At 62.8% G+C, this 221,648-nt stretch carries 231 protein-coding genes, 2 tRNA genes and 1 other annotated feature (2 of these 234 running past the window's edge); of the genes, 100 read left to right on the top strand and 133 right to left on the bottom strand.

The features are described 5' to 3' along the window. Positions 1-468, bottom strand: partial view of a GTP 3',8-cyclase MoaA gene (moaA, locus tag FQV27_RS06885; RefSeq protein ID WP_147097124.1) — the start only. It extends 537 nt beyond the left edge of the window; the window shows 468 of its 1,005 coding nt (coding positions 1-468); the start codon lies at positions 466-468; the stop codon falls past the left edge of the window. Between the two features lie 98 nt (positions 469-566). On the opposite strand from moaA, the gene FQV27_RS06880 reads away from it, so the two are divergent. After that, positions 567-1,076 carry a hypothetical protein gene (locus FQV27_RS06880; protein WP_246133023.1) on the top strand — a complete coding sequence of 170 codons (510 nt, stop codon included), beginning with the start codon at positions 567-569 and terminating at the stop codon, positions 1,074-1,076. A gap of 22 nt (positions 1,077-1,098) precedes the next feature. On the opposite strand, the gene FQV27_RS06875 is transcribed toward FQV27_RS06880, so the two are convergent. After that, positions 1,099-1,171: transfer RNA gene (locus tag FQV27_RS06875), tRNA-Thr, on the bottom strand. Between the two features lie 155 nt (positions 1,172-1,326). On the opposite strand from FQV27_RS06875, the gene FQV27_RS06870 reads away from it, so the two are divergent. After that, the gene (locus FQV27_RS06870) at positions 1,327-2,199 is read left to right on the top strand and encodes a hypothetical protein (protein WP_147097123.1); all 873 of its coding nucleotides are present in this window, start codon (positions 1,327-1,329) and stop codon (positions 2,197-2,199) included. 70 nt (positions 2,200-2,269) lie between these two features. Next, entirely contained in the window at positions 2,270-3,016 is a 747-nt protein-coding gene (locus tag FQV27_RS06865; protein WP_147097122.1) for a transporter substrate-binding domain-containing protein, read from the top strand. Positions 3,017-3,074: 58 nt separating this feature from the next. Here the strand turns inward: FQV27_RS06865 and FQV27_RS06860 are convergent, their stop codons facing one another. Next, the gene (locus tag FQV27_RS06860) at positions 3,075-3,326 is read right to left on the bottom strand and encodes a DUF2312 domain-containing protein (protein ID WP_147097121.1); all 252 of its coding nucleotides are present in this window, start codon (positions 3,324-3,326) and stop codon (positions 3,075-3,077) included. A gap of 97 nt (positions 3,327-3,423) precedes the next feature. Between FQV27_RS06860 and FQV27_RS06855 the strand changes: the two genes are divergently transcribed. Further along, positions 3,424-3,651 carry a hypothetical protein gene (locus tag FQV27_RS06855; RefSeq protein WP_147097120.1) on the top strand — a complete coding sequence of 76 codons (228 nt, stop codon included), beginning with the start codon at positions 3,424-3,426 and terminating at the stop codon, positions 3,649-3,651. Between the two features lie 29 nt (positions 3,652-3,680). Here the strand turns inward: FQV27_RS06855 and mnmH are convergent, their stop codons facing one another. From mnmH to FQV27_RS06815, 8 genes are all read right to left on the bottom strand, one after another. After that, positions 3,681-4,703: a tRNA 2-selenouridine(34) synthase MnmH gene (mnmH, locus tag FQV27_RS06850; RefSeq protein ID WP_147097390.1), complete on the bottom strand. Its 1,023-nt coding sequence runs from the start codon at positions 4,701-4,703 to the stop codon at positions 3,681-3,683. Between the two features lie 56 nt (positions 4,704-4,759). Further along, the gene (locus tag FQV27_RS06845) at positions 4,760-5,308 is read right to left on the bottom strand and encodes a L,D-transpeptidase (protein WP_147097119.1); all 549 of its coding nucleotides are present in this window, start codon (positions 5,306-5,308) and stop codon (positions 4,760-4,762) included. A 128-nt stretch (positions 5,309-5,436) separates the two neighbouring features. Continuing rightward, a complete protein-coding gene (locus FQV27_RS06840) occupies positions 5,437-6,627 on the bottom strand; it encodes a DUF1501 domain-containing protein (RefSeq protein WP_342779877.1) in 1,191 nt (396 codons plus the stop codon). Between the two features lie 4 nt (positions 6,628-6,631). Then, complete coding sequence (locus tag FQV27_RS06835; RefSeq protein ID WP_147097118.1) at positions 6,632-8,008, bottom strand: DUF1800 domain-containing protein; 1,377 nt, start codon at positions 8,006-8,008, stop codon at positions 6,632-6,634. A gap of 148 nt (positions 8,009-8,156) precedes the next feature. Then, positions 8,157-8,648, bottom strand: coding sequence for a copper chaperone PCu(A)C (locus FQV27_RS06830; RefSeq protein WP_147097117.1), 492 nt, complete (start codon positions 8,646-8,648; stop codon positions 8,157-8,159). A 33-nt stretch (positions 8,649-8,681) separates the two neighbouring features. After that, positions 8,682-9,023: a hypothetical protein gene (locus FQV27_RS06825; RefSeq protein ID WP_147097116.1), complete on the bottom strand. Its 342-nt coding sequence runs from the start codon at positions 9,021-9,023 to the stop codon at positions 8,682-8,684. A gap of 136 nt (positions 9,024-9,159) precedes the next feature. Beyond that, the gene (gene rpmB / locus FQV27_RS06820; RefSeq protein ID WP_147097115.1) at positions 9,160-9,462 is read right to left on the bottom strand and encodes a 50S ribosomal protein L28; all 303 of its coding nucleotides are present in this window, start codon (positions 9,460-9,462) and stop codon (positions 9,160-9,162) included. Positions 9,463-9,649: 187 nt separating this feature from the next. Next, positions 9,650-10,705: a bifunctional transcriptional activator/DNA repair enzyme AdaA gene (locus tag FQV27_RS06815; RefSeq protein WP_147097114.1), complete on the bottom strand. Its 1,056-nt coding sequence runs from the start codon at positions 10,703-10,705 to the stop codon at positions 9,650-9,652. Between the two features lie 197 nt (positions 10,706-10,902). Between FQV27_RS06815 and FQV27_RS06810 the strand changes: the two genes are divergently transcribed. From FQV27_RS06810 to FQV27_RS06800, 3 genes are all read left to right on the top strand, one after another. Then, complete coding sequence (locus FQV27_RS06810; protein ID WP_246133021.1) at positions 10,903-11,256, top strand: thioredoxin domain-containing protein; 354 nt, start codon at positions 10,903-10,905, stop codon at positions 11,254-11,256. A 70-nt stretch (positions 11,257-11,326) separates the two neighbouring features. Continuing rightward, a complete protein-coding gene (gene serS, locus FQV27_RS06805; protein WP_147097113.1) occupies positions 11,327-12,622 on the top strand; it encodes a serine--tRNA ligase in 1,296 nt (431 codons plus the stop codon). A 59-nt stretch (positions 12,623-12,681) separates the two neighbouring features. Beyond that, positions 12,682-13,413 carry a hypothetical protein gene (locus FQV27_RS06800; RefSeq protein ID WP_147097112.1) on the top strand — a complete coding sequence of 244 codons (732 nt, stop codon included), beginning with the start codon at positions 12,682-12,684 and terminating at the stop codon, positions 13,411-13,413. On the opposite strand, the gene der is transcribed toward FQV27_RS06800, so the two are convergent. Genes der through FQV27_RS06785 form a run of 3 tightly spaced genes read right to left on the bottom strand, consistent with a single transcriptional unit; the run spans position 13,410 to position 16,965 of the window. Continuing rightward, positions 13,410-14,891, bottom strand: coding sequence for a ribosome biogenesis GTPase Der (gene der, locus FQV27_RS06795; protein WP_147097111.1), 1,482 nt, complete (start codon positions 14,889-14,891; stop codon positions 13,410-13,412). The two genes, FQV27_RS06800 and der, sit on opposite strands and share 4 nt — an antisense overlap. Then, on the bottom strand, positions 14,888-16,219 hold the full coding sequence (locus FQV27_RS06790; RefSeq protein ID WP_147097110.1) for an outer membrane protein assembly factor BamB family protein: 1,332 nt from the start codon (positions 16,217-16,219) through the stop codon (positions 14,888-14,890). The genes der and FQV27_RS06790 overlap by 4 nt, the downstream gene beginning before the upstream one ends. A gap of 26 nt (positions 16,220-16,245) precedes the next feature. Beyond that, entirely contained in the window at positions 16,246-16,965 is a 720-nt protein-coding gene (locus FQV27_RS06785; RefSeq protein WP_147097109.1) for a tetratricopeptide repeat protein, read from the bottom strand. 171 nt (positions 16,966-17,136) lie between these two features. Here FQV27_RS06785 and FQV27_RS06780 point away from each other — a divergent pair, with 171 nt between their 5' ends. Continuing rightward, positions 17,137-17,721, top strand: coding sequence for a hypothetical protein (locus tag FQV27_RS06780; protein WP_147097108.1), 585 nt, complete (start codon positions 17,137-17,139; stop codon positions 17,719-17,721). A gap of 6 nt (positions 17,722-17,727) precedes the next feature. Here the strand turns inward: FQV27_RS06780 and FQV27_RS06775 are convergent, their stop codons facing one another. The 4 genes from FQV27_RS06775 to FQV27_RS06760 form a co-directional block, all read right to left on the bottom strand. Then, complete coding sequence (locus tag FQV27_RS06775; protein WP_147097107.1) at positions 17,728-18,192, bottom strand: MarR family winged helix-turn-helix transcriptional regulator; 465 nt, start codon at positions 18,190-18,192, stop codon at positions 17,728-17,730. A gap of 8 nt (positions 18,193-18,200) precedes the next feature. Next, complete coding sequence (locus FQV27_RS06770) at positions 18,201-19,040, bottom strand: carbon-nitrogen hydrolase family protein (protein ID WP_147097386.1); 840 nt, start codon at positions 19,038-19,040, stop codon at positions 18,201-18,203. A gap of 15 nt (positions 19,041-19,055) precedes the next feature. Beyond that, a complete protein-coding gene (gene grxC, locus FQV27_RS06765) occupies positions 19,056-19,313 on the bottom strand; it encodes a glutaredoxin 3 (RefSeq protein WP_147097106.1) in 258 nt (85 codons plus the stop codon). A gap of 86 nt (positions 19,314-19,399) precedes the next feature. Further along, positions 19,400-20,164 carry a ComF family protein gene (locus tag FQV27_RS06760; protein ID WP_246133020.1) on the bottom strand — a complete coding sequence of 255 codons (765 nt, stop codon included), beginning with the start codon at positions 20,162-20,164 and terminating at the stop codon, positions 19,400-19,402. Between FQV27_RS06760 and FQV27_RS06755 the strand changes: the two genes are divergently transcribed. From FQV27_RS06755 to FQV27_RS06745, 3 genes are read left to right on the top strand one after another with little or no spacing between them, the layout of a single operon-like run. Next, positions 20,163-21,008: a methyltransferase domain-containing protein gene (locus FQV27_RS06755; RefSeq protein ID WP_147097105.1), complete on the top strand. Its 846-nt coding sequence runs from the start codon at positions 20,163-20,165 to the stop codon at positions 21,006-21,008. The two genes, FQV27_RS06760 and FQV27_RS06755, sit on opposite strands and share 2 nt — an antisense overlap. Continuing rightward, positions 21,005-22,048 (top strand): ferrochelatase, encoded by a 1,044-nt coding sequence (gene hemH / locus FQV27_RS06750; RefSeq protein ID WP_147097104.1) that lies wholly within the window; start codon positions 21,005-21,007, stop codon positions 22,046-22,048. Before FQV27_RS06755 ends, hemH begins: the two co-directional genes overlap by 4 nt. 57 nt (positions 22,049-22,105) lie before the next feature. Next, positions 22,106-22,438, top strand: a complete 333-nt coding sequence (locus tag FQV27_RS06745; protein WP_147097103.1) for a 4a-hydroxytetrahydrobiopterin dehydratase — start codon at positions 22,106-22,108, stop codon at positions 22,436-22,438. Between the two features lie 60 nt (positions 22,439-22,498). On the opposite strand, the gene FQV27_RS06740 is transcribed toward FQV27_RS06745, so the two are convergent. The 4 genes from FQV27_RS06740 to FQV27_RS06725 all read right to left on the bottom strand — a co-directional run bounded on the left by FQV27_RS06740 (position 22,499) and on the right by FQV27_RS06725 (position 25,856). Further along, positions 22,499-22,987: a RidA family protein gene (locus FQV27_RS06740; RefSeq protein ID WP_147097102.1), complete on the bottom strand. Its 489-nt coding sequence runs from the start codon at positions 22,985-22,987 to the stop codon at positions 22,499-22,501. 64 nt (positions 22,988-23,051) lie between these two features. Continuing rightward, positions 23,052-23,444, bottom strand: a complete 393-nt coding sequence (locus FQV27_RS06735; protein ID WP_147097101.1) for a c-type cytochrome — start codon at positions 23,442-23,444, stop codon at positions 23,052-23,054. Between the two features lie 3 nt (positions 23,445-23,447). Beyond that, entirely contained in the window at positions 23,448-25,121 is a 1,674-nt protein-coding gene (locus FQV27_RS06730) for a flavin monoamine oxidase family protein (RefSeq protein ID WP_186827241.1), read from the bottom strand. 126 nt (positions 25,122-25,247) lie between these two features. Beyond that, positions 25,248-25,856 (bottom strand): L,D-transpeptidase, encoded by a 609-nt coding sequence (locus FQV27_RS06725; protein WP_147097100.1) that lies wholly within the window; start codon positions 25,854-25,856, stop codon positions 25,248-25,250. A gap of 191 nt (positions 25,857-26,047) precedes the next feature. Between FQV27_RS06725 and dalA the strand changes: the two genes are divergently transcribed. Beyond that, positions 26,048-26,560 (top strand): divisome-associated lipoprotein DalA, encoded by a 513-nt coding sequence (gene dalA, locus FQV27_RS06720; RefSeq protein WP_147097099.1) that lies wholly within the window; start codon positions 26,048-26,050, stop codon positions 26,558-26,560. Between the two features lie 97 nt (positions 26,561-26,657). Here dalA and FQV27_RS19255 read toward each other — a convergent pair whose 3' ends face one another. Then, positions 26,658-29,693, bottom strand: a complete 3,036-nt coding sequence (locus tag FQV27_RS19255) for a calcium-binding protein (protein WP_147097098.1) — start codon at positions 29,691-29,693, stop codon at positions 26,658-26,660. 240 nt (positions 29,694-29,933) lie between these two features. Here FQV27_RS19255 and rfbC point away from each other — a divergent pair, with 240 nt between their 5' ends. The 4 genes from rfbC to rfbA are packed head-to-tail and all read left to right on the top strand — an operon-like array spanning position 29,934 to position 33,265. Then, a complete protein-coding gene (gene rfbC, locus FQV27_RS06710) occupies positions 29,934-30,488 on the top strand; it encodes a dTDP-4-dehydrorhamnose 3,5-epimerase (protein WP_147097097.1) in 555 nt (184 codons plus the stop codon). A gap of 3 nt (positions 30,489-30,491) precedes the next feature. Next, a complete protein-coding gene (rfbB, locus tag FQV27_RS06705; RefSeq protein ID WP_147097096.1) occupies positions 30,492-31,529 on the top strand; it encodes a dTDP-glucose 4,6-dehydratase in 1,038 nt (345 codons plus the stop codon). A gap of 15 nt (positions 31,530-31,544) precedes the next feature. After that, the gene (gene rfbD, locus FQV27_RS06700) at positions 31,545-32,396 is read left to right on the top strand and encodes a dTDP-4-dehydrorhamnose reductase (protein ID WP_147097095.1); all 852 of its coding nucleotides are present in this window, start codon (positions 31,545-31,547) and stop codon (positions 32,394-32,396) included. Beyond that, positions 32,393-33,265: a glucose-1-phosphate thymidylyltransferase RfbA gene (gene rfbA, locus FQV27_RS06695; protein WP_147097094.1), complete on the top strand. Its 873-nt coding sequence runs from the start codon at positions 32,393-32,395 to the stop codon at positions 33,263-33,265. Before rfbD ends, rfbA begins: the two co-directional genes overlap by 4 nt. A 1-nt stretch (position 33,266) precedes the next feature. Here the strand turns inward: rfbA and gph are convergent, their stop codons facing one another. Both gph and rpe read right to left on the bottom strand, forming a co-directional pair. Further along, positions 33,267-33,908 (bottom strand): phosphoglycolate phosphatase, encoded by a 642-nt coding sequence (gene gph / locus FQV27_RS06690; RefSeq protein ID WP_147097093.1) that lies wholly within the window; start codon positions 33,906-33,908, stop codon positions 33,267-33,269. Beyond that, positions 33,905-34,612, bottom strand: coding sequence for a ribulose-phosphate 3-epimerase (rpe, locus tag FQV27_RS06685; RefSeq protein WP_147097092.1), 708 nt, complete (start codon positions 34,610-34,612; stop codon positions 33,905-33,907). Before rpe ends, gph begins: the two co-directional genes overlap by 4 nt. On the opposite strand from rpe, the gene FQV27_RS06680 reads away from it, so the two are divergent. Then, positions 34,611-34,850, top strand: coding sequence for a hypothetical protein (locus FQV27_RS06680; RefSeq protein WP_147097091.1), 240 nt, complete (start codon positions 34,611-34,613; stop codon positions 34,848-34,850). The two genes, rpe and FQV27_RS06680, sit on opposite strands and share 2 nt — an antisense overlap. Positions 34,851-34,932: 82 nt before the next feature. On the opposite strand, the gene FQV27_RS06675 is transcribed toward FQV27_RS06680, so the two are convergent. The 10 genes from FQV27_RS06675 to FQV27_RS06630 form a co-directional block, all read right to left on the bottom strand. After that, the gene (locus tag FQV27_RS06675; RefSeq protein ID WP_186827240.1) at positions 34,933-35,868 is read right to left on the bottom strand and encodes a glycosyltransferase; all 936 of its coding nucleotides are present in this window, start codon (positions 35,866-35,868) and stop codon (positions 34,933-34,935) included. A 148-nt stretch (positions 35,869-36,016) separates the two neighbouring features. Then, positions 36,017-36,565, bottom strand: coding sequence for a hypothetical protein (locus FQV27_RS06670; RefSeq protein ID WP_147097089.1), 549 nt, complete (start codon positions 36,563-36,565; stop codon positions 36,017-36,019). Positions 36,566-36,574: 9 nt separating this feature from the next. Then, on the bottom strand, positions 36,575-37,309 hold the full coding sequence (gene flgH, locus FQV27_RS06665) for a flagellar basal body L-ring protein FlgH (RefSeq protein WP_147097088.1): 735 nt from the start codon (positions 37,307-37,309) through the stop codon (positions 36,575-36,577). Next, positions 37,306-37,743, bottom strand: coding sequence for a flagellar basal body P-ring formation chaperone FlgA (gene flgA / locus FQV27_RS06660; protein WP_147097087.1), 438 nt, complete (start codon positions 37,741-37,743; stop codon positions 37,306-37,308). Before flgA ends, flgH begins: the two co-directional genes overlap by 4 nt. Beyond that, a complete protein-coding gene (gene flgG / locus FQV27_RS06655; protein ID WP_147097086.1) occupies positions 37,743-38,528 on the bottom strand; it encodes a flagellar basal-body rod protein FlgG in 786 nt (261 codons plus the stop codon). Before flgG ends, flgA begins: the two co-directional genes overlap by 1 nt. An 11-nt stretch (positions 38,529-38,539) precedes the next feature. Continuing rightward, positions 38,540-39,259, bottom strand: a complete 720-nt coding sequence (locus FQV27_RS06650; RefSeq protein ID WP_147097085.1) for a flagellar hook-basal body complex protein — start codon at positions 39,257-39,259, stop codon at positions 38,540-38,542. A 2-nt stretch (positions 39,260-39,261) separates the two neighbouring features. Continuing rightward, positions 39,262-39,528, bottom strand: a complete 267-nt coding sequence (locus FQV27_RS06645; RefSeq protein ID WP_147097084.1) for a flagellar biosynthetic protein FliQ — start codon at positions 39,526-39,528, stop codon at positions 39,262-39,264. Position 39,529: 1 nt separating this feature from the next. Next, positions 39,530-39,808 carry a flagellar hook-basal body complex protein FliE gene (fliE, locus tag FQV27_RS06640; RefSeq protein ID WP_147097083.1) on the bottom strand — a complete coding sequence of 93 codons (279 nt, stop codon included), beginning with the start codon at positions 39,806-39,808 and terminating at the stop codon, positions 39,530-39,532. Positions 39,809-39,819: 11 nt separating this feature from the next. Beyond that, positions 39,820-40,212, bottom strand: a complete 393-nt coding sequence (gene flgC, locus FQV27_RS06635; RefSeq protein ID WP_147097082.1) for a flagellar basal body rod protein FlgC — start codon at positions 40,210-40,212, stop codon at positions 39,820-39,822. 3 nt (positions 40,213-40,215) lie between these two features. Continuing rightward, entirely contained in the window at positions 40,216-40,596 is a 381-nt protein-coding gene (locus FQV27_RS06630; RefSeq protein WP_342779876.1) for a FlgB family protein, read from the bottom strand. A 102-nt stretch (positions 40,597-40,698) separates the two neighbouring features. Here FQV27_RS06630 and FQV27_RS06625 point away from each other — a divergent pair, with 102 nt between their 5' ends. Then, positions 40,699-42,027, top strand: coding sequence for a FliI/YscN family ATPase (locus tag FQV27_RS06625; protein WP_186827239.1), 1,329 nt, complete (start codon positions 40,699-40,701; stop codon positions 42,025-42,027). Between the two features lie 103 nt (positions 42,028-42,130). Continuing rightward, entirely contained in the window at positions 42,131-42,859 is a 729-nt protein-coding gene (locus FQV27_RS06620; RefSeq protein ID WP_147097080.1) for a Crp/Fnr family transcriptional regulator, read from the top strand. A 42-nt stretch (positions 42,860-42,901) separates the two neighbouring features. On the opposite strand, the gene FQV27_RS06615 is transcribed toward FQV27_RS06620, so the two are convergent. The 3 genes from FQV27_RS06615 to FQV27_RS06605 are packed head-to-tail and all read right to left on the bottom strand — an operon-like array spanning position 42,902 to position 46,033. After that, positions 42,902-43,801, bottom strand: coding sequence for an extensin-like domain-containing protein (locus FQV27_RS06615; protein ID WP_147097079.1), 900 nt, complete (start codon positions 43,799-43,801; stop codon positions 42,902-42,904). After that, the gene (locus FQV27_RS06610; RefSeq protein ID WP_147097078.1) at positions 43,773-45,227 is read right to left on the bottom strand and encodes a L,D-transpeptidase family protein; all 1,455 of its coding nucleotides are present in this window, start codon (positions 45,225-45,227) and stop codon (positions 43,773-43,775) included. The genes FQV27_RS06615 and FQV27_RS06610 overlap by 29 nt, the downstream gene beginning before the upstream one ends. Positions 45,228-45,280: 53 nt before the next feature. Beyond that, positions 45,281-46,033, bottom strand: coding sequence for a GntR family transcriptional regulator (locus tag FQV27_RS06605; RefSeq protein ID WP_147097077.1), 753 nt, complete (start codon positions 46,031-46,033; stop codon positions 45,281-45,283). A gap of 244 nt (positions 46,034-46,277) precedes the next feature. Here FQV27_RS06605 and FQV27_RS06600 point away from each other — a divergent pair, with 244 nt between their 5' ends. The 3 genes from FQV27_RS06600 (at position 46,278) to FQV27_RS06590 (ending at position 49,890) form a co-directional block, all read left to right on the top strand. After that, positions 46,278-46,925 carry a ribonuclease HII gene (locus tag FQV27_RS06600; RefSeq protein WP_147097076.1) on the top strand — a complete coding sequence of 216 codons (648 nt, stop codon included), beginning with the start codon at positions 46,278-46,280 and terminating at the stop codon, positions 46,923-46,925. A gap of 89 nt (positions 46,926-47,014) precedes the next feature. After that, positions 47,015-48,127, top strand: a complete 1,113-nt coding sequence (locus FQV27_RS06595) for a site-specific DNA-methyltransferase (RefSeq protein ID WP_147097075.1) — start codon at positions 47,015-47,017, stop codon at positions 48,125-48,127. Positions 48,128-48,289: 162 nt separating this feature from the next. After that, positions 48,290-48,347, top strand: a sequence feature (sul1 is cis-regulatory element that is thought to sense ions involved in sulfur or methionine metabolism; They are found in Alphaproteobacteria). Between the two features lie 52 nt (positions 48,348-48,399). Next, positions 48,400-49,890, top strand: coding sequence for a SulP family inorganic anion transporter (locus tag FQV27_RS06590; RefSeq protein WP_147097074.1), 1,491 nt, complete (start codon positions 48,400-48,402; stop codon positions 49,888-49,890). Between the two features lie 166 nt (positions 49,891-50,056). On the opposite strand, the gene FQV27_RS06585 is transcribed toward FQV27_RS06590, so the two are convergent. Continuing rightward, the gene (locus FQV27_RS06585; RefSeq protein ID WP_147097073.1) at positions 50,057-51,181 is read right to left on the bottom strand and encodes an alkane 1-monooxygenase; all 1,125 of its coding nucleotides are present in this window, start codon (positions 51,179-51,181) and stop codon (positions 50,057-50,059) included. Between the two features lie 101 nt (positions 51,182-51,282). After that, the gene (locus FQV27_RS06580) at positions 51,283-52,152 is read right to left on the bottom strand and encodes a branched-chain amino acid aminotransferase (protein WP_147097072.1); all 870 of its coding nucleotides are present in this window, start codon (positions 52,150-52,152) and stop codon (positions 51,283-51,285) included. A 149-nt stretch (positions 52,153-52,301) separates the two neighbouring features. Between FQV27_RS06580 and FQV27_RS06575 the strand changes: the two genes are divergently transcribed. Together FQV27_RS06575 and FQV27_RS06570 are read left to right on the top strand one after the other, a co-directional pair. Beyond that, entirely contained in the window at positions 52,302-52,826 is a 525-nt protein-coding gene (locus FQV27_RS06575; protein WP_147097071.1) for a MarR family winged helix-turn-helix transcriptional regulator, read from the top strand. Further along, a complete protein-coding gene (locus tag FQV27_RS06570) occupies positions 52,823-53,524 on the top strand; it encodes a response regulator (RefSeq protein ID WP_147097070.1) in 702 nt (233 codons plus the stop codon). Before FQV27_RS06575 ends, FQV27_RS06570 begins: the two co-directional genes overlap by 4 nt. Here FQV27_RS06570 and FQV27_RS06565 read toward each other — a convergent pair whose 3' ends face one another. Both FQV27_RS06565 and FQV27_RS06560 read right to left on the bottom strand, forming a co-directional pair. Beyond that, complete coding sequence (locus tag FQV27_RS06565; protein WP_147097069.1) at positions 53,525-53,848, bottom strand: DnaJ family domain-containing protein; 324 nt, start codon at positions 53,846-53,848, stop codon at positions 53,525-53,527. Next, the gene (locus FQV27_RS06560) at positions 53,848-56,976 is read right to left on the bottom strand and encodes a valine--tRNA ligase (RefSeq protein WP_147097068.1); all 3,129 of its coding nucleotides are present in this window, start codon (positions 56,974-56,976) and stop codon (positions 53,848-53,850) included. The genes FQV27_RS06565 and FQV27_RS06560 overlap by 1 nt, the downstream gene beginning before the upstream one ends. 113 nt (positions 56,977-57,089) lie before the next feature. Between FQV27_RS06560 and FQV27_RS06555 the strand changes: the two genes are divergently transcribed. Together FQV27_RS06555 and FQV27_RS06550 are read left to right on the top strand one after the other, a co-directional pair. After that, the gene (locus tag FQV27_RS06555; RefSeq protein ID WP_147097067.1) at positions 57,090-58,022 is read left to right on the top strand and encodes a diacylglycerol/lipid kinase family protein; all 933 of its coding nucleotides are present in this window, start codon (positions 57,090-57,092) and stop codon (positions 58,020-58,022) included. Beyond that, positions 58,022-58,774 carry a metallophosphoesterase family protein gene (locus tag FQV27_RS06550; RefSeq protein ID WP_147097066.1) on the top strand — a complete coding sequence of 251 codons (753 nt, stop codon included), beginning with the start codon at positions 58,022-58,024 and terminating at the stop codon, positions 58,772-58,774. Before FQV27_RS06555 ends, FQV27_RS06550 begins: the two co-directional genes overlap by 1 nt. A 31-nt stretch (positions 58,775-58,805) precedes the next feature. Here FQV27_RS06550 and dapB read toward each other — a convergent pair whose 3' ends face one another. After that, positions 58,806-59,615 carry a 4-hydroxy-tetrahydrodipicolinate reductase gene (dapB, locus tag FQV27_RS06545; protein ID WP_147097065.1) on the bottom strand — a complete coding sequence of 270 codons (810 nt, stop codon included), beginning with the start codon at positions 59,613-59,615 and terminating at the stop codon, positions 58,806-58,808. A 72-nt stretch (positions 59,616-59,687) separates the two neighbouring features. Here dapB and rbfA point away from each other — a divergent pair, with 72 nt between their 5' ends. The 4 genes from rbfA to FQV27_RS06525 are packed head-to-tail and all read left to right on the top strand — an operon-like array spanning position 59,688 to position 62,279. Beyond that, positions 59,688-60,107 carry a 30S ribosome-binding factor RbfA gene (rbfA, locus tag FQV27_RS06540; protein WP_147097064.1) on the top strand — a complete coding sequence of 140 codons (420 nt, stop codon included), beginning with the start codon at positions 59,688-59,690 and terminating at the stop codon, positions 60,105-60,107. Further along, a complete protein-coding gene (locus tag FQV27_RS06535) occupies positions 60,097-60,849 on the top strand; it encodes a phosphodiester glycosidase family protein (RefSeq protein WP_377768693.1) in 753 nt (250 codons plus the stop codon). Before rbfA ends, FQV27_RS06535 begins: the two co-directional genes overlap by 11 nt. 42 nt (positions 60,850-60,891) lie before the next feature. Then, positions 60,892-61,788 (top strand): tRNA pseudouridine(55) synthase TruB, encoded by an 897-nt coding sequence (truB, locus tag FQV27_RS06530; RefSeq protein ID WP_147097062.1) that lies wholly within the window; start codon positions 60,892-60,894, stop codon positions 61,786-61,788. Further along, on the top strand, positions 61,785-62,279 hold the full coding sequence (locus FQV27_RS06525) for a GNAT family N-acetyltransferase (RefSeq protein WP_147097061.1): 495 nt from the start codon (positions 61,785-61,787) through the stop codon (positions 62,277-62,279). The genes truB and FQV27_RS06525 overlap by 4 nt, the downstream gene beginning before the upstream one ends. On the opposite strand, the gene FQV27_RS06520 is transcribed toward FQV27_RS06525, so the two are convergent. The 3 genes from FQV27_RS06520 to FQV27_RS06510 form a co-directional block, all read right to left on the bottom strand. After that, complete coding sequence (locus FQV27_RS06520) at positions 62,269-63,102, bottom strand: C40 family peptidase (RefSeq protein ID WP_147097060.1); 834 nt, start codon at positions 63,100-63,102, stop codon at positions 62,269-62,271. The genes FQV27_RS06525 and FQV27_RS06520 overlap by 11 nt on opposite strands. Continuing rightward, on the bottom strand, positions 63,099-64,478 hold the full coding sequence (locus tag FQV27_RS06515) for a leucyl aminopeptidase family protein (RefSeq protein ID WP_147097059.1): 1,380 nt from the start codon (positions 64,476-64,478) through the stop codon (positions 63,099-63,101). The genes FQV27_RS06520 and FQV27_RS06515 overlap by 4 nt, the downstream gene beginning before the upstream one ends. A gap of 103 nt (positions 64,479-64,581) precedes the next feature. Next, positions 64,582-64,953, bottom strand: coding sequence for a hypothetical protein (locus FQV27_RS06510; RefSeq protein ID WP_246133019.1), 372 nt, complete (start codon positions 64,951-64,953; stop codon positions 64,582-64,584). A gap of 142 nt (positions 64,954-65,095) precedes the next feature. Here FQV27_RS06510 and FQV27_RS06505 point away from each other — a divergent pair, with 142 nt between their 5' ends. Genes FQV27_RS06505 through FQV27_RS06490 form a run of 4 tightly spaced genes read left to right on the top strand, consistent with a single transcriptional unit; the run spans position 65,096 to position 68,583 of the window. Next, positions 65,096-65,743 (top strand): carbonic anhydrase, encoded by a 648-nt coding sequence (locus FQV27_RS06505; RefSeq protein WP_147097058.1) that lies wholly within the window; start codon positions 65,096-65,098, stop codon positions 65,741-65,743. Continuing rightward, positions 65,743-66,930: an MFS transporter gene (locus FQV27_RS06500; protein ID WP_147097057.1), complete on the top strand. Its 1,188-nt coding sequence runs from the start codon at positions 65,743-65,745 to the stop codon at positions 66,928-66,930. Before FQV27_RS06505 ends, FQV27_RS06500 begins: the two co-directional genes overlap by 1 nt. Further along, entirely contained in the window at positions 66,923-67,963 is a 1,041-nt protein-coding gene (locus tag FQV27_RS06495) for a glycosyltransferase family 4 protein (RefSeq protein ID WP_147097056.1), read from the top strand. Before FQV27_RS06500 ends, FQV27_RS06495 begins: the two co-directional genes overlap by 8 nt. Continuing rightward, a complete protein-coding gene (locus FQV27_RS06490) occupies positions 67,960-68,583 on the top strand; it encodes a glycosyltransferase family 29 protein (protein WP_147097055.1) in 624 nt (207 codons plus the stop codon). Before FQV27_RS06495 ends, FQV27_RS06490 begins: the two co-directional genes overlap by 4 nt. 78 nt (positions 68,584-68,661) lie before the next feature. On the opposite strand, the gene pheT is transcribed toward FQV27_RS06490, so the two are convergent. Then, entirely contained in the window at positions 68,662-71,067 is a 2,406-nt protein-coding gene (gene pheT, locus FQV27_RS06485; protein ID WP_147097054.1) for a phenylalanine--tRNA ligase subunit beta, read from the bottom strand. A gap of 307 nt (positions 71,068-71,374) precedes the next feature. On the opposite strand from pheT, the gene paoA reads away from it, so the two are divergent. The 13 genes from paoA to FQV27_RS06420 all read left to right on the top strand — a co-directional run bounded on the left by paoA (position 71,375) and on the right by FQV27_RS06420 (position 84,729). Next, entirely contained in the window at positions 71,375-72,028 is a 654-nt protein-coding gene (gene paoA / locus FQV27_RS06480; protein WP_147097053.1) for an aldehyde dehydrogenase iron-sulfur subunit PaoA, read from the top strand. Beyond that, on the top strand, positions 72,025-72,981 hold the full coding sequence (locus FQV27_RS06475) for an FAD binding domain-containing protein (protein WP_147097052.1): 957 nt from the start codon (positions 72,025-72,027) through the stop codon (positions 72,979-72,981). The genes paoA and FQV27_RS06475 overlap by 4 nt, the downstream gene beginning before the upstream one ends. 5 nt (positions 72,982-72,986) lie before the next feature. Next, positions 72,987-75,188 (top strand): aldehyde oxidoreductase molybdenum-binding subunit PaoC, encoded by a 2,202-nt coding sequence (gene paoC, locus FQV27_RS06470; protein WP_147097051.1) that lies wholly within the window; start codon positions 72,987-72,989, stop codon positions 75,186-75,188. Positions 75,189-75,284: 96 nt separating this feature from the next. Beyond that, positions 75,285-76,229 carry an XdhC family protein gene (locus FQV27_RS06465; protein ID WP_186827238.1) on the top strand — a complete coding sequence of 315 codons (945 nt, stop codon included), beginning with the start codon at positions 75,285-75,287 and terminating at the stop codon, positions 76,227-76,229. 67 nt (positions 76,230-76,296) lie between these two features. After that, positions 76,297-77,448, top strand: coding sequence for a low temperature requirement protein A (locus FQV27_RS06460; RefSeq protein WP_147097049.1), 1,152 nt, complete (start codon positions 76,297-76,299; stop codon positions 77,446-77,448). A gap of 223 nt (positions 77,449-77,671) precedes the next feature. After that, on the top strand, positions 77,672-77,977 hold the full coding sequence (locus FQV27_RS06455; RefSeq protein WP_147097048.1) for a hypothetical protein: 306 nt from the start codon (positions 77,672-77,674) through the stop codon (positions 77,975-77,977). Further along, positions 77,974-79,296, top strand: a complete 1,323-nt coding sequence (locus FQV27_RS06450; protein ID WP_147097047.1) for an AAA family ATPase — start codon at positions 77,974-77,976, stop codon at positions 79,294-79,296. Before FQV27_RS06455 ends, FQV27_RS06450 begins: the two co-directional genes overlap by 4 nt. After that, positions 79,293-79,808: a head-tail connector protein gene (locus FQV27_RS06445; RefSeq protein ID WP_147097046.1), complete on the top strand. Its 516-nt coding sequence runs from the start codon at positions 79,293-79,295 to the stop codon at positions 79,806-79,808. Before FQV27_RS06450 ends, FQV27_RS06445 begins: the two co-directional genes overlap by 4 nt. A gap of 260 nt (positions 79,809-80,068) precedes the next feature. Further along, the gene (locus tag FQV27_RS06440) at positions 80,069-81,541 is read left to right on the top strand and encodes a terminase large subunit domain-containing protein (protein ID WP_377768694.1); all 1,473 of its coding nucleotides are present in this window, start codon (positions 80,069-80,071) and stop codon (positions 81,539-81,541) included. Then, positions 81,531-81,860 (top strand): HNH endonuclease, encoded by a 330-nt coding sequence (locus FQV27_RS06435; RefSeq protein WP_246133018.1) that lies wholly within the window; start codon positions 81,531-81,533, stop codon positions 81,858-81,860. Before FQV27_RS06440 ends, FQV27_RS06435 begins: the two co-directional genes overlap by 11 nt. A gap of 3 nt (positions 81,861-81,863) precedes the next feature. After that, complete coding sequence (locus tag FQV27_RS06430; protein WP_147097044.1) at positions 81,864-83,096, top strand: phage major capsid protein; 1,233 nt, start codon at positions 81,864-81,866, stop codon at positions 83,094-83,096. After that, positions 83,096-83,650 carry an HK97 family phage prohead protease gene (locus tag FQV27_RS06425; RefSeq protein WP_147097043.1) on the top strand — a complete coding sequence of 185 codons (555 nt, stop codon included), beginning with the start codon at positions 83,096-83,098 and terminating at the stop codon, positions 83,648-83,650. Before FQV27_RS06430 ends, FQV27_RS06425 begins: the two co-directional genes overlap by 1 nt. Further along, positions 83,650-84,729 carry a phage portal family protein gene (locus FQV27_RS06420; RefSeq protein WP_147097042.1) on the top strand — a complete coding sequence of 360 codons (1,080 nt, stop codon included), beginning with the start codon at positions 83,650-83,652 and terminating at the stop codon, positions 84,727-84,729. The genes FQV27_RS06425 and FQV27_RS06420 overlap by 1 nt, the downstream gene beginning before the upstream one ends. Positions 84,730-84,958: 229 nt before the next feature. On the opposite strand, the gene FQV27_RS06415 is transcribed toward FQV27_RS06420, so the two are convergent. Further along, positions 84,959-85,246, bottom strand: coding sequence for a SinR family protein (locus tag FQV27_RS06415; protein ID WP_147097041.1), 288 nt, complete (start codon positions 85,244-85,246; stop codon positions 84,959-84,961). Positions 85,247-85,574: 328 nt separating this feature from the next. On the opposite strand from FQV27_RS06415, the gene FQV27_RS06410 reads away from it, so the two are divergent. Genes FQV27_RS06410 through FQV27_RS06400 form a run of 3 tightly spaced genes read left to right on the top strand, consistent with a single transcriptional unit; the run spans position 85,575 to position 87,451 of the window. Beyond that, positions 85,575-86,207: a hypothetical protein gene (locus FQV27_RS06410; RefSeq protein ID WP_147097040.1), complete on the top strand. Its 633-nt coding sequence runs from the start codon at positions 85,575-85,577 to the stop codon at positions 86,205-86,207. Between the two features lie 3 nt (positions 86,208-86,210). Beyond that, positions 86,211-86,396 carry a hypothetical protein gene (locus FQV27_RS06405; RefSeq protein ID WP_147097039.1) on the top strand — a complete coding sequence of 62 codons (186 nt, stop codon included), beginning with the start codon at positions 86,211-86,213 and terminating at the stop codon, positions 86,394-86,396. Next, entirely contained in the window at positions 86,393-87,451 is a 1,059-nt protein-coding gene (locus FQV27_RS06400) for a tyrosine-type recombinase/integrase (protein ID WP_147097038.1), read from the top strand. Before FQV27_RS06405 ends, FQV27_RS06400 begins: the two co-directional genes overlap by 4 nt. A gap of 32 nt (positions 87,452-87,483) precedes the next feature. Here the strand turns inward: FQV27_RS06400 and FQV27_RS06395 are convergent. Beyond that, a tRNA-Lys gene (locus tag FQV27_RS06395) sits at positions 87,484-87,559 on the bottom strand. Positions 87,560-87,644: 85 nt separating this feature from the next. Between FQV27_RS06395 and dapF the strand changes: the two genes are divergently transcribed. Beyond that, on the top strand, positions 87,645-88,469 hold the full coding sequence (gene dapF, locus FQV27_RS06390; RefSeq protein WP_377768678.1) for a diaminopimelate epimerase: 825 nt from the start codon (positions 87,645-87,647) through the stop codon (positions 88,467-88,469). Further along, positions 88,466-89,722 (top strand): tRNA (N(6)-L-threonylcarbamoyladenosine(37)-C(2))-methylthiotransferase MtaB, encoded by a 1,257-nt coding sequence (gene mtaB / locus FQV27_RS06385; protein ID WP_147097036.1) that lies wholly within the window; start codon positions 88,466-88,468, stop codon positions 89,720-89,722. The genes dapF and mtaB overlap by 4 nt, the downstream gene beginning before the upstream one ends. Before the next feature lie 100 nt (positions 89,723-89,822). Here mtaB and FQV27_RS06380 read toward each other — a convergent pair whose 3' ends face one another. Further along, positions 89,823-90,305: a VOC family protein gene (locus FQV27_RS06380; protein WP_222611671.1), complete on the bottom strand. Its 483-nt coding sequence runs from the start codon at positions 90,303-90,305 to the stop codon at positions 89,823-89,825. A 63-nt stretch (positions 90,306-90,368) separates the two neighbouring features. On the opposite strand from FQV27_RS06380, the gene FQV27_RS06375 reads away from it, so the two are divergent. Continuing rightward, entirely contained in the window at positions 90,369-91,229 is an 861-nt protein-coding gene (locus tag FQV27_RS06375) for a helix-turn-helix transcriptional regulator (protein WP_186827237.1), read from the top strand. On the opposite strand, the gene fosX is transcribed toward FQV27_RS06375, so the two are convergent. Both fosX and FQV27_RS06365 read right to left on the bottom strand, forming a co-directional pair. After that, complete coding sequence (gene fosX / locus FQV27_RS06370; RefSeq protein ID WP_147097033.1) at positions 91,142-91,549, bottom strand: FosX/FosE/FosI family fosfomycin resistance hydrolase; 408 nt, start codon at positions 91,547-91,549, stop codon at positions 91,142-91,144. The genes FQV27_RS06375 and fosX overlap by 88 nt on opposite strands. Beyond that, positions 91,546-92,382: a hydratase gene (locus FQV27_RS06365; RefSeq protein ID WP_147097032.1), complete on the bottom strand. Its 837-nt coding sequence runs from the start codon at positions 92,380-92,382 to the stop codon at positions 91,546-91,548. The genes fosX and FQV27_RS06365 overlap by 4 nt, the downstream gene beginning before the upstream one ends. A 95-nt stretch (positions 92,383-92,477) precedes the next feature. Between FQV27_RS06365 and mutS the strand changes: the two genes are divergently transcribed. Beyond that, the gene (mutS, locus tag FQV27_RS06360; RefSeq protein WP_147097031.1) at positions 92,478-95,114 is read left to right on the top strand and encodes a DNA mismatch repair protein MutS; all 2,637 of its coding nucleotides are present in this window, start codon (positions 92,478-92,480) and stop codon (positions 95,112-95,114) included. Here the strand turns inward: mutS and FQV27_RS06355 are convergent. From FQV27_RS06355 to FQV27_RS06340, 4 genes are read right to left on the bottom strand one after another with little or no spacing between them, the layout of a single operon-like run. Further along, positions 95,111-95,839: a proteasome-type protease gene (locus FQV27_RS06355; protein ID WP_147097030.1), complete on the bottom strand. Its 729-nt coding sequence runs from the start codon at positions 95,837-95,839 to the stop codon at positions 95,111-95,113. The two genes, mutS and FQV27_RS06355, sit on opposite strands and share 4 nt — an antisense overlap. Before the next feature lie 31 nt (positions 95,840-95,870). Beyond that, positions 95,871-96,680, bottom strand: coding sequence for a transglutaminase family protein (locus tag FQV27_RS06350; protein ID WP_147097029.1), 810 nt, complete (start codon positions 96,678-96,680; stop codon positions 95,871-95,873). Between the two features lie 2 nt (positions 96,681-96,682). Beyond that, entirely contained in the window at positions 96,683-97,636 is a 954-nt protein-coding gene (locus tag FQV27_RS06345) for an alpha-E domain-containing protein (protein WP_246133017.1), read from the bottom strand. Between the two features lie 5 nt (positions 97,637-97,641). Further along, the gene (locus tag FQV27_RS06340; RefSeq protein WP_147097028.1) at positions 97,642-99,048 is read right to left on the bottom strand and encodes a circularly permuted type 2 ATP-grasp protein; all 1,407 of its coding nucleotides are present in this window, start codon (positions 99,046-99,048) and stop codon (positions 97,642-97,644) included. Between the two features lie 195 nt (positions 99,049-99,243). Here FQV27_RS06340 and FQV27_RS06335 point away from each other — a divergent pair, with 195 nt between their 5' ends. Further along, complete coding sequence (locus FQV27_RS06335) at positions 99,244-99,819, top strand: transglycosylase SLT domain-containing protein (protein ID WP_147097027.1); 576 nt, start codon at positions 99,244-99,246, stop codon at positions 99,817-99,819. A 103-nt stretch (positions 99,820-99,922) separates the two neighbouring features. Here the strand turns inward: FQV27_RS06335 and FQV27_RS06330 are convergent, their stop codons facing one another. The 3 genes from FQV27_RS06330 to FQV27_RS06320 all read right to left on the bottom strand — a co-directional run bounded on the left by FQV27_RS06330 (position 99,923) and on the right by FQV27_RS06320 (position 101,791). Next, the gene (locus FQV27_RS06330; protein ID WP_147097026.1) at positions 99,923-100,519 is read right to left on the bottom strand and encodes a LolA family protein; all 597 of its coding nucleotides are present in this window, start codon (positions 100,517-100,519) and stop codon (positions 99,923-99,925) included. A 150-nt stretch (positions 100,520-100,669) separates the two neighbouring features. After that, a complete protein-coding gene (locus tag FQV27_RS06325; protein ID WP_147097025.1) occupies positions 100,670-101,197 on the bottom strand; it encodes a DUF6173 family protein in 528 nt (175 codons plus the stop codon). Positions 101,198-101,293: 96 nt separating this feature from the next. Further along, positions 101,294-101,791: a hypothetical protein gene (locus tag FQV27_RS06320; protein WP_147097024.1), complete on the bottom strand. Its 498-nt coding sequence runs from the start codon at positions 101,789-101,791 to the stop codon at positions 101,294-101,296. Between the two features lie 190 nt (positions 101,792-101,981). Between FQV27_RS06320 and FQV27_RS06315 the strand changes: the two genes are divergently transcribed. After that, a complete protein-coding gene (locus FQV27_RS06315) occupies positions 101,982-102,317 on the top strand; it encodes an NINE protein (RefSeq protein ID WP_147097023.1) in 336 nt (111 codons plus the stop codon). A 58-nt stretch (positions 102,318-102,375) separates the two neighbouring features. Here the strand turns inward: FQV27_RS06315 and pheS are convergent, their stop codons facing one another. The 4 genes from pheS to FQV27_RS06295 form a co-directional block, all read right to left on the bottom strand. After that, on the bottom strand, positions 102,376-103,458 hold the full coding sequence (gene pheS / locus FQV27_RS06310; protein WP_147097022.1) for a phenylalanine--tRNA ligase subunit alpha: 1,083 nt from the start codon (positions 103,456-103,458) through the stop codon (positions 102,376-102,378). Between the two features lie 120 nt (positions 103,459-103,578). Continuing rightward, positions 103,579-104,985: an alanine/glycine:cation symporter family protein gene (locus FQV27_RS06305; RefSeq protein WP_147097021.1), complete on the bottom strand. Its 1,407-nt coding sequence runs from the start codon at positions 104,983-104,985 to the stop codon at positions 103,579-103,581. Between the two features lie 187 nt (positions 104,986-105,172). After that, on the bottom strand, positions 105,173-106,270 hold the full coding sequence (locus FQV27_RS06300; RefSeq protein WP_147097020.1) for a pyridoxal phosphate-dependent aminotransferase: 1,098 nt from the start codon (positions 106,268-106,270) through the stop codon (positions 105,173-105,175). Next, on the bottom strand, positions 106,270-107,310 hold the full coding sequence (locus tag FQV27_RS06295; RefSeq protein ID WP_147097019.1) for a zinc-ribbon domain-containing protein: 1,041 nt from the start codon (positions 107,308-107,310) through the stop codon (positions 106,270-106,272). The genes FQV27_RS06300 and FQV27_RS06295 overlap by 1 nt, the downstream gene beginning before the upstream one ends. 124 nt (positions 107,311-107,434) lie before the next feature. Between FQV27_RS06295 and FQV27_RS06290 the strand changes: the two genes are divergently transcribed. From FQV27_RS06290 to FQV27_RS06275, 4 genes are all read left to right on the top strand, one after another. Continuing rightward, positions 107,435-108,112 carry a cell division ATP-binding protein FtsE gene (locus FQV27_RS06290; RefSeq protein WP_147097018.1) on the top strand — a complete coding sequence of 226 codons (678 nt, stop codon included), beginning with the start codon at positions 107,435-107,437 and terminating at the stop codon, positions 108,110-108,112. After that, positions 108,109-109,035, top strand: coding sequence for a cell division protein FtsX (locus FQV27_RS06285; protein ID WP_147097017.1), 927 nt, complete (start codon positions 108,109-108,111; stop codon positions 109,033-109,035). Before FQV27_RS06290 ends, FQV27_RS06285 begins: the two co-directional genes overlap by 4 nt. Continuing rightward, positions 109,032-109,844, top strand: coding sequence for a lysophospholipid acyltransferase family protein (locus tag FQV27_RS06280; protein ID WP_147097016.1), 813 nt, complete (start codon positions 109,032-109,034; stop codon positions 109,842-109,844). The genes FQV27_RS06285 and FQV27_RS06280 overlap by 4 nt, the downstream gene beginning before the upstream one ends. 116 nt (positions 109,845-109,960) lie before the next feature. Then, entirely contained in the window at positions 109,961-110,251 is a 291-nt protein-coding gene (locus tag FQV27_RS06275; RefSeq protein WP_147097015.1) for a hypothetical protein, read from the top strand. A 69-nt stretch (positions 110,252-110,320) separates the two neighbouring features. Here the strand turns inward: FQV27_RS06275 and metH are convergent, their stop codons facing one another. Beyond that, the gene (gene metH / locus FQV27_RS06270) at positions 110,321-114,055 is read right to left on the bottom strand and encodes a methionine synthase (protein ID WP_147097014.1); all 3,735 of its coding nucleotides are present in this window, start codon (positions 114,053-114,055) and stop codon (positions 110,321-110,323) included. A gap of 108 nt (positions 114,056-114,163) precedes the next feature. Continuing rightward, on the bottom strand, positions 114,164-114,553 hold the full coding sequence (locus FQV27_RS06265; protein ID WP_147097013.1) for a hypothetical protein: 390 nt from the start codon (positions 114,551-114,553) through the stop codon (positions 114,164-114,166). Positions 114,554-114,712: 159 nt separating this feature from the next. Between FQV27_RS06265 and metG the strand changes: the two genes are divergently transcribed. The 9 genes from metG (at position 114,713) to FQV27_RS06220 (ending at position 123,203) form a co-directional block, all read left to right on the top strand. Continuing rightward, on the top strand, positions 114,713-116,419 hold the full coding sequence (gene metG / locus FQV27_RS06260; protein WP_147097012.1) for a methionine--tRNA ligase: 1,707 nt from the start codon (positions 114,713-114,715) through the stop codon (positions 116,417-116,419). Then, positions 116,386-116,832, top strand: a complete 447-nt coding sequence (locus tag FQV27_RS06255) for an NUDIX domain-containing protein (RefSeq protein ID WP_147097011.1) — start codon at positions 116,386-116,388, stop codon at positions 116,830-116,832. Before metG ends, FQV27_RS06255 begins: the two co-directional genes overlap by 34 nt. 76 nt (positions 116,833-116,908) lie before the next feature. Next, positions 116,909-117,670, top strand: coding sequence for a sulfite exporter TauE/SafE family protein (locus FQV27_RS06250; protein WP_147097010.1), 762 nt, complete (start codon positions 116,909-116,911; stop codon positions 117,668-117,670). 68 nt (positions 117,671-117,738) lie between these two features. Further along, positions 117,739-118,659, top strand: a complete 921-nt coding sequence (gene rocF / locus FQV27_RS06245) for an arginase (RefSeq protein ID WP_147097009.1) — start codon at positions 117,739-117,741, stop codon at positions 118,657-118,659. A 160-nt stretch (positions 118,660-118,819) separates the two neighbouring features. Beyond that, positions 118,820-119,773 carry a 5-bromo-4-chloroindolyl phosphate hydrolysis family protein gene (locus tag FQV27_RS06240; RefSeq protein WP_147097008.1) on the top strand — a complete coding sequence of 318 codons (954 nt, stop codon included), beginning with the start codon at positions 118,820-118,822 and terminating at the stop codon, positions 119,771-119,773. Then, positions 119,773-120,549: a tRNA pseudouridine(38-40) synthase TruA gene (gene truA / locus FQV27_RS06235; RefSeq protein WP_147097007.1), complete on the top strand. Its 777-nt coding sequence runs from the start codon at positions 119,773-119,775 to the stop codon at positions 120,547-120,549. Before FQV27_RS06240 ends, truA begins: the two co-directional genes overlap by 1 nt. Positions 120,550-120,674: 125 nt before the next feature. Further along, positions 120,675-121,175: a BrnA antitoxin family protein gene (locus FQV27_RS06230; protein WP_222611670.1), complete on the top strand. Its 501-nt coding sequence runs from the start codon at positions 120,675-120,677 to the stop codon at positions 121,173-121,175. A 160-nt stretch (positions 121,176-121,335) separates the two neighbouring features. After that, on the top strand, positions 121,336-122,322 hold the full coding sequence (locus FQV27_RS06225; RefSeq protein ID WP_186827236.1) for a ParA family protein: 987 nt from the start codon (positions 121,336-121,338) through the stop codon (positions 122,320-122,322). Next, a complete protein-coding gene (locus FQV27_RS06220) occupies positions 122,319-123,203 on the top strand; it encodes an SIR2 family NAD-dependent protein deacylase (protein ID WP_147097004.1) in 885 nt (294 codons plus the stop codon). Before FQV27_RS06225 ends, FQV27_RS06220 begins: the two co-directional genes overlap by 4 nt. A 57-nt stretch (positions 123,204-123,260) precedes the next feature. Here the strand turns inward: FQV27_RS06220 and FQV27_RS06215 are convergent, their stop codons facing one another. The 9 genes from FQV27_RS06215 to FQV27_RS06175 all read right to left on the bottom strand — a co-directional run bounded on the left by FQV27_RS06215 (position 123,261) and on the right by FQV27_RS06175 (position 131,848). Then, entirely contained in the window at positions 123,261-124,496 is a 1,236-nt protein-coding gene (locus tag FQV27_RS06215; protein ID WP_147097003.1) for an HlyD family secretion protein, read from the bottom strand. Between the two features lies 1 nt (position 124,497). After that, entirely contained in the window at positions 124,498-124,935 is a 438-nt protein-coding gene (locus tag FQV27_RS06210) for a hypothetical protein (RefSeq protein ID WP_147097002.1), read from the bottom strand. 210 nt (positions 124,936-125,145) lie between these two features. Continuing rightward, positions 125,146-128,481: a carbamoyl-phosphate synthase large subunit gene (gene carB / locus FQV27_RS06205; protein ID WP_147097001.1), complete on the bottom strand. Its 3,336-nt coding sequence runs from the start codon at positions 128,479-128,481 to the stop codon at positions 125,146-125,148. 210 nt (positions 128,482-128,691) lie between these two features. Further along, a complete protein-coding gene (locus FQV27_RS06200; RefSeq protein ID WP_147097000.1) occupies positions 128,692-129,483 on the bottom strand; it encodes a DUF1217 domain-containing protein in 792 nt (263 codons plus the stop codon). Next, positions 129,480-129,881: a flagellar biosynthesis repressor FlbT gene (flbT, locus tag FQV27_RS06195; RefSeq protein ID WP_147096999.1), complete on the bottom strand. Its 402-nt coding sequence runs from the start codon at positions 129,879-129,881 to the stop codon at positions 129,480-129,482. Before flbT ends, FQV27_RS06200 begins: the two co-directional genes overlap by 4 nt. After that, positions 129,878-130,228, bottom strand: coding sequence for a flagellar biosynthesis regulator FlaF (locus tag FQV27_RS06190; protein WP_147096998.1), 351 nt, complete (start codon positions 130,226-130,228; stop codon positions 129,878-129,880). Before FQV27_RS06190 ends, flbT begins: the two co-directional genes overlap by 4 nt. A 63-nt stretch (positions 130,229-130,291) precedes the next feature. After that, entirely contained in the window at positions 130,292-131,158 is an 867-nt protein-coding gene (locus FQV27_RS06185) for a flagellin N-terminal helical domain-containing protein (protein WP_147096997.1), read from the bottom strand. Between the two features lie 161 nt (positions 131,159-131,319). After that, positions 131,320-131,625 carry a hypothetical protein gene (locus FQV27_RS06180; RefSeq protein WP_147096996.1) on the bottom strand — a complete coding sequence of 102 codons (306 nt, stop codon included), beginning with the start codon at positions 131,623-131,625 and terminating at the stop codon, positions 131,320-131,322. Continuing rightward, on the bottom strand, positions 131,618-131,848 hold the full coding sequence (locus tag FQV27_RS06175) for a hypothetical protein (protein ID WP_147096995.1): 231 nt from the start codon (positions 131,846-131,848) through the stop codon (positions 131,618-131,620). The genes FQV27_RS06180 and FQV27_RS06175 overlap by 8 nt, the downstream gene beginning before the upstream one ends. An 85-nt stretch (positions 131,849-131,933) precedes the next feature. Between FQV27_RS06175 and FQV27_RS06170 the strand changes: the two genes are divergently transcribed. Both FQV27_RS06170 and FQV27_RS06165 read left to right on the top strand, forming a co-directional pair. Then, positions 131,934-133,781 (top strand): flagellar hook-length control protein FliK, encoded by a 1,848-nt coding sequence (locus FQV27_RS06170; protein ID WP_186827235.1) that lies wholly within the window; start codon positions 131,934-131,936, stop codon positions 133,779-133,781. A gap of 25 nt (positions 133,782-133,806) precedes the next feature. Beyond that, positions 133,807-134,481 carry a flagellar hook capping FlgD N-terminal domain-containing protein gene (locus FQV27_RS06165; RefSeq protein WP_147096993.1) on the top strand — a complete coding sequence of 225 codons (675 nt, stop codon included), beginning with the start codon at positions 133,807-133,809 and terminating at the stop codon, positions 134,479-134,481. 575 nt (positions 134,482-135,056) lie between these two features. Here FQV27_RS06165 and FQV27_RS06160 read toward each other — a convergent pair. Further along, on the bottom strand, positions 135,057-135,929 hold the full coding sequence (locus FQV27_RS06160) for an SDR family oxidoreductase (protein WP_147096992.1): 873 nt from the start codon (positions 135,927-135,929) through the stop codon (positions 135,057-135,059). An 80-nt stretch (positions 135,930-136,009) separates the two neighbouring features. Further along, positions 136,010-137,014, bottom strand: a complete 1,005-nt coding sequence (locus FQV27_RS06155) for an LLM class flavin-dependent oxidoreductase (protein WP_147096991.1) — start codon at positions 137,012-137,014, stop codon at positions 136,010-136,012. A gap of 93 nt (positions 137,015-137,107) precedes the next feature. Here FQV27_RS06155 and FQV27_RS06150 point away from each other — a divergent pair, with 93 nt between their 5' ends. The 3 genes from FQV27_RS06150 to FQV27_RS06140 all read left to right on the top strand — a co-directional run bounded on the left by FQV27_RS06150 (position 137,108) and on the right by FQV27_RS06140 (position 140,130). Next, positions 137,108-138,586, top strand: coding sequence for an AMP nucleosidase (locus tag FQV27_RS06150; protein ID WP_147096990.1), 1,479 nt, complete (start codon positions 137,108-137,110; stop codon positions 138,584-138,586). Positions 138,587-138,773: 187 nt separating this feature from the next. Further along, entirely contained in the window at positions 138,774-139,070 is a 297-nt protein-coding gene (locus FQV27_RS06145; RefSeq protein WP_147096989.1) for an HU family DNA-binding protein, read from the top strand. Positions 139,071-139,191: 121 nt separating this feature from the next. Beyond that, entirely contained in the window at positions 139,192-140,130 is a 939-nt protein-coding gene (locus FQV27_RS06140) for a DMT family transporter (protein WP_147096988.1), read from the top strand. On the opposite strand, the gene FQV27_RS06135 is transcribed toward FQV27_RS06140, so the two are convergent. Then, a complete protein-coding gene (locus FQV27_RS06135; protein WP_147096987.1) occupies positions 140,069-140,656 on the bottom strand; it encodes a glutathione S-transferase family protein in 588 nt (195 codons plus the stop codon). The genes FQV27_RS06140 and FQV27_RS06135 overlap by 62 nt on opposite strands. 62 nt (positions 140,657-140,718) lie before the next feature. Between FQV27_RS06135 and FQV27_RS06130 the strand changes: the two genes are divergently transcribed. Further along, positions 140,719-141,471, top strand: coding sequence for a helix-turn-helix transcriptional regulator (locus FQV27_RS06130; RefSeq protein ID WP_147096986.1), 753 nt, complete (start codon positions 140,719-140,721; stop codon positions 141,469-141,471). A 52-nt stretch (positions 141,472-141,523) separates the two neighbouring features. Here the strand turns inward: FQV27_RS06130 and FQV27_RS06125 are convergent, their stop codons facing one another. Then, on the bottom strand, positions 141,524-142,258 hold the full coding sequence (locus tag FQV27_RS06125; protein WP_147096985.1) for an outer membrane protein: 735 nt from the start codon (positions 142,256-142,258) through the stop codon (positions 141,524-141,526). A gap of 179 nt (positions 142,259-142,437) precedes the next feature. After that, complete coding sequence (gene gyrB, locus FQV27_RS06120) at positions 142,438-144,876, bottom strand: DNA topoisomerase (ATP-hydrolyzing) subunit B (RefSeq protein WP_147096984.1); 2,439 nt, start codon at positions 144,874-144,876, stop codon at positions 142,438-142,440. 181 nt (positions 144,877-145,057) lie between these two features. Between gyrB and FQV27_RS06115 the strand changes: the two genes are divergently transcribed. After that, the gene (locus FQV27_RS06115; protein ID WP_246133016.1) at positions 145,058-146,587 is read left to right on the top strand and encodes a phospholipase D family protein; all 1,530 of its coding nucleotides are present in this window, start codon (positions 145,058-145,060) and stop codon (positions 146,585-146,587) included. Here FQV27_RS06115 and recF read toward each other — a convergent pair whose 3' ends face one another. The 6 genes from recF to mutM all read right to left on the bottom strand — a co-directional run bounded on the left by recF (position 146,588) and on the right by mutM (position 152,857). Continuing rightward, entirely contained in the window at positions 146,588-147,661 is a 1,074-nt protein-coding gene (gene recF / locus FQV27_RS06110; RefSeq protein ID WP_147096982.1) for a DNA replication/repair protein RecF, read from the bottom strand. Then, positions 147,658-148,776 (bottom strand): DNA polymerase III subunit beta, encoded by a 1,119-nt coding sequence (dnaN, locus tag FQV27_RS06105; protein ID WP_147096981.1) that lies wholly within the window; start codon positions 148,774-148,776, stop codon positions 147,658-147,660. The genes recF and dnaN overlap by 4 nt, the downstream gene beginning before the upstream one ends. 117 nt (positions 148,777-148,893) lie before the next feature. Beyond that, positions 148,894-150,240, bottom strand: a complete 1,347-nt coding sequence (dnaA, locus tag FQV27_RS06100) for a chromosomal replication initiator protein DnaA (protein ID WP_147096980.1) — start codon at positions 150,238-150,240, stop codon at positions 148,894-148,896. Positions 150,241-150,743: 503 nt separating this feature from the next. Then, positions 150,744-151,013 carry a 30S ribosomal protein S20 gene (rpsT, locus tag FQV27_RS06095; RefSeq protein ID WP_147096979.1) on the bottom strand — a complete coding sequence of 90 codons (270 nt, stop codon included), beginning with the start codon at positions 151,011-151,013 and terminating at the stop codon, positions 150,744-150,746. Positions 151,014-151,163: 150 nt separating this feature from the next. Beyond that, the gene (locus FQV27_RS06090) at positions 151,164-151,940 is read right to left on the bottom strand and encodes an enoyl-CoA hydratase (RefSeq protein WP_147096978.1); all 777 of its coding nucleotides are present in this window, start codon (positions 151,938-151,940) and stop codon (positions 151,164-151,166) included. Positions 151,941-152,014: 74 nt separating this feature from the next. Further along, positions 152,015-152,857 carry a bifunctional DNA-formamidopyrimidine glycosylase/DNA-(apurinic or apyrimidinic site) lyase gene (mutM, locus tag FQV27_RS06085; protein ID WP_147096977.1) on the bottom strand — a complete coding sequence of 281 codons (843 nt, stop codon included), beginning with the start codon at positions 152,855-152,857 and terminating at the stop codon, positions 152,015-152,017. A 76-nt stretch (positions 152,858-152,933) separates the two neighbouring features. On the opposite strand from mutM, the gene ubiE reads away from it, so the two are divergent. Both ubiE and ubiB read left to right on the top strand, forming a co-directional pair. Next, positions 152,934-153,677 (top strand): bifunctional demethylmenaquinone methyltransferase/2-methoxy-6-polyprenyl-1,4-benzoquinol methylase UbiE, encoded by a 744-nt coding sequence (gene ubiE, locus FQV27_RS06080; protein WP_147096976.1) that lies wholly within the window; start codon positions 152,934-152,936, stop codon positions 153,675-153,677. Position 153,678: 1 nt separating this feature from the next. Beyond that, positions 153,679-155,214 carry a 2-polyprenylphenol 6-hydroxylase gene (gene ubiB / locus FQV27_RS06075; RefSeq protein WP_147096975.1) on the top strand — a complete coding sequence of 512 codons (1,536 nt, stop codon included), beginning with the start codon at positions 153,679-153,681 and terminating at the stop codon, positions 155,212-155,214. Here the strand turns inward: ubiB and FQV27_RS06070 are convergent. The 6 genes from FQV27_RS06070 to mutL form a co-directional block, all read right to left on the bottom strand. Then, positions 155,211-155,834 carry a COG3650 family protein gene (locus FQV27_RS06070; RefSeq protein ID WP_147096974.1) on the bottom strand — a complete coding sequence of 208 codons (624 nt, stop codon included), beginning with the start codon at positions 155,832-155,834 and terminating at the stop codon, positions 155,211-155,213. The genes ubiB and FQV27_RS06070 overlap by 4 nt on opposite strands. Before the next feature lie 4 nt (positions 155,835-155,838). Beyond that, positions 155,839-156,555, bottom strand: a complete 717-nt coding sequence (locus FQV27_RS06065; protein WP_147096973.1) for a VIT1/CCC1 transporter family protein — start codon at positions 156,553-156,555, stop codon at positions 155,839-155,841. A 16-nt stretch (positions 156,556-156,571) separates the two neighbouring features. Continuing rightward, complete coding sequence (gene dxs / locus FQV27_RS06060) at positions 156,572-158,488, bottom strand: 1-deoxy-D-xylulose-5-phosphate synthase (RefSeq protein WP_147096972.1); 1,917 nt, start codon at positions 158,486-158,488, stop codon at positions 156,572-156,574. 23 nt (positions 158,489-158,511) lie between these two features. Continuing rightward, a complete protein-coding gene (locus tag FQV27_RS06055) occupies positions 158,512-159,396 on the bottom strand; it encodes a polyprenyl synthetase family protein (protein ID WP_147096971.1) in 885 nt (294 codons plus the stop codon). Then, complete coding sequence (locus FQV27_RS06050; protein WP_147096970.1) at positions 159,396-159,629, bottom strand: exodeoxyribonuclease VII small subunit; 234 nt, start codon at positions 159,627-159,629, stop codon at positions 159,396-159,398. The genes FQV27_RS06055 and FQV27_RS06050 overlap by 1 nt, the downstream gene beginning before the upstream one ends. Before the next feature lie 132 nt (positions 159,630-159,761). Beyond that, positions 159,762-161,588 carry a DNA mismatch repair endonuclease MutL gene (gene mutL / locus FQV27_RS06045; protein ID WP_147096969.1) on the bottom strand — a complete coding sequence of 609 codons (1,827 nt, stop codon included), beginning with the start codon at positions 161,586-161,588 and terminating at the stop codon, positions 159,762-159,764. A 135-nt stretch (positions 161,589-161,723) separates the two neighbouring features. On the opposite strand from mutL, the gene FQV27_RS18835 reads away from it, so the two are divergent. Beyond that, positions 161,724-161,900 carry a hypothetical protein gene (locus FQV27_RS18835; protein ID WP_186827234.1) on the top strand — a complete coding sequence of 59 codons (177 nt, stop codon included), beginning with the start codon at positions 161,724-161,726 and terminating at the stop codon, positions 161,898-161,900. Positions 161,901-161,980: 80 nt separating this feature from the next. On the opposite strand, the gene FQV27_RS06040 is transcribed toward FQV27_RS18835, so the two are convergent. The 7 genes from FQV27_RS06040 to FQV27_RS06010 form a co-directional block, all read right to left on the bottom strand. Continuing rightward, a complete protein-coding gene (locus FQV27_RS06040; protein ID WP_186827261.1) occupies positions 161,981-163,270 on the bottom strand; it encodes a M16 family metallopeptidase in 1,290 nt (429 codons plus the stop codon). Between the two features lie 2 nt (positions 163,271-163,272). Next, positions 163,273-164,736, bottom strand: coding sequence for a M16 family metallopeptidase (locus FQV27_RS06035; protein ID WP_147096967.1), 1,464 nt, complete (start codon positions 164,734-164,736; stop codon positions 163,273-163,275). A 133-nt stretch (positions 164,737-164,869) separates the two neighbouring features. Further along, a complete protein-coding gene (locus tag FQV27_RS06030) occupies positions 164,870-165,379 on the bottom strand; it encodes a DUF3035 domain-containing protein (RefSeq protein ID WP_147096966.1) in 510 nt (169 codons plus the stop codon). Between the two features lie 30 nt (positions 165,380-165,409). Next, positions 165,410-166,009, bottom strand: coding sequence for a signal peptidase II (gene lspA, locus FQV27_RS06025; protein ID WP_342779872.1), 600 nt, complete (start codon positions 166,007-166,009; stop codon positions 165,410-165,412). Between the two features lie 11 nt (positions 166,010-166,020). Continuing rightward, complete coding sequence (purH, locus tag FQV27_RS06020; RefSeq protein ID WP_147096965.1) at positions 166,021-167,610, bottom strand: bifunctional phosphoribosylaminoimidazolecarboxamide formyltransferase/IMP cyclohydrolase; 1,590 nt, start codon at positions 167,608-167,610, stop codon at positions 166,021-166,023. Positions 167,611-167,643: 33 nt separating this feature from the next. After that, on the bottom strand, positions 167,644-169,308 hold the full coding sequence (locus FQV27_RS06015; RefSeq protein ID WP_147096964.1) for a heparinase II/III family protein: 1,665 nt from the start codon (positions 169,306-169,308) through the stop codon (positions 167,644-167,646). A 9-nt stretch (positions 169,309-169,317) separates the two neighbouring features. Continuing rightward, positions 169,318-170,616 (bottom strand): RsmB/NOP family class I SAM-dependent RNA methyltransferase, encoded by a 1,299-nt coding sequence (locus FQV27_RS06010; protein ID WP_342779871.1) that lies wholly within the window; start codon positions 170,614-170,616, stop codon positions 169,318-169,320. Between the two features lie 54 nt (positions 170,617-170,670). On the opposite strand from FQV27_RS06010, the gene FQV27_RS19115 reads away from it, so the two are divergent. After that, complete coding sequence (locus FQV27_RS19115; RefSeq protein ID WP_246133015.1) at positions 170,671-170,844, top strand: DUF1674 domain-containing protein; 174 nt, start codon at positions 170,671-170,673, stop codon at positions 170,842-170,844. Here FQV27_RS19115 and FQV27_RS06005 read toward each other — a convergent pair. The 14 genes from FQV27_RS06005 to FQV27_RS05940 all read right to left on the bottom strand — a co-directional run bounded on the left by FQV27_RS06005 (position 170,811) and on the right by FQV27_RS05940 (position 184,311). After that, a complete protein-coding gene (locus tag FQV27_RS06005; protein WP_147096962.1) occupies positions 170,811-171,386 on the bottom strand; it encodes an NADPH-dependent FMN reductase in 576 nt (191 codons plus the stop codon). The two genes, FQV27_RS19115 and FQV27_RS06005, sit on opposite strands and share 34 nt — an antisense overlap. A 15-nt stretch (positions 171,387-171,401) precedes the next feature. Next, positions 171,402-172,280: a bifunctional methylenetetrahydrofolate dehydrogenase/methenyltetrahydrofolate cyclohydrolase FolD gene (folD, locus tag FQV27_RS06000; RefSeq protein ID WP_147096961.1), complete on the bottom strand. Its 879-nt coding sequence runs from the start codon at positions 172,278-172,280 to the stop codon at positions 171,402-171,404. After that, positions 172,255-172,572, bottom strand: coding sequence for a chorismate mutase (locus tag FQV27_RS05995; protein WP_246133014.1), 318 nt, complete (start codon positions 172,570-172,572; stop codon positions 172,255-172,257). Before FQV27_RS05995 ends, folD begins: the two co-directional genes overlap by 26 nt. Positions 172,573-172,892: 320 nt before the next feature. Then, positions 172,893-174,788, bottom strand: a complete 1,896-nt coding sequence (gene ftsH, locus FQV27_RS05990; RefSeq protein WP_147096959.1) for an ATP-dependent zinc metalloprotease FtsH — start codon at positions 174,786-174,788, stop codon at positions 172,893-172,895. 58 nt (positions 174,789-174,846) lie between these two features. After that, positions 174,847-176,091: a tRNA lysidine(34) synthetase TilS gene (gene tilS, locus FQV27_RS05985; protein ID WP_246133013.1), complete on the bottom strand. Its 1,245-nt coding sequence runs from the start codon at positions 176,089-176,091 to the stop codon at positions 174,847-174,849. Continuing rightward, positions 176,072-177,124: a tol-pal system YbgF family protein gene (locus FQV27_RS05980; RefSeq protein WP_147096957.1), complete on the bottom strand. Its 1,053-nt coding sequence runs from the start codon at positions 177,122-177,124 to the stop codon at positions 176,072-176,074. The genes tilS and FQV27_RS05980 overlap by 20 nt, the downstream gene beginning before the upstream one ends. Next, entirely contained in the window at positions 177,124-177,678 is a 555-nt protein-coding gene (locus FQV27_RS05975; RefSeq protein WP_147096956.1) for an OmpA family protein, read from the bottom strand. Before FQV27_RS05975 ends, FQV27_RS05980 begins: the two co-directional genes overlap by 1 nt. Before the next feature lie 21 nt (positions 177,679-177,699). Beyond that, on the bottom strand, positions 177,700-179,031 hold the full coding sequence (gene tolB, locus FQV27_RS05970; RefSeq protein ID WP_147096955.1) for a Tol-Pal system beta propeller repeat protein TolB: 1,332 nt from the start codon (positions 179,029-179,031) through the stop codon (positions 177,700-177,702). 73 nt (positions 179,032-179,104) lie between these two features. After that, the gene (locus FQV27_RS05965) at positions 179,105-180,883 is read right to left on the bottom strand and encodes a hypothetical protein (protein WP_147096954.1); all 1,779 of its coding nucleotides are present in this window, start codon (positions 180,881-180,883) and stop codon (positions 179,105-179,107) included. A gap of 4 nt (positions 180,884-180,887) precedes the next feature. Further along, on the bottom strand, positions 180,888-181,337 hold the full coding sequence (locus tag FQV27_RS05960; protein WP_147096953.1) for an ExbD/TolR family protein: 450 nt from the start codon (positions 181,335-181,337) through the stop codon (positions 180,888-180,890). 3 nt (positions 181,338-181,340) lie between these two features. Further along, positions 181,341-182,036 (bottom strand): protein TolQ, encoded by a 696-nt coding sequence (gene tolQ, locus FQV27_RS05955; protein ID WP_147096952.1) that lies wholly within the window; start codon positions 182,034-182,036, stop codon positions 181,341-181,343. 87 nt (positions 182,037-182,123) lie between these two features. Beyond that, on the bottom strand, positions 182,124-182,516 hold the full coding sequence (gene ybgC / locus FQV27_RS05950; RefSeq protein ID WP_147097379.1) for a tol-pal system-associated acyl-CoA thioesterase: 393 nt from the start codon (positions 182,514-182,516) through the stop codon (positions 182,124-182,126). Continuing rightward, positions 182,513-183,301, bottom strand: a complete 789-nt coding sequence (locus FQV27_RS05945) for an inositol monophosphatase family protein (protein WP_147096951.1) — start codon at positions 183,299-183,301, stop codon at positions 182,513-182,515. The genes ybgC and FQV27_RS05945 overlap by 4 nt, the downstream gene beginning before the upstream one ends. A 98-nt stretch (positions 183,302-183,399) precedes the next feature. After that, the gene (locus tag FQV27_RS05940; RefSeq protein WP_147097378.1) at positions 183,400-184,311 is read right to left on the bottom strand and encodes a LysR family transcriptional regulator; all 912 of its coding nucleotides are present in this window, start codon (positions 184,309-184,311) and stop codon (positions 183,400-183,402) included. Between the two features lie 83 nt (positions 184,312-184,394). On the opposite strand from FQV27_RS05940, the gene metF reads away from it, so the two are divergent. Next, positions 184,395-185,249, top strand: coding sequence for a methylenetetrahydrofolate reductase [NAD(P)H] (gene metF / locus FQV27_RS05935; protein ID WP_147096950.1), 855 nt, complete (start codon positions 184,395-184,397; stop codon positions 185,247-185,249). 6 nt (positions 185,250-185,255) lie between these two features. Here the strand turns inward: metF and FQV27_RS05930 are convergent, their stop codons facing one another. The 5 genes from FQV27_RS05930 to FQV27_RS05905 all read right to left on the bottom strand — a co-directional run bounded on the left by FQV27_RS05930 (position 185,256) and on the right by FQV27_RS05905 (position 189,572). Continuing rightward, positions 185,256-186,320 (bottom strand): DUF2235 domain-containing protein, encoded by a 1,065-nt coding sequence (locus tag FQV27_RS05930; protein ID WP_147096949.1) that lies wholly within the window; start codon positions 186,318-186,320, stop codon positions 185,256-185,258. A 166-nt stretch (positions 186,321-186,486) separates the two neighbouring features. Continuing rightward, positions 186,487-187,629 carry a type III PLP-dependent enzyme gene (locus FQV27_RS05925; protein WP_147096948.1) on the bottom strand — a complete coding sequence of 381 codons (1,143 nt, stop codon included), beginning with the start codon at positions 187,627-187,629 and terminating at the stop codon, positions 186,487-186,489. 131 nt (positions 187,630-187,760) lie between these two features. After that, positions 187,761-188,321 carry a PRC-barrel domain-containing protein gene (locus FQV27_RS05920; RefSeq protein ID WP_186827233.1) on the bottom strand — a complete coding sequence of 187 codons (561 nt, stop codon included), beginning with the start codon at positions 188,319-188,321 and terminating at the stop codon, positions 187,761-187,763. Between the two features lie 127 nt (positions 188,322-188,448). Then, on the bottom strand, positions 188,449-188,925 hold the full coding sequence (locus FQV27_RS05910; RefSeq protein WP_147096946.1) for a VOC family protein: 477 nt from the start codon (positions 188,923-188,925) through the stop codon (positions 188,449-188,451). Beyond that, positions 188,922-189,572 carry a winged helix-turn-helix transcriptional regulator gene (locus tag FQV27_RS05905; RefSeq protein WP_147096945.1) on the bottom strand — a complete coding sequence of 217 codons (651 nt, stop codon included), beginning with the start codon at positions 189,570-189,572 and terminating at the stop codon, positions 188,922-188,924. Before FQV27_RS05905 ends, FQV27_RS05910 begins: the two co-directional genes overlap by 4 nt. 78 nt (positions 189,573-189,650) lie before the next feature. On the opposite strand from FQV27_RS05905, the gene FQV27_RS05900 reads away from it, so the two are divergent. The 9 genes from FQV27_RS05900 to FQV27_RS05860 all read left to right on the top strand — a co-directional run bounded on the left by FQV27_RS05900 (position 189,651) and on the right by FQV27_RS05860 (position 195,205). Further along, entirely contained in the window at positions 189,651-190,373 is a 723-nt protein-coding gene (locus FQV27_RS05900; protein WP_147096944.1) for a DUF1428 domain-containing protein, read from the top strand. A gap of 3 nt (positions 190,374-190,376) precedes the next feature. Next, positions 190,377-190,808, top strand: coding sequence for a VOC family protein (locus tag FQV27_RS05895; protein ID WP_147096943.1), 432 nt, complete (start codon positions 190,377-190,379; stop codon positions 190,806-190,808). A gap of 10 nt (positions 190,809-190,818) precedes the next feature. Further along, positions 190,819-191,490 carry a glutathione S-transferase family protein gene (locus FQV27_RS05890; protein ID WP_147096942.1) on the top strand — a complete coding sequence of 224 codons (672 nt, stop codon included), beginning with the start codon at positions 190,819-190,821 and terminating at the stop codon, positions 191,488-191,490. A 23-nt stretch (positions 191,491-191,513) separates the two neighbouring features. Beyond that, positions 191,514-192,287 (top strand): VOC family protein, encoded by a 774-nt coding sequence (locus FQV27_RS05885; RefSeq protein ID WP_147096941.1) that lies wholly within the window; start codon positions 191,514-191,516, stop codon positions 192,285-192,287. A 71-nt stretch (positions 192,288-192,358) separates the two neighbouring features. Then, entirely contained in the window at positions 192,359-192,697 is a 339-nt protein-coding gene (locus FQV27_RS05880) for a VOC family protein (RefSeq protein ID WP_147096940.1), read from the top strand. A gap of 104 nt (positions 192,698-192,801) precedes the next feature. After that, positions 192,802-193,164: a hypothetical protein gene (locus tag FQV27_RS05875; RefSeq protein ID WP_147096939.1), complete on the top strand. Its 363-nt coding sequence runs from the start codon at positions 192,802-192,804 to the stop codon at positions 193,162-193,164. A 39-nt stretch (positions 193,165-193,203) separates the two neighbouring features. Continuing rightward, entirely contained in the window at positions 193,204-193,908 is a 705-nt protein-coding gene (locus FQV27_RS05870; RefSeq protein ID WP_147096938.1) for a DUF899 family protein, read from the top strand. 2 nt (positions 193,909-193,910) lie between these two features. After that, a complete protein-coding gene (locus FQV27_RS05865) occupies positions 193,911-194,360 on the top strand; it encodes a YybH family protein (RefSeq protein WP_186827232.1) in 450 nt (149 codons plus the stop codon). A 2-nt stretch (positions 194,361-194,362) separates the two neighbouring features. Continuing rightward, on the top strand, positions 194,363-195,205 hold the full coding sequence (locus FQV27_RS05860) for an alpha/beta fold hydrolase (RefSeq protein WP_147096936.1): 843 nt from the start codon (positions 194,363-194,365) through the stop codon (positions 195,203-195,205). Positions 195,206-195,226: 21 nt separating this feature from the next. Here the strand turns inward: FQV27_RS05860 and FQV27_RS05855 are convergent, their stop codons facing one another. The 4 genes from FQV27_RS05855 to FQV27_RS05840 are packed head-to-tail and all read right to left on the bottom strand — an operon-like array spanning position 195,227 to position 198,664. Then, positions 195,227-196,060: a metal ABC transporter permease gene (locus tag FQV27_RS05855; RefSeq protein WP_147096935.1), complete on the bottom strand. Its 834-nt coding sequence runs from the start codon at positions 196,058-196,060 to the stop codon at positions 195,227-195,229. Then, positions 196,057-196,914: a metal ABC transporter permease gene (locus FQV27_RS05850; protein ID WP_147096934.1), complete on the bottom strand. Its 858-nt coding sequence runs from the start codon at positions 196,912-196,914 to the stop codon at positions 196,057-196,059. The genes FQV27_RS05855 and FQV27_RS05850 overlap by 4 nt, the downstream gene beginning before the upstream one ends. Further along, complete coding sequence (locus tag FQV27_RS05845) at positions 196,911-197,765, bottom strand: manganese/iron ABC transporter ATP-binding protein (RefSeq protein WP_147096933.1); 855 nt, start codon at positions 197,763-197,765, stop codon at positions 196,911-196,913. Before FQV27_RS05845 ends, FQV27_RS05850 begins: the two co-directional genes overlap by 4 nt. Then, positions 197,762-198,664, bottom strand: coding sequence for a metal ABC transporter substrate-binding protein (locus tag FQV27_RS05840; protein WP_147096932.1), 903 nt, complete (start codon positions 198,662-198,664; stop codon positions 197,762-197,764). The genes FQV27_RS05845 and FQV27_RS05840 overlap by 4 nt, the downstream gene beginning before the upstream one ends. 132 nt (positions 198,665-198,796) lie before the next feature. Between FQV27_RS05840 and FQV27_RS05835 the strand changes: the two genes are divergently transcribed. Both FQV27_RS05835 and FQV27_RS05830 read left to right on the top strand, forming a co-directional pair. After that, positions 198,797-199,225, top strand: a complete 429-nt coding sequence (locus FQV27_RS05835) for a Fur family transcriptional regulator (protein WP_147096931.1) — start codon at positions 198,797-198,799, stop codon at positions 199,223-199,225. 222 nt (positions 199,226-199,447) lie between these two features. Next, the gene (locus FQV27_RS05830; RefSeq protein WP_246133012.1) at positions 199,448-200,083 is read left to right on the top strand and encodes a LysE family translocator; all 636 of its coding nucleotides are present in this window, start codon (positions 199,448-199,450) and stop codon (positions 200,081-200,083) included. 215 nt (positions 200,084-200,298) lie between these two features. Here FQV27_RS05830 and xylB read toward each other — a convergent pair whose 3' ends face one another. The 7 genes from xylB to FQV27_RS05795 form a co-directional block, all read right to left on the bottom strand. Further along, positions 200,299-201,729: a xylulokinase gene (gene xylB, locus FQV27_RS05825; protein WP_147096930.1), complete on the bottom strand. Its 1,431-nt coding sequence runs from the start codon at positions 201,727-201,729 to the stop codon at positions 200,299-200,301. Between the two features lie 18 nt (positions 201,730-201,747). Then, positions 201,748-202,416 carry an HAD family hydrolase gene (locus FQV27_RS05820; RefSeq protein WP_147096929.1) on the bottom strand — a complete coding sequence of 223 codons (669 nt, stop codon included), beginning with the start codon at positions 202,414-202,416 and terminating at the stop codon, positions 201,748-201,750. Continuing rightward, positions 202,413-203,870: a mannitol dehydrogenase family protein gene (locus FQV27_RS05815; RefSeq protein ID WP_147096928.1), complete on the bottom strand. Its 1,458-nt coding sequence runs from the start codon at positions 203,868-203,870 to the stop codon at positions 202,413-202,415. Before FQV27_RS05815 ends, FQV27_RS05820 begins: the two co-directional genes overlap by 4 nt. 250 nt (positions 203,871-204,120) lie before the next feature. Beyond that, positions 204,121-205,119, bottom strand: coding sequence for an ABC transporter ATP-binding protein (locus tag FQV27_RS05810; RefSeq protein ID WP_147096927.1), 999 nt, complete (start codon positions 205,117-205,119; stop codon positions 204,121-204,123). Positions 205,120-205,132: 13 nt separating this feature from the next. Continuing rightward, entirely contained in the window at positions 205,133-205,957 is an 825-nt protein-coding gene (locus tag FQV27_RS05805) for a carbohydrate ABC transporter permease (protein WP_147096926.1), read from the bottom strand. 10 nt (positions 205,958-205,967) lie between these two features. Continuing rightward, positions 205,968-206,837 (bottom strand): carbohydrate ABC transporter permease, encoded by an 870-nt coding sequence (locus FQV27_RS05800; RefSeq protein WP_147096925.1) that lies wholly within the window; start codon positions 206,835-206,837, stop codon positions 205,968-205,970. 96 nt (positions 206,838-206,933) lie between these two features. Further along, complete coding sequence (locus FQV27_RS05795; protein ID WP_147096924.1) at positions 206,934-208,250, bottom strand: ABC transporter substrate-binding protein; 1,317 nt, start codon at positions 208,248-208,250, stop codon at positions 206,934-206,936. 124 nt (positions 208,251-208,374) lie between these two features. Here FQV27_RS05795 and FQV27_RS05790 point away from each other — a divergent pair, with 124 nt between their 5' ends. The 7 genes from FQV27_RS05790 (at position 208,375) to FQV27_RS05760 (ending at position 214,888) form a co-directional block, all read left to right on the top strand. After that, the gene (locus tag FQV27_RS05790; protein ID WP_222611669.1) at positions 208,375-209,319 is read left to right on the top strand and encodes a sugar-binding transcriptional regulator; all 945 of its coding nucleotides are present in this window, start codon (positions 208,375-208,377) and stop codon (positions 209,317-209,319) included. Positions 209,320-209,418: 99 nt separating this feature from the next. Then, positions 209,419-210,561: an ABC transporter substrate-binding protein gene (locus FQV27_RS05785; RefSeq protein ID WP_147096923.1), complete on the top strand. Its 1,143-nt coding sequence runs from the start codon at positions 209,419-209,421 to the stop codon at positions 210,559-210,561. A 1-nt stretch (position 210,562) separates the two neighbouring features. Then, positions 210,563-211,429, top strand: coding sequence for a branched-chain amino acid ABC transporter permease (locus tag FQV27_RS05780; RefSeq protein WP_147096922.1), 867 nt, complete (start codon positions 210,563-210,565; stop codon positions 211,427-211,429). After that, on the top strand, positions 211,429-212,367 hold the full coding sequence (locus tag FQV27_RS05775) for a branched-chain amino acid ABC transporter permease (protein WP_147096921.1): 939 nt from the start codon (positions 211,429-211,431) through the stop codon (positions 212,365-212,367). The genes FQV27_RS05780 and FQV27_RS05775 overlap by 1 nt, the downstream gene beginning before the upstream one ends. Beyond that, the gene (locus FQV27_RS05770) at positions 212,354-213,070 is read left to right on the top strand and encodes an ABC transporter ATP-binding protein (RefSeq protein WP_147096920.1); all 717 of its coding nucleotides are present in this window, start codon (positions 212,354-212,356) and stop codon (positions 213,068-213,070) included. The genes FQV27_RS05775 and FQV27_RS05770 overlap by 14 nt, the downstream gene beginning before the upstream one ends. Continuing rightward, positions 213,063-213,755, top strand: a complete 693-nt coding sequence (locus tag FQV27_RS05765) for an ABC transporter ATP-binding protein (RefSeq protein WP_147096919.1) — start codon at positions 213,063-213,065, stop codon at positions 213,753-213,755. The genes FQV27_RS05770 and FQV27_RS05765 overlap by 8 nt, the downstream gene beginning before the upstream one ends. A 110-nt stretch (positions 213,756-213,865) precedes the next feature. After that, a complete protein-coding gene (locus FQV27_RS05760) occupies positions 213,866-214,888 on the top strand; it encodes an aspartate-semialdehyde dehydrogenase (RefSeq protein WP_147096918.1) in 1,023 nt (340 codons plus the stop codon). Between the two features lie 4 nt (positions 214,889-214,892). Here FQV27_RS05760 and FQV27_RS05755 read toward each other — a convergent pair whose 3' ends face one another. Further along, positions 214,893-215,558, bottom strand: coding sequence for a DUF2268 domain-containing putative Zn-dependent protease (locus tag FQV27_RS05755; protein ID WP_147096917.1), 666 nt, complete (start codon positions 215,556-215,558; stop codon positions 214,893-214,895). A 74-nt stretch (positions 215,559-215,632) separates the two neighbouring features. Next, positions 215,633-216,010 (bottom strand): winged helix-turn-helix transcriptional regulator, encoded by a 378-nt coding sequence (locus FQV27_RS05750; protein ID WP_147096916.1) that lies wholly within the window; start codon positions 216,008-216,010, stop codon positions 215,633-215,635. 86 nt (positions 216,011-216,096) lie between these two features. Between FQV27_RS05750 and FQV27_RS05745 the strand changes: the two genes are divergently transcribed. Further along, positions 216,097-216,966, top strand: coding sequence for an NAD(P)H-dependent oxidoreductase (locus tag FQV27_RS05745; protein WP_147096915.1), 870 nt, complete (start codon positions 216,097-216,099; stop codon positions 216,964-216,966). A gap of 36 nt (positions 216,967-217,002) precedes the next feature. Here the strand turns inward: FQV27_RS05745 and FQV27_RS05740 are convergent, their stop codons facing one another. From FQV27_RS05740 to FQV27_RS05730, 3 genes are all read right to left on the bottom strand, one after another. After that, positions 217,003-219,615, bottom strand: a complete 2,613-nt coding sequence (locus FQV27_RS05740; RefSeq protein ID WP_147096914.1) for a DNA translocase FtsK — start codon at positions 219,613-219,615, stop codon at positions 217,003-217,005. A gap of 13 nt (positions 219,616-219,628) precedes the next feature. After that, complete coding sequence (locus FQV27_RS05735; protein ID WP_147096913.1) at positions 219,629-220,801, bottom strand: aminotransferase class I/II-fold pyridoxal phosphate-dependent enzyme; 1,173 nt, start codon at positions 220,799-220,801, stop codon at positions 219,629-219,631. Positions 220,802-220,878: 77 nt separating this feature from the next. Next, on the bottom strand, positions 220,879-221,648 hold the 3' portion of the coding sequence (locus FQV27_RS05730; protein WP_147096912.1) for an amidase. The gene runs 559 nt beyond the window's last position; the window shows 770 of its 1,329 coding nt (coding positions 560-1,329); its start codon lies off the right edge, out of view; the stop codon is at positions 220,879-220,881.

The raw sequence follows: 221,648 nt of genomic DNA, 5'->3' as shown, positions 1-221,648 counted from the left end.
GCCGGCCCTTTTGGCGGCCGCAATGCCGTCCAGAACCTGCGGCAGGCGGCCCCATCGCGTGATCGCCGCGAATTTGTCAGGGTCAAGCGTGTCGAGCGACACATTGACCCGGCGAACACCGATATCTGCCAGTTCATCGGCGAAGCGCGCAAGCTGGCTGCCATTGGTCGTCAATGTCAGTTCGTCCAGCCCCGCACCAAGGTGACGCGACACCGACCGAAAGAACGACATGATGCCCCGACGCACCAGCGGCTCGCCCCCGGTAATGCGCAGCTTGCGTACGCCAAGACCGATGAAACTGGTCGAAAGCCGGTCCAGTTCCTCCAGCGTCAGCAGGTCGCGCTTTGGCAGGAACTGCATATGTTCCGCCATGCAATAGCTGCACCGGAAGTCACAGCGATCCGTCACCGACACACGAAGATAGGTGATCGGGCGGGCGAAGGGGTCAATCAGCGGCGCATATTCCATTCAATTGAGATAGGCCGATGACCGCGCTGCCGCAAGCACCGCCATTGCGCGGCGTTCACTGCGCGGTTAGCCTTCCGACAACCAAGAAGGAGCCTTTTATGACCGGAATGAAGACCTCGCTGGCTTTCGGCGCAATCGCAGTCGTATTGGCTGGCTGCAACATGAACGATTCCCCGGCGAGCTCGCGCCCGGCCATAGCCGCGCCGCAGACGCAGACCGCGACCGAGGCTTCCGTGACGCCGCGCCCGACCGCCGCACCGGCCGAGCGCCCGGCGCTGGATGGCGGCGCGCAGACGGCTGCGTCGCTGGATACGACCACGCCCGAGGAAAAGGCCGCAGCCGCAGCGCCAGCATCGGGCGGCGGCAAGCTTGGCACTAGCGTCGCATCGCTTGGTGACGCGACAGAGGGCGGCTTCTGGGTGAAAAGCCCGCTCGTGAAAGCCGAAGGCAAGGGGCGCGTGGTCAATATCGCCAATGGCAAAAGCGCGAATGTCGATCTGAAGCCACTGGCCGGTTCGGGCGCGGGCAGCCAGCTTTCACTGGCCGCAATGCAGGCGATCGGGGCGGGCCTGACAGATCTTCCCGATATCGAAGTCTGGCAGAATTGACGGAAAAAAGCCGCGCGGGCGGTGCCGGCAGAGGGATTTGAACCCCCGACCTTCTGATTACAAATCAGCTGCTCTACCAACTGAGCTATGCCGGCATCCGCACATCCGCAACTTCGACCGGATAACGCCTGCCCGCGCCTCGCGCAAGTCATCGCGGTGACTGCTGTGTCCGCACCGGGCGTTAATCGGTTTTCCTGCCCGCAAAGCGGCGCTACGCTGCGCTTCTCGAAACTGTCCGAATTGGGGTCAAATGCAGATCGTCTATCACGTCGGCGCCCATGGAAGCGATCACGAACGTCTGATCCGAACGCTTTTGCGAAACCGCGAGGAATTGTGGACACTTGGCACCGACATCCCCTCGCCCACGCGCTACAAAGGCGTTTTCGGTGGGGCGATCACGGCGCTGAATGGTGGGGAGGCACCTGCCGAGATGCAGGAGACGCTGCTTGATTCGCTGATCGACAGTGACAGCGCACGTCGCCTGATCCTCAGCCAGAGCATGTTTCTGGGCCTGCCGCAGCGCGCCATCGGGGAATCGGGCTTCTATCCGCGCGGGGCCCACCGGATGCTGGGGCTGTCGAACCTGTTCCCGGACAGCGCCGTCGAGTTCTTCCTATCGGTCGTCCACCCCGCCGCTCAGGTGGCCGAGCTCGTTCTGCTCAGCAAGGGCGATTATGACGCGGTCATGGGCGGACGCGACCCCCGGACATTGCGATGGGCCCCCTTCGTGCGCGCGATACAGGACGCGATACCGGATCGCGAACTGGTCGTATGGGCACAGGAAGACCTGCCCTTCATCTGGCCAGAGGTGCTGCGCCGGATGGCCGGCATCGGCCCTGAAACGCCGTTGCGGGGTGAAGATGCGGTTCTGGCCGACCTGCTGCCCGCCGAGGCTCTGGCCGAGCTGAACCGTCAGATATCCGCTATTCCCGGCATTGGCATATCGACCCGCCGCGACATGATCGAAAAGGCGCTGTCAGACCACGCGACAGAGGGCGCGGCCGAAAGCGCAGTGAATCTGCCCGGCTGGTCGCAGGATCTGATCGACGAGCTTTCGCAGATTTATGCCGAAGATATCGACGAGCTTTCATCCATGCCCGGGATAGACTTCATCAAGGCCTGAAGGCACACTCGTTTTCGACGCCGTTCGATTGCCTGCGCGGCCGCAACAGGCAGGAGCGAGGAGGCAGCAAATGGACCAGCCGGACCTCAACCGGGAATTCGCACCGACCGGCGTTCTGCGCGTCGCGCTCAATCACGGGAACCGTGTGCTTGTCGGGCGCGATGAGGCCGGAAAGCCGGTCGGCATCAGCGTCGATATCGCGAACGCGCTTGCCAGGCGGCTGGGGCTGCCGCTGGAATTCGTGGAATTCGACCGCGCTGTCGATGTCTCCGCATCCGCCACACAGGATCGCTGGGATGTTTGCTTTCTGGCTGTTGACCCCGAGCGCGCGCGCACGATTGCCTTCACCGCGCCCTATGTGCGGATCGAGGGCTGCTATCTTGCCGGTCCCGACTGCGAGGCAACCGATGCGCTGCAGCTTGTGGCATCGGATGCAGCGGTCGGCACGGTGCGCGGCAGTGCCTATACGCTGACCCTTCAGCGGCAGGCCGGGGCGGAAAATCTCGTGATGTTCGAAAATATCGGCGCGGCGCTTTCGGCGCTTGACCGGCACGAAGTCGCGGCGATTGCCGGTATCCGTCAGGCGATGGAGGCAGAGGCCGCGCACCGTCCCGGCAGCCGCGTCCTTCAGCCGCCGTTCATGGAAATCCGACAGGCAATGGCGGTGCCGCAAGGTCGCCCCGCGGCGTCCCGCGCGCTGTCGGAGTTCCTGAACGAGCTTATGCAGACAGGCGCGCTTGGCGATATTCTGGAAACGCACGGCGTCGGGCGCGGCTCTGCGATCATGCCCGAGCAGACGGAAGGCGATACGGGCTGACCGCGCCGCTGTCTGCGCGCTTCAGGCTGGCCACCACCAGACGGAGAGCGTTACGCCTTCACGCCATCCCAAGCGCGGCCTTGTACATGTCGAGGATCGCTTCTTCCTCGGCAATGTCGTCGCGGTCGCGCTTACGCAATGCAATTACCTTTTTCATGACCTTCGTATCATAGCCTCGTGCCTTGGCCTCGGCCATGATCTCTTTCTGGCGTTCAGTCACGTCCTTCTTTTCGGCTTCGAGCTGCTCATACTGCTCGATGAACTGGCGCAGTTCGTCTGCGGCAACGTTATAGGCGTGATCGTCCTGCATGATATCCCTCGTTGATCCGGGCGAAATCCATAGGCTGTCTTGCCCGCTTCTGCAATGACGGCTAAGCCCTGCACGACCAGAAGCAAGGGGAAGCGGCATGAGCGTTTTCGACATCCTCATCTGGGTCGGCGCGGCGCTGACCGTGGCCGGGCTGGCCGGCATCCTGTGGTGCATATGGACCGTCGCGAGGTCGCGACGTCAGGGCCTTGACGAGGCCGCCTTCCGCGCGCGCATGCAGCGCGTCGTGGCGGTGAACATGGGCGCGCTCGCCGCATCGGTGCTGGGGCTGATGGCCGTGGTGATCGGGATCATGCTGGGCAACTAAGGACGCCGCGCGACGGTCTGAGGGCGCTTTCAGCCGACAGGGAAATCCGCCAGCGCCGCCTCGATCCGGCTGGCGGCAGCGTCCAGATCATCCAGGTCATTCAGTTCGACCGTCGCGCGTTCGCGATCGGCGTAGCGGGCGCGATGCTTGCCGTATCGCGGGTCGTAGTGCTCGCGCATCAGCCCCTCGGCCAGTTCAGCCCAATTCTGCGCATCGGCCAGACGCAACCAGTCCTCGATCCGCGCTGCGGGATGCAGCGGCGCAAGCTGGCGCAGGATGGCTTGCACACGGCCCGGCTGATCCACGACATCGACATAATCGCGGGCGGAAAAGGTTGCGCGCGCTGCGACAGGCACCCGCAGGACAAGCCGCGGCGCCGCAATGATCGCCGACCACACGGCCTTTGGCAGCACGATACTGCCGATGCGAGAGCTTTCCGCTTCCACCAGCACCGGACGCGATGGGTCAAGCGCCTCAAGCGCCGCTGCGAGGCGGCCTTCAAACAGCTTCTGTCCGGGCTGCGCACCTCGATGACCGAAAAGACTGCCGCGATGATGGGCGAGCCCTTCCAGATCGACGACCTGATGCCCGCGCCCTGCAAGGCGTAACAGCAGCGCCGTCTTGCCGCTGCCGGTATTGCCGTCCAGAACGATGACCGGCGACGGAAAGCCACTGTCCTGCACACGTTCGATCACGCGCGCGCGCCAACTTTTGTAACCGCCATCAATCCGCGCGACGCGCCAGCCGACCTGCGACAGGATTGTGGCCATAGCCCCCGACCGCTGCCCGCCCCGCCAGCAATAGACAAGCGGCCGCCAGCCGCCGCCACGATCTGACAGCGGCCCGGCGATATGGCGCGCGGCATTTGCCGCCACCAGCGCAGCGCCCAGCTTGCGGGCATCGAAAGGTGAAACCTGCTTGTAGATCGAACCGACCTGCGCGCGCTCATCATCGCTGAGAACCGGCAAGTTTATCGCGCCGGGAAGATGATCCTCGGCATATTCCGAAGGCGCGCGCACGTCGATGATGTCATCGAAACGGCCCGATGCGATTGTTACCGCATCGGGCCGAAAAAGGTCGGGATTGCCGGGGCCGGACAGCGAAAAGCTCAGTAAACGTAGACCGGCGTACCGATCGGCACCTGATCGAACAGCGCCATCACGGCTTCGTTGCGCATCCTGATGCACCCGTTCGACACGGCGCGCCCGATAGAGCCAGGCTCGGTCGTGCCGTGGATGCGGATGGCCGTGTCGTTGCCGCGCGCGTCATAGAGATAAAGCGCGCGCGCGCCAAGCGGGTTCTGCGGGCCGCCCGGCATGCCGTCCTTGTACTTGCCGTATTGCTCCGGCTTCCGCTCGATCATGGCCTGGGTGGGCTTCCAACTGGGCCATTCCACCTTGCGGCCGACGCGGGCCTTGCCCTTCCAGACCAGTTCGTCCTTGCCAACCGCAACGCCGTAGCGAACAGCCCTGCCCGGCGCGATGACGTGGTAAAGGAAGAATTTGTCCGAGACGACTACGATGGAGCCGACTTCGAAACCTTCGCGGATCGGAACCTCGGTCGGCTGATAGGGGTCGGCCGGCGCGGGCGCGGCCTTTGCCAGCAGCGGTGCGGCAATCAAAGGAAGGGCGAGGCCGATCATTTGGCGACGGTTCATGACAAGATCATCCTGTATCTGCGTTTGTTCCAATCCCTACAGGCTCATGGGCAGGAATTTCAACTCAATCCCGCGTCAACTTGCCCGAATCGGTGACGCAATTGCCGCTTTTCGGACTGAAACCGGCGTCAAAGCAGCAATCTCGGCCGGTCTTTCAGGTCCAGTCCCGGAAAAATCACCTGCTCCACCGCCGAATTCGACAACCCGAACAGATCGGCGATGGCAGAACCCGCATAGGCGCGCACGTCCATCACCGGCTTCAGATCGCGCCCGGCATAAAGATCGCTTTCATCAAGCCCCGGCCACGCGCCCAGCACCTTTCCGCCCCGGATCGCGCCGCCCGACATCACCATGAGGCCGCCCGTGCCATGATCGGTGCCGCCTGTGCCGTTTTCGCGCACCGTGCGCCCGAATTCGGTCATCGCCATGACGACAGTGTTTTCCCAGTTCCGGCCAAGATCGCGCTTCAGCACCTGAAGCGCGGTCGCAAGATGTTCCATCGGTTTGACCATGGTCCGGACCTGTCCGCGATGGGTGTCCCAGCCCGTCAGCGAAAAAGCGGCGATCCGCGTTTCTGCATTCAGGCGTGCGGCGGCAAAGCCCGCAAGCGCCTCGACCGGGCCTGAAACCGGGTCATCCGGTCGGCCCATCCGCGCCGCGGCTTCCTCTGCATTGATCCGCAGCGCGGTTTCGGCGGCGCTGTGGAATGGCGCATCAGGCTCATAAAGCTGGCTCAGCAGGATCTGCGCCTGCGATGAAAGCGACATCTGCGTGCGCGGCGCCCAGCTGGAATAGGGCGCATCGCCCTGCAGAATCGCGAGTTCGTCCGTCCCGACGGCATAGCCGGTTTCGAATGCGGCGCCGGGGATCAGCGGCAGCAGACGGTTCAGCCAGCCATCCGCCTGCCTGCCATCCGCCGTGCGACCATTCGCGGTCCCCGCCTCCAGAATATCCTGACCATCGAAATGGCTGCGTTTGTCGCGGTAAGGCGTCGAAACCGCTTGGGCAAAGCCCAGCTCTCCGGCGCGCCACATCGGCATGAGCGGCGCCAGCGCCGGGTGCAGCGCGTTGAATCCATCCAGATCAATCGCGCCATTTTCGGGACCGAGCGAGATTGTCCTGCGCAGTTTGCGCAGCATCGGATCGCCATAAGGCTGCACGACATCCAGCCCGTCCATCGCCCCGCGCAGCACGATTGCCACGAACCGCTTTTCGCCGGGGACCGAAGCGAAGCTCATGGGCGTAACCGCCGGGACAGCGGCGATTGAACAGGCCGCACCGAGCGCGGCGTTCAGAAAACGGCGGCGATCCATATTCATAGCGTCATCTCCGGTTGAACTGCGGCGAAGCGAGCACGATTCCGATGCCGTCAGACCGCGACTCGGCACGTGCTGCCATGTCGATCACCCGATCACGCGTCGGACCGGCGATCACCTGACTGGCGAATTCGCGCGGGTCCGGAAGCTGGTCCAGCAGTTTCGCGGGCTGACCCATCGCCCAGTTGATCCGCGCTGCCAGAAGCTGCGGGGTCAGCCATGACATGGCGCTTTCGGGCCAACCTTCCGGCTGCGGCGCGCCCTGCGGGTTCTGCCCCATGCGCGTCAGCGGCCTGACATACAGCCGCCACAACTCCTTGCCTTCAAGCGCCATGATCCGGTCCCCGCCGATCCGCAAGGCCCGCAGCGAGGCGATCAGCAGGTCCTGCGGCTGGCGCACCTTCTGCGCAAATGTCTCGCGCGATTGCGCATGGCCAACCATAACCTCGTATACGGGAACAAGCTCGCCGCCGGTGTCGCGGAAGCGGGCAATCATCTCGTTCAGCAGCTTGCTGGGTGGATCGTCGGTGCAGAAATGCCGGACCAGCTTTGTGCAGATGAAGCGCGCGGTTTCAGGCCGCACCGACAGATCTTCCAGAAACGCCACGAACTCGGCCAGACGCGGCGGTCGGCCCCCGCCATATTCGGCACCCAGCACAGTCTCTGCCCCGGGCTCGGCTCGGTTCTTGTTGAAATCGAATTCCCGCTTTGCATTGATGCCGAGGCCGGTCATCAGTTCAGCAAGCTGGCGCACATCCTGCTGTGTATAGCCGCTGCCGACACCCATACTGTGCAGTTCAAGCAGCTCTCGCGCGTGATTTTCGTTCAGGCCGGGCGAACCCTGCCCCTTCCTTCGCCGCGTCACCGCCAGCGGAGAGTTCGGTCCTGTCGAGGCATTCTGATCCAGATAAAGCAGCATCGCGGGATGCAGGGTCGCCGCCCGCAGCAGATCTGCAAAGCGCGTGCGCTGATTGGCGCGTATCGCGTCCTCGTGGAAGGCGGAGGTCAGGATCGCCATGTTTTGCCCACCCGCGCGAATGCTGAAATGGCTGGCCCAGAACTGCGCGAGCCGGTCGGCAAACCCTGTCTCATCCTCCAAGGCGCGGGCGATCCTTGCCTTGGTGGCGCGCGTGGCGGCGTTCATCAGCACCGCCTCTGCCTTCTTTCGCGCGTCAGCACCGCCAGCAACTTTGGTTTCATTCTTGTTTGCCTGGGCATAGGCGGTCGCAATTGCCGCAGCCTCGGCGTTGCCGATTGTCGGAAACCTCCGCACCATCGCGTCATTCTGAAGCGAGTCCATCAATTCTTCAGGCGATGCCGCCCCGGCAAATCGGGGCGAGAGGCCGGTGCCGAACCGGACCTGGGAAAATCTGGCGTAATTCATTCGCGCGTATCCATTCGCCGCTTAAACGCAGCACGGCATCATCGGGTTTGTCTATCTTAGATCCGACTGCGGTCACAAACGCGTGCGTGCCGGGCGATGATGCGGGTTTGCGAACCGCCTGGCACAATCTTATCGCCGGTGCAGGCGATCAGTTCGGTGCCTTCATCTCACCATGTGCGCCATGCTGCATCGGCATGGCGTCCGAGGCGTCGGGCTTGCGATCATTGTCAACGGGAATGACCAGATCGACCGCCCCGCATTCGCCGAAATTCAGCGACATCGCGATGTCCTGACCCGTTTCCAAAGGTGCGTTCAGGCCCATCATCATGATGTGGTCACCGCCACGCATCAGCTTGTGTTCAGCGCCGGCCGGAATGGTGATGCCATCTTTCAGCTTCGTCATCTTGACGACCCCGTCGCTGCCCTGTTCGTTGGTGTGAAGTTCGATCATCTCGGCGGCATTTCCGCTGACCGAACTCAGCGTGCAATCGCTGCTTCCGGCATTGACGATCGTCATGAAGGCCGCGCCGGATTTCGGGTTGGCACTGCGCGCATAAGCGTCGGTGATCTGGATACTGCTTTGCGCCAGGGCGACGGCGGGAAGGGTGGCGGCAAGCGCCGCAATAAGCATGCGTTTCATCGTTTATCCTGAAGATGGTGTCGTTTTTCGAGTTCAGGCGAAATGACCCGGCGGCGCACGGGCGCACGGGCGCGGCGCAACCAGTCCGGCACATGACATCACGGGCATCGCCGGAACCGCTGCCGCCCATGACGATGGTGCTGCCGGAAACGCCGTGTCAAACACGACGGCCGCCAGCAATAGCGGCGCGATGTCAGGGCAGAAATCCGTGCGACGCGCGGGCTGGCCATTTTCGTCGACGACGATTGTGGTGACGGTCGCGCCCGCGCAGATCACCAGTTCGCTCAGCGCGCGCGATTGCCCGCGCGCCGAGGCAACCCCCTGCGAGGTCAGCACGAGTGCGGCAATCAGAAACAGGCGGGCGAAGAACCTCATGCTGACTGTCTAGCGCGGCACCGCGACGCGGAAAAGCGGCATGAGCGCGCAGAAGTGTCGCAGGCGGGACCAAGGCAGAAACGCCAAGCGCCCCGCCGAATGCCCGGCGGGGCGCTTAAGACAATCTCGCGAAGGATCAGACCGAAAGGTTGGCCGCCGAATCGCCGGCGCCGGCGATCTCTTTCTTGATCTTCAGGGCGCGGGCCGACAGTTCGGCATCCTTCGCCTTCGCCAGAAAGGCGTCCAGACCGCCGCGGTGATCGACCGAACGCAGGGCGGCAGCCGAAATGCGCAGCGAATAGCTGCGGCCAGTCTTTTCCGACGTCAGCGTAACGTCGTTCAGGTTCGGCAGGAACCGGCGACGGGTCTTGTTATTGGCGTGGCTGACATTGTTCCCGGTCATCGGGCCTTTGCCGGTCAATTCGCAGACGCGCGACATGTTCGTATCCTCGTTTTTACCTTCGCGGGATGGTCGAGCGTGACGACGTGATCCCAATGTGAAAAGGCGCCGCGAGGCAGCGCCCGAAATTCTGTTCGCGGGTGCATACTGGCTTGCCGGGGCAAGGTCAAGCCCTGTTGGCCGAAACCCGCGTCACCCCACAACCGGCGTCGCCCGCACGAAAGCCTCAGGCGGCACCCGCATATCGGCGCTCTGCCGCGATCAGCTTTTCCTTGCGCCACAGCCCGCCAGCATAGCCGGTCAGCGTCCCATCCGCGCCGATGACGCGGTGACAGGGAATCACAATGGCTATTCCGTTGGTTGCATTGGCACGCGCGACCGCGCGCGTCGCCCGAGGCTGGCCGATGGCGGCGGCGACTTCGGCATAGCTGCGGGTCTCGCCCGCGGGGATCAGCGTCAGCGCGTTCCAGACCCGTCGCTGAAAATCTGTGCCATGCGGGGCCAGCGGCAGATCGAAGCGCGAGCGTCCGCCCGCAAAGAACTCGGCAAGCTGATCGGATGTCTGCCGCGTCACAGCCGATGAACCCAGCCCGATTCGCCCCTTCGCGTCGCGTGACACCCGCGCCAGTTGCGGCTTCAGCGCCTTGCGGTCTGTGAATTCCAGCAGATGCAGCGCATTTTGATCGGCGACGGCAATCATCCCGCCCAGAGGCGTGTCGATCCAGTCCGCGACCAGCCCGCCAGCCACCCGCATGCCGGCAGGCGGATGACCGAACAGACGCGCGAAAGCCTGCCGGAAGCCCGAGGCCGAATCGAAGCCGGCATCAAGCTGGGCCTCGATCACGGCATCCCCGCCCGCGACGCGGCGGGCGCCTTCACGCAGCCGCGCTTCGCGCGCCATCTGCAGAAACGTCATGCCGAAATGCCGGCGAAACGCGCGGCGGATGGTCGAAGGATCATAACCCATGTCTTCCAGATCCGTCTCGGTCCAGCGGCGACCCGGCGCTGCCTCGATCGCCGCACGCAGCGCCGTCACCGCGGCGTCGCCTTCGGCAGTGGCACCGCCGGGATGGCAGCGCCTGCACGCACGAAAGCCAGCGGCGCGCGCCTCCTCGGCCGAGGCGAACCAGCGGCAATTCTCTGGCCGGGGCTTGCGTGCCGGACAGGTCAGGCGACAGAAGATTCCGGTTGAGGTAACGCCAACAAAGGCGCGGCCTTCATAGGCAGGGTCGCAGGCATTCAGCGCGGCATAAAGAACCGCATCATCTGGCAGATCGAACATCTCCGGCTCCTTCATTCTTCCGCCTTCCGACATAGCTTCCCCTGACAACAACTGCGGCGCAAAATCGGGCGTCTATTCCAGAATACCTCTCAGCCGGTTCACATTCGCGAAATCCGTGACCGCCCTTGGCGGAATATCATGCACTCCGCTTGTCTGCCACGGTCGCGGGGCTATCCTGCAGCGATGTGGAGATATTCATGCCTCGCCTCTTCGCCCTGATCTCAGCCTGCCTGCTGCTGAGCGCCAGCATCGCCGAAGCCGCTCGGCTGCAGCTTCTTGTCGCATATGACAGGGGTTGCGGCGAATATTCGCGCTGGCAGCAGGAGGTCGGTGCGACCTATCCGGCAAGCGCCGAGGGCCGCACCGCACCGCTGTTGCCTGTGGCAATCGACGGCGCGTGGCCTGACGGGCTTGCTTTGGCCAGCCGCCCACGCCTGTCGCCGACCTTCGTGCTGCTGCGCGACGGGTTCGAACTGGGCAGGATCGAAGGCTATCGCGGGGCGAACGAGTTTCGCGCAGCGCTGGATCAGATGCTCGGGCGCGCCGACTAGGTTCCGGGGCATTTCCATCCGCACCTTCATCGGCTAACACCTGCGGCACAGCTTCTAGACAGGTTTTGCCATGCACGACATCCGCGCCATCCGCGAAAACCCGGCCGCTTTCGATGCCGCACTTGCCCGCCGCGGCGATGCGCCAATCTCTGCCGAGGTGTTGTCACTTGACGAAACCCGCCGCGCGAGGATCAAGGCAGCCGAGGATGCGCAGGCCGAACAGAACCGCGCCAGCAAGATGGTCGGTGCCGCGAAGGCCAAGGGTGACGAGGCAGAGTTCGAACGTCTGCGCGCCGTGGTGGCCCAAACCAAGGCACAGGTCGGCGAGATGCAGACCGAGGCCGCCGATCTCGACCGCCGGCTGCGCGATCTTCTGATGACAATTCCGAACCTGCCGCTTCAGGACGTGCCCGACGGCGCGGACGAAAACGACAATGTCGAGCTGCGTCGCTGGGGCAGCCCGCGCAAGTTCGACTTCACCCCCGCCGAGCATTTCGAGATCGCGGGCGTCAAGCCGGGCATGGATTTCGTGACCGCCGCAAAGCTGTCCGGGTCGCGATTCGTGCTGCTGCAAAGCGGTGTTGCCCGCATTCACCGAGCGCTGGCGCAATACATGATTGATACCCATGTCGACGCGCACGGGCTGACCGAAACAGCAACCCCGGTTCTCGTTCGCTCCGAGATGATGGAGGGCACCGGCCAGCTGCCGAAATTCGGCGAGGACAGCTATGAGACGCGTGAGGGATGGTGGCTGATCCCGACCTCGGAAGTGACCCTGACCAACACGGTGAACGGTGAGGTTCTGGATGCGTCGGATCTGCCGCGGCGCATGGTTGCGCATTCGCTTTGCTTCCGATCCGAGGCCGGCAGCGCGGGCCGCGACACTGCCGGGATGCTGCGCCAGCACCAGTTCGAAAAGGTTGAAATGGTCTCGATCACCGCAAACGAAGAACAGGGCCTTGCCGAACATGCCGCAATGACCGAGCGTGCAGAAGCGATCCTGCAAGGTCTGGGACTTCCCTATCGGACGATGCGGCTTTGCACCGGGGATACGGGGTTTGCTGCGCGCATCACCCACGACCTGGAGGTCTGGCTGCCCGGGCAGAACACCTACCGAGAGATATCGTCGGTCAGCTATTGCGGTGATTTTCAGGCACGGCGCATGAATGCGCGCTTCCGCCCGGACGATGGCGGCAAGCCGGAATTCGTGCATACGCTGAACGGGTCCGGTCTGGCCGTGGGGCGGACGCTGATTGCCGTGCTGGAAAACGGTCAGCAAGCCGACGGTTCCGTCAGCCTGCCGGAAGCGCTGCATCCCTATCTGGGTGGCCGCACAACGCTGCGGGCTGATGGGACTCTTGATTAACAATTAACAAATGCTTATCGAAAAGGCGCAACTTGCGGCCATTTCGGGCGTTCGGACAGATGCAACGTCTGGCGACACTTCTGATGAGCATCATGGCGCTGGCTTTCGTAGCCAGCGGCATGAAGTTTGCACTGACCCCTGCCCCCGAAGTCGTGCTGCCACTGCATTTCACGACCGAGCAGATGGACCCGGACGGTCTGGCAGAAATCTACCTGCGACCGCAGCACCCGGCGATGTGGATCATGCTGGGCGCGTTATGGGTTCTGATGCTGCGAATGGCGCTTCGCGAGGCGATGCCGGACGGCAACCGCCCGGCGCTCGACATGACTGATTTGCTGCTCATCATCTCGGCACTCGCGCTCGGGACGATCTGGCCGTGGATTTCGGTCGGCGCGCCGCTTGTAGGCTTCATGCTGTGCGTCCTTATGCTGCTGGCGCTGATTGCGACCGGACGGCGCACGGATTCCGAGGGGCGACTGGCGCGCGACCCGACTTTGGGCGTCTTCGCCGGCTGGGCCACCGTGCTGACCTTCGCGGCCTTTGCGTCATTCCTGTCGGATGCAACCCCGATCCCCATGGAACTTGCGACGCTGGCCGGAGCGATCCTGTCATGCAGCGCCGCGATAGCGGTGCAGTTGCGCATTCCAAGGAATCCTGCCTACACGATCACCGTGATGTATGCGCTGCTGGCCACCGCTGCCACAACGATCGAGGTGAACCCGCCGGTTGCAGTGATCGCGGTTCTTTCCATGGCAGCGCTGACCTTCCTGCTGGTCCGCGTGACGACCTAGCTGCCCTTCGGCTTTTGCCGGTTCTTGTGCTTTGACAGCGCGCCGGACTGGCTGATCTTGGTCGCCTTGTGGCGATAAGGGTTCACATTCCCCTGATCGCGGAAGAAGATGCGGATCGGCGTTCCCGGCATGTCGAAATCCATCCGCAACCCATTGATAAGATAACGGTGATAGCTGTCCGGTATCTTGTCCGTATGCGTTGCCTTGACGACAAAAGCAGGGGGACGGGTTTTCACCTGCGTCATATAGCGCAGCCGGATGCGGCGTCCACCGGGCGCAGGCGGAGGGTGCGCCTCGGTCATTGCCTCCAGCCAGCGGTTCAGCTTCGAGGTCGAGATTCGACGGTTCCAGACCTCGTATGCCTTCATGATCGCGTTGTGCAGCCGGTCCAGCCCCTTGCCGGTCCGCGCCGATACCGTCACCAGAGGCGCGCCTTTCAATTGCGGCAGCAGACGCTCGAAACTCTCGCGCAGCTCTTTCAGCTTTTCGGGCTTGTCTTCCTCAAGATCCCATTTATTGGCGGCGACGACGACGGCGCGCCCCTCGGTCTCTGCCAGATCGGCGATACGCAGATCCTGCTGCTCAAACGGGATCGCCACGTCCAGCAATACGACAACCACCTCGGCAAAGCGGACCGCACGCAGGCCGTCGGCCACCGACAACTTCTCCAGCTTGTCAGTCACGCGGCCGCGCTTGCGCATCCCGGCAGTGTCGAAAATCCGCATGGGCGTGCCCATGAAATCCGTCCGGACCGAGATCGCGTCGCGGGTAATCCCGGCCTCGGGCCCCGTCAGCAGCCGGTCTTCGCCAAGGATCTTGTTGATGAGCGTCGATTTTCCGGCGTTCGGGCGACCGATCACTGCAAGTTGCAATGGCTTCGCTTCGGTTGGCATCCAATCCGGCGCTTCGTCTTCGTCGAACTCGGCATCTTCGGGCAACTCGACATCGACGGCGGGTTCGTAACCCGCGTTCTGCGCGGTCAGTTCTGCGGCAAGAGGCTTCAGCGCGGCATAGATATCCTCCATCCCCTCGCCATGTTCCGCAGAAATGCGCAGCGGCTCGCCCAGGCCAAGCGCATAGGCCTCGATCGCGCCAGCCTCGCCTGCGCGGCCTTCTGCCTTGTTCGCCGCGAGAATCACATGCTTGGCGCGCTTGCGCAGAATATCGGCGAAATATTCATCCGCCGCCGTCACCCCCGCCCGCGCGTCGATGACGAAAAGCGCAACGTCAGCCTCGTCGACGGCGCGTTCGGTCAGCCGGCGCATCCGGCCCTGCAGGCTGTCATCATCCGCCAGTTCCAGTCCGGCGGAATCGACCACGATAAACCGCAGATCGCCAAGCCGTCCCTGCCCCTCGCGAAGATCGCGGGTGACTCCCGGCTGATCGTCGACAAGCGCCAGCTTGCGCCCGACCAGCCGGTTGAACAGCGTCGATTTGCCGACATTGGGGCGGCCGACTATGGCGAGGGTAAAGCTCATCTGTAGGCGAGCAGCCGGCCGTCACGGCTGGTGACGTAAAGCACATTGCCCGCGACGACAGGCGCCGTGGCTGCACCGCCGGGGATCTCGGCCTGCGTAACCAGATTGCCTGACACCGGATCGAAGCCGCGAAGCACCCCGTCGGACGACGTGACGAACAGGCGTCCCCCGGCCAGAACCGGCCCATATTGGGCATAGATGCGGTCCTGCTTTTTCACCTTCTGATCGACATAAAGCGGCAGATCGCGCGCCCAGACCAGTCCGCCATTCGACGCGTCAAGCCGGATAAGCTGGTTCTGATCGTTGACCGCGAAAACTGCGTTTCCGACAGGCACGACAGGCGATACAGCCCCCTCGCGCGCCGACCAGAGCTGCGTTCCCGTCTGACGGTCGAAGGCCGCGATGCGCCCGGACGACGTGCCTGCAAAAACAGTGTTGCCCACGATAACCGGCTCGCCCGTCATGTCGCGGATATAGGCCACCGCACGGCCCACACGGGTGCCAGCGACCTGCCCGGACCAGCTTTCGATGCCGGTTTCGCGGTCGACGGCCAGAAGCTGACCCGACGCGAAGGGAAAGATCACCTGACTGCCCTCGACCGCAGGGGCAGCAACGCCCATAACGGCGGTCGGCTGCTGGATGCCGGACACCTGCCACTGCAACTTGCCGTCCTCGGCGCGCACGGCAAAGCCGGTGCCGGTGCGGCTGGTGACGTAAACGACGCCGTTCTGCACGGTTGGCGCGCCCGCTGCCGGTGCCTCCAGCCGCTGACGCCACAGGATGCCGCCGCGCCGCACGTCGAGCGCGACCAGCTCTCCATAGCCGGTGGTCACGAAGACGCGCCCGGCTTCATATGCGATCCCCCCGCCCGAAACGCTGTTCGGGTTTTCGCCAGACGGTGTCAGATCGGCAGACCATGCATGGCCACCCGCCAGCGAGGTCGCGGTCACGCGCGCGCGGCTGTCGAGCGTGAATACACGCCCGCCCGCAACGATGGGATCAGCCGTGATACGATGGCGCTTGCCGCCCGGCTGCCCGATCGGCGCTGCAAACAGAAGCTGCGTGCCGGCGCCCAAAGCGACATGCCCGCTGTAATGCGCCGGGTTCGACCCGCGGGCCGTCCACTCTGAAATTGCGCGCGGGCCGGGAAGCTGAAGCGCCTGATTGGCGGCGACTGCCTGTTCGACAGCGGGACCGTCAGGCGACGTCACGGCGCGCGGGTCATAGCGCGGACCCGGCAGGATGACCTCGCGCTCTGCGCAGGCCGAAAGGACAAGCGCCGCCAGCAAGGCGATACGCGCGGGCGTCAGGGCAAGTCTGGGCGTCATGGCTGGCCTCTTGTCATGTGACGGGATCATTCAGCAGGCGCCGCTTCGCCCACGGGACTGGCTTCGGCGGCCGGGACATTCCCCGAAGCCGGCGCGGCGGTATCGGCAGGCGGCGCGCCGAGCGTTATCATCATCTGCGTCAGTCGCGAGGCGAGCGCTTGGCTGACCCCGTCTTCCGCCAGCGTTTCACGGATAAGCGTCAGCGCATCCTGATCGCGACCGGCCGCAAGCAAGGCGACGGCCTTCTGTTCCAGCGCAAGCAACCGGAACGGGGCACCGGGCTTTGACAATTCGGCAAGTGCGGCATCGCGCGCGCCCGGTTCCATGCTTTCACCGGCGGCCAGCACGGCCTTGAGCCGCGCCAGATCGCGCAGCAGCGGATCCTGCGCGGTTCCGGCAGCACTTTCAAGCGCGGTGGCCGCCGTCGCCGCATCGCCCGCATCCTCTGCCGCGCCTGCCGCAAGCAGGCTGCCAAGTGCTGCACGGTCAGCATTGCCGCCCGCATCCAGCGACGAAAGCGCCTTGACCGGATCGTCCGAATCCTGCGCGGCAAGAACCGCATCGCCCCACGCCTGTGCCGCGGCCCGGTCGCGCGATGTGCTGAATTCGCGCCATGCCGCGCCAAGCACGATCGCCAGAATCACGACCAGCCCGATCCAGCCATAGCGCCGCATCAGCCCATACAGGCGGTCACGGCGCACCTCCTCGGTCACTTCGTCAATGAAACTGTCGCTGTCGTGGCTCATGTCGTTCCGCCTTGTTCTTGCAGCCTCTTATAGCCCAGAAGCGGCCATGGACAAGCCGCAGGCGGGATCACGTCGCCGACAGCACGCCGCCCACACCTCGGAAGGCGCGCATTGACATAAGCTGCCCGAGCGGTTTCTGAATGACGAGAGCCCACGCAGCGGAGCAAGCCGATGACCGAACAGCCAACGCTCGACGCCGAACAGATTGCAGATCTTTTCACCCGCGACGGCGATTATCTTTGCGCGCGTTGGGAACGACCCGTCGCGCCGGTGATCTTCGGCCTCGCCGATGAGAGCCTTGATATATTCCGTGCCGCGCTGCGTGCCGCCTATGCCCATGCAGGGCATCCTTTGGCCGATACCGACCCGGAAATGGGCGCAAATCTGATGATGTTCTTCTGCAAGGACTGGGACGAACTGAACGAGATCCCGGATCTGGAGAAGCTGTCCGGTCAGCCGGATCTGATCGAACGGCTGAAGCGGACAGACGCCGATCACTACCAGATCTTCCGCTTCGATCCCGACGGCAGCATCCGCGCCTGCCTGTCCTTCGTGCGGATGGGCGGCGGCTTCGAAAACGTTCATCCGGCGGTTCTTGCCGAAACCCTCGCCATGCGCTCGATGCTCAGCTTCGCGAAGGACATAACCGCGACCGAGCCTCTGTCGAGGGTGATCCGCGCCGCCTACGACCCGGTCATGCCGGCAAGTGCGCGCGATGCCAGCCATGCGATGCGGCTGGCCGCGCGGATGGAATAGCTGCGGCTATTCCGGCTCCAGCCGGTCGCGAAGCGCGCGCAGGACGGGCAGCGCCGCGCGGACACGCTCGGCCCCGATATCACGCACGACATCGCTCATCGCGGGCAGAATCGCTGCCAGCGCGGCATCTCGTGCCGCCCGCCCAGCCGGGCTGATCGACACGAATTTGCGCCGCGCATCGTCCCAGTCTGGCCGGATATGCACATGCCCGGCCCATTCAAGCCGCGCGAGCGTGTTCGACATCGCGCCGCGGGTGACGTGAAATGCCTCGGCCAGTTGGGCGGGCGTCCGCTCCTCCGAGATATGCGCGAGCAGATTGAGGACCGAGAAATGCGATATCTGCATCCCGCCGGGCAATGACCGGCCGATCATTGCGCGCGCCAACTGCTCCACCACCAGCACCTCGGCAAAAAGGCTGGCCGCGACAGAAGCGCGGGAGGGGTCGTCCGGTGGCGGTTTCAGTTCAGTCATAGGTTCGGTCACGGTGCCTCAAAAGGCCGATCACTGCACAGTGATGGGATGCGGGAACGTGCCGCCGCGACCTCTTGCAAGTCAAGCTTTAAGATTGAAACACCCGGTTCTTCCCCTGCGTCAGAAAGGACCTCGCCCCAGGGTGAAACTGCCAGACTATGACCATAGCTGCGCCGGATGCGCGAGGTTTCGGTGTGATCGACCCGGTGCGCGCCGCATTGCGCAGGCGCGAGCACGAACGACCCTGTCTCGATCGCGCGGGCGCGCAGAAGCGTATGCCAATGCGCCGCGCCGGTCGTGTCGTTGAATGCGGACGGCACCGCCAGAATATCGGCGCCCGCCTGCGACAGCGCGCGGTAAAGCGCCGGAAAGCGCAAGTCGTAGCAGACGCTCATCCCGATCCGGGCCGGACCATCTGCCAGGACGGCGCGTGTGCCGGGCCGGTACGAATCCGATTCTGCATAGGATTCGCTATCCGAAATGGTGACGTCGAACATATGGATCTTGTCGTATCGCGCTGTGATCGCGCCATCGGGTCCGATCAGAAAGCTGCGGTTGGCCAGCCGGGTATCGCCCGGAACGTCGGCACGAATGGCAAGCGAGCCGACAAGCAGCCAGATGCCCAGCTCGGCCGCTTGCGCGCGCAACGCGTGCAGCGTCTGGTCATCTGCCTCGGTCGTCACGACCTGCTGCTGCCATTCACGACCTGCAGCGATCAGGTTCGTGCATTCCGGGGTCAGCACAAAATTCGCGCCGCCCCCGGCCGCTTCGGCAATCAGCGCCTGCGCGACGGGCAGGTTCCGCGCCGGATCGTCCCCGACCGACAGCTGCACCAGCCCGACCGTCAGCGCGTCCGCCATCGCTCAGTTCTCCAGCAACGGATCCAGGCGACCTTCGCGGTCCAGCGAATGCAGATCGTCAGAGCCGCCGATATGGCGGTCGTCAATGAAGATCTGCGGGACCGTCCGGCGCCCGGATGCGCGCTGCATCATCGCGGCGCGCAGATCCGGATCGCGGCTGACGTCGATTTCGCGATAGCCTGCGCCCTTGCGCGTCAGAAGCGCCTTGGCGGCATGGCAATAGGGGCAGCTTGGCGTGGTGTAGATCTCGACATTTGCCATGACAGGTTCCTTCGGCGGGTTGCGCTAGCCATGTATGCCCCGGCACCGCGATTTTCCATAGCCCTGACCGGAAAGACAGGTGCATCCTATTCCTTTACGGCACGGGCAAGGACCGCAATGCTGACCGTCGCCGCGCCGGCTTCAAGAAGAGCTTCGGCCGCAGCGGTCATCGTCGCACCCGAGGCCATCACATCGTCGATCAGCAGGACAGAGCGACCCTCGATCTCGTGCCGGTGACGGGGCGTGACGCCAAGCGCATCTTTCAGATTTTCGTATCTCTCCGTCAGGCTGCGGCGATCCTGCGCTGCGGTCGAACGACGGCGGTAAAGAAGCGTCGGGCGATGCATGAGCCCATGCACCCGCGCGGCCTGCGCTGACAGAAGCGCCGCCTGGTTGAACTTGCGCTTCAGCAGCCGGCGCGGATGCAGCGGAACAGGCGCGACCACCATGCCGGGGCGCACCAGCGGCGCGGCAGCCACCGACAGCCAGCCACCAAGCGGGCCTGCCAGATCGGGCCTGTCGCCATGCTTCAGCGACATCACCAGCTGCCGCCCCACGCCGCTATAGATCAGCGCGGCCCGTCCGTGCCGCCACGGTCGTTCCACCCGCAAACAGTCGTCGCAGATCATCGACGCATCGCCAAGGGCCGCATCGCCGTCGCCCGAACCGGGCAGCGGAACACCGCAGCGGCGGCATGCGCAGCCCGAGACAAAGGCGCAATCGCGCCAGCACTGCGGACAAAGCGCCCCGTCCTGTTCGACAGCGGCGCTGCAGCCCAGGCATTGCGGCGGATAGATCATCCGCAAAGCGGCTTTCATCGTCCGTGGAAGGGTCTTATGACTGAACCCCATGAATTCCGTTCCCACCCTTTCAGACACTGCTCCGCCTGCGCGCCGGTTGATTGACCCCACAGCGCTGGAACAGCACCGCAGGCGCGCGGCCCGGCAGGGGCCGACAGACCTGCTGCACCGAATCGCGGCCGAGGAGATTCAGGATAGGCTGGCAGAGATTAACAGGCCGTTTACGCGCGTTGCGATCGTGACCTCGTGGCCGGATTTCTGGAAAGATGCCTTCCCTGACGCGCATGTGATTTCGGATGCCGCGCTGCTCGATCTGCCCGAGGGACTTGATCTGGTCGTCCACGCCATGGCGCTGCACTGGGCCGAAGACCCTGTCGGCCAGATCGTGCAATGCGCCCGTGCGCTGAAGCCGGACGGCCTGTTCATAGCCGCGATGATGGGTGGCGACACGCTTCTCGAATTGCGCGACACGCTCTCGCGCGCCGAAATCGAAGCGACGGGCGGGCTGTCGCCGCGCATTCTGCCGATGGGCGAGATCCGCGATCTTGGCGCACTTCTGTCGCGCGCCGGGCTGGCCCTTCCGGTCGCGGATCACCTGCCGCTGCAGGTTTCGTATCGCGACCTGTTCCACCTCGCGACCGATCTGCGTGCCATGGCCGAAAGCAACGCGCTGAACGACAGGTTGCGTCGGCCGACGCGCCGAGAGGTCTTTGCCCGCGCCGCCGCCGATTACGCGCTGCGCTACCCGGACCCGGCAAACGCCGCGCGGATCATCGCCACCTTCGACATGATTTTCCTGACCGGATGGGCACCCGATGCCAGCCAGCAAAAGCCGCTTCGCCCCGGCTCTGCAAAGGCCTCGCTGATCGACGCGTTGACCCCGAGAGAGACATGACCACCACGACCACCCCAGCAGCCCCACGTCCCGCCGGGCATCCCGCGATCCCAAAGGGTCGAACCGGCATTTTGCTCGCCAATCTCGGCACGCCCGACGGGCATGACTACTGGTCGATGCGGCGTTATCTGAACGAATTCCTGTCCGACCGCCGCGTCATCGACCTGCCGCGCTGGAAATGGCAACCGATCCTTCAGGGCATCATTCTGACGAAGCGGCCCTTCTCCTCCGGGGCAAACTACAAGCTCATCTGGAATGAGGAGAAGAACGAAAGCCCGCTGATGACCATCACGCGCGCCCAGACAGACGCCCTGCGCGAGCGCGCAGAGGCCGAGTGGGGCGAGAGCGTCATGGTCGAATTCTGCATGCGCTACGGCAACCCTTCGACCCACGAGGTTCTGGATCGCATGGTCAAGGCCGGCTGTCGCCGCATCGTTTTTCTGCCGCTTTATCCGCAATATGCCGGCGCGACCTCGGCGACGGCGAATGACCAGTTGTTCCGTGCGCTTATGGAACAGAAATGGCAGCCCACCGTGCGCACCATCGATCCCTATTTCGACCGTCCCGACTATATCTCGGCACTTGCCGGCAGCGTCACCCGAGCGTTGGAGGGCAAGGCACCGACCAAGCTGGTCGCCAGCTATCACGGTATGCCGAAGCGCTATCTTCTGGAAGGCGACCCCTATCATTGCCAGTGCCAGAAGACGACGCGCCTGCTGCGTGAAAAGCTTGGCTGGCCGGAGGATCGCATTGATACCAGCTTCCAGTCCGTTTTCGGGCGCGAGGAATGGCTGCGCCCCTATACAGTCGAACATGTCGCCGAACTGGCGCGGCAAGGCCATACCGATATCGCGGTGATCTCACCCGCCTTTGCCGCCGACTGCATCGAAACGCTGGAGGAGATCAATGGTGAAATCCGTGAAGCCTTCGAACATGCCGGCGGCAAGAACTTCACCTATATCCCCTGCCTGAATGACGATCCCGACCATATCGAGGTCATGATGAATATCATCCGGGAAAATACAGCCGGCTGGGTGTAGACCCGGCCGGCCCTTTGCCGTCATTCTGTTCCTGTCACGCAGCGAAAGGAATCGGCCATGACAGCGCTCGCGAACAGGACATGCACAGCCTGCAAGGACGGAACCCCACCCCTTGGCGCGGATGACGTCAAGCGGATGCTGACCGAACTGAACGACTGGACGCTGAGCGATGACGGCACAACGATCAGCCGCCGGTTCGAATTCAAGGGTTTCGCGAAGGCGGTCGAGATGGCAAATCTGGCCGCTTGGCTGGGAAACAAGCAGGGGCATCACCCAGATGTCGCCTTCGGCTGGGGATACTGCCTGGTCAGCTTCACCACCCATGCGGCGGGCGGACTGACAGAGAACGATTTCATCTGCGCGGCGCGTCTGGACGCACTTGTTGCCTGACATCCACAGGCGGGTTCTGCGCAGCCTGGCGCACCAGCGACAGGCTGCAAGAATGCCGGATCAGGGACGCACGGCGGTGACTTCGATCTCGACCAGCCAGTTCGGGTTCACCAGCGCATCCACCACCATGGCCGAACGTGACGGCAAGTTGGGCTGCTCATCAGTGCCGAAGAACTGCGTATAGCCGCCCATGAAGCCCGCAAAATCGACCGCCTGGCCTTCCGGCGCGACAAGGAATGCCTGCATCTTCACGACATCACCCATCGTCATATCCAGGGATTCGAGCGTCGCCTTGATCGAGTTCAGCACGCTGACGGTCTGCGCCTCCATATTGCCCCAGGCTTCGGGGGTGGCGGGATCGGCGGCGTCATCCGCAACCGAAGGCACGACGCCGCTCAGATAGACAGTGCTTTTGCCGGCCGGAATCTCGACCGCCTGCGCGATGGGGAAATCCGAATCCGGGATCGGGTGGCGGATCACGTCCTGCGCGGCGGCCACCAGCGGCAAGGCACCGAATGCGGCGGCATATGCAAGGGTTTTGAAGTTCATTTTTGTCATCCTTTCTGAAAATGCGCGCGGGCCTCCGTGGGAGGCCCGCCTGTATGGCTGCGCGTCAGCGCGACTGCGGCACATAGGCCGCGTCGGTATCGCCTTCGAAATTATTGCCGAGGTTGTGGCGGATATAGTTCACCACAGATGCGATCTGCGCGTCATCCAGATAGTCGCCAAGCGGCGGCATCGCCTTCTGGCCATGAATAATCAGATAGATCGGGTAATCCGCGGTTTCGAGGTTCTCGTTCCCCGCCAGTGCCGGATATTCGCCGGCCCCGACCGCGCCCTGTCCGTCGGGCATGTGGCAGCCTGAACAGATCGCATTGTAGATCGCCTCGCCCTCTGTCTGCGGCAGCGTGGCAGAGCTTCCGCTTTGCACGAAATCCTGCGCGGATGCGATGCCTCCCAGCAGAACGGCAGCTGCGAAAATTATCCGTGAGACATGGTGCTTCATGGCTTAATTCCCTTCTGTTGCAGGCGTTTCTGAAGTCGCGGGCGCGGCAGCATCGTCGGCGGCGGCTGCACCAGCACTGTCGCTGGCACTATCACCCGCGCCCGTGACATGAGCATGCAGACGCTTCACGGCGCTCAGCGCCGACAGAATTGCGCCTTCCTGCCACGCGGGAAGATCAGACATATGCTCGCCCGCCATCAGGGTGCGCTGATCCATCTGGACCGCATCGGCATAATTCGCTTCGCGGTCGCGCCAGATGCCGTAGCACCCCAGCACCCAGGGAACACGGTGCCATGCGACGGATGCGCCGTTCGAAAACTCCTCTCGGTATTGAGGGTGTATCTGCGCGCCGAATTCCAGCGCGCGCTCGATGCGCTGCTCGGGCGCGATTGCGTTGAACTGATAGGACGCAGCCCCCCAGGAATAACAGCCCAGAAGCACACCCGGCCCGTCGCTGAAGAAGTTCGTCGACGGATAGGAGATCAGCGTGATCGGCAGATCCGTATAGCTGATCCCGCCGAAGATGTGATCGTCCTGTTCCCAGAAACGGCGTTTGAATTCCAGCCCGATCTTGATCGAACTTTCGTAATAGACGCTGTCGATCGCGGCCTGCATGCCACCTGAAAAATTGTTCTCAATCTGACCAAGGATCGAAAAGGGAATCGTGCAGATGCAATAGTCTGCCGTAACCGTCGTCTCCTCTGTTCCGCCGTCCGAGGAGATATAGGTCGCCTCGACCCCATTTTCCGTGCCGTTGATGCGAATGACCTTCGCATTATAGGTGACAACATCCCCAATTTCGCGCGCGAAGGCCTGCGCAATCATGTCCATGCCGCCGACCGGCTGAAAGATCGCCTGTTGATGGTCGATCGTCTCGCCCACAAGCAGGTTTTTCCACAGCCGTCCCGCCAGAATGTCCTGAAGCGAAATAATGTCCGAAGGTTCCGGCGTCGGATCGGTCCCGCCACCCGGTTCGACGGCCCAACCCCGATAGGACGAGGTCGCGTCGGATTTCACATATTCAAGATCGTCATTCAGCACGCCGAAGGTTTTCAGCGATTCGACCAGAAGTTCGGCATCGTCGTCGGTGACAAGTTCATCCAGTTTGTCCTGGTGGACCGCCTTTGCCAGCAATTCTGCGATCTGGCCACGATAGTCGGCCTGAATCTCGCGGAAGCGCTGCGGCTTGCCGTCAAAGGCCTGACTGTTATGCAGATAGGCGTGATAGTTCTGCTGGATAAACGGCTCCAGCTTGACGCCGAACCTTTTGCAGTAATCCAGCACGGCATGGTGGTCGGTGGGAATCCGCCACGGACCGCCATTCAGGTAATTGCCTTCGGCGAAGGCCACATCCTGCTGAAAACCGCCCAGTTCGGTATAGGTATCGCCGCCGCGCAGCGTCCAGCAGCGCCCGCCTGCCTTCTCGCGATATTCAAGGATCTGAACCTGATATCCGGCCTTGCCCAGCTCGTAGGCTGCCGTCATGCCGGCCAGGCCTGCACCAAGGATCAGGACCGTCGTTCCCTGCGGGTCCCCGTCAAGCGTCAGCGGGCCTTCATAGCTTGAAGTGCCTGCATAACCCATGCCCGCCATCGCCGTATACATGGCCGATGCCCCCGCCGCATAGCCGACCATCGTCAGCAAATCACGGCGGGTCATTCCTGCTGTGCTTTCCATAGCGCGTCTCCTGTGGGTGGAGACGTCAGTGGGCGACGGCCGGCACGGAATGTCAACCGACGCCGATGCGCTTGCGGCGATCTGCGCAGCGCTGCGCAAGAAGTGCCGCCGCGAACGGCTTTCGGCCTAGATCAGCAGCACTTGCGTGCCGATCTTGGCATAGCCGAACAGTTCCTTGATATGCTCGTTATACAGCCCGATGCACCCGTTTGACGACTTGCGCCCGATCTTGCGGGTGTCGTGCGTGCCGTGGATACGATAATACTGCCAGCTCAGATAAAGCGCGTGCGTGCCCAGCGGATTGTCCGGCCCCGGCGGCACGAATTCTGGCCATTCCGGGTTGCGCTGCCGCATTTCGGGGGTGGGCGCCCAGCTTGGCCCCTCAACCTTGCGGATAACCTCGGTCCGGCCCTTGCGCGTCAGTTCGGGGGAAACCGGGATGGACGAGGGATAGAGGCGATAGATGCTTTCATCTTCGGACCAGTAATGCACGCAACGCGATGTCAGGTCGGCAAGGATTGCGCCATTGCTCAGCGAGTTGAAATAAGGCTGCCAATCCTGCGCGCGAAAGCTGGAAATGTTCCGGCGCTGATCCGCGTTGGTGTCATACTGCACCTGACCAGCATCGGGGGTGGCCTGCTGGGCGAAGGCGGGCGCTGCCAGCCCTGCGGCACCAAGCACCGTGGCCCCGGTCACGAAGTTGCGGCGGCTCACGCCGCGAAAACGGTCTGTCATCTCTGTCTCCTGCTCCGGCCATCTGTCGTGGCCTTCCGGTGATGCTTCTGCGATACGCTCTCAACCGGCGGTGGACAAATCAAACTGTTGTCAACCTGCCAGATCGCCCGCAAATGTTGTGAAAATCACGCAATCTTTTCTTTGCGGGCGGCCCCTGTTTGGATAAACCGCCCCAAAACACGAGGGGCAGCATGAAGCAGTTTATTATCATCTCTCTGGCGGCGCTGACGCTGACCGCCTGCGCACCGCGCAATCCGGGTGCAGAGCTTGGGCCGGACGGCCAGCCGATCCCGGTCGCCTATACGATCAACGGTGCCGAGGCCGCGGCGATTCCGGGCAGGGTTCTTGGCGAAATCAACACGTTGCGGGCCGGCTCGGGCGCGTCGCCGCTGGCACTTGATCCGGCACTCAGCGCTGCAGCCGCCGCGCATTCGCGCGATATGGCCGCGCAGAACCGCGCATGGCATTTCGGCTCTGACGGCTCGTCGCCTTTGGATCGCGCGCGCAGGTCCGGCTATACCGGCCATCTTGTCGGCGAGAATATCAGCGAAAGCTACGAGAACGATACTGCGACCCTGCAAGCTTGGATGCAGACCCGCGACACGCGCGACGTCGTGATGGACCCGAGCGCCACGAATCTGGGAATTGCCTGGTATCAGGAGCCTTCTCGCAAGATCTGGTGGACACTGATCACCGGCAAGTAGAGTGCTGGTTCCCGGCAAGCAGAGCACAAAAAGCGACCCGCATTGCGAGCTACCCGGCACCCCCGCCCCGATGGGCGGGGACCGCACTGTCTGCCGGTCAATACACCAGGTCGAACGGCGTGACTGTCCCCGCAATATCGACAAGCAGATCGACGTCCCCGTCCCCGTCACCATCGACGGAAAGCTGAACCCGGTCGGAAAGCTGCACCAGCCGCACCTCGTTGCGGCCCGTTGCGCTGAAAGGGTCAGATCCGATCCAGTCGATCACGGCAGAAAACTGCGACAGGTCGATCAGATCGACACCGCTTTCGAAGTCCGTGATGATGTCCGCAGCATCGGTCATCCCGTCGGCGGGTGGTGCGAAAACGAAGATGTCCGCGCCCACGCCACCGCACAGAACATCGCGGCCCGCATCGCCGATCAGCGTATCGCTGCCCGGACCGCCCAGAAGCGTGTCGTGGCCGGCATTGCCCAGCAGCAGGTCATCCCCTTCGCCGCCCGTCAGGTGGTCGTGGTTCAGTTCCCCGAACATGGTGTCATTGCCGTCGCCCCCATCCAGGATGTCGTTTCCGACACCCCCGCGCAGACGGTCATCGCCCGCCTGTCCATTCAGGACGTCCGGCCCGTAATCGCCCGACAGATCGTCATCGCCGTCGCCGCCCCACAATGTATCTGCGTCGAAGCCGCCATCCATCGTGTCGCTGCCACTGCCCCCGACAAGTGTGTCGAACCCGGCCTGCCCATAGATCAGGTCGTCCCCGTCCAGCCCCGTAACAAAATCGTTGCCGAGTTCGCCGTGAAGCCGGTCGTCACCTGCATCGCCGATCAGAATATCGTCCCCGACGCCGCCATAGATGCGGTCATTTCCCGGTCCGCCGGCAATCGTATCGACCCCCATGCGCCCATAACCGACGTCATCATCCTCGCCCAGATTGATGAGATCGTCGCCGCTTCCGCCGTAAATCGAATCGAGCCCGGCATCGCCAAGCGCGATGTTCCGCCCCTCTGTCAGCTCTATCTGGTCATTGCCCGGCCCGCCGAAGGCACGGGATTCGGCACCGATCGCGATGATGCGGTCATTGCCGTCATCTCCGAAAAGCTTGTCGGCATCCGCGCCGCCGATCAGCAGATCATTGCCAAGCCCCCCGTACAGTTCGTCATAACCCGGCCCGCCGAACAGGACGTCATCCCCTTCCTGCCCGATCAGCGTGTCGTTGTGACCCTGCCCGAACAGCCGGTCATCACCCAGACCGCCAATCATCAGGTCATGGCCGTCATCCCCGAACATGCGGTCATTTCCCAATTGACCCAGCATCGTATCGCTGCCCCCGTCGCCCAGCATGTAGTCATCGCCGAATGCACCGCGAATGGTGTCGTTTCCCCAGCCACCATGCAGCTTGTCGTCGCCCCAGTTTCCCAGAATGAGGTCGTCGCCAGACAGCCCGTGCACGTATTCGTTGCCGCCGGGCACCTGGATCACGTCACTGCCGTTGGTGCCAAAGCGCACGCGGTTGCCCGCCGACGGGGGCGGCAGCGGCGCCGGGTCGGGAAGGCCGTTGCCGTTCCCGTTGCTCGGCGGGGTCGAGCCGTTGCCGGAGCCATTATCGACCGGGACGACAAGGTTCTTGTAATTGATGTCATTCGCGTAATGCGCCAGTCGAAACATGTCATTGGTGAAGAAATCCGGCCGAAGCATGACCCCGTTCGCGGTGATGATCTCTATCCGAAGGGGGCCCGCGACAAGGGCGGCCCCGGTCGAAGTCGGTGTGATCTGAAGCTGCGAAATGCTGCGGATGAACGCCAGCTCCGACAGATCGAGCGTGTCATAGCCCGGCGCAAAATCGTGTATGGTGACAAGCCTGGTTCCGTGGCACGGCACGAATATGTCGCGGCCATGACCTCCCTGAAGGTTCACCGTCCCCTCGCGCGCGATCAGGATATCGTCACCCGCCCCGCCAACCAGAACCGAGGACGCGCCCGTTCCCACGAGAATATCGTCGCCCGTCGTTCCGCTGACGCGGCCAGAACCCGCGCGGGACGTCCCGATATTGCCCGGATCGAACGAGAACTGCGTGATCCCTGTCTCGGTCGCACTGGTCACGAAAACGGCGATCTTGCCGCCGATGACCTTCGCTTCGATTGCCGAGATATTGGCGAGCGCACTTTGGGCGTCGTCTTCGATCACGGCCAGAACGACCAGCCGCCCCTGCCCGTCGAGGGTCAGCACCGTTACGCCGTCATCCGCGCCGCCGACGAAGATATAGGCGCGCCCGTCAAGCTCGACCGAGGTCATGGCCGTCGCTGCATCGAACCGCGTGTTGCCGGAATCCACGACATGATCCGTAAGACCGATCGCCCCCGACGGCGCCATGCGAAAGACGGACAGCGAATCGCTTTGCCCCCCGCTGACGATCAGAAACGTGCCGTTTAGCGTTGTCACGATCTCCACATCGCGAGGGGCAGATATCCCCACGGTATAGCTCGCGTCGATATGGCCGCGCAGCGCCAGACCGTTCGGCGAAACCGCGAACACCGCCAGAAAATTGCTGTGCGCCGATGCCGCGACCGCGTAACGCGCGCCGTCAAGGTTGACGACATCGATATCGGTATATTCGCCGTAATCGACCTGCGTGACGGGCGGGGTCACTTCGCCAAGCTTGACCGCAGCTGCCCCGTCCTCCATCCGGAACAGCATCATTCTCGTGCTGCCGTTGCAACCGGCCAGCATGTAGTCGATGCCCGCAATCTCGAACGTTGTCATCGAGACGATGTCATCCGTCATGCGCGGGAATAACGGGACATACCCGCCCAGCTTGCCGCTGCCGTCCATCGTCAGCGCAGTGTGCAGACCGTTCTGCAAACCCGAATAAAGGATCTGCGTCGTGCCATCGCGCTCAATCACCTCCATCCCGGCGGTGGCGAAGAACAGACCGTAACCGGGGGAATCCTTGCGACTGAGGCCACGGGCCGGGTCATCCGCGCCGGACAGCGCATAGCTGAGGCTGTTGCCGGTCGCGGTGCTGCTGACAAGGACCGGCCCCGATGCGACATCCGCCACCACCATATCGGTGATGTTGCTGCTGTATCCGGCCTTCGACGACACCAGCGTCGCTACCTTTCTATAGGTCAGCATAAGAGAAATCTCTTGGCGGTCACGTTCCTCTCCATTGCTGCCAGCTTTCCCTTAAGATTTGCTTTTCTTAGGCCGGGACCGGCCCGAATCTGCAGCGCAGAGTGCGTAAAGAGCGTCTAAACTTTTCCCGAAGCGTCCCGACGTTCCAAGGCATCAGTCCCCGGCTTTGCCCGTAGCCCATCTTGTGCGCGGGCGCGGGCTGTGGCAGGTCAGCACCGTCCCGGCCAGCAGGAACAAGACATGCAGATCGAACAGACCACCCTTCCCGGCGTATTGTTGCTGACGCCCCGCCGTCACGGCGATGCGCGCGGCTTCTTCAGCGAAAGCTGGAACCGAAAGACGCTGGAGGAAGCGGGCGTCGATCTGCCGGAATTCGTGCAGGACAACCATTCGATGTCAGGCGCGGTCGGCACCCTGCGTGGGCTGCATTACCAGTCGCCGCCAATGGCGCAGGGCAAGCTGGTCCGCTGCGGTCGCGGCGCGCTTTATGACGTCGCGGTCGATGCCCGCCTTGGCAGCCCGACCTACGGCCAGTGGTTCGGCGCGGAACTCAGCTTCGAAAACGGCCGCCAGCTTTGGATTCCGGCCGGTTTCCTGCATGGCTTCGTCACCCGCGAACCCGATACAGAGATCGTTTACAAATGCACCGCGCATTATTCCGCCGCGAATGACGGCGGCGTCCGCTGGGATTCGCTTGGCATCGACTGGGGCGTCGATGCGCCTGTCCTGTCCGACAAGGACCGCGACGCACCCGCCTTCGTCAACTGGCAATCACCGTTCACCTTCGAGGGCTGATCCATGAAGATCCTGATCACCGGCGGCGCCGGCTTCATCGGCTCTGCCGTCGTTCGTCAGGCCATCCGCGAGGGCCATCAGGTCGTGAACCTCGACATGCTGACCTATGCCGCGAACCTTGCCAATGTCGCCAGCGTGTCGAACGCGCCCGGCTATGCGTTCGAACAGGTCGATATCCGCGACCGCGAGGCGCTGGATCGCGTCTTTGCCGAACACCGCCCCGATGCGGTGATGCATCTGGCCGCCGAAAGCCATGTCGATCGTTCCATCGACGGGCCGGGCGATTTCATCCAGACCAATATCAACGGCACCTTCAACCTGCTGGAAGCCGCCCGCAGCTACTGGACGCGCGAGGGCAGGCCGGAAGGTTTCCGTTTCCACCATATCTCGACGGATGAGGTCTTCGGATCACTGGGCGAGGACGGCCAGTTCACCGAAGACACGCCCTACGATCCGCGCAGCCCCTATTCCGCGTCGAAAGCGGCCAGCGATCATCTGGTTCGCGCATGGCACGAAACCTATGGCCTGCCGGTCGTGATGACCAACTGCTCCAACAATTACGGCCCGTTCCATTTCCCGGAAAAACTGGTGCCCGTGGTGATCCTGAAGGCGCTTTCCGGTCAGCCGATCCCGGTTTACGGCGACGGCGGCAATGTCCGCGACTGGCTGTATGTTGAAGACCATGCCGACGCGCTGCTGACCGTGCTCGAAAAGGGCAAGCTTGGCCGCAGCTATAATATCGGTGGCGAGAATGAGGCGAAGAATATCGACCTCGTCCGCACCATCTGCGCCCATATGGACGATCTGCACCCTGAAGGCGCGCCCCATGCCGATCTGATTACCTTCGTCACCGACCGCCCCGGCCATGACCGGCGCTATGCCATCGACCCGACCCGCATCCGGGATGAGCTGGGCTGGCGGCCTTCCGTCACGGTCGAGGAAGGCTTGCGCCGCACCGTCGAATGGTACCTTGCCAACGAAGACTGGTGGCGTCCCCTTCTGGAACGCGACGGAGTCGGCAAGCGTTTGGGCACGGGCTAAGGAAGGGACGGCAGGATGGACGGATTGCTGGTCTTCGGGAAAACTGGACAGGTCGCGCAGGAACTGGCGCGCGTCGCGCCCGACGCGAATTTCGCAGGGCGCGATCAGGCTGATCTGACCGATCCCGCTGCTTGCGCGGCCCTGATCCGCGAACGCAAACCTCGCGCTGTCATCAACGCCGCCGCATATACCGCCGTCGACAAAGCCGAAAGCGACGCGGACACCGCGCGGCTGGTGAACGCAGACGCCCCTGCCGCGATGGCCGCCGCCTGCGCCAAGCTGGGCATCCCCTTCGTCCATATCTCGACCGACTACGTTTTCGACGGCTCGGGCGATCAGCCGCGGGCCGAGGATGCGGCCACAGGACCGATTGGCGTTTACGGCCAGACCAAGCTTGACGGCGAAACCGCGATTGCCGCCACCGGCGCGCAGGCCGCGATCATGCGGACAAGCTGGGTTTTTTCGGCGCATGGCAACAACTTCGTCAAAACCATGCGCCGCCTTGGCGCGGAACGCGACCGGCTGACCATCGTGGCCGACCAGATTGGCGGTCCGACCGCCGCCGCCGACATTGCCCGCGCGGCGCTCAGCATGGCCGAAGCCATGACCGCCGACCCGGCCAAGCGCGGCGTCTATCACTTCGCAGGCGGCCCGGATGTCAGCTGGGCCGATTTCGCGCGCGAGATCTTTGCGCAGTCGGGCCTGTCGCCGGAAGTCGCCGACATCCCCAGCAGCGACTATCCCACGCCGGCAAAAAGGCCGCTGAATTCGCGCCTTGACTGCACGGCCATCACCAAGGATTTCGGCATCGCGCGCCCCGACTGGCGCGTATCGCTGCAAGACGTTCTGAAGGAACTTAGCGCATGACCCAACGCAAGGGCATCATCCTGGCCGGCGGGTCCGGCACCCGGCTTTATCCGATCACGATGGGCGTGTCGAAGCAGCTGCTGCCGATCTATGACAAGCCGATGATCTATTATCCCGTCAGCGTGCTGATGCTGGCAGGCATTCGCGAGATCGCAATCATCACCACGCCCGACGATCAGTTGCAATTCCAGCGCCTATTGGGCGATGGTAGCCAGTGGGGCCTGTCGCTGACCTATATCGTGCAGCCCTCGCCTGATGGACTGGCGCAGGCCTACCTTCTGGCCCGCGACTTCCTGAACGGCGCGGGCTCTGCGATGGTTCTGGGCGACAACATCTTCTTCGGCCACGGCCTGTCGCAGCTTCTGTCCATGGCCGACAGCCGTTCCCTGGGCGGCACGGTGTTCGGCTATCGCGTGGCCGACCCCGAGCGCTACGGCGTCGTCGATTTCGATGAAACCGGGCGCGTGCGCACCATCGTCGAAAAGCCATCCGTGCCGCCATCGTCCTTCGCCGTCACGGGTCTTTATTTCCTTGACGGTAGTGCGCCGGAACGCGCCGCCTCGGTCGCGCCGTCCGAGCGCGGCGAGCTTGAAATCACCACGCTTCTCGAAACCTATCTGCATGACGGGCTGCTGACCGTCGAACGGATGGGGCGCGGCTATGCCTGGCTCGATACCGGAACGCATGGCAGTCTGCTGGATGCTGGCAATTTCGTGCGCACGCTGGAAAAGCGGCAGGGGCTTCAGACCGGCTGCCCGGATGAAATCGCTTTCGAGCAGGGCTGGATAGACGCGGAACAGTTGCAAAGCCGCGCGAAGCTGTTCGCAAAGAACGATTACGGCCGCTATCTGGCAGGGCTGCTGAAATAGCTCAGCGGGCCGCGATCAGCGCCGGCAAATCGGCAAAATCGGAAAACAGCGCGTCATGCGGCAGACTGTCTGCGGACGCCTTTCGATAGCCTTCTGTGAACAGAAGCAGGGGCAGACCGGCGGCTTCTGCGGTTTCGGCATCCACCTCGCTGTCACCGACATAAACGGCTGGTCCGCCGCCCATCTGTCTGACAACTTCGATCAGCGGTGCAGGATCGGGCTTGCGCGGCAGGCCGCTGTCTCCGCCCAGAACAAGTTCGAAATACTCGTCAAGCGCCAGATGTCTCAGCACCGCACGCGCAGGTGCCGCGGGCTTATTCGTGCAGACCGCCAGCCTGTGCCCGGCCTCGCGCAGGATATCCAGCGTCGCTGTGACATTCGGATAGGGGCGCGTCAGCAGCACCGCGTCCTCATAGCGCGATATCACGTGGGCCGTCATCCTCTCGGCCCGGACCGGGTCGGAAATGCCGTGCGCAGCAAGCATGCTGTCGACAAGATGCGGCACACCGTGCCCGATAAAGCTGCGCACCCGCGCCAGATCAAACCGGCCCAGCCCCTCGGCGGTCAGCACGGCATTCGCCGTCGCGTGAATGTCAGGGGCGCTGTCGATCAGCGTGCCGTCGAGGTCGAAGACAACGATCATGCCGCACCGGCTGGCGAAATCGCGGCCTCTGCGGCGTCGCGGATGGCGCGGATATTCTCGCCATAGACCTCAGGCCGGTCGACCGACCCACCCTTGAAAACGGCAGAACCCGCGACCAGCACATCGGCCCCGGCCTTCGCGACAGCGGCAGCGGTTTTCGGGTCGATGCCCCCATCTACCTGAATGTGGATCGGACGGTCGCCGATCATGCCGCGCAGACGCGCGATCTTGTCGACCTGGCTGTGAATGAATTTTTGCCCGCCAAAGCCGGGATTGACCGACATGACCAGAACCATATCCGCCAGATCGAGCACATATTCCACAGCTTCGACCGGCGTGCCGGGGTTCAGGGCCACGCCCGCCTTCTTGCCGGTCGCGCGGATCGCCTGCAGCGTTCGGTGGATATGCGGGCCGGCTTCGACATGGGCGGTAATCATATCGGCGCCGGCCTCGGCATAGGCATCGATATAGGGATCGACCGGAGAGATCATCAGATGCACATCCATGATGCCCTTCACATGCGGCCGGAACGCCTTCACCGCAGGCGGACCGAAGGTCAGATTTGGCACGAAATGCCCGTCCATCACATCGACATGAACCCAGTCCGCGCCCTGCGTCTCGATCGCACGGATCTCGCGGCCGAAATCGGCGAAATCGGCAGACAGTATCGACGGGGCGATCTTGATACTGCGGTCAAAGCTCATGAATAACCCCTTGTTTGGTCTGAAGCGCGGCAGGATGGAAAAAGCCATATTGCCGAAAACTGCCTTGCGTCAACCGCTCTTGCCGGGTCCTTTGGCGACCCGCGCACGCGGCGAGGGCGGCGGGCCGGGCATCAGCCAGCATGCAATCGCCGAATTTCGCGGCGCGGTGCAACCCGCGCCGCAGCCTCAAAAAAGCAGCTTATCTGGACATGCGCGCGGCCGGGCAACGCGCGCATGACGCCCGCGCGACCAGCCGCATCGGAGTTGCAGGATTTTCCTATGACCGGACGGACGATTTCGGGCGTCACAATACGCGTCCCTCACCCTTCCTTGCGTCGCAATCGCCCCGCAATTGCGGCAGCATAAAGCGCCGCCGTGCCCATCGGCGTCTGCCTGCGCAGCCCAAGCCGTGCAAGATCAATGGCCATCAGCGGCCCAGGTTTCGTCAAGGCCCTGCTGAACCGCGCCAGCGTTTCCTGGCTTTCGGGCAAAAGCAGGTCCGACGCCGCGCTCAGCGCATCGACGTTGCGGTGCAGCCAGCCGCCATAGCTGCCGGCAAAAAGCTGGCCCAGCCGCGATCTCATGGCTGGCAAAGTGTCATTGCGGCCTTTCAGGTTCTCGTCATGCTGGCGGTAGAACAGCACCTCGACATCGTCGCGGATGATCCCCATCCCGGCACCTGAAACGAACTGATAAAGCCACCAGTCATGCGATTCGACTCGTTGCGCCATCGCAGCCGGGGCGGCCTGCCGGGCAAGCCGTATTGCCGCGGGCGTCAGCACGCAGGTATTCCCCGCTGTCACCGCCTGCACCAACGCGTTTTGGAAATTGAAAGGCCCCGGAAAGCTGCGTGAGGGTGCGAGCGGGTTCAGATCATTGTCGCAGATCGTGGTTCGTGCCGAATACAGCCCGGCATCCGGTCGCGCTTCAAGGCATTGCAATGCGCGATCAAGCTTTTCCGGCTTCCAGACATCGTCCTGATCTGCCAGGGCAAGATATTCCCCGGCCTCGGGAAGCGCCAGCATGGACAGGAAGTTGCACGAGGCCCCCTTGGCCGGCCCGCGTGTCAGACGAACCGTTCCGGCAGGATAACGCGCCGCGAACCGTTCAACCATCGCGGGCCCCGCATCGGCAGACCCGTCATCCGAAACGACCAGACGCCAATCCATGAAGTCCTGCGCCGCGATGCTGTCGAGCTGCGCCGCCAGATGCTGCGCGCCGTTGTAAAGCCCGAGACCTATCAGAACCTTCGCCAAAACCTTCCCCTGCTTCTGCCAAGGCACGGGGCCCCGGTCAGGACGCCCGCGAGTTGCGACCGCGCCGCATCATCTAGCTGCAATGGCTGCGAGCGCAACCCGCCTTTGCCCCGAGGGGCGGCCCGACCGCTTCGCTCCGGGGCCGCGATCACGCCGAATCCTGGCGCGCGATATCTTCGATCAGCACATCTGTCACCACGCCGTCGCTATGGTCCAGCGCGGTTTTCAGCAGTGCCTCGCGAAGCCGGCGCATCCTCGGCTCTATGGTATAGTTGCCGTCAAAGCCGCCGGTATTGGCATGGATCAGCAGCGTTCGGAGAAACGCGTCACGAAGGCGGAATTCCTGACGAAAGACGGTTTCCTCTTCTTCCGCCGGCATTTCGACCGTCAGGCTCAGGATAATCATACCGTCCAGCCGGTCGCCATGCATCACCGGGACAAAGAATTGCGACGGAAACCGAAGATAGGATGACGCCTTCTTCTCGGCGGCGCCATGCTTCGCACCGCCATGTCCGCCGGTCACATCGACCTGGCCCTCGGCGTCCTCGGCGGTGCCATCCGGCTGCGCGGCAGCGTGAGCATCGTCACCAGCCGCAGCGGGTTCGGCAGCGGATTTCTGCCGCAGAACGTCGCCGCCGAACAGCCCGCCGCAGGCGGCCAGAACGATCAGAAAAACGGGAAGCAGTTTCTTGATCATCACATCCCCTCAGTAAGGCAGGATCATGTCGGCGACCTGCTGGCCGTAGCGTGGCTGCTGGACATCCATGATCTGGCCCCGTCCGCCGTAAGAGATGCGCGCACCGGCAATGCGGTCATAGGCGACCTCGTTATTGCGGCCAATATCCTCAGGGCGCACGAATCCCGAGACGAGAAGTTCGCGCATTTCGAAGTTCACCCGCACTTCCTGACTGCCCTGAATATGCAGCGTGCCGTTCGGAAGCCGGTTGATGACGGTGGCCGCGACGCGCAAGGTCAGCTTGTCCCGGCGCGAGACCTTGCCGCTGCCCTTGTAGGCCGAGGCCGAATTAGCATCGACCAGATCAGCCATCGAAGCCCCGTCGGTCATCTTTTTGTCGAGGCTTTGCGGAAGCCCTGCAAATTGCGGAATGCTGGCCTGGTCAGAGGCCGCACGCGAGCGGTTCGAGCTGTTCGAAATTTCCGCCCTGTCGTCGATCTCGATAACCACGGTCAGGATGTCGCCGCGCGACGCCGCACGCCGGTCGCGCACCAGCGAGCTTTGCTCTCCGCCCCACAGCGACGCACCCGATTCCGGGCGCTGCGGACCTTCGGGAAGGAACAGCTCGGGCGTCGTCATCGCCGTGAATTCGGGCGTGCTTTGCGGCTCTGTCATCGTCGGCGGACGGCCAAGATGATCGGCGCGGTTACACGCGGCAACAGTTAGCAGCGTGATTGCTGACAGCAGCAGGAAGCGTATGTTCATTTCTGTTCCGATTTGCTTGAGGTTGCGACGAGGCTGCCGTCGTTCAGCACCAGTGCTGAAATCGTGCTGCGAGAGGAAAGGTTCATGACCCGGACGATGTCGCCCGCAGCGCCTTCCGACAGCGTGCGGCCCTCGGCCTCGATCCGAAGCGGGCCGGTGTCGAAGGCGACGCGGACGATCTGGTTTCGCGAAATCAGCACCGGTTCACGCAATGCACCCGGCACAACCGCCCGCCCGGCATAGATGGCCATTCGGGTCTGCATGCCGATCGCAAGCTCGGGTTCAGTGATTCCGCCCGGCACATCCTCTGCCCAGGTCAGGTCGTCAGGCGCGATGACCGTGCCTGCCGGCAGATTGCGCGTCGCGACAACGGCGGCGGCGCCGTGAAGCGGAAGCGCGGAAAGGGCGAGGACGAGGGCAATAAGACCTCGCATCAGCGCACCTGGACCGTCGCGCCAAGCATCTGATCGGCGGCGGTGATGACCTTCGCGTTCAGCTCATAACCCCGCTGCGCCTTGATGAGTTCGGTGATCTCGCGCACCGGATCGACAGAGCTTTCCTCAAGATATCCCTGCCGGATCGTGCCCAACCCCTCTTGTCCGGGAAGGTTGACCAGTGCCGGGCCAGAGGCGTTGGTTTCAAGGAACAGGTTGGAGCCTATCGCCTCCAACCCTTTCTCATTCGTGAACCCGCTGAGCGTAAACTGGCCAAGAAGTTCAGGATCGACGCGGTCGTCGAAATACGCATAGACCTCGCCATCGGCATTGATCGCGATGCTGCGCGCATCATCCGGGACGGTGATGCCGGGTGCGACGGGATAGCCGTCCGAGGTCACGATCTGCCCGTCGGCCGAGCGTTTCAACGCGCCGTCGCGGGTATATCCCGAAATGCCCGAGGGCATCGTGACCTCCAGATAGCCGTGCCCGTCGATCGCCACATCCAGATCGCCGCCGGTCGACGACAGCGAGCCCTGCGCGATATTGACAGTCACGGCAGTGGGGCGCGCGCCAAGACCAAGCTGGATACCGGCGGGGATGATCGTGCCGTCGGCGGCCGAAATCGTGCCGGGGCGCGTCACCTGCTGATAATGCAGGTCAGCAAATTCCGCGCGACGGGCGTTGTAGCCAGTGGTGGACATGTTCGCGAGGTTGTTCGAAATCACCTCGACGCGCGTCTGCTGCGCGCTCATTCCGGTGGCGGCGATCTGAAGGGCTTTCATCGGATACTCCGTTATCTGGTCATCGCGGCGATGGCGTCGCGGATGCGCTTGTCCTCGCGGTCAAGCAGGTTCTGGCCCATCTCATAGGCGCGCTGCACCTCGATCATGCGACTGACCTCGGCGATCGGATCGACATTCGAATCTTCCAGGAAGCCCTGCTGGATGCGGGCGTCCTCGGCGGGCTGCAGCGCCGTTTCGTCGGCCGTGAACATCGTCCCGCCGCTGCGCAGCATCCCTGCGGGGTCGGGATTGGCAAACAGGCCGACGCGGGCCATCTGGTTGCCGTCAACCGAGATCGTGCCATCGGCACCGACCGCAACGCTGGTCGCGCCCGGCGGAATCTGGATCGGTGCCAGCCCTTCATCCAGCAGACGGTAGCCGTCGGCGGTCATGATCTCGCCCTCGGCCGAGGTCAGGAACGCGCCGGCCCGCGTGATGCGCGTGCCTTCCGGCGTCTGGACCGCGAAAAAGCCCTGCCCGTCGATAGCCATGTCGTAGGTGCCGCCGGTCGCCGACATGCCGGCCTGTTCAAGATCCAGAAGCCTGCCGCGTGCATTGGCCATCGACAGACCTTCGCGCCCGTTACCCGTCGCGGTCAGATATTCCGAGAAGATGACCCCCTCGCGGCGGAACCCGTTTGTTTCGGAATTGGCGATATTGTTCGCGATGACGCGCATTTCGCGCATCAGGCCCGATTGCCGGGTCAGCCCTGCATAGATCGCATTGTCCATCCTCAGCCCGCCTCGATCAGCGGAATGACGGCATCCGTGAAGAAGCCTGACAGGATCGCCGTCATGAAGCTCATCGAAACCCAGAAAACCGCCAGCATCAGCCCCACCTTCGGCACGAAGGTCAGCGTCATTTCCTGCACCGATGTCAGCGCCTGAAACAGTCCGATGATGACGCCGGTCATCAGTGCGACCGCCAGAAGCGGTGCTGACATTCGCACCGCTATCCACAGCGACTGGCGAACGAGATCGAAGATCAGGTTTTCATCCATGTCACACCGGCATCCGCAGGATTTCCTGATAGGCCTCGACCACCTTGTCGCGAATGGCGACCGCCGCATCGAGCGCGAATTCCGCCTCGGTCAGGGACTGGACGAGTTGATGTGTTTCGGTTGTGCCGGACATCGCGCCGATTGCAGCCTGATCGGCAGATGCCATGGCCTGTTCGAACCCCTGTGCCGCTTTGCCAAGCTGCGAGTCTTCCAGGGGCCGCGGCGGTGCGGCCTGCGTCGCGCGGATATATGCCGAGGCAGCGTTTGCGGGCGAAATCATGAGAAATCCTTTCAGCGGCGAAGCAGATCAAGAAGAGAGGCAGACATCTGGCGCGACTGCTCGAACACGCGCAAATTGGCCTCGTAACTGCGGGTGGCCTCGCGCGCGTCGGCCATTTCGACGACAAGATCGACATTCGATCCGTCATAGAACCCCTGGCCGTCCGCCATCGGGTGCGCGGGGTCGTAAATTCGCGGAAGTTCGGTCCGGTCGAGACGTGGCTCTGACGCTTCGACAAGGCCGGTCGGGCGGGCGTTTTCAATCACCGCATCGAAGCTGACCAGCTTGCGGCGATAGCCGGGCGTATCGGCATTCGCGATGTTTTCCGACACATGGCGCAGCCTGTCGGCCTGCGCCTTCATGCCGTAGGCCGCGATCGTCGTCGCGGAAACCCGAGCATCCATATCTTACCCCTTCCGCCCGATGGCGGTGCGCAGCATGCTGAGAGACGACCTGTAGACCGCAATCGACAGCTCATGTGCGCGCTTGGCTTCGGCGGTCTTGACCATCTCCTCCTCCAGCGAGACGTAGTTGCCGTTGGGCGCGCGCTCGCCCTCATCTTCGGTGATGCGGGCGCTGAACCCCTCGGCACCTGATGTCACATGCCCTGCGCGGGTCGCGCGCAATGCATCGGCACCACCGCGATAGGCCCTGGCGAAAGGTTCCAGGTCGCGGGCGCGAAAGCCGGGCGTGTCGGCATTTGCGACATTTCCGGCAATGATCTTCGTGCGTTCAGCCGCATGCGCGGTCATCGCGCGCGCCATGCGGATCGTTTCAAGTCTTTCCAACAAAGAGGCTTCTCCTCTGCCGCGATAAACCCGGTCTTAACCCGAACTGGTTTAGAAACCGTTTCGAGCCGGAAAATTCCTGGCAGAGCATGAGGCAGAAAAATGGATAGAATTGAATCTATTGCAGCCGGGATCACGCGCCTGCGCATCCCGCGCTATTTCGGTTCCGTCACCGAGGTTCGCGCGGGCCTCGTGCGCGTCGCCGGCCTGAACACCCATGCCTCGATCGGGGATCGCGTCGTTCTGTCGGCGCAAAGCGGTCTCGCGGGCGAGGTCGTGGCGCTTGGCGGCCAATACGCCGAAATCCTGCCGGAAGCCCCGGTCGAGGGACTGTCAATCGGCGCCGAGGTCGAGCTGATCTTCGCGCCGCGCCTTTCGCCGTCTGACACATGGATCGGGCGGATCATCGACCCGTTCGGCAATCCGCTGGACGGAAGGCCGATGTCGCCCGGCAGGGCAGAGCGAAGCTTCAACGCCTCGCCGCCCGCTGCGGTCACGCGAAAGCGCCTTGGCGCGCGGCTCGACACGGGGCTGGCGGTGTTCGACACGCTTCTGCCCATCGTCCGGGGTCAGCGAATCGGACTTTTCGCGGGATCGGGCGTCGGGAAATCGACCCTGCTCGCCAATCTTTCGCGCGGTGTGGACGCCGATATCGTGGTCATCGCGCTGATCGGAGAGCGTGGGCGTGAGTTGCGTGAATTTGTCGAGAACGTGCTTGGCGCGGAAGGTATGGCGCGCGCGGTCGTCGTGGCCGCGACGTCGGACCAGTCGCCGCTGATCCGGCGGCGCTGTGCCTGGGCCGCGATGGCGGTGGCGGAACATTTCCGTGACGCGGGCCGGCATGTTTTGCTGCTTGCCGATTCGATCACCCGTTTCGCCGAAGCGCATCGAGAGGTCGCACTCGCCTCGGGCGAAAGCGCGTCATATCGCGGCTTTCCGCCCTCGACATCGCATCTCATCATGTCGCTGGCCGAACGCGCCGGGCCGGGACCGGAAGGCAAAGGTGACATAACCGGCATCTTCAGCGTGCTCGTCGCCGGTTCCGACATGGAAGAGCCGGTCGCCGACATTCTGCGCGGCGTTCTTGACGGCCATGTCGTGCTGGACCGCGCCATTGCCGAACGCGGGCGCTTCCCTGCGGTTGACGTCTTGCGTTCCGTGTCGCGTTCGCTGCCGCATGCGGCAACCGACGCCGAGAATGCGCTGATCGGGCGCGCAAGGGCTGCGCTCGGTGCCTATGCGGAATCGGAACTGATGATCCGGGCGGGGCTTTATGCCAGCGGGTCGGACCCGGCGCTTGACGAAGCGGTTCGCCTTTACCCCGCGCTCGACAAGTTCGTGGCGCTCAGCAGCCCCGATGGCTGCGCATCAAGCTTCGCGATGCTGTCAAGCGCGCTCAGGGCACCGCGGGGCGGAACTCAGCGCATCTGACGGACAGATCGGGAACCTGTGCGTTTAACGAATGTTATCACAGCACTGCATTGCGATTTTTCATCGAATCCTGCAGTTTCCGCCAGCCGTCCAAGGAAATGCCGTGGCTCTGTCAGACTATTTCATTCGCTATCTTGAAAAGCGCGATTCGCTCAGCGAGCGCGAGCGTGCGCGCCTGAAAGCGCTCAGGACGCGGCGGGTGCGGTTCAGCGGCGGCGAGGTGATCGTCGCGCGCGAGGTCGTGGCCGAAGAAAGCTGCCTGATGATCGCAGGCATGTCAGCACGCGTGCATCTTCTGACCCGAGGGAATGACCGCGTCATCACAGCCCTGCATGTGCCGGGCGACTTCGTGGATCTGCACGGTTTCGTGCTGGCCGGGCTTGAACATACCGTCATCGCGATGGGCCCGACCGAGGTGGAATTCGTCAGCCACGACCAACTTCGCGATCTGACAGACGAATGGCCGCATCTGACGCGGCTGCTATGGATGTCGACGACCATTGATGCGGCGATCCATCGCCAATGGCTGGTGGCCGCTGCCTCGCTGCGGTCGAGCGCGCATCTCGCGCATCTCATCTGCGAACTCTACACCCGTCTTGCCGCTGTCGGGGCGGCCAGCGACTATCACTTCACCCTGCCGCTTCTTCAGCGCGATCTGGCCAGCATCCTTGGCTATTCGCCGATCCATATCAACCGCGCCGTCCGCGACCTTCGCGAGCGCGGTCTGATCCGCTGGTCAGGCACAGAGATCGACATTCTGAACTGGGACGGATTGGCGGCGCTCGCGCGCTTCAGTCCGGATTATCTGGATATGGAAAAGCTTCGCCGCTGATCCGCTGATCCGCCGCGCTGGCAGATCGCGATGCGACCCCGTCTATTCGCAAAGCCGCCAGCCGCCCTTGCGCGCGGCAATGTCGAAATGCAGGTGGTTGTCGTGCGCCGCGTTCGACCCCGGTCCGAGAACCGTGGTGAAATAAAGGCAGGCACCATAACGTATCGCCTTCTGAAATGCCTCTTCAAGCTGGCCACTGTCATCGCGCGGCTCGACCGGTATTTCCTGTCCGTCCGAAAAGCGCAGCGCAGCAATGTCGAACGCATTTCCCAGCGCATGTTCCGACAGCCTGTCCGATGCCCCGCCGATTCGTGCGCGGCACTGATAGGTCGATCCGGGCAGCAGCGCGGTGATCCGCGGACTTCCCGGCAGCAGAACCGCCGCAGGCTGGGCCTCGTTCCGCATCCACAAGGCAAGGCGACGAGCGGTATCGCAGCGCATCTCCGCCCCGCCGGGGATCTCGACGCCGGGCTGCAACTGCGTCACGCGCAGCGGGCGGGCGATGCCGCAATCGCGATCCTCTGCCGAGGTGATCGGCTGAACCTCCTCATAGCGAACCTGCATCATGTCCAGGTTCAGAAGGCAAAGGCGATAGCTGAAGATGTTTTCGGCTGCCTGCTGCCAGGCCGGTGCGGCGGGCACGGCTGCTGGCGCGGCGGGTTCTGTCTTAAGCGCTGGATCGGCGGGCGCTGCCGGTGTCGCCTGTGGGCGCTGTGGTTGGGGTCCATCGGCACCCACCGGACGCGCGGGCGGACGCGTGGCGTCCCCCAACAGGGCCTCGGCCTCTGTCTCGCCCGGTGATGTTATCTCTGCACCGAACCCCAGCGGCTGCGCGACCTGCTGCGCGCCCGCAGCAAGCGAGCCCACGGCGAATGCCGCGAAAAACGCTGCTGTCACAAGGCGGACCACGGGGTCAGTTGCCCGCTGTTGCGGCAGCCCCATCGGTCGGAACCGGCAGCAGCGGTGTTGTCGCCGACGGTTCGGTGACAACCACATCCGCGCCCGTCGTCGCGGCCTCGACCGCAGCCGAAAGCGGGTCTGTGGCTGATCCGTCTGCCGGGACCGTCGGCGCAGGTGGCACGACCGTCGGCGCTGTTGTCGCAGCCGGCGCGGCAGGCGGGATCAGCGCGCCGCTGCTGGTCGCCGCCGACGGCGCGGCGGGGCTGGCCGATGTCGTGACCGCCGGGGTTGCCGCGGGCGTCACCGTCGCCGGCTGCGTCACCGCGCCGCCCGCGACCAGATCAGCCGGGCGCGGCGCCGGCGCGCGCGAGGATGCCAGAACCGCCACCCCTGCGCCGCCCTGCGTGGCCACAGAAGCTGCCGAGCTTGCCGCCGCCTGCACCGATTTCGACACGCCGCTTGCCTCGCCCATGATGTCGGCGATCGTCGTCCCCTTTTCCAGAAACTCGACCGAGGTGACACCGGGCTGCACCATATGGGCCAGTTCTTCTGCGTCCCAGTTGGTCAGACGCACACAACCATGCGATTCGTTGACGAACAGGCGCGACGGCGTCGGCGTTCCATGCAGCCCGTAAGTCGGCTTGGTCAGCGCGATCCAGACCGTGCCGACCGGGCCGTTCGGCCCCGGCGGCAATGTCAGCACCGACTTGTTCTCGCCCTGGGTAAAGTTGATCGAGGGATTATACGTATATTCCGGGTTCATCGCCACAGCGCGGACCGTGTGCGTGCCACTGGGCGAGGGCGTTTCGGCGGACCCGATCGTGGCGGGATAATTCACCACCATATGCCCCTCGGCATCATAGGCCGCGACGCGGTTTGTCGCCTTCTCGATGAAGATGCGCGCGACCTTCGCGCGCAGCGGCTTCGACGGCGCAATCACCTTGATTGTCGTGCCGGCCGTCAGCGCGACACCCGGGTTCAGCACGCCGATGAACTTTTCGTCCATGTGAAAACGCTCGCCCAGCTTTTCGGCGACGCTGGTATAGCCGAGCGAGGTCATGTTCGCCTTTTCCAGATAGTCGTTCGGGATATGCTGGGTCAGTTCCGACACATCGGCATCGGTGATGGTGTAATCCGTGATCATCGCACCGCCGGCGAAAGGCAGAAGCGCCGCCCAGACCGCGGGGTCCATCTGGCCATCGGCAGGCAGCCCGCTGCGGCGTTCGAACGCGGCAATGGCACTGCGGCTCATCCCGCCATTGATTCCATCTATGACACCCGGCGATGTGCCGGCCCGGTCAAGCATCACCTGCGCCTTCGCGGTCAGCGCCGACTGGCCGGGCGGCAACGGCCCACCGCCATAGGTTGCGCTCTCGATCGCTTCGGGCGTGACCGGCGCGGCGAAGGCCAAAGCAGGCTGAATCAGCAAAAGCGCCGCGAGGGCGGCAAGGCGCGAGGGGGCGGTCATTGGTTACTCCTGCTTCGAACGGTTCATCCGGTTAGCCGCTTCGAAGGACCAGATCAACGCGCGAAACTGACGCGGTGGCCCGGCGGATAGACGCGGCGCGAATGCGACAGCGGACTGCCGTCACACCACAAGGTGCGGTCCAGCGTCAGAACGGGCAACCCCTTTTCCGCACCAAGATCGGCCGCGCATTCGCCAGTCAGGCGGGTGGCGTGAATCTCGATCCGCCCGGACAGATGTTCGACCCGCTGGCGCATCCATTCCAGCGGCTCGGCCTCGCCCAGCATGTCCTCGGTAAGCCCCGCCGCGCCCTGACGCGCAAGATAGCCGACCTCGACGCAATAGGCCTGGTCGTCGGCCGTGATAAGGGCGCGGTAACGAAGCAGGTTCTCGGCATCGGGGATATGCATGATCGCGGCGATTTCGCCCGGCGCAGGAACGATGTCATGTCCGGCCAGATGATAGCCATAGCTCGCGCCCGTCGCCTCGACCTCGGTGCGGATCGGCACCGCTTCGGCGCCTGCTTCCGGCACGCGCGTATCCGAAACGCGCGTCCCGACCCGGCGGCGGCGCTGCACGATCCCGTCGCGTGCAAGCTGGCACATTGCGCGGTTGATCGTGGCGCGGGCGCAGCCCATCTCGGCGGCAAGCTGATGCTCGGTCGGGATAAGCTGGCCCGCGATCCATTCTCCGCTGCGGATGCGGCGCAGCACTTCGGTTTGAACCGCCTGCCAGGTGTTCAGCGCCGGACGACCCGCAGGCCGCAGGCATCCTTCTGCCAATGTTGTTTCACCTTTTGCGACCAGCATGGTGTAAAAAGACCCCTTGGTTTAGGCAGAGATAGAAAACAAAAATTAGGTAAGTAAAGCTGTCCATATAGCCAGAAGAATCGAACTCTCTCACTCAATCGTGAGATGTATTTCCGGCGCGATGACGGCCAACATTCGTCAAGTCAGGACATTTGGGTGGTGTTCCATACAATAACAAGCCCATGCTCACGCGCTTCTGAACTTAACGGTCCAGTTTCAACAGGCATATCAGGAAATAGATCAGTTGTCCAAATCGTCTAGCCTCCTCCCCGATTTTGCGCATGAGACCGCTGAATTCGCGGCCGGCGCGCGTCGCGTCGCGGGCGTGGACGAGGCCGGGCGCGGTCCTCTCGCCGGCCCCGTCACAGCGGCGGCCGTTGTTATTGATGTGAAAAACCAGCCATCCGGTCTGAACGATTCAAAGAAGCTCGGCCCCAGGGCGCGCGCCGCCGCCGAGGCGGAAATCCGCGCCAAATGCGATTGGGCCGTCGTCCATGTCTGGGTAGAGGAGATCGACCGCCTGAACATCCTGCGCGCCTCGCATGCGGCGATGTGTCGCGCGCTGGCGCAATTGGCCCAGCCCCCGGATATGGTGCTGATCGACGGCAACCTTCTGCCGCAGGAACTGCCCATGAAAGGACGCGCCATTGTGAAGGGCGACGCCCTGTCGCTTTCAATTGCGGCGGCGTCGATCCTTGCCAAGACGGCGCGTGATCGCGTCATGGTGGATTTGGCGCAACAGTTTCCCGGCTACGGGTGGGAGCGCAATGCCGGATACCCCACCGCCGATCACAGGCGGGCGCTCAACGAATTGGGTCCGACCCCATATCATCGGCGTTCTTTCGCACCTGTCCACAATATCTTGTGTAAAGTCACAAACACAACTGATTGATTCAAATAAATAAATTGACGACGAATCACCGGTGACTCATCATCCTGCATATACCAGACCGGGAAAATCCGGCGGATCGAGAGGCAGAGATGACACCCAAGAAAGACGCGTCCGCGCGCCAGTTACCGCTGAACCAGATCCTCGAAGGCGATTGCATCGAGGTCATGAACGCGCTGCCAGAGGCCAGCGTGGACCTGATCTTTGCGGACCCGCCATACAATCTTCAGTTGCGCGGCGACCTTCACCGGCCCGACAATTCCCGCGTCGATGCGGTGGACGATCACTGGGACCAGTTTTCCAGCTTTGCCTCTTATGACCAGTTCACCCGCGAATGGCTCGCCGCCGCGCGTCGCCTGCTGAAGCCGAACGGCGCGCTTTGGGTCATCGGCAGCTATCACAATATCTTCCGCGTCGGGGCCGAGCTGCAAAATCAGGGCTTCTGGATCCTGAATGACGTGATCTGGCGCAAATCGAACCCGATGCCGAACTTTCGCGGCAAGCGCCTGACGAACGCGCATGAAACGCTGATCTGGTGTTCGAAATCGGAAAGCGCGAAATACACCTTCAATTACGAGGCGCTGAAATCGCTGAATGAAGGCGTGCAGATGCGCTCCGACTGGGTGCTGCCGATCTGCAATGGTGGCGAGCGTCTGAAGGACGATAAAGGCGACAAGGCCCACCCCACCCAAAAGCCCGAGGCATTGCTGCACCGCGTGCTGATCGGCACCACCAATCCCGGCGATGTCGTGCTTGACCCGTTCTTCGGCACCGGCACCACCGGCGCGGTCGCCAAGATGCTGGGCCGCGAGTTTATCGGGATCGAACGCGAAAGCGGCTATCGCGACGCCGCCACCAAGCGGATGAACCGCATCCGCCGCCTGCATGCCGAAGCCCTTGCCACCTCGACCGGCAAGCGCGCCGAGCCGCGCGTGCCCTTCGGGCAGGTCGTCGAACGCGGCATGCTGCGCCCCGGAGAAGAGCTTTATTCCATCGGCAACCGCCACAAGGCCAAGGTTCGCGCCGATGGCAGCCTGTCGGGCGGCGACGTGAAAGGCTCGATCCATCAGGTCGGGGCCAAGCTGGAAGGCGCGCCGTCCTGCAACGGCTGGACCTACTGGCACTTCAAGCGCGAGGGCAAGATGATCCCGATCGACGCGCTGCGCCAGCAGATCCGCGACGAGATGGACGAACGCCCCAACTGATCCACCATTACAGTTTCGCCATGTCCGACAGCCTCGCTCGTTCGGCTCGGACAAACTTGCCCCGCCATCCCATGATGGCGGGGCTTTTTCGCAACGGTCGCGCGCCGATCCCGGCCGGGCGTTGCAATCGCGGCCATTCTTCCCTATCCGGCCCGCAGCGAACAAGGATCCGGGTGCAATCCCCGGATGGCTCTTCCGGCCGCCCATCCGCCGGACAACCTGAACACGGCCCGTAACGGCTTCCGGCATCCCCGCCGGGTTTGGAAGACTGCATGAACCAATATGAACGCTACCGCCGGGAATGGACCGGCAATATCCGCCGTGACCTGCTTTCGGGCCTTGTCGTGGCGCTCGCCCTCATCCCCGAGGCGATTGCCTTTTCCATCATTGCCGGCGTCGATCCGAAGATCGGCCTTTATGCCAGCTTTTCCATCGCGGTGATTACTGCGGTGGCGGGCGGGCGGCCCGGCATGATCTCTGCCGCGACCGCCGCCACTGCCGTCCTGATGGTCACACTGGTGCGCGATCACGGGCTGCAATACCTGCTGGCCGCAACCGTGCTGGCCGGACTTTTGCAGATCGCGATGGGCGCGCTGAAACTGGGCTTCGTCATGCGCTATGTTTCGAAATCGGTGATGACAGGCTTCGTCAACGCACTGGCAATCCTGATCTTCATGGCGCAACTGCCCGAACTCGACCCGCGCCGGGTCAGCACGCTGACCTATTTCATGGTCGCGGCGGGCCTTGCGATCATCTACCTGTTCCCGCGCATCACCCGCGCGATCCCCTCGCCACTTGTGACCATCATGGTGCTGACGGCCATTTCGCTGGCCTTCAATCTCGACGTGCGGACGGTGGGCGATATGGGCGCACTGCCCGATACGCTGCCGGTCTTCCTGCTGCCCGATGTGCCGCTGAACCTTGAAACGCTGACGATCATCTTCCCCTATTCGCTGGCCGTCGCCGTGGTCGGCCTGCTGGAAAGCCTGATGACGCAGAACCTTGTCGATGAACTCACCGACACGCGCACCAGCCGCAATCAGGAATGCATCGGTCAGGGCATCGCTAATACCGCCACCGGCTTCATGGGGGGCATGGCCGGCTGCGCGATGATCGGGCAAAGCATGATTAACGTGAAATCCGGCGGGAGGGGTCGCCTCAGCTGCTTCTTCGCGGGCGTCATGCTGCTGATCTTCTGCGTCTTTCTTGGCCCTTGGGTCGCGCAGATCCCGATGCCCGCACTTGTGGCGATCATGATCATGGTGTCGATCAGCACCTTTTCCTGGGTGTCGATCAGCAACCTTCGCATTCACCCCCGTTCGTCTTCCATCGTCATGCTGGCGACGGTGATCGCGGTGGTTTACACCCACAACCTCGCCATCGGCGTGCTGGTCGGTGTGCTTCTGTCAGGCATCTTCTTCGCCGCCAAGATCGCGCAGCTGTTCCGCGTCACGACGTCCCTGTCAGATGACGGGCGCACACGCACCTACCATGCCGAGGGCCAGTTGTTTTACGGCTCGATCGAGGATTTCACCGCTGCGCTGAACTTCCGCGAACCGGTGGACCGCGTCATCATCGACGTCTCCGACGCGCATATCTGGGACATTTCCAGCGTGCAGGCGCTTGACAGTGCCGTGCTGAAATTCCGCCGTCTGGGCATCGGCGTTTCGATTGTCGGCATGAACGCGGCCTCGGAAACCATCGTCGACAAGCTGGCCATCCACGACAAGCCCGGCGAGATGGACGAACTGCTGGCGCATTAAGCCCGGCGCGTTGCCGGGCCTGCATCAGGTTTGCGGGCTGACCTTCCCGCAAACCGCCCGCATGATCGACCCAATCGCAGCCCATCCCCCGCGAGGTCGGGTCGTCGGAGTGTATATACGCGTTATATACAGATCATATACGCGTTATGGACGGATTATCATACGCTCAAAGCGCATTGCGCGGCATCGGCAGATCGCCGCGGTTATACGGCCCCCAATCCTCGATCTCGGGATAGAACTGCCGCCGCCAGGCCCTGACACGGGGGTTCATCCGCCGCCGCCAAAGGGGTGGAATCATCGCCACGAATGTCATGGCGGGATAGCCGAACGGAAGCTGCGGTGCCTCATCCTCGCCATAAGTTTGTAGCAGAGGGAACCTGCGATCCGGCTTATAGTGATGGTCCGAATGCCGCTGAAGGTTGATGAGCAGCCAGTTCGACGCCTTATGCGCCGCGTTCCAGCTGTGGCGCGGCTTCACATGCTCGTATTTGCCGTCGCCAAGATGCTTTCGCGTCAGGCCGTAATGCTCGACATAGTTCGTCAGTTCCAGCTGCCAGACGGCAATAAAAGCCTGCCAGACGAACAGCAGAACCCCCTGCCAGCCACCCAGCAACAGTGCCAGCAGAAGCATCGTGCCCTGCAAGACCAGATATCGCCAGAATGGGTTGCGCCGGTCGCTCGCAGCGTTTCCCGCGCGACGCAGACGGGCGCTTTCGGCCCGCCACGCACTTTGCGGCCCTTCCTTCAGCACACGCCAGAAAAAGCGGTGAAAACCCTCGTTATACCGCGCTGAAACCGCATCGCGCGGCGTTGCCACCCATGCATGGTGCACCAGAAGATGCTCTGTCCGGAAATGCGAATACAACGTGGATGCGAGCAGCAGGTCCCCCAAGAACCGCTCCCATGCCGGGCGTTGATGCAGCAATTCATGGGCATAAACCATGCCTATGGTGCCGCTTGCCACACCAAGCCCGGTGAACAGGCCCAGCTTCTCCCAGCCGGACAGACCGGATCGTGTGGCATACCAGATCAGCCCGAAGATCAGCAGAACCTGAACCGGTGCCCAGATGACCGTGATCGCCCGATACCAGAAAAGCTGCGCCAGCGGTGTCTCGGTATCCGGGTTGTCTTTGTTCAGGCCCAGCACCAGATCCAGCCCGGTCACCATGTACCAGGCGAAACCCGGAATCGCCAACCACCACCACGCCCCCTGCCACGCGGCCAGCACGGCCAGCGGCACAAGGGCCAAGGACATCCAGAACGGAAGGGCGCTGCGAAAATTGTGCGTCATGGCACCTTATAGGATCATTCGCGCGCGCTGGAAATCGCCACTGCCTGCACGGACCGTTCGCTGAGAAAAAAATTCAGCACGTTGGTCGGCGCCGCCGCGCGTCATGCCCTTACCAAGGCGTCATAAGCTTCTGCTATTTCTCGTGTGATCTGCCCAACCTTGTACTTATGCTCGCCAATCTGACCGACCGGCGTCACCTCGGCCGCAGACCCGGTCAACCAGCATTCGCTGAACTCCGAAAGCTCCTCAGGGCTGATACGGCGTTCATGCACGTTCAACCCCATGTCGCGCGCAATCCGGATCACCGTCTGTCGCGTGATCCCGTTCAGAAACCGATCCGCCAGCGGCGTATGGATTTCTCCATCCTTCACAAAGAAGATATTGGCCCCCGTCGCCTCGGCGACATACCCCTCCCAGTCGTAGAAAAGCGCGTCGGAACAACCCTTTGCCTCTGCGGCATGCTTGGACATGGTGCAGATCATGTAAAGACCGGACGCCTTCGCAGCGGCGGGGATCGTCTCGGGATCGGGGCGCTTCCATCGGCTGATATCCAGCTTTGCGCCCTGCCACTTTGCGTCGCCATAGTAGCTGCCCCATTCCCACGCGGCGATCGCGACGCGGACATGATTTCGCGCCGCCGAAACGCCCATATCCGGTCCCGAAGCACGCCATGCGAGCGCGCGGATATAGGCATCCTGCAACCCATTCGCCTCCACCACCTCTGCCTTGGCGCGATCCAGTTCCTCGGCCGAATAGGGCACCGGCATATCCAGCAAGCGCCCGGATTCGATCAAACGAAGCGAATGTTCGTGGCCCTTGAATATCTTGCCGCCATAGCAGCGCTCGCCCTCAAAAACCGACGAGGCGTAATGCAGCGCGTGGGTCAGGACATGCACATTGGCCGCGCGCCAGTCGACCAGTGCGCCATCCATCCAGATCTTGCCATCGCGATCATCGTATGTTCCGGTCATCACGTCTTTCCTCGATTTTCTTTCCATTTATTTCGTCGTATTCGACATATCCGACGCATTATTTCTTTAATCCCGGAATTCGCTATCTTTTGCTTCTTGGAAAGTCAACAACACTGACTTAAAAAGAACCAATCGAGGGGGGAGGAGCGATGAGGGAACCGGCGATCAAGTCAGGCAGCGGGCAAGGACCGGAAAACCTGCTTTTCCTGACTGATGAACAGATCCGCGGCGGGATCGAGGCGTTCTTCTTTGCCTATCGCGCCTTCACCGCTGACCCTGACGAAATCCTTGAAGGAATGGATTACGGCCGCGCCCATCACCGCGCGCTGCATTTCATCGCCCGCAAGCCCGGCCTGAAAGTGTCGGCGCTGCTTGATATTCTTGGCGTCACCAAACAGTCGCTGAACCGGGTGCTGCGCGCATTGCTGAAGGATGGTCTTGTCGAATCGCGGGTCGGAAAGCGCGATCGCCGCGAGAGACTGCTCTATCTCACCTCTGCCGGCGCAGAGCTGGAGCGTCGGCTGTCCGAGGCACAGCGCGCGCGCGTGCGCGCGGCCTATCGCGCCGCAGGCCCACAGGCGGTCGCCGGTTTTCGCACCGTGCTCGAAGCGATGATGGATGAAGCCGGGGCGCGCCAGTTTCGTGAAATGCGCAGCGCCGAGGCCGCCGAATGAGCGATGCCCCCCATATCCTTGTTGTCGATGACGACGAACGCATCCGAACGCTCTTGCGCAAGTTTCTGGTGAAGAACGGATACCTCGTGTCGATGGCGACAGACGCCGCACACGCCCGCAAATTGCTGCGCGGTCTGGAATTCGACCTGATCGTGCTGGACGTGATGATGCCGGGCGAAGACGGGATAAGCCTGACGCGCGACCTTCGCAAACGTGTCACGACCCCGGTTCTGCTACTGACAGCGCGAGGCGAAACCGAGGATCGGATTGCCGGCCTTGAAGCGGGTGCGGACGATTACCTGCCGAAACCTTTCGAACCGCGTGAATTGCTGCTGCGCACTTCCGCCATTCTGCGGCGGGTGCCGCAGGCACAGCCGGCGGGGCCGAAGTTCATGACCCTCGGCACGCTTCGCTACGACACCGAGCGCGGGCAACTGTTCGAGGGCGAAAGCCATATCCACCTGACCGGCACCGAGGCCGCCTTGCTGCGCCGATTGGCAGAGACGCCGGGACAGGCGGTCAGTCGCATTGATCTGACACAGGATCTGGGGCGCGGCCCGTCCGACGAGGTTGAAGGCTCGGATCGGGCGATTGACGTCCAGATCACCCGGTTGAGGCGCAAGATTGAACCCGACCCAAAAGAGCCGCGCTACCTTCAGACGGTGCGCGGCGCGGGCTATATGCTGATGCCTGACTGATCAGTTCCGGGCAGACGCCCGCCGCGCGTCGGTGGCGATATTGGCGCGCAGTTCCAGCAGCGCGATATGGCGCTGCAGGGCATGCCGCTCTGCCTCGTCTTCGATCTGCGCCAGCACGGCCCGCTTGGCTTCAACCTCTTTGCGCAGGCGGAATTCTTCGGGGATGAAGCCCGTATCGGCCATCATGCGATGCAGCACATCCTCGGCACGTTCGCGCAGGCGCTCGCGGTCAAGCGGCCTCCCCTCGCCCTCAAGTCCGCGCAATTCGCCCTTGGCTTCCGCCTCGTCGATACGCTTTTTGGCAATCCGCTCGAACCAGTGCATTACATCGCTTTCAGCTGCCCCAGTGCCGCGTTGATCCGGGCAAGATCTTCGTCCAGATCGGCGAGCTTCTGGCGTGTCTCCTCGATCACCTCGAAATCGGCATTCTCGACGAATTTGGGATTATCGAGCCGCTTGCGCAAGCCATCCGCATCCTTGCCGGTTTTTGCCGCGTTTTTTTCCAGACGAGCGGTTTCGGCGGCGACGTCAATCACGTCACCGATGGGCAGCGCAAATGACGCGCCGGGCGCCGACACCGCGATCATGCCCTTGCCTGAAGCGCCCTGCGCAGGCGGGTTCACCCGTGCAAGACGCTCGACCAGCGGCGCATTGGCAGCCAGCGCATCGCGGGCGGCCTGATCGGCCTCGGTCACGATCAGGTCGATCCGGGCACCTGCCGGCACGCCCATCTGCGCACGGGCCGATCGGATGTTTTCAATGACAGAGATCACCCAGTTCATCTGGCGATCCGCGTCAGCATCAATGACATCCGCGCCCAGTTCCGGCCAATCGCCATGAACCAGCATCTTGTCGCGATCCCCGGTCAGCGCCCAAAGCTCCTCGGTCACAAACGGCATGATCGGGTGCAGCAGCGCATAGCACTGATCCAGAACCCAGCCCATCGTGGCACGGGTTTCCTCCGCATATTCGCCGTCGAACAAGGGCTTTGCGAATTCGACATACCAGTCGCAGACCTTGCCCCAGACAAAGGCGTATAGCCCGGTCGCCGCGTCGTTGAAGCGATAGGTTTCAAGCGCGGCATCCATCGCCTGCGCCGCCCGCGCGACCTCGCCGATGATCCAGCGGTTCACGGTATGGCTAGGGTTCGGGCGATCACCGCCACCACGCACGCCGTTCATTTCGGCAAAGCGCGTGGCGTTCCAGATCTTGGTGACGAAATTCCGGTTCGCCTCGACATGCTTCGGCCCCAGCTTCGGATCACGCCCCATCGCGGCCATGCTGGTCAGCGTGAAGCGCAGCGGGTCCGCGCCATATTCGTCGATCAGCGTCAGCGGGTCGATCACGTTGCCCTTCGACTTCGACATCTTCGCGCCCTTTTCGTCGCGAACAAGGCCGTGGACATAGACGGTGTGGAAGGGGATGTCGCCCACGACCTCCAGCTGCATCATCATCATCCGGGCGACCCAGAAGAAGATGATGTCAAACCCGGTGACGAGGACATCGGTGGGAAAATACTTCTCCATCTCCTTCGTCTTGTCCGGCCAGCCGAGCGTGCCGATGGGCCAGAGTCCCGAGGAGAACCAAGTATCGAGAACGTCGGGGTCGCGCCAAACGGGATAGACCAGCTTGGTCGGGTCCTGCGAGAGGTTATAGTCAGCCAATCCTTGCGCGAAGGCATCCACGGCGGCTTCGCGGTCCGCGACCTCTATCACGCGGCTGATTTCCAGGGGTTGCGGAAGACCCGCAATGTCGTCGCGGAATTTTTCGATGACTTCGGAGAAGCTGGGTGCAGCGCGATGGAATTCGCCTTTCTGAACCAGCCCTTCGCGAAGCAATTCGAAAAGTTCGACCTCGTCCAGCGCGCCGTCGCCTTCGTCATCGGCAAATCCCGGCGCTGAAAGGTCCAGCCCATACCAAACCGGAATCTGATGCCCCCACCAGAGTTGGCGGCTGATCGTCCATGGCTCGATATTCTCCAGCCAGTTGAAATAAACCTTCTTGTGCTGTTCCGGCAGGATCTGGGTGCGGCCGTCGCGGACGGCCTCCAATGCGGGACCGACAATCTTCTGCGTATCGACAAACCACTGATCGGTCAGCATCGGCTCGATCACCACGCCCGAGCGGTCGCCAAAAGGCTGCATGATCGGTTTGGCTTCGATCAGGGGGACCAGTTCCTCGGCCCGCGCCTCACCGCCTTCTTCTGGTTCAAGCGGACGCGCAGCAGCTTTACCCAGCCGCGGGTCCGAGGGTTGTGTCATCACCGCCAGCCCCTCGGCGGTGATTTCCTCGACCACCTTCTTGCGCGCCTCGAACCGGTCCAGCCCGCGCAGATCTTCGGGAACAAGGTTCACGTTCGACACATCGCCCACATCCTCGCCCCGCGCCGCACGGCTCGCGACAGCGGCGCTTTCGGGGTAGGACAGCCCATCCTCACGCATCGCGCCTTTCGTATCCATCAGCGCGTAAAGCGGAATGTTATTGCGGGTCGCGACGCCGTAATCGTTGAAGTCATGCGCCCCGGTGATCTTCACCGCGCCAGAGCCGAAATTCATGTCCGGGTAATCATCGGTGATAATCGGAATCAGGCGGCGCTGTTCCTTCGGTCCGACAGGGATTTCCACCAGCTTGCCGACGATGGGCGCATAACGCTTGTCGTCGGGGTGAACCGCAACCGCACCATCGCCCAGCATGGTTTCCGGGCGCGTGGTGGCGATGGAGATATAGTCGCGCTCCTCCTCGAACAGGGTATTCCCGTCCTCGTCACGCTCGACATAGGTATAGGTCTCGCCTCCGGCCAGCGGATATTTGAAATGCCACATGTGGCCGGGGGTGTCGCGGTTCTCGACCTCCAGATCGGAAATCGCGGTTTCGAAATGCGGGTCCCAGTTCACCAGGCGCTTGCCGCGATAGATGATGCCTTTGTTATACAGATCCACAAAGACGCGGATCACGGCGTCGTGGAAATTCCCCTCCTCGCCCGCAGGGGCGCCGGGGGCACCTGACATCGTAAATGCGTTGCGCGACCAGTCGCAGGATGCGCCCAAACGCTTCAGCTGATTGATGATCGTGCCGCCGGATTCCTGCTTCCACGCCCAGATCTTTTCAACAAAGGCGTCGCGCCCGATCTCGCGTCGGTTCGGCTCCTGCCGCTCGGCCATCTGACGTTCGACCACCATCTGGGTGGCGATACCGGCATGATCCTGTCCCGGCTGCCACAGCACGTCAAAGCCGCGCATCCGGTGCCAGCGGACCAGAATATCCTGCAGCGTGTTGTTCAGCGCGTGGCCGATATGCAGGCTGCCGGTCACGTTGGGGGGTGGGATCAGCACGGAAAACGCCTCGGCCCCCGGCTGCGCGTTGGCACCGGCGGCGAACGCGTTGGTGTTTTCCCATTCGGCGCTGATACGGGCCTCTGCGCTTTGGGCGTCGAAAGTCTTGTCCATGCTCATCGTGATCCCCTGATCTCTTGGCGCTGTCCTAGCCCGTTCGAAGCGCAAGGCCAAGTGCGGGAACCCTCGACGCGCCAAGCGTGTTTGTGACCCGAGCAGCCAGGCAGGCACAGATGACCGAGACGTTCGACCTTTCCCAAGCCCGCGTGGCCGCGATCCTTAACCGCAAGGCGGGCTCTGGCAATGGCGACGGGGTCGAAGCCATGCTGCGCGAACGCCTCGCGCCCGCCTGTGCCGCGTTTAGTGCGATACGTCCGGCAAAGGGACAAAGCCTGACCGACATTGCGGCAGCCGCCGCCAGGGACCACGATCTGATTATCGCCGTTGGCGGCGACGGCACGCAGGCGGCGGTCGCCCAAGCGCTCGCCGATCATGGTGCCGATGTCGTCATGGGGGTCGTTCCCGGCGGAACATTCAACTACTTCGCCCGCGATCTCGGCGTCGGAGAAACACCGGAACAGGCGGTCGAGACGCTGCTGAACGCGCATGTCGCGCCAGTTTCGGTTGGGGATATGAACGGCAAGGTGTTCCTGAACAATGTCAGCCTTGGTGCCTATCCAGAGATACTTGAACGTCGCGAGGACGCCTATCGCCGCTTCGGCCGCCGCCGCATCTTTGCCTATTGGGCTGTGCTGCGCACGCTGATGGATCTTCGCCACCCGCTGAAGCTGACCGCCCATGTCAACGGCGAAACGAAGCAGTTCCGCACCGCATTGGCTTTCGTTGCCCAAAGCGAGACGCAGCTGGAAAGTTTCGGTCTTGAAGGGGCAGAGGACGTGAAGCGCGACCGCCTGCCGCTATTTGTGGCGAAGGCCACCACAGCACGCGGCCTGATCGGCGCAGCGTTGCGGCTGGCGCTTGGCAAGACCTCTCGCGGCGAGGATTTTGACCTGATTATCGCCGATGAGTTCGTCATCAACACGGACCGGCCGACCCGGCACGTCGCCCATGATGGCGAACGCTCGCGCGTGCCTGCGCCGCTGAAGCTGACAATCCGCAAGGGCGCGCTGCGCGTTCTGGTCCCGGCAGAGCCGAAAGCGAACTGATGCGAGTAGCGCTTCTGTCTGATCTGCATATCGGGATGCACCGCCCGCGCCTTGTCCAGCCAATGCTGGATGCGATCAGCGATGCGGCACCTGAACATATCGTCGTGGCAGGCGATCTTGTCCAACGCGCCCGGCGCGAATTGTTCGCTGAGGCAGAGGCGATCCTAGATCAGACCGGGCTGCCCTGGCTGTGTGTGCCGGGCAACCATGACATCCCGCTCATGAATGTGCCCGGTCGGTTGCTGTGGCCGTTTCATGAATACGAAATGTCGGTCCCCGGACCAAGAGAGCCGCTGCTGGAACTGCCGGGGCTTAAAATTATCGGCGTGAATTCGACCTTTCCCTATCGCTGGCGGAATGGCCGCCTGACCGACCGCCAAATCGCGCGCGTGAAAAACCTCGCGCGGACCGGGCCGGTCATGGTCGTCCAGCACCACCCGATAAGTCTGCTGCCCGGCGAAACCAAGGAACTGATGCTGAACGCCGAAAAGGCAATCACCGCCTATGATGAGGCGGGCGTCGATCTGGTGCTGACCGGGCACCTGCACCATTTCAACCTGGCGAGTTCCGCGAGCGGCATGAAGCAGATCCACGCGGCTTCGGCCCTTTGCGACCGCAGTGAGGACCCACCGAACGAGATCGCGATCCTCGATGCCGAAGCCGGGGGCTTTCAGCTGACCAGAATGATCGCCCCGAAAGACGGGGCCGATTTCGTGCCGCAACCGCCGATCGCGCTGCCGAGCCGCCGCTAGGGCTGCCGAACCGAGCGCGATTTCGGCATGCTCAGTCCAGCCCGAGCACGTCCATCATGTCGTATTCGCCCGGCCCCTTGTCCTGCCCCCAAAGCGCGGCCCGCAATGCGCCGCGCGCGAAGATCGCCCGGTCGGTCGCCAGATGGCGAAGGACAATCCGCTCACCCGGTGCGGCAAAGATCACGTCGTGCTCGCCGACCACATCGCCACCGCGAATTGCTGCAAATCCGATGCTGCCCTCTTTACGCGCGCCGGTCATGCCTTCGCGTGCCGGAACCCGCAATTCGTCAAGCGTCGCACCACGCCCTTCTGCCGCCGCCTCGCCCAGCATCAGCGCAGTGCCAGAGGGCGCATCGACCTTGTGGCGGTGATGCGCCTCGACCACCTCGATATCCCAATCGGTGCCAAGCGCAGCGGCAACCTTTCGGGTCAGGCCAAGAAGCAGGTTGACGCCAAGGCTCATGTTTCCGGCCCGGATGATCGGTGCATGACGGGCAGCGCGCGAAATCGCCGACAGATCGTCCGGCCGCAGCCCGGTTGTGCCAATCACATGCACGGCACGTGCCTGCGCGGCCAGTTCCGCGAAGGCAACCGTTGCGGCGGGCGTCGTGAAATCAATGACCGCTTGCGCTTTCGCGATGACCGAAACGGCATCGTCAGTCACGATCACGCCGGTGGGCTGCCCGCCCATCGCCTCGCCAAGATCGCGCCCGATCCAATCGCTGCCCGGCCGCTCGACCGCGCCGACCAGCTGCATCTTGTCGGATTCGCCGATCAGACGCACCAGCATCTGCCCCATGCGTCCCGAAACGCCTGTGACGACAATACCCGGTTTCTCCATCGCGAAATCTCCATGCTTTCCCCCTCGCTTAGTCCATTGCGGGGCGCGGCCCAAGCCCCTACATCTGGCAGCATGGCACAGAACCGCTTTCATACCGGCCCCGGACCCTCGCAGCGCCAGCTTCGCGTGGGCGAACTGATCCGTCACCGCCTGTCCGAGCTGCTGCTGCGGGCAGAGGTCCACGACCCCGACCTGAACCGGCATTCGATCACCGTGGGCGAGGTCCGTTCCTCGCCCGATCTGAAGGTCGCGACGGCTTACGTGATGCCGCTTGGCGGGAACGACGCCGAAGAGGCGCTGTCCGCGCTTCGTCGCAACTCTCGTGAACTGCGCCATCTGGTCGCAAAGGGCCTCAATCTGAAATACGCACCTGAACTCCGTTTCCAGTTGGACGAAACTTTCGACCGGATGGACGATACCCGCCGTATGTTCGCCGACGAACGTGTGCGCCGTGATATCGAGGCTGACGACGAAGATGACGATCTGGACTAGGCTGCTCTGCCGGCTTGGCGTCGCGGCCGGGGCTTTCGTCACCCTTGCCCTGCCTGCTGCCGCCGCCGATTGCGCGCGGATGGATCATGACGGGCAAGGCTATACCGTCTGCACGGTAAGCGCCAAGGAAGAGCCGCGTCTTGGCCTGTGGCTTTATGACGACGATGGGAGTGCGCTGAACAATTTCGGCAACCTGCGCGGCCAACTCGGCAAACAGACGCTGGCTTTCGCGATGAATGCCGGGATGTTTCATTTGGATTATGGGCCGGTCGGCCTGTTCAAGTCAGGCGATGAAACCCACGGCCAGCTTGTCACCGCCGGCGGCGGTGGGAATTTCGGCCTTCTGCCCAATGGCGTCTTCTGCGCTGGCGGCACACAGCCCTATGCGGTCATCGAATCCCGCGCATTTGCTGATGCGCAGCCGCAATGTCGCCTCGCCACACAATCCGGGCCGATGCTGGTGATTGACGGTGAACTGCACCCGCGTTTCCTTGTGGATTCTGACAGCCGATATGTCCGCAACGGTGTCGGGGTGTCCGCTGATGGGCAGACCGCGTGGTTTGCGATTTCCGACCGCCCCGTGACGTTCCACGAATTCGGTCGTCTGTTCCGCGATGGTCTGGCTGCGCGGAATGCGCTGTATTTCGACGGATCGATCTCGCGACTTTATGCGCCGCAGGTCCGCCGCAACGATTTCGGCTGGCCGATGGGGCCCATCATCGGGCTGGTTGACGAAAGCTGACCCAGACGTTATCCGCCCAGCTTTCGCGTTCAAGGGGGCGATATGGCACGCAAGAAGGGCCGTGACATTTCCGGCTGGCTCATCGTCGACAAGCCTGCGGGCATCGGGTCGACCGATGTGGTGGGCAAGGTGCGTTGGGCGCTGGATGCGAAGAAGGCGGGGCATGCGGGCACGCTCGATCCCGATGCGACCGGTGTGCTTGCAGTGGCACTGGGCGAGGCGACAAAGACCGTTCCCGTGCTGACAGAGGCGCTGAAGGCATACGATTTTACCGTCAACTGGGGCGCAGAGACCATCACCGACGATGCCGCGGGCGAGGTTCTGGACAGCTCTGCCGCGCGGCCGTCTGCCGATCAGATCCTCTCTGCTCTGCCTCGCTTCATCGGCGATATCATGCAGATACCGCCTGCCTTTTCGGCCGTGAAAGTGGACGGCGCGCGCGCCTATGACCTTGCCCGCGAAGGCGAGGTGTTGGAACTGGACGCGCGTCCGCTTTACGTCGATGAGCTTACCCTGACCGAGGCCCGCGCCGATCAGGCCGATCTGCACATGGTTTGCGGCAAGGGCGGCTATGTCCGCGCGATCGCCCGCGATCTGGGCCGTGCGCTCGGGTGTCTTGGACATGTCGCAAGCCTGCGACGCGTCTGGTCGGGGCCGTTCGATGTCACGAATGCCGTACCCTTCACACTGGTCGACCGCGCCAATCAGGCCGAGATCGAGGCGCGCCTGCTGCCAATCCAGTCCGCGCTGACAGATCTGCCCGAGATGCGCGCAACGGATCAGGGCGCGGTCCGCATCCGCAACGGCAACCCCGGACAGGTCATCGGCGGCACGGCCCAATATGGTGAACAGGTCTGGGTAAGCCACGACGGGCGCGCTATCTGCATTGGCCGCTTCATGGGCGGCGAGGTTCAGCCGGACCGGGTGTTCAACCCATGAATCTCCGTCCTGAAACAGCCGCCGACATATCGGCGATTTCTGTCCTGACCACTGCCGCCTTCCTGACCGCCGAACACAGCGACGGGACCGAGGCGGCGATCGTCGACAATCTGCGCGCGGCGGACGCGCTGCTTCTGTCGCTGGTCGCGGTCGAGGGGGAGAGCATCGTCGGGCATATCGCCTTCTCGCCCGTCACAATTGCCGGGGAAGATCGGGGCTGGGTGGGCCTTGGCCCGGTATCCGTCGCCCCTGACAGGCAGGGCAAGGGCGTCGGGTCGGCCCTCATCCGCGAGGGGCTGGCGCGGATGCACGACGATGGCCGAAAGGGCTGTGTCGTTTTGGGCGATCCGGCCTATTACGTCCGCTTCGGCTTCGCCGCCAATACGTCGCTATGGCTTCAAGACGTGCCGCCGGAATATTTCATGGCCCTGTCATTTGGCGGCCCCGCGCCACAGGGCGAGGTCGCGTATCATCCCGCCTTTACCGGGTGATGGCCACACGCGCCGGTCGCCGCGCACCGCGGAACGGGCCGTAGCCAGCGGCGTCGATGCGCGCGATCGCCTGGGCAATATCTTCGTGGATGACCCGCATCGCCCAAGCGGTCGCATGGACCATGCGCCCGTCGCCGCACGCCATTGCGACATGGCCGGGCCAGAACAGAAGATCGCCACGCTCAATCTGTTCGACGGGTTCGAACGCGCGTTCCTGCAGATCGGCATCGCCCGGACAGGCAATGCCGCAACCATGCAGGGCTGCCTGCACCAGGCCCGAGCAATCGATCCCGTCGCGGCTGTTTCCGCCCCACAGATAGGCCGTGCCAAGCAATGATTCCGCGACTTCAACAGGATCATCGGCAAAACCATCCGAAATTGCCTGCACAGGCACGAAGCCACCCCCAGCCAAGCGCGCAAAGCCACCCTCGACCCCATCGACAGACAGGCGTGCATTGATCGAAAGCCGCGCCAGTTCGTGCCGCTTCATGTTCGGTTCAGGATAGATATGCGTCGCAGGCGCGCTGACCCGATGCGTGATCGCGGGCAGCGCGCTGCCAAGATCACCAACCGCCATCCATCCGACATAGCCGTCGCGCTCGGCCTGCACGAAGGCCCAGCCGTCTCTCTCCTCGATCAGCGTAACGTCAGCACCGAGATTCAGCTGCCGGTCACGCGCACCGCCCGGTTCAGTCAACAATTCCGCAAGCGGCGCGGTCACACGCGCCGCAGACCCGTCGGTATAGTCCGGGCGCTCGACAATGCCGCGCAGCGAGGACAGCGCGACCCGGTCCGTTGCCGCAGTGATCCGGCGGTCGTTCATTTCAGCAAATCGGGAAGTGCGCCCAGAAGCGCCCTTGCGCCCTGCTGCACCCCGCCTTTCGGGCACCCCGGCGCGGGTTTCGGTTGCCAGCCATAGATGTCGAAATGGGCGTAATGCGCAGCGCCTTCCGAAAACCGCCGCAGGAACAGCGCCGCCGTGATTGATCCGGCCATGCCACCGGAGGGCGCATTGTCGAGGTCGGCGATGCCAGGCTCGATCATCTCCTCGTAAGGTTCCCAGAATGGCATGCGCCAGACCGGGTCCCAATTCGCCATTCCGGCGGCATGTATGGCTGCCGCCGCATCTTCGTCGTCGCAGTAGAAAGGCGGCAGATCCGGGCCGAGAGCGACGCGTGCGGCCCCGGTCAGGGTAGCCATGGTGATCAGCCAGTCCGGCTTGCGCTCGGCCGCGTAGGCCATGGCGTCTGCCAGAACCAGACGGCCTTCCGCATCGGTGTTGTTCACCTCGACCGACAGCCCTTTGCGGCTTTTCAGGATATCGCCGGGCCGAAAGGCATTGCCTGCGATGGCATTCTCGACCGCAGGGATCAGCACCCGCAGGCGCATGCCATCCGCCGCGCCCGTTGCCACGAGCATCTGGGCAAGACCCAAAACCGTCGCGGCACCGCCCATATCCTTCTTCATCAATCCCATGCTCGCCGGTGGCTTTATGTCGAGCCCGCCAGTGTCGAAACAAACGCCTTTCCCGACAAGCGTCAGCGTCGGGCCGGTATCGCCGCGCGTCATGTCGATGAGGCGCGGAGGCTGATCACCTGCACGACCCACAGCATGTATCAGCGGGAAGTTCCGATCGAGCAGCGCGTCACCCTCGATCACGTCCACAGCAAAGCCGTTGCGCTGCGCGACGTCGCGCGCCGCAACCTCAAGCGCGGCTGGCCCCAAGTCATTGGCAGGCGTGTTGATCAGATCGCGGGTCAGAAACTCTGCCTCCGCCATCGCGATCAGGCGCGCGGCATCCACGCCGTCGGGCGCGACCAGACGCGCCTTCGCCCCATCCGCCTTGCGGTAACGCCCGAACGCGTATTGCGCGAGCAGAAACGCGAACGCGCATTCGGCAGGGTCAACATCTTCGGGCCAACGCATCACCCGCCACGGTCCTTCGGGCAGAAGCGCCGCCGCTTTTGCCAGCACGAACCTTTCGCGCGGAGGACGGCCCGACGCCTTGCCAAGGCCGATCAGAGCGCCCTCTATCGCGCCATTCTTCCCCGGCAGAAGGCAAACCTGCCCGGAACCGCCTTTGAAGCCGCTGGCATTCGCCCAGTTCCGCGCAGCCTCGCCAAGTTGGTCGGGCAGCCCGTCACGCACCAGCCAGAGAGGAAGCGCGCTGCCTGCGTCAGGGGCGAATTCGGGTGTCATCGGAACCTCGGCTTGCTGGGTTGGGCCGCACAATGTCACTGCGTTTACCCGCCCGCAAGCCAATGCGCATCGCGATGATCCGCGCGGCGCGGCATAGCAGCGATCAGATCTCCTCCCATATCTCGGTCAAGGATCGGGCGGCGATACGATCCATCCGCGCGAGCGTCGCGGTCAACGCCACGCTTTCGTGCCGTCGCGCACAATCCGCGACATCCACCGCGACGCCTGCCAGCGAAACCAGCCCAACCTGCCATGCAAGCCGCGACAGCCGTTCTGCCTGCACGACCACGGCGCCGTCGTCCATGCGTCGCGCGCTGTCCTTCAGGGTGCCCAAAGCGATTGCCATCTGTTCCAGCGCCATCTGGATCAGACCTTCTGCCGCCGTTTCGCCCAATTCGTTGACGATGTCCTGCACCCTGCCGTTATCGACGCGAATGGGTTCGTCCACCCCCAGAGATGCCACTTTCATAATCATCCACTCCACATATTCGTGTCCCCACACGTCCGCAGAACATTGCAGGCAGCCGTTATGATTTCCTTACCCGGAAGCGGAAAAATCGCTCGAATTGAGGATAATACCGGCCTATTGCTAGCAAGCGCGAATGAAAGGAAATCCGATGCACAACGCCAGGCCCCTGCCGCAATATCTGGTCAGCCGCTATAATGGCTGGCGGGCGACGACCTTCACGGACAACCGTGCATGGTATGCTCGACTCGCGGATGAAGGACAGCGCCCGCGGGCGATGATCATCTCGTGCTGCGATTCTCGCGTGCATGTCAGCTCTATCTTCGGGGCCGATTCAGGAGAGTTCTTCATCCATCGCAATATCGCCAATCTGGTGCCGCCTTATACGCCTGACGGACAGCAACACGGCACATCGGCGGCGGTCGAATATGCGGTGCAGGCGCTGAAAGTCACGCATCTGATCGTGATGGGGCACACAAAATGCGGCGGCGTCGCGGGGTGCCACGCGATGTGTTCCGGACACGCCCCCGAACTTGAAGACGAATCCAGCTTTGTCGGGCGCTGGATGGATATTCTGAAGCCGGGATACGCGCGCATATCGGACCTGCCGGAGGCCGAACAGATCCCGGCGCTTGAACGCGAGGCGGTAATGGTGTCGCTGGAAAACCTGATGGGATTCCCCTTCGTCCGCGAGGCGGTGGAATCCGGCCGGATGAGCCTGCACGGCCTGATCCACGATATCGGTGACGGCACGCTGTTCCAGTATGACGGCCCCGCGGGGCAATTCGTCAGGGTGTGATGGGGCGCTTTACGCCTGGGATCTGGGTTCTGGTGCTCGGCTATATGCTGAGCCAGTTTTACCGCGCCTTTCTTGCGGTCCTCAGCCCCGAGTTGAGACAGGAAATCGGGGCGACGCCAGGCGATCTGGCGATTTCATCCGGTATCTGGTTCGCGGCCTTCGCGCTGATGCAGGTGCCGGTCGGGCGCTGGCTGGACCAGATCGGCCCGAAAGCGACCGCATCGGCGCTGATGCTCGCGGCGGCAGCAGGTGCAGCTGTCTTCGCGATGGCGAGCGCGCCCTGGCATCTTCACGCCGCGATGGGATTGATCGGAATTGGCTGTTCACCCGCGCTGATGTCAGCCTATTACATCTTCGCGCGAAACTTTTCACCGCGCGAGTTCGGCACCCTTGCCGGCATGTTCGTGGCTGTCGGGGCGCTTGGCAATCTTCTCAGCGCGACGCCGCTGGTCGTGGTGACCGAAGCTGTTGGCTGGCGAAGCACGCTCTGGGGTATGTGTGCGATCACGCTTGGCGTCGCGCTCGCCGAATGGCTGTTCGTGCGCGACCCGGAACGACTTGACCGAAGCCATCCCGCAGGGCGGCTGTCCGATATTCTGCGGCTTCGCGCATTGTGGTTCATCCTGCCGCTTTTCGCGGTGAATTACGGCGCATCCGCAGCAATTCGCGGGCTATGGGCAGGCCCCTATCTTGAAGACGTGTTCCGTGCAGCGCCCGCGACGGTCGGAAATGCCACCTTGCTGATGGGATTTGCGATGATCGCAGGGAATTTCCTTGCGGGTCCGGCAGTCCGCGCTGTCGGGTCGGTAAGGCGGACGATCCTGATCGGCACGGCAGGCACGGTCGTTGTGATCGGCGCGCTGTGGCTTTTCACGACGCAGAGCCTTGCGCTTTCGGTCGCGCTTCTGGCGCTTGTCGGGTTTTCGGGGGCGTCATATGTGCTCCTGATCGCGCATGGCAGGGCGTTTCTTCCCACGCATCTTGTAGGCCGCGGGGTGACATTTCTGAACATGTTCTCCATCGGCGGGACGGGCCTGCTGCAATTCGGATCGCGGCCGGTCTTTCAGCATGCCCTTGCTGCAGGCGGACCGACGGCGGCCTATTCAACCCTGTTCCTGTTCTTTACCCTGCCACTTGCTTTAGGGTTGGTGCTGTATTTCATGACCCCCGAGGCCCCGCATGAGTGAACCAGAGCAGATCGAAGTCGTCGCGCCGAACCTCAAGCGCCGCCTTTCAGGGGTGACAGCGACGGTCGTGCGTCTGATACCGGTGCAGGCGAAGATGATCGGCATCACGACGACCGGCCCCGGTCTGCCCGCGGGTCTGCCCCATATCCCGCTTCGGCGTGCGGCAACCCTGCCACGAAACCGCTGGCGGGTCTGGCATGCGCGTCGCAACACCGAAATGGCGCTCGGGCTGATCGTCAGGCGGTTGCTTCGGCGGCGCTATCGGTTGCTGTTCACCTCGGCGGCGCAGCGCCATCATACCGGCTTCACGAAATGGCTGATCCGGCAGCAGGATGCGCTGATCGCGACCTCGCCCAAAGCGGCCTCGTATCTGGAGCGGCCGGCGAATGTGATCCTTCACGGCGTCGATACCGAGATTTTTCATCCCCCTGCCGACAAGAGCAGCCTGCGGGCATCGCTGGGGCTTGATCCGGATGCTGTGATTATCGGTTGTTTCGGCCGCGTGCGCGCGCAGAAGGGGGTCGATCTTCTGGTCAACGCTGCCCTTGAGCTGTTCCCGGATCATCCCGAAGCGCACCTGATCTTCACAGGCCGCGTCACGCGTGACAACGAAGACTTCGTGAACGAACTGAAGGGCCGGATCGACGACGCCGGTCTGTCGGATCGCATCAGGTTTCTGGGCGAACTGCCGTGGGAAGATGTCGTTTCGCACTATCAGGCGCTGGATCTGTTCGTAGCGCCCGCTCGGTGGGAGGGCTTTGGGCTGACACCACTGGAGGCGATGGCCTGCGCGGTGCCGGTTGTCGCGACGAGAGTCGGTGCCTTCGAGACTTTGGTTCGGGAAGGCGAGACAGGATCGCTCGTGCCGGCGGACAATCAGGACGCCCTTACAGCCGCCATCAGGGGCTGGCTGGACAACGCGCAGGCCCGCGAAGCGGCCGGCCTTGCCGCACGCAAGCATGTCCTTGCCAACCACTCGATCGAGGAAGAGGCCCGCGCCATCGTGGATGTCTACAGGGCACTTCTGGCATGACCCCGCTTCGCTTCATCGCCGCAAGGCTCATGCGTGACGAGGCGATGCTGGCGCGGCTTTCTGTGCCGCAAGACGCTCTGCTTGGTGATCTGGCGGGCAAAAGCGTGGCGCTGGTTGGCAATGCCCGCGCGCTTGCAAACAGCACCTACGGCAACGAGATCGACGCGCATGATATTGTCGTTCGGATCAACCTCGCCCCGATGCCCTACAGCGAAAGCCACGGCGCGCGCACGGATTGGCTGGGGCTTGCGACCCGGTTGCGCCGCGCCGATCGCAACAGGATCGGCCCGGCGCGGATTTTGTGGATGTCGCACAAACGCAAGCGGCTGGACCATGCAAGCGCGCATTCTGCGGGGTTCTATCTGCATCCGCTTGCGGATTACGAAGCGCTTGAACAGGAAATCGGCGCGCAACCCACGACCGGTGCCATGCTCATCTCATTGCTGCTGAAATCCGACCTCGCGCGGCTTGACCTTTATGGCTTCGACTTCTTCGCGTCGAAATCGCTTTCCGGCAGCAGATCGGCCGAGCAGGTGCCGCATGATTTTCCGGCAGAAGCAGCGTGGGTTGCGCGCCTCATCGAGGCTGACCCACGCCTGACCCTGCAGCCGCTGAAATAGATCAACGGACGAATATAAAACGCCCCGTAACCACAGGTTTCGGGGCGTTTTTTCGTCAGTAGCTCACCGGCAGCAGGGTCAGCTTCGCAACACGCCACCAGTCGCCTTCGCAACCTTCTCTACAATCTTGGCAGATACGGCTTCGATTTCGGCATCAGTCAGCGTTTTGTCACGAGGTTGAAGCCGCGCCGTGATCGCAATGGATTTCTTGCCCGGCCCCATCTGTGCTTCGGCCCGCTCGCCTTCGAACTGGTCGAATGCGCGGACATTTTCGATCAGAGCCTTGTCGGCACCGGCCGCGGCATTGACGAGTTGCAGCGCTTCGACGCCGGCATCCACGACGAAGGCAAAGTCGCGCTCGACCGGTTGCAGGCTTGATGCGTTCAGCGCGCTCCGCGTCGTCAGGTTCGACTTGGGGAGCGGCACATTCTGGATCATGATCGTGAACGCGACAGCCGGACCCTTCACATCCAGTGCATTCAGCACTTTCGGGTGAACCTCGCCAAATGTCGCAAGCCGGTTCGGCCCAAGCTGGATGTTGCCAGCCCGCCCCGGATGCCACCACCCATCAAGCTTGCGGTCGATCTGCGATTTCGCCGGCGCGCCTATGGCCGCAAGGATCACCTCGGCATCCGCTTTTGCGTCATAAAGATCGACGGCGCGGCGCGAGCCATGAGGATCGCGCGCGGCATTTGCCCCGACCAGCAACCCGGTCAGGCGCAATGCCTGTTCTTCCGGCTCGCCGCCCGAAAAGACCGGGCCGCATTCGAAAAGCGCCAGATCAGCGAATCCCCGCGCCTGATTGCGCGCCGCTGCCGCAAGAAGTCCGGGCAGAAGGTCCGGGCGCAGATGCGTCATTTCGGAGCTGATCGGATTTTCCACCCGCACCGCATCGCCGCCGCCGCCGAACAGTTCCGCCGCCGCCTTGTCGATGAAGCTGTAGGTCACACATTCGTTGTAACCAAGCGAGGCGGCCATTCTGCGCGCCGCACCTTCGCGACGTTGCAACGGGGTCAGCACAGGCTGGGGAACGCCTGCGCGCGGGCGCGGTAGCGGCTGGCCGACCAGCCGGGACAGGCTGGCAATGCGGGCAATCTCTTCGATCAGGTCCTGTTCGCCCTGCACATCGGGCCGCCAACTTGGGACATGGGCCAGATCCCCTTCCAGCCGAAAGCCGAGATGTTCCAGGGTCTGACGCTGCACCGTGTCCTCGATATCCATCCCGACAAGGCTGCTGACACGGCCCGTATCAAGACGATAGGCGCGGGAATGGTCCGGAACCTCGCCTGCCGTCACCGGGCCGGATGCCGTGCCGCCGCAGATTTCGACGACCATCTGGGTCGCAAGATCCAGCCCCGGCAGGGTGAATTCTGGGTCGATGCCACGTTCGAAACGATAGCGCGCGTCTGAATTGATCTTCAGCGCCCGGCCCGTAGCGGCTGTCGCAATCGGGTCGAAATACGCCGCCTCAATGAAAACATCGGTCGTGTTTTCATCCGCGCCAGTCTCTGCCCCGCCCATCACGCCCGCGATTGATACCGGGCCGTTTTCGTCACAGATCACGACCGCCCCCACGGGCATTGCGTAGGTCTTGTCATCCAGGGCTAGAAGCTTTTCGCCGGCCTCCGCAGCACGCAAATGAAGATCGCCCTTTACTTTGCCAAGGTCAAAGACATGCAGCGGCCGGTTGAGGTCGTAGGTGAAGTAGTTGGTGATATCGACCAACGCGCTGATCGGGCGCAATCCGATGGCGCGCAGGCGCTTCTGCATCCATCCGGGCGACGGGCCATTCGTCACACCGCGCACGACCCGCCCGGAAAAGAACGGAGCGTTCGCAGAGATCTCCGGGTCAATCGTGACAGTCACCGGGCTCGCGAAGGTCGCATCGACGTTCGCCTCTGCCAGCGGTTTCAGCGTCCCAAGGCCGCGCGCCGCAAGGTCGCGCGCCACACCGCGCACGCCAAGCGCGTCCGGGCGGTTCGGCGTGATCGCGATGTCGAAAACCGGGTCGATCTTGTCAGGCGCATTGTCGGCCAGCCATTCCACAAAACGCTGCCCCGCCTCGCCCGAGGGCAGTTCGATGATCCCGTCATGTTCATCCGACAATTCAAGCTCTCGTTCCGAGGCCATCATGCCGTGGCTTTCGATGCCGCGGATTTTGCCGACGCTCAGCGTGGTGTCGATGCCGGGAACGTAGTCGCCGGGCTTCGCAAGCACGCCGATCAGCCCGGCGCGCGCGTTCGGAGCGCCGCAGACAATCTGCTTCTCTCCCTCGTCAGTCTCGACGCGAAGCACCCTCAGCCGGTCGGCGTCGGGATGCTGCTCTGCCCCGACGACCTTCGCCAGCGTAAAGCCGCGAAGTTTTGCCGCGGGGTCGATGACCTCCTCGATTTCCAGCCCCAGATCGGTCAGCGCTTCGGCGATTTCGTCAACCGAGGCGTCAGTTTCCAGATGGTCCTTCAGCCAGGACAGGGTGAATTTCATGGTGCACCTTCAGATTTGCACCCGCACGAGGACCGGCGGGCAAAGGGTTTGCTGCCCTTCAATCCAAGGAATACCAGGGCGTCAAGCCCGCAAAGGGGCACGGGCGTCCGTCCTGACGGTCTGGCAACGCGCGAAAAGCGAAAATCAGCACGCCTTTCCGCCTGCCGGTTCCATATGGTTTTTCGATAAGACTTATTCATAATAAGCTATAGTTCGCGGGCTTCGTCCCCGACTACTATCCTGAACTTCCACCCGTTGCGGTCCGCCACATGCGACCCATGCAGCCTCACAACAAGGGGAGGGAACGATGTCTCCACGCAATCCCACCTGGCGCGTCAAGCGCCGGACTGTCCTGATGGGCAGCGCTGCGGCGGCGCTTGCGACCGCCAGCAATACTGGATTTCCAAGAATGTCACATGCTCAAGAAGCCGCAGCGCCCGTGGGCGAGACGCGCATGACCGTAAGCCTTGTCGTGAATGGTGAGCCGCGCGAACTGGAACTCGACAACCGCACCACATTGCTGGACGCGCTGCGCGAGCATATCCGGCTGACCGGCACCAAGAAGGGTTGCGATCACGGCCAATGCGGGGCCTGCACCGTCACGGTCAACGGTCGTCGCATCAATTCCTGCCTGTCGCTGGCGGTGATGCATGAGGGCGACGAGATCGAGACCATCGAAGGCATCGGCACCCCGGAGAGTATGGACCCGATGCAGGCGGCCTTCGTCGAACATGACGGCTATCAATGCGGTTATTGCACGCCGGGCCAGATCTGTTCGGCCCGCGCCGTGCTGGCCGAGATCGAGGCAGGCATCCCAAGCCATGTCACGGCCGACCTGATGGCCCCGATGCAAGTTACCGAAGACGAGATCCGCGAGCGGATGAGCGGCAATATCTGCCGTTGCGGTGCCTATTCCAACATGATGGCGGCAATCCTTCAGGTTCACGGGGGGCAGGCATGAGAAGTTTCAGCTATGACCGCGCAACCAGCCCGGCAGAGGCCGCTTCGATGGCGGCGGGCAATCCCGCTGCGAAATTCATCGCGGGCGGCACAAATCTTCTGGACCTGATGAAGCTGGAAATCGAGGCGCCGCAGCATCTGATCGACGTGAACGGCATCGGTCTGGATCAGATCGAGGAAACCGACGACGGCGGCCTGCGCATCGGTGCGCTTGTGCGCAATACCGACCTTGCCGCCGACGAACGTGTGCGCCGCGACTATGGCGTCCTGACGCGGGCGCTTGTTGCAGGCGCTTCGGGCCAGTTGCGCAACAAGGCGACCACAGCGGGCAACCTGCTGCAAAGGACGCGCTGCCCCTATTTCTACGACACCAATATGGCGTGCAACAAACGCGCGCCGGGGTCGGGCTGCACGGCGCTGATGGAAGGTGCGTTCTCCAAGCAGCTTGGCATTATCGGCACGTCCGACAACTGCATTGCGACCCACCCGTCAGACATGGCGATTGCGCTGCGTCTGCTGGATGCGGTGGTGGAGACGACCAATGGATCAGGCGCCACGCGCGAGATTCCGCTGGAAGATTTCTATGCGCTGCCGGGCGATACACCCGAGGTCGAAACCATCCTCGAGCCCGGAGAGCTGATCACTGCCGTGACCCTGCCCGCGCCGCTTGGGGGCGTGCAGATGTATCACAAGGTGCGCGACCGGGCATCCTACGCCTTCGCGCTCGTGTCCGTCGCGCTTGTCCTGCAGGATGACGGGACTGGCCGCGTGGCGCTTGGTGGGGTCGCGCCTCAGCCGTGGCGCATGACCGAGGCCGAGGCTGAACTGCCCAACGGCGCAGCCGCCGTCATCACGCGGCTGCTGGATGGGGCCAACCCGACCGAGGAAAACGCCTTCAAGATCACCCTGGCAGAGCGGACACTGGCCGCGATGCTGGCCGAGGCAAGGGGGTAAGGAACATGGATTTCAATCAACCCGCGACTGAAAATCCCGCTGATCGTCAGCGCGTTCTTGGCAAGTCAACGCCGCGCATCGACGGTCCGCTGAAAACGACCGGCACCGCGCCATACGCCTATGAACGCCACGATGTGGCCGAGGGGCAGTTGGTCGGCTATCCGCTGGGGTCCGCGATTGCCAAGGGTCGGATCGTCAGCATGGACACGTCCGAGGCCGAGGCGGCGCCGGGCGTGCAGGCTGTCATCCGCACAACGGACATGGACGTGCTGGGCAAATTCCAGATGAATGTCGTGCCGCTGTTCGGCGGTCCCGAAATCCTGCACTATCATCAGGCTATCGCGCTTGTCGTTGCGGACAGCTTCGAAGAAGCCCGCGCCGCGACTGCGTTGATCCGCGTGGAATATGACGAGGACGAAACCGACGGCTTCGACCTGGCCGCGCGGCGCGAAGCCGCGCTTGAGCAGGAAGGAGAAATCGAGCAGGAAGTCGGGGATTTCGAAACCGCCTTCGCGGAAGCGGCGGTAACGCTGGATGAAACCTACACGACGCCCGCAGAATCCCATGCGATGATGGAACCGCATGCCACCATCGCCTTGTGGGAAGGGGAAGGCAATCTGTCTGTCTGGACCTCGAACCAGATGGTGGCCTGGAACGTGCAGGGCCTGTGCGATGTCTTCGGGCTGAACAAGGAAAACGTCCATGTCGACAGCCCGTTCATCGGGGGCGGCTTTGGTGTGAAGCTGTTCGTCCGCGCCGATGCCGTTCTGGCAGCGCTCGGATCGCGCGAGACGGGTCGTCCAGTCAAGGTCGCCCTGCCCCGTCCGATGATTGCGAATAATACCACTCACCGCGCCGAAACCATTCAGCGTATCCGCATCGGCGCGAATGAAGATGGCACGATCACTGCCATCGGACATGACGGCATGTCCGAAACTCAGCCCGGCGGACGGGGAGAGAATTGCACCGCGCAAACGCCCGTCTTCTATGCCGGGCCGAACCGCCTGATCGTCAATCGGCTGGTAGATATGTATCTGCCCGAGGCGAACGCGATGCGCGCACCGGGCGAGGCGTCCGGCCTCATGGCGCTTGAAATCGCCATGGACGAGATGGCCGAGAAGCTGGGCATGGACCCGGTTGAATTCCGCGCCATCAACGACACGCAGGTCGATCCGGGCGATCCCGAGAAGGCCTTCTCGGAGCGTCATTTCGTCGAGTGTCTGCGTCAGGGGGCCGAACGATTTGGCTGGGCCGACCGCAATCAGGAACCGGGAAGCCGCCGCGAAGGCATGTGGCTGATCGGGCATGGCATGGCGGGCGGCTATCGCGGCGCGCCCTCGACTACCTCTGCGGCGCGGGTGCGCTTGCAGCCCGATGGCACGGCGATTGTCGAAACCGACATGACCGATATCGGCACCGGCTCTTACACGATCATCGCGCAGACCGCAGCCGAGATGCTGGGCCTTGGCGTCGATAAGGTCGAAGTGCGCCTTGGCGACAGCAGCTTCCCCGTCTCTGCCGGATCGGGCGGTCAGTGGGGTGCATCAAGTTCGACGGCCGGAACCTACGCTGCCTGCGTCAAGCTGCGCGAGGAGATCGCGCGACGTCTGGGCAATGACGATGCAAGCGCATTGGAGTTCGCCGACGGTAAAGTGACAACAGGCGACAGGACCGTGCCGCTGACCGAGATCGCGTCGGATGGCGAAATCGTGGCTGAAGATACTATCAACTTCGGTGATTTCCGCGAGAAGTTCATCCTTGCGACTTTCGCCGCCCATTTCGTCGAGGTCGCGGTCCATGTCGGCACCGGCGAAACCCGCGTGAGGCGCATGCTGGCCGTTTGCGACGCGGGGCGCATCCTCAACCCGCTTTCGGCGCGCAGTCAGGTGATCGGTGGCATGGTCATGGGCATCGGCGCAGCATTGATGGAGGAACTCGCCGTCGATACCGGCCGGGGCTTCTTCGCCAATCACGACCTCGCGGGTTATGAGGTGCCGGTTCATGCCGACATCCACGAACAGGAGGTCGTCTTTCTTGATACCGAGGATGCGACCTCCACACCGCTCAAAGCGAAGGGTGTGGGCGAGTTGGGCCTGTGCGGCATTGCCGCCGCCGTCGCGAATGCGCATTACAACGCCACGGGCGTGCGCATACGCGACTATCCCCTGACGCTGGACAAGGTGCTGGACCGCCTTCCGACCATCTGACACTGTCTTGGCCGGGCCCTCTGGTCCGGCCGATCCTTGATCTTGCAGCAGATGCAGACCAGATTTCTGTTGCGACGAATGCCTCGGGAGAGCCTGTTGAAGGACGCGACGTCATCTCATGACCTTCAGGGCGCCAAAGGCGTGGCGCAATCGGCGGTGATCTGCGAATCGGACTTTCCGGTGCAGGCGATTGCGCCGGATGCTGCGCTCGCCATCATCACCGGGATCGAGGGTGCATCCTACCGCCCCCTTGGTGCTGGAATGGTTATCGACAACGACGGACACCGCACCGGCAGCCTTTCCTCTGGCTGCCTTGAACGCGACGTTGCGCTTCACGCTCAGGCCGTGCTGAACGACGGCAAGCCAAGGGCGCTGCGTTACGGGCACGGATCGCCCTTTGTCGACATCACACTGCCATGTGGCGGCAGTCTGGACATCGCCGTCATCCCCCCGCCTGACCAGCAGCTTCTGGACAGGACATGCAAGCAACTCGCCGCCCGCGAACCTGCCCGAATAACGCTTCTGCCAGATGGTCAGTTGACGGATGCGCCCGTGCCCAATGGTCTGACCATACATATCCGGCCTCAGCCTCGTCTTGTCGTCTTCGGCAAAGGCCCCGAGGCGGCGTGCTTCGCCCGTATCTCGCAGCAGGCCGGCTATCCGGTAAAGCTGTTTTCGCCAGATGCGGAAACGCTGGCAGAGGCCGGATTTGGCAGCGAATTGACAGGGATCGACTGGCCGGCGGACCTGTCGCTCGACCCATATACAGCCGTCACCCTGTTTTTCCACGACCATGACCGCGAGCCAGCGTTGCTGGCGCATGCGCTTCAAAGCCCTGCCTTTCTGATCGGCGCGCAAGGCAGCCTTCGCGCACACGAGAGACGCTGTGCCGCGCTGAAACAACTGGGCATCGCGGACGAGATGATCGCCCGGTTGGCATCCCCCTTCGGCCTGATACCGTCTACCCGTGATCCGCGAACGCTGGCCGTATCGGTTCTCGCGCAGGTGCTGGAACGCGCGGCAGCAAATCAGGCCCCCTGATCCGAAGCACAGGGGCGATTGGCCTTCCGTATGGACGGGCGAAAAATTTTGCTGTTCTGTCAGGATCATGAACGAACGCGCACGACAGACAGATGAGACCCGCGAAGACGCCTCTCCGATCGAACTTTTCTTCGATCTGGTCTTCGTTTTTGCCTTCATACAGCTTTCACATCATCTGGCCGCGCATCTGAACTGGCACGGTCTGGCTGAGACGGCAATCATGCTGGTCGCGGTGCTGACGGTCTGGTCGGGCACAAGCTGGTCGGCCACCATCGTCCGCGACAGCGCCGCAAGACCAACTTTGGTGGTGCTTCTGATCATGGTGCTCGGCCTGATGATGAATGCGGCGATCTCGCACGCGTTCGACAAACACGCATGGGCATTCATCATCCCGCTTCTGCTGATCGAGATCGGGCGCACGCTGTGGACGATCGCTTTCGCGCCGGATTCGGACTATCGCAATCACTTCATCCGCGCGCTTGGCTGGATGCTGTTCTGCAGCTTGCTCTGGGTTGCTGGCGCCCTTCTTGGACCGGATGGGCGTTTGATTGCCTGGGGAATTGCGGCGGCGACGGGGCTGGCCGGGATCTGGACCGGCCACCCGCTGCCCGGACGCCGTCTTCATTCCGAGGCGATGCCCTTCGATGCCGCGCATTTTCTTGAACGCTGCTCGCTTTTCCTGCTGATTGCGCTTGGTGAGACGGTGATCTCGACAGGGTTCGCACTTGCCGAATCCGGGCTTTCTGCGCGCACGGTTTTCGCCGGCTTCTGCGCCTTTCTGGGTACTACGGCGATGTGGGCAATCATCTTCGGCGTGAATCTGGAGATGTCCGAGGAGCATATGAAAGAGGCATCCGATCAGGTGCGCATCGGGCGCGCGGCAGTCAATTCCGTGACGTTGATGGTTGCCGGCCTGATTTTAAGCGCGGTCGCCAATCAGGTGCTGATCGCTGATACCTATGGCGAGGCGGAAATCTCTCATCTGCTGCCCCTGGTGGCCGGACCAGTAATTTTCCTGCTTGGCCACTATCTTTATATGCGAATCACACCCGACTTCCGGGCGCGCCGTCACATTATCGGGATGACCGCGCTCGCTGTCGGCGGAGTTGCGGCAACCGCCCTGCCAGCTCTTGCAGGGCTTGCGCTGATAACGGCGGTCATGGTGATGATCGCCCTGTTCGACCGCACAAAGCTTTCCGACCTGTCCAGTTCAGATTGAATTCCACAGAACGTAAGGGATAGCCAGAAACGCAAAAAGCAGCCTTGCGGCTGCTTTTCGGAAATTGGTGAGCCCAACAGGACCGAAAGAGTCCTGTGATTTCAAGCCGGTAATTTGTCCACAGGGATGGATCCGCCCCATTGAAAACATTGCGGAATATTCTGCTTTGTCCAACGCCCAAAAAGAAAGCCCCGCTGCCGGTGACGCGGCGAACGGGGCTGATGTGCAAAGCACTATTCTCAACCACGATAATACCCCGAACCTGCCGGGCTATGCAACTGCCTTCATCGACGCGGTAACGAACCTACCCGCCGAAGATCGCCTGCCGGTGCTGGAACTGGCCGTCGATCACTACCGCGCGGGCCAGCCGATCCCGCCGCTGATGGGCTACATGGACGAGGCCAACTTCTGGGCCGACATGGCCGCGCGTGACGAGTTGAAGGCCTACCTTTGGGCCTGCTGGTCGCACCTGAACGCCGCCGATCAAGCCGCCTTCCTCGCGCACATCGAGCGGAGGGCCGCAGCATGAGCTTTCAGGAACTGGACGCAATGACCGCTGAACACCGCAAGGCCGTGGGCTTTATCCGCCCCGCTGCCAATGCCCGCGCTGGCCTGCTGACCGAACGCCTGCGCCCGCTGGACCGCATCCGCCCGGTGCTGGAACGCCGCTATCTGGTCAAGGGCTGGATGGATCGGGGCGCTTTCAGTGTCGTCTATGGCGAAAGCAACGTGGGCAAGACGTTCCTGGCTCTGGATATGGCTCTGCACATCGCTGCCGGTGCTGACTGGCACGGATCGCGAATCCATGAGCCGCAGCAAGTCGTCTATGTCGCAGCCGAGGGCGGCACCGGCCTGAATAACCGGATCGCCGCCTATCGCCGCGACCAGAAGGATCTGACCGACGCAGCCGCACCGAACTTCATGGTGCTGGCCGAGGGCTTGGACCTCTGCACGGGCGAGGATGCCCAATATCTGGCCGAGGCTCTGAACAACGCCGATGTGCGGCCTGCGCTGATCGTAATCGACACGCTCGCCCGCGTCATGGGCAACGGCGACGAGAACACGGCGAAGGACATGGGCCAGCTCGTGCGCAGCGTGGACCGGCTGCGGGCCGAGACCGGGGCACATGTCATGGTGATCCACCACAGCGGCAAGGACGCCAGCAAGGGCGCTCGCGGCTCTGGCAGCCTTCGCGCGGCGGCAGATACCGAAATCGAGTTGACCCGCAATGACGATGTGGTCATGGCCGAAGCCCGCAAGCAGCGTGACATGCCTTGTGACGGCGTGTTCGCCTATCGCCTGAAATCGGTGTTCATCGGACAGGACGAGGACGGCGATAGCGTGTCGTCTGCCGTGGTGGCAGAGACGGACATTCAGAAGGCGGACAAGCGGACAAAACTGTCCGGACGCGCTCAGGTCGCACTGGATGCGCTGAAAGAGGTGATCCGCGACAAAGGACAGATCGTCAAATCCGAGGATCTGCCCGCTGTCCCTGTGGTCAGTCTGAGCGACTGGCAAGCGGCCTGTGACCGCGTAGGACTGACGGACAGCGAAAAGTCCGACACGAAAGCCCGGATCTTCCGGCGCCACCGCGACACGCTGATGGACAAAAACCGGATTCGCATTTGGGACAACTATGTCTGGCTTGCGGACAAGGCGGACAGGCAGCGGACAACCCCGGACAAGTCCGCGCCAGATCCGGACGGACACGGACACCCCCCTATAAGGGGTGTCCCTTGTCCGGTCCGTGACGAACTGTCCGCCCCTTCCCAAACCAATGATCCGATCCCCGAGGCATTCCGCCCGCCGGTCGATCCTGACGCCTATGACCCGGAGATGTGGAAATGAGATTCACGCGCAGCCCGATCACCGCCGCCCCCGTCGCCTTCGATGATGCCAAGGCTCATTGCCGCGTCCTGCATGACGACGAGGATCTGATAATCCAGCGATACCTGATGGCCGCTGCCCGTGAGGTCGAGGCGCATTGCGAGATCGCGCTGACACGTCAGACGATCAGCTTGGGGCTTGATGCCGATCCGGGCGAGACGATCAGCCTGCCGGTAGGTCCGCTTGCTGCTGATGCTTTGGTAACGGCGGATGGGATTCCCGTCGATCCTCTGGACATTGAGGGCGGGCGCTATCCCCGGCTCACTCTGTCCGACCACTCGGGCGGATGGGTGCAGATCACCTATGAGGCCGGATTTGGCGACACGTCCAACAACGTTCCCGACGACTTGCAGCTTGCCGTCATGGAACAGGTCGCCCATGCATATGACCACCGCGCTGACCCGGACGCCAAGCCCGGCCTGACGCCTGCCGCTGCCCGCATCTGCGCACGTCACCGGAGGGTCGCGCTGTGACCGAGGCGAAACGCCCCCGTGGCCGTCCGCGCAAAGACGGGTTGTCAAGCGGCTCTGTGGCGGCGCAGGAGGCCGATCACGCGGCGCAGGCGAAGGGATACCGGCGGGCGTCTGCTGCCCCTGTGCGGGGCGCTGTGGGCCTGTCTGGTCCCAATGCCGGGGATTCTAATGGTGGGGACAACCGGCGGCTGACTGTTCCTTTCTCAATTTCGGGCGAAAATATCGCGGATCGGGCGATTTCCTTTCTCGAGACCCTGAAAATTCCGGTTGGCAAAAAGGCTGGCGAGGCTCTGGTGCTGGCCGAGTTTCAGAAGAAATTCGTGCGCGGCGCTATGGCTGATGGCGTCATGATCGGCTGTCTTTCGATAGGTCGCGGCAACGCCAAAACGGCGCTGTCGGCTGGCCTGTCTCTCGGGCATCTGGTCGGTGCATGGGACGATCAGCCGATGCGGGAGATTATCTTCGCGGCCCGAAACCGGGATCAGGCCCGTGCGGCATTCGATTTCCTGACTTGGTTTATCAAGGGGCTGGACGAGGAACTGCAGGAACTGTTCACGATCCGGCACGGCAGCAAGCTTGAGGTTCAATTTGACGGCAATGGCGGCGGGCTGGCCCGCGTCATCGCGGCGGACGGCAAGTCGATCCTTGGCGGCGCTCCGACGCTGGCGGTCATGGACGAAAGGGCGGCTTGGGAACGCGAAAAGGGCGACAATCTCGAAAACGCGATCCTGTCCGGTCTGGGCAAGCGCGATGGCCGGGCGCTGATTATCTCGACGTCTGCACCGGACGACGCCAACACCTTTTCCCGCTGGCTGGATGAGCCGCCCCCCGGCACCTTTGTGCAGGAACACCGGCCCGCATTCGGTCTGCCTGCTGACGATCTGGATAGCCTGCTGGAAGCGAACCCCGGCGCGGTCGAGGGCATCGGGTCCAGCCCGGAATGGCTCGTTGCACAAGCCCGTCGCGCGATTGCACGGGGCGGATCAGCCCTGTCCAGCTTCCGTAACCTGAACCGGAACGAACGGGTTTCGACCGAAGATCGCAGCCTGCTGGTGACAGTGGATGAATGGCTGGCGTCCGAGGTCGCGCCCGACGAACTGCCCGCACGTCAGGGGCCTGTTGTTCTGGGCGTCGATCTGGGCGGCAGTCGTTCCATGTCGGCAGCCGCCTTCTACTGGCCGGAAACCGGGCGTCTTGAGGCTGTCGGCACCTTCCCCGGCAATCCGTCACTCGCGGATCGTGGCGCGGCTGATGGCGTCAGCGGGCGCTATGTCGAGATGAACGAACGGGGCGAGTTGTTCACCCTTGGCGATGCGACCGTGCCGCCGGGGCCGTGGCTGGCCGAGATCGTGCGCAGGATCGACACGCCCCCGGCCTGTATCGTCGGGGACCGCTTCCGTCATGCCGAATTTACCGAGGCGATGGAAAAGGCCGGTCTGGGATCGGTGCCGTTCGTCTTTCGCGGCTTTGGCTGGCGCGATGGCTCCGAGGACGTAGAGCGCTTTCGCCGGGCGCTGTTTGACGGCGAGGTCAAAGGCGTCCCGTCCCTGCTGCTGCGATCTGCCTTTTCCGATGCTGTCGTGCTGAACGATCCGGCAGGCAATGCCAAGCTGGCGAAGGCGCGTTCCCTTGGCCGCATCGACGCGGCGGCAGCAACCGTGCTGGCCGTGGCGCAGGGGCAGCGGATGCTGGCGGCACCCACCCGCAAGCGGAGGGTCTACATTGCGCAATGACTTCACCCGCTATTCCCGGCACGTCACACGCGGCCCGCGCTGGAAGGCGCTGCGCATGGCCGTCATGGAACGCGACGGCTTCAAATGCGTGGACTGTGGCGCAAGGGGCCGTCTGGAATGCGACCATATCGAGCCGGTCAGGAAGCGTCCTGATCTGGCTTACGATCCCGCGAATTTGCAGGCGCTCTGCCCGTCCTGTCATTCCGCGAAAACCCATGTCGAGGTTGGCCGAAAGCCGCCCGCATATGACCGCCAAGGCTGGCGGCAGGCTGTCGTTGAACTGATGGCCGAACAAACCCCTGTCGAGCAAATGAGGTAAAACATGCTGGACTCTGTGAAGATCGCCAAGCGTCAGTCGGAAATCCGGCAGGCTCTGGCCGAACTGGTTGGCAAGGATAAGCCGACCGAAGATGAAACCCGTTCCATGGAAACGATGGACACGGAATATCGCAATAACGAGGTCCGCTATCGGGCCGCGCTGACTGCCGAGGACACCGAACGCCGCGAGGCCGGCGCCGATCTGGAAACCCGTTCGGATCGCGAATATGCCGAACTGGTCGGGCGTTTTGAACTGCGCCAGATCGCCTTTGCTCTGGACGAGGGCCGGGCGCTGTCGGGCGCGACCAAGGAAGTCGTGGACGAGCTGCGCAACGCAGGCGGCTATCAGGGCATTCCGGTTCCCTATGCGGCGCTGGAAACCCGTGCGGGCGAAACCGTGTCGGGCGCGGACCTGCCGAACCCGAAGGCGATCCGCCCGGTGATCGACCGCATTTTCCCGAACAGCGTTGCCGCGAAACTCGGGATCGAGCGGATCAATATCACCCATGGCGAACTGGCCTTCCCGGTGGCCACCAGCGGCGCGGTTTTCGGCTGGCAGACTGACGAGTTGTCGAATGTCGGGGCGGCAAATCCCTATGAGACGGCAGAACGCAGCCTGAACCCGGATCACACAGGCGGGGCGCAGATGGTCATCACCCGCAAGGCGCTGAAACAGTCGGGCGAAGGTCTGGAAGCCGCGATCCGGCGTGACCTGAATGCGGTGATCGGCGCGGAACTGGATCGTGTCGTTATCTCGGGCGCGGGCGGGACCGAACCGCTCGGCATCGTGCCGGGCGCTGCGACCTACGGGATCACCAGCACGGCGATTGGCGCTGCCGCAAGCTGGGCCGCGTTCCGGGCCGAGGTTGTCGCCTTCATGGAAGCGAACGCGATCACTTCGCCGTCGCAGGTCAATCTGGCCTTCGATCCGGCGATCTGGGCCGATCTGGACGAGGCGCTGATTGCTGGCACCGCTGTGTCGGAATGGGACCGCCTGACCAAGCATGTCGGCACCCCGGCGATCAGCAATGTCATCCCCGACGCATCCGCGATCATGACCGCGAATGTGCAGGGCATCGCACCCGGCTATCTGGGCCTTTATGGCGGCGTCGATCTGATCCGCGACCCTTACACCAAGGCCGCATCCGGGCAATTGGTGCTGACCGGTCTGGTCACGGCTGACTTCACCGTGCCGCGCGGTCTGCAAACCCGCATCCTGACCGGGCTGGCCGCGTAATGCTCTGGGGCGGCAATCTCGGAGCGCTGGAACTGCGTAGCGAGGGCGGGGAAACCCGTCTTCGCGCGACGTTCCCCTATGGCGCGGAAACCGAACTTGCACCGGGGCGGCACGAGGTTATCGCCGCGCGGGCCTTCGCGGATCGGATCGAGGCGGGCGAGGATATTCACCTGCTGGCCGGTCACGACTTCAACAAGCCCCTCGCCTCACGGGCGGCGGGCAACCTGACCCTGACGGATGGCGAAGACGCGCTGGTGATCGAGGCCACCATTGCGGACGGCACGTCATGGGCGCGGGACTTTCTGGCGGCGAATGCAGGCGGGCTGATCCGGGGCCTGTCACCGGGCTTTCGGGTTGAACAGGGCGGGGAACGCATCGAGCGGCGCGCGGGCGGCACCCTGCGCACGATCACGCGGGCGGCGCTCATGGAACTGTCGGCGGTCACAAAGCCTGCATACGGATCGGCGCAGATCGAGGCGCGAAATTGGGAAACGCATCAGGACCGGCAGCCCTATCGCGGCCCGGCCTATGCGCTGAATCGGTGGAGGGTGTAATGGGCTTCATGGATCTGTTCCGGCGCAATAAAGGTGCAGATTTGCCCCTTAATGAAACCCGCGCAACCGTCACCGGCTACACCACCGATCTGATCGCGGCCCGGCATGAATGGTTCAGCGGATCGGGCAATGTGGCCGAGTTGACGGCGACCGTGCAAAGCTGCGTGTCGCTCTGGGAAAGCGGCTTCACGCTGGCCGATGTGGATGGCACCGACCTGCTGGACCGTCGCGCCCTGGCGATGATGGCCCGCTCTCTGGCCCTGCGCGGCGAATCTGTTTTCCTGATCCGCGACAGGCTTATCCCCGTCACCGATTGGGACATATCGACCCGGCACGGCGAACCCCGCGCCTATCGCTGCCAGATCAGCGAAATCGGCGGCGGTGCTGCTGAAACCGCGCTTGCCGGTGAAGTCCTGCATATCCGCATCGGATCGTCGCCAGTGACACCTTGGGCCGGATCGTCACCCCTGCACCGGGCGTCCCTGTCTGGCGAGTTGCTGGCGGCTGTGGAATGCGCCCTGCGTGACGTGTATCGCGATGCGCCGATCGGCTCTGTGATCGTTCCCCTGCCTGATTCAAGCAGCGAAGATATGGCCGAGATGCGCAAGGCTCTGATCGGGCGCAGAGGCGCGGCTGTGGTGATCGAGGGAACGGCGCAGGCAACCGCGGCGGGGATGAATCCGCAGCTTGAAAAGCGTGTCGAACAGATCGGCCCCGACCTGCAACGCGCCATGACCCGCGAGACGCTGCAAGCTGCCCGAGACGGTATCCTGATGGCCTATGGTGTCCTGCCCGGCCTGATGAACCCGGCAACGACTGGTCCCCTTGTCCGCGAGGCGCAACGGCATCTGGCGCAGATCGTGCTGCAACCGCTGGCGATGCTGGTGGCCGAGGAAGCGACCCAGAAACTCGGGCAGGCCGTAAAAATCGACGTGGTGAGGCCGATGCAGGCATTCGATCACGGCGGCAAGGCGCGGGCCTTCGCGACCATGCTCTCCGCGCTGTCCGAAGCCAAGGCGGCGGGGCTGGATATGGCGACCATCAAGGACGCCGAATCCTTCATCGACTGGGCGGATTGACGAGATCGGGCAAGGATGCGCCTGCGGCTTTAGCTTTCGCCCGCGAAGCATCTGGGATCAGACGGTTGAGTGCCCGGCAACATGTCCGCCGAAAACCCCGTCAAGGCGCGGCCTCTGTTATCCTATCGGAGGCGCGGCGCAGGCTGTCACGGCGGACACCGGGGACAGCCCACCGGACCCCGCGTCAGGGGACCAAGGGGCCGTCACGCGGGATGCTGGCGGCCCCTGCCTATTCGATATGTTTGACGAGCCAATCCGAACCCGATTTATTGAAACCGTGCCACGCTGCCGGTGCAGATACCTTAATCACTAGCAACTCGTCGTCATCATCTAATACGGTCTTGAAGCGGTCGCGCAGTAGGGTTGCAGTTTTACTGGAATTGATAATCCAAGAAGAATCCAAATGGTGCCAATATCCGTTCGCTTCATCCTTGATTAACTCGATCAACGCTTTGTTTTTCTCGCTGTAATTCGACCCTTCGCGATTCAGATCGTAACCCACCAGATATGTTGTCATCTATTCCCTCTGCAATTGACCTTTAGGTTCTCGATTATCCGCCGAATCAATTCCGGTCGGCTTGGTTGATCGTCCTGCTTCGCGCGTTCGGAGTCCAGCCAGTTGAGCATGACCGCAGCAGGCGGACCGTTGGCCGAATGCAGCAAGCGCCGCATAACGCGGATCGCACCCGGCTGGATCGCGAGGTTTGGCCGGGGCACTATTTGAGCGATACACAAAAGGATTGCGATACCTCTTAATGCGTGATAGACAATAAGGCATGAAGTCTGGATCGTTCATATCGCTTATCTCGCGCGTCTATCGCGTTGACGAAAAGACCGTCACACTGGTGGCCCGCAGCCTCAAGGAGGCGGGCCTTCTGACGACAGGTGCAAGAGGCGTCAACGCGCCCAACATGATACCGTTGGACGCGGCGCGAATGACTATTGCGCTGCTTTCGACTGACAGTCCGGCGAAGATGGTCGAGGCTGTCGAACGATACCGCGATATGAAGCTGCGCACCGTTGAGGGCGAGGGCGATCTGTCGGAGTATCTTTTCGGATTCGACACCACGCTTGAGCAGGTTCTGGTCAGAATGTTTGGCGCTGAATTGGATGACGAATCCCATTTCGGCGATTTCCCGTATTTCGAGATCCAAGAAAACCAAAAAACTGCTGTGTTCCAGATGAAGAACACCACAGTCAAATTCCGAACGCCAGAACCTACCGCTGAATTGCTGGACAAGGATCGCGCCGAGCATAGCGGCATCATGCGCACACGCGGCCTTGCGCCCGTGGCCCTGCTGACCGTTGCCGCCGAGATGTGGGCCGATCGTTTCTCTGGTGTTGACGAACAAGGTTATCCCTTGGCTCTCACACATCCTTGGAACGAAGAATTGCGCGGCGAAAAGCGTCAGCTCCGCTATGCCGAAATCAAGGCCTATGTTCGCGCTCGCGATACCGACTGGATGAAGGGGGCCTGATCCATGGGGAATCGCCCCGTCACTATTACCAAGACCGAACTGGCTGGCTACGCGAAAGTGATGCGTGAAGCCCAGGTCGAGACTTGGACGGTGACGGCAGTTCGCCCTGACGGGACACAGATCATCATCCAAGCGGGCGCAGCGGCCTCGCGTGGCGGTGAGATAGACAAGATGTTGGGCCTGACATGAAGCGTCGTAATCCCTTCCCCGGTGCTACCATCGTAGACGATCCGCGCGGCGGAAAGCGCATCCGGCTGCGCAAGACCATCAAGGGCCGCAAGATTGACACCTATCTGCCCGGCCCATGGGGCTCGCGCGCGATGATTGAGGCTTACAAGGCTGCGATCACCGATACACCGGCCCTGCCGCAATCCACCGCTGCGCGCGGGACGTTCGATCACGTCATAACCCATTATCTCGCGAGCAGAGGCTTCCAAGACCTGCGTGAGTCTACGCGCTATCACAAGCGGCTTCGCATGGATTGGATCCGCGCCAAGATCGGCAAGGCTCGCATGGCAGATCTGGAACCACACCACGTTGCGGCGATGATGGATATGAAGGGCGGGCCGAGTGCTGCAAACCGGCTTCATAAAGAACTGTCTGAACTCTACGACTACGCCCGCCGTCGCTTTGGCTTCAACATCGCATCACCGACCGAACAGATTGACCGCCGCAAGATCAAATCGGATGGCTTCCATACTTGGACGGAAGAACAGGTTCAGCAATTCCGCGAATGCCACGCCACCGGCAGCGTTGCCCGGCTGGCGCTGGAACTGATCGTCGGCACTGGTGCAGCGCGTCAGGATGCCCGCGCGATGGGCCGTCAGAATATCAAAGGCACTGACATTTGGTATCGCCGGATCAAGACCGGGCAGGACGTGACGTTGCCGCTCGCCTTACTGCCGGAGTTGCGGGCCGAACTGCGTCAGGTTCCACCGGGACAGGCGCGGTTCTTTAGCTATACGGTCGAAAGTTTCGGCAACTGGTTTGCGGATCAGTGCAAAGCCGCTGGACTTCCTGACGAGTGCCGCGCTCACGGCTTACGCAAGTATGGGGCGACCCGACTTGCCGAGCGTGGAGCGAACGAATTTCAGATCATGGCGTTCCTTGCGCACAAGACCACGCAGGAGGCGAAGCGATACGTCGCAGCTGCAAATCGGGTGAAACTTGCGGCTGATGCGCTGTCGCATCTGGCCGTTGATAATGTCCAACAACTCAGGTCGTTGGACAAAGCGGCAGACTAAACAACTGAAAGGAAAGGAAAAAATGGAAAAAGTGGTGAGCCCAACAGGATTCGAACCTGTGACCCACTGATTAAAAGTCAGTTGCTCTACCAACTGAGCTATGGGCCCATCACAGGGCGCTTTCCTAGTTTTGCGGGCAACAGTCGTCAACCACAAAAACAGCCTTCTGGCGAAAACTTTTCGGTCGCACTATATGGCGGGGATGGAACACGCCCGCACCCCCGGCCTGCCGTTCATGAAGATGCACGGGCTTGGCAATGATTTCGTCGTCATCGACCTGCGCCACGGCATGGCCGCGCCGGATGCGGCGACGATTGCAGCCATTGCGGACCGGCACTTCGGGGTGGGGTTCGATCAGCTCGCCACCGTCGAGCACGACGACGACGCGGATGCGCGTCTCGTGTTCTTCAACAGTGACGGCTCCCGGTCCGCCGCTTGCGGGAATGCCACGCGCTGCATCGCCCGCTTCCTGATGGACGGGACGGGCAAGGACCGTCTGCGTCTGCGCACCGATCATGCAATCCTGTTTGCGGAAGACGCGGGCGACGGGCTGACGCGCGTCAATATGGGGGCGCCCGTGCTGGACTGGCAGGCCATTCCGCTGGCTGAAAATGTGGATATCGACCATCTTCCCGTCACCGGCGATCCGGTCGCCACGGGCATGGGCAACCCGCATATGACCTTTTTCGTCGATGATGCCGATTCGGTCGATTTGGGCAGCTTCGGGCCGGAACACGAACACCACCCGCTTTATCCGCAGCGCACGAATGTCGAGGTGGTGCAGGTGCTATCCCCCGACGAAATCAAGCTTCGCATCTGGGAACGCGGCACGGGGCCGACACTGGCCTCCGGCTCCTGCTCCTGCGCGGCGGCTGTAGCGGCTGCGCGGCGCGGGCTGACCGGGCGCAAGGTCACGGTGAACGTGCCGGGCGGGCAGTTGCAGATCGACTGGCGCGAGGACGGAGTCTGGATGACCGGCCCGACCGCGCATGTCTTTGACGGGATCTGGCGGGGATGAGCGCGCCTGTCTTTTCCACCCACGGCTGCCGCCTGAACGCCTATGAATCAGAGGCGATGCGCGAGATGGCCGAGGCTGCCGGCCTGCAGGGCGCGGTGATCGTAAACACATGCGCCGTGACAGCCGAGGCCGTGCGAAAAGCCCGTCAGGACATCCGCCGCCTGTCACGCGAAAACCCCGACGCGCCGATCATCGTCACCGGCTGCGCCGCCCAGACCGAGCCCGAGACCTTCGCCGCCATGCCCGAAGTCACCCGCGTCCTCGGCAACAGCGAGAAGATGCGGCCCGAGACATGGGCCAGCTTGACCCCCGACCTGATCGGCCGGACAGAGCGTGTGATCGTGGACGATATCATGTCCGTCCGCGAAACCGCCGGTCACCTGATCGACGGCTTCGGCCGTCACCGCGCCTATGTTCAGGTTCAGAACGGCTGCGACCACCGCTGCACCTTCTGCATCATCCCCTATGGTCGCGGCAATTCGCGTTCCGTCCCGGCGGGCGTCGTCGTGGACCAGATCAAGCGCCTGCGCGATTGCGGCTTCAACGAGGTCGTGTTGACCGGCGTCGACCTGACCTCATGGGGCGCCGATCTGCCCGGCACGCCGCGGCTTGGCGATCTGGTCATGCGCATCCTGAAGCTGGTGCCGGACCTGCCGCGCCTTCGGATTTCCAGCATCGATTCAATCGAGGCTGACGAAAACCTGATGCAGGCCATCGCCACCGAACCGCGCCTGATGCCGCATCTGCACCTGTCGCTGCAGGCGGGCGACGACATGATCCTGAAGCGCATGAAGCGCCGCCATCTCCGCGATGACGCCATCCGCTTCTGCGAAGATGCCCGCCGCTTGCGCCCCGAAATCGTCTTCGGTGCCGACATCATCGCAGGCTTCCCGACAGAGACAGAGGCGATGTTCGAAAACTCGTTGAAACTGGTTCAGGATTGCGGCCTGACCTTCCTGCACGTCTTCCCCTACTCGGCCCGCAAAGGAACGCCCGCCGCGCGTATGCCTGCGGTGAACGGCAAGGCGATCAAGGAACGCGCCGCCCGCCTGCGCGCGGCGGGCGACGCCGCGCTGCAAGCTCACCTGAACGGCCAGATCGGGCGCACCCACCGGGTGCTGACAGAAGGACCGCGGATAGGGCGGACTGAACAATTCACCGAAGTCAGTTTTGACCGTGACATGCCCGAGGGGACGCTGATCGACCTGACAGTCACAGCCCATGACGGGGCCCGGCTCAAAGGCTCGGAATAGGAATAGATCCGACCACCACACTTTTTCGCGGACGACACCGCCAGCTACGCAGTCAACCCGTGCCGCCTGCGTGAGTATTACCGCGTTTCATTCGGGAATGTCATATTTCGGCATAGATCTCTAGAATGTTGCCGTCTGGGTCGCGGAAGAAAACCGTTCGATGGCCCCATGACTGGTCGGTAACGGGGTCAGCGATCTCCACCCCGAGCTCCAGCAGAGCGTCGGCGCAGTGCTGGACCTCGACGGGCGATACCCGAAAGGCAAGCTGCACCGAGAGCTGACCCGCGGCGGGTGGAGTGTCGTTCCACATCATGCCCCGTTCGGTCAGCGCAAGAACCTGCCCGCCAATAGCATATTCGACCCATTGCGGCCCCAGTTCGGCCTTCAACGCGAAGCCCATGACATTCTGGTAGAAGTCGCGCATCGCCGGCATGTCGCGTGCAAAAATGACCGTGTAGTCGATGGCGCGTATTGAACTGAGCGGATTCATGTCTTCTCTGTCTCCTTGTGAGTGGCCCTTTGCCGGCAAACCGGCGAGACCGGCGGCTGCAAGGGCGGTGATTACCGTGCGACGAAAAACCATTGGCCAATCCTTTGCTTCTTTGCTCACATTGGCATCGGCGATATGGAAGAGTGGGTAAAGAGAATGGAAGATACTGGTACCCGGACTGACACCCTGCATTCAGACGAAAGCCGCAGGCGCGAACTGGCAGATTTTCTGCGACGAACGCGTGAACGGCTGCGCCCGGAAAAGCCCAGTTCCAAACGCCGGACCCCCGGTTTGCGACGCGAAGAAGTCTCTGACGCGGCAGGCATATCGGTCACGTGGTACACGTGGTTAGAACAGGCGCGTGACATTGCCGTTTCGACCGAAACCCTGAACCGTTTGGTCGAGGCGCTTCGATTGGACCGGACGGAAACCCGCTATCTTTACGGGCTGGCAGGACGAACCGGCGAATTGCCAGCAGAATCGACGGTGCCCCCGTCCGAGTCACTTTGTGAACTCGTGACGGGACTCATGCCGCATCCCGCCTATGCGATGGACCGGGTCTTCAACGTCGTTGCCAGCAACCCCAGTTCAGACGCACTTTTTGGCCGGTTCGATACCGATCAGCCAGCTAAGAGTAATATTCTAACGCGCCTTTTTCTGGATCCTGACTGGAAGTCCCTGTTTGTTGACTGGTCAGCAGTTGCCCGTAGCGCTGTCGCACAATTCCGCGCCTCGACCTCCGCATTCGCACAGGAAAAGGACGCAACAGAGATCGTCTCTCTTCTTCTGGAAGAGGTGCCGGGCTTCAAGTATATATGGGCCGCCGCAGAGCTCGCCGAATCACCGAACTGGACCAAGACAATCAGGTGCGGTCATGGCGTCTGTCGCTACGATTACGCTCTCTTGCGGCCAGAGGGTGGCGACCGCGACTACACCATCGCCATATATCGCCTCAACCGCTCCGCCAGCGTCCCGGTATGCAATTCGAACAGGTGGTTATCCGCGTCGTGGAAGTAGATCGACCGCCCCTCGCCCTCTACCCTTGGGCGGCTTTCGCGGACATCCAGACCCAATTCGCGAACAGCCAACAGCCGCGCATCATAGTCCACATCAGCGATCTTGAAGGCGACGTGGTTATAGCTGCGCTCGGGCAGCGGATCGCCCTGCATCACCGCCACCCAGACGCCGCCGATATCGAAGAATCGTTCGGGCGAGAGGGAAAACCCCTCGCCCTCGCTGTCATAGATTTTCTTCGCCAGCAGCACGCGGGTCAGGATCTCCTCCATCCGGTCCAGATCGCGGCAGATGAAGGTGATGTGGCTCAGCCCCTCGGTCATTCGACAGTCGTCAGCGACACCGAAAGGGGCTTGTCGCCGATCATGTAGTCCGCCTGCACTGCCAGCCCCGGCGTGGCCGGATGCAGCGCGCCAAGCGAACCCAGCGAGATGACCGAGCCCTCGGACAGATCGAACCCGCCCTGCCGGACCAACCACAGCACCACATCCAGCGGGTGCCCCAGCAGCGCCGCGCCGGTGGCTTCGTCCTCTACCGCGCCATCGGCTTTCAACACCGCAGTCAGCGCGCCCAGATCGGCGACCGGGTCGGCCAGATCGGAAATCGCGACCGATTCGCCCAGCACACCGCGCCACGGTATCACGCCGTAAGATGCCATGATCGGGCCGGTGGGCTTCAAACCCTTCGCCAGCGCCATATCGGGCAGTTCGACAAAGGCCTGAACATTGCCAAGGGCCGCCGCCGCCTCTTCTCGCGTGGTGGCGGCTGCCAGCGCTGCAGGATCGGCGACCGTCACGATCAGATCAGCCTCGTAAAACGGTGTGCGCGACCCGCTCATGCTGACAGCTGCGCCGTTTTCCAGCAGCATCGGCTGGAACAGCGCGCCCGCCACTGGCGCATCGACGCCAAAGCGTTCCTGTGCAGGTTTCGAGGTGAAGCCAACCTTCACGCCGACCGGACGGCCCAGATCATCCTCCAGTCGCTCAAGATAGGAATTATAGGCGCAGGCGGCGTCCTGCATGTTCGCCACGCCCGGATCGGCCAGCCTTTCGCCCGCCATCCAGCCCTCGGCGGCGGCATACATCGCTTCGGGCGCGGGGCATTCGGCCATGGCAGGCCCCGCCGACAGCGCCAGTATCGCAATCGCATATTTCATTCTGCATCCTCCCTGATCGGGCCAGCCTGCCCCAGCCAGCACGGTCTGGCAATCACCGCGTGATGCGTTAGAACCATCCCGTTAAGGAGCCGCCCATGACCGACCAGCCGACCCCGATGATGGCCCAGTATCTCGCAATTCGCGAGGCCAATCCGGGTGCGCTGCTGTTCTATCGCATGGGCGATTTCTACGAGATGTTCTTTGACGACGCCGTCGCCGCCGCAGCCGCCCTGGACATCGCGCTGACCAAGCGCGGCACCCATGCGGGAGAGCCGATCCCCATGTGCGGCGTGCCCGTCCACGCCGCCGAAAGCTATCTGCTGACGTTGATCCGCAAGGGTTTCCGCGTTGCTATCGCCGAACAGATGGAAGACCCGGCAGAGGCCAAGAAGCGCGGCAGCAAGTCCGTCGTGGCGCGCGACGTTGTGCGGCTGGTGACGCCCGGCACCCTGACCGAAGAATCGCTGCTGGAAGCGCGGCGGCACAACTTTCTGGCGGCCTTCGCCAATGTCCGCGACGAAGGCGCGCTGGCTTGGGTCGATATCTCGACCGGCTCGCTGCGGGTGATGGGTTGTGCGTCTGCGCGGCTGGCGCCCGAACTGGCGCGGATCGCCCCGCGCGAGGTTCTGGCGGTGGAGGGCAGCGGGCTGGACGAACTGGTGTTGGAAGCAGGTGCGGCGCTGACCGAACTTCCCCCGCAGAATTTCGACTCATCTGCCGCGACCCGCCGTCTGGCGGCGCTGTTCCAGGTGGAAACGCTGGACGGTTTCGGCAATTTCAGCCGTGCCGAGCTGGCCGCGATGGGGGCGCTTGCCGCCTATCTGGAGCTGACCCAGAAGGCGCAGCTGCCGCTGATCCGCCCGCCGATGCGCGAAGAAGCAGCCGGAAACGTCCAGATCGACGCGGCGACCCGGCGCAATCTGGAATTGACGCAGGCGCTTTCGGGCGGGCGCGAAGGCTCGCTTCTGGCGGCCATCGACCGGACGGCCACAGCGGCGGGCGCGCGGCTGCTGGAACGCCGAATCTCTGCCCCTTCCCGCGATCTGGCCACCATCCACGCCCGCCATGATGCCGTGGCCCATCTGGCGGATGACGCCCGCCTGACCGCCGATCTGCGCGAGGCACTTGCACGTGTACCCGACATGGACCGCGCGCTGTCGCGGCTTGCGCTGGAACGGGGCGGCCCGCGCGATCTGGCGGCGATCCGCGCCGGACTGACGCAGGCGATCAGCGTCGCGGCCATGCTGGGCGATGACAATGTGGATGTGCTGGCCGAGGCCGCGCGCGATCTGGTAGGCCATGATGACCTGATCGACCTTCTTGATGATGCGCTGGTGGCCGAGCCCCCGCTTCTGGCGCGTGACGGCGGTTTCGTCGCGCAGGGCTTCGACGCCGATCTGGACGAGACGCGGCAGCTTCGTGACGAAGGCAGGGGTGTCATTGCGAAGATGCAGGGGGAATATGCTGACCTTGCGGGCGTAAGCAGCCTGAAGATCAAGCATAACAACGTGCTTGGCTATTTCATCGAAACGACGGCAACCCACGCGCAGAAGATGATGGCCCCGCCTTTGTCGGAAACCTTCATCCATCGCCAGACCACCGCCAATCAGGTCCGCTTCACCACGGTTCCGCTGTCAGAGCTGGAAACGCGCATCCTGAATGCCCGCGACCGCGCTTTGGAGATCGAACGCGGCATCTTCGCCCGCCTGCGCGATGCCATTCTTGCCGCCGCAGGCCCCATAGGACAGGCCGCCCGCGCGCTGGCAGAGATCGACCTGAACGCCGCCTTCGCCGATCTGGCCAATGGCGAAGGCTGGACCCGGCCACAGGTCGACGACAGCCGCGCATTCGAGATAGAGGCAGGGCGGCACCCGGTTGTCGAACGCGCCCTGCGGCGCAAGGCCGAAAGCTTCGTCGCCAATGATTGCGCGCTGACCGGCGGTGATACGCCCGCCATCTGGCTTCTGACCGGGCCGAACATGGCCGGTAAGTCGACATTTCTGCGCCAGAACGCGCTGATCGCCATTCTCGCTCAGGCCGGATCCTTCGTGCCCGCGAGCCGTGCCCATATCGGGCTGGTCAGCCAGCTGTTCAGCCGCGTCGGTGCCGCTGACGATCTGGCGCGGGGGCGTTCGACCTTCATGGTCGAGATGGTCGAAACCGCCGCAATCCTTAATCAGGCGGACGACCGCGCGCTGGTGATCCTTGATGAAATCGGGCGCGGCACAGCGACCTGGGACGGGTTGTCGATCGCTTGGGCGGTCATGGAACATCTGCAGGCCGTGAACCGCTGCCGCGCGCTGTTCGCCACGCATTACCACGAATTGACGGCCCTTGCCGCCCGGCTGGAAGGCGTCGACAACGCAACAGTCGCCGTGCGCGAATGGGAAGGCGAGGTAATCTTCCTGCACGAAGTTAAGAAGGGCGCCGCCGACCGTTCCTATGGGGTTCAGGTCGCCCGTCTGGCGGGGTTGCCGGATGCGGTCGTGACCCGCGCCCGCGACATCCTTGCCAGTCTGGAATCCGGCGAAAGGGAAGGCGCGGCCAAACCTGCCGCCATCATCGACGACCTGCCGCTGTTTCGCGCGGCACCACCCGCCCCCGCGCCCACCAAGGCAAAGGAAAGCGCCGCCGAGGCACGGCTGCATGACATCCACCCCGACAGCCTGACCCCGCGCGAGGCGCTGGATCTGATCTATGAACTGAAGGGATTGGCAGAGATACCGCGCTAAAGCGGCATCTCTACGAACGCCTCGCGCAGGGCTTCGGACCATGCCACCGACATGGCAGAAAACTGCGGATCGCCTTTCAGGATGCGCCGCTTGGCGCTGACGCGGCAGGCACCTTCCTCGATCACGGCCAGATCCAGCGGCATGCCAACCGACAGGTTCGACTTCATGGTCGAATCCATCGACAGAAGTGCGGCCTTCTGCGCGTCCTCAAGGCTGGTCGCGGGCGTCACCACACGGTCAAGGATCGGTTTGCCGTATTTATGCTCGCCAATCTGCAGATAGGGCGTGTCCTCGGTCGCCTCGATATGATTGCCCTCGGGATAGATCAGGAACAGCCGCATGTCCCCGCCCTCGCGCTGACCGGCAACGATAATGCTGGCCGAGGACTGGCTTTGCTTCAGATCGGAGCATTGCATGGCGATTTCGCGCCGCGTCTTGGCCAGAGTATCGCCGATGATGTCGACCACACCCAGCATCGTCTGCGCCTTCATGATCGACGTCCGTTCAGTCGATTCGGGCGATTCGATCGCTTCCTGCAAGCGCGAGATTGTCGTCTGGGTCACAGAAAGACTTCCGGCCGTCATCATCGCGATAACACGCTCTCCGGGTTCCTCGAAGAAGAACATCTTCCGATAGGTCGAGATATTGTCGAGGCCGGCATTGGTGCGCGTATCAGACAGCAGCACCAGCCCGGCATTCAGTTTCAGCGCAACGCAATAGGTCATTGTCCACTCGGGGGTTCGTCAATCGCCAAATCTATGGTGCCACCTGTTCGACCGCAACCGCGACATCAAGCTTTTCGGCACCTCCCATGATTGTGACGCCACGCACCGGCGCCGCATCGCGCGCATCAAGGCCGGAACCGGTGCGCACATAATATTCGCTGGGGCAGGTGCCGTTCGCTGCATCGAATCCGACCCAGCCCAGACCTTCGACATGCAGTTCCGCCCAGGCATGCGCCGCCTCGTGGACATTCCCCTCGGCATCGGCGTGAAGATAGCCCGAGACATATCGCGCCGGAAGACCCCGCTCGCGGGCGACGGTAATCAGAACCTGCGCATGGTCCTGACAGACGCCCGCGCCAATTGCCAGCGCCTCTGCCGCGGTGGTGGTCAGGCTTGTGACACCGGACTGATACTTTATCGCCTCGCCAACCTTGCGCGAAAGCTCGTGCGCCAGATCAAGCTTCCCGAGATCCTGCCCCACGGAAGCCGCAAGATCGCGCAGCGCGTCGTCGGGCTCGGTCGCGTCGGTGGTTTGCAGATAGACCAGCGGATTGATGACCTCGCGATGGCCGCGAAGCACACCTGCCAGATCCGTCGTTTCGACCTGCCCTTCGATGCGCACCGGAATCTGCTGGATCGGCCCGTGAATGGTCCAGAGCTGGACCCAGTCGCCTGCCCCGTCGCGGAAGCCCGGCCCGCATTCCGCGCCCTCGATGTCGATCTTCCAGTCGAGCACTTTCTGTCCCTGAAACACAGAAGGCGTGGTCCGCAGGCTCTGCACCCCGAAACGGACGGGGTTCGCATAGTTATAGACGGTATGATGGGTTATCTTGAGCCGCATTCTCAGCCCCTTCCGTGGAAATAGTCGTCCTGAACAAAGCCTGCGATCTGGCCGATCTCGCGGATGAAATCGGTCAGGAATTCGTGCAGGCCCTCTTCGAAGATTTCGTCGATATCCATTGCGTTCATGCGGTCTGCCAGTGCCTGCGCGCGGTCGCGGGCAGTATGGGGCACGTCGCCGCCATAGCGGCGCAGAAGCGCTTCCAGATGCCACAGCGCCTCGTGGACGGATGTAATCAGCGAGCGCGGGGCCTCGCCATTCAGGATCAGGAAATGCGCGACGCGGCTGGCGCTGACATCGTCACCATAAGCCCAATGGAAGGACCGATGCGCGGACAGTGCGCGCAGGATCACCTGCCACTGATAGCTGTCGAGACCGGACCCGATGAATTCGACCCGTGGCAGCAGGACGAAATATTTCACATCAAGGACACGCGCGGTCGAATCAGCGCGCTCCAGCGCATAGCCGAGCTTCATGAAGTGGAAGCCGTCATTTCGCAATTGCGTGCCGTCGATGGCACCGTGAACGGTCGCTGCGTGGCGGGCCACGAAATCGGCCAGATCGGCAGCATCTTCCTGCCCTGGCTGCATGGCGCGCATTTCCTGCCACGATACATTCAGCGCGTCCCAGACCCTGCTGGTCAGCGCAGTGCGCACGATACGGGCAGATTCGCGGGCATTATGGATGCAGCTCGATACGGATGACGGGTTCTCGCGATCGAAGATCATGAATTTCTCCATGTTCTCCTCGGTGAGATCGCCGTAATCGCGGGCATACTGATCCGAAGCGCCGGTCGCGCGCAGCAGGGATTCCCATTCGTTCTGATACCCCTGCGCCGTGTTGGGAAGCAGCGTGATCCGTGCCCCTACCTCGAACAGACGAGAGGCAGTTTCGGCGCGTTCCATATGGCGGCCAAGCCAGAACAGGTTGGATGCGGTGCGGCTGAGCATGGTCATTCCCCTTATTCCGACAGAACCCAAGTGTCCTTGACACCCCCGCCTTGCGACGAGTTGACGACAAGGCTGCCCTCTTTCAGGGCGACACGGGTCAGCCCGCCGGGAACGAGTTCGATCCTTTCGCCGCACAGACAGAAAGGCCTGAGATCCACATGGCGCGGGGCGATGCCCTCATCCACAAAGGTCGGGCAGGTCGAAAGCGACAGCGTCGGCTGAGCGATGTAGTTCGACGGGTTCTTTTCAATCAGCTTCCGGAATTCCTCGATCTGTTTCTTTGTCGAACGCGGGCCGACCAGCATCCCGTACCCGCCCGATCCGTGAACCTCTTTCACGACCAGATCGGCGAGATTGTCCATGACGTATTTGTAGTCGTCCTGCTTCCACAGCGTCCAGGTATCGACGTTCTTCAGAATAGGCTCTTCACCCAGATAGAAGCGGACCATCTCTGGCACGAAGGTATAGATCGCCTTGTCGTCGGCAACGCCCGCGCCGGGTGCCGAGCAGATCGACACACCGCCCGAGCGATAGACATCCATCAGTCCGGGAACGCCAAGCATCGAATCGCGACGGAAGCATAGCGGGTCGATGAAGGCGTCATCGAGGCGACGATAGATCACGTCGACGCGCTTCGGCCCCTCAGTCGTGCGCATATAGACGAATTCGCCCTCCACGAACAGGTCAGCCCCTTCGACCAGTTCCACCCCCATCAGATTGGCAAGGAAACTGTGTTCGTAATAGGCGCTGTTGAAGTGGCCGGGGGTCAGAATGACGACACGCGGGCGGCCCTGACATTTGGCGGGGGCGACCGATTCCAGCGTGCGGCGAAGCAGATCGGGATAACCATCCACAGGCTCGATCCGGTTGCCACGGAACAGGTCCGGGAACATACGCATCATGATCTCGCGGTTCTCCAGCATATAGCTGACACCCGACGGCGTGCGGCAATTGTCTTCAAGCACGAAGAATTCGTCCCGGCCAGTGCGCACAAGGTCGATGCCGATGATATGCGAATAAACCCCGCGCGGCGGCACGAAACCCACGACTGCCTTCTCATAGGCCTCGTTCTGATAAACCAGACGTGCAGGGATGCGTCCGGCGCGCACGATTTCCCCGCGGCCATAGACATCGCGCAGGAACGCGTTCAACGCCTTCGCGCGCTGCTTGATCCCACGCTCCAGCCGCAGCCATTCGCGCTGCGTGAAGACGCGCGGCATCATGTCGAACGGGATCAGCCGGTCCGGATCACCGCCTTCGCCGTAAACTGCGAACGTGATGCCTATGCGCCGGAACAGCGCCTCGGCCTCGGCCTGCTTCATCTGCCGGATCTCTGACGGCATGTGATCGACCCAGTCTGACAGGCTGGTATACGCTTCGCGGACCTTCTCTCCGTCGAACATTTCGTTGTAGTACATACGCCCCCCTCAAAATCGGCGACTTTCCGCAAACATGACGCGTTGTGCGGGGGATGAAAAGTCAGTGCCCTTCACTCAATTGCCAACAAACGCGAGGGTTCCGAATATTGACGGTTTTTCAGGCACAACGTGAGACGGTTTCATCCGCGGAGCTAATCGCCTAATATACGCGGCAAAAGAACAAGAGGCAGTGACATGAACAGGTTTCTGAAGCTGGCAGTCCTGATGCTGGTCGCATCATGTGGCGGCGGCAACTATTCCGCGCCGCGCAATCTGGAAAGCGCTTGCGAGATCATCCGCGAGCGTCCGGCATATTACCGCGCCATGGTTCGCACCGAGCGCCGCTGGGGCGTCCCTGTCGCGGTCCAGATGGCGGCCATTCATCAGGAATCCAAGTTTATCGGCGACGCGCGGACTCCGCATCAATACGCACTCGGGATCATTCCGATCGGGCGTCAAAGCTCTGCCTATGGCTACAGTCAGGCACTGGACGGGACCTGGGAAGAATACCAGAAGGAAACCGGGAACCGCCGCGCACGTCGCGATGACATCCGGGATGCGACGGATTTCATGGGTTGGTACATGGACGGATCATCCAAGCGGCTTGGCATTTCCAAATGGGATGCCCGCGCGCAGTATCTTGCCTATCATGAAGGCAGGTCCGGCTTCGCGCGCGGGTCATACCGATCAAAGGGCTGGCTGATGACGGTGTCGAACAACGTCCAGGCGCGGGCGCAGATGTATCATTCTCAGCTCAGCACCTGCCGGTGATCGTGACGTAGCTGCGCGTCTTTCGCGGTGACTACAATCCATCGGGTCGTATAACGGAAAACGGGGCCGCCTGAGCGACCCCGCAAAAACGCGTCCGGCTGGATTACTTGCGCCGGTTGATTTCGTTGTCGATCGCGAAAGCGGACGGATTGAACTTCACGCCCTTGCGCGCCTCACCAAGGATCACGGTGGTTTTCTTGCCGGTATCGTCGGTGACGACCCACTGACGCAGTTCCGTAGGCGAGGTGAAGACCATCTCGATATTGCCGTATTCAGGATGGGCCGGGTCCTGGGCCTTCACGACGGTGGTGTTCTTCCGCTCGGAATGACCGGTGACCATCCCCTTGCGACCAAGATTGACGTTCTGCGCCAGGATCAGCGACAGGGGCGTCTTGCTCAGCGGATAAACCTGCGGACCCTGATTTGATTTCGCGTCAAAGACAGCGACCTGCCCGCCCGAGGCAAGGACAAGCTGGCGCGAATTCTTGTATTCGAAGCGCACACGGTTCGGACGCTGGATATAGACCGTACCCGCCGAAATCGTGCCGTCGGGGTTCACCTGCGTGAATTCCGATTGCAGAGTCGTCAGGCTGTTCAGATAGTTCGAGATGTTCTGGAGAGATATCTTCTCTGCCATCGCGGCCGGGGCGGTGGCGAGAAGGGCGATAACGGGCGCGACAGCGAGAGCGAATTTTTTCATGCGACCCTTATGCATGTGTTTCAGATGGTTTGCACATCACCTTGCGGCGAAGCTTCGCAGCCCGAACGCGCACGTCCCTGTTACCGTTCCGCCCGACGCGTCACCGCGCAATTAAAACTGTGTCAGCCAAGCGTGAGCATTGTTGCGGAATTACAGTTCTGCCCCGAAGCCGATCCGATAGGGCGGCTGTTCGGGAAGCGGCGGCACGGCCACGAGCATGAAGTTGAGTTGCGAGACATGCTGGACGACCGCGACCTCTGTGATACCGTCCAGCAGGCCGTAGAATTCGATGATGCTCGGGTTGCGATAGCCCATACCGCGCACATGGACCGCGCGTTCGCTGCCGAAATTGGCAAGCTGGATGCCCAGTTCATAATGTTCTGGAAGCGTCGCCTGAAAGTCCTTTACGCGCGTGACAAGGTGGTTGAAGACCTCCTCGGCTGCGTGGAGCGTTGCCATGTCGGCGGCGTCTTCCTTGGGCCACAGATCTTCGGCGATTGCGGGAACAGGCTGCATCTGCACAGGGACCGGCGCCTCGGCGCTTGATGCCTCTGTCGGCTCTGCCCTGGCCTTTTCAGCCGCTGGCGGCTTTCCTTTCCGGGGTGCCGCCTTGCGTTTCTTCGGCTCTGCAATGTCCTTGGCCGCGCCGGCGGCCTTTGCTTTCGGCTTTTTCGTCATGGTTCGATCCGGTGAGGCAGAGCGTTTTTCATAGGCGCAGGCTAGCCCGCCAGACCGGCAATGACCATGCCTGCCCCCAACCGGCGCGAGCAAGGATCAGAAGAAAATTCCGAAAATCGCGAGGGTCACGAACACCGCTGCCAGCGCCATGAACCCGCCCCGCCGTTCTGGCCGGCCCTGATAGGCGAGCAGTGCAAAGCAGGCCGCGAAAATGACCGCCCAGCTTCGCGTCAGCCAATGCGCAAGCGACTGAAAGCTTTCCGGCGCGATGGTCGCCAGAAGATAGCTTACCGCCGCCAGAACCCCGAACAGGCATGCCACACCCAGTCCCAGAAAGAGGATGTTTTCCTCGACCTTGGCACTGTTCCAGCGACGTCCCCCCGGCAGCACGAAACGCGACCATGCGATGATCGCGAGCGCCAGAAACAGCATCGAAACGATCGCGAGAAGCGGTAGCAGATAGGCAGAGGTTGCTGCAGCCACCACGGACGAGCCAGCCTGATGCGTCGCGTCAACAAGCGAAAACAGGCTGAGCGAAGCCATGAAGGCCGAGACATAGCCGACAAGGTTGATCGTGGGTGTGTCGTGATTCACCTGCGTTTCCTCCCATTCGATTTTGCCGCCAGCCTAGACGAAGATGGGGCCGGGGGTCATCCCGAAAGATTTTTCTGCCGTGATGCCCAGCCAAAGTTCGAAGGCCGCACGGAATTCGCTTCCGCGTTAACGAGTTGGAAACCCTCATGAAGCTAGGCTGCGCAAGTGTTTTTGACCCGGAGCAATAAGAATGAGTTTGACGACGCAACAACAGATGCTGATCGAGCAGCGCGTAACGAATGACGCCAAATCGCCGGTGGTGGCCTATCTTCTGCTGGTTTTTCTGGGCGGGCTTGGCGCGCATCGCTTTTATCTTGGCAAAACGACAAGCGCCATGGTGATGCTGATGATGTTCGTGATTGGCTGGTTGACACTGGTCATTGTCATCGGCCTGCCGATCCTGATTGCGGTTGCGGTCTGGGGTATCGCGGACCTCTTCCTGATCCCCGGCATGATTTCGGAAGACAAGCAATTGATCCGCCAGCGCTATTCGGCAGATCTGATGTCACTGCCGCAGGCAGGCTGACAAGTATCGGGCCTGCCGCAGGCGCTCGCGACCTGCCGGCAGGCCAGAAGCCGAAGGCTTAACGCGACAGGCCGCCCGCGACGCTTGGCACGTCGCCCGCGGCAAATCCGTAGTGCCGAAGCCAGCGCAGGTCGCTTTCGAAAAACGCGCGCAGGTCGGGAATGCCATATTTCAGCATGGCGATGCGGTCGATACCCATGCCGAAGGCGAAGCCCTGCCATTTGGTCGGGTCGATGCCGCCAGCCTGCAGCACTTTCGGGTGCACCATACCGGAACCGAGGATTTCAAGCCAGCTGTCGCCCTGCCCGAGCTTCAGCGTGCCGCCCTCCCATGAGCAGCGAATATCGACCTCGGCCGACGGTTCGGTGAAGGGGAAGTGGCTGGCGCGAAAGCGCAGCTCGACCTCGTCCAGTTCGAAGAAGGCGCGGCAGAATTCTTCCAGCGTCCATTTCAGGTTCGCCATCGAAATATCGCGGCCAATCGCCAGCCCTTCGACCTGATGGAACATCGGCGTGTGGGTCTGGTCCATATCCATCCGGTACACGCGGCCCGGCGCAATGACGCGGATCGGCGCACCGGTTTCCTGCATGGCGCGAATCTGCACGGGAGAGGTATGCGTGCGCAGGACATGAGGCGGACGATCGTCACCTTCGGCCCGGTGCATGAAGAAGGTGTCGTGTTCTTGCCGCGCCGGATGTTCAGGCGGGATGTTGAGTGCATCGAAGTTGAACCAGTCGCTTTCGACCTGCGGACCTTCGGCGACTGCGAACCCCATATCGGCAAAGATCGCGGTCACTTCCTCTGTCACCTGGCTGACCGGGTGGATCGTGCCGGCGGGGCGGGGCCGGCCCGGCAGCGTCACGTCCAGCCACTCGCCGCGCAGACGCTCATCCAGCGCCGCGTCGTCAAGCGCGGTCTTCTTCGCGCGCAAAGCCGCGTCGATCTCGTCCTTCAGCCGGTTCAGAGCGGCGCCGGTGGTCTGACGCTCTTCCGGTGTCATACGGCCCAGCTCTCGCATTTTCAGGCTGATCTCGCCCTTCTTGCCAAGCGCGGCAAGGCGCACCTCTTCCAGCATGCCGGCATCGGCAGCGTCGGCCACGCGGGCCAGATAGGTCGTGCGAAGCGAGTCGAGATCGGTCATCGGCGTCATCCTGAGTTTGCCCGCGCGGCTTAGCATGGGATCGCCAGCGGGAAAAGTGTCCGACGGGACAGCAAAGGCCCGCGCCATGACAGCGCGGGCCGATCATCATTATTGGGAGAATTACTTCCAGATTTCGCGGTTCACGCCGGGCGCGATGTCCGGGTGCTGCTCGATCTTGAAGGTCGGCTCCTTCCCGGCCCTGCGCTGCGCTAAGTAGTCCTTTGTCAGCACTGCAACCGTTCCCGACAACGCGACAATGGCGATCAAGTTGATCGTCGCCATCAGTCCCATCGAGGCATCGGCGAAGTTGAACACAGTCGCAACGGCCTGCACCGCGCCCCAGACGACCATCCCCATCACCGCAATCCGCAGCACCATGATGCCTGTATTCCCGCCGCCCAGATGGACCACCGCGTTCTCTGCGTAGGAATAGTTACCGATGATCGAGGTGAAGGCGAAGAAGAAGATCGCCACCGCCACGAAGGTCTGCCCGAACGTGCCGAAATGGTCATTCAGCGCGGCCTGCGTCAGGTTCACCCCGGTCAACTGGTCAGACGGCATGACATCGGCCAGCAGGATCATCACCGCCGTGGCCGTGCAGACCAGAAGCGTGTCAATGAACACGCCGAGCGCCTGCACGAAACCCTGGCTCGACGGATGGTGGGGCGCAGGGGTTGCGACGGCAGCGATGTTCGGCGCAGAACCCATGCCCGCCTCGTTCGAAAAGAGGCCGCGCTTGATCCCGTTCAACATCGCCGCGGTCATCGACCCCGCGACACCGCCCACGGTTTCCTGCAGACCGAAGGCGCTTTTGACGATGCCGATCAGAATGCCGGGGACATGCCCGATATTCATGATCATCACGATGATCGCCGCCAGCAGGTAAAGGCCGGCCATGAAGGGCACGACATATTCCGCGACCCGCGCGATTTGCGGAATGCCGCCGAAGATGATGACGCCCGTCAGCGCCGCGACCGCGATACCGATCCACAGCTTGTTGATCCCCATACTGGTCGAGACCGCCTCGGCGATGGAGTTTGCTTGCACGGCGTTAAAGACCAGACCGAAGGCGATAATCAGCGCGATCGAGAAGATCGCGGCCAGCCACGGCATGCCCAGCCCTCGGGAAATATAAGCAGCAGGTCCGCCGCGATACATCCCGTCAGGACCGTGCGTCTTGTAAAGCTGCGCCAGAGTGGATTCAGAATAGGCGGTAGCCATACCGACAAGTGCGACCATCCACATCCAGAAGATCGCGCCCGGCCCGCCAAGCGTCAGCGCCACCGCGACACCGGCGATATTGCCGGTGCCGACACGGCTCGCCAATGAGACGGTAAGCGCCTGGAATGGCGATATTCCATCCTTGTCGGTCTGGTCGGACCCCAGAACGCAGCGCCACATTTCGGCGAAGTGCCGAAACTGGATGAACCCGAGCCTGAGGGTGAAATAGATGCCGACCGCAAGAAGCCCGTAAATGAGGATATATCCCCAGAAAATTGTATTCAGAAAGTCGATGATTGCATTCATGACGTCCCCCGTTCTTGACCACGTCACCGCGTGTAACGAAACGATAACAGTGATGTTACCGGTAGCAATAGCGCATCGGCTTTTGCAGCGGGGGCGCGTCGAACGCGCAACAGGGTCGCCACCGCCCTGCCCGCGCCGCAAGCAGATATGTCTGGCGTCAGAGCAGCGCGATCACTCGCGGAGGGTGTCAGCCGTTTGCTTCGGCAAGCGCCACCGGCAGCGCTTCGCTGAAGGCGTTCATCTCTGCCTCGGGACCGCAGGAAATTCGGATGCAGCGGTCCATCGGTGCCACGCCCGGCATACGGGCAAAGATGCCGGCGCGGTCCAGACCGGCCAGCACCTTGCGCGCGAAATCACCGTCGCCGCCGCAATCAATGGCGACAAAATTCGTCGCCGAGGGAAGTGCGGACAGCCCGTTTTCGGCGGCGATCCTGCTGATTCGGTCCCGTGCGCCAGCAACCTGAGCCTGCACGTGGGACAACCATTTCCGGTCCGCCAGCGCAGCGAGCGCGCCAGCCTGTGCGATGCGGTTGACGCCGAAGTGGTTCCGGATGCGCTCAAACCCCGCGATCAGCGTCGGGTGGCCTATCGCATAGCCGATCCGCGCGCCCGCCAGACCGTATCCTTTGGAGAATGTGCGCATGTGGATGACGCGCGGATCGTCCGCCCGTATCTTGCCGAGCGTGCCTGCGGGGGCAAGCTCTGCATAGGCTTCGTCCAGCACCAGAAGCGCGTCGCCGGGAAGCCGCTCTATCATATCCTCGATAACCTCAGCGGGGTGCCAGCTGCCCATCGGATTGTCGGGATTTGCGAGATAGATCAGCCGTGCCCCCGTTTCGGCCGCCGCATTCAGCAAGGCATCCGGGTCTTCCCGATCCTCTCGGTAGGGAACTTTGGTCAGCGCGCCGCCGAAACCCGCGACGTGATAGTTGAAGGTCGGATAGGCCCCGTCCGACGTCACGACCGCATCGCCCGGCGCGATCATCAGGCGCACGAGCAGCCCCAGAAGCCCATCAATACCTTCCCCGATCACGATGCTTTCCGGCGGCACGCCATGATGCGCGGAAAGTGCCTGCCGTAGTTCGTGATTGTCGGGGTCGCCATACTTCCATGCCTCGGACGCTGCTGACGCCATCGCCTCAATCGCCAGGGGCGAGGGGCCGAAGCCGTTTTCGTTGGCACCGAGCCGGGCAATGAACGGCGTGCCTCGGCGACGTTCCAGCGTTTCAGGACCGGTGAACGGCACGGTCGGCGGCAGCGATTGCGGGATCGGGGCGAAGCGCATCAGTTCGCCCCATTTCCGACAAGAGCCGAAGCTGCATTCTGCAATCCGGCGCGCGCCGCATCAATGCCGCCGACAACCGCGACGACCGGGCCCGGCGCATTGCCGCCGCTGACCCAGCCCGACGCGGCCGCATAGACCAGCAGCAGCAGCGCAGAGACAGCCAATGCACGAAGAAACCCGGCGCGATAGCCAGATTGCCGATGGCCCTGGGGCGCGGACATATCGGCTGCTGCGGCAGACGGTTCCACCTGAAGGGTGGCAGCCAGTTCGGCCGCATCCGGCAACCCCTTTGCGACACGACGGCGTGGCACGGGCGGGAATATCACGGGCGCAAGCTCGATAGACGGCGCGACGCCCGACGACACACCTGCCGCGCCGGTCGCCTTCGCATCGTCCGCCTGTGCCACGCTGTCATCGGCAAGGTTCCGCTCTGGCGGTTTGGCAAGCTTGGGCATCGGCCGCGCATCCGACTTTGCCTTGCGCGCGGGCGAGGAACGGCGTGGCAGGACGCGGGGTTGGGAATCATCCGGCTCTGTCACCGTCGTGGCTGGCCATTCCGTAGCATCTTCGCGCGCGGGTCGAGGTTCTGTGACCGGCAATCCCTGCGCTGGCTTTGCAGCAGCCGGCTGCGAGGGTTCGTCCTGCGCCGGGCCGGTAACGGCAAGATCAGTCGGTCCGGCCTCGTCTGCGTCTTGCAACACGAGTGTCTCGGGTGACGGCTCGGGCGAAGGCGCCTCGCCACGCGCGGCACGGCGCGCCGAAAGCTCTCGTGCGGTTTCCTCGCGCAGAATCGACAGCACATCGTCGGGCAAGGGGCGCTGCAGATCGGGCGCCGCGCCAAGATCGCGGGCCCCGGCTTCGGCGGCTGATGGGGCGCGCGGGGCGCGAAGATCCCCGGAAAGTCCGCGCATCGCACGCATATCCGAATGCTGCTGCCAGACATGGCCGCAGGCCGAACATTCGACCTCTCTGCCCTCCGGGGGGATCATCCCTGCGGGCACGTCGTAAAGCGCGTTGCATTGGGGGCAAATGAGCCGCATCGGTTGGTCCTGTAAAAGCTTCGCCGTTTCTGGCAATCCACCGCTGGCTGTTCTATCAACGCATCGCCCGGCTTCCAAGCGTCGTGGCGCAAAACGGAACCAGCACCGACCCCAGGAGGCCGCCTTGATTGAGATGCAGGACCTGTCCTTTGGCTATCGCGGCGGCGGAGCCTTGCTGTCGAACATGACACTCAGCCTGCCTGCGGGGTCGTTTCATTTTCTGACCGGGCCATCCGGCTCGGGCAAGACGACCTTCCTGCGCCTTTGCTATGCCGATCTGCTGCCAAGCGCGGGGCGGCTGACGGCCTTCGGGCATGATGTCTCGGGTCTTTCGCGCGACGGAATCGCCATGCTGCGCCGCAAGATCGGCGTGTTGCATCAGGATGCGCAATTCCTCGATCACCTGCCGGTCGCCGAAAATATCGCGCTGCCGCTTACGGTTGCCGGTCAGCCCGTCGATATGCAGGCGCTGAAGGATCTTCTTGGCTGGGTCAGCATGTCAGGTCACGCCCGCGCGGTCCCCCCGGCATTGTCAGGTGGCGAACGGCAGCGCGCGGCACTTGCGCGCGCAGTCATCATGTCGCCGGATATGGTCATGGCCGATGAGCCGACGGGCAACCTGGACTGGGACATGTCGATGCGCCTGCTGCAATTGCTGGTCGAGCTAAACAGGTCTGGCAAGACGATCATGGTTGCGACACATGATATGGATCTGATCCGCGCGGCGCGTCAGATGGATGTTCAGGCACGGGTTCTGCGGATCTCTGGCCAGCGTGTGCAACTGGCGGGGGCCGACCTATGAAGACTGATCTTCGTCAAGTAGACTGGCGCAGCCTATGGCGTGGGCTGATCGGGCGCGACAGCGGCGGGACAAGTCGCATCGTCCCGCCGACCGGGTTTACCGCGCAGCTTACGCTGCTTACGGCTGGCGCAATGGCGTTTCTGGCGGTGTTCGCGCTGGCACTTTCATTCGCGACCGGCCGGCTGGCTGATCGCTGGTCGCAATCGCTTGCCCAGACACTGACGATTCGCGTCTCTGCCCCATCTGACGAGATCGAGGCCCAGACCGGCACAGTCATGGCGATCCTGAAACAGACCCCCGGCATAGCCGAGGCACGGATGATGCCCGTCGATGAGGTCGAGCAGCTGCTGACCCCGTGGTTCGGTCCAGATGTCCCGGTCGAAGCCCTGCCTATCCCACGCCTGATCGAAGTCACGGAATCGGGCGACGATTTCGATGCCGAAGGCCTCAGCCTGCGGCTCGCGGCCGAGGCCCCCGGTGCCGTGCTGGACGACCATACGCGCTGGCGCCAACCGCTGGTTTCGGCCGCGAACCGGTTGCGGATGCTGGGCATTGTCTCGCTGGCGCTGATCGCGGCTGCCGGCGCGGCGATGATGATGCTCGCCGCGCAATCTTCGCTTGCCGCAAACGGGCAGGTAATCCGCGTTCTGCGCCTGATTGGCGCGCGCGACGTCACCATCGCGCAGGCCTTCGTTCGCCGCTTTACCCGGCGCGCGGCGGCAGGCGCGCTTGGCGGGACTTTGCTGGGGATGCTCGGCATTGCCTTGCTGCCGGGAATGGATCAGGCCGGCGGCTTCCTGACCGGGCTCAGCTTTCAGGGCTGGGGATGGCTGTGGCCGCTGCTTATTCCGATCGTCGCGGCCTGTGTCGGATTTTTCGCGACCAGATGGGCCGCGCTGCGCATGTTGAGAGCCGTTCCATGAGCGGCGCGCTGCTGACCGCCGCAGAGGCCGCGCGCCTGTCGCCGACCCCACGTCAGACCAACTGGTTCAGCTATGTTCGCGCGCTCAGCCATTATATACATGTCGGGCTGGCGACGGTCGTTCTGGGGCTTTGGGGAATCACCCAGATGCGGCACGGGCGCAAGGGCGCCAATCGCGTCGCGTCGGTCTGGATCGGCTATATGCTGCGGGCCGCCCGCTGGCATATGGGCGTGGCAGTCGAACTTCGGGGCAATCCGCCAGAGCGCGGCACCGATGCGCTGATTGCGGCCAAGCACCAAAGCTTTCTGGACATCCTCGCCATCGCTTTCGCCGCAGGGCGCCGCAGTTTCGTCATGAAGCGCGAGGTCATGCGCGTGCCGATCATGGGGTGGTATGCCCGCGAGGTCGGAAGCATCCCGATTGACCGCGCAAGGGGCCGCGACGCGATGGGACAGATTGTCGGAGCAGTGCGCGAACGGATCGCGCAGCCCGACGGGCTTGGTCATCTGATCGTCTATCCCGAAGGCACGCGAACAAGGCCCGGCGAGCACCGCCCCTACAAACACGGCATCGGCACGATTCATCTGGAAACCGGCGTTCCCGTCTGGCCCGTCGCGGTGAACTGCGGAATGTTCTGGCCCAAGCGCGGTCTGCCGATCGCGGCCGGTCGCGCGGTGATCGAATTTCTGCCGCCGATGCAGGCCGAACCCGGCGAAGGGCGCGAGGAATTCATTGCCCGCCTGCGCGAACTGATCGAGGCCCGCAGCGACGCGCTGATGGCAGAGGCGGGATTTTCGCCTGTCAGTTAACCTAAAGTAAATTTCCTTTGGCCGTCTGCCGGACATTCACTAGAATGACAAATTGCGCCGGATGTGCAGCGGTGCATTCGCGCGAATGTAGCCTAAGACGTAAAGGAACGAGTGAAATGGTTATCAGGTCTGTTGCAGGCGCGTTGGCGCTCGCTACGCTTTCGGGTTGCGCCATGACGCCCCAGCAATATGAAACGACGCCGGTTCTGGTGCAGTCAGCGATGGGTCAGGTCACGTGTCAGCTTTACACGCTGGAGCAGGTGACCTGGGACCGCGCGATCAATCGCCCGGCCGCCATGTCTGTTGCAACAGCGGATAATCTGTGCCGCGCCGAAGGTCAGCGCGTGATGCAGGGCGGCACGCCGAACTACGCGCCGACAGTCGCCGCGGCCTCGACAGCACAATGATTTAGCGCGGCGTGCGCGCCCGACTCTCGCACATGCCGAACGCGGTTTCCGGCCTGTGCGCAGAAAGCGCTACTCTGCCGCGACTGCCTGACCGGGCACATAATTCAGGATCGGGGCCAGCCAGCGTTCGGCCTCGGCCAGATCCATGCCCTTGCGTGCGGCGTAATCGGCGACTTGATCGGCCTCGACCTTGGCGACGCCGAAATAATAGGCGTCGGGATGGCCGATATAAATGCCCGACACGGATGAGCCCGGCCACATGGCCATGGATTCCGTCAACTCTACCCCTGTCGCCTCGGTCGCGTTGAGCAGATCGAACAGCGTTACCTTTTCGGTGTGGTCTGGCTGCGCCGGATAACCCGGCGCGGGCCGGATGCCCGCATAGCCTTCCTTGATGAGGTCTTCATTCGTCAGGTTTTCGTCAGCCGCATACCCCCAATGATCGCGGCGCACACGCTCGTGCATCAGTTCCGCCAGCGCCTCGGCGAAGCGGTCGGACAGCGCCTGCACCATGATCGCGGAATAATCGTCGCCCGCTTCCTTGAAACGCGCCGCGAATTCGTGATCTTGCGGACCAGAGGTGACGACAAAACCGCCGACATAATCCGGCTGTCCTTCGGGCGCCACGAAATCGGCGAGCGCAACATTCGGGCGGCCCTCGCGCTTTTCAAGCTGCTGCCGCAGGGTGTGGAACGTGGCCAGTTCTTCGTCCCGGTTATCGTCCTTATACAAACGGATGTCGTCACCGACCCGGTTCGCCGGCCAGAACCCGATCACTGCGCGCGGCGTGAACCATTTCTTCGCGATGATCTCGGACAGCATCTTCTGCGCATCGGCGAACAGCGCCCGCGCTGCTTTGCCCTGCTTTTCATCGTCAAGGATGCGGGGATAGACGCCCTTCATCTCCCATGTCTGGAAGAACGGGGTCCAGTCGATATAGCGGGCAATCTCGGCCAGATCGAAGTCGTCGATGACGCGAGAACCGAGGAATTTCGGCGCAGTCGCCTGCCAATTGTCGAAATCGACCTTTACCGCATTGTCGCGCGCTTCCTGCAGTGGCAGGCGGCGCTTGGTCTTGTCGCCGCGATTGTATTTCTCGGCCACATCCTCGTATTCGGCGCGGATATTCGCGACATAGGCAGGCTTCTGATCCGACAGAAGCTGCGACACCACGCCTACCGCGCGGCTGGCATCGGTGACATAGACCGTCTGGCCCTTGTGATAGCGCGGGTTGATCTTGACCGCCGTGTGCACCCGGCTGGTCGTTGCGCCGCCGATCAGCAGCGGAATGTCAAACCCTTCCCGCTCCATTTCAGCCGCGACATGGACCATTTCGTCCAGCGAGGGCGTGATCAGCCCCGACAGTCCGATCACATCGACCTTCTGGGCCTTCGCGACTTCGAGGATCTTCTGCGAGGGCACCATGACCCCAAGGTCGATGATCTCGTAATTGTTGCAGGCCAGTACGACGCCGACGATGTTCTTGCCGATGTCGTGCACATCGCCCTTCACCGTCGCCATCAGGATCTTGCCGTTGGTATTCGCCTCGCCGCTCGCGGCCTTCTCGGCCTCCATATAGGGCAGCAGCCAGGCCACGGCCTGCTTCATCACGCGGGCCGATTTCACCACCTGCGGCAGGAACATCTTGCCCGCGCCGAACAAGTCGCCAACGACGTTCATGCCCGACATCAGCGGGCCTTCGATGACATGGAGCGGACGTTCGGCCTGCAAGCGGGCCTCTTCTGTGTCGCCTTCAATGAATTCGGTGATGCCGTTCACAAGCGAATGTTCCAGCCGCTTTTCGACCGGCCATTCGCGCCAGGACATGTCCTTCTCGCGGGTCTTGGCCCCGCCTTCGCCGCGATATTTCTCGGCGATGTCCAGCATGCGTTCGGTCGAATCGTCGCGGCGGTTCAGAACCACATCCTCGCAGGCCTCGCGCAGTTCGGGGTCGATCTGGTCATAGACAGCAAGCTGGCCGGCATTGACGATGCCCATATCCATGCCTGCCTGAATGGCGTGATACAGGAACACGGCATGCATCGCCTCGCGCACGGGTTCGTTGCCGCGGAAGCTGAAGGACAGGTTCGACACCCCGCCCGAGATGTGGACAAGCGGCAGGGTCTGGACGATCCGGCGGGTAGCATTGATGAAATCGACGCCGTAATTGTCGTGTTCCTCGATCCCCGTCGCCACGGCGAAGATGTTCGGATCGAAGATGATGTCTTCTGGCGGGAAACCGACTTCTTGCGTCAGCAGTTCATAGGCACGGGTGCAGATTTCGACCTTGCGGTTTTCGGTATCGGCCTGCCCGGTTTCGTCAAAAGCCATGACGACCACGGCAGCACCATAGGCGCGGCACAGCCGGGCGTGATGCAGAAACGCCTCTTCACCCTCCTTCAGCGATATCGAGTTCACGACCGGCTTGCCCTGAATGCATTTCAGCCCGGCCTCGATCACCTCCCATTTCGAGCTGTCGACCATGATCGGCACGCGGGCAATGTCGGGTTCGGACGCGATCAGGTTCAGATAGTCGACCATGGCCTTTTCGCTGTCGATCAGGCCTTCATCCATGTTGATGTCGATGATCTGCGCGCCGTTTTCGACCTGATCGCGCGCCACATCAAGCGCGGCGGCCAGATCGCCATTGGTGATCAGCTTGCGGAAACGCGCGCTGCCGGTGACGTTGGTGCGTTCGCCCACATTCACGAAGGGGATTTCGTTGGTCTTGGTGAACGGCTCCAGTCCCGAAAGACGCAGCGCAGGGGCGATGTCAGGGATAGCGCGTGGCGGAATGTCCGCGACTGCCTCGGCAATGGCGCGGATGTGGTCAGGGGTCGAACCGCAGCAGCCGCCGACGATGTTGACCAGCCCCTCGCGCGCGAATTCAGCCACCTGCGCGGCCATCTGATCGGGGGTTTCGTCGTAAGCCCCCATCTCGTTCGGCAGGCCGGCATTGGGATAGGCGCAGACAAGCGTATCCGCCACGTCCGAAATCTCGGCCAGATGCGGGCGCATCGCCTCGGCCCCGAGCGCGCAGTTCAGACCGACGGTCAGCGGCTGCGCATGGCGGATCGAATGCCAGAACGCGGTCGGCGTCTGGCCCGACAGCGTGCGGCCCGACAGGTCGGTGATGGTGCCCGAGATCATCACCGGCAGGCGCAGGTTCTTTTCGGTGAACACCTGCTCGCAGGCGAATACGGCGGCCTTGGCGTTCAGGGTGTCGAAAATCGTCTCGATCAGGATCAGGTCGGCACCGCCATCCATCAGACCGCGGATCTGTTCGGCATAAGCCGTCGCGAGTTCATCGAATGTCACGGCACGGAAGCCCGGATTGTTCACGTCCGGGCTGATGGATGCCGTGCGGTTCGTCGGCCCAAGCGCGCCCGCCACGAAGCGGGGGCGACCGTCTTCGGCTGTGGCCCGGTCAAGTGCGGCGCGCGCAAGCCGTGCGCCCGACACGTTCAGATCATAGACCTTGTCCTGCAGTCCGTAATCCGCCTGCGCAATCGTGGTCGACGAAAACGTGTTCGTTTCCACGATATCCGCACCCGCCTTCGCATAGCGATAGTGGATTTCTTCGATGGCGTCTGGCCGGGTCAGGTTCAGAAGGTCGTTATTGCCCTTCTGCGGGTGATCCGAATGGATATGGCAGGCACAGCCCGCGCCGTGGCCGGTATAGTCATCCTCGGACAGCCCGAGATCCTGTATCTGCGTGCCCATCGCACCGTCCAGGATCAGGATGCGGTCTGCCGCCTGCTTGCGGATCTGCGCGAAGGCGGGAGAAAGCGGAAGTACGGCCACGGAATACCCCTGTTTCGGATTCAATCGCTGCTTCTAACAGTCACGAGGCCAATCGACAAACGCATGTTTCGCATGAAGAAGTTGCACGATCCTCATATCCTGTGAGGATCAGCGCGGCTTCTCGTTGTCCCCGGTAACTTCCGGGGCGCTCTCTGCCGTCGTTTCTGCACCGCTCGCGGCAGATGCGGCGGATTTGACGGGCGTTTCGGCGGTTTCGGCTGTTTCGGCACCTTCGCCGGCACTTGGCTCTGCTTCCGGTTCATCGGTGATCTGGCGCATGCGTTCAGAGATGACGTCACCGGTCTTTATGTCTATGGCGCTTTCGATCATGAGCCTGCCGCGTGTGGCCGTGACACGGAATGTCCCGTTGTCCTGGACGATCTGGATATTCTCGTATCCCTGCGCGGCGAACTGGGCGCGCACCCGCTCGATCGGGACGTCGGCCTGTGCTGCCGTCGCGAGGGCGCAGAACATCATTCCTGCAAGTCTTGGGCGCATTCGGCCTTCCACCAGATTATGAACGCTCCAGAAGTATATTATACCTCAGATCGCTGCTGTGACGAGATGGACATTCCGGCAAGCCGCCGATCTGTGGCAACCCTTTCCATTGCAGGCGTCAGGCGCTAAATACCTGCCGTTAATCGCGCGGGAAATCTCATGGCACGTCACCTCATTACTTCTGCCCTGCCCTATATCAACGGGATCAAGCATCTGGGCAATCTGGTCGGCAGCCAGCTTCCCGCGGACCTTTACGCCCGCTATCTTCGTGGTCGGGGGCATGAGGTCATGTTCATCTGCGCCACCGACGAGCACGGCACCCCGGCGGAACTCGCCGCGGCCAAGACGGGCGAGCCGGTGGCCGATTACTGCAAGCGCATGCATGCAGAGCAGTCGAAGCTTGCCGAGGGGTTCGGCCTGTCCTTCGATCACTATGGACGCTCTTCCAGCCCGCAGAACCGCAAGCTGACCCAGCATTTTGCAGGAAAGCTGGCCGAGGAAGGCCTGATCCGCGAGGTCAGCGAAAGTCAGGTCTATTCGATCGACGACGGCCGCTTTCTTCCCGACCGCTATATCGAGGGCACCTGCCCGAATTGCGGATATGAGAAAGCGCGCGGCGATCAATGCGAAAACTGCACAAAGCAGCTGGACCCGACCGACCTCATCAACCCGCGCAGCGCCATCAGCGGCAGCACGAATCTGGAAGTTCGCGAAACGAAGCATCTGTTCCTGCGTCAATCCGCAATGCGCGACCAGATCGCCGCATGGATCGACAGCAAGACCGACTGGCCAGTGCTGACGACGTCCATCGCCAAGAAATGGCTGTTTGACGGCGACGGGTTGCAGGATCGCGGAATCACGCGCGATCTGGACTGGGGCGTGCCGGTGCAGAAGGGCGATGAGCCATGGCCGGGGATGGAGGGCAAGGTCTTCTACGTTTGGTTCGATGCGCCCATCGAATATATCGGCGCAACCGCCGAATGGGCCGATGCGAATGGGGGCGACTGGGAACGCTGGTGGCGCACCGACAAGGGTGCGGACGATGTGACCTATACCCAGTTCATGGGCAAGGATAACGTTCCGTTCCACACGCTGGGTTTTCCGACGACGATCATGGGATCTGCCGAACCGTGGAAGCTGGTCGATTACATCAAGTCGTTCAACTATCTGACCTATGACGGTGGCCAGTTCAGCACCTCTCAGGGCCGCGGCGTGTTCATGGATGACGCGCTGTCGCTGCTGCCCGCCGATTACTGGCGCTGGTGGCTGCTGTCGCACACGCCGGAATCCGGCGACAGCGAATTCACATGGGAGAATTTCCAGCAATCGGTGAACAAGGACCTCGCCGATGTGCTGGGGAATTTTGTCAGCCGTATCACCAAGTTCTGCCGGTCGAAATTCGGCGAGGCGGTGCCGGAAGGCGGCGATTGGGCCGCGCCCGAGCGCGAACTCGCAAGCGCACTGACCGCCCGCATCCGCGCCTATGAAAGCTTCATGGACGGCATGGAGATCCGCAAGGCGGCCAGCGAATTGCGCGCGATCTGGGTGCTTGGCAACGAATACCTGCAGGCCGCAGCCCCTTGGGCGACCTTCAAGGAAGACCCGGAAAAGGCCGCCATGCAGGTGCGCTTGGGCCTGAACTTGATCGCGCTTTATGCCAGCCTCTCGGCCCCGTTCATTCCGTTCACTGCCGCGACCCTGCGCGAGGCCATGAACAGCAGCGACGGCTGGCCCGATGATGTGGATGCGGCGCTGATCGCCCTGCCCCCCGGCCATGCCTTTACCGTGCCCGAAAACCTGTTCGCCAAGATCACTGACGAACAGCGCGACGAATGGACCGAGCGCTTCAAGGGCACCCGCGCCTGACCGGCGCACTGGCTGAATGGGCCTGCCCGCTGGTCACGCGGCAGTTGGGCGACAGTCGGCAGGTATTGGCCTTCCGCCACCCGCTCGCCGGTCGGCAATTCGTCAAGGGCAGTATCGAGCCACCTGAGAGCGCGGCAGATGCAGCCATCCGTGAGCTGGCCGAGAAGAGCGGCATCCGCCTTGTCAGCCATGCCGTCAGCCTCGGCGCCTTTTCCGTCGGAGAACAAGTCTGGTATTTCGTCGACTGCCGCGTCCCTGCCCTTCCTGATCGCTGGCAGCACTGGACCCGCGACGGCGGCGGGCTTCAGTTCGAATTCTTCTGGCATCCGCTCGATCAGCAGTTGAACAGCGAGTGGGACGCGATCTTCCACGAGGCATTCGTGTTTATCCGCCAGCTTCTTGAAGCGGACTGAGCGGAGGCCTGCCGGGCGGGCTGGACTCTTGCGGCGATGCGGCATTAGCTCGCCAGAGATTTTCCCGCGTGGTCACATGTCTTTCGATTTGAACCTTCTGCTTTTCTGGGCAATTGCCGCCATCGCGGCTTGGGTTCAGACGCTGACAGGCTTCGCGCTCGGGCTGATTCTGATGGGCGCAACGGGCGCGTTGGGGCTGATGCCGGTGCCGCAGGCGGCCGCGATCACCTCGCTTCTGGTGCTGGTCAATGCGGTGATCGTCTTGTCCAGGGGTTGGCGCGATGTGGACTGGCCTGCGCTGAAAATGGTGCTGCTCGGCGCAATTCCGATGCTGATCGTGGGATTCTATCTGCTGCACTTTCTGGCGGGTTCGGCGCTTGGGCTGCTGCAACTGCTGCTTGGCGTGGTGATCGCTGGATCGGCCGCGCAACTGGCGGCGCGGCCGAAGCTTCGCGAAACACGTTCGCCGCCTATCACGTTTTTTCTGTCAGGTCTGATCGGCGGCACGATGGGCGGGCTTTTTGCGACGACCGGTCCCCCGGTTATCTGGCATCTCTACCGCCAGCCGATGCCGCTTGCCGCCGTTCGTGTCACACTGGTTTCGGTGTTTTTCCTGACCCAGATCCTGCGGACAGGGCTTGTCATCAGCTCTGGCGGGATCACTCAGTCGATGCTGATCAGCGCCGCTGGCGCGGCACCCTCGGTCGTTCTGGGGACGTGGCTCGCGCGGCGTTTTCCGCCCCGGCTCGAAACCGCGACGATCCGTAAAACTGCGCTTCTGCTGCTGTTCCTGTCCGGGATTTCGCTGATTTTTTCGGCAATTGGAAAGCTGGGCTAGGGGACGGGGCTGGCCTTGCGCTGCGCCAGCGCCTATGTTCCGCGCGCACGACTAGTCAGAGGACCGAGATGACCCATTGCATCCTGATCGGCGCACCTGTGGATGAGGGACAGCGTGTCCCCGGCTGTATGATGGGGCCTTCGGCCTATCGCGTCGCGGGCCTTGGTCGCGTGCTGGAATCGCTTGGGCACACGGTCGAAGATCGCGGCGATGTGGCACCCGCGCCGCCAGCCGGGGAAACGCATCCGAACTCGGCAATCCACCACCTGCCAGAGGTGGTCGCCTGGACCAACGCGCTGTCTGTTGCGGGCAGGTCGGCAATGCCTGACGGTATGCCGATTTTCATGGGCGGCGATCACTCGCTGGCTCTTGGCACTGTCGCGGGTGTTGCGGCGCATGCAAAGGCGGCAGACCGGCCGCTTTTCGTGATCTGGCTGGACGCGCACAGCGATTTCCACACACCAGAGACGACTACGTCGGGCAATCTGCACGGCACGCCGATGGCCTATGCCGCCGGCCGGCCTGGCTTCGCGCCGTTTCCGCCTTTCCCGGCGGCGGTTCCTGCGGAAAACATCTGCATGTTCGGGATCCGCAGCGTCGATCCGGCCGAACACCGGATGCTGCAAGAAACAGAGATCACGGTGAACGACATGCGTGTTCTGGACGAGCGAGGCATCGTTGCGCCCTTGCGCGAATTCCTTGATCGCGTTCGCGCCGCGAATGGCCTGCTGCATGTCTCGCTTGACGTTGACTTCCTCGACCCTTCAATCGCGCCGGCAGTCGGCACCACCGTCCCCGGCGGCGCGACCTTCCGCGAGGCGCATCTGGTCTGCGAGATCCTGCATGAATCCGGGCTTGTGACCTCGCTTGATCTTGTCGAGCTGAACCCGTTTCTGGATGATCGCGGACGCACGGCAAAGCTGATGGTGGATCTCGTTGGCTCTATGATGGGGCAGAAGGTTTTCGATCGCCGGACCCGCAGCTTCTAAGCGGCGCGCTTGTAATCGCGGAACGTCCCGCCCATCTTTTCGTTGACCCCGCAAGACGGAGAAAGCGATGTCGCGCAACGCCACCCAGAGGCTGTCATTTTATTTGCTGATCCTGCTGACGCTTTATGCGTCGCTGGCCGGCGCAGCGTAGGGGCGGTTCATGGCGCAACGTTTCGGCGGCCGCTTCTCGCCCGGCGCATCAAATATTCCGCAGCCCAAGGGCCCGCCCGTACACCGGCTGGAAACGCGGGTGAAGTGGGTCACGATTGCTGCAATTCCCTTCCTGCTTTCGGCTTTCTGGCAGGACCCGGTCGGGCTGGTCACGAATCTTGCCGGGTTCGGGATCGTGGCTCTTGGCGCGATACTGACGCGCGAAGGATTGCAGGCTGAAGCAGCCTATGACGCCCGCCGCGTCGCCCGTCGCCCCGCCTGGCCGCGCAAGCTGTTTGGTGGAATATTGACTGGCCTGGGCCTTGCCGTCGGGGCCTGGGCGCCGGGTGCGCTTGCCGGCGCAGCGTTGATCGGTGCAGCAGGACTGGCATTGCATTATCTTGCCTTTGGTCCCGATCCCATGCGTGACAAAGGGATGGAGGGCGTTGACACATTCCAGCAGGACCGCGTCGCCCGCTTTGTGGCAGAGGGCGAGGAGTATCTGAAGGGGATGCAGGATGCGATCCTGCGCACTGGTGACAGGAAGCTGCAAGCGCGTGTCGCTGTCTTTGCCGAGACGGCCCGAGAGCTGTTTCGCCGGGTGGAGGAGGACCCCGCCGACCTTGCCGCCGCGCGCCGTTATCTTGGCGTCTACCTGATGGGCGCACGTGATGCGACGGTGAAGTTCGCAGACCTTTACGCGCAGACTGGCGATGCCTCGGCGAAAGCGGATTATGGGGCGCTTTTGTCCGATCTTGAAGGGAATTTCGCGGCCCGGACGCGATCACTGATCGAGGGCGGGCGGACGGATTTCGACATCGAGATGCAGGTTCTGCGCGACCGACTCGCGCGTGAGGGCGTGCGTCCGCAAGAGCCTGAGCGCGCATCTCTTGAAGATCGGCGCGGCATGGAACTGACGGATCTTATTCGGGAAACCGTGAAGGCGGGGCGGAAGCCGGACTGATGCCGCGTTATGCGTTTCGGGTGGAATATGACGGTGCGCCGTTTGCGGGCTGGCAGGCGCAGGCCGGGGTTCCCAGCGTTCAGGGCGCGATCGAGGCGGCTTTGGGCAAGCTTGATCCCGGCTTTGCGGATGGTGCGCGGATCGCGGCGGCGGGGCGGACGGATGCGGGGGTGCATGCCTCGGGTCAGGTGTTTCACGCCGATTTAATCAAGGAATGGCAAAGGTTTAAGCTGGGTGAGGCGCTGAACTGGCACCTGAAGCCGGACCCGGTTTCGGTGACGGCGGTGGTGCCTGTTTCGAATGATTTCCATGCCCGGTTTTCAGCGTTGGAGCGGCGCTATGCATTTCGGCTGGTGGCGCGGCGGGCGCCGGTTGTGGCGGATCGGGGGCGGGTCTGGCAGGTTCTGAAACCGCTAGATATTGATGGGATGCGGGAGGCGGCGCAATATCTTGTGGGTCGGCATGACTTTACCACTTTTCGAAGTACCATGTGCCAGTCAGCCTCGCCCGTAAAGACGCTGGATGAGATCCGGATCGAGGGGCTTGATTACCCCGCCGGGCAAGAGGTCCGCTTTCACCTGCGCGCCAGAAGTTTCCTGCATAATCAAGTACGTAGTATTGTCGGCACGTTGGAACGTGTGGGTGCCGGGGCGTGGGAACCGGGGCGCGTCAAGGCGGCGCTGGAGGCCGCCGACAGGGCGGCTTGCGGGCCGGTTTGTCCGCCTCAGGGGCTGTCGCTGACCGGGGTGGGGTACGATCCCGACCCGTTTTCCTGACCCGCACAACCCGTACACCACGCGTACACAGCCCGTACACAACCCGTGCTGACGCAACGCGCGCAGCGTTTACCCCTTTCGGCGCGGCTTCCGGCAAGATGGCGGCAGCGGAAAAGGGGGCGATCATGGCGACGAAAACGGACGGCACGCGGCGGGCGAATTACCACTATATGGCCGATGCGATGCGGCGGCTGGAATGGGACCTGCATCAGCGCATCGTGACCGAGGGGCGCATCCCCGAGGCCTGGCACGACATCGCGGCTGAACGGGCCGGGACGGCGAAAACCCGCGTCACGATCCGGCTGGATGGCGACGTGGTGAAATTCTTTCGCGACATGGGGCCGGGCTGGCAGCCTCGGGTCAATGAGGTGCTGCGCAGCTTCATGCATGCGCGTCTGGCGGGGCTGCTGCGCGGGGCCGAGACGATGGACTACCTGAAACGCCGGGTCGAGGAAGGCCATGACGGCCAGAAACCCGGCTGGGGCGGCGTGCAGGCGGAGTATGAGGAGGCGCTTGGCGCGGAACTGGCGCAGGGCATGAGCGACGAGGCGGGGGTGCCTATGGGCGATGAGCGCCGGGGGCAGCGGGCGGATCTGATGGCTTGGATGAAGGTAAGGGATGGGTAGCGTGGTCACAATCGAACAACACGCCACTCCTCAGCACGATAACCCGCTCCAGATTGACGACGATAAAGATTGGCTCTTTTAACTTCCGCAGACTTTCAACAAGATGACTCCAACAGGGGTGGGCGTACCAACGCCCGCTAACACAACTCGGGAACAAGCGATGCGGACTCTAGCATTTTTCAACAACAAAGGAGGCGTTGGAAAAACAACACTCCTATGCAACGTAGCAGCTTACATTTCTCAAGAGATGGGGCGGAAGGTTTGCATTGTCGACTGTGACCCACAATGCAACGCATCACAGTATTTTTTTCAAGACTCGAAACTTGAGAAACTTCTTACAAAGCCAAAGAAAAATATTGAAGCGCTTTTCTTGTCACTAACCGCAGGAGAAGGACACTCCAGCAGCGTCCCTATCGAGCGATCCGCGTCTTTTGGCGTTGATGTGGTGTGCGGCAGCCCCGCGCTTTCAATGGCCGAAGACTTTCTAGCTGAAGAATGGGCAAGCTTAAACACTCAGCGCGGGCTATCAAGTACGATGGTGTTTCAAAAATCTCTGAAGCACTTGGAAGATTATGACTATGTATTTTTCGATGTCAGCCCATCTCTTGGCGCAATAAATAGGACAGTCTTACTCTCTAGCGATTATTTTGTTAGCCCAATGACGATAGATGTCTTCTCACTAAAAGCTTTTGAGAACATTAGCAAGTGGATGAGCAAATGGCGGGAGCAATGGAATTATTCGGTTAATAGCCCACAGCTTGATGAAAATAGCGACACAGTTAAAGAAGCTCGAACACTGAAGGGTGCTAAATTCATCGGGTACGTTTCGCAGCAGTACACAGCCAAAAGGGACAGCAGCGGCGAAAGACGACCGGTTAAGTCATTTGAAGAAATTGGTAAAAAAATTGATGAGCAGATCGATCAACACTTTACTGGCGACCTGACGCCGCCGTCCCCATATGAAATCGGAAAAATTCCAAATCTTCATAGCCTAGCGCCCATGTCTCAGTCGCGAAGAAAGCCCATTTTTTCCCTTACCGGACGAGATGGGGTTGTGGGGGCGCATTTTGCAAAAGTTAAAGAGGCGAAGGAAATTTTTTTGGGCGTATCTGCGGAAATCGAAAAAAGAATCGATGCGCATCCATGAAGGACGTAGATTGGCCCACCTCGCTCGTCAACGACATCGCTCGAAGAAGGGCAATCCTAGTAATTGGCTCTGGGGTATCAAAACATGCAACAGGTGCGGATGGCTCTACTAAACCCCCGGTGTGGAAAGAGTTTCTCAAATCTGCTGCAATGAAATACCAAAATCAAGACGATTCAGAGCATATTTTTTCGGCCATAGAGTCCGGAGATTTTCTTCATGCCTGCGAATGGCTCAAAAATCGATATGACGAAGGGTGGCCACTATTTCTTCGTTCGAAATTCACTGATCCACGTTTCTCACCTGGAAGGATTCACGAAGTAATAGCTCTTCTCGACAGCAGAATAGTGTTTACGCTTAACTTTGACGATATTTATGAAAATAAATCTCGAGAAGTTAACGAAAAGTCTCTGTTTGTGAAAAATTACTATGACTCAGATGTATGCGAATTCCTAAGAGGGAGCGATCGATATGTGGTAAAGGTTCACGGCAACCTAAACTCGCCTGCCAATCTCATCTTTACTCAAGGTGAGTATGCTAACGCCAGAGTAAAACACAATCTGTTCTATTCTGCTTTCGATGCCGCACTGATGACGCATACCTTTTTGTTCTTAGGATGCGGCTATGGAGATCCAGACGTGAATCTTCTCCTCGAAAATCAGGCGTTTCGCTCGCTACCTGGCTCAATAGAACCGCACTACTTTTTGACTTCAAAAGAAATTCCGAAAGACCTTAAAGAGTCGCTCCGCAAAAATCGAAACCTCAAAACTATTACTTACGATAGGATCGACGATGATCACACGGGTCTCGTGAATGCGATGGAGGCTCTTCTACATCAAGTGGAAAATGCTCGTGTCTCGCTGGCTGAAACCAGTAATTGGTAGAGTAACCGGAACTCTATACATTGGCAGGAGACCCCGCCGACAGTTTGAGGCGCCCCCTCAATGCCCCCCCGAAAACACCAGCGTCCTGAACGGCATCATCGCGACCTGCATGCGCATCAGCAGGGCGTGGACCAGGCCCAGGGCGTCGACGGCGTGAAGCGCTATGGCTTTGGTGGTGGAGGTGTTCGGGTCCTCGATTTCGTCGTGGTGGTTGGAATAGAGGTTGGCGATGCATTGGCTGCCCGGCACGATGCTGGCGAAGCCGCCTTGGTACAGCGGCTCAAAATACACGGTGACGGTGCCGTCGCGGGCGACGGTGCCGACATCGACCAGACGCTCTCCGCCGCCGAACTGGCCGGTGGCGATGTAGTCCTGTTTCTCGGCCACGGTGACGGGGATGACCTGCCAGGGGGCGGTGTCGCAGGCGATTTCGCCGATCATGCCGACCTTGATGACGGGGGCGGCGATCTGGCCGAAGCCTGCCTGAACGGATTGGCGGCCGGCCTCGGTCGGGATCAGCAGGCCGGCAGAGCGCAGGATCGGGCTAACGTAATCGCCGGGGCGCAGGGTGAATTGCTCGACGCGGCCATTGACGCCTGCGCGGATGGTGGATTTCTCGATCTCGATTTCGGCCTGTTCAAGTGCGGCCTGTGCGGTGGCTTTCTGTGCGGGCAGAAGCGTGTTCAGGCGTTCCTGCGCGGCGGTGCGCGCGGCCTCGGCCGCCGCAAGCGCGCCTTCGGCGGCGGCGGCGTTCTGTTCCAGCGTCTCAATCTCGCGCGCGGCGACGGCGTTGGAGCCCGACGCGGCGAGTTGCTGGCGGGTCTGCAGCTGGTCCTGCGCGTTCTGCAGGGCGGCGCGGGCCTGGCTGACATTGCCGTCAGCGGCGGCGATGTCGGCGGCGGCGACGGTCATCGCGGCATCCGCTTCGGCGATCACGCGGCGCTGGGTTTCAACGGCGGCTTCCTGACGCGAGGTGTCGAGGCGGAACAGCGGATCGCCCGCCTGCACCTCGTCGCTGAAGGTGACGAAGACCTCCTCGACCCGGCCGCTGGCGTCGGGAAGGATGGGGATGGTGCGGAACTGGACGGTCACCGCAGTCGATGAGGGGTGGTAGAAAAAGACCACGGTAATCAGCGAGATGGTGAGGATGAAGCAGGCGGTGATGCCGTAGCGCAGTTCGTACCAGACCGAGAAGAAGGTGATCTCTCGCCCCAGCCGTTTGCCCTGTGCAAAGCGGCGGTAGAGGTAGTCGGGCAGGATGGTGATCAGCGAGCAGAGGAGGACTTCGAGCATGTTATTCCCCGGTCTTGCTGTCAGCGGAAGGGTCGGCGGCCTGCGGCGGGTTCGGTGCCGGGGGCGTGTCGTCAGGGGTGACGACGACGTTGCGGCGGGGCTGGACCATGCGTTCCAGCGCGTCCGAGATGCGGCCAAGGGGCGTCGCAAGGTCGGGCAGGTCGATCATGGCCAGCAGCAGCGCGATGCCCCAGAGCAGGTTGTTATGGGTGAACAGCGCGAGCAGGCAGAGGACGGCCACGACCTCGAACTGGAGCTTCTGGCTTTTGTGGGCCATGCGTTCGGGCAGGCTGTGCAGCCATAGAAAGGCGATGCCCAGCAGGAAGATGACGACCAGAAGGAAGATGCCGATGCCGACCAGAAAAACGTCGGTCTGGCCCGGCGCGGTAATGAAGCCGGGTATGTGATGGGTTGCGATCGGGTTGATTTCGCCGGCCATCCTGTCTCTCTCTTTGAATCGTGGGCGCGCAGGTGGTCGGGGCCTTCAGCTGCGACCGGACACCATTTTAATCAATATCTTAGCGAATCGCATCGCTTTTTTTAAGCATTATGTGGCAGGCTGCATGGCCTGCCGGTCTGACTGAATTCGGTGTCGTCGCAAAGCACGGCGACACCCTGTAATCCTGCATCCGCCTTGGCAGGCGAAGGGTCAAGCCTGCAACGAGCGGACGCCGACCTCGCCCTCGTCGCGTGACTTGATTGCGGCCACGGCAGCGATGCTGCCGGCGGCGGTCGTGAAATAAGGGATCTTGTCATAGAGCGCGACGGCGCGGATTTCGCGGCTGTCCTTGATCGTCTGTGCGCCCTCGGTCGTGTTCAGCACCATCGCGATATCGTCGTTCTTCATCCGGTCGATAATGTTCGGGCGGCCTTCATAGACCTTGTTGACGCGCTGCGTCTCGACCCCGTTCGCGGCCAGAAAATCAGCCGTGCCACCTGTCGCGCAAACCGTGAAGCCCATGCCGATCAGGTCGCTTGCTGCGGCCGCCAGTTCCGGCGTCTTGTCGGAATCCTTGACCGAGATGAAGACCTGGCCCTCGAACGGCAGGACCGAACCCGCGCCAAGCTGTGCTTTCAGGAAGGCACGGGGGAAGTTGCGGTCCCAGCCCATCACCTCGCCGGTCGAGCGCATTTCGGGGCCAAGCAGCGTATCGACGCCGGGGAAACGCGCGAAGGGCAGCACGGCTTCCTTGACCGAGAACCACGGCGTGATCGGGTCGGCCAGCGTCAGCGGATCGGCGAAGGGCAGATCGTCCTCGGGGCCGACGCCTTCGGGATAGGGCGCGCGGGCGGGGAAGTTCGACATCGGCTCGCCCGCCATGAGACGCGCCGCGATAGAGGCGATGGCGCTGTCGGTGGCCTTGGCGACGAAGGGGACGGTGCGGCTGGCACGCGGATTCACCTCCAGCACATAGATCGCGCCGTCCTTGATGGCGAACTGCACGTTCATCAGACCGACCACGCCCAGCTTAAGGGCCATGGCGACGGTCTGGCGCTTCAATTCGTCGATGGTCGCGGCATCGAGCGTGTGCGGCGGCAGCGAACAGGCGCTGTCGCCGGAATGCACGCCCGCTTCCTCGATATGTTCCATGATGCCGGCGACATGGACGGTCTTGCCGTCGGACAGGGCATCCACGTCAACCTCGATCGCGCCGGACAGGTAGCTGTCCAGAAGCACTGGATTTTTCCCAGATACATCAACGGCATGGGTGATGTAGCGGTTCAGGTGGTCCATGTCGCGCACAATCTCCATCGCGCGCCCGCCCAGAACATAGGACGGCCGGATGACCAGCGGGAAGCCGACTTTCGCGGCGATCTCTCGCGCCTCGTCGTCGCTGTGGGCGATGCCGTTGACGGGCTGTTTCAGGTCCAGCTCATGCAGCAGTTTCTGGAAACGCTCGCGGTCTTCGGCCAGGTCGATGGCGTCGGGCGAGGTGCCGAGGATCGGGATGCCTTCGGCTTCCAGCGCATCCGCCAGCTTCAGCGGCGTCTGGCCGCCAAACTGCACGATCACGCCGTGCAGCGTGCCGTTCTCCTGTTCGATGGACAGGATTTCCAGCACGTGTTCCAGCGTCAGCGGTTCGAAATACAGCCGGTCGCTGGTGTCGTAATCGGTGCTGACGGTTTCCGGATTGCAGTTGACCATGATGGTCTCGTATCCGGCATCGGTCAGCGCGAAACAGGCGTGGCAGCAGCAGTAATCGAACTCGATCCCCTGCCCGATCCGGTTCGGACCGCCGCCGAGGATCACCACCTTTTTGCGGTCGCTTGGGCGGGCCTCGTTTTCGACATCGCCCATCGCCGGGGCTTCATAGGTCGAATACATATAGGGGGTCTGCGCTTCGAATTCGGCGGCGCAGGTGTCGATGCGCTTGAACACGGGGCGCAGGCCCATATTGTGGCGGGTGCGACGAATGTCGGCTTCCTCGCGACCGCTGAGCTTTGCCAGACGGGCGTCCGAAAAGCCCATCATCTTCAGCTGGCGCAGGCCGTCGCCTTCCGGCAGTCCGTCGTTTTTGATACGGTTTTCTGCATCCACGATCTCGCGGATGCGGGCCAGAAACCACGGATCGAAAGACGTGACGGCATGGATTTCGTCGTCGGTCAGCCCATGGCGCATGGCCTGGGCTATGACGCGGATGCGGTCGGGCGTCTGCATGGCCAGCGCGCGGATGATGGCAGGCTTGCCCTCGCCCTCGGCACCCGGAATTTCGATGTCATCGAGGCCGGTCAGCCCGTTTTCCATCGAGGCAAGCGCCTTCTGCAGCGATTCGTGGAAGCTGCGACCGATGGCCATCACCTCGCCCACGGACTTCATCGCGGTGGTCAGTTCGGGCTTCGATCCGGGGAATTTCTCGAATGCGAAGCGCGGGATCTTGGTCACAACATAGTCGATGCTGGGTTCGAACGACGCGGGCGTGACCTTGGTGATGTCATTGTCCAGTTCGTCCAGCGTATAGCCCACGGCCAGTTTCGCGGCGATCTTTGCAATCGGGAAGCCGGTGGCCTTGGATGCCAGCGCCGAGCTGCGGCTGACGCGGGGGTTCATTTCGATCACCACCATGCGGCCATCCGCCGGGTTGATCGCCCATTGCACGTTCGAGCCGCCGGTTTCGACCCCGATTTCACGCAGAACGGCGATCGAGCCGTTGCGCATCCGCTGATATTCGCGGTCGGTCAGCGTCAGGGCCGGGGCGACGGTGATCGAATCGCCGGTATGGACGCCCATCGGATCGACGTTTTCAATGGCGCAAACGATGATGGCGTTATCGGCGCGGTCGCGCACGACCTCCATCTCGTATTCCTTCCAGCCAAGCAGGCTCTCGTCGATCAGCACCTGCGCGACGGGGCTGGCGTCAAGGCCGGACCGGACGATCGCCTCGTAATCGTCGCGGTTATAGGCGACGCCGCCGCCGGTGCCGCCAAGCGTGAAGGCCGGACGGATGATGGCGGGCAGGCCGATTTCTTCCAGCGCCGACATGGCCTGCGCCACGCCGGCATTGATATCAAAGCGGCCCTTCGCATCCTTGGGTGCCGAAACGATGGTGGCCTTCGGATTTTCCAGCCCGATCCGGTCCATCGCTTCGCGGAACAGCTTGCGGTCTTCGGCCATTTCGATGGCCGCGCGCTGCGCGCCGATCAGTTCGACATCGTATTTCGCCAACACGCCGGCATCCGCCAGCGCCAGCGCAGTGTTCAGCGCAGTCTGCCCGCCCATGGTCGGGAGCAGCGCGTCAGGGCGTTCGGCCGCAATGATCTTTTCGACGATCTCGGGGGTGATCGGCTCGATATAGGTGGCATCGGCCATTTCCGGATCGGTCATGATCGTCGCCGGGTTCGAATTCACGAGGATGACCCGATAACCTTCCTCGCGCAGTGCCTTGCAGGCCTGAGCGCCGGAATAGTCGAATTCGCAGGCCTGCCCGATGACGATAGGCCCGGCACCGATGATGAGGATGGACTGGATGTCGGTTCTCTTCGGCATGGCGGGCCCCCGGGCGCTTAACTGTCGGCAAATCGACCGGGGTTATAGTGAAGCAGCGCAGGGAAGCAAGGGTGCAAGAGCTGCAATGCGCCCCTGCGCGTTGACGGGACGTCAGAAGCTCGCCCGCGATCCCCCGAGACGAGTTGCGCCCAGTGCAAGGCCGGGCGTGCGCGTGTCCGGGAATCAGGCGAGCTGGCGCAGATGGACCTTCTACATGCCTGACAGCAGCGTCAGCGCGGTGGAGTACCTGTTCGGAGCGCTGTCAACATCAATCGCGCTGCGGACCAGGAAACGCTGGACAAGCTTCTCGAAATTGTCGGGTTGTGCGATGGCTGACATCTCGGACGTGCCAAACATCTTCTGAGCGGCGCCTTTGAATTCCTGCAACTGACGATCAATCGGCAGTTTGCCATATGCCGAACTGAAACCGAACGCGCCCTCGAATACCTTGCGCAAAGCTGTGTTCCCCAGAACTTCGTACCATTTCGTGTCCTCGGTCGACTGTCGCGTGGCAAGCCCGCTCAATTCACGCCGCGCGTTCAGGGCAAGTCGCAGGTTCTGGTCACCATCGCCCACACGCGATTCGAATTCTCGGTCAACATATTGCGCCGTGATACGTTCTGCGAAGCCTTTGGTATCCGTCTGCGCACCGCTTTCGGACCCAAAGCCGAACGTTTCCGCCAGCTGCCGATAGGTCTTGTTGGACAAACGGTTCGCGAGGCTTTTCTCATCCGAAAGATCGCTTTCGAGGATTTTGCGGATGAATGCCTTGTTGCCCATATCGCCTTCCAGCCCGAAGGCCTTCAGCGCAACCTCCATCAGCCTGTAGTCTGACAGCAGCTCATCCGCAGTCGAAACCGACGCGATCTTCCTGGAAAAGTTGGAGGTCGCCGACTGGACCGCACCGTCCGATCCGACAAGCTCTCGCTGGCGAGCCGAAGTCCGGTTAAGCAGTGCCCAGCCCGAAAGCCCGCCACCCCCGGTCAGCACCTGAAACGTCATGACCTTGCCGCGATCAGACGCGCCTCTCGTGGTAGCAGATCCCGCAGCGACCGAAGCGCACGATAGTAGTTTCCGCCCACAACGCTCGACGTGGCTTCTGTCAACAGGTTCCGGCTGTCGCGGTCATCGAATACCTGGTTCAGTTGCTCGATCCCGCGCAGAAGGATCTGCTTGCCCTCTTCTTCCGGCCGGTCGCCAGAAAGGATCAACTGCGCCTGATAGCAAATGCGCTGAACCGGCGTATTGGCATCATCGGGATGAATCGCGTCGCGAAGTCGCAGGATATTCGCATGCGCTGACTTCACAGCAATCCGCGTGCGACGGTCGCCATTTTCAATCACCGCCCCGTTTATGAGGATGCGTTCGTTTGGTGCAAGTTTCAGAACCAGTCCGCTCATTCTGCCCTCTGGCCGCGCAGGCCTTTCATGATGTTCAGGTTGATATCGACCAGCACCGATGCGTCGCCCTTCCCGCCCAGCACACGATTGCCGTGCCTGATCGAGAACATCGCGAGCGACAGAAGATGGCCCTTCACCGCGTCCGGAAGTGCATTTCCGGGGCTGGCCAGATCAGCGGCCAGTTCGGTCCAGAGCTGAGTATTGTCGACGATCGCTTGCGCCGCGCCTTTCGGAGCGATCTGGAGCGCGCGCGTAATGCGGGCGAAAAGTTCATACTCGACCTCTCGCGGTGATTTCGCGAGCGGCGAACCATATCGGTCAGCGCGGACCATCGGACTAGCGAGCACGTGCGTTTCCTGTTTCGATTTCCGGGAAACCGGGGCGCGTTCGGCGCGCCCCGGCCTGTTTCATCAGCCGCGGAACAGCGACAGCAGCGATTTCGGCGCCTGGTTGGCGATCGAAAGCGACTGGATGCCCAGCTGCTGCTGCGTCTGCAACGCCTGCAGGCGGGCCGACGCTTCTTCCATGTCCGCGTCGACAAGCGCCCCGATGGCCGAGGTCATCGAATCGCCCAGCTTCGAAACGAAGCTCGACTGGATCTCGATCCGCTTGTTGGCCGAGCCAAAAGCCGATGCGGCATCGACAGCAGCGCCGATCGCGCCTTCAACCGTTGCAAGCGCCGCGTCCCAATCCGTCACGGTTTCCAGATCCAGCGCGGCAAGGTCGGTCATTGCCGTGACCGTGCCGCCGGTGATCCGAAGATCGGTATTGGTCAGGTCGATATCGATGGTATCGGCAGTGACGGTGCCATCCTGCGCGCGGTTCAGGGCCGAAAGCGCCTTGAAGGTCGAAGCGCCGTCGAATTGATCGCCATTCACCAGGTTGATCCCGTTGAACTGCGACCCCTTCACCGTCGTTTCGATCTGAGCCTTCAGATCCTCGAAGTGCTTCTGCAGCGTCGCGCGATCAAGGTTGCCGTCCTTCGCGGCGACAAACTTGGTCTTGATCTCACCCAGCAGGTCCTGAACGGTTTCGGCGGCAGTATTCGCCGTTGAAATCGCGCCCGAAGCAAGCGACAGGCTTTTCGAAACCGCCTTGAAGCTGCTGACATCCGATTCCATCACTTTCGAGATGGCCCAGACGGCAGCGTCATCCTTGGCAGAATTGATATCCTTGCCGGTCGAAATCTGGTCCTGGGTCTTCGCCAGGCTCGCATTGATCCCTTTCAGGGTCTGCAGCGCAACCATTGCGCCATTGTTGGTCAGAATGCTGGACATATTGTCCTCCTTTATTTGGTTGGCATTTGCCGTTGCATGAAAGGCCGTTCTGACCGCGGAGTTTTCCGGTGCTTTCCGCACATGAGAGCTTTTAGATCGCTCGCCCTTACTATTTCACTAACGCCCGGAATATCTCCAACAAATGGTGTCGCGGATTTTAACTAAAACCTTCCGATAACAGGCCGTACGGCCTTTACATTCAGCGCTTGGCCGCGCCTGTCATAGGTGGTCACGTTTTTAGCCGAGCGTACCGCCTGCGAAATAAGCTGCCGCGCATCTGCGACCCCTTGCGCTGCCGCGGCCGACAGACCCGACAGGCGCTCGAGCCTGGTCCTCAAACCGGGTTCGGCCTGCTCTGCCCCATCCATCCGCGCCTCTGCCAAGGCCAAAGCGTCCAGCGCATGCTGGACATTTCCCGAAAGAAGCGCAGCCGCCGCCTGATCCAGAATCTCTTCCAGTTCACTCATGCCCAGAGCCCCCGAAACCGAGGTCGAGCCGGGCTGCCAGAGCGTCCGCATATGAACGATTCAGAAAGGACGAGAATTGCTGCTCGCCAATTCCCCCCGAAAACTCGCCGTCGCCACTTTGCGGAACGACGTACTTAATCATTTCTTCAAGAAATGCCTGTTCAAGTCGCGGCGGAGCTGCCTTCTGTGTTGGATAAAATACGAGATTGTTTACGATTTTCATTTCGCCTCCGATTCGGATATTTCTTCAGCGTAAGGTCAGCCGGTAAATATTTGGTAACCCGGATTTGCTATCGAAGTTCATGGACATGCGAATCACAAAATTTCTCAGCGCGGCACCCGTTCAGTCCTCGCCCGGACCCGGGACGGGGAAAGGGGGCGACGACTTCATCGCGATGCTGCTTTCACTGGGCGACTCGCGGAAAGCTGTCCGGAATGTCGCGCCGGACGATGTCGAAACCGGCGCGGCGGATCAGCCCGAACCGGCCGCGAACGTGCCAAAAGATGATCGCACACAGTCTGAACATATTGACGAAGCCGCCGATGATGCCAGTGCCGAGGCCGAACCCGGTTCGGAAGCTATCGGATGCGTCCAGATGCCCATCGGTGATGCGCCCGCGAATCCGCTTCGAAACGGCGCGTTATTCACCCAGGTAGAAACCGCGCAAGTCGAAAATGACGACCCCCGGCAAGCCAGCGCAGCTTGGGAAATCAGTCCCACCCAGCCTACCGGAACCGGCCAGCGGCCGCTGCGCGATGACGCCCAGACTGAACAGCCGGCTGCCGAAGTTGTCGAGCGCGATCATATCGCCGAATCGATACCCGAATCCGATTCATCCGGTAATCCTCCGCCTTTGCACGTCGAAGGCGTCAAGCTCGATGCGCTATCCGTCGATCCTGATCCCATCGCCGCACAAGAGCGCCCGCGCGTGCCACCGGCCGGCTCGCCGCATGGCACGCGACCCGTTGAGGCCATCGGCAACGACGCAAGGGCAAAGCCCGATCAGCAGGAAAATGCGCCGGCTGTTTCTCCCGGCAGCACAGTTACCATAGGCGCTAACCCCGAGCGTGGCGTCAGCCCTGCGACAATCGTTCACGCGCAAGCTGCCAGCACTGTCATCCGCAGGAATGCCGCAGTGGACATTCCTTTGCGAAGCATTGGCACACCGATAGACCTGACATCGTTTTCCTTTGCGAAAGGGCCTCCGGGGTTGCGCGACCCGGACATCGTGAATGCAATTGAGGGATCGCATGATGCCACGGTGCAGGCGCGTGCAGTGCACCGCGTTTCACCTGCATTGGCGCGGCAGCCAACAGCGCCTGTCGTGTCATCGGCTGCTGCACAGGGCGTGCAGACCCCGCCGATGGATAAGGTTTCCAGCGCAGAGGTGCCGCCGGCGCAGGACGCCCCCGGCCGAACCCGGCGGCCGACCGATTTCCCCATGCAAATCTCGCCACCAAAACAGCAGCCTGTCCCTGAACGCGTTGAAGATGTGTCGGAAAATACGGTGCGGGTCGCAAAATCAGACGGTGAGGTGACGAATATTCGCGCGCCCTTGCGCGAAAATGCGACGCCGCCATCTGACTGGCCCGGCGAAGGCCCCGATCTCGGCGTGCGGGCAATCGAAGGTGTCGGCGCAGAAACCTGGCGGATTGAACAGCCTTCCGAGATGCAGCGTGTTTCACATATTGGCAGCCCGGCACAGATTGATGCGCCCGTGGTCGGACAGACATCATCGACACCTCAGCCTGTTGTGACTTCCCCAACCGACCCAGCGCGACAGGTCGCAGAGGCCATCGTCTTAGCCGAGCCAGGCAGTGCGGAAACCGAGCTCACGCTTGCGCCGGATGAACTCGGCAAAGTCAGGTTTGCGATAATTCATACCGACACGGGAATCTCGATCTCGATCACCGCCGAGCGGGCGGACACGCTCGCGCTGCTGCGCAGGCACGCCGAAATACTGGCCGCTGAGCTGTTGCAATCAGGCCTGGCCGGCGCATCGATTGAATTCGGCACCTCCGACCAGCGACGAGGAGAGCGAAAAGGCTTCGGGAAAGAGGCGCATCGCAGCGCCACCGATACGAATTACGCGCCAGCCGTTGCTGTCAGGCCGTCCGTTCCGCGTGGCTCGGGGCGGCTGGACCTGCGGCTTTGATATTCCTCATAACGGACAGGAAAAGATGGTAATCACATCGGCGACAAATGCGGCAGTGCCTGCCGCGACCGCTGCGACGCAAGCCAGCAAGGCTTCCGGTTTCGCCGGCGGTGATTTTGAGACATTTCTCAAGATGCTGACGGCGCAGATCCAGAATCAGGACCCCCTCAACCCGATGGAGGGCGCAGATTTCGCGGTTCAGCTGGCCACATTTTCTGGCGTCGAGCAGCAGGTCCGCACCAACGATCTGCTGTCGGACATGGCCGGGCAATTCGGCGCGGATTCGCTTTCGACCTATTCAAGCTGGATCGGCAAGCAAGTGCGCACAACTGGCGAGGTGTATTTTGGCGACGATCCTCTTGTCATGGAAATTGCGCCCGACCCGACAGCGGATCGGGTGGTGCTGGTCACGAAGGACAGCTACGGGCGCAGAATCTCTGCCGAAGACATCGGGACTGGCGAGGGTCTGGTTGAGTGGTTCGGCGTCGGTTCCGACGGAAACAGGCTGACCAAAGGTCTGTACAGCTTCACGGTCGAGAGCTATCGCGGAGATCAACTGCTCGCCGAGTCCTCGGTGCCGAGCTACAGCACAGTTCACGAAGTCCAGCGCAATAGCGGGCAGATCAGCTTTCTGCTGGAAGGCGGCGCGACAGCCGGGCTCGACGACATCGATGCGGTGGCGGGCGGTGCAGAGATGTGATGAAGCCACTTGCGAACAGATCGTCTCGGCGATGCGCCAGCGGCACTGGCTCGCTGGCGGTTACGGACCAGCCAGCGCAAACAGCCGCAGATACGTTGGCGCGTCTTAGGGCAAAAGCGCGCGCTGCATCCGCCGTGTCGCTTCTGCTGCGCGACGTTGCCTGCAATTTCTCGCGAGCCTTTGCAAATTTTCTCTCCGTAGCGGCACACCTGCGTGCGACCGGACCACGCGTACTGCATGCGGGTGCGAATAAGGCGGCGACCAGAGAGCAATCCAGTGCACGCTCGACACTATCTGCATGCGAGCGCGTCCGAACGTGTTTAACCTGGTTGAGCCATGTCCTGACGACTTGCGGGTACCGGATATGGCCGAACCCACATCCGCATCGTGGGAAAGGTGTCGAGCTTGTTCTTGTTGAACGTCATGCCAAATGTCGGATCGTCAGGAACGTGTTGGTCCATAGGCCTCGCCTGTTCCCGAAAGGGAGCGCGGGCTGCAAAGTTTCATCCGGTCTGCCGCAGGAATTGCGTCATGATTGCCGGATTGATGAAGCGAGTCGACCGAATGACCGACGCTCATGCATCGTCTTCCGCCTGAAGTATCGCGCGCAGGCCGCTTTGAAGGTTGGGGTAGCGCAAGCGGTAACGCAGAACGTCCCTCGCACGGTCATTCCGCACCCGCTTCGAATCGGCATAGAAGCTTCGCGCCATCGCGGTCATCTTTGCCGTGGCAAAATCCTCGGTGTCAGGAACAGGGACGCCAAGCATTCGGGCGGCACACTCGATGGTCTGCTCAGGTGGAGCAGGATCGTCGTCGCAAAGATTGAAAATCTCGACCCCTTGCGCGCGCCCTTCCAAGGCGCGGGACAGCGCGGCCATGACGACACCTGCGATATCTTCCACATGGATGCGCGAAAATACCTGACCAGGCTTGACGATGCGTCGGGCCGTGCCGGCGCGAAGCTTCGAAAAAGGGCCTCGTCCCGGACCATAAATCCCGGCAAGCCGTAAAATATTCAGCGGCCACCCCGCCCGGCGCGCGGTGTCGGCCCAGGCCTGCTCGGCCGCGACGCGCGCGCGGGCCCGCGCCGAGCTGGGTGCGAGCGGCGTGTCCTCGTCCACCCAAGCCCCGCCATGATCGCCATACACGCTTGTCGAGGACAGGTACCCGACCCAGCGCGGTTCAGCATTCAGAAGATCCTGCGCGAATTCGGCAAGGACCGGATCACCCGCCGCATCCGGGGCGGCGCATACAAGGATCGCATCGGCGCTGGCGATCCGGTCGCGAAGAACCTTCCGATTACCTGGCCAGATGACAGGTTCTGCCCCGGCGGCTTCCACTCGCGCGGAATCGCCGCGGGTCGTCCCCGCGACCGTCCAGCCCGCCCCAGTCAATCGGCGCGTCAGGAACGAGGCGGTGTAGCCATGCCCAAAGATCAGCATTTCCATTGGGCGCACCCTTTGATTTCCTGGCGGAGTCTGGCCAGTCCCGCGTGCCGGTCAGGCCGCCTCGCGCCGCTCTTTGCCGGTTATGCGGGAACCCGCTGCATGTCGTCCAGAACCTCTGCCGCGATGCGGAAGGATGTCCGCCGCGCTTCGGGGTTGTGGATCTGGCCGGTCAGGATCAGCTCGTCGGGCTTGTATTGCGCAATAAGCGACGAAAGCTGGTCGCGCACCGAAGCGGCGTCTCCGACCGCGCTGACCCGAAGCGCCTGACTGACCATGCGTTGCAACGGCGGTGTGATTTCTGACAGATCGCTGGTGGGGGCAGGAAGCTTGCCGGGCTGACCGCTGCGCAGTCGTGCGAAGGCAAGCTGCTGGCTTGACTGAAGAAAGCGCGCCTCTTCATCGGTATCCGCAGCAATGACATTCACTGCCAGCATGAAATGCGGGCCGTCTTCAGCCTCGGGGCGACCGGCGGGTTCGAACCTGTCGCGATAAAGCTGCACCGCCTCATCCAGTGCGCCGGGCGCGAAATGCGAGGCGAACGCATAAGGCAGCCCCAGCATGGCAGCGAGTTGTGCGCCGAACAGCGATGATCCCAGCATCCAGACCGGCACATGCGTCCCCTGCCCCGGATGCGCGATGACCTGCGCGCCGGGTTTAGGATCGTCGAGGTACGAGATCAGTTCCAGCACGTCATGAGGAAAGTTTTCGGCCATGTCAGGCGATTTACGCAGCGCGCGGAACACCGCACCATCGCCACCGGGCGCGCGGCCCAGCCCCAGGTCGATGCGGTCGCCATGAATGGTCGCCAGCGTGCCGAACTGTTCCGCGATCGACAGCGGCGAGTGGTTCGGCAGCATGATGCCGCCCGCACCGACCCTGATGCGGCTGGTCTGCGCGGCGATATGACCGATCATCACCGATGTCGCGGCCGATGCGATACCGACCATGTTGTGATGTTCGGCCAGCCAATAGCGGTGATAGCCAAGCCCGTCGGCCATCCGCGCAAGCTGCACGCTGCTTTCTATCGCCTCTGCGGTGCTGGTACCGTCCGGGACCGGGGCGAGATCGAGAATTGAATAGCGCATGGAATTCCCCTTTCAGTTGCGATCTAGGCATTCCCCGTGTGTCTTGCCAGTGTCGCGCGCTGCTGGCACTGTTTGTGAAACACGAGGATCTTCATGAACGACAACGCGTTGCAGCTTGAAACGCCAGCCCCGGCAGAACCCGAATATTTCACCGATGCCGATGCTGCAGTCGACCGGCTGAAAAAGCTTTATGACCGCTCGACCGGATTTCTGACCGAACATTTCGTCGAGGCGCTTGGCGGCGAAAAGCCGAAGGCCCGATACCGCGCTTTCTACCCCGAGGTCCGGCTGACGACGACCAGTCACACCAAGGCCGATTCCCGCCTGTCCTTCGGCCATGTCTCGCTGCCCGGCACCTATGCCGCGACGATCACCCAGCCGGAACTGTTCGACGCCTATCTGCGCGAGCAGCTTGACCTTCTGATCCGGAATCAGGGTGTCCCCATTTCGATCGGTGACAGCGACACGCCGATGCCGGTGCATTTCGCGGTCGCCAATCGCACCGACCTGAATGTCCCGCAGGAAGGTGTGCTGGATTTCAGCCTGCGCGATGTGTTCGACGTCCCGGACCTCAACACGGTCAATGACGACATCGTCAATGGCGTCGCGCCGGCCGCCGCGGACGGTGCGCAGCATCTGGCACCGTTTACCGCGCAGCGCGTCGATTACTCGCTGGCCCGGCTGGCGCATTACACGGCGACCGATCCGAAACATTTCCAGAATTTCGTGCTGTTCACCAACTATCAGTTCTACGTGGACGAGTTCGAGGCCTTCGCCCGCACCGTGCTGGGCGACGCAGAATCCGGCTATACGGAGTTCGTGGCACCCGGCAATCAGATCATCGACCGCCCGGATGGCGAGATCGTGCAACTGGCCAAGATGCCGCAAATGCCCGCCTATCATCTGAAGCGCGCGGGGAACCAGGGCATCACGCTGGTCAATATCGGCGTCGGCCCGTCAAACGCCAAAACCGCGACAGACCATATTGCGGTGCTGCGCCCCCATGCCTGGCTGATGGTCGGCCATTGCGCCGGGCTGCGCAACAGCCAGAGCCTTGGCGACTTCGTTCTGGCCCATGCCTATCTGCGCGAGGATCACGTTCTGGACGACGACCTGCCGGTCTGGGTGCCGATCCCGGCACTGGCCGAAGTTCAGGTCGCATTGCAGGAAGCCGTGGCCGAGGTCACCAAGCTGGAAGGCTATGAGCTGAAGCGCATCATGCGCACAGGCACCGTCGCCACCATCGACAACCGCAACTGGGAACTGCGCGACCAATCCGGCCCGATCCACCGCCTGTCGCTGTCGCGCGCAATCGCTCTCGATATGGAAAGCGCCACCATCGCGGCCAACGGTTTTCGCTTCCGGGTGCCTTACGGCACGCTGCTATGCGTATCGGACAAGCCGCTTCATGGCGAGTTGAAGCTACCCGGCATGGCGACCGATTTCTACCGCACCCAGGTCGCAAGCCATTTGCTGATCGGCGTGCGGGCGATGGAAAAGTTGCGCGACATGCCCCTTGAACGTATCCATTCGCGCAAGCTCCGCTCGTTCAGCGAAACAGCGTTTCTTTGACCGCAGTTAAGATTTACGTAGCGTCACATTCCGGCGAGATCGGCGGAAATTGCCCTTTCGCGCGTCAGTTCAGGCAAATCTGGCGAAAAACGGTTGAAAAGTGCTGCAAAACCTTGTGTAGCAGGTTCACGCCGCAGGTTGCGGTAACAGATTTCCCCAACAGGGGGATAACGAGGAGACAGACTAAATGGCTCAAGCCGTAAAGCCGATGACCAAGACCCAACTCGTTGCCGTTCTGGCCGAGGAAATGGGCAGCGACAAGAAAACCGCCACCGCTGCACTGGACGCCATCGCCGCGGTCGTGACCCGCGAAGTGTCAAATGGCGGTGCCGTGACGCTGCCGGGCATCGGCAAAGTTGCCTGCCGCGCACGCCCCGAGCGTATGGTCCGCAACCCGCAGACCCAGGAAATGATGTCCAAGCCGGCCGACAAGCAGGTGAAAGTGACCGTTGCCAAAGCGCTGAAAGACAGCGTCAACGCCTGATTGGCAGCAACATGACGACGCAGGGGCCGCCTTTCGGGGCGGCCTTTTTCTTGGCGCGTCCACTGGCGCAGTGCGCGGCGGGCGCCTAAGGTCTGGCGGCAAGGGCGGGACAGGTGGAACGATGGATTTCAAGGCCATTCTGATGGGGCTGGCATTCGCGATCATGTGGTCGTCGGCCTTCACCACGACGCGCATCATCGTGACCGCCGCCCCGCCGCTGACCGCGCTTGTCATCCGCTTTTCGCTTTCGGCCATTGCAGGCATCGCCATCGCGCGTGCGATGGGGCAAAGCTGGCGCCTCAGCAAAGCGGAATGGCGGGTGCTGATCGTGTTCGGCATCATGCAGAACGCGCTGTATCTGGGCCTTAACTGGATCGCGATGCGCACGATCGAGGCCTCTGCCGCGGCAATCATCGCATCAATGATGCCGCTGCTGGTGGCGTTTTTCGGTTGGGTCTGGCTGGGCGAACGGCTAAGACCGGCCGCGATTGCCGGGCTGGCAATGGGCGTTGCAGGGGTAGCGCTTATCATGGGCGTGCGGCTGCAGCACGGGCTTGATCCTGTCGGCACCCTGCTGTGCATTATCGCCGTCATCGCGCTGACCGTGGCGACGCTGGTGGTGCGTGGCACGGGCCGGAGCCGCAATATGATGATGATCGTTGCCTTCCAGATGGCGGTCGGCGCGATCACGCTGCTGCCCTTCGCCGCGATCCTGGAAATCCGCCAGCCGATTGACTGGAGCTGGCGTCTGGTCATCGCCTTCGTCTATACGGTCGCCGCACCGGGTCTGGCGGCGACTTTCATCTGGTTCCTGCTGGTCAACCGGATTGGTGCCGTTCGTGCCGCGACCTTCCATTTCCTGTCGCCGATCTTCGGCGTCACCATCGCGGCGCTTCTGCTTGGGGAACGTTTCGGCTGGAGCGATGTGATCGGCGCCAGCATCGTCGCGGCGGGCATCCTGCTTGTGCAACTCGCCCGCCTGCCTTCGGCAGCGCCGGTCAGCGCTCTGCCATCTGACGAACCGAATCCCGATCCTGACAGCGGGCAACCCAGTCGCTGACCGCTGGGGTCACACGAAGCTGGTCGCTGAACCAAGCGAAGGGGCCGGAGCACAGAAGATCGGCGGCGCTGTAGTCGTCGCCCAGCAGATAGGGCGTCTTCGTCAGTTGGTCGTCCAGCGTCTTCAGCGCGGTATCATAGTCGCGCAGCGACGCATAAATCGCCGGATGGTTGACTTCTGCCCAGCTCAGGATCGCGACGGGTTCCAGCACGCCCTGATACCAGGTCAGCCATGACAGATAGCGGCCGCGCTGCGGATCGCCGACCGGGCGTCCCAGACCTGCCTCGGGGAAACGATCACTCAGATACAGGATGATCGCCGCCCGCTCTCGGACATAGTCATCGCCATCGGTCAGGAAGGGCACCTTGCCGTCGGGATGGGGGTTTTTCGGATCGCGTCCACCCGATCCGTCCTGTCGGGGGATTGTGACGATTTCGGTCTTTACCTGATCTTCGGCACCAAGCTCGATCAGCAGTTGCTTGACCGAGGTCGAGCGGGAATTGGGCGCGTGATAAAAGGTCAGCATCATGGACTCCTGTGGTTCAATGCGCCACTTATGGACGCAGGCCCCTGACAGAATGTGACAGCATGGCACGCACCGACCGCCTGATGAGATTGATGGACACGCTGCGCCGACTGCCCGCGCCGGTGACGGCAGACCGGCTGGCCGAGGAAACGGGCGTAAGCCGCCGTCAGCTTTACCGCGATATTGCCACGCTGCGCGCTGGCGGGGCGCTGATCGACGGCGAGGCCGGGCTGGGTTATCGGCTGACCGAAGACCCTGCCCTGCCGCCGCAAAGCTTTTCCCGGCTGGAGATTGAGGCCTTGCGCCTGTCGGTCGATGCCCTGCCGCGCGTCGGCGACCCGGATCTGATTGCCGCGGCGCGTAATGCGCTGGCGCGGATCGTGGCCACCCTGCCAGAGCGTCAGGCGATGCAGGCGACGCATGTCGCGCTGCGCAGCTTCAGCCCCCCCACCGAACGGATGCGCCCGACCGTCGATATGGAAATGATCCGCGATGCGTGCTGGGAAGAAGATGAAATCCACCTTGTCTATCGCGACATGGAGGATCGCGTTTCCGAACGCGACATCCGCCCGCTGGGAATGTCATATTCGGAAAAGGCGCTGCTGCTGCTGGCCTGGTGCAAGCTGCGCGAGGATTTTCGCATGTTTCACTGCAACCGGATCGTCAGTGCGTCGCTGACCGGGATCAGCTTCCGGCCCCATCGCGTGTCGCTGCTGCGCGATTATGTGGGGCGGATGCGAAGCCGGGCAGAACCCTGCCCGATCGCACGGCGTGCGATGGCCGAATTCACGGGCGCAGGCGACGAGGCCAGATAAACGAAGGGCCGCGCGATTTCTCGCACGGCCCGGAGAGGCGAAATATTCGCGATCAGAACTGGTAGTTCAGACCGATCTTGATGTTGTGGAAGTCAGGGGTCATTTCGGTGGAATAGGGGAAGCCGTCGGCCTCCAGCGTTTCCTTGCCGAAATTCGCATATTCCCACTCGCCGGTCACCGAGAGGCGTTCGTTCAGCTTACGCTCGACGCCCAGACCGACGATATAGCCGGTCATGGTTTCACCCATTGTTTCGATGCCGAAGCCAGTGGCACCATCGACGCCTTCGATGCGATAGTCGAAATCGGCCTGCGCGACGCCGAGGATACCGTAGAACAGGGTATCCTTGGCATTGTTCAGCACACCGGTTTTCACGCGCAGCGCGATGACATTGTTGATGCTGCTTTCAGCCTCGAATGCGCCGTCGGTGAAGCTGTCTTCGATGCTGCCGCCCTCATAGCCGAGTTCGGCGCCGATTACCCAGTCACGGCTTCTGCCGGTGAACTGCGTGCGGTAGCCGGCGCGGATGCCCGCATTCACACCCGACAGTTCCAGCGTATCAGAGTTGTAGAAAATATTGTCGTTACGGGAATATCCGACTTCGTCGTCGCCGCCGAACGCATAGCCGACGGTCGCACCCGCATAGGCACCCTTCCAGGTGAGCGGTGCTTCGATCACTTCGACGGGCGCGACGGTTTCGACGACCGGGGCGATATAACCACCGGCATTGGCCGTCGTCGCGGCGAACAGAATGGCAACGGACGTCAGGGAATAGGCGTAAGCTTTCATGGCAACCTCACAGACAAAGAGCCGCGACTCTTGTTGAATAACACCGTCGCAGAATATTCCCTGAAAGGGCGACCAGCAATCTGACTTTAGGTTAACTGCCCCTATTGATGGCAATCCTGCCGCAGACTGCGGCAGGATTATCACAAAACCCTCAGGGTTGAGGATGCGCCCGGACGAGTTCAAATATCGAGATTCTCGACGCTGAGCGCGTTCTGCTGGATGAAATCGCGGCGCGGCTCCACCAGATCGCCCATCAGCTTGGTGAAGATGTCCTCGGCCTCTGAAAGATCCTCGACCTTCACCTGCAGCATGGTGCGCGCCTGCGGATCGAGCGTGGTTTCCCAAAGCTGTTCGGGGTTCATCTCGCCCAGACCCTTGTAGCGTTGCAGCGACAGGCCCTTTTCACCTTCCAGCAAAATCGCCGAAAGCAGGCTGAGCGGCCCGAAGATCGGCGTTTCGCGGTCCTTGCGCACCAACGTGGCGGTCCGTCCATACACGTCCTGCAGCTTCTCGGTCATGGCGCCCAGACGACGCGATTCCGCGGATCGCAGCATCGGGCCGTCAAGCGTGCGGCCCTCTTCGACGCCACGCAGCAGGCGCGACAGGCGGATGCCGCCATCCTGTGTCGGGCGGCCGGTCCAGCCGCGTTCATATTCTTCGGCCACAAGATCCAGCCGTGCGGCCACATCCGCAGCGACGCCCGCCGCGTCCTCGTCGATCCGGCCCGGCAGAAGGGCCGCCGCAATCGCCGCCTGTTCGGTGACATGGGGCGGATAATGCGTCGGATAGGCGCGCAGGATACGGCGCACGACGCGGGCATCCTCGACCACGCTCAGCAGGTCATTGCCCGACAGCACCTCGCCCGAGCCGAGCCGCAGGGTCGCGCCGTCGATGCCTTGCTGAATCAGATAATCCTCAAGCGCGGCCTCGTTCTTCAGATAGACCTCGGACCGGCCGCGACCGACTTTGTAAAGCGGCGGCTCGGCAATATAAAGGTGGCCTGCCTCGATCAGCTCGGGCATCTGGCGGAAGAAGAATGTCAGCAGCAGCGTGCGGATATGCGCGCCATCCACGTCGGCATCGGTCATGATGACGATCTTGTGGTAACGCAGTTTGTTCAGGTTGAATTCGTCTCGCCCGATACCCGTGCCAAGCGCAGTAATCAGCGTGCCGATCTGTTCGCTGGACAGCATGCGGTCGAAACGCGCGCGCTCCACGTTCAGGATCTTGCCGCGCAGGGGCAACACAGCCTGGTTCTGACGAGAGCGGCCCTGCTTGGCGGAACCGCCGGCGGAATCGCCCTCGACGATGAAAAGTTCGGCCAGCGAGGGGTCTTTTTCCTGACAGTCCGCCAGCTTGCCGGGCAAGCTTGCGACATCCATCGCCGTCTTGCGCCGGGTCAGTTCGCGCGCCTTTCGGGCGGCCTCGCGCGCAAGTGCTGCCTCGATGATCTTCCCGACGATCTGCTTGGCCTCGTTCGGATTTTCCTCGAACCATTCGGACAGCTTTTCGCCCACCAACCCCTCGACAGCAGGCCGCACTTCCGAGGATACAAGCTTGTCCTTGGTCTGGCTGGAAAACTTCGGATCGGGAACCTTCACCGACAGAACGCAGGTCAGCCCTTCGCGGGCGTCATCGCCGGTGAATTCCACTTTCTCGCGCTTGGCGATGCCGCTGTCCTGCGCATATTTCGTGATCACGCGGGTCAGCGCGCCACGGAAGCCCGCCAGATGGGTGCCGCCGTCGCGCTGCGGGATGTTGTTCGTGAAGGGCAGCACGGTTTCGTGGTAGCTGTCGTTCCACCACATGGCGACTTCGACCCCGATCCCGCCGCGCTCTCCCTCGATGAAGATCGGCTCGGGCATCACGGCAGATTTCGAGCGGTCGATATACTTCACGAATTCGCGCACGCCGCCTTCATAGAAAAGCTCTGTCGAAAGCGGCTCCGCCGGGCGCTCGTCCTCCAGAATGATGCGAACGCCGGAGTTCAGGAAGGCCAGCTCTCGCAGACGGTTTTCCAGCGTTTTGAAGATGAAGTCGCGGTTCGAGAATGTGCCTTCGGGGCGATCCTCTTTCGACGATGCAAGAAAGCGAACCTCTGTCCCCTTCTCTCCCGGTGCGGCGTCGCCCACGACGCGCAGATGTTCGACGGTATCACCGTTCTCGAACCGGGCGACATGTTCCTTGCCGTTGCGCCAGATGCGCAGTTCCAGCCAGTCCGACAGCGCATTCACAACCGAAACGCCGACCCCGTGCAACCCGCCCGAGACCTTGTAGCTGTTCTGGTCGAACTTCCCGCCGGCGTGAAGCTGCGTCATGATGACCTCGGCGGCGGAAACGCCTTCGGTCGGGTGCATGTCGACCGGGATACCGCGCCCGTTATCGCGCACGGAAACGCTGCCATCGGCGTGGATTTTCACCCGCACGAAATCGGCATGTCCGGCCAATGCCTCGTCAATGCCGTTATCGACGACCTCATACACCATGTGATGCAGGCCGCTGCCATCGTCGGTATCGCCGATATACATTCCGGGACGTTTTCGGACGGCTTCCAACCCTTTGAGAACCTTGATCGAATCTGCGCCGTATTCGATCGGCTGCTGGGCGATGTCTGTCATGCCTGATTTTTCCTGTTATTCTGCGCATGATATAGTCATTCGCGCAGGCAAAGTCACGGGAAACACACTGTATTTCGTGGCAAAACGGCAATTTGACGCCAGTGCTTGCGCGGACCTGAAAAGACGGCGCGAACAGGCCGGCCACACGGCCGGAACGAGGGTAAATATGCGGTGGTTGAAAATGGTTCTTTTCACGATTCTTGTGCTGGCAGTCCTGTGGCTTCTGGGTCGCCTTTTCTTCGCAGTGCCGCCGACCGGCGGACGTCCCGCCGAAGCGGCGATCCCCTTCGATCCGAACACGCGCCTCGGCCCCGAGGCCGTTGCCGCGCAGTCCGAACATCCCGGCCAAAGCGGCGTCAATCCGCTGCCTGACGGTCGAACGGCCTTTCTCAGCCGCGTCGCGCTTGCCAATGGGGCAGAGCGGTCGATCGACGTGATGTATTATATCTGGCACGAGGACGAGACCGGCCTGCTTCTGATGGACGCCCTGAAGCAGGCGGCGCAGCGCGGGGTCCGGGTGCGGCTGCTTCTGGACGATAACGGCATCGCCGGCATGGATGGCATGCTGGCGGCGCTGAACGCGCAGAAGAATTTCTCGATCCGGCTGTTCAATCCTTCGACCGTCCGCAGCCCCAAGTTGCTGGGATATGTTCTGTATCCGCTGCGCATGAACCGGCGCATGCACAACAAGGCCTTTATCGTGGATGGCGCAGCCGCGATCGTTGGCGGCCGCAACATCGGCAACGAATATTTCGAGGTCGGCGACGTGCCTGCCTATCTTGATCTTGACGTGCTGGGGGTGGGCACGGTCGTCACCGATACGGCGAAAATCTTCGACGAATATTGGAACTCTGCCCCCGTGCTGGAACTGCAGAAGGTGATACCGGGCGGCGGCGATCTGGCCGCTTTCGACGCAGCGGTCGCGCGGGCCCGCCAATCCGAGGTCGGCGCGACGCTGGCCGATACCGCCCAGACCGTCGCTGCGCGCATGTCGCGCGGCGAGGGGCCGCCGCTTATCTGGACGGATGTGAAGGTGGTCGCCGACGATCCCGATAAGGGTGTGGGCCAGGTGGACCGCAGCCAGTTGATGATTGTCCGGCTTGGAGAGATCCTTGGCGATGTCACGCAGCGGCTCGACCTGATTTCGGCCTATTTCGTGCCGGGAAAGTTCGGCACGCAGCAGTTTTCCGACCTCGCCCGGAAGGGGGTCGAGGTGAATATCCTGACAAACTCCTGGCTGGCGACCGATGTGCCGATGGTTCATGCGGGCTACGTCAAATACCGGCGCGAACTGCTGGAGGCGGGCGTGAACCTGTACGAGCTGAAGACCGTCGATGGCGGTGCGCAGCCGCACGAGGCGATGGGGCCCTTCGGTTCATCTGGCGCAAGTCTTCATGCCAAGACCTTCGCGGCGGACGATGCGCGGCTGTTCATCGGATCGTTCAACTTCGACCCGCGCTCTGCGGCGCTGAATTGCGAGATGGGCTTTCTGATCGAAAGCGCCGATCTGGCCAGACGCGGCGCGGCGCTGATGAACGACGATCTGACCCGGCGCAGCTATCGAACGGTTCTGCGCGATGGCAAAATGCTGTGGGAAGACCCACAGCCGGACGGCACGGCAACCGTGATCGAGCATGAACCGGGGCTTGGCATCGGCAATCGCGTGCTGGTCTATGTGCTGAATCTGCTGCCGATCGAGTGGCTGCTCTAGTCACTCTTCTGCCGCGCTTGACCCGCCATCATCGCGACGAATCGCGATCAGCCGGGCGCGCGCGCCGAAATCGGTGAACAGTTCGGCGCCGGTGCCGGTCAGGATTGTCTGCGCCGGCAATGCGGTGATGCGGTCGTAAAGCGCCGCGCGCCGTTGGGCATCCAGATGGGCCGCAACCTCGTCAAGCAGCAGAACGACCGGCTGATCCGCAAGCGCGCGCGCATTGGCGAGGATCAGGGACAGAAGCAGCGCCTTTTGCTCGCCGGTCGATGACAGCGCCGCAGGCATGTTCTGCGCCCCCCAGACGGCGCCCAGATCGGCGCGGTGCGGCCCGGTCAGGCTGCGCCCTGCGGCCAGATCGCGCGGACGCATCGCAGCCAGACGTCCTGCGATATCGGCCGGATCGGGATCGTCGGCAAAGCCCTCACCCGGTAACAGGGTCAGGCGGGCTACGGGGAAATCGTCGCCATCCTGCTGCGCTGCCATGATTGCCGCGATTGCAGCTTGCCGGTTCTGCGTCAGCCGCGCCCCGGCGTCGGCCATCTGGCTTTCCAGCGCGCGATACCAGCCGGGGTCCGTAATCTGGTCGCGTAAAAGGCGGTTTCGCTCGCGCATGGCCTTGTCATAGCTTAGCGAAAGCGCGGCATGATCGGGATGAAAGGAAAGCGTCACCCGGTCAAGAAATCGCCGGCGCCCTTCCGGGGCCTCGGTCCACAGCCGATCCATCGCCGGCGTCAGCCAGATCAGGCGCAGCAGTGTTCCAAGCGCCACCTGAGGCACGGTTTTCTCGTCAATGCTGACAGTGCGGTTTGCGCCCGGCAAGGCAGAGGTTTCGACCGCGTTTTCCCCCGCGGTTGCGCGAATCCGCCAGCCCGCATTCGCGGCCTTTCGCGCCTGATCGGCGGGAACGGCGCCACGCATCCCACGCCCCGGCGACAGCATGGATACCGCTTCCAGCACATTGGTCTTGCCGGACCCGTTCGGCCCGTAAAGCGCGACTGGCCGCAGGTCGAGATCAAGCGTCAACTGCGGCCAGGACCGGAACTGCGAAAGCGTCAGGCGGTGGAGCGTCACACGCGCATCGGCATGACGACATAGACCGCCGAAGGATCGCTGCCCTCGCGGATCAGCGCGGCATCGCCAGAGCCGTTGAACATGAAGACCGCGTTCTCGCGGTCCACCTGTGCCGCAATTTCCTGCAGATATTTGGCGTTGAAGCCGATTTCCAGCGCGTCGTCGCCATAGGCGACGGCAAGTTCCTCATCCGCGGTGCCGGCATCGGGCGCATTCACCGACAGAACCAGCCGATCCATATCCAGCGCCAGTTTCACGGCGCGCGAACGCTCGCTGCTGACGGTGGCCACGCGATCGACCGCGCGGGCAAAGTCCTTGGCGTCGACCTCCATCTTACGGGAATTTCCCATTGGAATGACGCGGGTATAGTCGGGGAACGTCCCGTCGATGACTTTCGAGGTCAGCGTAATGGCCGGTGTCGCGAAGCGGACCTTGGTTTCACTGACCGAAACCGCGATCTGTGCCTCGTCATCGTCCAGAAGCTTGCGCAATTCGGCCACGGTCTTTTTCGGCACGATCACGCCGGGCATGTCGGCTGCCCCATCCGGCAGCGGTGCGTCGATCCGGGCCAGACGGTGGCCGTCGGTCGCAACGCAGCGCAGCACCCTGCCGTCTTCGGAATCGGCCACATGCATATAGACGCCATTCAGGTAATAGCGCGTCTCTTCGTTCGAAATCGCGAATTTCGACTTGTCGAACAGCCGGCGCAGCACCGGGGCGGCGGCAGCAAAATTGGCCGAATATTCGGCATTGGCCATGACCGGGAAATCCTCGGTCGGAAGGGTTGCCAGGGTGAAATTCGACCGCCCCGCCTGCACCGTCAGGCGATCATTCGCGCTATCGACCGCAATCGTCACCAGCGCACCATCCGGCAGCTTGCGCGCAATCTCGTTCAGCATCTGTGCAGACACTGTCGTGGCCCCGGGGCGCTCGACATGGGCGGCGGTCTTGTCCACGACCTCAGTATCAAGGTCAGTGGCGCGGAAGCTGACACCTTCGGGCGTAGCCTCGATCTGGACGTTGGCAAGGATCGGTATGGTATGGCGGCGCTCTACCACAGAGCCGGCTTGCGCCACGGCCTTCACCAGATCGGCCCGTTCGATCGAGAATTTCATAACAAGTCCCCTGTCATGCGCGCGTCGGTCTTGCGCACGTTACGGCGCATCGAAACCGGCCCCATGACCGGTTTGCCGAATGTCATTAAAAATGCGACCGGAATCAAGCCTTCGCGATCACGCTTCCAGCGCGCGACGCAGCAGTTGCACGTCCTCGGCAAGACCGTGATCGTCGGCGCAAAGCTCCTCGATCTTGCGGACGCCGTGCATGATGGTGGTGTGATCGCGCCCACCGAAGCGCCGGCCGATTTCGGGCAGGCTGCGGGTCGTCATCTGCTTGGCCAGATACATCGCCACCTGACGCGGACGGGCAATGGTGCGCACGCGCTTCTGCCCGACCAGATCGGCGAGCTTGATATTGTAATGTTCGGCCACCTTGCGCTGAATATCCTCGATCGACAGCTTCCGGTCCGAGGCGCGCAGGATGTCGGCCAGACAATCCTGCGTCAGGTCCATGTCGATCTTGCGCCCGACAAGGCTTGCGAAGGCGAACAGACGCTGCAGCGCGCCTTCCAGCACCCGCACGTTCGAGGTGATGCGGTGGGCCAGAAATTCCAGCACGCCGGGTTCAATACACAGGCCGGCATATTGCGCGCGGAAGGCGTCGGTCTTGGATTGCAGGATGCCCAGACGCAATTCGTAATCGGTCGGGTGCAGATCGACGACCAGTCCGCATTGCAGGCGCGACTTGATGCGGTCTTCCAGATCCTTGATCTCGCCCGGCGCGCGGTCGGCGGAAATCACGATCTGCTTGCCCTGATCGACCAGGGCATTGAACGTGTGGAAGAACTCTTCCTGCGTCGATTCCTTGCCGGCGATGAACTGAACGTCATCGACCATCAGCACCTCGACGGTGCGGAACATTTCCTTGAAGTCCATGACGGTACGTTCGCGCAGCGCCTGCACGAAGCGATACATGAACTGTTCAGCGGACAGGTACAGCACGCGCGCTTCGGGGCGCCGGGCGCGAATGTCGCTGGCAATGGCATGCATCAGGTGCGTCTTGCCCAAGCCAACGCCGCCGTAAAGAAACAGCGGGTTGAAGGTCACGGGACCACCTTCAGCGACGCGGCGGGCGGCGGCATGGGCTAATTCATTCGGCTTACCGACGACGAAATTGTCAAAGGTGAAGCGGGCGTCCAGCGGCGCAGACATTTCCGGCTCTGCCACCGGGCGGGCGGTTTCGACGCGCTTGCGCGATGCCGCAGCAGGCGCAGCGCGGCGCGGCGCGGCAACGCTGAAATTCAGACGAGAAACCGCCGCCCCGACTTCCACCAGCGCGTCGCGAATCGCGTCGGCATAATGACGCTGCACCCAGTCCGAGATAAAGCGCGTCGGCGTCGCGATCTTCGCCTCGCCGGATTCGATCCCCGTCAGATGCAGGGGCGCGATCCACGCCGTATGATTGTTGCTGCCGACCCTGTCCCGTAGCTTGGTGCTGGCCTGATCCCAAAGCGCATTCATTCTTGTTATCTCGTCCGTCTTGTCCCCGTTACCGGCCGCTTGTGGCGGCGCGGGCGTCGCGACGCCCTGGGTTCAGGCAACAGAACAGGCACCGCAGCAAGCTGGCTGCGTGACCTGTCCGGCCCGGACAGATTCCGCACCCGAATCGGAAGAGTGGCAGCCCTTCCGATTCGTGGGTGCATGACCGTGTATCGGCCTGAAAATCGCACGTTTTGATACGGTGGCAGTCCGGATCCGGTGCAATGTCCCCCAAGGCGACGTGAATCGCAGGATCGAAGCTAGCCCTTCGCCACGGCCTGCTGCAACCGATCTTCGCGCTTGACAGAAACTTCGCCGGAACGAATCCGGGACGGGTTTCGCAAAGCCGTCGCAAAACCATAGGGTTGCTTGAAATTGTTGAAAATTCAGCGGTTTGAAGCTTCGAAAAGCAAAAGGGCGCATCTGCGGATGCGCCCTTGGGTCAACTTCTGATTGTGCGCACTTTCAGCGCGCTGATGCCGGAATCACTTCGCGGAAACGGCCTTCACACGCGATGCCAGACGCGAGATTTTACGCGACGCAGTGTTCTTGTGGTAAACGCCTTTGGTCACGCCACGCATCAGTTCCGGCTGCGCAGCCTGGAACGCGGCTTTCGCGGCTTCCGCATCGCCCGAGGCAATCGCCTCTTCGACTTTGCGCAGATAGGTGCGGATGCGCGAGCGGCGGGCTTTGTTGACTTCGGTGCGACGCTCGATCTGGCGGGCGCGTTTCTTTGACTGGGGCGTATTTGCCATGGGTGCGTTCCTGTAACTTCGTTCGATTTCGTTCACGCAAAAGCCCCATGGCGCCGTTCACGAGGAACGGTCATGATTCTTGCCTTAAGCGGGCCCACGCGCATGTAAGCCCGGGCCTATACAGTGACCGGGCCTGAAAGCCAAGCAGAATCAGCGGTCGCGGAACTGCGGCTCTCGCTTTTCAAGGAATGCGGCCATGCCTTCCTTCTGGTCGTCCGTGGCGAACAGCGAATGGAACAGGCGGCGCTCGTATTGAAGACCCTCGCGCAGCGTCGTCTCATAGCTGCGATTCACGGCTTCCTTGGCGGCCTTGACGGCGATCTGCGATTTCTCGGCGATCTTGCGCGCCACGCTCATCGCCTCGGGGACCAGCTTGGCCACGGGAACCACGCGGCTGACAAGGCCCGAACGCTCTGCCTCTTCGGCATCCATGAAGCGCCCGGTCAGGTTCATGTCCATGGCCTTCGACTTGCCAACGAAGCGGGTCAGGCGCTGCGTTCCGCCGATTCCCGCGATCACGCCCAGATTGATCTCTGGCTGACCGAATTTCGCATTGTCGGCTGCGATGATGAAATCGCAGGTCATGGCAAGCTCCGCGCCGCCGCCCAACGCATATCCCGCGACGGCCGCGATGATCGGCTTGCGCACGCGAAGGATCGCCTCGGTCGGGCCGGTAAACAGATCCTCTTCGAAGACATCGACATAGGATTTCTGCGACATTTCCTTGATGTCGGCGCCGGCGGCGAAGGCCTTGTCGCTGCCCGTGATGACGATGCAGCGCACCTTGTCATTGGCATCGGCTTCGGTCAGCGCGGTGCTGAGCTCGCCCAGCAGTTCCGAATTCAGCGCATTCAGCGCATCGGGTCGATTCAGCCGGATCAGGGCGACGTAGTCGTCAATCTCTACGGTGATCGTATGATAACCCATGGGGTGTCCTTCGCGATTGCGGATCGCACTGTCCTAACAAAGCAGTGAGCAGGTGGCCAGCCTTCGCCGTCACGCTAGCGCTGGCAGGATGGGCAGAAAAAACTGGACCGACCGGACTGGATGATACGGCGGATCGTGCCCGGACAGCCGGGTCGCGGACAGGGCGCGCCTTCGCGGTCATAGACGCGGAAGCTGTGCTGGAAATAGCCAAGCTCGCCCGTGGCCTGACGGTGATCGCGCAGCGACGATCCGCCGGCAGCTATCGCCTCGACCAGCACGTCTTTGATATGGCTTGCCAAATCATCAAGCCGCGCGCGTCCGATCCGCCCGGCAGCGCGACGGGGGTCGATGCCCGCGCGATGCAAAGCCTCGGATACATAGATATTGCCCAGGCCCGCCACGACACGCTGATCCAGCAGCATCGCCTTGACCGGTGCGCGCCGTCCGGAAAACGCGGCAGCCAATGTCGCGCCGGAAAAGTCATCGCCAAGCGGTTCCGGCCCCAGCCCGTCCAGCAGCGGCGACGCATCGTCACGGATCAGGTCAACCATGCCGAATCGGCGCGCATCGTTCAGGGTGATCCGCGTGCCGTCATCGGTTTCCATTACGACATGATCGTGCTGCGGCAGGATCGCAGGGTCGCGGTGGAACTGACCCACCCCTGCCCCTTCGATCAGCATGCGCCCCGACATGCCCAGATGGATCAGAATCGCGGCATCGCGGTCCAGATCCAGCAGCACATATTTCGACCGTCTGCGAAGCCCCGTCACGGTCGCACCCGTCGCTACCTGCACCAGATCGGGCGGAAACTTCCAGCGCAGCCCGTCGCGGTTCAGCACCAGGCGGGCGATCCGACGCCCTTCCAGATGCGGCAGCAGGCCACGGCGCACTGTCTCGACTTCGGGCAGTTCTGGCATCTTCGTCGCTTTCGTCGCATTGTGGCCGCGGGGTTTCGCCCTTAACTGTGCCCCGAAGCGACAGACGGCAAGAGTAATGAGCGACAGGCAGACCCATTTCGGCTTTCAGACCGTGGACGAGGACGACAAGGCCGGCCTTGTTCATGGCGTGTTTTCGCGTGTGGCGTCTCGTTACGACGTCATGAACGACGTGATGAGCGTGGGCATTCACCGCATCTGGAAAAACGCCATGATGGACTGGCTTGCCCCACGGGACGGGCAGGCCCTGCTGGACGTGGCCGGCGGGACCGGCGACATTGCCTTCCGCTTTCTGGACCGCGCGCCGAATGCGCAGGTCACCGTCTGCGACATGACCGAATCGATGCTGGTCGAAGGCCGCAAGCGGGCCGAGGCTGAACGCCTTGCCGACCGTCTGGGCTGGGTCACGGGCGATGCGATGGCGCTGCCCTTCAAGGATAACAGCTTCGACCGCTATACGATCAGCTTCGGCATCCGCAACGTCACCCGCATTCCCGACGCGCTGAAGGAAGCGTTCCGCGTTCTGCGCCCCGGAGGGCGGCTGATGGTGCTGGAATTTTCTCAGCTGCCGGTTCCGGCCATGCAATGGGCCTATGACCGCTACAGCTTCAACGTCATCCCGGTGATGGGCCAGATGATCGCGAATGACCGCGACAGTTATCAGTATCTGGTCGAATCGATCCGGAAATTCCCCGATCAGGATACTTTCGCCGCCATGATCCGCAATGCCGGATTCGAACGCGTGCAGTACCGCAACCTGTCCATGGGCATCGCCGCGCTGCATTCGGGCTGGAAGCTGTAACATGCGCGGCCCGCACAATATCTGGCGCCTGATCCGCACCGGCGCCACCTTCGAACGCACGGGCGCAATGGGCGTGGCGCTTGATGCCGTCGACGCGCCGGGCAATGTCCGCGTGGCCGCCCGTGTGCTGGGCTGGCCCTTCCGCTGGCTTGGCTACAAGGGCGATCCGTCGCTGCCGCCGGTCACGCGCGCGATTACCGCACTTGGCCCTGCATATATCAAGTTCGGCCAAATCCTTTCGACGCGGCCCGATGTGGTCGGGGTCGAACTCGCAGACCAGCTTTCCTATCTGCAGGACAAGCTGCCCCCCTTCCCGACCGATCAGGCCAAGGCCATGATCGAGGCCGATCTGGGCCTGCCGCTGGACCAGATGTTCAGCGAGTTTTCCGAACCCGTCGCCGCCGCGTCCATCGCTCAGGTCCACCGCGCGCGCCGCGCCGATACCGGGCAAGAGGTCGCCGTGAAGGTGCTGCGCCCGAATATCGGCACCGCGTTCAGCCGCGACATCGACGCCTTCCATTTCGGCGCCGACATGATCGAGGCGATCTCGCCCGCGACCCGCCGCCTGCGTCCCCGCGATGTGGTCAGCCATTTCGAAGGCGTCGTGAACGGAGAGCTTGATCTGCGGCTGGAAGCGGCCTCTGCCTCGCTTTTCGCAGAAAACACCAAGGATGACGCCCGTTTCCAGGTGCCGAAGCCGCATTGGGAACTGACTTCGCGACGAGTGCTGACCTCTGACTGGGCCGAGGGGATTTCGCTTGGCGATGTGGCCGCGATCCGGGCGGCGGGGCATGACACATCGGCACTTGCAGAACGCATCCTGCAACTGTTCCTGTCCCACGCCCTGCGCGACGGCTTCTTTCATGGCGACATGCATCAGGGCAATCTGAAGGTCGCGCCGAATGGCGACCTGATCGCCTATGATTTCGGCATCATGGGCGAGATCGACGAATATACCCGCCGCGTCTATGCCGAAATCCTGATGGGCTTCATCCGCCGCGATTACGACGCACTGGCGAGGGTTCATTTCGAAGCCGGCTATGTCCCCCGTGACCGTGATCCCGCCGCCTTCGCCCGCGCGCTGCGCGCCGTGGGCGAGCCGATCTTCGGCGCCGATGCCACGCGGATTTCGATGGCAAACCTGCTTGGCTATCTGTTCGAGGTGACCGAGCGTTTCGGCATGCAGACCCGGACCGAGCTGATCCTTTTGCAACGCACCATGGTCGTGGTCGAAGGCGTCGCCCGCTCGCTCGACCCGAACCTGAACATCTGGAACGCCGCGCGTCCTGTGGTCGAGGATTACATCAAGGCCAATCTCGGCCCCCGCGCGATGGTGCGCGACAGCAAGCAGATCCTGATGACACTGCAGCGGGCCATGCCGCTGATGCCGCGCCTGATAGATGACGCCCTGTGGCGCGCGCGGCAGCAGGCCGACGCACCGCAGCGGCAATCCTTGCGCAAGTTCAGCTGGCGCTCTGCCGCGATCGGTGCGGGAACAACGGCGCTTCTTTCAGTAGTTCTGGTCTTGCTGGCCTAACGCGGCCCAATGCTGCAACAGCCGGTATACATCCGCGCCGGCGTGTTCCGGCGTTGCAGCAGCACCGTGGCCTCAAGCCCATAGCTCCGTTCGGACATGCCGTCCGAACATTGCTTTGGTGTGACGGTCGCCACCAGCAGATTGTGGTCGTCTTCGGCGCGAATAATGCGTCGCGGGTCGCGGAAGATCCCGCTATCCAGGACATCTGTAATCTTGATGCCGGTGCGGCGATCCGGCTCGTCCCACATGATCGCGTCACCGTCTTGACGAAAGCTCCAGAACGGTTCGGTGCCGAAGCAGGCAAAGCCGTCTGGCAGCCGCGCGGGCTGCCAGACATCGGTGCGATAGTTCAGAAATCGCATCGAAACCCATCCCGATTGCTCGCCCGTATTCACCTGTCCCCATTGGCCGGATCGGTCCAGCCCGACAACCTCCACATGGGTCGCATTGGGCGCCAGCGTCGCGACAATCGGCGCCGATGCCGAGGGGGTCTGTCGGATGTTCAGAACGTCATCGGCGGCGACACCCGCGACGTCGAACAGCGTCGGCAGCGTATATTCCTGGGTCGCGGCGGCAGGTCCGCCCATCAGCATCGCCAGCAGCGCCGCTTTCTTCAGCATCGCCCTAGCCCACCGAGACGCCGAAGATCTTCCCGATCAGCGCCGTGATCCCCATCGCCACGCAGCCCCAGAAGACGACGCGCAGAACGGCACGCCCCGCAGGTGCACCGCCTGCCCGTGCGCCGATCAGACCCAGCACAGCAAGCGCGATCAGCGTCGCCACCAGCACGAAGGGAATCACCATCCCCGCCGGGGCCATGAACGCGCCCAGAAGCGGCACCGATGCGGCAACCGAAAAAGTCGCGGCCGAGGTCGCCGCCGCTTGCAGCGGGTTTGCGGACAGCACGTCAGACAGGCCAAGCTCGTCCCGGATATGCGCGCCAAGCGCGTCATATTCCGTCATTTCGCGCGCCACCCGCATCGCGGTGTCCGGTGCCAGCCCACGCGCCTGATAGATTTCGGCAAGCTCGATCAGTTCGGTTTCCGGGTCTTCGTCAAGCGCACGCGTCTCGCGCTTTATATCGGCGCGTTCGATATCCGACTGGCTGGAAACAGAGACATACTCTCCCGCTGCCATCGACAGCGCACCTGCCGAAAGCCCCGCAACCCCGGCCAGCAGGATCGCATGGCGATCCGCGCCCGAGGCCGCGATCCCGACCAGCAGCGAGGCAACCGAGACGATCCCGTCATTCGCCCCCAGAACAGCGGCCCGCAGCCAGCCGGACCGGGAAATGAAGTGAGGATCGTCGGGATGGGCGTCGGCATGGGTATGTCGGGACATCGGCGATTCCAGTCTGTCAGGCGCGGGCGGGCATCCGGGCCACGCCCAGCACATCCAGCACCTTCGCTTCGATGTCCGAGGCATTCATCGCGGCATCGGCATACATCGCGGCGGGGCTGTCATGGTCGATGAAGGTGTCGGGCAGCACCATGGACCGGAACTTCAGCCCGTTATCGAACACGCCCTCATCCGCCAGAAGCTGGGCGACGTGACTGCCAAAGCCGCCGACCGCGCCTTCCTCCACGGTAATCAGCGCCTCATGTTCTGCGGCCAGACGCAGGATCAGGTCCCGGTCCAACGGCTTGGCGAAGCGGGCATCCGCCACAGTGGGCGTGATGCCGCGCGCAACCAGCGATTCGCGGGCAGCCATGACTTCGGACAGGCGCGTGCCGAAGGACAGGATCGCCACGCGCTTGCCTTCTGCCACGATCCGGCCCTTGCCGATTTCCAGAGGCGTGCCGCGTTCGGGCATATCGACCCCGGTGCCTTCGCCGCGCGGGAAGCGGAAGGCGATGGGGCCGTCATCATGGGCGACGGCAGTGGCGACCATGTGGACCAGCTCAGCCTCGTCCGCGGCGGCCATGACGACCATGCCGGGCAGGCTGGCCATGAAACCCACATCGAAGGCGCCAGCGTGGGTCGCACCGTCTGCGCCCACCAGACCTGCGCGGTCGATGGCAAAGCGGACAGGCAGCCGCTGGATCGCCACATCGTGGACGATCTGGTCATAACCGCGCTGCAGGAAGGTCGAATAGATCGCGCAGAAGGGCTTCAGCCCACCGGCTGCAAGCCCGGCGCAGAAGGTCACGGCATGCTGTTCGGCGATCCCCACGTCAAACGTGCGGCGCGGAAAGCGGTCGGCGAACAGGTTCAGCCCCGTGCCGTCCGGCATCGCGGCGGTGACGGCGACGATCTTGTCGTCCTGTTCCGCCTCGGCAATCAGGGACTTCGCGAAGACACTGGTATAGCTGGGAGCGTTCGACTTAGCCTTCGCCTGCTCGCCCGTGATGACATCGAACTTGCCCCGCGCGTGACCGCGGTCGGCGGCACCTTCGGCGGGCGCATAGCCCTTGCCCTTCTTCGTGATCGCGTGGATCAGAACCGGCCCGGTAGCGCGCGCCTTGACGGTGCGCAGCAGCGGCAGAAGCTGGTCAAGGTCGTGGCCGTCGACGGGGCCGATATAGGAAAATCCCAATTCCTCGAACAGGGTGCTTCCGACCGCCATGCCTTTCAGCATTTCCTTCGCCCGCCGCGCGCCCTGCTGGATCGGTTCGGGCAGAAAGCCGACCGCGCCCTTGGCAATGGATTTCAGTTCCTGAAACGGGCCTTCGGTGTAAAGCCGCGTCAGATAGCTGGACAGCGCGCCCGTCGGCGGCGCGATGGACATTTCGTTGTCGTTCAGGATCACGAACAGCCGCTTGCCCAGATGACCCGCATTATTCAGCGCCTCGAACGCCATGCCGGCCGACATGGCACCGTCCCCGATGACCGCCACCGCATCACCCGGATCACCGCCCAGCTCGCGCGCCATGGCAAAGCCAAGCGCCGCCGAAATCGAGGTCGAGCTGTGGCCCGCCCCGAACGCATCATAGGGGCTTTCCGAGCGCTTGGTGAACCCGGACAGACCGCCGCCCATGCGCAGCGTGCGGATGCGGTCACGCCTGCCGGTCAGGATCTTATGGGGATAACACTGGTGCCCGACATCCCAGATGATCTTGTCACGCGGCGCGTCAAAGACGGCATGCAGCGCGACAGTCAGTTCCACGACACCCAGACCCGCGCCCAGATGCCCGCCCGTCACGGAAACGGCGCTGATCGTCTCTGCCCGCAATTCATCGGAAAGCTGCCGCAATTCGCGGTCGCTCAGCGACTTCATGTCGGACGGCAGATTGACCCGGTCCAGAACCGGGGTCTTCGGACGATCTTGGCTCATCTTCGGCGGCCCTTTCCGGGGCTTCAGCTTTGGCGGTCGATAACGAAACGCGCCAGATCGCGCAAGTTTCCTGCCTCTTCACCATAAGGTGAAAGCGACGCAACGGCCTTGTCGATCAGCTCTTTCTCGCGCGCCCGCGCGGCGTCCAGCCCCAACACCGATACAAAGGTCGCCTTGCCAGCGCCCGCATCCTTGCCGACGCGCTTGCCGGTCGTTTCCTCGTCGCCGGTCACGTCAAGAATGTCGTCATGCACTTGAAACGCCAGACCCAGCTTTGCGGCATAGATGCGAAGGCCTTCGGTCTCTGCTCCGGCGATGATCGCGCCGGACATGGCGGAAAAGGCAATCAGCGCGCCAGTCTTGGCGACCTGCATGCGGGTGATTCCGGCGATATCGGGCGCGATCTCTGATTCCTCGGCAATGATGTCGAGCATCTGGCCGTAAACCATGCCCGCCGCACCAACCGCATGAGCAAGCGCCGCGATCAGGCGAAGGCGCGCCCCGGCATCGCCGATCGCCTCGTCGGTCAGCATCTCGAAGGCGAGCGATTGCAGCGCGTCGCCCGCAAGAATCGCGGTCGCTTCAGACCACTGCACATGCACGGTCGGCAGGCCGCGGCGCAGATCGTCATCGTCCATTGCCGGCAGGTCGTCATGGACGAGGCTATAGGCGTGCAGCGCCTCGACCGCGCAGGCGACCGGCAAAGCCGCCGCGTCGGTGACGCCGTGCAGCCGCGCCGATTCCATCACCAGAAATGCCCGCAGCTTCTTGCCGCCAAGGCAGGCATAGCGCATGGCGTCGGTCAGTTCGCCCTCGGGCAGTTCGGACATCGCCGCATCCAGCGCTGCCTCGACCTGTGCCTTCACCTCTTCCATGCGCGCCTGAAGCGTATCGCTTTGCTGCAGCATCACAGCCCCTCGGCCTTGGTTGTGCCGGTCGGCTGGCCCTGCGCCAGCGTGATCTTCTCGACCCGTTCTTCGGCCTCGCGCAGGCGGGCCTCGCAATGCGCACGCAGTGCCGCGCCGCGCTCATACAGCTTGATCGAATCCTCAAGCGAAGCATTGCCGCTTTCCAGCCGCGATACCACGCCTTCAAGTTCCTTCATCGCGTCCTCGAAGGACATGGTTGCGATTTCGTTCATCCCGCAGCCTTTTTTGCGTTTCCGTCATGCCCGCATCATCGCTGTGGGCGTCGCAGGGTTGTAGCCCCCTTTGCGGCAAGAAACCACCATAACGTGCAGGATCGGCCGCGACAGGCAAAGGCGCGAAGCCTGTCAATCGCGGCGGCCAAACAGTCGCTCTATATCCTGCAGTGAAAGCTTCACCCAGGTCGGGCGGCCGTGGTTGCACTGACCGGAGCGGGGCGTGCGCTCCATCTCGCGAAGCAGCGCATTCATTTCCTCGGCGGTCATACGCCGACCCGACCGGACAGAGCCGTGACATGCCATCGACGACAGAACCGCATCGACGCGGGCGCGCAGCCGGTCCGAGGCACCCTGATCCGCCAGATCGTCGGCAATGTCGCGGATCAACGCCGTCGCATCGACCTTTCCCAGAAGTGCGGGCACCTCACGCACCGCGACCGCACCGCCGCCGAATGCTTCGACGACCAGACCAAGCCCCGCCAGTTCATCGGCAACCGCCATGATGCGGGCGGCGTCGCCTTCGGGCAGTTCGACTATCTCGGGGATCAACAGCGCCTGACTGGCGATACCTGTCGCGTCTGCTTGTCCCTTCAGGCGTTCATAGACAAGGCGTTCATGCGCGGCATGCTGATCGACAATGACGACCCCGTCGCCGGTCTGCGCAATGATGTAATTTTCATGAAGTTGCGCACGGGCGGCGCCAAGCGGCGCTTCGTCGGACGCTGCGTTCTCCACCGGAATTTCAGAACGGGCCGACGGCGCCTCGGCAAAACCGCCGAAGGACGGGGCCTGCGCCTGATAGGCCATGCTGATCGCGCCGGGTGAGGGGCGATAATCCATCTGGTAGCGCGGCGGCCCAGCACGTTCGGGTGCAGCCTGTGGTTCTGGCCGGAAGGCCGCCAGCGTCGCTGCGCCGACGGTATCAGAAGCGCGACGGGACGCCCCGGCAAGCGCGTTCCGCAGGCTGGATACGACAAGCCCGCGCACGACATCCGGCGCGCGAAACCGCACTTCGGCTTTGGCGGGATGGACATTCACATCGACAAAATGCGGATCGCAGTCGACAAACAGGACCGCCGCCGGATAGCGGCCAGAAGGCAGCGTGTCGAAATACCCCGCCCGAAGCGCGCCGGTCAGCAGCTTGTCGCGCACAGGCCGGGTGTTGACGAAGACGTGCTGCGCAACAGCCGCCCCACGGGAATAGGTCGGCAGCGCGGCAAAGCCGGTCAGGCGCACCCCCTCACGCTCGGCGTCGATCGGGATGGCATTGTCGATGAAATCGCGGCCCATGACCCGCGCCAGCCTTGCATGAAGCGCATCGAAGAGATCGCCCTGTTCCGCATCCGCACGGAAAATCAGCCGGTCCTCGTCATGCAATGTGAAACCGACGGAGGGTTCAGCCATGGCAAGCCGGCGCATCACCTCGGCAACGGCCTGCGTCTCGGCCCGTTCGCTGCGCAGGAATTTCAGCCGCGCGGGCGTGGCGAAGAACAGGTCGCGCAATTCGACCACGGTGCCCCGATTGGCCGAAGCCGGTCGCACGGCGTCGGCGCGGCCCGCCGTGACCCGGATCTCTGCCCCTTCTGACCCCGCGCGCGAGGTGATCGAAAGCCGTCCGACCGCAGCAAGGCTGGGCAGCGCCTCGCCACGGAACCCGAAGCTGTGAATATCCAGCAGATCAGAGCCGTCGATTTTCGATGTCGCATGCCGCGAGAGGGCCAGCGGAAGATCCTCGGCAGTCATGCCGCAGCCGTCATCGACCACGCGGATCAGTGCCTTGCCGCCCTGTGCAATCGTCACATCGATGCGCCGCGCGCCTGCATCCAACGCATTCTCGACCAGTTCCTTGACCGCAGATGCCGGACGCTCGACGACTTCACCCGCCGCGATGCGATTGGCCACGCTGTCATCAAGCTGGCGAATGACGGGGCGCATATGGGGGTCATGATTGCTCATCACCCAATATCTAGCATCACACGGGCGCACTGGAAATGATTCGCGTTCACAATTTCAGCCGGCGGGAACCGTGGCGGGGGCGTGTTTCGTTATATCTGCGATTGCACACAAAGATCATCCTGCAGGAGTAGTCCTATGACAAGAATTGCAACGACTCTCGTCCTTGGTGCCGCCTTGGCGCTGTCTGCATGCGGACCGAACACAGCCACTCGCGCCACGACGGGCGCGGCGACCGGCGCGGTCGTCGGTGGCCCGGTCGGTGCTGTCGCCGGTGCGGCACTTGGCGGGTCTGGCGCGGTTCAGGTGAAGTGACCGGATAACCGCCGGAACAAGCAAGAACGCCGCGAGCCCTAGGCGCGCGGCGTTTTCTTGTCTGGCAATCCCGGCGCGGCCTATTCGGGTCGGCCGACCAGCACGAACTGAAGCTTTTCGGGGTCCATACGTTCTTGCGCGATGCGCGCAATGTCGTCGGCGGTAACGGCTTCGATCCGGGCATTGCGCCCGTCGGGATAGTCGATCGGCAAGCCGATCAGCTGCATCCCTGTCAGGATACCCGCGATCTTCGAATTGCCATCCCAACGCAGCGGGTATTCGCCCGTCAGATAGGTTTTCGCGTCGTTCAGCTCTTTCTCGCTGACACCATCCGCCATGCGCGCCCATTCCTGTTTCACCAGTTCCACGGCCTCTGACGCGGTGTTATTGGAACTGGACATTCCACCTTGCCAACTCGCCCCGTAAACCCCGTTGACGAGCGAGGTATAGACACCATAGGTCAGCCCCCGCTTTTCACGGATTTCTTCCATCAGGCGCGAGGAAAAGCCGCCACCGCCGATGATCTGATCGGCGACAAAGGCGGCGAAGTAGTCGGGATCGTCCATCGACAGGCCGGGCTGCGCGAAGGAAATGACGGTCTGCGGACTGTCCCAATCGATCTGCTCGGTCCCGCCCTGCGACTGAAACTCCGCCGGTCCCGGCAGGGGCGCGGTCGCAGTCGCAGGCACATCGGCAAGGATGCGGTCGACAAGCTGGCCCAGTTCCTGCGGCGTAATGTCACCGGCTGCCCCAACGATGACCCGGTCGCGGGCGATGACGCGGTTCTTCGCCTCGATCATGTCCTGCGACCCAAGCGGAGACACCGATTCGAGCGTTCCGTTGATCGAGCTGCCATAGGGATTGCTGCCCCAGATCGCTTTCGCCATGGCCTTGCTTGCAATCGCGTTCGGATCGGTATCCTCGGACTTGATGATCGCCAGAACCTGCCCCTTCACCCGCGCGACGGCATCTTCGTCAAAGCGCGGCGTGCTGAGTGCCGCGGCAATCAGCGCCGCGCCTTCGTCACGATTGTCGCTCAGCAGTTTCGACGAGACGCTGAGCGCATCGTCGCCGACATCGAAGCTGATTTCGGCACCCAGATCTTCTGTCGCTGCGGCAAAGGCCGTGGCGTCCATGTCGCCCGCGCCTTCCTCCAGCGTGTGGGTCATCAGATTGATCGCGCCGCGCTTGCCCGGCGCATCAAGGCTGGCGCCGCCCCGGAAAGCGATGTTCAGCGCGGTGAACGGGATCGAGTGATCCTCGACCAACCAGGCCTTGATGCCGGATGGGGACGTGACTTCCTGTATCTCGGTCGCGGCGGCGGGGACTGCGACCAGGCTGGCAAGAACGAAGGGAATGGCGCGTAGCATGCTCATTGTGCGATCTCCTCGCCCTCGGCGGCGGGTTCGATAACGGGTCGCGCCTGCTCTGCCGAAGGCACGGGCTGCGGCCCGGCGCCCGGCGCGGCCTCGGGCGGTGCGTCAGTCGCAGCCGGATCAGTTGGCGGATCTTCGGGCAAAAGCCAGCCCGTGACCGTGGCCGTGCTGTTCAGAACCAGATCGGCGGCGGCCATGAGGTCCTCTGCCGTGACCGCGCCCAGCAGATCGGGCCAGTCGTTCACATCCTCGACCGTCAGGCCGGTCGCAAGGCCCTGGCCGTACTGATAGGCGCGACCATGCGCCGAATCCTGTTCATAGATCTTCGCGGCCCGGATCTGGGTCTTGATGCGTTCCAACTGTGTGGGGTCCGGCCCTTCTGCCAGAAAATCGGCAAGCACCTGATCCAGTGCCGCCTCGGCCTGCTCTGGCGTCTCGCCCTCGGCCGGAACCAGCGAGAAGAAGAAGTTGGTGCGATCGACCGCATATCCCTCGTAACCGGCCCCGGCATAAAGCGCCTTGCCGGTCATCATCAGTTTCTGCCCCAACACCGAGGTCTGGGCGGAACCGCCCAGAAGTTCGGCAAGCACGCTGAGCGCCGCTGCGGTTTTCTGATCCCCCGGATTGCGCTCGGGGACCAGAACCGTGCGCGTCATGCGCGGCTGCGGCACGCGGGGGTCATGCATCACGATACGGCGCGGCGCGCGCTGCTGCGGTTCTTGCGGGCGCGCCTTGCGTTCAACCCCATCCTTTGACGGGATCGAACCGTAATAGGTCTGGGCCAGTTCACGCGCCTTTTCCGGGGTGACATCGCCCGCAAGGATCAGGATGGCATTATTCGGGGCGTAATAATCTTCGTACCATTTCAGCGCGTCGGCGCGGGTCAGCGCTGTCATTTCGTCCCGCCAGCCAATGACCGGGCGACCATAGGGATGGTTAAGATACTGCGCGGCGTTGCGTTCTTCCGCGAACAGAGAGGCGGGATCGCTGTCGATACGCTGTGCGCGTTCTTCCAGAACGACCTGCCGTTCGGCCTGCCAGTCTTCTTCGCCGACCTGCAGATTCTCCATCCGGTCGGCCTCCATCTCCATGATAAGCGGCAGACGGTCACTGGCGATACGCTGGAAATAGGCCGTGAAATCAAGGCTGGTAAAGGCGTTGTCGGTGCCGCCATTCGCCGAAACGGTTTTCGACAGCTCACCCGGCGCAAGCTTGTCGGTCCCCTTGAACATCAGGTGTTCCAGATAATGCGCAAGGCCGGTTTTGCCCGCAACCTCGTCGGCAGAGCCGACCTTATACCAGACCATCTGCACGACGACGGGGGCGCGGTGATCCTCGATCACGACCGCCTCCAGTCCGTTATCCAGCGTGAAATGGCTGATCCCTTTCGGCATTTCGGCCCAGGCGGGGGCAGCGGCAATCGCGAGCGCGAAGGGGGCGACGCGGCTGAGGATGGTCATGGCAGGCTCCGGTTTCCGGTTGTGGCGCAAATCTGCGCCCCCGCGCCGCATCACGCAAGGGCGGGGCGGCTCATCTCGGCGTGATCTGGACGTGACAAGGCATCGACGCGCGCGGCGCACCCCGCGCGCACGCTTATTCCGGCAGCGGCGGGGATGACGGGGTCTGCGCCCCGGCCCTGCGCCAACGCTCGGCCTCTGCCCAGCTGTCCAGCGTCATCGCCTCGTAGGCGCGGTAATAGACATCCGTGCGCGCCCAGGTTTCCAGAAGGCGGCGCGAATGGTTTGCGCGCCATTCCACATCCTCCTGCGCAAGCTGCTGGCGGATATTGCCTGCCGTGCCAAGACGCGAGGCATAGCTGATAAGCGCACCATCGCCGGCCCCAACACCCTGCGCCGAAAGCTGGCCCGGATTGCCGCCAAGGGCCGCAACGGCATCGCCGCGCGGGTTCGGATCGGTGATATTGCCGCCGCCCGGCGTCGGCGCGGGAAGCTGGTTCAGGTCGGCAGGCATCTGCAACGCCCGCGTCGGAACGATGGCGAATTCATCCGGCGTATCGCGACCGGCACCGATATTGTGAAGCTGCGGATCGCTTGAGCATCCAGCAATCGCCGCCGCCCCGATCAGTGCCCAGATTGCCCGCATTCCGGTCCCCCGTTTGTCGTTGTAGCCGTTCTAGCCGGATTTCTCGGGCACGTCACGGGTCTTGTCCCCGCGTTGCGGCGGCTGAAGGATCAGGCCGATCGCGCCTGCGAAAATCGCGATATCCGCGACGTTGAAGCTGAACGGGTTCTGCCAGTTCGGCAGCGACATGTTCAGAAAGTCCGCGACCGCGCCGTAAGCCACCCGGTCGATCACGTTGCCAAGCGCGCCCCCGATCAGCAGTCCCGCCGAGGTCTGCGCGAACGGACCGGGCCGCGCGCGACGCACCCAAAGAAAGACCCAGACGCAGACACCAAGGGCGACGGCGATCAAGACCCAGCGCATCACATCCTGCGAGGATGAGAACAGGCCGAAATTCACCCCCAGATTCCATGCCATGCGCAGGTTCAGCCAGGGCGGCCATATGTCGATCTCGCGCACGCGGTCGAGGCGCAGCGTGTGAACGACGTAGTATTTGCTCAGTTGATCCACCAGAAGAATCGCGCCCGCGACCCAGGCCATGACCCTCAGGCTTACCGGGACCGGCGCCATTGGGGTGGCTTTCGTCGCGCGCGCGCCCGGCGTCGCTTTTGGCTTGGCCTTCGACTGGCTGGCCGCGCCCGGTTTTGTCACATCCTTGCCCATCAGTGCCGGAAATGCCGCTGACCGGTGAAGACCATCGCGACCCCGCGCGCATCTGCTGCGGCAATCACCTCGGCATCGCGCATCGAGCCGCCGGGCTGGATAACCGCCATCGCACCCGCATCGGCAAGCGCCTCGACGCCGTCGGCGAAGGGAAAGAACGCGTCCGACGCGACGACCGAGCCGGAGGTCAGGGGCAACGGAAGCGCAAGCGCTTCTGCCATATCCTGCGCCTTGCGCTGCCCGATACGGGTCGAATCGATACGGCTCATCTGGCCGGCGCCGATGCCGACGGTGGCCAGATCCTTGGCATAAACGATGGCATTCGATTTCACATGCTTGGCGACCTGCCAGGCAAACAGCAGATCGGCCATTTCCTCTGCGGTGGGCTGACGTTTGGTCACGACCTTCAGATCGGGCAGCGTCACCCGGCCATTGTCGCGCGACTGCACCAGAAAGCCGCCCGCGACCTGCCGGAACGCAATACCCTGGGCCGCGGCGTCCGGAAGGCCGCCCGTGGTCAGCAGGCGCAGGTTCTTGCGCCCGGCAAACACCTCGCGAGCCTCGTCAGTCGCGTCCGGGGCGATGACGACCTCGGTGAATATCTCGGCAATTGCCTTTGCGGTTTCGCCGTCCAGCACCTGATTAAGCGCGATGATCCCCCCGAAGGCAGAGGTGCGGTCACAGTCGAATGCGCGGCGATACGCCTCGGCTGCGGTATCCGCACGGGACACACCACACGGATTCGCATGCTTGATGATCGCGCATGCCGGACCCTCGGCAGGGTCGAATTCCGCGACGAGTTCGAAGGCTGCATCGGTGTCGTTGATATTGTTGTATGACAGCTCTTTGCCCTGCCACTGCCTGGCGGTCGCAACGCCCGGCCGCGTTTCGCCGGTCGTGTAAAAGGCCGCCCGCTGATGTGGGTTCTCGCCATAGCGCAGCCCTTGCGCCAGCGTGCCCGCAAAGGCGCGGCGGCGCGGCGTCTCGACCCCGACGGCGTCCGCCATCCAGTTCGACACCGCCGCGTCATAGGCCGCTGTGCGGGCATAGGCCGTCTGTGCCAGCCGCTTGCGTGTCGCCAGATCAGTGCCGCCCGCAGCATCAAGCTGTTTCAGCACAGGCTCGTAATCCTGCACGTCGACGACGACACTGACGAAGGCATGGTTCTTGGCACCCGCGCGGATCATGGCCGGCCCGCCAATGTCGATATTCTCGACGCAATCGTCATAGCTGCCGCCCTTGGCAACGGTTTCCTCGAACGGATAAAGGTTCACCACCAGCAGATCGATCATCCCGATCCCGTGCGTCTCGGCGGATGCCTGATGCGCCGTATCGTCTCGTAGCGCCAGAAGCCCGCCATGCACGACCGGGTGCAAGGTCTTGACGCGACCGTCCATCATCTCGGGGAAGCCGGTGATCTCGGCCACGTCTTTCACGGCGAGGCCTGCATCGCGCAGTGCCTTCGCGGTGCCGCCGGTCGACAGGATCTCGACCCCTGCGGCATCCAGCCCTTTCGCAAAGTCGATCAGCCCGGTCTTGTCCGAGACGGAAATGAGGGCGCGTTTCAGCGGGACGATATCTTGCGGCATGGGTTCCTGCGGATGTCGGCTTTCGATTGGCGCCTAGCTAGCGCCTGCCCGCATGAAGGTCCAGCCGATCTGCACCGCATCGCCGCTGAGGCGGTGTGCCAGCACGATCTGGACCGATGGGCGCGGCTCTGCCAGCCCGGTTTCCAGCCAGGCAGACGGCTCCAGCCGCAATTCGGCCACGAGGTCGTGGCTGAAATACCATTCTTCGCCGCCCGGCAGATGCAGGCGCACAGCGTCGCCGTCCCGAAACGCATCGACATCCGGGTGCAGGTGAAAGCGGATTTCGAAGCCGACCCCGTCGGGCATATTGGTCTGCACCTGTGCCAGCCGCCCCTGTCCGGCAATATCCAGTGCGGCCAGCGTATCGTCGCCGCTGAACTGATCGCCATCAGGCGAAAGATAAAGCTCCCGCAGATGGGTCAGGCCATGCGTGCCTTGCCAGGCATCATGGCCCGACAGAATGGTCGCGGGTTCGCGCGGGGACGGGGGCGGTTCATCGGCGGGCAGCAGATTGCCCTCGGCATCGCAGCGCCCGGCCCAGACCTTCTGTGGCAACAGGGTCAGACGCTCGCTTCCCTGCGCGTCAGGGGGCAGCAGCTTCGCGGAACTCAGCCCGGTCAGGCACAGCGTCGAATGACAGGCCGTGGCGCGGCTGGCGCGTGACCAGGCAGGGCCAAAACTGCGCCCCGGACCGCAATTGACCACAATCGGATGCCGTGCCGAGGTGAATTCGAGGGCGAGTGTCGAAGCATGGGCATGGGCGGCTGCCGGTCCTGCAGGCGGCGACGCCGCATCAAGGACCACCGTCGCCCGCGCCCGCGACAACCGCGCAAATCCCATTGGCTGGCCCGCAGCCGTCACCGCAGGTCCCGACGCGGCTTTCAACGCGTGATCCAGCCGCCCGGCTGGCCCGCGCCCGCCGCCGTGAAAGCGCGGCAAGCCACCATCGGCGTGGCGCAGTGCACGCAGGACCGGGGCGATTTCCTCGATCACCGCAGTGATCTCGTCCGGCAGCGCGAGCCCGGATTCGACGGCGTTCGATTTCACCCAGCCAAGCAGCGACAGACAGCCCAGCAGCGATTCGGGGCATCTGCTGCGCATTGCGCCCTGCCGGATGCTGCCATCGACCGCCGCGCCCAGTTGTTGCAGCGCAGGGCGCGCCTTGTCTGAGGCCCCTTTCAGAAGCATTGCGGCGATGGCGCGGCCCGAAAGCGCCTCGATAAGCGGCAAACCCTGAGGCGCCTCTGCGCGCTCCAGCAAGGCAAGTTGCGCGTGCATGCTGTCAAAGACCGGCTGAGCATTGTCGCGGTCCAGGCCCGGCAGGATCTGGCCGGAATGCGTGATCCAGCGAAGCAGGCGACGTGCCGTGACATCGGCACGCCAGACCGGATCGCCCGCAATGTCCGACGGAACCTCGGGATGCGCAGCTATCCATCCCAGAACATGCGCCTGTGCCATGTCCCGCGCCTTGGCATTCCCGACAGAGGCAAGATCGTCAAGCCAGCCAAAGCCGTGCAGTTCGGCCCGCTGATCGTCGCCAAGACCATCCGCGTTGCCCGGCGCGAAAGGATCGCCCGAAAGACTCGCACCCGTCAGTTGCAGCCTGCCGTCAAGGATCTCTTGCCCGCGAAGGGTCGATCCGAGGCTCTGCGGTTCTGGGCGGCGGGTGAAGCCGTGGGGACGGTCGGTTTCGCTCATGCCGCGAATTTACCGGCTGGCTTCGGGTTTCTGCAAGCATGCGATGAAAAACCCGTCCATGCCTCCGCGATCCGGCCAGTAATCGGGCCTCAGCCTCAGCCCGCCCTCTGGCGTCGTCCAGTCCTGCAGGTCTGCGGGCGGCTGGATCACCGTCAGATCGGGGTGGCGTTCCAGCGCCAAGGCAAGTTGATCCTCGCCCTCCGCCTGCAAAAGCGAGCAGGTCGCAAAAACGAGTCGACCGCCGGGCTTCAGTATCGTCAGCGCGTGGTCGATCAGCGCAGCCTGCAGCGCGGTCAGGCCGTCCAGGGCGGAGCCGTCGCGAATCAACGGAAGGTCGGGATGTCGGCGAATGGTGCCGGTGGCCGAACAGGGCGCATCCAGCAGAATCGCGTCGGGCTGCTGCGCGGGATGCCATTCCAGCGCATCCGCTGTCACCACCTGCGCGTTCAGACCGCAGCGCTGAAGGTTCTCGCGCAACCGCGCCAGACGCGCGTCCGAGATATCGACCGCCGTCACCTGTGCGCCCGCGGCGGCCAGTTGCAGCGTCTTGCCGCCCGGTGCGGCGCACAGATCGACGATATGTTCGCCGGGCTTCGGGTCAAGCAGCCGCACGGCCATCGCCGCGGCCGCGTCCTGCACCCACCAGTCACCCTCGGCATAGCCCGGCAATGCGGTGATCTGAGCCGTGTCTCGCAGGCGAAACGATCCCGTCGGCAGCGCTTCGCCGGGCGCAGCGCTGCCCGGTTTGGCGGTGAAATCGACGGGCGCGCCCGCCTGATGCGCGGCCTCTATGGCCAGCGTCACCTCACTTCCCCATGCATTCGTGACCGGCTCGCGCAGCCAGTCGGGCATCTCCTCTGGGGGCAGGTCGGTCCATTCTGCGGACTGACCGGCAATTTTTCGCAGGACTGCGTTGACCATCCCCGATGCAGCGCGCCCTTTCGGCCCCATCGTCTGAACCAGCCCGACAGCAGCATTCACCGCGCCATGCGGGGCCTCGCCCATCTCCAGCAGTTCCACCGTGCCGAGTCGCAGCACATCCAGCACATCCGGCCTGGGCTTTTTCGACAGGTGCTGCACCAGCAGCGTATCTGCGCGGTCGATATTGCGCAGCACTGCCAGCGCCAGCCGCTGCGCGCGCGCCCGTTCCGGCGGGGTCAGCCGCGCCAGTGCAGAGGGTTGATCGGAAAGCGACAGACCGTCCCTGACACCGGCGATCAGGCGCAGCGCGCCCTTGCGTGCGGCATCCGGTGGCGGCTTTCCCGCGCCGGCATTGCGGTGCGACTGTCTTATCTGCGGCTTGCCCAAACCCGGCCCTTTCCTTAGATTTCGTGTTGTTACCCGAATGAAAGGCCGCCCGCCATGACCGAGATAAGCGATTTGCCGCCAGAGGCCGTCCGCGCGCTTGCCGAGGCCGAAGAACGCCGCAAGCTTGCCAAGACAACAGAGCTTCCGCCCGAACTCGGCGGCCGCGACGGGCCAGAGCCGGTGCGATTCGGCGATTACGAGAAAAAGGGGCTCTGCGTCGATTTCTGACGGGCCGCCATCCTCTCGTCACGACAGAATTCCTCAAACCTGTGCAGATAGCTTTCTATCGCGGCCTTGTGTTCAGACCGGGACAAAAGAAATGCGATCTCGTCGGGCGATTTCTTCATCAGTTCAAATCGAAGAAAGATCTGATCGGCAAAGCGTGTGCTGACCGTCGTCAGCACCAATCTAAGCTGCATCAACATATCGTCGCCGCGATGCGACGCATGCATCAGCGCGATCGGCTTCTGGACGATCTCGTCCCGCGAAACCAGCCAGTCAATCGCGTTCTTCAGCCCGCCGGGGATGGCGCGCACATATTCCGGGCAGGACAGAATGATCCCGTCGCAGTCCCGAATCCGCGCGACGAAGTCCGCAACCGCTTGCGGAAGCGGCTCTACCTCCAGATCGGGCGAGAAGACCGGCAACCCGGCAAGACCGTCGAACAGGCTGACGTGAATATCGGGCGGCGAATGGGTCGCGACCGAACGCAGCAGCGCCGTGTTGGTAGAGGCGAGGCGCGCACTGCCCGAGATGGCGAGTATCTCCATCCGTTACGGCCAGCCCTACAATCCCAGCCCCTGCGGGTCCGGCAGGCCGTTCGCGCGGCAGCAGGCGGTCAGCGTATTGGCCAGAAGGCAGGCAATCGTCATCGGCCCGACCCCACCCGGAACCGGGGTCACAGCGCCCGCGACCGCTGCCACGCCGTCATAATCGACATCGCCGACCAGCCCGGAATCGGTTCGGTTGATGCCCACGTCGATCACGGTCGCGCCCGGCTTGATCCAGTCGCCCTTGACCATCTGCGGACGCCCGACCGCCGCCACCACGATATCGGCGCGGCGGACAACATCGGACAGATCCTTTGTCCGGGAATGCGCCACCGTCACCGTCGCGCTGTCGGCCAGCAGAAGCGCCGCCATCGGCTTGCCCACGATGTTCGAGCGTCCGATCACCACCGCGTCCTTGCCGGAGAGATCGCCCAGCTGGTCGCGCAGCAGCATCAGACAACCAAGCGGCGTGCAGGGCACCATCGCCTTCTGCCCGGTCGCAAGACGCCCGGTATTCGCCGTGGTAAAGCCGTCGACATCCTTCTTGACGGCAATCGCATTGATGACCTCTGCCTCGTCGATATGCTTGGGCAAGGGAAGCTGGACCAGGATGCCATGCACCGCCGGATCGGCGTTCAGGCGTCCGATCAGGGCCAGAAGCTCTGCCTGAGACGCATCGTCCGGCAGGCGATGTTCATAGGAATTCATCCCGGCCGCCTTGGTCTGCTTACCCTTCGACGCGACATAAACCTGACTTGCAGGATCTTCGCCCACCAGAACAACCGCCAGGCCCGGCGTGATCCCATGTTCGTCCTTGAGCGCCGCGACCTGACCGGCGATCCTGTCCCTGAGTTTCGCCGCGAATGCCTTACCGTCGATCCGGGTTGCCACCATCTTCGCCCCCAAGCTGCGCGTCTTCCTGCGCAATGAAATGTTCCATCATCAGCCGCCACAAAGCCTCGGCCAGATCAGGCGAAAGCCCGGCATCTGCCGCACGCTTGCGCGCAAGCGCCGCGACCTCCTCCACCCGCGATTCGATGCGGGCGGGCAGTTTCTCGCGCGACTTGATGCGCGCCGCACAGTCGATCAGCCTGCTTCGCTCGGCCAGAAGTGCGATCAGCCGCGCGTCGAGCGCGTCGATATGCGACCGCAGCGTCGTCATGTCCTGAATGTCATCATGCACCATGCGTGCACTCATGCCTGCTTGGCGACAATGCCGTCAAGCGCCAAGCGTTGCTATAATGCCGCACTGCAGAAATTGACGGTTGCGTGACGGAACCCCACATAGGGACAGACGTTTTGACCGATGAAGGTGAAAGCGGCCACTTGCCGCAATGAAAGGAAACGCCATGGAAAGGATAGGCGTGTTTGTTAACCTTGGTTTCGCCTTGGCGCTTGTCGTCGGGGCATCGGTGCTGATGGTGCTTTGACGCCTGACGCTTATGCCAGTTTGAAGAAACCCCGGCCCTGAAGCCGGGGTTTCTTCGTTTCAGCCTTCAGCCGTTTTCACGATTGCGGGACCGGCGCGCCGCCTTCCGACGCGCCACGGCCTGCCTTCGGAATCGCGCTGATCTGCGGGATGCCAGAGGACGGGGTGTCATCGTCGCCGCCAAGCTGTTCGCCGCGGATGACCTTGCCGATCTCCTCGCCGGTAAGTGTTTCGTATTCCAGCAGACCCTGGGCGAGGCGTTCGAATTCTTCTTCCTTCTCGGTCAGGATGCGACGCGCCGTCTGATAGCCTTCCTCGATCAGGTCATGAACCTCCTGCTCGATCAGCTCCTTCGTCGCGGCAGATACCGAGAAGCCTGCCGTATTGCCGGAATAGCCCTCATGCGCTTCGGCATAATCGACGCTGCCGACCTTGTCGGACATGCCCCACCGCATCACCATGGCGCGCGCCAGCGCGGATGCTTGCTGAATGTCGCCAGCCGGGCCGTTCGACACGCCTTCTTCACCATATTTGATGATTTCGGCGGCCTTGCCCGCCATCGTCATGGCCAGCTTTTCCTTGGCCTCGTCCTTGTGGAAGTTCAGCCGGTCCATTTCGGGCAGGCTGACAACCATGCCAAGCGCGCCACCGCGCGGGATGATCGTGGCCTTATAGACCGGGTCACATTTCGGCAGCGACAGGCCGACAATCGCGTGGCCGGCCTCGTGATAGGCGGTCTTTTCCTTCTGCTCGGGCGTCAGGACCATGCTGCGGCGCTCCACGCCAAGCATGACCTTATCCTTCGCATTTTCGAAATCTTCCATTGTCACGAAACGGCGCCCGATGCGCGCGGCCATCAGCGCGGCCTCGTTCACAAGGTTCATCAGGTCCGCGCCCGAGAAACCCGGCGTGCCGCGCGCGATGATGCGCAGATCGACATCGGGGCCTTGCGGCACCTTCTTGGCGTGGACTTCCAGAATTTTCTCGCGGCCTTTGATGTCCGGGTTCGGGACATGGATCTGGCGGTCGAAACGGCCGGGGCGCAGCAGAGCCGGGTCCAGCACGTCCTTGCGGTTTGTGGCAGCGATGATGATGACGCCTTCATTCGCGTCAAAACCGTCCATTTCCACCAGAAGCTGGTTCAGCGTCTGTTCGCGTTCATCATTGCCACCGCCGATGCCGACACCGCGCGCACGACCAACGGCGTCGATTTCGTCGATGAAAACGATGCAGGGCGCGGATTTCTTCGCCTGTTCGAACATGTCGCGCACGCGGCTTGCACCGACACCCACGAACATTTCCACGAAGTCCGAACCAGAGATGGTGAAGAACGGCACGCCCGCCTCGCCCGCAATCGCACGGGCCAGCAGCGTCTTACCGGTGCCGGGCGGACCAACCAGCAGCGCGCCTTTCGGGATCTTGCCGCCCAGACGGCTGAATTTCTGCGGGTTGCGCAGGAATTCGACGATTTCTTCCAGTTCTTCCTTGGCCTCGTCGATGCCCGCCACGTCATCGAAGGTTACGCGGCCATGCTTTTCGGTCAGCAGTTTCGCGCGCGACTTGCCGAAGCCCATCGCGCCACCTTTGCCGCCGCCTTGCATGCGGTTCATGAAGAAAATCCAGACCCCGATCAGCAGGATGAAAGGCAGCCAGACCACCAGCGCCGACATGAAGCCCGATTGCTGCTGACGCTTCACGTTCACGTCCACATCATTGGCGATCAGTCGGTCGGTGATTTCCTCGCCCTGCGGGCGCACGGTCGTGAACTGCTTTCCGTCCGAGGTTTTGAACGAAATGTTCTCCCCGTCAATCGTGGCGGTCGCGACCTCTTTCGCGTCAACCTTGTTCACGAATTCCGAATAGCTGATCTGGTCACGGCTCATCTGCGACGAGCCGTCGCTGAACAGATTGAACAGCGCGAGGATCATCAGGAACAGAACGACCCAGAAGGCGATGTTGCGTGCGTTACCCAAAGGGCGGTCCTCCGGCGGGAAATGATTTCGCCTGAAAATAGGGATTCGGGGGCTGGGTTCAATGCCCAAGCAGGATTCGATGGAAATCCTTTATATCGCGTAACGGCGACGCCGCCAAACCCGTTTCTGGCGCGAGATAGGGTGCGAAAACCCGGTTCGCGCGGCGAACCGCCGGCAGCGACTGCGCTTCCAGATGCGTCAGCCCGGCAGACCGCCAGTCAAACGCGGACACGTCCCTTGCCAACGCGCCGACCGAATCGGCATTCTGCAAGCCACTGATATACCAGCGGGAATCCCATTCCACGCCGGAATGGGCCGTCGCGGTGGCTGCCGGTTCGCGATGGAAAAGCAGCCTCTCGCCGGGGTCCAGAACCATACCGTCCAGCGTAACGCGCACACCGCGCGAAAGTTCGGCAAGTGCATGTTCGACGCCAGCGCGGCGCGGCGGATAACCCGGACCATTCACGAATCGCAGCGCGGCAAGGATCAGCCGGCGACGCTGTTCTGTCGGGGCGCTGTCGAAGCCCGTGCGATCCAGAAGCAGCGCGCCCGCGCGCGCTTCGGCCGTAGCGATCAGCGGGGAAAGCGCCGCATCAAGCGCGTCACGCGCTGCGGCAAGGTGCCTTGCCGAAAGCGACAGCGCCGCCGGGTCCAGGCCCAAAGCCGCAATCGCGCGCCGGGCACGGACACGTTCGAATCGTTCATTCTCGTTGCTCGGGTCGTCCACCCAGACCGCACCGATACCGCGCAACCAGTCGCGCAGCTCCTGACGCCCGAAATCCAGAAGCGGTCGCAGCCACAGCGTCCCGCGATCCAAGCGGCGCGGCGACATGGCGGCGAGCCCGTCGATTCCCGCGCCACGCGCAAGCCGCATCAGCAGCGTTTCGGCCTGATCGTCGCTGGTATGACCGATCGCCACAGCATCAAGCCCGGTGCGACCGGCCCAGTCGGCCATGAGATCGGCACGCGCGTCGCGCGCATTTGCCATCAGGTTTCCCGCAGCCTCTGCGCCCGCCCTCCAGTGCAATATCTCGTGGTCAAGGCCGAGGGCGCGCGCCACATCCGCCGCGCCGCGTGCCTCGGCCCCTGATTCGGGGCGCAGACCATGATCGACCGTCGCGACCGCAAGCCGGACGCCCCGTGTTGCCGCCCAGTCCCGGCCAAGATGCAAAAGAGCAAGCGAATCGCTGCCGCCGGAAAAGGCGATACCGAGACTGCTCAGATCAGCGGCAAGCCGGTCAAACGCCGCGAACGCACGCGCCGGCAGCTCTGCCCGGTTCGGATCAGTCGGCAGCGCCTTCAACCGCAGCATCCGGCGTGGCGCAGGCGGCCTCCTCGGCGATACGCTTGCCCTCGCCTTCTTCGGGCGATTGCGGGAAGCGTCGCGCAAGTTCGTCCAGATAGGGGCAGGCGTCGGCGGGCGTGCCGAGGCTTACCATGGCGCGCGACAGCGCCAGAAGGCTGGCGGGCGCGCGCGGCCCGTCGGGGGCGGCTGAAAACGCGAGCAACCAGGACTGAGCCGCCAGGTCTGGCTGGCCGCCACCCTGCTGGGCCATTCCCAGAAGATACAGCGAATCGGCGGTCATCGGGCCGCCTGCATGCGCCGAAACCAGATGCTCCAGCTTGCTGATCGCGCCAGCCCAATCCTCTGCTTCGACGGCCTTGCGGGCCTCGGCGAATTCGCGTGCCTCCTCCTCTGTCGGGGGACTGACTTCGGACGGCGGCGGCTCTACCGGTGGCAGGGTCGTGCTGCTGACTTCCGACGGCGGCAGCGTCGGCGGCGCGCCGTCAGCGCGGGGCAGCACCGGAACGGGATTGCCGCCACCCAGATCGGCGGTCATGAGCGCGCCGAGATCGCAGTTCGGGTCAAGCTCGCACAGCCGGAATTCGATGTCGCCGACGCGGTTCGTCCCGTCGGCAACGACCTGCCGGATGCGGTTGGACAACTGTTCTGTCCGGTCGGTCAGCGCAGCGATCTTCGCTTCCATTGCGTTCATGCGGTCGATTGCCGAATCACCACCCGCGGCCGCAAACCCCTGCGCCCCGGAGGCGAGAAGTTCGGCGCGCAATCCCTGAAGGTCTGCCGAGACGGCGCGCAGATCCGCCTGCATGTCGGCCAGGGTTTCGGAATCGACATCGGGGCGCGCGGCGGCGTTTTCGGCTGCGACGACGGCGGCGATATCCTCGGTCGCGGGCAAGGGCTGAAGCCCGTTCGCCAGCGTCGCATCATCAATGGCAATGGCGTCGGGAATGGCAATGTCCTGCGCCCCTGCCGGAAGGGCGGCAGCACACAGGCCAATGCCGGCAAGAAACGCAGCCGCTGTGATGGCGCGCATCAGACGCCCGCCTGGCTCTGGCTGACGACGGTCACGGCGCGCCGGTTGCGGGCGAGGCATGACGCTTCGGATGCGCAGATCGAGGCAGGACGTTCCTTCCCGAAGGATACGGTGCGGATACGCCCGGCTTCGACCCCCTTGGATACCAGATATTCCTGCACGGAAGTGGCGCGGCGTGCGCCCAGTGCAAGATTGAACTCCCGGGTGCCGGGTTCGTCGGCATGCCCTTCCACGACCGCACTATAGGCGGCGTTCTGCGTCAGCCACTGCGCCTGTCGGGTCAGCGTCGCGCGACCTTCGTCGTTCAGAACGGCCTGCGATTCGTCGAAATAGACTGTGGTTCCTGCCGCCGCGAAGTCGGTGCCGGGCGCAATCGAATCGACGCCGGGCAAGCGGGTTCCCGGCGCATTGACATCGCCGCGATAGACCGCACCACCGCCGGCGGCGTTCACGTAAGGGTCCGTGACCGGCGCCGATACGACGGCCGCGTCATTCGGCATGTTGCATGCCGACAGCGCCAGCGTTGCGGCGATCAGGGTCAGGGGCAGTCGCATCGGAGTCCTCGGCCTTCATCCTCAGGGCAGCAGCGGACCCCATGCAGGATCCGAAGCCGCGTCATTCAGCGCCACAGGTCGCATGTTTCGCCCAGTAATGTCTACAGAATGCAGTTGCGCAACCTGATCGTCGCCGGAAAGGCGTGTGAAGATCAACACACGCCCGTTCGGCGCCCAGCTTGGCCCGGCATCCTTTCCCGGCTCTGACAGAAGCTGCTCGCCCGAGCCGTCGGGGCGCATGATCCCGATGGACGAACCGGTGTCGGTCTGGCGCGTGAACGCAATCCTGTCGCCACGCGGGGACCAGGTGGGCTCGCCATAGCTTGCCCCTTCCTCGCCAAATGAAATGCGTGTCGGGCCGGACCCGTCTGCGCGCATGACGTAAAGCTGCGACGACCCGGAACGATCGCTTTCAAAGACGAGATGCTGCCCGTCCGGCGACCATGACGGCGCCGTGTCAATGGACGGGCCGCGCGTCACTGGCTTGGCAAAGCTGGGGTTTCGGACCTCCATCAGCCAGATATCCGTGTTCCCCGCTGTCTCGCGGGAAAAGGCGATCCACGTTCCGTCGGGCGAATAGCGTGGCGCGAAGCTCATTGCGCGCGGATCATTGGTCAGCGGTGTCGCAGACACGGTTTCGACGTCCAGCGACATGATCTGCGGAACGCCGCTTGCGAAGCTTGTGTAAAGCACCGTGCGCCCGTCAGGCGAAAACCGGGGAGACAGCACGAGATCATCCGTCGCAGTCAGCCATTTCACATCCGCACCGTCGTAATCCATCACCCCGACGCGCTTCACCCGCGCGGTCGCGGGCCCGCTTTCGCCGATAAAGGCGATGCGGCTGTCGAAATAAGGGCTTTCGCCGGTGATGCGGGTATAGATCTGGTCCGCGACCTTGTGCGAGGCACGACGCCAGCCCTCGCGCGGCGAATCGAACTGAATCCCGTCGCCAAGCGGCTGGCCGGCAAACACATCGTAAAGCCGGAAGCGGACCGTGACATTGCCGTCGCCAACCGCGACCTGCCCGATCACCAGCGCTTCGATGTCGGTCGCTTTCCACGCGATGTAATCGACGGTCATGTCGAACCCCGCATGGGGCGCGTCCTGCGGCTTTGCGATCTCGAAAAGTCCGGTGCCCTGAAGGTCAGCCGCGATAACGTCTTCGATCTCTTTGGTCAGCGCTTCGGCATCGGGGTGATCGCCCGCGCCAAGCGTTTCGAACCGGATTGCCAGCGGCATCGGCCGCATGACGCCCTCGGTGATCTCGATCCGCAGCGGCGCGTCCTGCGCAAACCCAGCGAACGGCGCAATCGCCGCCGCGCCAAACAGCGATATCGCGGCACGCCTGTTCATGGTCCGCACACGATCTTCGATGCGGCAAATCCGTGCGTGACCTTGTCCGCACCTGCATGGCGTATCCGCGCAATCATTCAAATCCCTCGACGCCGGAAGGGGTAAAGGTCATTTCCACATCGTCCCATTCATTGAACTTGTCGGCGGGCAGATCATAGCCGTCACCCGCGCACCGGATGACAGCGCGGCGCGCGGCTTCGAATGCCTGCTGGCGGCTGGCGGAATCCTCGGGGTCGCCGACGATCCTGAAGCTGTCAGGGTCGGGCATGCCGTCGCGGCCCATCGCGAAACCGACGACAACGCGCGATTCCGTGGCCTCGGTCGACAGGGTCGAGAGGTTCCAGCATGACTGGACCGCATCGCGGAAGCCGTCGCGTTCCGACTGCGTCATCGGTACGCTGGCGATTTCCACACCGTCTTGACGGGGCAGTTCCGACGGGCGTGTCTCGCCCATCGCGTCGGCGAGCGCATCGTCCAGGTCATTCGCCTCGATCGCGGCGGCACCCGCCTCGTTCAGCGCATCCGTCAGCACGTCAGATCCGCCGCCTTCGCCTGCGCCTTCGGGTGCATTGCCATCGACCGGACTCGGGGTTGCTTCCTCGGCAGCGGCGGCGGCTTCCTGAAGTCGCTGCTCCTCTGCCTGCTGTCGGGCAAGCGCGTCGCGGCGGGCAAGTTCAGCATCTGCGGCAGCCTGACGTTCCTGCGCGGCACGGGCCTCTGCTTCGCGGACGAGCCGTTGACGCTCTGCCTCGGCGCGGCGCTCTTCCTCGATCCGGCGCTGTTCCTCGGCGCGACGCTCCTCGGCGAGCCGCTGCTCTTGCGCCTGGCGTTCCTCCTCGGCGCGGCGGGCTTCCTCTGCCTGACGCTGTCTCTCGGCCTCTGCCTGACGCTCGGCTTCCGCCTGCCGTTCCGCCTCGGCTTGCCTCTCAGCTTCCGCCTGTCGCTCTGCCTCGGCCTGACGCTCGGCCTCCGCCTGACGTGCAAGTTCAGCCTGCCGCTCCTGCTCGGCAAGGCGATCGCGTTCCAGACGGCGCTGCTCCTCGGCCTGTCTTTGCTGTTCAGCCTCGGCGTCCTGCGCGCGGGCAAGACGCTCCTCCTCTTGCCGCGCAGCTTCCGCTTCGGCAGCGAGCGCCGCCTGCCGGTCCTCCTCGGCCTGACGCGCGGCAAGGGCGGTCGCCAGACGCTCCTCATCCGCCTGCTGCTGCGCGGCGGCAGCGGCCGCAGCCTCGGCGCGGCGCGCGGCAAGCACGGCCTCACGCAGCCCGTCCGGGCTTTCGGGCGGACGGCGCGAACTGGTCAGCGCCAGCGGCGAGACCACGGGCTGGGGCGCGTCGGGGCGACTGGGTACGGCGGTGTCCGGCGTCGCCTCTGCAACGGGTGCCGTCGGCGCATCTTCCTGCGGCGGCGCGGTTTGTTCGGGGGCGAGCGTCGCCACATCGACGGGCCGGTTCACGCCCTGAAGATCGCTCAGATCAGGCGCGTCCTCGGTCGTGGCCGAGGGCTGGGGCAGCACGGCGGCGCTCGTGTCCGGCGTCGGCGCATCAAGCGCGACATCCGGTCCCTGTGGCGCGGTCGTATCGCCGGGCGTCTGCGGCTGAACGGGGGCATCCCCATCGGCCTGCCCGACCGGCCCGGCGCCTCGGGACCGCGCTGCCATCTCCTCGAATTGCTGGGTCGAGATCGTGGTCACTTCGGTCGTCTCGACGCGGACATTGTCACGCGCCGCAAACAAAGCGCCACCGATCAGCGCCCAAAGGATCAGCGCCGTATGCGAAACGCCCGACACCCAAAGGCCGACACGCTCTGCCCGGTCGCGCCCGGACGTTTCCTGCTGCTCAAGCGGATCCAGCATCGGATCAGCCGTCCATCCGTGGCCCGCCGGTATCGGTGACCAGAACGATGTCATTGAAGCCGGCGGCGTTCAGCGCGCCCATAACCTGAACGACGCGGGAATACGGGATAGCGCCGTCGGCGCGCAGATATATCTTCCGCGACTGCCCGCTGTCGGCCAGCTCGCGCAGGCGCGAAACAAGCTGATCCTCTTCGACGCTGTCATCCATCAGCATCAGCGGACCTTCCGGCGGAACCGAAACCGTCAGCGGCTCCTGCGGTTCGGCGGCAACGGCGTTTGCCGCGGTTTCCGGCAATTGCAGCGGAACGCCCACCGTCAGCATCGGCGCGGCGACCATGAAGATGATCAGCAGAACGAGCATCACGTCCACGAAGGGCGTGACATTGATCTCTGCCATAGGCTGGCGACGGCTTCGTCCGCGTCGTCCGGGCTTGTTGCGCGACTGGACCTGCATCGGTCAGCCCTCGTTCAGCTGACGCGACAGGATCGTCGAGAACTCGTCCGCGAAGTTTTCGTAATTCGCGCCCAGACGGTCGGCATCGGCGATGAACTTGTTATAGAAGATAACCGCCGGAATGGCGGCCAGAAGGCCAAGCGCCGTGGCCAGAAGCGCTTCGGCAATGCCGGGCGCGACAACGGCGAAGGAGGTGTCCTGACTGATCGCGATCTGTTCGAACGCGGTCTTGATGCCCCAGACCGTGCCGAACAGCCCAATGAATGGCGCGGTGGACCCGATGGTCGCCAGCCAGGACAGACCGCGCGTCAGTCGCGCCTCTTCTCGGCCGATCGCGACATTCATCGAACGGTCGATCCGGCTTTGCGTCCCCGGAATCATCAGGCCCGCATCGTCCTGCGATTTCCGCCATTCCCCCATTCCCGCAGAAAATATCCGTTCCGGCGCCCCCCTCGGCGTGGTCCCGATCCGGTCATAAAGGTCGTCCAGCGGTTCGCCCGACCAGAAGGTGCGGTCGAATTTGGCAGCATCTGCCCGCGCAGCGGTGAACTTCAGGATCTTCTGGATAATCAGCGCCCATGACCAGAAAGACGCGAAGAGCAGCAGCACCATCACGATCTTCACGGTCAGCGAGGCACGCATGAACAGCGCGATCAGCGAAAAGTCGATCTGCTGCCCGGCATTGGCGAGTTGTTCCATTGTCTGCCTGTAATTGCTTGGCCCATTTTTCCGGGCGTTGCCGGGCCTTTTAGCAGAGATTACCGGCGGCGACCAACGAAATGCCGTTCAACTTCGCATGAGTGCTGCGAGATCGCCCGGCAGTCGGCGCGGCCGCATATCTGCGCCCAGACAGGCAAGCGTGACCCGCGCCGTGAAAAGCACCTCGTCTTCGCGCAGGACCTGCTGATCCAGTTCGATCCTGGCAGGGGTGATCCGCGCGGGGACAGTTGTGACGATCAGTTCATCATCGAATACCGCTGGCCGAAGATAGTCGGCTTCGATCCTGCGAACGGCGAAAACCGCGCCTTCATCCTGTTTTAGCCTAGTCTGGTCGATGCCCAGTTCGCGCGTCCACTCGGTGCGCGCACGTTCGATGAAGCGCAGATAGTTCGCGTAATAGACGATCCCGGCCAGATCGGTGTCTTCGTAATAGACGCGGACCGGCCAGCGATGCATCAGTCGCGCGTCCGGATGATGCCCGCCAAATCGCCGAACAGCGCCGCATTGGCACAGACGATATTGCCCGCATCGACCACCGGGCCTTCGCCGCGAATCGCTTCCGCGAAGCCGCCGGCCTCTTTGATCAGAACGATGCCCGCGGCGACATCCCAGGCGTTGACGCCGCGTTCCCAATAGCCGTCATAGCGTCCGGCGGCGACATAAGCGAGATCCAGCGCGGCAGATCCGAAACGCCGGATACCCGCGGTTTGCGGCGACAGCCGGGCAAGATCCTGCAGGCTTGCAGGAAGCGTGCCGCGCCCTGCGAACGGAATGCCGGTCGCAAAGATCGATTCGATCAGTTGGCGGCGGCCAGAGACGCGCAGCCGCTGCCCGTTCATCCACGCGCCATTGCCCTTTTCGGCGTGATAGAGTTCGTCCTTGGCGGCATCGAAGATCACGCCTGCGACGATTTCGCCCTTGTGTTCCAGTGCGATGGAAACGGCCCAATGCGGAAGCCCGTGCAGAAAGTTCGTCGTGCCGTCCAGCGGATCGACGATCCAGCGGCGCGTCGGGTCTTCGCCCTTTTCCTCGCCGGTTTCTTCCCCCAGCCAGCCATAGGTGGGACGCGCGCCACGCAGTTCTTCCTTGATGATCCGCTCTGACTCTCGGTCGGCGCGGCTGACGAAATCGCCCGCCCCCTTGACCGAGACCTGCAGGTTCTCGACCTCGCGGAAATCCTTGACGAGGCTGCGCCCAGCCTTGCGGGCGGCCTTTATCATCACGTTCATATTGGCGCTTTGCATCGCGGCGCTCCTGCATCTTCTGGCTCTGGGCTTTGCCAGCCGTTTAGGGGGAATAGCGTGCGAAGGGAAGCCGTTGCGTGAACGGCCCGGATCGCAAGCTATCCCTGCTTACGCCCCGCGCGAATGCCGTCGGTGCGGGCCAGACGCAGGAAGTGCTGCATATAGGCCAGACCGGCATCGCCCTCGCGCATGCCGGCAAAGGCGCGCCGGCGGATGCCGTTTTCGGTCAGGCGCAGGAAGGCGAGTTCGGGATTGCCGGCATGACGACGCAGCACCCAGTCGGGCATCACGGCCACGCCGCGCCCCGCCGCGACCAGCATCAATGTCACATCGGTCAGTTCGACCTGGCGCACATGCGCCGGCTCGACCCCGGCGGGTGTCAGGAATTCCGAAAAGACGTCAAGCCGTTCGCGGTCCATCGGATAGACGATCAGTCTTTCGGTCGAAAGGTCTTCGGGCAGTGCATAGCCACGCCCGGTCAGGGGGTGCCCGGCAGGCACGACCAGCGTCGGGGAATAGTCGAAAAGCGGCTCGAAATGGATACCCGGCAAGGGGTCGGGGTCCATCGAGATCACCAGATCGACCTCTTCGCGTTGCAATGCGGGAAGCGCGGTGAAGGCAAGGCGCTGACGGATGTCCAGATCGACGTCGGGGAAGCTGCGGCGGAACTGGTCCAGCACCGGCAGCAGCCAGTCGAAGCAGGCATGGCATTCCAGCGCGATGTGAAGCTGGCCGACGCGACCGGCTTCGACGCCCTCAAGTTCCGATTCTGCGGCCTCGACCAGCGGAAGCACCTGTTCGGCCAGTCGCAAAAGCCGCATCCCCGCCGCTGAAAGACGCATCGGGCGGGACCGGCGGACGAAAAGTTCGACGCCCGCCTGCTCCTCCAGCGCCTTGACCTGATGGGACAGCGCTGACTGGGTGATGTGCAGCACCTCGGCGGCGCGGGCCAGTCCGCCCTGTTCGTGAATCGCGCGGACTGTGCGAAGATGGCGAAGTTCCAGATGCATCGCTCTCATGAAAATCATGCGGAATATGAATTTGTCTCACGCCGCGCGTTCTGGCACAAGGGCGCGATCGAAAGGAAAACGTCATGTCCACGCCCGCTGTCAGCTTTGAATTCTTCCCGCCGCGCAATCTGGACGCCTCGTTCCGGCTGTGGGAAACCGCGCGTGCGCTGGCACCGCTTGGGCCGGATTTCGTTTCGGTGACTTACGGCGCGGGCGGCACCACCCGGCAATTGACGCATGAGGCGGTGACGGCGCTGTCGAATCACTATGGGCTGAACGTGGCCGCGCACCTGACCTGCGTCGATGCCAGCCGCGAGGAGACGATGCAGATCGTCGACGAATATGCCGGTGCGGGCGTCAAGGAAATCGTGGCGCTGCGCGGTGATGCGCCGCAGGGTCAGGCGGAGTGGACGGCCCATCCCGAAGGGTTCACCTCGTCTGTTGAACTGATCGAGGCAATTTCCGCGCGCGGCGGCATGAATATCCGCGTCGGCGCCTACCCAGAGCCGCACCCGGATTCGCCAGGGACCGCCGCCGACGTGGCCTTCCTGAAGCGCAAGGTCGATGCGGGCGCGACATCCGCGATCACGCAATTCTTTTTCGACGCAGACACCTTCTTCCGCTTCCGCGATTCCTGCGTCGCGGCCGGAATTGACGTGCCGATCCTGCCGGGCATTCTGCCGATCCAAAGCTGGGCGGGCGCGCGCAAGTTCGCGGCACGCTGCGGAACCTCGGTCCCGGACTGGGCAATCACGGCGTTCGAGGCGGCGGGGAAGCAGGGCGAGGCCCAGCTTGCCACCGATCTTTGCGTCCGCCTTTGCCATGATCTGATCAAGGGCGGCGTCGATCATCTGCACTTTTATACGCTGAACAAACCCGAGCTGACGCTAGCGGTCTGCCGCGAGCTTGGCGTCAGCGAATCCGGTCTTGCTGCATGACGCAAGCTATCGCAGGCAGCGTGTCGCCCGGTTCATGTGGCGCGCGCGCCTGCGGGCCATAAGTCGCGCGGGCGGACGCGTATCCTCGGCGAGATCACCTGTAAAAATGGTGCGTCCGGCATAGGGCCTTGGCACGCTGGGATGTATCGCCTCGCTGCGGTCAAGCCCCGCGACGCGCGGATTGCGCGCGATGAATGCCTTGCCCCAACCGCGCCAGTTCCCGACCGAAGGCGCGTCGACATCCTGTGCAAACTGGTTGCGCCAGCCTTCAGGGAACGCCAGTCCCGCACCCTCTGCCTGGCCCAGCATCCAGACCAGCGGAATATTCGCCAGCGGGCGCGCGGCCTCGAACCCCGATAGCTGGCCGCCAATATCAGCGTGGCAACCGCGGAACCACATCTGCAGGATCTGGCCGGGGCGGTGGCCTTCGCTGTTCCACAGGATCGGCTGGAACGCCGCGCGCGTTTCGTCAAGCGCCAGCGCCTGAACGCCCAGTTTCACATCCTCGCCCAGATGCTGATCGTGAAAGCGGAAGCGCGGCTCGGTAAGCATCCAGAAGAAAGGCAGGCGGATGCCAAGCGCCATGACCGTTTCAAACACGCCAAGCATTTCGATCGGCACGTTGTCATGGCACAGCCGCCCGCGCACCTCTGCAAGGGTTTTCGCCCCGACCTCGTCCCGGTACAGCCGCCAGACCGTGCGGATGTTCCGCTCTGTCGCTTCGTCACTGCGCAGAAGTCCGATGCGACCGATCATCGCCGCCAGCGACCGGATCGCGAAAGCACCCCGCGAGTAGCCGAACAGGAATATCCGGTCCCCCGGCCGATACCCGGACGCAAGCCAGCCATAGGCTTCACGGATGCGCCCGCCCATGCCCTGCCCCATGGCGATGCCCAGTGCGCTGCGCCAGGCTTCCCATTGCTGGCCAGCGGAATAATGAATGCGAAGCGAAGCGCCGCGCATCGGGCGCAGCATGCGATATATCTTGCCGATATTCGAACGACGCCCTTCCATCAGAGAGGCGAAGGTGCCGTCGAGCAGAACAACATGAGTAACAGGGCCACGATTCATACCCCCAGTCTAACACCGAATCGTTCAAAGAGCATGAACACAGTTCAGACGTCGCGACGTTCCGGATTCGACGCCGCGGGAGGAGTAAGTCGCGGCCTGCCGCGACTAAGGTTTCGCCGCGCGAATGGGGCGCGGCGAAAGCGGTGTCAACACTGCCACGCTGGCCTTAGTCGAGGCGCAGCGCAGTCGCTCGTGTCATCTCGCCGAAGCCATTGAAGCGCGTATTGGTGACGACGGAATAAGCGCCCGCGCCACTGAATACGATATAATCGCCTTCCTGCACGTCCGAAGCCATCAGAAGCTCACCCGGCAGGCGGTCGACCGAATCGCATGTCGGGCCGAAGATCACGCGACCCGCATCTTCGCCGCCACGCTGCTGACCGTCCGGGGTGAATACCTGCACGCGGTCAAGATTGCCGACGACCGGCAACTCTGCCAGCCCGCCATATACGCCATCGTTCAGGAACACCGCCTGACCGTCACGCACCGCCTTCACGCGCGTAATCAACGAGAACGCATCGGCGCAAAGACCCCGCCCCGGTTCGCAGACAAGCGCCGGGGCATCATCGCCGAACACCTCGGTCGCGGTGGCACCGATCAGGTCGAAAATATCCTCGAGCTGCGGCTCGACCCCGTGAACGCGATAGGACGGGAAGCCGCCGCCGACATTCAGCCGCTTCGCACGCACGCCTGCGGAATCACAGATGTCGCGGGCGGTGCGGATATACTGCTCCCACGCGCCGGGATCTGTGCATTGGGTGCCGGGATGGAAGGTCAGCGAAGGAATGAAACCGGCCTCGGCCACCCGCTTCAGCAGGTCCGCCGCCAGTTCCGGCGTCGCCCCGAATTTCGAGCCGAAATCATAGATCGCGCCCGTTACCGGCAGCTTGAAGCGCGGCGAGATTTCGCAGTCTTCGGCAGGAACCAGTTCGATCAGCTTTTCCAGTTCCGACGCGCTGTCGACCGACCAGGCCTTGATTCCCGCATCAACCGCCGCCTTGATTTCCGCGCGAGAGCGGACGGGGTTGTGATAATGGCGCGCAGCGCCCGGCACCAGACGGCCGATCAGTTCGATTTCGGCGGGGGATGCCACGTCGAAGCCCTTGATTCCGGCGCTGGCAAGGTTTTCGACCACGGCTTCGTCCGGGTTCGATTTCACGGCATAGGTGACAAGACCCGGGAAGCCTTTCAGAAACCGTTTGGCGGTGTCCTGTAACACGGTCGGCGCAAAGACCATGACCGGGTTTTCAGGTCGGGTTTCGCGGATGATTTCGGCCGGATTCTGCCAGACGGTCTTCTGCTTTGTCATCGCACCTTCCATGATCGCGGGTGACAGGGACCCCTTTTCGGGATGTGCCGCCAAATAAGGCATTTCCGGCGTCGTTTCAAACGAGAACGCCCCGGACAAGGCCGGGGCGTTCACTATTTTGATGCGTCGGATCAGTCGTCGCCGCGAATGTCTTCTGCGACCTGCTCGCGCTGCTCAAGCGCTTCCTTGGACAGCGCTGACACAACGGCAATCTTGTCCTCGGTCATGACGATTGCGACTTCGTCAGGCTGAAGAACGACTTCCTTTTCGCCCAGGCCCAGAAACCCGCCGACCTCGGCGATGGCACCCACAACGTCGCCCTTGGCGTCCAGAACGAGATCCTCGACCTCACCGATCTTTTCCCAATTGGTGTCGATCGCCGTGTACTCGGTATTGTCGTCCCAGGTGGTCGCACCGGTCGCATCGACGGTGTAGATGTCCACCCCATCCAGTGCCGAGGCGCGCAGCAGCCCGGTTTTCATCGCTTCGCCCGGATCGGTGGCCGCAGCATCAGCAGCGGGCGCGTCGGTGGCGGCAGCCGGGGCAGCGGCATCAGCCGCAGGGGCATCCATCGTTGCCGGTGCTTCGGTGGTGGCCGGCGCATCGGCCGGGGCTTCGGTTGTCGCGGTCTGCGCGATTGCAGCGCCGCCGAGCGACAGGATCATTGCGGTCGTGAGATACAGGTTTTTCATGGCTTGTTTCCTTTCCATGTTTGCTGCCCGTCAACACGCCGCAGGCCGTTTTCGTTTCATCCCGACGCCCGGAAAAGACCCATATTTAGCAAAGATCAGGTGACGCAATGTCATGCGGAACCAACGCTCAGCTTCCGTCAAACGCCGCCTGGATTGCGCCACCGTCCAGCTTCTGCATGGTCAGCATCTTGGCCGCCGCCCGGCCTGCAGCCTCGCGGTCTGGGCTGGCCATCAGGTCCAGCATTCCGGGCGGGATGATCTGCCAGTTCAAACCCCAACGGTCCTGAACCCAGCCGCATTCCATGGTCTGGCCGCCATCGGACAGCGCGTCCCAAAGGCGATCGACTTCGGCCTGACTGTCGCATTCGATCATCAGCGAGACGGCGAGGTTGAACTTGTCCGGGCCGGGCGCGGAAAACGCATAGAGTGGCGTTCCGGCGACGGTGAATTCCACCGTCTTGACGCTGCCCGCCTTGCCGCCGGGACTGTCGGCATTCTGATCCGAGATCCGGTCGATCCGGCTGTCGGGGATGGTGGCGGCATAAAACTCCGCCGCCGCGATGGCGTCTTCGTGATACCACAGGCAGGGGGTGATGCGGGTCATTTCTGAGGCTCCAATCTGAACAGGTCGATGAAGTTTTGCGCGGCGGTCAGATCGCCGCTGGCGGTGGCGAAGCCCTTGGCGATCATCGCCGTCAGGGGGGCCGCGCCATAGACGACGGCGGCAAGGGTGTTGCCGTTGCCTTTCAGCGTGAAAGGCGCGTCGGGGGTGATGACGGCGGTTGTGGTAACGCGACCATCGGCCACCTGCATTTCGAAGGTTTCCGACCCGAAATCGAATCCTGCGATGGCGGTGACGCCCCCTGCCCGGTCGGCCATCAGGTTCACGCCCATGGAAATCATCAGCGCCGAGGGGCTGATGAATTTCGTGTGGTCATGGCCCGGCGCGATCAGCGCCCAGCGGCAAAGCGCTTCCAACACCGGTAGCAATTCGCGGCCAAGCGGCGTCAGCGAATAGATGGCGAGTTTGTCGTCATGCGCGATCACACCGGCGTCACGAAGCTGTGCCATGCGTTGGGTCAGGACGGATGCGGTAATGCCCGGCATGCCCGCGCGGATCATCTGAAAGCGCTTGGGCGCGAACATCAGTTCACGCACCACCAGCAGTGCCCAGCGGTCGCCGATCAGGTTCAGCGCATGGGATGCCAGGCAGCCTTCATCATAGCGCAGTTTTTTGCCGTCTTTGGTCATGTTTTCATACTATCAGTTGTTTTTTAATACTGCAAGTGGCATGCTGTGATTCGAAAAGTAACTCGGAGGAGATGCGAGATGACTTTCTACACAGGCTCTGTTGCCGCCGTTCCAACAGCTAATAAACAGGCATATGTTGAGCATGCGACTGCGGCGTGGCCGCTGTTCGAAAAGTTCGGCGCAACCCGGATGGTCGAAACCTGGGGTGTTGATACGCCGAAAGGGAAGGTGACTGATTTTCAGGGTGTCGTTGACGCGAAGGACGACGAAACCATCGTCTTCAGCTGGATCGAGTGGCCTGACAAAGAAGCTGCCGACGCTGCCTGGCAGAAGATGCAGACCGATCCCGACATGCAGAACATGCCCGAAATGCCGTTTGACGGCAAACGCATGGTCTTTGGCGGGTTCGAGCCGCTGATGGCCGAGGGTCAGGTTTCCGGCGCGCCCTATTATCAGGGCTTCCTGCTGGCCGTGCCCGAGAAGAACAAAGCCGCCTATACCGCCATGGCCAAGGATGCCTGGGGTATGTTCGAAAAATTCGGCTGCATCGGCATCGCGGAAAACTGGGGCGTCGATGTGCCGCGCGGCAAGCAGACCGACATGTATCGCGGCACCAAGGCCGAAGATGGCGAGGTCGTCGTGTTCAGCTGGACCGCGTGGCCCGACCGCAAGACCTGCGAAGATGCCAGCAAGAAGATGGAAGCCGAGATGGAGGGGCAGGAATTCCCCGAAATGCCCTTTGACGGCAAGCGCATGATCTGGGGCGGCTTCGAAACCATCTTCGATTCAGGAAAGGCGTAAGCCATGAACTTTACCCCATATCTGTCCTTTCAGGGACAAGCAGCCGACGCCTTCACCTTCTACGGCAAGGTGTTTGGCGGAACGCCGGTGCTGAACCGCTTTTCGGATATCCCGGCGGGGGGCGATATGCCGCCCCTGCCCGAGGAACAGCGGAACTGGGTCATGCATGCGCAACTGACGCTGGATGATGGCGCGATCCTGATGGGGGCGGATATGCCGCCGCAATTTGGCGGGCAGAAGCAGGCTGGCGTTTCCGTCGCAGTCTGGCGGGCGGATGCCGAGGGCGCGAAGGCGCTGTTCGAACAACTGGCCGAGGGCGGCGAAGTGACGATGCCGTTTTCCGAAACCTTCTTTTCGAAAGGCTTCGGCATGTGTCGCGACCGGTTCGGGACCGCATGGATGGTCTCGACCGGCGATCCGGCAGTGCCGCAGTAAGGAGAGCGAGATGAGCAAGCTGACGATCTATACCTATGACTGGCTGCCCGAATTCCCGCGCGGGTTCGTGCGCGATCTTCGTGCCCGCTGGGTCGCCGAGGAAACCGGCCGCGATTACGAAATCGCGACAGTGCCGGTTCATCCCAAAAGCGATGCGCACAAGGCGATGCAGCCTTTCGCGCAGGTGCCGATGATCGAGGATGGCGATGTCTCGCTGTTTGAGACCGGGGCAATCGTGCTGCATCTGGCCGAAGGCTCGGCATTGCTTCCGGAGGCGATGCGGTCCGAGATCACGCAATGGGTGATCGCGGCGCTGAACAGTCTGGAACCGATGATCAGCAACTGGATGACCAGCCAGCTGTCGAAGGACATGCCCGATATCTTCGGTCCGCCGGCAAGCGAGGAGCTGGAGGCGCAGTTTCTGAAATCCATGAACGCGCGGCTTGCGGCGATGGAAAAGCTGCTGGCGGACGACCGTGAATGGATCGCCGGGGATTTCAGCGCGGCGGACATCATCCTTGTCGATGTCCTGCGGCAGGCGGGCGACGCCACGAAGGGCTATCCTGCGCTGACCGCGTATATTGAACGTGCCACAGCGCGCCCTGCCTTCAAGCAGGCCATGGCCGACCACATGAAGCATTGGGAAGACGCAGATGCCGCGAAGGCGGCGCAAGCGGGCTGAACGACTGACGGAGGAGTATTGAGATGAGCTATCACGGTAATCCCTGCTGGTATGAACTGGGCACCAGCGATCTGAAGGGCGCAGGCGATTTTTACAGCAAGATCCTTGGCTGGAATGTCGCCGATTCGGGGATGGAGGGGTTTGAATACCACCTTGCCAAGATGGGCGATGCGATGGTCGCGGGCATGATGTCGAATGCCGACCAGGAAGGCCCGCCCCCGCCGAACTGGGTGATCTATTTCGCCGTCGATGATTGCGACAAGGCGGCGGCGGATATCAAGGCAGCAGGCGGAAAGGCCCTGATGGAGCCCGCCGATATTCCGAATACCGGCCGCTTCGCCGTGGTCGCCGACCCGCAGGGCGCAGTCTTCGGCATTCTTCAACCCGAACCGATGACGCCCTCGGCGCAGGAGCATCCTTTCGATCAGCAGAAAGCCGGTCACGGCAACTGGAACGAGCTGATGACCCCCGACCCCGAGGGCGGATATGCCTTCTATTCCAAGCTGTTCGGCTGGACCAAGGGCGAGGCGATGGATATGGGCGAGATGGGCACCTATCAGCTGATCCGCCGCGACGGTGTCGATATTGGCGCGATACAGGCGCAGGGCAGCGCGCCGGTGCCGTATTGGCTGCCCTATTTCGGGGTCGATGGCAGCGTTACCGCCAAGGTCGAGGCGATCAAGGCCGCAGGCGGGCAGGTCCATCACGGCCCCGCCGAAGTCCCCGGCCCGGCCTTCATCGCCATCGCCCAGGACCCGCAGGGCGCGGCTTTCGCCATTGTCGGGGCAGAAAAATAACCTGAACAACCGGTCCCAGCCGCCCGCCAGCGTGGCGCGGCCGGGACCATGCAAGCGACGAGGAGGACGATATGCAAGTCAACACCATCTTCGCGACGATCCACTGCACCAATCTTGAACATGCAACCGAGTGGTATACCGCGCTTTTCGACCGCGAACCCGACGCCGCGCCCATGGATGGGCTGAAGGAATGGCATCTGGGCGATAAGGCCGGGCTGCAACTGGTCGAGGACCGCCACCACGCAGGCCACGGGACCGCGACGCTTGGCGTGACCGGGATCGAAGGCTTTGCCAAGCGCATGGCATCGGGCGGCCTGCCGATGAGCGACATTCAGCAGGGCGACTTCGCCCGCATCCTGACGCTGAGCGATCCCGACGACAACAGGATCGTTCTGGCCGAAAGAAGCTGACAAGGACTGACCGACCTGTCCGGCGATATCCATGCGCGCCCCGGCGTGCGTGATGCCGTCGCAGACGCAAAACCCGGATGAAGATACAGCAATCGGAGGAGACGATGACGAAAATAGAAGGCAGCGGCGATTGCGGTAACTCGCCAAAGAACCAGCTTGCGCAGGATATTGCAGTCGGGCTTGAGACGGGCGACCTGCCGAAGGATCTGCTTGACGACGACATCACCTGGCACCCGCCCGGCGGCAAGAAGCTGGAAGGGGCCGAGACGGTTCTGGACGCGCTTGCCAAGGTGAAGCCGCCGAAGCTGGTGCAGGTCGTTCATGCAATCTCGCACGGGAAGGTCGGGGCTTCGAACGGGATCAGTACTGATGCGGACGGCAAGGCGCGGGGCTTTGCGCATGTGATCGGCTTCACATCGACCAGTGCGAAAAAGATCGCAGATATCCGCAGCTACCGCACGGGATAGCAGCGACAGCGAGGGACGCATTCAATCGGAGGTATTGAGATGACCGAGTTGAAACCGGCAAAGGAACTGGCAGAGCTGCGAGAGCAGAAACTGCCCGGCGAAAGCGCCGAATACACCGCCGCGCGCAAGGCGCTGCTGGCCGAGGAGATCGAGTTTCGCCGCCATAAGGAGCGTGTGGCCCAGATGCGCCGCGACCTGCCGCCGGGGCCGGTGGTGGAAAAGGATTATCGCTTCATCACCGCGGACGGGGCCGAGGTCGGCCTGATCGACCTGTTCGGCGACCATGACACGCTGATCACCTATTTCTGGATGTATGGCCCGGAACGCCAGAACCCCTGCCCGATGTGCGTCAACTGGATCGGCGGGATGGAGGGCAATGTCCCCGACATCACCCAGCGCGTGGCCTACCGCGTCCTCTCTCGCGGCCCGGTCGAGCGGATGACGCAGTTTGCGAAGGACCGGGGCTGGCAGCATACCGAATTCGCGCAGACGGTTGGGGATGATTTCATTGCCGACCTGACCGGGCTGGACAAGGACAGCTGCTATGACGTGCCGTTGACGGTCGTCTGGCGTCGCGAGGGTGACAAGGCGCGGCATTTCTATGTCGGCGCGATCCCCGACGAGGCCGCCGATCCCGGTCAGGACCCACGCATGTTCGATATCGCGCCCCTGTGGAACCTGCTTGACTTCACGCCCGAGGGGCGCGGGACGGACTGGTATCCGAAATTGAACTACGAGGATTGATGATGGCACAGGCTGATGACGACATTCGCGCCCTGCTGGACCAGCAGGCGATTGACATGGCAAAGGGCGATGCGCAGGCGGCGATTGCCGCCTATGCCGACGGGCCGGTGCTGTATGATCTGCCGCCGCCCCTGCAGGTAACAGCCGATGCGGGCGGTCTGCAGGAATGGATCGACGGCTGGGACAAGCCGCCGACGATCACCTATCGCGATCTGGAAGTCTCGGTCGCGGGCGATCTCGCGGTGGCGTGGGGCTTTGTTCATACCGCCGTGCGCCGCGACGGCGAGGATGGCGGCTTCTGGTCGCGCAATACTTGGGCGTTTCGACGCGGCGCTGATGGGTGGAAAATTACGCATAACCATAACTCTGTCCCGTTCTACATGGACGACAGCCAGCGCGCGGCGCTGGATCTGGAGCCGGGGACGGGTGCTGCCGAAATCAAGGGGAGCTGAAGATGAGAAAAGTTGTTGCTTTGATGATGGCGGTGTCGACACCCGCGATGGCGGAAACGGTCAATGTCGGCGGTCATGACGTCTATTACGAGGTCCATGGCGATCTGTCGGCGGGTCGGGTGCCGATCCTGCTTCTGCATGGCGGGGCGATGCATATCCAGTCGACCTTTGGCGATCTGATCCCCGAACTGTCTGCGGATCGCCCGGTGATCGGGGTCGAGCAACAGGGGCATGGCCATACGCCCGTTCATGACGGTGACTTCACACTGGAAACGATGCGCGGCGATACGCTGGCCGTGCTGGACGAACTCGGCGTCGAACTGGCCCATGTCATCGGCTTTTCCATGGGCGGGATGCTGGGGCTGGAACTGGCGGTGAATGCACCCGAACGCGTGGCCTCGCTGTCCGCGATCTCGGCCAGTCAGAATGGCGGCGGAATGCTGCCCGATCTGGTGGCGATGAACCGCGACCCGACGCACCAACCCTCGGCCGAGGTGGCGGCGCTGATGCCAAGCGAGGAGGAGTTTGCGCAGATGGCCGCCGACGTGGCCGAGATGAACCCCGGCGGGGCCGAAGGTTTTCAGGCGATGATGGAGAAGACCGGCGCGCTGATCGCGTCGGACTGGGGCTGGACGGATGAGGAATTCGCGGCGATCACCCTGCCCGTGCAGATCATCATGGGCGACAATGATTTCGTGACGCTGGATCACACCCTGCATATGCATGAAACAATCCCGGACAGCTGGCTGGCCGTGCTGCCGGATACCGAGCATATGAACATCATGTCGCGGCCTGAACTGCCGATCCTGTTGAAGCGGCGGATCGTGACGCCGCAGGTTCATTAAGCGGAACTTGCAGGCGCTTGGTCAGACCTGCGCGACCCGCCGCTTGTTCAGCGTCACGCGCCGAATGAATGCGACGACGAAAATCGCCGTCAGCACAAGGATGATCGTGGCGGCGGGCGAACTGTCCAGAAAGAAGCTGGCATAGACGCCGCCCAGCATCCCCAGAAGGTTGACCGCGACGGCGACGGCCAGCATCCAGCCGAAGCGGCGGGTGGTCAGGAAGGCGATCGCTCCGGGTGCGATCAGCAGGCCTACGGCGAGGATCAGGCCGGTTGCGCTCAGCGTCGCGACGATGGTCAGGGACAGGATCGTCAGCAACCCGTAATGCAGCAGCCCGACCGGCAGGCCCGAGGCTTTGGCCTGCGCCGGATCGAAGGCGTGCAGCATCAGGTCTTTCCATTTCAGCAGCAGGCAGGCGCAGACCACGGCCGAAATCAGGGCGGCTGTGCGCAGATCCTCGGCCCCGATGCCCAGCATGTTGCCGAACAGGATATGATCCAGATGAACGTTGGTACGCAGGGCCACATACATGACGATCCCCAGCCCGAACATGCCCGAGAAGACGACGCCCATCACCGTGTCCTGCTTGATGCGGCTGTTTTCGGACAGAAACCCCGTCGCCAGCGCCGTCACCATGCCGGCGGCGAAAGCCCCGAGGATCAGCGGCAGGCCAAGGATATAGGCCAGCACGATACCCGGCAGCACCGCATGGCTGACCGCATCGCCCATCAGCGCCCAGCCTTTCAGGACCAGAAAGCAGGACAGCAGCGCAGTCGGCGGCGCGACCAGAAGGCAGATCAGGAAGGCGTCGCGCATGAAGGGGAAGGTGAACGGCTGGATCAGCGTTTCCATCATGATGCGGGCTCCAACGCGGCGGCGGCGCGGCGGCGGGCAGCCAGCATGCCGTGCTTGGGCGCGAAGATGAAGGCCGCAAGGAAGATCAGCGTTTGCAGGACGACGATCACGCCGCCCGTCGCGCCGTTCAGGAAGAAGCTGACATAGGCGCCAAGGAAGCTGGTCACAGCGCCGATCAGGACGGCAGTCACGATCAGCCGCCCGAAGCGGTCGCACAGCAGATAGGCGGTCGCACCGGGCGTCACGACCAGCGCGATGACCAGAAACGCGCCGACCGTCTGCATGGCGGCGACGACGCAGGCGGCCAGAAGCGTGAAGAACACGCCCTTCAGCAGCCCGGCGCGAAGGCCGATAGACCGGGCGTGGCTTTCATCGAAAAAGACCACCATCAGGTCACGCCATTTCATCGTCAGGATGGCGATGGAAACGACGCCGATGATAACCAGTTGCAGCGTGTCGGCGGCGGACACGGTCAGGATATTGCCCATGGTGATTGTCTGCAGGTCCACGGCGATGGGGTTCACCGACACAAGGAACAGACCCAACCCGAAGAACGAGGTAAAGATCAGCCCGATCACCACATCGACCTTTAGCCCTGATCGTTCGGACAGAAACAGCATCGCCCCCGCCGCCAGCCCGCCCGACAGGAACGCGCCCACGGCCAGCGGGAAGCCCAGCAGATAGGCCCCGGCCACGCCCGGCACGACCGAATGGGACAGCGCATCCCCGATCAGCGACCAGCCTTTCAGCATCAGGAAGCAGGACAGGAAGGCGCAGACCGCGCCCACCAATGCCGCGACCAGCATGGAACTGAGCATGAAGCCATAGGTGAAGGGGTCGAAAAGGACGCTCATTCCGCTTCCTCTCGGCGCTTCATTTCCTCGCCATAATGGACCAGCGGGCGTTCGTCGTCGGAATAGATGGTGATGCTGCGGGCGTCGTCATCGTCATGCAGCGCCTGTCCGCCAAGGGTAAAGTGGCGCAGCACGCCGCCGAAGGCGCGTTCAAGATTTTCGCGGGTAAAGGTGGTTTCGGTCGGCCCGTAAGCCAGCACGGTGCCCTTGACCAGTACCACGCGGTCGCAGAATTCCGGGACCGAGCCGAGGTTGTGCGTGGACACCAGCATCACCCGGCCTTCGTCGCGCAATTCGCCCAGCAATCGGATGATCTGTTCCTCGGTCTGGACATCGACGCCGGTAAAAGGCTCGTCCAGCAGGATCACCTGCCCGTCCTGCGCCAGCGCGCGGGCCAGGAAGACGCGCTTTTTCTGGCCGCCCGACAATTCGCCGATCTGGCGGTGGCGGTAGTCCCACATGCTGACGCGTTTCAACGCCGCCTCGACCGCGTCGTAATCGGCTTTGCGGGGGATGCGCAGAAAGCCCATTTTGCCATAGCGGCCCATCATCACCACGTCCTGAACCAGCACGGGGAAGGACCAGTCGACCTCCTCGGACTGGGGGACATAGGCGACAAGGTTACGCCGCAGGGCTTCGGGGACGGACATGCCAAGCAGGCGGATTTCACCGGCGGCGACGGGGACAAAGCCCATGATCGCCTTGAAAAGCGTGGATTTCCCGGCGCCGTTAACGCCGACAAGGGCGGTCACCGTGCCGCGAGGGATTTCGAAGCTGGCATGATTCAGCGCCGTCAGCCCGTTGCGATAGGTCACCGTCACGTCGCGGCAGAGGATGCCATTATCGCTCATTCGCTTGTCCCTTCTGCGCCGAGGCCTGCGGCGATGGTTTCGGTGGTGCGTTTCAGCAATGCCTCATAGCTCGGCACCGGGCCATCGGGTTCTGACAGGCTGTCCACGTAAAGCTCGCCGCCATAGCGCGCGCCGGTTTCGCGGGCGATTTGACGGGCGGGGGCGGTGTTGACGGTGCTTTCGCAGAAGACGGTGGGGATATGGTTGTCCCGCACTCCGTCGATGACCTGCCGGATCTGCTGAGGCGTGCCCATGCGGTCGGCGTTCATCGGCCACAGATACAGTTCGCGCAGCCCGTAATCGCGGGTCAGATAGGAAAACGCGCCCTCGCAACTGACCAGCCAGCGGCGATCTTCCGGCAGGGCGGCGATCTGGTCGCGCAGGGGCGCGATGGCGGCGGTCAGGCGCTGCTTGTAGGCATCGGCATTGGCGCGATAGGTCGCGGCATTGGCGGGGTCGTGTGCCGCAAAGGCGGTGGCGATATTGTCTATATAGATCATGGCGTTATCAAGGCTCATCCAGGCATGGGGGTTGGGCATGCCCTGATAGGCGTCGGCGGCGACCGGGATCGGCTCGATCCCGTCCGTCAGCGTGACCGAGGGGATTTCGCCCAGATTGGACAGGAACTGATCGAACCAGATTTCCAGATTCATGCCGTTGCGCAGGATCAGGTCGGCATCCTGCGTGCGGACGAAATCGCGCGGGGTGGGTTCATAGCCGTGAATATCCGCGCCGGGCTTGGTGATCGACACCACATCGGCCGCATCCCCCGCCACCTGCTGCGCCATATCGGCCAGCACGGTGAAGGTCGTCACAACCTTCAGGCGGTCCTGATCGGCTTGGGCGGGCAGCGCCAGCGCCGCCGCGATCAGCCCGATAATTCCAGTTATCCTGCGCATTCCTCACCTGCTTTCCCTCATCTGTAAATGCAATTCATTCGCAAGTGTCAAGTGCAATTGAGAATTGATCTCATTTACTTGCCAAGCAGCTTTGCAGGGGCTAGACCAAAGGCGAAGCAAGGGGCATGGCTGATGAGCGCAGAAACCACCGATTTCGCCAAGGCCCTGCGCGAGGCTGGACTGCGCGTGACGCAACAGCGGATGGCGCTGCTGTCGATCCTGATGGATGCCGCCGATCACCCGAATGCCGATGAATTGCTGGCCCGCGCGCGGGGGCTGGACGATTCAATGTCGCTGGCGACGGTTTACCGCACGCTTTCGGCGCTGGAAGAGGCCGGGCTGATCCGCAAGCTGTCGCTGGAAGGCGAACCGTCACGTTACGAAATCGCGCCGGTGGCCGAGCATGACCATCTGGTCGATGTGGAAACCGGCGAAGTAATCGAGCTGGAAAGCGACGAAATCAACCGGATGCGGGCGGAACTGGCGGCACGACTGGGTTATGAGATCGTCAGCCAGCATACGTTGATCCGGGCAAGGAAGTTGGGGCGTGACGAGGCGTAGGCAGGGGATCGTCCAAGGCTGCCGAACGCCCACTGCTTGCCCGGGATCGACGATGCAGATGTCGGCTCTGAGCCCTGAGCGGTCATTGCTACTCAACTGCTTGTAACGGACTTGCGTCGGATGGACCCAAGATCAAGGTGTCGCAGGTTTCGGGTAGTTTGCGACAGCTATGCGACAGCCCTCAAACATGCAAAAAGTACATTGATCCACGAGGACATAAGCTTGACTTACGATCTTGCCCATTGGGCTGCCTTCCTGTCTGCTGCGCTGGTTCTGAACCTCGCGCCCGGACCAGATATCGCCTTCATCCTCGGCCATACAGTCCGAGGCGGTAAGCGGTATGGCGCTGCTGCCATGTTCGGAATCTGGACCGGGGCTTTCTGCCATGTCGTGTTCGCCGTGGTCGGGCTGTCGGCCATTCTGGCAACGTCCGCTTTTGCGTTCTCGGTCGTGAAGTGGGGTGGTGTCGCCTACCTCGTATGGCTTGGCGTTCAGGCCCTGTTGTCGAAGGGAAGCGCGTTCACCGTTGACGACACAGTTGGAAGATCACGCAGCCTTCGGGCGGTTTTCCTGCAAGGCGCGCTGATCGATATTCTGAATCCCAAGGTGGCGATCTTCTTTCTTGCGTTCCTGCCTCAATTCGTCGTTGAAGGAGCAGGGCCTGTCTGGCTGCAGCTTTTTCTTCACGGGACCCTGATCATAGTCGTCGCAGCGGTTGTTGAGCCGCCGCTGGTTGTGCTGGGCGATCGCATCTCTCGGAAGCTTCGCTCAAGCAATAGGCTCGCTCTTTGGCTCGACCGCACTTTGGGCGCGCTGTTCATTGGCCTTGCTGCACGGTTAGCTTTCGTGCAGCGATAGTCGCAAATATCCCGAAACCTGCGTCTGTTGAGTTGAACACGGAAAAGCGGGGATCTTCGTGTCGCGTGTCTTTGTCGCAGGTGTTCCCAGATGCCTGCGGCATAATTTGCAACAGCGGGCACGCTTTGTCCCGCATAGCGGAAGCCCGCGTTATTTTCGGTGACAAGTGCGCATGGGCTGCCACATCGATGGCGGATCAGATCCCGCGCCCCAGCCTACCCCCGATAAAGCCCCCGGAACCGCGCCAGAGCCGCCTCGAATTCAGGGCGCAGCGCCTGATCGGGCAGGATCTCGGCGGCGATATTGGGGGGCGTGCAGACCTGCACCGGATCGGCGCCGGTTGCGGCCATCAGGCCCAGACGCGCCGCACCGAAGGCTGCACCGAAATCGCCGCTTTCGGGGACCAGAACCGGCAGGTTCAGGGCCGTGGCGATGACTTTCAGCCAGTAATCGGACCGCGCGCCGCCGCCCAAAGCCAGCAGCGCCTTGGGGTCGGAACCGGCCGCGTGCAGGGCGGCAAGGTTATCGGCGAAGGCGAAGGCCACGCCTTCCAGCACCGCCTGCGTCATCGCCGCACGGTCGGTGCGGGCGGACAGGCCGTGGAAGCTGGCGCGGGCCTGCGCGTCGTTATGCGGCGTACGCTCACCCGACAGATAGGGCAGGAAGGTGACCTCGCCCGGTGCGCGCAGGTCGGGGCCGAGTTCCGCGGTCAGATCGGCGGGCTTGGCGCCGGTGATGGTCGACAACCACTCCATCGCCGCCGATGCCGACAGGATCACCCCCATCTGGTGCCACATGCCGGGCAGCGCGTGGCAGAAGGCATGAACGGCGCTTTCGGGGCGCGGCAGATAGCGGTCGGTCGCAGCAAAGACCACGCCAGAGGTGCCAAGCGAGACGAAGCCCTGCCCCTCGGCCACAGTCCCCGCGCCGATGGCGGTGGCGGCATTGTCCCCTGCCCCGCCCGCGACCGGCGTGCCGGGCTGCATGCCGAATTCGTTGGCGATTTCGGCGCGAAGGCCGCCTGAGTTTTCGCTGCCCTCAATCAAACGGGGCATCTGGTCGCGGCGCATACCGGATGCGGCCAGCAGCGTGTCGGACCACGCCCGCGCGCCGGTATCCAGCCAGCTTGTGCCGGCGGCATCGGACATCTCGGCCACGCGTTCGCCGTTCAGCCACAGCCGCAGATAGTCCTTGGGCAACAGCACGCAATCGACGCGGGCGAAGGCGTCAGGCTCATTCTCGGCCATCCAGACCAGCTTGGGCGCGGTGAAGCCGGGAAAGACGATATTGCCGGTGATGGCGCGGAAATCGGGGTTGGCATCCAGGCGCGCGGCCTGTTCGTGGCTGCGGGTGTCGTTCCACAGGATCGCCGGGCGGATGACGTTATCGCCCTTGTCCAGCGTTACGGCACCGTGCATCTGCCCCGACAGACCGATCCCCTGAACCCCTGACAGGTCATGTCTGCCGCGCAGTTCGTTCAGGGCCGTCCGGGTCGCCTCGATCCAGTCTGCCGGGTCCTGTTCGGACCAGCCGGAATGCGGACGCGACACCGAAAGCGAACCCGTGGCAGAGCCGACGACCCGCTGATCGGCGTCCATCAGCAGCACCTTCACCCCGGAGGTTCCGAGGTCGATCCCAAGATACAAATCAAGTTCCTCCCGGTGTCAGGCAGAGACCGCCAGTCGCGAGAGAGTGTCAGACAATTCCCGAGGATCCGCAATAACCGCATCCGGTGAAAGGGCAGAGAATTGCCGGGCCAGTCCCGCCGCTTCGGCATGACTGCCGCCAAGGAAGGCGATAACGCGCATCCCGGCAGAACGCGCGGCGCGAATGCCTGCGGGGCTGTCTTCGATCACTACGCAGTCTGCGGGGTTCACGCCAAGCTTGCGGGCCGCGAAAAGAAACAGATCCGGCGCGGGCTTGCCACGCTCGACCTCGCTCGCCGAATAGACATGCGGCGCGAAATCATCCCAAAGTCCGGTAAGGCGCAGCATCTGCTCCAGCCTCTGCGGGGTCGAGGAAGAGGCCACTGCACGCGGCCCGGGCGGCAGGGCGCGGATGGCCCTGGCGATCCCCGGAACGGCGCGAAGTTCCGCTTCGAAACGGTCGCTGACGCGGCCGCGATATTCGGACAGGCGTGGCGTCGCGTCCACGCCCTGCTCATCGCGAATGATCGCTACGATCTCGTTGATCGGTCGGCCGATCATGCGGGCGAAAACCTCGGCATCCGAAATGTCTGCACCCGCGTCGCGCAGGCTGACGGCGAGTTCGGTGACCGAAATCGGCTCGCTATCGACCAGCACCCCGTCGCAATCGAACAGAAGCGGGGTCATTGCCCGGTATAGCTGCGCAACGTCGCCGCCGTGCCGTCACGCCACAGCGCAGCCAGCCAGCGGGCGAAGGCCTCGGCGAATTCCGCGTTCTTGCCCGTATCACCGTAAATCTCTGTCATCCCAAGCCAGGCAGCGGGATTTTCGCGCGCCTCCTGCGCAACCTTGGTCAGCACATCCCAGTTCGGGTCGTTGGGTTCGATCACCGCACCTGAATCCGTCGTCCCGGCGCAGTAACGGCACCAGAGCGCGGATTCGAGCGCCAGCCCCTCGACCGATTTCCCCGCCGCCAGCCGATCAGCAATCGTCGGAATGATAAACTTCGGCTGCCGGTTCGATCCGTCGAGACACAGGCGGCGGATCGTGTCGCCGATCTTCGGGTTGGCGCAACGTTCTTCGACCTTCGCGAAATAAGCCTGAAGATCGGTATTCGGGACCGGCGGAACGGCCGGAATCACCTCGTCATTTTCGACCTTTCGCAAGAAGGCACGCACGAGGTCATTTTCCATGGCCTCATGGACGAAGTGAATGTCCATCAGCCCGGCAGGATAAGCGATGATTGCGTGGCCGCCGTTCAGGATGCGGATCTTCATCAGCTCCCACGGGGTGACATCATCGACGAATTCCACCCCGGCCTTTTCCAGTGCCGGCCGTCCGGCTGGGAAGTTATCTTCCAGCACCCACTGGATAAAATCCTCGCAGAAGACGGGGCTGTCGTCGTCCACCCCCATCTCGCGGATCATGGCGCGTTCGCGGTCGCTGGTGGCGGGGGTGATGCGGTCCACCATGCCGTTCGGGAAGGCGACATTCGCAGCGATCCAGTCGGCCAGCCCCGCGTCGGACAGGCGCGCGGTTTCAACCACCGCCTCTTTCGTGATGACCCCGTTATGGGGGATATTGTCGCAGCACATGACGGTGAAAGGTTGCTGATCCGCATCGCGGCGGGCCTTCAGCCCCGCGACGATCAGGCCGAACACGGTTTTCGGCTCGGCCGGGTTCGCGCCGTCCGCAGCAATGGCGGGGTGCGTGGCGTCGAAATGGCCCGTCGCGGCATTGATGAAATAACCGCCCTCGGTGATCGTCAGGCTGGCGATCTTCGTTGCCGGATCGGCAAGTCTGGCAATCACTTCACCGGGGTTGCCGGGGGCGAGATAGTCGATCATCGCGCCCACCACGCGCGGGTCGGATGCATCGGCTGATTGTTCGACGACCGTATAAAGAAAATCCTGCGCCGCCAGCACATCGCGCGCCTTTGCATCGGCAGGCATGACGCCCGCGCCGATAATGGCGAAATCGTGGCCTTCGCCCATATTCATCAGACGGTCGAGATAGACCGCCTGATGCGCGCGGTGGAAGTTGCCCAGACCGAAATGCACGATTCCGCCCTGAAGGCCGGCGCGGTCATAGCTGGGTGTCGCGACGGGAAGATCGGCCAGATTGGCGTTATTCAGTTTCATCTCTGCTCATCCATGTTCTGCCGTGGGCGGCGGGCGCCGGGCGATGCGGTGACCGGGGCGGCTCGAAAGCCGGGGCGAAAAGGGAACCGGCGGGGCGTTGCAGGCGGGCATTTGCCCTGCCCGCGCCACCGCCGGCCCGGCGGCCTGTATGACCGGCCGAAGCCGGGGCCGCGCGAATACCTGAAACGAAGGGCATGATGCACCCCCGTATCCGGCAGGGAGGATATCGCGCGGGCTACAAGCGCGCCATTCAGGCGGCGAGGCCGTTTTGGCTGAACTTGTAGATGCGTCCTTCCTGTGGGGTGAGGAAGATCTTGTCGCCGTGGTGGATGTCCCGCTCGCCCTCGGCGCGGGCGATGATGGGGGTGCCGTCGTCAAGCTGGATGTGCAGGAAGGTGTCCGATCCAAGATGCTCGGCCACGCCCACGGTGCCGGGGAACGCGCCCTCGGTCGTCGAGAGTTGCCAGTGCTCGGGTCGAATGCCGATCGTGTGCGCGCCATGCTTCGCCGCGCCCTCGCCCTCGATGAAGTTCATGTTCGGGCTGCCGATGAATCCCGCGACGAACTTGTTGGCGGGACGGCTGTAAAGCTCCATGGGAGAGCCCACCTGCTCGACATTGCCGGCGCGCAGCACCACGATTTTGTCGGCCATGGTCATCGCCTCGACCTGGTCGTGGGTCACATAGATCATCGTGGTCTTCAGGTTGTTATGCAGTTCGCTGATTTCGACCCGCATGTTCACCCGAAGCGCGGCATCAAGGTTCGACAAGGGTTCGTCGAACAGGAAGGCCGCCGGTTCGCGCACGATGGCACGGCCAATGGCCACGCGCTGGCGCTGACCGCCCGAAAGCTGGCCGGGCTTCCTTTCCAGATAGCTGTCGAGGTTCAGGATCTTCGCCGCATGCGCCACGCGCTTTTCCTGCTCGGCTTCCGGCATCTTGGCCATCTTCAGCGGGAAGGCGATGTTCTTGCGGACCGACATATGCGGATAAAGCGCATAGCTTTGGAACACCATCGCCAGCCCGCGTTTGGCCGGACCGGCATCGGTCACGTCCTTGCCGTCGATCTGGATTGACCCGGAGGTGACATCTTCCAGCCCCGCGATCAGGCGCAGAAGCGTGGACTTGCCGCAGCCAGAGGGGCCGACGAAGACGACGAATTCGCCATCCTCGATGTTCAGGTCTACACCCGGAATGACCTCGACATCGCCGAAGGCCTTGCGAACGTTCTTGAGCGTAATGGAACCCATGTCATTGTCCCCCTTATTTCACCGCGCCGAAGGTCAGGCCGCGGACAAGTTGTTTCTGGCTGAACCAGCCCATGATCAGGATCGGCGCAATCGCCATGACCGAGGCCGCCGACAGCTTCGCCCAGAACAAGCCCTGCGGGCTGGAAAAGGATGCGATGAAGGCTGAAAGCGGCGCCGCGTTGGTCGTCGTCAGCTGGATGGTCCAGAAGCTTTCGTTCCAGGCCAGAATGACGTTCAGAAGCAGGGTCGAGGCAATTCCCGGCACCGCCATCGGCGTCAGCACATGCACGATTTCCTGTTGCAGGGTCGCACCGTCCATCCGCGCGGCTTCAAGGATCTCGCCCGGAATCTCGCGGAAATAGGTGTACAGCATCCAGACCACGATCGGCAGGTTCATCAGCATCAGCACGATGACCAGCCCGATCCGCGTATCCATAAGCCCGGTGCGCAGAAAGATCAGGTAGATCGGCACCAGAACCGCAACCGCAGGCATCATCTTGGTGGACAGCATCCACATCAGGATGTCCTTGGTGTGCTTGGTCGGCGAAAACGCCATCGCCCAGGCCGCCGGAACCGCCACAAGCAGCGCCAGAACCGTCGAGCCGACGGCGATGACGACAGAGTTCATGAACGGCCGGAAGTAGTTATACTGCGACTGCACCTCGCGGTAGCTGTCCAGCGTGAAGGACGGGATCATGTTGAACCCCGAGATCGCCTCATTTTCGGTCTTGAAGCTGGTGATGACCGTATAAAGGATCGGAAAGAAGATCAGCAGGGCCACGATCCATGCGGCAATGGTCCAGCCGATCTTGGTCTGCGTCGAAACTGCGCGTGCCATGTCGTCCTCCTCAGTCCAGGTTCTTGCCGACGGCGCGCATCAGGAAGATGGCGACGATATTGGCCAGAACGACCGCGATGATGCCGCCCGCGGCAGCCCCGCCAATGTCGAAGTTCAGGCGCGCGGCGCGATAGATCAGATAGGTCAGGTTGGTCGAGGCATTGCCAGGCCCGCCATTGGTCGTCACCAGAATCTCGGCATAGACGCCCAGAAGGAAGATCGTCTGGATCAGGATCACGACGGTGATCGCACGCGACATATGCGGCAGCGTCAGATAGAAGAAACGGCTTAGCGCGGGCGCGCCGTCCATCTCAGCCGCTTCCATCTGCTCGCCATCAAGCGATTGCAGCGAGGTCAGCAGGATCAGCGTCGCGAAGGGCAGCCATTGCCACGCCACGATGACGATGATCGAAAACAGCGGATATTGCGCGAACCAGTCCACAGGCGACATCCCGAAGAACTTCGCGATATCGGCGAACACACCGTAACTCGGGTGCATGATCATGTTCTTCCAGATCAGCGCCGCAACCGGGGGCATGACAAAGAAGGGCGAGATCACCAGAATCCGCACGATTCCCTGCCCGAAGATCGGCTTGTCGATCAGCATCGCGATCAGGATACCCCCGATCACCGTAATCAGCAGGACACCCAGCACCAGAACCAGCGTGTTCCAGATCGATTCCCAGAAGGCAGGGTCGGTGTAAAAATACTTGTAGTTGAAAAAACCGGCCCAGCTCGTCGAGGCAGGGTTCAGAAGGTTATAGTTCAGAAACGAATAATACAGCGTCATCCCAAGCGGAACGATCATCCAGATCAACAACAGAATGATCGCCGGGGCGCGCATGAGCCGTGCGAGGCTCTGTGTCTGACGGGTCGCCATCGCGTGCTTCCTCTGACGGGCGCGGATATCGCGCGGATTGCGGGTCGTGGCGCCGCCCGATCAAACGGGCGGCGCTGATGTCGCAGTCAGAAAAGACTACTTCGGATAACCAGCGCGCGCCATCTCGCGCTCGGTATTCGATTGCGCAGCAGCAAGCGCATCGTCACCTGACATCTGGCCGGCAAGTGCGGCAGCGAATTGCTGGCCGACCGCAGTGCCGATGCCCTGGAATTCCGGGATCGCGACGAATTGCCCGCCGGTATACGGAATGTCCTGAACCGACGATTTCTGCGTATTCGCGGAATTGATCGCTGTCAGCGTCATGGCTGCAAACGGTGCTGCCGACTGATATTCGGCGTTCTCGTAAAGCGAGGTGCGCGTACCGGGAGGTGCGGCGCGCCAGCCGTCTGCGGCTGCAACCTCGTCGGTATAGGCCTTGCTGGTCGCCCAGGCGACGAACTTCTTGGCCGCGTCCTGCGCGTCCGACGTTGCCGGAACGGCCAGCGACCACGCCCACAGCCAGTTACCGTGATTGTCGACGCCTTCCTTGTTGGGGAACTGCGCGAAGGCAACCTGGTCGGCCACGGTCGAGTTGTCGGGGTCGGTCACGAAGCTGGCCGCCACCGTGGCGTCGATCCAGATACCGCATTTGCCCTGCTGGAACAGCGAAAGGTTTTCGTTGAACCCGTTCGAGGACGCACCGGGCGGGCCGTAATTGGTCATCAGGTCCAGATAATCGGTCAGCGCGGCTTTCCATTCGGCGCTGTCGAACTGGGGCTTCCACTCCATATCGAACCAGCGCGCGCCATAGCTGTTGGCCATCGCGGTCAGGAACGCCATGTTTTCGCCCCAGCCCGGCTTGCCGCGCAAGCAGATGCCATAGACTTCACCGTCCTTGTTGGTCATCTTTTCGGCGGCGGTCTTGATATCGGCCCAGGTCGGGCTTTCTGGAATGGTCACGCCGGCGGCCTCTGCCAGATCCTTGCGATACATGACCATCGCCGATTCGGCGTAGAACGGCACCGCGTACAGCGTGCCATCGACCGAAAGCGCATCGCGCACGGCCGGGATAAGGTCATCGACCTCGTAATCGGCCGGCAGATCGCTGAGCGGGGTCAGCCATTCCTGCTTTGCCCAAAGCGGAACCTCGTAGGTGCCGATCGTCAGCACGTCATACTGCCCGCCATTGGTGGCGATATCGGTCGTCACACGCTCGCGCAGGATGTTTTCTTCCAGCTGCACCCATTCAAGCTGGATGTCCGGGTTCGCATCGGTGAAGGGCTTCGTCATCTTCTGCATGCGGATCATGTCACCGTTATTGACGGTGGCGATGGTCAGCGTTTCGGCCATCGCAGGCGCGGCAAGCGCAACGACAGCACAGGCACCCGCGAGGGCGCGAATCGAATGGGCCATAAATTCTCCTCCTCCAGCGCGTCATTTGCCCGCGCTATGGGCAAATGCTCACATTTTATCTCGCGCAAGTCAAATAGTATGTTAGCCTGCGCCATTCGTGGCCCGCCGCAGGAGGAGGACAGGTGTGACCATCGACGCAAGCAAGCTGGATCAGGCTGCCCGTGCAGCGTGGCTTTCGTGGGTCGGCGGCCTGACGCAGGACGAAATCGCGCGCGAGATGGGCGTGTCGCGCCAGACGGCGCAGCGCCTGACCTCGCAGGCAATGGCCGCAGGCATCGTAAAGGTCCGCATCGACCACCCGCTGGCCGAATGTCTGGAGCTGAGCCGCCGCCTGAAAGAGAAATTCAGCCTGCGCCGCGTCGATATCGCGCCGGCGCAGACTGGCGCGGCGGGCATGTCGAACCTGATTGCCGAACTGATCGAATCGCTGCTTTCGCGGACCGAGCCACTGGTCCTTGCCATCGGGAACGGCAGAACCCTGCGTGGTGGCGTGCTGCAGATGTCGCATCTGGATTGCCCGCAGCACAGCATCGTTTCGCTGACCGGGAATATCGCGCCCGACGGCTCTGCCGCTTACTACAACGTATTGTTTTCGCTTTCGGAAATCGTTACCGCCAGCAGCTATCCCCTGATGGTTCCGGTCATCGCCGCCTCGTCCGAGGAGCGCAGCGCGCTGCATCGCCAGCCGGGAAATGCCCGCGTCATGGAACTGACCGCACGGGCAGAGGCCGCAATCGTCGGGATCGGCGATCTGGGTCCGCAAGCACCGCTTATGGTCGATGGCTTCCTGACGCAGGAAGAGGTCGAAGCCCTGTCTCGCGCTGGCGGGGTGGGCGAGATGCTGGGCCATGCCTTCGATGCCGCGGGAACATTGCTGCCGCGCGATACCCGCGTCGCCTCGGCGCAGTTGCCCGATCCATCGCAGGGACTGTTCGTGGCGGCCGCATATGGTCCGACAAAGCGCAATGCCATCCTTGGCGCGCTGCGCGGCGGTCTTGTCAACGGTCTGATTACGGACGAGGAAACCGCGCGCTGGCTGCTGGATCAGCCGGATCGCGTCAGCGCCTAGCAGCCGGGCGCTAAGCGCCAGACACGCCAACGAAAAATCGTGGCAAGGCAGGGACACAGCGGCTATGAAAGCGCGATACAGACTGTTGGATGACCGCGCATGAAGCCCTTCGTTTTTTCCTGCCTTTTGGCCTTCGCCCTGCCTGCGCATGCAGACACCACGGTCGGCCTGATGCTGCCGGCATCCGGCAATTACGCCGCGCTCGGTCAGGATATCGAGGATGGCTTCCGCATGGCCCTGCAGGAGGCAGGGCGCAGCAACATCAGGGTGATCGAAGCCGATACCGAAGCCGACCCGCAGACCGGCCTGACCCTGGCGCGAAAGCTGATCATGCAGGATCGTGCTGATGTTCTGGTCGGCGTCGTCTCCTCTGCCGTGCTGGGGGCGGTCAGGGACGTCGTGCATCAGGCCGAAATACCGCTGATCGTGGCGAATGCCGGCAACAGCGATGCGACCGGGAAGGACTGCTCTGCCTTCATCACGCGTGTCAGCTTTTCAAACGATCAGCTGAACCGGCCGATGGGCGAATGGATGGCCGCTCAGGGGATCAGCTCGGTCTATACCCTCGCCCCCGACTATGCGGCCGGACAGCAGATGATCGCGGCCTTCAGCGATGCCTTTACCGCCGGCGGCGGCGAAATCGTTGGCGGCGAATTCACACCGTTCGGCAAGACCGAGGATTTCGGACCCTACCTTGCCAAGGCACAGGCATCCGGCGCGCAGGCGCTGTACGTCTTCTATGGCGGCGCGGATGCCGTCAGTTTCGTGAAACAATATGACAGCTTCGGCTTGCGCGACACGTTGCCGCTCTATTCCGTCGGCTTCCTGACCGCCCCGCTTTATCTGCGCGAGCAGGGCACGTCCGCCGCCGGCGTGATCGGCGCACTGCACTATCTGCCATCGCTGGATACACCGGAAAACGAGGCCTTTGTGGATGCCTATCAGAAGGCGCATCCCGACACGCTGCCGTCTGAGTATGTCGTCGCAGGCTATGATGCGGGTCGTCTGCTGGTTGGCGCATTGGACAGCGGGGCCGAGGGGCGCGCAGCGTTGGCGGCTGCGCTTCCGCAGGTCGCCTATACCGGCCCGCGCGGCCCGCTTAAGATCGACCCGGTGACCAACAATATCGTGCAGAACGTCTATGTGTTCGAAACCGTGGAAGGCCCGGACGGGATGACACATCAGGTGCTGGACACGGTCGAGGCCGTGCGCGATCCGCCCAACGGCTGTGCGATGGAATGACGTGACGGCGTTCTGGACCCTGCAGGTGCTGAATGCGTTGCAACACGCGGCGCTGTTGTTTCTGATCGCAGCCGGATTATCGGTCAGCTTCGGACTGATGGGGTTCGTGAACCTTGCGCATGGCGCGCTGTATATGCTGGGCGCGTTCATCGGCATATCGGTCGCCGCGCAAACAGGCTTCTGGGTGGCGCTGATAGCGGCGCCTCTGGCTGTCTCTGCAATTGGTGCGCTGCTGTATTTGTGCCTGCTTGGCCGCGTGGCGCGGCTTGGCCCGATGCCGCAGGTGCTGGTCAGCTTCGGTTTGGTCTTCATCGCGACAGAGCTTGTCCGCATCGTCTGGGGCGACATCCCGCTGGTCCTTGATCCGTCCGCCGCGCTGGCGGGCCGGGTTGATCTGGCGGGGGCGACCTATCCCGTCTACCGGCTTTTCGTGATCTGTATTGGCGCAGCCATGGCGGCTGCCTTGTGGCTGGGCGTCAACCGCACGAACCTTGGTGCTGCGCTGCGCGCCTCGGTCGAAAATCCGGGTATGGCACGCGCCATCGGGATCAGGACCGAGCGGATGTTTCTGCTGGTCTTTACCCTGGGCGCGGGGCTTGCCGGACTTGGCGGCGTGGTGGCGGCACCGATCACGGCGGCCAATCCCGGCATGGCAGTATCCGCGCTGATCCCTGCGCTGATCGTGACGGTGATCGGCGGCATGGGCAACATCGCGGGCGCTGCGCTCGGCGCGCTGATCGTCGCGGGAATCGAGGTATTCGGCGCGGTGCTGTTCCCCGCTGCCAGCGCGGTGCTGATATATGCCGCGCTTGCCGTCGCGCTGATCTGGCGGCCCGAAGGATTGCTGGTCGCGAAGGGCGCGCGATAATGTTCCGTCTGGACGCGATGCGGATTGTTCTGCTGGTGCTGCTTCTGGCTGGAATGCAGGTATTCGCGATGCTGGGCGGCTTCTTCGGGCAAGAGATCGTGGCAGAGATCGCGATACTGGCAATTCTCGCCATCTCGCTGGACCTGGCGGCTGGCTTTGGCGGGATGGTCTCGCTCGGGCACGGCGCGATCATGGGGGTCGGTGCCTATGCCTATGCGCTTGCCGGCCAGCACGGCCTGACGCCGTGGCCAGCAGCACTGACGGCGATTGCCGCGTCGGGCGTGACAGGGGGGCTGATCGGTGCCGTCAGCGCAAGGATGCAGGGAATATTCTTCATCATGGCAACGCTGGCCTTCGGGCAGATGATCTGGGCCTTCACCTTCAGCGCGCGCTGGCTGGGGGGCGACAACGGGATGGGCGGCATCGCGCGCGCGTCGCTGCCTTTTTCCGACCTGTCCCAGCCGATGGCCTTCGCAAATTACGCGCTGTGTCTTCTGCTGGCGGTATTTCTGCTGGCGGCCGCCACCCTTTCGACCCCGTTCGGGCGCAGTTATCAGGCCGTGCATGACAACGCCGCGCGCGCCGCAGCCATCGGCCTTGCGCCCCGGCGCATCCGCATCACCGGCTTTGCCATTTCGTCGGCAATCGCCGGCGTTGCGGGCATCCTGGCGGCGCAGCACATGCAGTTCATCTCGCCCGCGATGATGTTCTGGACAACCTCAGGAGAGGTGCTGGTCGTCCTGATCCTTGGCGGCATAGGGACCCTGACCGGCCCGATTGTCGGTGCTGCGATCTTCGTGACCCTGAAATACTGGGCCGCCGGATGGACCGATCACTGGCATCTTGTCATCGGCGCATTGCTGATCGCTGTGATTCTGGCCGGCGGGCGCGGCATCACCGGAGAAGCCGAGAGGCGTCTGCGCCATGCTTTCCGTTGAACGCCTTGGCAAGTCCTTCGGCAGCGTCGAGGTCATCCGCAACGTCACGTTGACCGTCAATGCCGGTGAACGGCTGGTAATCCTCGGGCCGAACGGTGCGGGTAAGACGACACTTATGCGGCTGATCGCAGGTGAGATTGCGCCGGATACCGGGCATATCCGGCTGGATGGTCAGGACGTCACCGCACTGCCCCCCGACGCCCGCGCCCGCGCCGGGCTGGGCCGAGGGTTTCAGACCGCATCCCTGTTCGAAAGCTTCAGCATCGCGGAAAACCTGATCCTCGCGATTGCGGCGCGCATGAATGGGGCGCGATTTGGCCGCGATCCGTTGAAAAGCCACGACCTTCGGCACCGCGCGAGGGCTGCTGCACGGCAGGTCGGCATCGCTGACCCCGACGCGCCCGTGGCTTCCATCGACCACGGCACGCGGCGGCGGCTGGACCTTGCGCTTGCGATGTCGGGGGGCGCGAAACTGCTGCTGCTGGATGAGCCGGCCTCGGGCTTCGGGCCGGGCGGCGCACGCGAAATTCACGATCTTATCGCCGGTTTGCCAAAGCATCTGACGCTGCTCGTGATCGAACACGACCTCGATCTCGCTTTCGCGATTGCCGACCGCATCGTGATCCTCGATGCAGGAGGCATAGCGCATGAAGGCCCGCCATCGACCGCGCGACCGGTGCTGCGGGCGATCTATGATGCTTGACGTCATCGACCTGACCGCCGCCTATGGCCACGCGCAGGTGCTTCACGGTTTGTCGCTGCGACTGGAAGCGGGCCGCATCCATTCATTGCTGGGCCGAAACGGCGCGGGCAAGACGACCACGCTGAGACGGATCATGGGGCTGCTGCCGCACCAACAGGGCCGCATCCTGTTCGCGGGGGACGAGATCACCGGCTGGCCCACGCCACGCATTGCCCGTGCCGGGATCGGCTATGTCCCCGAAGGCAGAGAGGTTTTTACCGCGCTGACGGTGCGCGAAAACCTGACCCTCGCAGGCCGGATCGGAAGTGGCGACTGGACGATCGACCGCGTGATGCAGCAGTTTCCCGGCCTTCATCCGCGGCTGGATGCGCCGGCGGCGGTTCTGTCAGGGGGCGAACAGCAGATGCTCTCTGTCGCGCGGGCGCTGATGACCTCTCCTCGGCTGCTTTTGCTGGACGAACCATCCGAGGGGTTGTCGGTCCAGATGACCGCCGTGCTGCGTGACGTTCTGGTCGCCTTGCGTGACCAGGGAATGACGATCCTGCTGGTGGAACAGGATGTCGGTCTGGCCACAAAACTTGCCGACGATGTCACGCTGATGTCGCGCGGACGGCATTGCTGGGCCGGCACTGCGGCGGAATTCGCGCAGGCCGCCGGGGTCCGGCGGCGCTATCTTGGTGCCTAGCAAGCCGGCGGCGCTTCGGCATCGCCCTTTGAACGCAGAAGAAACCGGACGCGGGCTTTCGCAGCCCGACATGCGCGACTATATCCGGGGCCAAGCAAAGGAGTTTTCCGATGGGTTACAGAATTGCCGTCGCTGGCGCCACGACCGATGTGGGCCGCGAGATCCTGAACATTCTTGATGAGCGCGAATTCCCGGTCGATGAGGTCGCGGCGCTTGGCCCGCGCAAGTCGCAAGGTTCCGAGGTGAGTTTCGGCGAAAAGACCTTGAAGCTGCGCGATATCGAGAGCTTCGATTTCGGCGGCTATGACATGGCTCTGTTCGCGATGGACGCCGATGACGCAAGGAAATACGCGCATCTGGCGACCGATCAGGGTTGCGTCGTGATCGACGCGTCAGCGGCATTCCGGCTGGACCCGTCTGTTCCGCTGATCGTGCCCGAGGTGAACCCTGCCGCGATCGAGGGCTATCGCGAGCGCATGATTATCGCCAGCCCGGAAACCGCGACCTCTGAACTGCTCGTGGCGCTGAAGCCCTTGCACGACCGCGCGCGCGTGCGCCGCATCGTCGCCTCGACCTATCAGTCGGTTCTGACGGCGGGAAAAAAGGGTATGGACGAGCTGTGGAACCAGACCAAGGGCATGTATGTGCCGGGTCAGGAGGTTGAGCCGTCGGTCTTTCCCCGCCAGATGGCCTTCAACGTGATCCCCCAGATCGGCGAGTTCATGGAAGACGGGACCAGCCGCGCCGAATGGCAGATCGCGGCCGAGGTGAAGAAGATCCTCGACCCGTCGATCCGGGTATCTGTGACCTGTGTGCGGGTGCCTGTTTTCGTCGGCGATGCGGAATCGGTGAATGTGGAGTTCGAGGATTTCATCGACGAAGACGAGGCGCGTGACATCCTGCGCGAATCGCCGGGCCTGCTGGTGATCGACAAGCACGAAGATGGTGGCTATGTCACCCCGGTCGAAAGCGCCGGCGACTTCGCGACGTTCGTAAGCCGAATCCGGCAGGACAGCACGGTCGAGAACGGGTTGAACATGTGGATCGTCTGCGACAGCCTGCGCAAGGGCTCGGCGCTGAATCTCGTGCAGATCGCCGAACTTCTGGGGCGCGACTACCTGCAAAAAGGCTGAGCGCTCAGCTTTCTTCCGTCGCGCGGGGCTCGGTCGCCTCGGCTTTCGCGATCTGACGCATCGCGCCGCGGAAGCGGTCGGCACTGCTATGGGCAAGCGTGATTGCATCATCCCTTGGATTCGCTTTCAGGTAATCCGCGACCATGCGGTGCCCAAGGCCATAGCCTGACCAGCGACGGATCTTGCCCTTGCCGAAAAACCATTCGGCATGGTCATAGTCGCGCCGCGCCCATTCGTTGGACGCGCGCCGCGCAATTTCGTCGGACGGATTGACGCTGTCCCACGGGTCAGGGGGACCGCCCAGCACCTGAAGCACGAAATGTCCGGCAAGGCCCTCGCTGACCAAGGCCTCACCCAATGACTTGCCATAACCCGGACCGTCCCAGCGGATCAGATGGTGCAGTTCGTGAACCAGTGTGCGGGTAAAAGGTTCAGGGTCAAAGCGCGAGGGATCGAGCGTAATCTGAATCTGTCCCGGCGCGGGCGCGTAACCGCCCATACCCCAGCCCTGCACGACTTCGTCGCCGGTGCGGATGACAAGGTCAAAACGTGGCAGCGCGACGTGTTCTTCCACGATTGCCACGGCGTCACGCGCTGCTGCCCGTGCCTCCGGCATGACGCCGTTCAAGGCCTTGCGCGCGTTCAGGAAATGTATCTGCCAGACGGTCATGGCTCTGTTTCGCAAGTTCGCAGCGGTTGCGCTACTCCAAAGATGCACGTCGGCGGGGATCTGCAACCCGCTCGTCAGACCTCATTCTCGCGGTCATAGCGGGCCTTGGCATCTTCGACCGTGTGGATTTCTGCGGCGATCCAGCCGGTCAATCCTTCCATGACCGACAGCAGGCCCTTGCCCGTCGGGGTCAGCTCATAGCTGACTTTCGGCGGGATCGAGGCTTCGACATGGCGCATCGTCAGGCCATTTCGGCACAGGCTTTTCAGCGTCGCAGAGAGGACGCGTTCGCTGATCCCTTCGACATCGTCGCGCAACTGATGAAAGCGGCGCGGACCCGATTTCAGCGACCAGAGGATCAGCAGCGTCCATTTGCCGGTCGCCAGCAGGAACAGGTCGCGGCCGGGGCAATCGGCCGTCATCGGGTCGGCGTTTGGGGCACTTACTTCCATATCCGTTCCGGTTTCTCAGATCCGTTCTTATCCGGCGTATCAGCTTACATTAAGTAAGCCCGTGACCAAAGTGAAGGAGAAAGCCGATGCGCGATGACAGGATATATCTGAACGTCTTTACGCCAAAGCCCGGAAAGCTGGACGACCTCGCCGATCTGCAGATGGCAGAAACATCCCGGCTGGGGCCGATCAGCGCAGAATACGGATGGCTCGGCAACGAGATCTATCGCTCGGATGAGAAGCTGGTGATCGTCACGCGCTTTGCGTCAGACGAGCAAACGGGCGCGTGGCAACAAACCGCGGAGTTCGCGCAGCATCTCGATCTGCTTGATCCGGCGTTGGAACAGGTGGACAGCACGGCCCTGACATTGCTGGCGCGGAACCGCGCGCCAGACGCGCCGATCCGGCTGGCCGTCATCACCGGCAGCACGCGAGAGGGCCGGTTCAGTGACCAGCCCGCCAACTGGATTGCCGGGAAGGCGGCCGATCACGGCGGTTTTGCGATCACCGGGGTCGATCTGCGCGACCACGACTTGCCCTTCTTCGGCGCGCCCCATGCGTCTGACGCGCAGCGGCGCGCCGCCGATGCGTTCGTGGCGATGATGCAGGGCTTCGATGCCTATATCCTGACGGTCGCGGAATACAATCACGCGCCGACGGCGGTGCTGAAAAACGCGCTCGACCATCTGGACGCCATGCGAAAACCCGTTGCTTTCGTCGCCTATGGCGGTGTTGGCGGGGCGCGCGCGGTCGAACATTTGCGGGCGATCACGGCTGAACTGCGCATGGTCGCAGTCCGCGATGCCGTCCATATCACCTATGCCGATCTGAAGCCGCTGATGGCGGGGGAGGCGACGCTAGGTGCAATTCCGCATCTGGAAAACAATGCAACGATCATGCTGGACGAGCTGGCATGGTGGGCGCGGCTGCTGCGCGATGCCGAGCATCCTGCATGATCGTTGCTGCTGTGCCCCGGCGGACCGGGGCGCAGATCAAATCTCGGGAACCAGCACTTCGCGCTTGCCGACATGGTTGGCGCTGCTGACGACGCCCTGATCTTCCATCATCTCGACGATACGAGCGGCCTTGTTATAGCCGATGGCGAGCTTGCGCTGGATGTAGCTGGTCGAGCATTTGCGGTCCTTCGCCACGATCATCACCGCCTGATCGTAAAGCGCGTCATCACCGTCGGCCGAATTGCCAAGGCCCAGAACCGCGTCAATGTCGCCTGCAACCTCATCCTCTGGCCCGTCAACAACGCCGGATTTATAGGTCGGCGGCCCGAAGGATTTCAGATGGTTCACGACCTCCTCGACCTCTTCATCGCTGACAAAGGGCCCGTGAACGCGGGTGATCTTGGACCCGCCGGCCATATACAGCATGTCACCCTGCCCCAGCAGCTGTTCGGCGCCCTGTTCACCCAGAATGGTGCGGCTGTCGATCTTCGAGGTGACCTGGAAGCTGATCCGGGTCGGGAAGTTCGCCTTGATCGTGCCGGTGATGACATCGACCGAGGGGCGCTGCGTCGCCATGATCAGGTGGATGCCGGATGCGCGGGCCATCTGGGCCAGACGCTGGATGCAGGCCTCGATTTCCTTTCCCGCAACCATCATCAGGTCGGCCATCTCGTCCACGATGACGACGATATAGGGGAAGGTCTCGGGCTGGAATTCTTCGGTCTCGAAGATCGGCTCGCCCGTGTCTTCGTCGAAGCCGGTCTGGACGGTCCGCTTGAACATTTCGTCCTTCGACAGCGCCTCGCGGACGCGGCCGTTATAGCCTTCGATGTTGCGGACGCCCATCTTGGACATCTTGCGGTAACGCTCTTCCATCTCGGCCACGACCCATTTCAGCGCGACAACGGCCTTCTTGGGGTCGGTCACGACCGGGGACAGCAGATGCGGAATGCCGTCATAAACCGACAGTTCCAGCATCTTCGGGTCGATCATGATCAGGCGGCATTCGTCAGGCGTCAGCTTGTACAGAAGCGACAGGATCATGGTGTTGATGGCGACCGATTTACCGGACCCCGTGGTCCCCGCGATCAGCAAATGCGGCATCTTCGCAAGATTGGACACAACCGGGCCGCCGCCGATGTCTTTCCCAAGCGCCAAGGGCAGCGGATAGGACGCGTCGCCATAGGACTTGGCCGACAGGATCTCGCGCAGCAGCACCTTTTCACGGCGCGCGTTCGGCAGTTCGATCCCGATCACCGTACGGCCCGGCACGGTCGAAACACGCGCGGACAGTGCAGACATGGAACGGGCAATGTCATCCGATAGCCCGATCACACGTGATGCCTTCAGGCCCGGCGCGGGTTCGAGTTCGTACAGCGTGACCACCGGGCCGGGATGAACGGCGGTGATCTGGCCCTTGACGCCATAATCGTCCAGCACAGCTTCCAGCATCCGGGCGTTCTCGGCCAAAGCCTCGTCCGAAAGGGTATGACGCTCGATGGTGCTGGGCGCAGTCAGCAGCGACAGCGGCGGGCATTCGAAATCGCTGGCGCTTTCATCGAACCGAAGCGACGGCTGCGCCTCGGACTGGGCCTTGCGGGACGGCTGGTCAGTGCGTTTCGCCGGGATCACGACGCGGGCGGTTGCCGCACCGAAGGGGTGCGGATCGGCGGGCTCTATCGCGTCGTCCGCCTCCTCCGGGTCCTCAAGCGCGACGTCCTGACGATTGGCATTCAACCGCTGAGTGACGGAGCTGAGCAGATTGCTGCCCCGCTTCGAAATCGCGTCGGTGATCCGTGCCGACACCTCGTCAGATGACGGCGCGGTCGCGTCATGTGCTTCGGGCTCGACAAGTTCGGACTCCTCGTCCCAATCCTCGCCCTTGCGGCGGCGGAACAGGGTTCGCGACGCCTCGCCACGCAATTCGGCATTGGTTTCGGCCTTCGCCTTGCGCTCTGCCGCGCGGGCCTTCATGCCCTGCGCCGCGCCGACGGCACCTGTCGCGCCGCGGCCCATCAACCCGAACAGCGCCGCATAGGCGGTGACAAGTCCAACCGCCAGCCAGCGGATCAGGCGGCGTGCTTCTGCCAGATCGAACCCGAGAACGAAGCCATAGAATGCAATCGCGCCGGCCGCCATCAGCAGCGCACCAAGCTTCAGCGATGCTGCCGCACCGAAAGGCAGCAGCGTCATCAGGCCGCCCATCATCATGTCGCCGAAATGCCCGCCCATGCCAAAGCTTTCCTGCCAGTCGGCTGGCGGCACCAGGGCCGCGCAATAGACCGAGCCGAGTGCGACGGCGATGGGCAGGAACACCGCGCGCATCACGCGGTCCTCGCCCCGGTGCAGCATCAGGCGCAGCCCCCAGACGAAGGCGCCAAGCGCAAGGCCCCATGCGCCATAGCCCGCAATCATCATCAGAGGTGCTGCAATATATGCCCCGAAGCGGCCCAGCATGTTCACCGGCGGCTGATCGGTCGCGGCCAGAAAGCTGGGATCGTCAGGCGACCAGCTATACAGGATCAGCGCCAGCACGACTGCCAGCAAGACAAGCCCCGCCCCGACCAGTTCCTTGCCACGCCGTTCCAGCGCAGCCTGCGTGTTCTGGTCGAAAAGCGGATCGCGTTGTTTCGCCTGCCAGCTCGCCATGCCCCTGTCCCTTCTAGTATATGACCTGCTTCAGACGGTTCAGCGCCTGTTCGGTTTCGTCTTCACTCGCCACAAGAGCGACGCGGATATATCCCTTGCCGGGATTTTCGCCGTCCACATCGCGCGACAGATACGCGCCGGGCAGGACCTGTATCCCCGCCTCGCGCCACAGTGTCTTCGCCGCGTCTTCGCCGTCCTTCACCGGAAGCCACAGGAAAAACCCGCCCTCCGGTCCACGATAACCGGGCACATTGCCCAGCACGCGGTCAGCCACCGCATATTTGCGCTGATAAAGCGCCAGGCTGTCGCGCACGTGATCCTCATCCGCCCATGCGGCCGCGCTGACCGCCTGCGCAGGCAGCGACAATGGTGCGCCGGAATAGCTGCGCAAGCGACGCATCTGGGCGATCGCCCCCCTGCTGCCCGCCGCAAACCCCGACCGCAGGCCGGGAAGGTTCGACCGTTTGGACAGCGAGTTGAAGATTACGACGCGATCCGCCAGCCCCATCCGTGTCGCGACCGCGAGCGCACCCGGCGGCGGCGCATCGCGCCAGATCTCGGAATAGCATTCGTCGGCAAAGACCAGGAAATCGTGCCGCTCCGCCAGCGCGATCAGCCGTTCAAGGTAATCCTCATCTGCGATCGCACCCTGCGGGTTCGCGGGCGAGCAGATATAGGCGATGGCGACCCGATCAAGAAGCGCGGGGTCAAGCGCGGTATAGTCCGGCAAGTGACCGCTTTCGGCGGTCGCGGACACAAATATCGCCTCGGCCCCCACGGCGGCGGCGGCGACGGCATAGACCTGATAAAACGGGTTCGGCACAAGGATCGCGGGGCGCTGACCGTTCTTTTCTTCCGGGCAAAGCGCAAGCGCGGCGTTGAAAAGACCCTCTCGCGTGCCGTTCAGCGCCATGATGCGATCCGGCGCAACCTCTATACCATAGCGTCGCGAAATCCATCCCGACACCGCGTCAAGCAAAGGCGCAGAGCCCTCGTTCGGCGGATATTTTCCAAATTGCGAGATATTCTCGGCCATGATCGGGGCCACGAAGCCGGGCAACTGATGGCGGGGCTCTCCGATGGTCATGACAACAGGTTCGCCGCCGGGCTCAATACCCGACAGCAACGCGCGCAGGCGCGGAAATGCGTATTCCGGCAGGTTCGAAAACCGCTCGGGTGTTGCCATGACTGCCTCTCGTTCAGGGTCGTTTCGCCCCGTTATTCCCAGAGGTTACAGAATGCGAAGCGTCCAGTCCAGTGAGCTTAGTCGGAAAGCGCAACCTCCATGGCGCGGGCGACACGCAGAAGACGCAGATCGTCGCCCGCCGCACCCATCGCCATGATCCCGCAGGCCGGTCGCGCCGTCGGAAGACTGATCGCGGGCAGACCCAGAAGATTGCCGATGCGGGTATTGCGCAACGTCAGCAGGTTCTCGGTCGCGAAATATTCGCCATCCTTCAGCAGCGCCTCGCGATCCGGGGGCAGGTTCGGTGCGGTCGGCAGGATGACCGCGTCAAAGCCCGATACCGCATCGGCCCAGATCGCACGCAGCCGGTCGAGCGTGATCCAGCCCGCGACATATTCCGGCGCGGATACATCGCGCCCCGCGCGAAAGCGCGACAGAATAGGCGGATACATTGCTTCGGGCGCGTCTTCGATATGGGCTGACCAAGTGCCATAGGCTTCGGGCGCGAACAGCGTGGTTGAAAGCGAAAGCGCTTCGGCCACGCAATCGGGCGCGGCCCGCGCGATCTGCACGCCTGCCTTGCCAAGCTGCTCCACCGCTTCTTCGAAGGCGGTGACGGGGGCTTCGCGCGCGTCCTGAAAGGGCGCGCCATCAAGCACCAGAAGCCGCAGACGGCCCGGCTCTGCATCCGCCAGATCGGGCGCGCGCCCGCCGGTGATCGCGGCGAAAAGCTGGGCACAATCTTCGACACTACGGGCCAGCGGGCCGGCGACATCGAAACGTGCGCAAAGCGGCAGCACGCCGCGCATCGGCACCGCGCCGGGCGTCGGCTTGAAGCCGACAAGCC

The organism is Paracoccus aurantiacus (assembly GCF_007993065.1).
In the GTDB taxonomy this organism is placed as follows: domain Bacteria; phylum Pseudomonadota; class Alphaproteobacteria; order Rhodobacterales; family Rhodobacteraceae; genus Paracoccus; species Paracoccus aurantiacus.
This window is presented reverse-complemented; position numbering and strand designations above follow the sequence as displayed.

Excerpts from the sequence above, each read along its gene's own strand:
- fosX (WP_147097033.1), bottom strand. The coding sequence starts at position 91,549 with ATGACCGAGGGGCTGAGCCACATCACCTTCATCTGCCGCGATCTGGAC.
- rbfA (WP_147097064.1), top strand. The coding sequence starts at position 59,688 with ATGGCACAGAACCGCTTTCATACCGGCCCCGGACCCTCGCAGCGCCAG.
- FQV27_RS05815 (WP_147096928.1), bottom strand. The coding sequence starts at position 203,870 with ATGAAACTGAATAACGCCAATCTGGCCGATCTTCCCGTCGCGACACCC.
- FQV27_RS06140 (WP_147096988.1), top strand. The coding sequence starts at position 139,192 with ATGGATTTCAAGGCCATTCTGATGGGGCTGGCATTCGCGATCATGTGG.
- flgH (WP_147097088.1), bottom strand. The coding sequence starts at position 37,309 with ATGAACATACGCTTCCTGCTGCTGTCAGCAATCACGCTGCTAACTGTT.
- FQV27_RS06420 (WP_147097042.1), top strand. The coding sequence starts at position 83,650 with ATGGGCTTCATGGATCTGTTCCGGCGCAATAAAGGTGCAGATTTGCCC.
- FQV27_RS06515 (WP_147097059.1), bottom strand. The coding sequence starts at position 64,478 with ATGACACCCGAATTCGCCCCTGACGCAGGCAGCGCGCTTCCTCTCTGG.
- FQV27_RS05850 (WP_147096934.1), bottom strand. The coding sequence starts at position 196,914 with ATGAGCGTCCTTTTCGACCCCTTCACCTATGGCTTCATGCTCAGTTCC.
- FQV27_RS06405 (WP_147097039.1), top strand. The coding sequence starts at position 86,211 with ATGGGGAATCGCCCCGTCACTATTACCAAGACCGAACTGGCTGGCTAC.
- FQV27_RS06255 (WP_147097011.1), top strand. The coding sequence starts at position 116,386 with ATGGACCGAGCGCTTCAAGGGCACCCGCGCCTGACCGGCGCACTGGCT.
- FQV27_RS06300 (WP_147097020.1), bottom strand. The coding sequence starts at position 106,270 with ATGCGCTTCGCCCCGATCCCGCAATCGCTGCCGCCGACCGTGCCGTTC.
- FQV27_RS06335 (WP_147097027.1), top strand. The coding sequence starts at position 99,244 with ATGAACAGGTTTCTGAAGCTGGCAGTCCTGATGCTGGTCGCATCATGT.
- FQV27_RS06005 (WP_147096962.1), bottom strand. The coding sequence starts at position 171,386 with ATGGAGATACTCGCCATCTCGGGCAGTGCGCGCCTCGCCTCTACCAAC.
- FQV27_RS06285 (WP_147097017.1), top strand. The coding sequence starts at position 108,109 with ATGAAGACTGATCTTCGTCAAGTAGACTGGCGCAGCCTATGGCGTGGG.
- FQV27_RS05835 (WP_147096931.1), top strand. The coding sequence starts at position 198,797 with ATGAGCGCAGAAACCACCGATTTCGCCAAGGCCCTGCGCGAGGCTGGA.
- FQV27_RS06220 (WP_147097004.1), top strand. The coding sequence starts at position 122,319 with ATGAAGGACGTAGATTGGCCCACCTCGCTCGTCAACGACATCGCTCGA.
- rocF (WP_147097009.1), top strand. The coding sequence starts at position 117,739 with ATGACCCATTGCATCCTGATCGGCGCACCTGTGGATGAGGGACAGCGT.
- FQV27_RS06125 (WP_147096985.1), bottom strand. The coding sequence starts at position 142,258 with ATGAAAGCTTACGCCTATTCCCTGACGTCCGTTGCCATTCTGTTCGCC.
- FQV27_RS06730 (WP_186827241.1), bottom strand. The coding sequence starts at position 25,121 with ATGGAAAGCACAGCAGGAATGACCCGCCGTGATTTGCTGACGATGGTC.
- FQV27_RS06425 (WP_147097043.1), top strand. The coding sequence starts at position 83,096 with ATGCTCTGGGGCGGCAATCTCGGAGCGCTGGAACTGCGTAGCGAGGGC.
- FQV27_RS06380 (WP_222611671.1), bottom strand. The coding sequence starts at position 90,305 with ATGGTTTTTCGTCGCACGGTAATCACCGCCCTTGCAGCCGCCGGTCTC.
- FQV27_RS05860 (WP_147096936.1), top strand. The coding sequence starts at position 194,363 with ATGAGAAAAGTTGTTGCTTTGATGATGGCGGTGTCGACACCCGCGATG.
- FQV27_RS06615 (WP_147097079.1), bottom strand. The coding sequence starts at position 43,801 with ATGGGGCTGCCGCAACAGCGGGCAACTGACCCCGTGGTCCGCCTTGTG.
- flgA (WP_147097087.1), bottom strand. The coding sequence starts at position 37,743 with ATGCGAGGTCTTATTGCCCTCGTCCTCGCCCTTTCCGCGCTTCCGCTT.
- FQV27_RS06870 (WP_147097123.1), top strand. The coding sequence starts at position 1,327 with ATGCAGATCGTCTATCACGTCGGCGCCCATGGAAGCGATCACGAACGT.
- dalA (WP_147097099.1), top strand. The coding sequence starts at position 26,048 with ATGAAGCAGTTTATTATCATCTCTCTGGCGGCGCTGACGCTGACCGCC.
- tolB (WP_147096955.1), bottom strand. The coding sequence starts at position 179,031 with ATGAACAGGCGTGCCGCGATATCGCTGTTTGGCGCGGCGGCGATTGCG.
- FQV27_RS06315 (WP_147097023.1), top strand. The coding sequence starts at position 101,982 with ATGAGTTTGACGACGCAACAACAGATGCTGATCGAGCAGCGCGTAACG.
- rpe (WP_147097092.1), bottom strand. The coding sequence starts at position 34,612 with ATGAGCTTTGACCGCAGTATCAAGATCGCCCCGTCGATACTGTCTGCC.
- FQV27_RS06275 (WP_147097015.1), top strand. The coding sequence starts at position 109,961 with ATGGTTATCAGGTCTGTTGCAGGCGCGTTGGCGCTCGCTACGCTTTCG.
- FQV27_RS06250 (WP_147097010.1), top strand. The coding sequence starts at position 116,909 with ATGTCTTTCGATTTGAACCTTCTGCTTTTCTGGGCAATTGCCGCCATC.
- FQV27_RS05905 (WP_147096945.1), bottom strand. The coding sequence starts at position 189,572 with ATGACCAAAGACGGCAAAAAACTGCGCTATGATGAAGGCTGCCTGGCA.
- pheT (WP_147097054.1), bottom strand. The coding sequence starts at position 71,067 with ATGAAATTCACCCTGTCCTGGCTGAAGGACCATCTGGAAACTGACGCC.
- mutM (WP_147096977.1), bottom strand. The coding sequence starts at position 152,857 with ATGCCAGAACTGCCCGAAGTCGAGACAGTGCGCCGTGGCCTGCTGCCG.
- FQV27_RS06815 (WP_147097114.1), bottom strand. The coding sequence starts at position 10,705 with ATGTTCGATCTGCCAGATGATGCGGTTCTTTATGCCGCGCTGAATGCC.
- FQV27_RS06135 (WP_147096987.1), bottom strand. The coding sequence starts at position 140,656 with ATGCTGACCTTTTATCACGCGCCCAATTCCCGCTCGACCTCGGTCAAG.
- FQV27_RS05840 (WP_147096932.1), bottom strand. The coding sequence starts at position 198,664 with ATGCGCAGGATAACTGGAATTATCGGGCTGATCGCGGCGGCGCTGGCG.
- FQV27_RS06755 (WP_147097105.1), top strand. The coding sequence starts at position 20,163 with ATGAATTCCGTTCCCACCCTTTCAGACACTGCTCCGCCTGCGCGCCGG.
- tolQ (WP_147096952.1), bottom strand. The coding sequence starts at position 182,036 with ATGGAACAACTCGCCAATGCCGGGCAGCAGATCGACTTTTCGCTGATC.
- gph (WP_147097093.1), bottom strand. The coding sequence starts at position 33,908 with ATGATCGTTGTCTTCGACCTCGACGGCACGCTGATCGACAGCGCCCCT.
- FQV27_RS06350 (WP_147097029.1), bottom strand. The coding sequence starts at position 96,680 with ATGCGGCTCAAGATAACCCATCATACCGTCTATAACTATGCGAACCCC.
- FQV27_RS06825 (WP_147097116.1), bottom strand. The coding sequence starts at position 9,023 with ATGAGGTTCTTCGCCCGCCTGTTTCTGATTGCCGCACTCGTGCTGACC.
- mtaB (WP_147097036.1), top strand. The coding sequence starts at position 88,466 with ATGAGCGCGCCTGTCTTTTCCACCCACGGCTGCCGCCTGAACGCCTAT.
- FQV27_RS06760 (WP_246133020.1), bottom strand. The coding sequence starts at position 20,164 with ATGGGGTTCAGTCATAAGACCCTTCCACGGACGATGAAAGCCGCTTTG.
- FQV27_RS06055 (WP_147096971.1), bottom strand. The coding sequence starts at position 159,396 with ATGCTGCAGCAAAGCGATACGCTTCAGGCGCGCATGGAAGAGGTGAAG.
- FQV27_RS06880 (WP_246133023.1), top strand. The coding sequence starts at position 567 with ATGACCGGAATGAAGACCTCGCTGGCTTTCGGCGCAATCGCAGTCGTA.
- truA (WP_147097007.1), top strand. The coding sequence starts at position 119,773 with ATGCCGCGTTATGCGTTTCGGGTGGAATATGACGGTGCGCCGTTTGCG.
- FQV27_RS06785 (WP_147097109.1), bottom strand. The coding sequence starts at position 16,965 with ATGAGCCACGACAGCGACAGTTTCATTGACGAAGTGACCGAGGAGGTG.
- ubiE (WP_147096976.1), top strand. The coding sequence starts at position 152,934 with ATGAGCGACAGGCAGACCCATTTCGGCTTTCAGACCGTGGACGAGGAC.
- FQV27_RS19115 (WP_246133015.1), top strand. The coding sequence starts at position 170,671 with ATGACCGAGATAAGCGATTTGCCGCCAGAGGCCGTCCGCGCGCTTGCC.
- FQV27_RS05890 (WP_147096942.1), top strand. The coding sequence starts at position 190,819 with ATGAGCAAGCTGACGATCTATACCTATGACTGGCTGCCCGAATTCCCG.
- FQV27_RS06595 (WP_147097075.1), top strand. The coding sequence starts at position 47,015 with ATGACACCCAAGAAAGACGCGTCCGCGCGCCAGTTACCGCTGAACCAG.
- FQV27_RS05960 (WP_147096953.1), bottom strand. The coding sequence starts at position 181,337 with ATGCAGGTCCAGTCGCGCAACAAGCCCGGACGACGCGGACGAAGCCGT.
- FQV27_RS06160 (WP_147096992.1), bottom strand. The coding sequence starts at position 135,929 with ATGGAAATGCTGATCTTTGGGCATGGCTACACCGCCTCGTTCCTGACG.
- FQV27_RS06580 (WP_147097072.1), bottom strand. The coding sequence starts at position 52,152 with ATGACCGGAACATACGATGATCGCGATGGCAAGATCTGGATGGATGGC.
- FQV27_RS06325 (WP_147097025.1), bottom strand. The coding sequence starts at position 101,197 with ATGACGAAAAAGCCGAAAGCAAAGGCCGCCGGCGCGGCCAAGGACATT.
- FQV27_RS06810 (WP_246133021.1), top strand. The coding sequence starts at position 10,903 with ATGCCTCGCCTCTTCGCCCTGATCTCAGCCTGCCTGCTGCTGAGCGCC.
- ubiB (WP_147096975.1), top strand. The coding sequence starts at position 153,679 with ATGCGCGGCCCGCACAATATCTGGCGCCTGATCCGCACCGGCGCCACC.
- FQV27_RS05895 (WP_147096943.1), top strand. The coding sequence starts at position 190,377 with ATGAACTTTACCCCATATCTGTCCTTTCAGGGACAAGCAGCCGACGCC.
- carB (WP_147097001.1), bottom strand. The coding sequence starts at position 128,481 with ATGCCGAAGAGAACCGACATCCAGTCCATCCTCATCATCGGTGCCGGG.
- hemH (WP_147097104.1), top strand. The coding sequence starts at position 21,005 with ATGACCACCACGACCACCCCAGCAGCCCCACGTCCCGCCGGGCATCCC.
- FQV27_RS06180 (WP_147096996.1), bottom strand. The coding sequence starts at position 131,625 with ATGAGTGAACTGGAAGAGATTCTGGATCAGGCGGCGGCTGCGCTTCTT.
- der (WP_147097111.1), bottom strand. The coding sequence starts at position 14,891 with ATGAGCTTTACCCTCGCCATAGTCGGCCGCCCCAATGTCGGCAAATCG.
- FQV27_RS05880 (WP_147096940.1), top strand. The coding sequence starts at position 192,359 with ATGCAAGTCAACACCATCTTCGCGACGATCCACTGCACCAATCTTGAA.
- FQV27_RS06155 (WP_147096991.1), bottom strand. The coding sequence starts at position 137,014 with ATGCGCTATTCAATTCTCGATCTCGCCCCGGTCCCGGACGGTACCAGC.
- FQV27_RS06735 (WP_147097101.1), bottom strand. The coding sequence starts at position 23,444 with ATGAAGCACCATGTCTCACGGATAATTTTCGCAGCTGCCGTTCTGCTG.
- FQV27_RS05810 (WP_147096927.1), bottom strand. The coding sequence starts at position 205,119 with ATGGGTTCCATTACGCTCAAGAACGTTCGCAAGGCCTTCGGCGATGTC.
- flgC (WP_147097082.1), bottom strand. The coding sequence starts at position 40,212 with ATGGATGCTCGGGTTTCCGCGACGACGATCGCGGCCTACGGCATGAAG.
- FQV27_RS05885 (WP_147096941.1), top strand. The coding sequence starts at position 191,514 with ATGAGCTATCACGGTAATCCCTGCTGGTATGAACTGGGCACCAGCGAT.
- FQV27_RS06240 (WP_147097008.1), top strand. The coding sequence starts at position 118,820 with ATGGCGCAACGTTTCGGCGGCCGCTTCTCGCCCGGCGCATCAAATATT.
- FQV27_RS06430 (WP_147097044.1), top strand. The coding sequence starts at position 81,864 with ATGCTGGACTCTGTGAAGATCGCCAAGCGTCAGTCGGAAATCCGGCAG.
- FQV27_RS19255 (WP_147097098.1), bottom strand. The coding sequence starts at position 29,693 with ATGCTGACCTATAGAAAGGTAGCGACGCTGGTGTCGTCGAAGGCCGGA.
- FQV27_RS06050 (WP_147096970.1), bottom strand. The coding sequence starts at position 159,629 with ATGAACGAAATCGCAACCATGTCCTTCGAGGACGCGATGAAGGAACTT.
- FQV27_RS06555 (WP_147097067.1), top strand. The coding sequence starts at position 57,090 with ATGACCGAGACGTTCGACCTTTCCCAAGCCCGCGTGGCCGCGATCCTT.
- FQV27_RS05805 (WP_147096926.1), bottom strand. The coding sequence starts at position 205,957 with ATGGCACGCGCAGTTTCGACGCAGACCAAGATCGGCTGGACCATTGCC.
- FQV27_RS06860 (WP_147097121.1), bottom strand. The coding sequence starts at position 3,326 with ATGCAGGACGATCACGCCTATAACGTTGCCGCAGACGAACTGCGCCAG.
- FQV27_RS05900 (WP_147096944.1), top strand. The coding sequence starts at position 189,651 with ATGACTTTCTACACAGGCTCTGTTGCCGCCGTTCCAACAGCTAATAAA.
- FQV27_RS06495 (WP_147097056.1), top strand. The coding sequence starts at position 66,923 with ATGAGTGAACCAGAGCAGATCGAAGTCGTCGCGCCGAACCTCAAGCGC.
- gyrB (WP_147096984.1), bottom strand. The coding sequence starts at position 144,876 with ATGACAGACATCGCCCAGCAGCCGATCGAATACGGCGCAGATTCGATC.
- FQV27_RS05820 (WP_147096929.1), bottom strand. The coding sequence starts at position 202,416 with ATGACCCCGCTTCTGTTCGATTGCGACGGGGTGCTGGTCGATAGCGAG.
- FQV27_RS05740 (WP_147096914.1), bottom strand. The coding sequence starts at position 219,615 with ATGGCGAGCTGGCAGGCGAAACAACGCGATCCGCTTTTCGACCAGAAC.
- FQV27_RS06680 (WP_147097091.1), top strand. The coding sequence starts at position 34,611 with ATGAATAACCCCTTGTTTGGTCTGAAGCGCGGCAGGATGGAAAAAGCC.
- FQV27_RS06745 (WP_147097103.1), top strand. The coding sequence starts at position 22,106 with ATGACAGCGCTCGCGAACAGGACATGCACAGCCTGCAAGGACGGAACC.
- FQV27_RS06475 (WP_147097052.1), top strand. The coding sequence starts at position 72,025 with ATGAGAAGTTTCAGCTATGACCGCGCAACCAGCCCGGCAGAGGCCGCT.
- FQV27_RS06230 (WP_222611670.1), top strand. The coding sequence starts at position 120,675 with ATGGCGACGAAAACGGACGGCACGCGGCGGGCGAATTACCACTATATG.
- FQV27_RS06265 (WP_147097013.1), bottom strand. The coding sequence starts at position 114,553 with ATGCGCCCAAGACTTGCAGGAATGATGTTCTGCGCCCTCGCGACGGCA.
- metF (WP_147096950.1), top strand. The coding sequence starts at position 184,395 with ATGTCCACGCCCGCTGTCAGCTTTGAATTCTTCCCGCCGCGCAATCTG.
- FQV27_RS06030 (WP_147096966.1), bottom strand. The coding sequence starts at position 165,379 with ATGCGGGCAATCTGGGCACTGATCGGGGCGGCGGCGATTGCTGGATGC.
- FQV27_RS06065 (WP_147096973.1), bottom strand. The coding sequence starts at position 156,555 with ATGTCCCGACATACCCATGCCGACGCCCATCCCGACGATCCTCACTTC.
- FQV27_RS06505 (WP_147097058.1), top strand. The coding sequence starts at position 65,096 with ATGCACAACGCCAGGCCCCTGCCGCAATATCTGGTCAGCCGCTATAAT.
- FQV27_RS06830 (WP_147097117.1), bottom strand. The coding sequence starts at position 8,648 with ATGAAACGCATGCTTATTGCGGCGCTTGCCGCCACCCTTCCCGCCGTC.
- FQV27_RS06585 (WP_147097073.1), bottom strand. The coding sequence starts at position 51,181 with ATGACGCACAATTTTCGCAGCGCCCTTCCGTTCTGGATGTCCTTGGCC.
- FQV27_RS06575 (WP_147097071.1), top strand. The coding sequence starts at position 52,302 with ATGAGGGAACCGGCGATCAAGTCAGGCAGCGGGCAAGGACCGGAAAAC.
- FQV27_RS06650 (WP_147097085.1), bottom strand. The coding sequence starts at position 39,259 with ATGGACAATGCGATCTATGCAGGGCTGACCCGGCAATCGGGCCTGATG.
- FQV27_RS05965 (WP_147096954.1), bottom strand. The coding sequence starts at position 180,883 with ATGCTGGATCCGCTTGAGCAGCAGGAAACGTCCGGGCGCGACCGGGCA.
- pheS (WP_147097022.1), bottom strand. The coding sequence starts at position 103,458 with ATGACCGATCTCGACTCGCTTCGCACGACCTATCTGGCCCGCGTGGCC.
- dapB (WP_147097065.1), bottom strand. The coding sequence starts at position 59,615 with ATGGAGAAACCGGGTATTGTCGTCACAGGCGTTTCGGGACGCATGGGG.
- FQV27_RS06775 (WP_147097107.1), bottom strand. The coding sequence starts at position 18,192 with ATGACTGAACTGAAACCGCCACCGGACGACCCCTCCCGCGCTTCTGTC.
- truB (WP_147097062.1), top strand. The coding sequence starts at position 60,892 with ATGGCACGCAAGAAGGGCCGTGACATTTCCGGCTGGCTCATCGTCGAC.
- FQV27_RS06670 (WP_147097089.1), bottom strand. The coding sequence starts at position 36,565 with ATGATCAAGAAACTGCTTCCCGTTTTTCTGATCGTTCTGGCCGCCTGC.
- rfbD (WP_147097095.1), top strand. The coding sequence starts at position 31,545 with ATGGACGGATTGCTGGTCTTCGGGAAAACTGGACAGGTCGCGCAGGAA.
- FQV27_RS06445 (WP_147097046.1), top strand. The coding sequence starts at position 79,293 with ATGAGATTCACGCGCAGCCCGATCACCGCCGCCCCCGTCGCCTTCGAT.
- FQV27_RS06865 (WP_147097122.1), top strand. The coding sequence starts at position 2,270 with ATGGACCAGCCGGACCTCAACCGGGAATTCGCACCGACCGGCGTTCTG.
- flbT (WP_147096999.1), bottom strand. The coding sequence starts at position 129,881 with ATGAGCGGACTGGTTCTGAAACTTGCACCAAACGAACGCATCCTCATA.
- FQV27_RS05995 (WP_246133014.1), bottom strand. The coding sequence starts at position 172,572 with ATGGTGCATGATGACATTCAGGACATGACGACGCTGCGGTCGCATATC.
- folD (WP_147096961.1), bottom strand. The coding sequence starts at position 172,280 with ATGGTGGCAACCCGGATCGACGGTAAGGCATTCGCGGCGAAACTCAGG.
- FQV27_RS06855 (WP_147097120.1), top strand. The coding sequence starts at position 3,424 with ATGAGCGTTTTCGACATCCTCATCTGGGTCGGCGCGGCGCTGACCGTG.
- FQV27_RS05775 (WP_147096921.1), top strand. The coding sequence starts at position 211,429 with ATGTTCCGTCTGGACGCGATGCGGATTGTTCTGCTGGTGCTGCTTCTG.
- FQV27_RS05870 (WP_147096938.1), top strand. The coding sequence starts at position 193,204 with ATGACCGAGTTGAAACCGGCAAAGGAACTGGCAGAGCTGCGAGAGCAG.
- flgG (WP_147097086.1), bottom strand. The coding sequence starts at position 38,528 with ATGAAAGCCCTTCAGATCGCCGCCACCGGAATGAGCGCGCAGCAGACG.
- FQV27_RS06175 (WP_147096995.1), bottom strand. The coding sequence starts at position 131,848 with ATGAAAATCGTAAACAATCTCGTATTTTATCCAACACAGAAGGCAGCT.
- FQV27_RS05910 (WP_147096946.1), bottom strand. The coding sequence starts at position 188,925 with ATGACCCGCATCACCCCCTGCCTGTGGTATCACGAAGACGCCATCGCG.
- FQV27_RS06845 (WP_147097119.1), bottom strand. The coding sequence starts at position 5,308 with ATGAACCGTCGCCAAATGATCGGCCTCGCCCTTCCTTTGATTGCCGCA.
- FQV27_RS05930 (WP_147096949.1), bottom strand. The coding sequence starts at position 186,320 with ATGAATCGTGGCCCTGTTACTCATGTTGTTCTGCTCGACGGCACCTTC.
- FQV27_RS05795 (WP_147096924.1), bottom strand. The coding sequence starts at position 208,250 with ATGGCCCATTCGATTCGCGCCCTCGCGGGTGCCTGTGCTGTCGTTGCG.
- FQV27_RS05945 (WP_147096951.1), bottom strand. The coding sequence starts at position 183,301 with ATGCAAAGCGCCAATATGAACGTGATGATAAAGGCCGCCCGCAAGGCT.
- dnaA (WP_147096980.1), bottom strand. The coding sequence starts at position 150,240 with ATGAATGCGCTTTGGGATCAGGCCAGCACCAAGCTACGGGACAGGGTC.
- FQV27_RS06215 (WP_147097003.1), bottom strand. The coding sequence starts at position 124,496 with ATGCTCGAAGTCCTCCTCTGCTCGCTGATCACCATCCTGCCCGACTAC.
- grxC (WP_147097106.1), bottom strand. The coding sequence starts at position 19,313 with ATGGCAAATGTCGAGATCTACACCACGCCAAGCTGCCCCTATTGCCAT.
- FQV27_RS05765 (WP_147096919.1), top strand. The coding sequence starts at position 213,063 with ATGCTTGACGTCATCGACCTGACCGCCGCCTATGGCCACGCGCAGGTG.
- FQV27_RS06525 (WP_147097061.1), top strand. The coding sequence starts at position 61,785 with ATGAATCTCCGTCCTGAAACAGCCGCCGACATATCGGCGATTTCTGTC.
- FQV27_RS06520 (WP_147097060.1), bottom strand. The coding sequence starts at position 63,102 with ATGAACGACCGCCGGATCACTGCGGCAACGGACCGGGTCGCGCTGTCC.
- FQV27_RS06645 (WP_147097084.1), bottom strand. The coding sequence starts at position 39,528 with ATGGATGAAAACCTGATCTTCGATCTCGTTCGCCAGTCGCTGTGGATA.
- paoC (WP_147097051.1), top strand. The coding sequence starts at position 72,987 with ATGGATTTCAATCAACCCGCGACTGAAAATCCCGCTGATCGTCAGCGC.
- dnaN (WP_147096981.1), bottom strand. The coding sequence starts at position 148,776 with ATGAAATTCTCGATCGAACGGGCCGATCTGGTGAAGGCCGTGGCGCAA.
- FQV27_RS05920 (WP_186827233.1), bottom strand. The coding sequence starts at position 188,321 with ATGAAAAACCTGTATCTCACGACCGCAATGATCCTGTCGCTCGGCGGC.
- FQV27_RS06340 (WP_147097028.1), bottom strand. The coding sequence starts at position 99,048 with ATGTACTACAACGAAATGTTCGACGGAGAGAAGGTCCGCGAAGCGTAT.
- FQV27_RS06015 (WP_147096964.1), bottom strand. The coding sequence starts at position 169,308 with ATGAGCGAAACCGACCGTCCCCACGGCTTCACCCGCCGCCCAGAACCG.
- FQV27_RS06365 (WP_147097032.1), bottom strand. The coding sequence starts at position 92,382 with ATGAAATATGCGATTGCGATACTGGCGCTGTCGGCGGGGCCTGCCATG.
- FQV27_RS06460 (WP_147097049.1), top strand. The coding sequence starts at position 76,297 with ATGAACGAACGCGCACGACAGACAGATGAGACCCGCGAAGACGCCTCT.
- FQV27_RS06040 (WP_186827261.1), bottom strand. The coding sequence starts at position 163,270 with ATGCTACGCGCCATTCCCTTCGTTCTTGCCAGCCTGGTCGCAGTCCCC.
- fliE (WP_147097083.1), bottom strand. The coding sequence starts at position 39,808 with ATGATTTCGCCCGCAAACGCTGCCTCGGCATATATCCGCGCGACGCAG.
- FQV27_RS06835 (WP_147097118.1), bottom strand. The coding sequence starts at position 8,008 with ATGAATTACGCCAGATTTTCCCAGGTCCGGTTCGGCACCGGCCTCTCG.
- FQV27_RS06210 (WP_147097002.1), bottom strand. The coding sequence starts at position 124,935 with ATGGCCGGCGAAATCAACCCGATCGCAACCCATCACATACCCGGCTTC.
- FQV27_RS06415 (WP_147097041.1), bottom strand. The coding sequence starts at position 85,246 with ATGACAACATATCTGGTGGGTTACGATCTGAATCGCGAAGGGTCGAAT.
- FQV27_RS18835 (WP_186827234.1), top strand. The coding sequence starts at position 161,724 with ATGACAAGAATTGCAACGACTCTCGTCCTTGGTGCCGCCTTGGCGCTG.
- FQV27_RS06170 (WP_186827235.1), top strand. The coding sequence starts at position 131,934 with ATGCGAATCACAAAATTTCTCAGCGCGGCACCCGTTCAGTCCTCGCCC.
- serS (WP_147097113.1), top strand. The coding sequence starts at position 11,327 with ATGCACGACATCCGCGCCATCCGCGAAAACCCGGCCGCTTTCGATGCC.
- FQV27_RS06500 (WP_147097057.1), top strand. The coding sequence starts at position 65,743 with ATGGGGCGCTTTACGCCTGGGATCTGGGTTCTGGTGCTCGGCTATATG.
- FQV27_RS06780 (WP_147097108.1), top strand. The coding sequence starts at position 17,137 with ATGACCGAACAGCCAACGCTCGACGCCGAACAGATTGCAGATCTTTTC.
- FQV27_RS06150 (WP_147096990.1), top strand. The coding sequence starts at position 137,108 with ATGAACGACAACGCGTTGCAGCTTGAAACGCCAGCCCCGGCAGAACCC.
- FQV27_RS06295 (WP_147097019.1), bottom strand. The coding sequence starts at position 107,310 with ATGCGGCTCATTTGCCCCCAATGCAACGCGCTTTACGACGTGCCCGCA.
- FQV27_RS06625 (WP_186827239.1), top strand. The coding sequence starts at position 40,699 with ATGGATAGAATTGAATCTATTGCAGCCGGGATCACGCGCCTGCGCATC.
- FQV27_RS05845 (WP_147096933.1), bottom strand. The coding sequence starts at position 197,765 with ATGAGCGATAATGGCATCCTCTGCCGCGACGTGACGGTGACCTATCGC.
- FQV27_RS06490 (WP_147097055.1), top strand. The coding sequence starts at position 67,960 with ATGACCCCGCTTCGCTTCATCGCCGCAAGGCTCATGCGTGACGAGGCG.
- rpsT (WP_147096979.1), bottom strand. The coding sequence starts at position 151,013 with ATGGCAAATACGCCCCAGTCAAAGAAACGCGCCCGCCAGATCGAGCGT.
- FQV27_RS05855 (WP_147096935.1), bottom strand. The coding sequence starts at position 196,060 with ATGATGGAAACGCTGATCCAGCCGTTCACCTTCCCCTTCATGCGCGAC.
- FQV27_RS06605 (WP_147097077.1), bottom strand. The coding sequence starts at position 46,033 with ATGCTGGTCGCAAAAGGTGAAACAACATTGGCAGAAGGATGCCTGCGG.
- metG (WP_147097012.1), top strand. The coding sequence starts at position 114,713 with ATGGCACGTCACCTCATTACTTCTGCCCTGCCCTATATCAACGGGATC.
- FQV27_RS06225 (WP_186827236.1), top strand. The coding sequence starts at position 121,336 with ATGCGGACTCTAGCATTTTTCAACAACAAAGGAGGCGTTGGAAAAACA.
- FQV27_RS06185 (WP_147096997.1), bottom strand. The coding sequence starts at position 131,158 with ATGTCCAGCATTCTGACCAACAATGGCGCAATGGTTGCGCTGCAGACC.
- mutS (WP_147097031.1), top strand. The coding sequence starts at position 92,478 with ATGACCGACCAGCCGACCCCGATGATGGCCCAGTATCTCGCAATTCGC.
- rfbC (WP_147097097.1), top strand. The coding sequence starts at position 29,934 with ATGCAGATCGAACAGACCACCCTTCCCGGCGTATTGTTGCTGACGCCC.
- purH (WP_147096965.1), bottom strand. The coding sequence starts at position 167,610 with ATGCCGCAAGATATCGTCCCGCTGAAACGCGCCCTCATTTCCGTCTCG.
- FQV27_RS06035 (WP_147096967.1), bottom strand. The coding sequence starts at position 164,736 with ATGACCATCCTCAGCCGCGTCGCCCCCTTCGCGCTCGCGATTGCCGCT.
- FQV27_RS05865 (WP_186827232.1), top strand. The coding sequence starts at position 193,911 with ATGGCACAGGCTGATGACGACATTCGCGCCCTGCTGGACCAGCAGGCG.
- FQV27_RS06550 (WP_147097066.1), top strand. The coding sequence starts at position 58,022 with ATGCGAGTAGCGCTTCTGTCTGATCTGCATATCGGGATGCACCGCCCG.
- FQV27_RS06800 (WP_147097112.1), top strand. The coding sequence starts at position 12,682 with ATGCAACGTCTGGCGACACTTCTGATGAGCATCATGGCGCTGGCTTTC.
- FQV27_RS06510 (WP_246133019.1), bottom strand. The coding sequence starts at position 64,953 with ATGATTATGAAAGTGGCATCTCTGGGGGTGGACGAACCCATTCGCGTC.
- rpmB (WP_147097115.1), bottom strand. The coding sequence starts at position 9,462 with ATGTCGCGCGTCTGCGAATTGACCGGCAAAGGCCCGATGACCGGGAAC.
- FQV27_RS06070 (WP_147096974.1), bottom strand. The coding sequence starts at position 155,834 with ATGCTGAAGAAAGCGGCGCTGCTGGCGATGCTGATGGGCGGACCTGCC.
- FQV27_RS06840 (WP_342779877.1), bottom strand. The coding sequence starts at position 6,627 with ATGAATATGGATCGCCGCCGTTTTCTGAACGCCGCGCTCGGTGCGGCC.
- FQV27_RS05760 (WP_147096918.1), top strand. The coding sequence starts at position 213,866 with ATGGGTTACAGAATTGCCGTCGCTGGCGCCACGACCGATGTGGGCCGC.
- FQV27_RS06345 (WP_246133017.1), bottom strand. The coding sequence starts at position 97,636 with ATGACCATGCTCAGCCGCACCGCATCCAACCTGTTCTGGCTTGGCCGC.
- FQV27_RS06165 (WP_147096993.1), top strand. The coding sequence starts at position 133,807 with ATGGTAATCACATCGGCGACAAATGCGGCAGTGCCTGCCGCGACCGCT.
- FQV27_RS06330 (WP_147097026.1), bottom strand. The coding sequence starts at position 100,519 with ATGAAAAAATTCGCTCTCGCTGTCGCGCCCGTTATCGCCCTTCTCGCC.
- FQV27_RS06305 (WP_147097021.1), bottom strand. The coding sequence starts at position 104,985 with ATGAATGCAATCATCGACTTTCTGAATACAATTTTCTGGGGATATATC.
- FQV27_RS06400 (WP_147097038.1), top strand. The coding sequence starts at position 86,393 with ATGAAGCGTCGTAATCCCTTCCCCGGTGCTACCATCGTAGACGATCCG.
- FQV27_RS05770 (WP_147096920.1), top strand. The coding sequence starts at position 212,354 with ATGCTTTCCGTTGAACGCCTTGGCAAGTCCTTCGGCAGCGTCGAGGTC.
- FQV27_RS06725 (WP_147097100.1), bottom strand. The coding sequence starts at position 25,856 with ATGACAGACCGTTTTCGCGGCGTGAGCCGCCGCAACTTCGTGACCGGG.
- dapF (WP_377768678.1), top strand. The coding sequence starts at position 87,645 with ATGGCGGGGATGGAACACGCCCGCACCCCCGGCCTGCCGTTCATGAAG.
- paoA (WP_147097053.1), top strand. The coding sequence starts at position 71,375 with ATGTCTCCACGCAATCCCACCTGGCGCGTCAAGCGCCGGACTGTCCTG.
- FQV27_RS06590 (WP_147097074.1), top strand. The coding sequence starts at position 48,400 with ATGAACCAATATGAACGCTACCGCCGGGAATGGACCGGCAATATCCGC.
- FQV27_RS05800 (WP_147096925.1), bottom strand. The coding sequence starts at position 206,837 with ATGGCGACCCGTCAGACACAGAGCCTCGCACGGCTCATGCGCGCCCCG.
- FQV27_RS06090 (WP_147096978.1), bottom strand. The coding sequence starts at position 151,940 with ATGGGTTATCATACGATCACCGTAGAGATTGACGACTACGTCGCCCTG.
- FQV27_RS05750 (WP_147096916.1), bottom strand. The coding sequence starts at position 216,010 with ATGGAAGTAAGTGCCCCAAACGCCGACCCGATGACGGCCGATTGCCCC.
- FQV27_RS06375 (WP_186827237.1), top strand. The coding sequence starts at position 90,369 with ATGGAAGATACTGGTACCCGGACTGACACCCTGCATTCAGACGAAAGC.
- rfbA (WP_147097094.1), top strand. The coding sequence starts at position 32,393 with ATGACCCAACGCAAGGGCATCATCCTGGCCGGCGGGTCCGGCACCCGG.
- FQV27_RS06355 (WP_147097030.1), bottom strand. The coding sequence starts at position 95,839 with ATGACCTATTGCGTTGCGCTGAAACTGAATGCCGGGCTGGTGCTGCTG.
- FQV27_RS05745 (WP_147096915.1), top strand. The coding sequence starts at position 216,097 with ATGCGCGATGACAGGATATATCTGAACGTCTTTACGCCAAAGCCCGGA.
- FQV27_RS06200 (WP_147097000.1), bottom strand. The coding sequence starts at position 129,483 with ATGACGTTTCAGGTGCTGACCGGGGGTGGCGGGCTTTCGGGCTGGGCA.
- FQV27_RS06570 (WP_147097070.1), top strand. The coding sequence starts at position 52,823 with ATGAGCGATGCCCCCCATATCCTTGTTGTCGATGACGACGAACGCATC.
- FQV27_RS06740 (WP_147097102.1), bottom strand. The coding sequence starts at position 22,987 with ATGAACTTCAAAACCCTTGCATATGCCGCCGCATTCGGTGCCTTGCCG.
- FQV27_RS05975 (WP_147096956.1), bottom strand. The coding sequence starts at position 177,678 with ATGCGACTGCCCCTGACCCTGATCGCCGCAACGCTGGCGCTGTCGGCA.
- FQV27_RS06130 (WP_147096986.1), top strand. The coding sequence starts at position 140,719 with ATGGCACGCACCGACCGCCTGATGAGATTGATGGACACGCTGCGCCGA.
- mutL (WP_147096969.1), bottom strand. The coding sequence starts at position 161,588 with ATGAGCAATCATGACCCCCATATGCGCCCCGTCATTCGCCAGCTTGAT.
- FQV27_RS06610 (WP_147097078.1), bottom strand. The coding sequence starts at position 45,227 with ATGACCGCCCCCTCGCGCCTTGCCGCCCTCGCGGCGCTTTTGCTGATT.
- FQV27_RS06280 (WP_147097016.1), top strand. The coding sequence starts at position 109,032 with ATGAGCGGCGCGCTGCTGACCGCCGCAGAGGCCGCGCGCCTGTCGCCG.
- FQV27_RS06145 (WP_147096989.1), top strand. The coding sequence starts at position 138,774 with ATGGCTCAAGCCGTAAAGCCGATGACCAAGACCCAACTCGTTGCCGTT.
- FQV27_RS05940 (WP_147097378.1), bottom strand. The coding sequence starts at position 184,311 with ATGCATCTGGAACTTCGCCATCTTCGCACAGTCCGCGCGATTCACGAA.
- FQV27_RS06790 (WP_147097110.1), bottom strand. The coding sequence starts at position 16,219 with ATGACGCCCAGACTTGCCCTGACGCCCGCGCGTATCGCCTTGCTGGCG.
- dxs (WP_147096972.1), bottom strand. The coding sequence starts at position 158,488 with ATGAGCCAAGATCGTCCGAAGACCCCGGTTCTGGACCGGGTCAATCTG.
- FQV27_RS06115 (WP_246133016.1), top strand. The coding sequence starts at position 145,058 with ATGGTTCTTTTCACGATTCTTGTGCTGGCAGTCCTGTGGCTTCTGGGT.
- FQV27_RS05755 (WP_147096917.1), bottom strand. The coding sequence starts at position 215,558 with ATGACCGTCTGGCAGATACATTTCCTGAACGCGCGCAAGGCCTTGAAC.
- rfbB (WP_147097096.1), top strand. The coding sequence starts at position 30,492 with ATGAAGATCCTGATCACCGGCGGCGCCGGCTTCATCGGCTCTGCCGTC.
- FQV27_RS05875 (WP_147096939.1), top strand. The coding sequence starts at position 192,802 with ATGACGAAAATAGAAGGCAGCGGCGATTGCGGTAACTCGCCAAAGAAC.
- FQV27_RS06560 (WP_147097068.1), bottom strand. The coding sequence starts at position 56,976 with ATGAGCATGGACAAGACTTTCGACGCCCAAAGCGCAGAGGCCCGTATC.
- FQV27_RS05980 (WP_147096957.1), bottom strand. The coding sequence starts at position 177,124 with ATGCGCGCCATCACAGCGGCTGCGTTTCTTGCCGGCATTGGCCTGTGT.
- FQV27_RS06565 (WP_147097069.1), bottom strand. The coding sequence starts at position 53,848 with ATGCACTGGTTCGAGCGGATTGCCAAAAAGCGTATCGACGAGGCGGAA.
- FQV27_RS06450 (WP_147097047.1), top strand. The coding sequence starts at position 77,974 with ATGAGCTTTCAGGAACTGGACGCAATGACCGCTGAACACCGCAAGGCC.
- FQV27_RS05735 (WP_147096913.1), bottom strand. The coding sequence starts at position 220,801 with ATGGCAACACCCGAGCGGTTTTCGAACCTGCCGGAATACGCATTTCCG.
- FQV27_RS05925 (WP_147096948.1), bottom strand. The coding sequence starts at position 187,629 with ATGACAAAGCAGAAGACCGTCTGGCAGAATCCGGCCGAAATCATCCGC.
- FQV27_RS05785 (WP_147096923.1), top strand. The coding sequence starts at position 209,419 with ATGAAGCCCTTCGTTTTTTCCTGCCTTTTGGCCTTCGCCCTGCCTGCG.